The 230,686-nt window shown below is 74.7% G+C and carries 189 protein-coding genes and 4 pseudogenes (2 of these 193 only partly in view); 129 read left to right on the top strand and 64 right to left on the bottom strand.

Going from position 1 to position 230,686, the window contains the following annotated elements; translation table 11 throughout:
* On the bottom strand, window positions 1-391 hold the 5' end (the start) of the coding sequence (locus CXR04_RS03815; RefSeq protein ID WP_101420487.1) for an MFS transporter. 1,067 nt of this gene lie to the left of the window's left edge; only the first 391 of its 1,458 coding nucleotides appear in the window; the start codon lies at window positions 389-391; its stop codon lies beyond the left edge, outside the window.
* A 143-nt stretch (window positions 392-534) separates the two neighbouring features.
* Between CXR04_RS03815 and CXR04_RS03810 the strand changes: the two genes are divergently transcribed.
* From CXR04_RS03810 to CXR04_RS03795, 4 genes are all read left to right on the top strand, one after another.
* Entirely contained in the window at window positions 535-2,775 is a 2,241-nt protein-coding gene (locus tag CXR04_RS03810) for a serine/threonine-protein kinase (RefSeq protein ID WP_159072254.1), read from the top strand.
* Window positions 2,772-4,757, top strand: coding sequence for a serine/threonine-protein kinase (locus CXR04_RS03805; RefSeq protein ID WP_159072253.1), 1,986 nt, complete (start codon window positions 2,772-2,774; stop codon window positions 4,755-4,757). The genes CXR04_RS03810 and CXR04_RS03805 overlap by 4 nt, the downstream gene beginning before the upstream one ends.
* Window positions 4,758-4,870: 113 nt before the next feature.
* Window positions 4,871-6,271, top strand: a complete 1,401-nt coding sequence (locus tag CXR04_RS03800; protein ID WP_442802445.1) for a DUF2201 family putative metallopeptidase — start codon at window positions 4,871-4,873, stop codon at window positions 6,269-6,271.
* Between the two features lie 149 nt (window positions 6,272-6,420).
* The gene (locus CXR04_RS03795) at window positions 6,421-8,247 is read left to right on the top strand and encodes an ATP-binding protein (protein WP_442802444.1); all 1,827 of its coding nucleotides are present in this window, start codon (window positions 6,421-6,423) and stop codon (window positions 8,245-8,247) included.
* On the opposite strand, the gene CXR04_RS03790 is transcribed toward CXR04_RS03795, so the two are convergent.
* Window positions 8,181-10,073, bottom strand: coding sequence for a hypothetical protein (locus CXR04_RS03790; RefSeq protein ID WP_101420482.1), 1,893 nt, complete (start codon window positions 10,071-10,073; stop codon window positions 8,181-8,183). The two genes, CXR04_RS03795 and CXR04_RS03790, sit on opposite strands and share 67 nt — an antisense overlap.
* On the bottom strand, window positions 10,070-11,023 hold the full coding sequence (locus CXR04_RS03785; RefSeq protein ID WP_101420481.1) for a TIGR02996 domain-containing protein: 954 nt from the start codon (window positions 11,021-11,023) through the stop codon (window positions 10,070-10,072). The genes CXR04_RS03790 and CXR04_RS03785 overlap by 4 nt, the downstream gene beginning before the upstream one ends.
* Window positions 11,024-11,307: 284 nt before the next feature.
* Here CXR04_RS03785 and CXR04_RS03780 point away from each other — a divergent pair, with 284 nt between their 5' ends.
* The 4 genes from CXR04_RS03780 (at window position 11,308) to CXR04_RS03765 (ending at window position 23,095) form a co-directional block, all read left to right on the top strand.
* Window positions 11,308-18,885 carry a non-ribosomal peptide synthetase gene (locus CXR04_RS03780; protein WP_101420480.1) on the top strand — a complete coding sequence of 2,526 codons (7,578 nt, stop codon included), beginning with the start codon at window positions 11,308-11,310 and terminating at the stop codon, window positions 18,883-18,885.
* Window positions 18,886-18,963: 78 nt separating this feature from the next.
* The gene (locus tag CXR04_RS03775; RefSeq protein ID WP_101420479.1) at window positions 18,964-21,366 is read left to right on the top strand and encodes an ABC transporter ATP-binding protein/permease; all 2,403 of its coding nucleotides are present in this window, start codon (window positions 18,964-18,966) and stop codon (window positions 21,364-21,366) included.
* Window positions 21,367-21,464: 98 nt separating this feature from the next.
* Window positions 21,465-21,689, top strand: a complete 225-nt coding sequence (locus CXR04_RS03770) for an MbtH family protein (protein WP_101420478.1) — start codon at window positions 21,465-21,467, stop codon at window positions 21,687-21,689.
* Window positions 21,686-23,095, top strand: a complete 1,410-nt coding sequence (locus CXR04_RS03765) for an acyl-CoA dehydrogenase family protein (RefSeq protein ID WP_101420477.1) — start codon at window positions 21,686-21,688, stop codon at window positions 23,093-23,095. Before CXR04_RS03770 ends, CXR04_RS03765 begins: the two co-directional genes overlap by 4 nt.
* A 7-nt stretch (window positions 23,096-23,102) precedes the next feature.
* Here CXR04_RS03765 and CXR04_RS34730 read toward each other — a convergent pair whose 3' ends face one another.
* Window positions 23,103-23,288, bottom strand: coding sequence for a hypothetical protein (locus tag CXR04_RS34730; RefSeq protein ID WP_159072252.1), 186 nt, complete (start codon window positions 23,286-23,288; stop codon window positions 23,103-23,105).
* Window positions 23,289-23,516: 228 nt separating this feature from the next.
* On the opposite strand from CXR04_RS34730, the gene CXR04_RS03760 reads away from it, so the two are divergent.
* The 3 genes from CXR04_RS03760 (at window position 23,517) to CXR04_RS35510 (ending at window position 25,777) form a co-directional block, all read left to right on the top strand.
* A complete protein-coding gene (locus CXR04_RS03760; protein WP_234380043.1) occupies window positions 23,517-23,729 on the top strand; it encodes a DUF5132 domain-containing protein in 213 nt (70 codons plus the stop codon).
* Window positions 23,730-23,861: 132 nt separating this feature from the next.
* Window positions 23,862-24,875, top strand: a complete 1,014-nt coding sequence (locus tag CXR04_RS03755; protein WP_234380042.1) for an FAD-dependent oxidoreductase — start codon at window positions 23,862-23,864, stop codon at window positions 24,873-24,875.
* Between the two features lie 290 nt (window positions 24,876-25,165).
* Entirely contained in the window at window positions 25,166-25,777 is a 612-nt protein-coding gene (locus tag CXR04_RS35510) for a hypothetical protein (protein WP_234380041.1), read from the top strand.
* Here CXR04_RS35510 and CXR04_RS03745 read toward each other — a convergent pair.
* Window positions 25,713-27,218, bottom strand: coding sequence for an MFS transporter (locus CXR04_RS03745; protein WP_101420475.1), 1,506 nt, complete (start codon window positions 27,216-27,218; stop codon window positions 25,713-25,715). The two genes, CXR04_RS35510 and CXR04_RS03745, sit on opposite strands and share 65 nt — an antisense overlap.
* Before the next feature lie 108 nt (window positions 27,219-27,326).
* On the opposite strand from CXR04_RS03745, the gene CXR04_RS03740 reads away from it, so the two are divergent.
* The 3 genes from CXR04_RS03740 to CXR04_RS03730 all read left to right on the top strand — a co-directional run bounded on the left by CXR04_RS03740 (window position 27,327) and on the right by CXR04_RS03730 (window position 29,744).
* On the top strand, window positions 27,327-28,184 hold the full coding sequence (locus CXR04_RS03740) for a helix-turn-helix domain-containing protein (RefSeq protein WP_101420474.1): 858 nt from the start codon (window positions 27,327-27,329) through the stop codon (window positions 28,182-28,184).
* A gap of 12 nt (window positions 28,185-28,196) precedes the next feature.
* Window positions 28,197-28,994 (top strand): class I SAM-dependent methyltransferase, encoded by a 798-nt coding sequence (locus tag CXR04_RS03735; protein ID WP_101420473.1) that lies wholly within the window; start codon window positions 28,197-28,199, stop codon window positions 28,992-28,994.
* Window positions 28,995-29,057: 63 nt separating this feature from the next.
* A complete protein-coding gene (locus CXR04_RS03730; protein WP_101420472.1) occupies window positions 29,058-29,744 on the top strand; it encodes a DUF899 domain-containing protein in 687 nt (228 codons plus the stop codon).
* A 26-nt stretch (window positions 29,745-29,770) separates the two neighbouring features.
* On the opposite strand, the pseudogene CXR04_RS03725 reads toward CXR04_RS03730, so the two are convergent.
* Window positions 29,771-30,016: pseudogene (locus CXR04_RS03725) on the bottom strand (universal stress protein); the annotation flags it as partial.
* Window positions 30,017-30,257: 241 nt separating this feature from the next.
* On the opposite strand from CXR04_RS03725, the gene CXR04_RS03715 reads away from it, so the two are divergent.
* The 4 genes from CXR04_RS03715 (at window position 30,258) to CXR04_RS03700 (ending at window position 34,561) form a co-directional block, all read left to right on the top strand.
* Window positions 30,258-31,046: an SDR family NAD(P)-dependent oxidoreductase gene (locus tag CXR04_RS03715; protein WP_101420471.1), complete on the top strand. Its 789-nt coding sequence runs from the start codon at window positions 30,258-30,260 to the stop codon at window positions 31,044-31,046.
* Between the two features lie 112 nt (window positions 31,047-31,158).
* Window positions 31,159-31,971: an SAM-dependent methyltransferase gene (locus CXR04_RS03710; protein ID WP_101420470.1), complete on the top strand. Its 813-nt coding sequence runs from the start codon at window positions 31,159-31,161 to the stop codon at window positions 31,969-31,971.
* 153 nt (window positions 31,972-32,124) lie between these two features.
* Window positions 32,125-33,036, top strand: a complete 912-nt coding sequence (locus CXR04_RS03705; RefSeq protein WP_101420469.1) for a helix-turn-helix domain-containing protein — start codon at window positions 32,125-32,127, stop codon at window positions 33,034-33,036.
* Between the two features lie 94 nt (window positions 33,037-33,130).
* Window positions 33,131-34,561, top strand: coding sequence for a dihydrolipoyl dehydrogenase family protein (locus tag CXR04_RS03700; RefSeq protein ID WP_101420468.1), 1,431 nt, complete (start codon window positions 33,131-33,133; stop codon window positions 34,559-34,561).
* A 235-nt stretch (window positions 34,562-34,796) separates the two neighbouring features.
* On the opposite strand, the gene CXR04_RS03695 is transcribed toward CXR04_RS03700, so the two are convergent.
* On the bottom strand, window positions 34,797-35,333 hold the full coding sequence (locus CXR04_RS03695) for a tellurite resistance TerB family protein (RefSeq protein WP_442802443.1): 537 nt from the start codon (window positions 35,331-35,333) through the stop codon (window positions 34,797-34,799).
* A gap of 205 nt (window positions 35,334-35,538) precedes the next feature.
* Here CXR04_RS03695 and CXR04_RS03690 point away from each other — a divergent pair, with 205 nt between their 5' ends.
* The 3 genes and pseudogenes from CXR04_RS03690 to CXR04_RS03680 all read left to right on the top strand — a co-directional run bounded on the left by CXR04_RS03690 (window position 35,539) and on the right by CXR04_RS03680 (window position 39,222).
* On the top strand, window positions 35,539-36,438 hold the full coding sequence (locus tag CXR04_RS03690) for a hypothetical protein (RefSeq protein WP_101420466.1): 900 nt from the start codon (window positions 35,539-35,541) through the stop codon (window positions 36,436-36,438).
* Between the two features lie 119 nt (window positions 36,439-36,557).
* Window positions 36,558-37,838 (top strand): glucuronyl esterase domain-containing protein, encoded by a 1,281-nt coding sequence (locus tag CXR04_RS03685; protein WP_101420465.1) that lies wholly within the window; start codon window positions 36,558-36,560, stop codon window positions 37,836-37,838.
* A 98-nt stretch (window positions 37,839-37,936) separates the two neighbouring features.
* Window positions 37,937-39,222 (top strand): annotated as a pseudogene (locus CXR04_RS03680) (FUSC family protein).
* Window positions 39,223-39,270: 48 nt separating this feature from the next.
* Here the strand turns inward: CXR04_RS03680 and CXR04_RS03675 are convergent.
* Complete coding sequence (locus CXR04_RS03675) at window positions 39,271-40,095, bottom strand: LLM class F420-dependent oxidoreductase (RefSeq protein WP_101420464.1); 825 nt, start codon at window positions 40,093-40,095, stop codon at window positions 39,271-39,273.
* A gap of 218 nt (window positions 40,096-40,313) precedes the next feature.
* On the opposite strand from CXR04_RS03675, the gene CXR04_RS03670 reads away from it, so the two are divergent.
* The 4 genes from CXR04_RS03670 to CXR04_RS03655 all read left to right on the top strand — a co-directional run bounded on the left by CXR04_RS03670 (window position 40,314) and on the right by CXR04_RS03655 (window position 44,351).
* A complete protein-coding gene (locus tag CXR04_RS03670; RefSeq protein ID WP_101420463.1) occupies window positions 40,314-40,967 on the top strand; it encodes an endonuclease in 654 nt (217 codons plus the stop codon).
* A 57-nt stretch (window positions 40,968-41,024) separates the two neighbouring features.
* Entirely contained in the window at window positions 41,025-41,597 is a 573-nt protein-coding gene (locus CXR04_RS03665; protein ID WP_101420462.1) for a GNAT family N-acetyltransferase, read from the top strand.
* Between the two features lie 81 nt (window positions 41,598-41,678).
* Window positions 41,679-42,713, top strand: a complete 1,035-nt coding sequence (locus CXR04_RS03660; RefSeq protein WP_234380039.1) for a Ppx/GppA phosphatase family protein — start codon at window positions 41,679-41,681, stop codon at window positions 42,711-42,713.
* Window positions 42,714-42,803: 90 nt separating this feature from the next.
* On the top strand, window positions 42,804-44,351 hold the full coding sequence (locus CXR04_RS03655; protein ID WP_101420460.1) for an MFS transporter: 1,548 nt from the start codon (window positions 42,804-42,806) through the stop codon (window positions 44,349-44,351).
* Between the two features lie 24 nt (window positions 44,352-44,375).
* Here CXR04_RS03655 and CXR04_RS03650 read toward each other — a convergent pair whose 3' ends face one another.
* Window positions 44,376-44,954 (bottom strand): dihydrofolate reductase family protein, encoded by a 579-nt coding sequence (locus CXR04_RS03650; RefSeq protein WP_101420459.1) that lies wholly within the window; start codon window positions 44,952-44,954, stop codon window positions 44,376-44,378.
* 165 nt (window positions 44,955-45,119) lie between these two features.
* Here CXR04_RS03650 and CXR04_RS03645 point away from each other — a divergent pair, with 165 nt between their 5' ends.
* The 10 genes from CXR04_RS03645 to CXR04_RS03600 all read left to right on the top strand — a co-directional run bounded on the left by CXR04_RS03645 (window position 45,120) and on the right by CXR04_RS03600 (window position 54,680).
* On the top strand, window positions 45,120-45,797 hold the full coding sequence (locus CXR04_RS03645; RefSeq protein WP_101420458.1) for a lytic polysaccharide monooxygenase auxiliary activity family 9 protein: 678 nt from the start codon (window positions 45,120-45,122) through the stop codon (window positions 45,795-45,797).
* 130 nt (window positions 45,798-45,927) lie between these two features.
* On the top strand, window positions 45,928-46,662 hold the full coding sequence (locus CXR04_RS03640; protein WP_234380038.1) for a GntR family transcriptional regulator: 735 nt from the start codon (window positions 45,928-45,930) through the stop codon (window positions 46,660-46,662).
* Window positions 46,583-48,505, top strand: coding sequence for a hypothetical protein (locus CXR04_RS35495; protein WP_324843323.1), 1,923 nt, complete (start codon window positions 46,583-46,585; stop codon window positions 48,503-48,505). The genes CXR04_RS03640 and CXR04_RS35495 overlap by 80 nt, the downstream gene beginning before the upstream one ends.
* A 29-nt stretch (window positions 48,506-48,534) precedes the next feature.
* Window positions 48,535-49,350 carry an SAM-dependent methyltransferase gene (locus CXR04_RS03625; RefSeq protein WP_234380037.1) on the top strand — a complete coding sequence of 272 codons (816 nt, stop codon included), beginning with the start codon at window positions 48,535-48,537 and terminating at the stop codon, window positions 49,348-49,350.
* Window positions 49,351-49,730: 380 nt separating this feature from the next.
* Window positions 49,731-50,633 carry an aromatic prenyltransferase gene (locus tag CXR04_RS03620; RefSeq protein WP_101420456.1) on the top strand — a complete coding sequence of 301 codons (903 nt, stop codon included), beginning with the start codon at window positions 49,731-49,733 and terminating at the stop codon, window positions 50,631-50,633.
* A gap of 49 nt (window positions 50,634-50,682) precedes the next feature.
* Entirely contained in the window at window positions 50,683-50,814 is a 132-nt protein-coding gene (locus tag CXR04_RS36360) for a hypothetical protein (protein ID WP_267898173.1), read from the top strand.
* Complete coding sequence (locus CXR04_RS03615) at window positions 50,814-52,040, top strand: FAD-dependent monooxygenase (protein ID WP_101420455.1); 1,227 nt, start codon at window positions 50,814-50,816, stop codon at window positions 52,038-52,040. Before CXR04_RS36360 ends, CXR04_RS03615 begins: the two co-directional genes overlap by 1 nt.
* 299 nt (window positions 52,041-52,339) lie before the next feature.
* Entirely contained in the window at window positions 52,340-52,846 is a 507-nt protein-coding gene (locus CXR04_RS03610) for a PhzA/PhzB family protein (protein ID WP_101420454.1), read from the top strand.
* Between the two features lie 116 nt (window positions 52,847-52,962).
* Window positions 52,963-53,316, top strand: a complete 354-nt coding sequence (locus CXR04_RS03605; RefSeq protein WP_101420453.1) for a DUF1330 domain-containing protein — start codon at window positions 52,963-52,965, stop codon at window positions 53,314-53,316.
* Window positions 53,317-53,534: 218 nt separating this feature from the next.
* Window positions 53,535-54,680, top strand: coding sequence for a methyltransferase (locus tag CXR04_RS03600; protein ID WP_101420452.1), 1,146 nt, complete (start codon window positions 53,535-53,537; stop codon window positions 54,678-54,680).
* Between the two features lie 279 nt (window positions 54,681-54,959).
* On the opposite strand, the gene CXR04_RS03595 is transcribed toward CXR04_RS03600, so the two are convergent.
* Complete coding sequence (locus tag CXR04_RS03595; protein ID WP_101420451.1) at window positions 54,960-55,856, bottom strand: S1 family peptidase; 897 nt, start codon at window positions 55,854-55,856, stop codon at window positions 54,960-54,962.
* Window positions 55,857-56,639: 783 nt separating this feature from the next.
* Between CXR04_RS03595 and CXR04_RS03590 the strand changes: the two genes are divergently transcribed.
* From CXR04_RS03590 to phzG, 6 genes are all read left to right on the top strand, one after another.
* Window positions 56,640-57,101, top strand: a complete 462-nt coding sequence (locus CXR04_RS03590) for a PhzA/PhzB family protein (RefSeq protein WP_101420450.1) — start codon at window positions 56,640-56,642, stop codon at window positions 57,099-57,101.
* A gap of 56 nt (window positions 57,102-57,157) precedes the next feature.
* On the top strand, window positions 57,158-58,327 hold the full coding sequence (locus CXR04_RS03585; RefSeq protein WP_101420449.1) for a 3-deoxy-7-phosphoheptulonate synthase: 1,170 nt from the start codon (window positions 57,158-57,160) through the stop codon (window positions 58,325-58,327).
* 93 nt (window positions 58,328-58,420) lie between these two features.
* Window positions 58,421-59,044, top strand: coding sequence for an isochorismatase family protein (locus CXR04_RS03580; protein ID WP_101420448.1), 624 nt, complete (start codon window positions 58,421-58,423; stop codon window positions 59,042-59,044).
* On the top strand, window positions 59,041-61,071 hold the full coding sequence (locus tag CXR04_RS03575) for an anthranilate synthase family protein (protein WP_101420447.1): 2,031 nt from the start codon (window positions 59,041-59,043) through the stop codon (window positions 61,069-61,071). Before CXR04_RS03580 ends, CXR04_RS03575 begins: the two co-directional genes overlap by 4 nt.
* A gap of 77 nt (window positions 61,072-61,148) precedes the next feature.
* Window positions 61,149-61,988, top strand: a complete 840-nt coding sequence (locus tag CXR04_RS03570; protein WP_101420446.1) for a PhzF family phenazine biosynthesis protein — start codon at window positions 61,149-61,151, stop codon at window positions 61,986-61,988.
* 53 nt (window positions 61,989-62,041) lie between these two features.
* A complete protein-coding gene (gene phzG, locus CXR04_RS03565) occupies window positions 62,042-62,680 on the top strand; it encodes a phenazine biosynthesis FMN-dependent oxidase PhzG (RefSeq protein ID WP_101420445.1) in 639 nt (212 codons plus the stop codon).
* A gap of 124 nt (window positions 62,681-62,804) precedes the next feature.
* Here the strand turns inward: phzG and CXR04_RS03560 are convergent, their stop codons facing one another.
* Both CXR04_RS03560 and CXR04_RS03555 read right to left on the bottom strand, forming a co-directional pair.
* Window positions 62,805-63,812, bottom strand: a complete 1,008-nt coding sequence (locus tag CXR04_RS03560) for a methyltransferase (protein WP_101420444.1) — start codon at window positions 63,810-63,812, stop codon at window positions 62,805-62,807.
* 87 nt (window positions 63,813-63,899) lie between these two features.
* A complete protein-coding gene (locus CXR04_RS03555) occupies window positions 63,900-64,781 on the bottom strand; it encodes a sigma-70 family RNA polymerase sigma factor (RefSeq protein ID WP_234380674.1) in 882 nt (293 codons plus the stop codon).
* Window positions 64,782-64,946: 165 nt separating this feature from the next.
* Between CXR04_RS03555 and CXR04_RS03550 the strand changes: the two genes are divergently transcribed.
* Complete coding sequence (locus CXR04_RS03550) at window positions 64,947-65,468, top strand: pyridoxamine 5'-phosphate oxidase family protein (RefSeq protein WP_101420443.1); 522 nt, start codon at window positions 64,947-64,949, stop codon at window positions 65,466-65,468.
* A gap of 174 nt (window positions 65,469-65,642) precedes the next feature.
* Here CXR04_RS03550 and CXR04_RS03545 read toward each other — a convergent pair whose 3' ends face one another.
* On the bottom strand, window positions 65,643-66,308 hold the full coding sequence (locus CXR04_RS03545; RefSeq protein ID WP_101420442.1) for an HAD family hydrolase: 666 nt from the start codon (window positions 66,306-66,308) through the stop codon (window positions 65,643-65,645).
* 289 nt (window positions 66,309-66,597) lie between these two features.
* Here CXR04_RS03545 and CXR04_RS03540 point away from each other — a divergent pair, with 289 nt between their 5' ends.
* Entirely contained in the window at window positions 66,598-67,095 is a 498-nt protein-coding gene (locus CXR04_RS03540; protein ID WP_101420441.1) for a lamin tail domain-containing protein, read from the top strand.
* 134 nt (window positions 67,096-67,229) lie between these two features.
* On the opposite strand, the gene CXR04_RS03535 is transcribed toward CXR04_RS03540, so the two are convergent.
* Together CXR04_RS03535 and CXR04_RS03530 are read right to left on the bottom strand one after the other, a co-directional pair.
* On the bottom strand, window positions 67,230-67,973 hold the full coding sequence (locus CXR04_RS03535) for an N-acetylmannosamine-6-phosphate 2-epimerase (protein WP_234380036.1): 744 nt from the start codon (window positions 67,971-67,973) through the stop codon (window positions 67,230-67,232).
* Window positions 67,970-68,902 (bottom strand): ROK family protein, encoded by a 933-nt coding sequence (locus CXR04_RS03530; protein ID WP_101420440.1) that lies wholly within the window; start codon window positions 68,900-68,902, stop codon window positions 67,970-67,972. Before CXR04_RS03530 ends, CXR04_RS03535 begins: the two co-directional genes overlap by 4 nt.
* A 195-nt stretch (window positions 68,903-69,097) precedes the next feature.
* Between CXR04_RS03530 and CXR04_RS03525 the strand changes: the two genes are divergently transcribed.
* Window positions 69,098-69,892, top strand: coding sequence for a FadR/GntR family transcriptional regulator (locus CXR04_RS03525; protein WP_101420439.1), 795 nt, complete (start codon window positions 69,098-69,100; stop codon window positions 69,890-69,892).
* Between the two features lie 131 nt (window positions 69,893-70,023).
* Here the strand turns inward: CXR04_RS03525 and CXR04_RS03520 are convergent, their stop codons facing one another.
* From CXR04_RS03520 to CXR04_RS03510, 3 genes are all read right to left on the bottom strand, one after another.
* Window positions 70,024-71,373 carry a hypothetical protein gene (locus CXR04_RS03520; protein ID WP_101420438.1) on the bottom strand — a complete coding sequence of 450 codons (1,350 nt, stop codon included), beginning with the start codon at window positions 71,371-71,373 and terminating at the stop codon, window positions 70,024-70,026.
* Between the two features lie 133 nt (window positions 71,374-71,506).
* Window positions 71,507-71,965 (bottom strand): hypothetical protein, encoded by a 459-nt coding sequence (locus CXR04_RS03515; protein ID WP_234380035.1) that lies wholly within the window; start codon window positions 71,963-71,965, stop codon window positions 71,507-71,509.
* A 67-nt stretch (window positions 71,966-72,032) separates the two neighbouring features.
* Window positions 72,033-73,289: a DUF6745 domain-containing protein gene (locus tag CXR04_RS03510; protein WP_234380034.1), complete on the bottom strand. Its 1,257-nt coding sequence runs from the start codon at window positions 73,287-73,289 to the stop codon at window positions 72,033-72,035.
* 208 nt (window positions 73,290-73,497) lie between these two features.
* On the opposite strand from CXR04_RS03510, the gene CXR04_RS03505 reads away from it, so the two are divergent.
* Window positions 73,498-74,400, top strand: coding sequence for a phosphotransferase enzyme family protein (locus CXR04_RS03505; RefSeq protein ID WP_101420435.1), 903 nt, complete (start codon window positions 73,498-73,500; stop codon window positions 74,398-74,400).
* Between the two features lie 72 nt (window positions 74,401-74,472).
* Window positions 74,473-75,129, top strand: coding sequence for a maleylpyruvate isomerase N-terminal domain-containing protein (locus CXR04_RS03500; protein WP_101420434.1), 657 nt, complete (start codon window positions 74,473-74,475; stop codon window positions 75,127-75,129).
* Between the two features lie 78 nt (window positions 75,130-75,207).
* Here the strand turns inward: CXR04_RS03500 and CXR04_RS03495 are convergent, their stop codons facing one another.
* Window positions 75,208-75,804: a DUF4291 domain-containing protein gene (locus CXR04_RS03495; RefSeq protein ID WP_101420433.1), complete on the bottom strand. Its 597-nt coding sequence runs from the start codon at window positions 75,802-75,804 to the stop codon at window positions 75,208-75,210.
* Complete coding sequence (locus tag CXR04_RS03490; protein ID WP_101420432.1) at window positions 75,801-76,670, bottom strand: alpha/beta fold hydrolase; 870 nt, start codon at window positions 76,668-76,670, stop codon at window positions 75,801-75,803. The genes CXR04_RS03495 and CXR04_RS03490 overlap by 4 nt, the downstream gene beginning before the upstream one ends.
* A gap of 138 nt (window positions 76,671-76,808) precedes the next feature.
* Between CXR04_RS03490 and CXR04_RS03485 the strand changes: the two genes are divergently transcribed.
* The 4 genes from CXR04_RS03485 to CXR04_RS03470 all read left to right on the top strand — a co-directional run bounded on the left by CXR04_RS03485 (window position 76,809) and on the right by CXR04_RS03470 (window position 80,626).
* Window positions 76,809-77,516: a helix-turn-helix domain-containing protein gene (locus CXR04_RS03485; protein ID WP_101420431.1), complete on the top strand. Its 708-nt coding sequence runs from the start codon at window positions 76,809-76,811 to the stop codon at window positions 77,514-77,516.
* On the top strand, window positions 77,513-78,316 hold the full coding sequence (locus tag CXR04_RS03480) for an SRPBCC family protein (RefSeq protein WP_101420430.1): 804 nt from the start codon (window positions 77,513-77,515) through the stop codon (window positions 78,314-78,316). Before CXR04_RS03485 ends, CXR04_RS03480 begins: the two co-directional genes overlap by 4 nt.
* 88 nt (window positions 78,317-78,404) lie before the next feature.
* A complete protein-coding gene (locus CXR04_RS03475) occupies window positions 78,405-79,157 on the top strand; it encodes an SDR family NAD(P)-dependent oxidoreductase (RefSeq protein WP_101420429.1) in 753 nt (250 codons plus the stop codon).
* Between the two features lie 122 nt (window positions 79,158-79,279).
* Window positions 79,280-80,626, top strand: a complete 1,347-nt coding sequence (locus CXR04_RS03470) for an ABC transporter substrate-binding protein (RefSeq protein ID WP_101420428.1) — start codon at window positions 79,280-79,282, stop codon at window positions 80,624-80,626.
* 27 nt (window positions 80,627-80,653) lie between these two features.
* Here CXR04_RS03470 and CXR04_RS03465 read toward each other — a convergent pair whose 3' ends face one another.
* A complete protein-coding gene (locus CXR04_RS03465) occupies window positions 80,654-82,123 on the bottom strand; it encodes an aminotransferase-like domain-containing protein (RefSeq protein WP_101420427.1) in 1,470 nt (489 codons plus the stop codon).
* A 73-nt stretch (window positions 82,124-82,196) separates the two neighbouring features.
* Between CXR04_RS03465 and CXR04_RS03460 the strand changes: the two genes are divergently transcribed.
* Both CXR04_RS03460 and CXR04_RS03455 read left to right on the top strand, forming a co-directional pair.
* Window positions 82,197-83,018, top strand: coding sequence for a DMT family transporter (locus CXR04_RS03460; RefSeq protein ID WP_324843322.1), 822 nt, complete (start codon window positions 82,197-82,199; stop codon window positions 83,016-83,018).
* Between the two features lie 129 nt (window positions 83,019-83,147).
* A complete protein-coding gene (locus tag CXR04_RS03455; protein WP_101426167.1) occupies window positions 83,148-83,726 on the top strand; it encodes a TerD family protein in 579 nt (192 codons plus the stop codon).
* On the opposite strand, the gene CXR04_RS03450 is transcribed toward CXR04_RS03455, so the two are convergent.
* Together CXR04_RS03450 and CXR04_RS03445 are read right to left on the bottom strand one after the other, a co-directional pair.
* The gene (locus tag CXR04_RS03450) at window positions 83,713-85,002 is read right to left on the bottom strand and encodes an MFS transporter (RefSeq protein WP_101420426.1); all 1,290 of its coding nucleotides are present in this window, start codon (window positions 85,000-85,002) and stop codon (window positions 83,713-83,715) included. The genes CXR04_RS03455 and CXR04_RS03450 overlap by 14 nt on opposite strands.
* Window positions 85,003-85,202: 200 nt before the next feature.
* Window positions 85,203-85,991 carry an MBL fold metallo-hydrolase gene (locus CXR04_RS03445; RefSeq protein ID WP_101420425.1) on the bottom strand — a complete coding sequence of 263 codons (789 nt, stop codon included), beginning with the start codon at window positions 85,989-85,991 and terminating at the stop codon, window positions 85,203-85,205.
* Between the two features lie 85 nt (window positions 85,992-86,076).
* Between CXR04_RS03445 and CXR04_RS03440 the strand changes: the two genes are divergently transcribed.
* A complete protein-coding gene (locus CXR04_RS03440; protein WP_101420424.1) occupies window positions 86,077-86,691 on the top strand; it encodes an ABATE domain-containing protein in 615 nt (204 codons plus the stop codon).
* Here the strand turns inward: CXR04_RS03440 and CXR04_RS03435 are convergent.
* Window positions 86,658-86,837, bottom strand: a pseudogene (locus tag CXR04_RS03435) (sigma factor-like helix-turn-helix DNA-binding protein); the annotation flags it as partial. The gene CXR04_RS03440 and the pseudogene CXR04_RS03435 overlap by 34 nt on opposite strands.
* A gap of 31 nt (window positions 86,838-86,868) precedes the next feature.
* Window positions 86,869-87,726 (bottom strand): peptidoglycan-binding domain-containing protein, encoded by an 858-nt coding sequence (locus CXR04_RS03430; RefSeq protein WP_101420423.1) that lies wholly within the window; start codon window positions 87,724-87,726, stop codon window positions 86,869-86,871.
* 594 nt (window positions 87,727-88,320) lie between these two features.
* Between CXR04_RS03430 and CXR04_RS03425 the strand changes: the two genes are divergently transcribed.
* On the top strand, window positions 88,321-89,412 hold the full coding sequence (locus CXR04_RS03425) for a glycoside hydrolase family 5 protein (protein WP_101420422.1): 1,092 nt from the start codon (window positions 88,321-88,323) through the stop codon (window positions 89,410-89,412).
* A gap of 87 nt (window positions 89,413-89,499) precedes the next feature.
* Here the strand turns inward: CXR04_RS03425 and CXR04_RS03420 are convergent, their stop codons facing one another.
* The 5 genes from CXR04_RS03420 to CXR04_RS03405 form a co-directional block, all read right to left on the bottom strand.
* Window positions 89,500-90,186 carry a glycoside hydrolase family 11 protein gene (locus CXR04_RS03420; RefSeq protein WP_101420421.1) on the bottom strand — a complete coding sequence of 229 codons (687 nt, stop codon included), beginning with the start codon at window positions 90,184-90,186 and terminating at the stop codon, window positions 89,500-89,502.
* Between the two features lie 269 nt (window positions 90,187-90,455).
* Window positions 90,456-91,628 carry an ABC transporter substrate-binding protein gene (locus CXR04_RS03415; protein ID WP_234380032.1) on the bottom strand — a complete coding sequence of 391 codons (1,173 nt, stop codon included), beginning with the start codon at window positions 91,626-91,628 and terminating at the stop codon, window positions 90,456-90,458.
* Window positions 91,511-93,229, bottom strand: coding sequence for a serine/threonine-protein kinase (locus tag CXR04_RS35490; protein WP_234380031.1), 1,719 nt, complete (start codon window positions 93,227-93,229; stop codon window positions 91,511-91,513). Before CXR04_RS35490 ends, CXR04_RS03415 begins: the two co-directional genes overlap by 118 nt.
* A 12-nt stretch (window positions 93,230-93,241) precedes the next feature.
* Window positions 93,242-95,437: a bifunctional serine/threonine-protein kinase/ABC transporter substrate-binding protein gene (locus CXR04_RS03410; RefSeq protein ID WP_101420420.1), complete on the bottom strand. Its 2,196-nt coding sequence runs from the start codon at window positions 95,435-95,437 to the stop codon at window positions 93,242-93,244.
* The gene (locus tag CXR04_RS03405) at window positions 95,437-96,297 is read right to left on the bottom strand and encodes a hypothetical protein (protein ID WP_234380030.1); all 861 of its coding nucleotides are present in this window, start codon (window positions 96,295-96,297) and stop codon (window positions 95,437-95,439) included. Before CXR04_RS03405 ends, CXR04_RS03410 begins: the two co-directional genes overlap by 1 nt.
* A 401-nt stretch (window positions 96,298-96,698) precedes the next feature.
* Between CXR04_RS03405 and CXR04_RS03400 the strand changes: the two genes are divergently transcribed.
* Together CXR04_RS03400 and CXR04_RS03395 are read left to right on the top strand one after the other, a co-directional pair.
* The gene (locus CXR04_RS03400; RefSeq protein WP_101420418.1) at window positions 96,699-98,408 is read left to right on the top strand and encodes a TlrC/CarA/OleB/SrmB family ABC-F type ribosomal protection protein; all 1,710 of its coding nucleotides are present in this window, start codon (window positions 96,699-96,701) and stop codon (window positions 98,406-98,408) included.
* A 154-nt stretch (window positions 98,409-98,562) separates the two neighbouring features.
* Window positions 98,563-99,783 (top strand): PP2C family protein-serine/threonine phosphatase, encoded by a 1,221-nt coding sequence (locus CXR04_RS03395; RefSeq protein WP_101420417.1) that lies wholly within the window; start codon window positions 98,563-98,565, stop codon window positions 99,781-99,783.
* Here the strand turns inward: CXR04_RS03395 and CXR04_RS03390 are convergent.
* Together CXR04_RS03390 and CXR04_RS03385 are read right to left on the bottom strand one after the other, a co-directional pair.
* Window positions 99,717-101,111: a cation:proton antiporter gene (locus CXR04_RS03390; RefSeq protein ID WP_101420416.1), complete on the bottom strand. Its 1,395-nt coding sequence runs from the start codon at window positions 101,109-101,111 to the stop codon at window positions 99,717-99,719. The two genes, CXR04_RS03395 and CXR04_RS03390, sit on opposite strands and share 67 nt — an antisense overlap.
* 4 nt (window positions 101,112-101,115) lie before the next feature.
* The gene (locus tag CXR04_RS03385) at window positions 101,116-101,589 is read right to left on the bottom strand and encodes a cation:proton antiporter regulatory subunit (RefSeq protein WP_101420415.1); all 474 of its coding nucleotides are present in this window, start codon (window positions 101,587-101,589) and stop codon (window positions 101,116-101,118) included.
* Window positions 101,590-101,860: 271 nt separating this feature from the next.
* Here CXR04_RS03385 and CXR04_RS03380 point away from each other — a divergent pair, with 271 nt between their 5' ends.
* Complete coding sequence (locus tag CXR04_RS03380; protein WP_101420414.1) at window positions 101,861-102,526, top strand: response regulator; 666 nt, start codon at window positions 101,861-101,863, stop codon at window positions 102,524-102,526.
* A gap of 131 nt (window positions 102,527-102,657) precedes the next feature.
* Here CXR04_RS03380 and CXR04_RS03375 read toward each other — a convergent pair whose 3' ends face one another.
* Window positions 102,658-104,067, bottom strand: coding sequence for an MFS transporter (locus CXR04_RS03375; protein WP_101420413.1), 1,410 nt, complete (start codon window positions 104,065-104,067; stop codon window positions 102,658-102,660).
* A 92-nt stretch (window positions 104,068-104,159) separates the two neighbouring features.
* Here CXR04_RS03375 and CXR04_RS03370 point away from each other — a divergent pair, with 92 nt between their 5' ends.
* Window positions 104,160-104,771, top strand: a complete 612-nt coding sequence (locus tag CXR04_RS03370; protein WP_101420412.1) for a TetR/AcrR family transcriptional regulator — start codon at window positions 104,160-104,162, stop codon at window positions 104,769-104,771.
* Between the two features lie 35 nt (window positions 104,772-104,806).
* On the opposite strand, the gene CXR04_RS03365 is transcribed toward CXR04_RS03370, so the two are convergent.
* Entirely contained in the window at window positions 104,807-106,222 is a 1,416-nt protein-coding gene (locus CXR04_RS03365) for a hypothetical protein (protein WP_101420411.1), read from the bottom strand.
* 157 nt (window positions 106,223-106,379) lie between these two features.
* On the opposite strand from CXR04_RS03365, the gene CXR04_RS03360 reads away from it, so the two are divergent.
* From CXR04_RS03360 to CXR04_RS03335, 6 genes are all read left to right on the top strand, one after another.
* Window positions 106,380-107,378: a sensor histidine kinase gene (locus tag CXR04_RS03360; RefSeq protein ID WP_101420410.1), complete on the top strand. Its 999-nt coding sequence runs from the start codon at window positions 106,380-106,382 to the stop codon at window positions 107,376-107,378.
* 395 nt (window positions 107,379-107,773) lie between these two features.
* Window positions 107,774-110,278, top strand: coding sequence for a GH116 family glycosyl-hydrolase (locus tag CXR04_RS03355; RefSeq protein WP_101420409.1), 2,505 nt, complete (start codon window positions 107,774-107,776; stop codon window positions 110,276-110,278).
* A gap of 303 nt (window positions 110,279-110,581) precedes the next feature.
* The gene (locus CXR04_RS03350) at window positions 110,582-111,868 is read left to right on the top strand and encodes an ABC transporter substrate-binding protein (RefSeq protein WP_234380029.1); all 1,287 of its coding nucleotides are present in this window, start codon (window positions 110,582-110,584) and stop codon (window positions 111,866-111,868) included.
* Window positions 111,865-112,809 carry a carbohydrate ABC transporter permease gene (locus CXR04_RS03345; protein ID WP_101420408.1) on the top strand — a complete coding sequence of 315 codons (945 nt, stop codon included), beginning with the start codon at window positions 111,865-111,867 and terminating at the stop codon, window positions 112,807-112,809. Before CXR04_RS03350 ends, CXR04_RS03345 begins: the two co-directional genes overlap by 4 nt.
* Window positions 112,806-113,651 (top strand): carbohydrate ABC transporter permease, encoded by an 846-nt coding sequence (locus CXR04_RS03340; RefSeq protein ID WP_101420407.1) that lies wholly within the window; start codon window positions 112,806-112,808, stop codon window positions 113,649-113,651. Before CXR04_RS03345 ends, CXR04_RS03340 begins: the two co-directional genes overlap by 4 nt.
* On the top strand, window positions 113,648-114,457 hold the full coding sequence (locus CXR04_RS03335) for a hypothetical protein (RefSeq protein WP_234380028.1): 810 nt from the start codon (window positions 113,648-113,650) through the stop codon (window positions 114,455-114,457). The genes CXR04_RS03340 and CXR04_RS03335 overlap by 4 nt, the downstream gene beginning before the upstream one ends.
* 72 nt (window positions 114,458-114,529) lie before the next feature.
* Here the strand turns inward: CXR04_RS03335 and CXR04_RS03330 are convergent, their stop codons facing one another.
* From CXR04_RS03330 to CXR04_RS03290, 9 genes and pseudogenes are all read right to left on the bottom strand, one after another.
* A complete protein-coding gene (locus CXR04_RS03330) occupies window positions 114,530-116,968 on the bottom strand; it encodes a hypothetical protein (RefSeq protein WP_101420405.1) in 2,439 nt (812 codons plus the stop codon).
* A gap of 106 nt (window positions 116,969-117,074) precedes the next feature.
* Window positions 117,075-117,739: pseudogene (locus tag CXR04_RS36825) on the bottom strand (LamG-like jellyroll fold domain-containing protein); the annotation flags it as partial.
* 86 nt (window positions 117,740-117,825) lie between these two features.
* On the bottom strand, window positions 117,826-118,245 hold the full coding sequence (locus tag CXR04_RS03320; RefSeq protein ID WP_234380027.1) for a hypothetical protein: 420 nt from the start codon (window positions 118,243-118,245) through the stop codon (window positions 117,826-117,828).
* Window positions 118,246-118,289: 44 nt separating this feature from the next.
* Window positions 118,290-119,129 carry a carbohydrate ABC transporter permease gene (locus CXR04_RS03315; RefSeq protein WP_101420404.1) on the bottom strand — a complete coding sequence of 280 codons (840 nt, stop codon included), beginning with the start codon at window positions 119,127-119,129 and terminating at the stop codon, window positions 118,290-118,292.
* Window positions 119,119-120,072: a carbohydrate ABC transporter permease gene (locus CXR04_RS03310; RefSeq protein ID WP_101420403.1), complete on the bottom strand. Its 954-nt coding sequence runs from the start codon at window positions 120,070-120,072 to the stop codon at window positions 119,119-119,121. The genes CXR04_RS03315 and CXR04_RS03310 overlap by 11 nt, the downstream gene beginning before the upstream one ends.
* A 10-nt stretch (window positions 120,073-120,082) precedes the next feature.
* On the bottom strand, window positions 120,083-121,378 hold the full coding sequence (locus CXR04_RS03305; protein WP_101420402.1) for an ABC transporter substrate-binding protein: 1,296 nt from the start codon (window positions 121,376-121,378) through the stop codon (window positions 120,083-120,085).
* Between the two features lie 42 nt (window positions 121,379-121,420).
* Window positions 121,421-123,019: an FAD-dependent oxidoreductase gene (locus CXR04_RS03300; RefSeq protein WP_101420401.1), complete on the bottom strand. Its 1,599-nt coding sequence runs from the start codon at window positions 123,017-123,019 to the stop codon at window positions 121,421-121,423.
* Between the two features lie 60 nt (window positions 123,020-123,079).
* Complete coding sequence (locus tag CXR04_RS03295) at window positions 123,080-124,102, bottom strand: LacI family DNA-binding transcriptional regulator (RefSeq protein ID WP_101420400.1); 1,023 nt, start codon at window positions 124,100-124,102, stop codon at window positions 123,080-123,082.
* A 339-nt stretch (window positions 124,103-124,441) separates the two neighbouring features.
* Complete coding sequence (locus tag CXR04_RS03290) at window positions 124,442-125,545, bottom strand: hypothetical protein (protein WP_101426165.1); 1,104 nt, start codon at window positions 125,543-125,545, stop codon at window positions 124,442-124,444.
* A 359-nt stretch (window positions 125,546-125,904) separates the two neighbouring features.
* Here CXR04_RS03290 and CXR04_RS03285 point away from each other — a divergent pair, with 359 nt between their 5' ends.
* The gene (locus CXR04_RS03285) at window positions 125,905-127,569 is read left to right on the top strand and encodes an FAD-binding oxidoreductase (protein WP_101420399.1); all 1,665 of its coding nucleotides are present in this window, start codon (window positions 125,905-125,907) and stop codon (window positions 127,567-127,569) included.
* A 51-nt stretch (window positions 127,570-127,620) separates the two neighbouring features.
* On the opposite strand, the gene CXR04_RS03280 is transcribed toward CXR04_RS03285, so the two are convergent.
* Entirely contained in the window at window positions 127,621-128,688 is a 1,068-nt protein-coding gene (locus tag CXR04_RS03280; RefSeq protein WP_234380026.1) for a hypothetical protein, read from the bottom strand.
* 292 nt (window positions 128,689-128,980) lie between these two features.
* Here CXR04_RS03280 and CXR04_RS03275 point away from each other — a divergent pair, with 292 nt between their 5' ends.
* Entirely contained in the window at window positions 128,981-130,033 is a 1,053-nt protein-coding gene (locus CXR04_RS03275; RefSeq protein ID WP_101420397.1) for a LacI family DNA-binding transcriptional regulator, read from the top strand.
* A 97-nt stretch (window positions 130,034-130,130) separates the two neighbouring features.
* Here the strand turns inward: CXR04_RS03275 and CXR04_RS03270 are convergent, their stop codons facing one another.
* On the bottom strand, window positions 130,131-131,936 hold the full coding sequence (locus CXR04_RS03270) for a coagulation factor 5/8 type domain-containing protein (RefSeq protein ID WP_101420396.1): 1,806 nt from the start codon (window positions 131,934-131,936) through the stop codon (window positions 130,131-130,133).
* A 244-nt stretch (window positions 131,937-132,180) separates the two neighbouring features.
* On the opposite strand from CXR04_RS03270, the gene CXR04_RS03265 reads away from it, so the two are divergent.
* From CXR04_RS03265 to CXR04_RS03250, 4 genes are read left to right on the top strand one after another with little or no spacing between them, the layout of a single operon-like run.
* Window positions 132,181-132,396 (top strand): hypothetical protein, encoded by a 216-nt coding sequence (locus CXR04_RS03265; protein WP_101420395.1) that lies wholly within the window; start codon window positions 132,181-132,183, stop codon window positions 132,394-132,396.
* Entirely contained in the window at window positions 132,393-132,854 is a 462-nt protein-coding gene (locus tag CXR04_RS03260) for a Clp protease N-terminal domain-containing protein (RefSeq protein WP_101420394.1), read from the top strand. The genes CXR04_RS03265 and CXR04_RS03260 overlap by 4 nt, the downstream gene beginning before the upstream one ends.
* Window positions 132,851-133,747: an ABC transporter ATP-binding protein gene (locus CXR04_RS03255; protein ID WP_101420393.1), complete on the top strand. Its 897-nt coding sequence runs from the start codon at window positions 132,851-132,853 to the stop codon at window positions 133,745-133,747. Before CXR04_RS03260 ends, CXR04_RS03255 begins: the two co-directional genes overlap by 4 nt.
* The gene (locus CXR04_RS03250; protein WP_101420392.1) at window positions 133,744-134,583 is read left to right on the top strand and encodes an ABC transporter permease; all 840 of its coding nucleotides are present in this window, start codon (window positions 133,744-133,746) and stop codon (window positions 134,581-134,583) included. The genes CXR04_RS03255 and CXR04_RS03250 overlap by 4 nt, the downstream gene beginning before the upstream one ends.
* A 37-nt stretch (window positions 134,584-134,620) precedes the next feature.
* Here CXR04_RS03250 and sigJ read toward each other — a convergent pair whose 3' ends face one another.
* Window positions 134,621-135,562 (bottom strand): RNA polymerase sigma factor SigJ, encoded by a 942-nt coding sequence (sigJ, locus tag CXR04_RS03245; protein WP_101420391.1) that lies wholly within the window; start codon window positions 135,560-135,562, stop codon window positions 134,621-134,623.
* Window positions 135,563-135,750: 188 nt separating this feature from the next.
* On the opposite strand from sigJ, the gene CXR04_RS03240 reads away from it, so the two are divergent.
* The gene (locus tag CXR04_RS03240; RefSeq protein ID WP_101420390.1) at window positions 135,751-136,344 is read left to right on the top strand and encodes a flavodoxin family protein; all 594 of its coding nucleotides are present in this window, start codon (window positions 135,751-135,753) and stop codon (window positions 136,342-136,344) included.
* A 78-nt stretch (window positions 136,345-136,422) separates the two neighbouring features.
* On the opposite strand, the gene CXR04_RS03235 is transcribed toward CXR04_RS03240, so the two are convergent.
* Complete coding sequence (locus tag CXR04_RS03235; RefSeq protein ID WP_234380025.1) at window positions 136,423-138,348, bottom strand: ABC transporter ATP-binding protein; 1,926 nt, start codon at window positions 138,346-138,348, stop codon at window positions 136,423-136,425.
* A complete protein-coding gene (locus tag CXR04_RS03230) occupies window positions 138,345-140,159 on the bottom strand; it encodes an ABC transporter ATP-binding protein (protein ID WP_101420389.1) in 1,815 nt (604 codons plus the stop codon). The genes CXR04_RS03235 and CXR04_RS03230 overlap by 4 nt, the downstream gene beginning before the upstream one ends.
* A 259-nt stretch (window positions 140,160-140,418) precedes the next feature.
* Between CXR04_RS03230 and CXR04_RS03225 the strand changes: the two genes are divergently transcribed.
* The 8 genes from CXR04_RS03225 (at window position 140,419) to CXR04_RS03190 (ending at window position 151,159) form a co-directional block, all read left to right on the top strand.
* On the top strand, window positions 140,419-141,639 hold the full coding sequence (locus CXR04_RS03225; RefSeq protein WP_101426164.1) for an FAD-dependent monooxygenase: 1,221 nt from the start codon (window positions 140,419-140,421) through the stop codon (window positions 141,637-141,639).
* Between the two features lie 358 nt (window positions 141,640-141,997).
* Window positions 141,998-144,505: a sensor histidine kinase gene (locus tag CXR04_RS03220; RefSeq protein WP_234380024.1), complete on the top strand. Its 2,508-nt coding sequence runs from the start codon at window positions 141,998-142,000 to the stop codon at window positions 144,503-144,505.
* A complete protein-coding gene (locus tag CXR04_RS03215) occupies window positions 144,505-144,909 on the top strand; it encodes a roadblock/LC7 domain-containing protein (RefSeq protein ID WP_047019156.1) in 405 nt (134 codons plus the stop codon). Before CXR04_RS03220 ends, CXR04_RS03215 begins: the two co-directional genes overlap by 1 nt.
* A 166-nt stretch (window positions 144,910-145,075) precedes the next feature.
* A complete protein-coding gene (locus CXR04_RS03210; RefSeq protein WP_101420387.1) occupies window positions 145,076-146,290 on the top strand; it encodes an ABC transporter substrate-binding protein in 1,215 nt (404 codons plus the stop codon).
* Between the two features lies 1 nt (window position 146,291).
* Window positions 146,292-148,385, top strand: coding sequence for a branched-chain amino acid ABC transporter permease (locus CXR04_RS03205; protein WP_101420386.1), 2,094 nt, complete (start codon window positions 146,292-146,294; stop codon window positions 148,383-148,385).
* A 136-nt stretch (window positions 148,386-148,521) separates the two neighbouring features.
* Window positions 148,522-149,364 (top strand): ABC transporter ATP-binding protein, encoded by an 843-nt coding sequence (locus tag CXR04_RS03200; protein ID WP_101420385.1) that lies wholly within the window; start codon window positions 148,522-148,524, stop codon window positions 149,362-149,364.
* Between the two features lie 8 nt (window positions 149,365-149,372).
* The gene (locus CXR04_RS03195; protein ID WP_101420384.1) at window positions 149,373-150,089 is read left to right on the top strand and encodes an ABC transporter ATP-binding protein; all 717 of its coding nucleotides are present in this window, start codon (window positions 149,373-149,375) and stop codon (window positions 150,087-150,089) included.
* Between the two features lie 176 nt (window positions 150,090-150,265).
* Entirely contained in the window at window positions 150,266-151,159 is an 894-nt protein-coding gene (locus CXR04_RS03190; RefSeq protein WP_101420383.1) for a universal stress protein, read from the top strand.
* A 600-nt stretch (window positions 151,160-151,759) separates the two neighbouring features.
* Here the strand turns inward: CXR04_RS03190 and CXR04_RS03185 are convergent.
* From CXR04_RS03185 to CXR04_RS36355, 3 genes are all read right to left on the bottom strand, one after another.
* Window positions 151,760-154,930, bottom strand: coding sequence for an AfsR/SARP family transcriptional regulator (locus CXR04_RS03185; protein ID WP_234380023.1), 3,171 nt, complete (start codon window positions 154,928-154,930; stop codon window positions 151,760-151,762).
* 356 nt (window positions 154,931-155,286) lie between these two features.
* On the bottom strand, window positions 155,287-155,883 hold the full coding sequence (locus CXR04_RS03180; protein WP_101420381.1) for a TetR/AcrR family transcriptional regulator: 597 nt from the start codon (window positions 155,881-155,883) through the stop codon (window positions 155,287-155,289).
* A 19-nt stretch (window positions 155,884-155,902) separates the two neighbouring features.
* The gene (locus CXR04_RS36355; RefSeq protein ID WP_267898172.1) at window positions 155,903-156,034 is read right to left on the bottom strand and encodes a hypothetical protein; all 132 of its coding nucleotides are present in this window, start codon (window positions 156,032-156,034) and stop codon (window positions 155,903-155,905) included.
* Between the two features lie 168 nt (window positions 156,035-156,202).
* On the opposite strand from CXR04_RS36355, the gene CXR04_RS03175 reads away from it, so the two are divergent.
* On the top strand, window positions 156,203-157,327 hold the full coding sequence (locus CXR04_RS03175; protein WP_101420380.1) for an aminopeptidase P family protein: 1,125 nt from the start codon (window positions 156,203-156,205) through the stop codon (window positions 157,325-157,327).
* Window positions 157,328-157,369: 42 nt separating this feature from the next.
* Here the strand turns inward: CXR04_RS03175 and CXR04_RS03170 are convergent, their stop codons facing one another.
* Together CXR04_RS03170 and CXR04_RS03165 are read right to left on the bottom strand one after the other, a co-directional pair.
* The gene (locus CXR04_RS03170; protein ID WP_101420379.1) at window positions 157,370-158,035 is read right to left on the bottom strand and encodes a TetR/AcrR family transcriptional regulator; all 666 of its coding nucleotides are present in this window, start codon (window positions 158,033-158,035) and stop codon (window positions 157,370-157,372) included.
* 73 nt (window positions 158,036-158,108) lie between these two features.
* Complete coding sequence (locus tag CXR04_RS03165) at window positions 158,109-158,423, bottom strand: nuclear transport factor 2 family protein (RefSeq protein ID WP_101420378.1); 315 nt, start codon at window positions 158,421-158,423, stop codon at window positions 158,109-158,111.
* Between the two features lie 444 nt (window positions 158,424-158,867).
* On the opposite strand from CXR04_RS03165, the gene CXR04_RS03160 reads away from it, so the two are divergent.
* The 7 genes from CXR04_RS03160 (at window position 158,868) to CXR04_RS03130 (ending at window position 166,654) form a co-directional block, all read left to right on the top strand.
* On the top strand, window positions 158,868-160,409 hold the full coding sequence (locus CXR04_RS03160) for a glycoside hydrolase family 3 protein (protein ID WP_101420377.1): 1,542 nt from the start codon (window positions 158,868-158,870) through the stop codon (window positions 160,407-160,409).
* A 39-nt stretch (window positions 160,410-160,448) separates the two neighbouring features.
* Entirely contained in the window at window positions 160,449-161,555 is a 1,107-nt protein-coding gene (locus CXR04_RS03155; protein ID WP_101420376.1) for a phytanoyl-CoA dioxygenase family protein, read from the top strand.
* A complete protein-coding gene (locus CXR04_RS03150; RefSeq protein ID WP_101420375.1) occupies window positions 161,537-162,850 on the top strand; it encodes a DUF6271 family protein in 1,314 nt (437 codons plus the stop codon). The genes CXR04_RS03155 and CXR04_RS03150 overlap by 19 nt, the downstream gene beginning before the upstream one ends.
* Entirely contained in the window at window positions 162,847-164,076 is a 1,230-nt protein-coding gene (locus CXR04_RS03145) for a type III PLP-dependent enzyme (protein WP_442802351.1), read from the top strand. The genes CXR04_RS03150 and CXR04_RS03145 overlap by 4 nt, the downstream gene beginning before the upstream one ends.
* Complete coding sequence (locus tag CXR04_RS03140; protein WP_101420373.1) at window positions 164,039-164,566, top strand: GNAT family N-acetyltransferase; 528 nt, start codon at window positions 164,039-164,041, stop codon at window positions 164,564-164,566. Before CXR04_RS03145 ends, CXR04_RS03140 begins: the two co-directional genes overlap by 38 nt.
* Window positions 164,567-164,568: 2 nt before the next feature.
* Window positions 164,569-165,723 carry an MFS transporter gene (locus CXR04_RS03135; protein ID WP_101426163.1) on the top strand — a complete coding sequence of 385 codons (1,155 nt, stop codon included), beginning with the start codon at window positions 164,569-164,571 and terminating at the stop codon, window positions 165,721-165,723.
* Between the two features lie 61 nt (window positions 165,724-165,784).
* Window positions 165,785-166,654 carry a 4'-phosphopantetheinyl transferase family protein gene (locus CXR04_RS03130; RefSeq protein WP_234380022.1) on the top strand — a complete coding sequence of 290 codons (870 nt, stop codon included), beginning with the start codon at window positions 165,785-165,787 and terminating at the stop codon, window positions 166,652-166,654.
* Window positions 166,655-166,681: 27 nt separating this feature from the next.
* Here CXR04_RS03130 and CXR04_RS03125 read toward each other — a convergent pair whose 3' ends face one another.
* Window positions 166,682-167,215, bottom strand: a complete 534-nt coding sequence (locus CXR04_RS03125) for a DUF4188 domain-containing protein (protein ID WP_234380021.1) — start codon at window positions 167,213-167,215, stop codon at window positions 166,682-166,684.
* A 445-nt stretch (window positions 167,216-167,660) separates the two neighbouring features.
* On the opposite strand from CXR04_RS03125, the gene CXR04_RS03120 reads away from it, so the two are divergent.
* From CXR04_RS03120 to CXR04_RS03005, 24 genes are all read left to right on the top strand, one after another.
* Window positions 167,661-168,302, top strand: coding sequence for an HAD-IA family hydrolase (locus CXR04_RS03120; RefSeq protein ID WP_234380020.1), 642 nt, complete (start codon window positions 167,661-167,663; stop codon window positions 168,300-168,302).
* 89 nt (window positions 168,303-168,391) lie between these two features.
* On the top strand, window positions 168,392-169,852 hold the full coding sequence (locus CXR04_RS03115) for an acyltransferase domain-containing protein (protein WP_101420372.1): 1,461 nt from the start codon (window positions 168,392-168,394) through the stop codon (window positions 169,850-169,852).
* The gene (locus CXR04_RS03110) at window positions 169,845-175,037 is read left to right on the top strand and encodes an SDR family NAD(P)-dependent oxidoreductase (protein WP_101420371.1); all 5,193 of its coding nucleotides are present in this window, start codon (window positions 169,845-169,847) and stop codon (window positions 175,035-175,037) included. The genes CXR04_RS03115 and CXR04_RS03110 overlap by 8 nt, the downstream gene beginning before the upstream one ends.
* On the top strand, window positions 175,034-175,963 hold the full coding sequence (locus CXR04_RS03105) for a 3-oxoacyl-[acyl-carrier-protein] synthase III C-terminal domain-containing protein (RefSeq protein WP_101420370.1): 930 nt from the start codon (window positions 175,034-175,036) through the stop codon (window positions 175,961-175,963). Before CXR04_RS03110 ends, CXR04_RS03105 begins: the two co-directional genes overlap by 4 nt.
* A 54-nt stretch (window positions 175,964-176,017) precedes the next feature.
* Window positions 176,018-177,394, top strand: coding sequence for an ATP-grasp domain-containing protein (locus CXR04_RS03100; RefSeq protein WP_234380019.1), 1,377 nt, complete (start codon window positions 176,018-176,020; stop codon window positions 177,392-177,394).
* Window positions 177,391-178,662, top strand: coding sequence for a type III PLP-dependent enzyme (locus tag CXR04_RS03095; RefSeq protein ID WP_101420368.1), 1,272 nt, complete (start codon window positions 177,391-177,393; stop codon window positions 178,660-178,662). Before CXR04_RS03100 ends, CXR04_RS03095 begins: the two co-directional genes overlap by 4 nt.
* 62 nt (window positions 178,663-178,724) lie before the next feature.
* Window positions 178,725-179,006, top strand: coding sequence for an acyl carrier protein (locus CXR04_RS03090; RefSeq protein WP_101420367.1), 282 nt, complete (start codon window positions 178,725-178,727; stop codon window positions 179,004-179,006).
* A gap of 9 nt (window positions 179,007-179,015) precedes the next feature.
* On the top strand, window positions 179,016-179,777 hold the full coding sequence (locus tag CXR04_RS03085; protein WP_234380018.1) for a hypothetical protein: 762 nt from the start codon (window positions 179,016-179,018) through the stop codon (window positions 179,775-179,777).
* Entirely contained in the window at window positions 179,774-180,718 is a 945-nt protein-coding gene (locus CXR04_RS35480; protein ID WP_234380017.1) for a hypothetical protein, read from the top strand. Before CXR04_RS03085 ends, CXR04_RS35480 begins: the two co-directional genes overlap by 4 nt.
* The gene (locus CXR04_RS03075) at window positions 180,715-181,953 is read left to right on the top strand and encodes an acyl-CoA dehydrogenase family protein (RefSeq protein WP_101420365.1); all 1,239 of its coding nucleotides are present in this window, start codon (window positions 180,715-180,717) and stop codon (window positions 181,951-181,953) included. Before CXR04_RS35480 ends, CXR04_RS03075 begins: the two co-directional genes overlap by 4 nt.
* A complete protein-coding gene (locus CXR04_RS03070) occupies window positions 181,946-183,304 on the top strand; it encodes an MATE family efflux transporter (protein WP_101420364.1) in 1,359 nt (452 codons plus the stop codon). Before CXR04_RS03075 ends, CXR04_RS03070 begins: the two co-directional genes overlap by 8 nt.
* A complete protein-coding gene (locus CXR04_RS03065) occupies window positions 183,305-184,015 on the top strand; it encodes a 4'-phosphopantetheinyl transferase family protein (RefSeq protein ID WP_101420363.1) in 711 nt (236 codons plus the stop codon).
* Window positions 184,000-185,487 (top strand): condensation domain-containing protein, encoded by a 1,488-nt coding sequence (locus CXR04_RS03060; protein ID WP_101420362.1) that lies wholly within the window; start codon window positions 184,000-184,002, stop codon window positions 185,485-185,487. The genes CXR04_RS03065 and CXR04_RS03060 overlap by 16 nt, the downstream gene beginning before the upstream one ends.
* Window positions 185,484-187,316 carry a hypothetical protein gene (locus CXR04_RS03055; RefSeq protein ID WP_101420361.1) on the top strand — a complete coding sequence of 611 codons (1,833 nt, stop codon included), beginning with the start codon at window positions 185,484-185,486 and terminating at the stop codon, window positions 187,314-187,316. The genes CXR04_RS03060 and CXR04_RS03055 overlap by 4 nt, the downstream gene beginning before the upstream one ends.
* 270 nt (window positions 187,317-187,586) lie before the next feature.
* The gene (locus CXR04_RS03050; protein ID WP_101420360.1) at window positions 187,587-188,330 is read left to right on the top strand and encodes an ABC transporter ATP-binding protein; all 744 of its coding nucleotides are present in this window, start codon (window positions 187,587-187,589) and stop codon (window positions 188,328-188,330) included.
* Between the two features lies 1 nt (window position 188,331).
* A complete protein-coding gene (locus CXR04_RS03045) occupies window positions 188,332-189,180 on the top strand; it encodes an ABC transporter permease (protein WP_101420359.1) in 849 nt (282 codons plus the stop codon).
* A 38-nt stretch (window positions 189,181-189,218) separates the two neighbouring features.
* Entirely contained in the window at window positions 189,219-190,325 is a 1,107-nt protein-coding gene (locus CXR04_RS03040; protein ID WP_101420358.1) for an ABC transporter substrate-binding protein, read from the top strand.
* Between the two features lie 52 nt (window positions 190,326-190,377).
* The gene (locus tag CXR04_RS03035) at window positions 190,378-191,529 is read left to right on the top strand and encodes an FAD-dependent oxidoreductase (protein WP_234380016.1); all 1,152 of its coding nucleotides are present in this window, start codon (window positions 190,378-190,380) and stop codon (window positions 191,527-191,529) included.
* 14 nt (window positions 191,530-191,543) lie between these two features.
* On the top strand, window positions 191,544-192,152 hold the full coding sequence (locus CXR04_RS03030; RefSeq protein ID WP_101420356.1) for an amino acid synthesis family protein: 609 nt from the start codon (window positions 191,544-191,546) through the stop codon (window positions 192,150-192,152).
* A 14-nt stretch (window positions 192,153-192,166) separates the two neighbouring features.
* Window positions 192,167-192,907, top strand: coding sequence for a class II aldolase/adducin family protein (locus CXR04_RS03025; RefSeq protein ID WP_101420355.1), 741 nt, complete (start codon window positions 192,167-192,169; stop codon window positions 192,905-192,907).
* 65 nt (window positions 192,908-192,972) lie between these two features.
* Entirely contained in the window at window positions 192,973-193,905 is a 933-nt protein-coding gene (locus CXR04_RS03020) for a 3-hydroxyacyl-CoA dehydrogenase NAD-binding domain-containing protein (protein WP_101420354.1), read from the top strand.
* A 17-nt stretch (window positions 193,906-193,922) separates the two neighbouring features.
* Entirely contained in the window at window positions 193,923-194,858 is a 936-nt protein-coding gene (locus CXR04_RS03015) for an alpha/beta fold hydrolase (RefSeq protein ID WP_101420353.1), read from the top strand.
* The gene (locus tag CXR04_RS03010) at window positions 194,849-195,310 is read left to right on the top strand and encodes a YbhB/YbcL family Raf kinase inhibitor-like protein (protein ID WP_101420352.1); all 462 of its coding nucleotides are present in this window, start codon (window positions 194,849-194,851) and stop codon (window positions 195,308-195,310) included. The genes CXR04_RS03015 and CXR04_RS03010 overlap by 10 nt, the downstream gene beginning before the upstream one ends.
* 72 nt (window positions 195,311-195,382) lie before the next feature.
* Complete coding sequence (locus tag CXR04_RS03005) at window positions 195,383-196,117, top strand: IclR family transcriptional regulator (protein WP_234380015.1); 735 nt, start codon at window positions 195,383-195,385, stop codon at window positions 196,115-196,117.
* A gap of 72 nt (window positions 196,118-196,189) precedes the next feature.
* Here the strand turns inward: CXR04_RS03005 and CXR04_RS03000 are convergent, their stop codons facing one another.
* A complete protein-coding gene (locus CXR04_RS03000) occupies window positions 196,190-196,723 on the bottom strand; it encodes a TerD family protein (protein WP_101420351.1) in 534 nt (177 codons plus the stop codon).
* Between the two features lie 396 nt (window positions 196,724-197,119).
* On the opposite strand from CXR04_RS03000, the gene CXR04_RS02995 reads away from it, so the two are divergent.
* From CXR04_RS02995 to CXR04_RS02985, 3 genes are read left to right on the top strand one after another with little or no spacing between them, the layout of a single operon-like run.
* Window positions 197,120-197,545: a rare lipoprotein A gene (locus CXR04_RS02995; RefSeq protein ID WP_047019184.1), complete on the top strand. Its 426-nt coding sequence runs from the start codon at window positions 197,120-197,122 to the stop codon at window positions 197,543-197,545.
* A 13-nt stretch (window positions 197,546-197,558) separates the two neighbouring features.
* Window positions 197,559-198,176 carry a cell wall protein gene (locus tag CXR04_RS02990; RefSeq protein ID WP_101420350.1) on the top strand — a complete coding sequence of 206 codons (618 nt, stop codon included), beginning with the start codon at window positions 197,559-197,561 and terminating at the stop codon, window positions 198,174-198,176.
* A gap of 31 nt (window positions 198,177-198,207) precedes the next feature.
* Complete coding sequence (locus CXR04_RS02985; protein ID WP_101420349.1) at window positions 198,208-199,146, top strand: MauE/DoxX family redox-associated membrane protein; 939 nt, start codon at window positions 198,208-198,210, stop codon at window positions 199,144-199,146.
* A 49-nt stretch (window positions 199,147-199,195) separates the two neighbouring features.
* Here CXR04_RS02985 and CXR04_RS02980 read toward each other — a convergent pair whose 3' ends face one another.
* Window positions 199,196-200,365: an LLM class flavin-dependent oxidoreductase gene (locus CXR04_RS02980; protein ID WP_234380014.1), complete on the bottom strand. Its 1,170-nt coding sequence runs from the start codon at window positions 200,363-200,365 to the stop codon at window positions 199,196-199,198.
* A 603-nt stretch (window positions 200,366-200,968) separates the two neighbouring features.
* Between CXR04_RS02980 and CXR04_RS02975 the strand changes: the two genes are divergently transcribed.
* A complete protein-coding gene (locus CXR04_RS02975; protein WP_101420347.1) occupies window positions 200,969-201,883 on the top strand; it encodes a LysR family transcriptional regulator in 915 nt (304 codons plus the stop codon).
* A 219-nt stretch (window positions 201,884-202,102) separates the two neighbouring features.
* Complete coding sequence (locus CXR04_RS02970) at window positions 202,103-203,335, top strand: S8 family peptidase (protein ID WP_101420346.1); 1,233 nt, start codon at window positions 202,103-202,105, stop codon at window positions 203,333-203,335.
* 111 nt (window positions 203,336-203,446) lie between these two features.
* Here CXR04_RS02970 and CXR04_RS02965 read toward each other — a convergent pair whose 3' ends face one another.
* Window positions 203,447-206,377 (bottom strand): glycoside hydrolase family 2 TIM barrel-domain containing protein, encoded by a 2,931-nt coding sequence (locus CXR04_RS02965; RefSeq protein ID WP_101420345.1) that lies wholly within the window; start codon window positions 206,375-206,377, stop codon window positions 203,447-203,449.
* A gap of 128 nt (window positions 206,378-206,505) precedes the next feature.
* Window positions 206,506-207,612 carry a chitinase gene (locus CXR04_RS02960; protein ID WP_101420344.1) on the bottom strand — a complete coding sequence of 369 codons (1,107 nt, stop codon included), beginning with the start codon at window positions 207,610-207,612 and terminating at the stop codon, window positions 206,506-206,508.
* Between the two features lie 182 nt (window positions 207,613-207,794).
* Between CXR04_RS02960 and CXR04_RS02955 the strand changes: the two genes are divergently transcribed.
* The 7 genes from CXR04_RS02955 to CXR04_RS02925 all read left to right on the top strand — a co-directional run bounded on the left by CXR04_RS02955 (window position 207,795) and on the right by CXR04_RS02925 (window position 214,430).
* Window positions 207,795-208,946 carry a hypothetical protein gene (locus CXR04_RS02955; protein WP_101420343.1) on the top strand — a complete coding sequence of 384 codons (1,152 nt, stop codon included), beginning with the start codon at window positions 207,795-207,797 and terminating at the stop codon, window positions 208,944-208,946.
* A 170-nt stretch (window positions 208,947-209,116) separates the two neighbouring features.
* A complete protein-coding gene (locus CXR04_RS02950; protein ID WP_101420342.1) occupies window positions 209,117-209,893 on the top strand; it encodes an ABC transporter ATP-binding protein in 777 nt (258 codons plus the stop codon).
* A gap of 51 nt (window positions 209,894-209,944) precedes the next feature.
* Window positions 209,945-211,141 carry a hypothetical protein gene (locus CXR04_RS02945; RefSeq protein ID WP_101420341.1) on the top strand — a complete coding sequence of 399 codons (1,197 nt, stop codon included), beginning with the start codon at window positions 209,945-209,947 and terminating at the stop codon, window positions 211,139-211,141.
* A 130-nt stretch (window positions 211,142-211,271) separates the two neighbouring features.
* Window positions 211,272-212,090 (top strand): SAM-dependent methyltransferase, encoded by an 819-nt coding sequence (locus tag CXR04_RS02940; RefSeq protein WP_101420340.1) that lies wholly within the window; start codon window positions 211,272-211,274, stop codon window positions 212,088-212,090.
* Entirely contained in the window at window positions 212,087-212,890 is an 804-nt protein-coding gene (locus tag CXR04_RS02935; RefSeq protein ID WP_101420339.1) for an ABC transporter permease, read from the top strand. The genes CXR04_RS02940 and CXR04_RS02935 overlap by 4 nt, the downstream gene beginning before the upstream one ends.
* 168 nt (window positions 212,891-213,058) lie before the next feature.
* Window positions 213,059-213,958 carry a DUF5753 domain-containing protein gene (locus CXR04_RS02930; protein WP_101420338.1) on the top strand — a complete coding sequence of 300 codons (900 nt, stop codon included), beginning with the start codon at window positions 213,059-213,061 and terminating at the stop codon, window positions 213,956-213,958.
* Between the two features lie 217 nt (window positions 213,959-214,175).
* Complete coding sequence (locus CXR04_RS02925; protein WP_101420337.1) at window positions 214,176-214,430, top strand: DUF397 domain-containing protein; 255 nt, start codon at window positions 214,176-214,178, stop codon at window positions 214,428-214,430.
* 24 nt (window positions 214,431-214,454) lie between these two features.
* Here the strand turns inward: CXR04_RS02925 and glpK (CXR04_RS02920) are convergent, their stop codons facing one another.
* Window positions 214,455-216,461, bottom strand: coding sequence for a glycerol kinase GlpK (glpK, locus tag CXR04_RS02920; protein WP_101420336.1), 2,007 nt, complete (start codon window positions 216,459-216,461; stop codon window positions 214,455-214,457).
* A gap of 69 nt (window positions 216,462-216,530) precedes the next feature.
* Window positions 216,531-217,298: an IclR family transcriptional regulator gene (locus CXR04_RS02915; RefSeq protein WP_101420335.1), complete on the bottom strand. Its 768-nt coding sequence runs from the start codon at window positions 217,296-217,298 to the stop codon at window positions 216,531-216,533.
* A gap of 185 nt (window positions 217,299-217,483) precedes the next feature.
* On the opposite strand from CXR04_RS02915, the gene glpK (CXR04_RS02910) reads away from it, so the two are divergent.
* Window positions 217,484-219,043: a glycerol kinase GlpK gene (glpK, locus tag CXR04_RS02910; RefSeq protein WP_101420334.1), complete on the top strand. Its 1,560-nt coding sequence runs from the start codon at window positions 217,484-217,486 to the stop codon at window positions 219,041-219,043.
* Between the two features lie 123 nt (window positions 219,044-219,166).
* Complete coding sequence (gene nhaA / locus CXR04_RS02905) at window positions 219,167-221,071, top strand: Na+/H+ antiporter NhaA (protein WP_101420333.1); 1,905 nt, start codon at window positions 219,167-219,169, stop codon at window positions 221,069-221,071.
* A gap of 113 nt (window positions 221,072-221,184) precedes the next feature.
* Here the strand turns inward: nhaA and CXR04_RS02900 are convergent, their stop codons facing one another.
* The 4 genes from CXR04_RS02900 to CXR04_RS02885 all read right to left on the bottom strand — a co-directional run bounded on the left by CXR04_RS02900 (window position 221,185) and on the right by CXR04_RS02885 (window position 226,545).
* A complete protein-coding gene (locus CXR04_RS02900) occupies window positions 221,185-223,173 on the bottom strand; it encodes an amylo-alpha-1,6-glucosidase (RefSeq protein ID WP_101426158.1) in 1,989 nt (662 codons plus the stop codon).
* A complete protein-coding gene (locus CXR04_RS02895; protein WP_101420332.1) occupies window positions 223,170-224,624 on the bottom strand; it encodes an MGH1-like glycoside hydrolase domain-containing protein in 1,455 nt (484 codons plus the stop codon). Before CXR04_RS02895 ends, CXR04_RS02900 begins: the two co-directional genes overlap by 4 nt.
* The gene (locus CXR04_RS02890) at window positions 224,621-225,421 is read right to left on the bottom strand and encodes a sugar phosphate isomerase/epimerase family protein (RefSeq protein WP_101420331.1); all 801 of its coding nucleotides are present in this window, start codon (window positions 225,419-225,421) and stop codon (window positions 224,621-224,623) included. The genes CXR04_RS02895 and CXR04_RS02890 overlap by 4 nt, the downstream gene beginning before the upstream one ends.
* Window positions 225,422-225,498: 77 nt before the next feature.
* The gene (locus tag CXR04_RS02885) at window positions 225,499-226,545 is read right to left on the bottom strand and encodes a zinc-dependent alcohol dehydrogenase (RefSeq protein ID WP_101420330.1); all 1,047 of its coding nucleotides are present in this window, start codon (window positions 226,543-226,545) and stop codon (window positions 225,499-225,501) included.
* A gap of 155 nt (window positions 226,546-226,700) precedes the next feature.
* Here CXR04_RS02885 and CXR04_RS02880 point away from each other — a divergent pair, with 155 nt between their 5' ends.
* The 4 genes in view from CXR04_RS02880 to CXR04_RS02865 are tightly spaced (at most 48 nt apart) and all read left to right on the top strand, a layout consistent with a single transcriptional unit that may run on beyond the window.
* Window positions 226,701-228,104, top strand: a complete 1,404-nt coding sequence (locus CXR04_RS02880; protein WP_101420329.1) for an ABC transporter substrate-binding protein — start codon at window positions 226,701-226,703, stop codon at window positions 228,102-228,104.
* Between the two features lie 48 nt (window positions 228,105-228,152).
* Window positions 228,153-229,169 (top strand): carbohydrate ABC transporter permease, encoded by a 1,017-nt coding sequence (locus CXR04_RS02875; protein WP_101420328.1) that lies wholly within the window; start codon window positions 228,153-228,155, stop codon window positions 229,167-229,169.
* On the top strand, window positions 229,169-230,035 hold the full coding sequence (locus CXR04_RS02870) for a carbohydrate ABC transporter permease (RefSeq protein ID WP_101420327.1): 867 nt from the start codon (window positions 229,169-229,171) through the stop codon (window positions 230,033-230,035). The genes CXR04_RS02875 and CXR04_RS02870 overlap by 1 nt, the downstream gene beginning before the upstream one ends.
* Window positions 230,036-230,050: 15 nt before the next feature.
* Window positions 230,051-230,686: the 5' portion of an ROK family transcriptional regulator gene (locus CXR04_RS02865; protein ID WP_101420326.1), read on the top strand. It continues 564 nt past the right edge of the window; 636 of the gene's 1,200 nt are visible here — the first part of the coding sequence; its start codon is at window positions 230,051-230,053; its stop codon lies off the right edge, out of view.

Genomic DNA, 230,686 nt, shown 5'->3' with positions numbered 1-230,686 from the left:
GGTCGTGGCTGAAGAGGATCATCAGCAGGGTCATCGCGGACGGCGCGATGAGCGCCCCGCCGACGCCCTGCACGGCGCGCCCGGCGATCTCGACCGCCGCGCTCTGCGCCGCCGCGGCCACCACGGAGCCCGCGATGAGCACGCCCCAACCGGTGACGAACACGCGCCGGGCGCCGAAGAGGTCGGAGAGCCGGCCGCCGAGGAGCAGCAGGCCGCCGAAGGCGACGACGTAGGCGTTGAAGACCCACTGCAGATCGCCCGGCGAGAAGCCCAGGTCACGCTGCATCTCGGGGAGCGCGACGCCGATGATCGAGGTGTCCATGATGACCATGAACTGCGCGGTGGCGAGCACGAGCAGTGCCCACCAGCGGCGGGGGTTGACGGATGACATGGCAGTACGCCTCCTTGAGGTGAATACCCCCTAGGGGTATGCGAGGAAGATATAACACTACCCCTGGGGGGTATGCAAGCCCGGGGTGGCGACGGCAACGACGGCCGCGAGATCACCGTGCGCTGGAGCTGCGGGCCATCTCCGTGCCCGGCTCCTCCGCCGCGGTGCCGCGCCCCCACGGCCGGCACTACTCCACGCTCTCCGAGGAGGACCCGGACGCCCCGGTCCACGACGTCACCGAGTTCAATCCCACCGTCACTTGGTCCGCCGGGCAGGTCATCTCCACCACCCGCGACCTGAACCGCTTCTGCGCCGCCCTGCTCGGCGGTGAACTGCTGCCCCGCGAGCAGGTGGACCAGATGCTCACCACCGTGCCCATCGAGTCGGAGGAGTCGGGTGCGAGCGGCGCATCCACCGCCGCGTACGGGCGCGCAACCGCCGGTCGGGATGCCTGCGTCCGAGAGGGGTACGGACCGGGTGCCGCCCGCGCCCGCGCGGGTAGCCTGCTCCCGGCGCGCGGCGAACAGGCCGTGCGCCGGGGCGACTTGGGGGGAGTGCCGGGGATGACGGGGGAACCACCGGTCGGCGTGCCGCAGGCGGCGCCGGCCGAGGTCGGGCCGTACCGGATCGTCAGACGGCTGGGTGCCGGCGGCATGGGCCAGGTGTATCTGGCGCGCTCCGCCGCCGGCCGCCCGGTGGCGGTCAAGACGGTGGACTCCGGGGGCCCGGTCACCGGCGACGCGCGGCGCCGGTTCGCCCGCGAGGTCGCCCTGGCGCGCCGGGTCAGCGGGGCGTACACGGCGGCCGTCGTCGACGCCGACCCGGACGCGGCCGTGCCCTGGATGGCGACGGAGTACGTGCCCGCCCCGTCGCTGGCCGAACTGGTCCGTACCCGCGGCCCGCTGCCAGCCGACGCCGCGCTGTGGGTGGCGGCCGGCACGGCGGAGGCGCTGGCGGCGCTGCACGCCGAGGGGATCGTGCACCGCGACCTGAAGCCGTCGAACGTGCTGCTGCCCGTGGCGGGACCGCGCCTCATCGACTTCGGCATCTCGCGCCCCGCCGACCTCACCCGCACCACGGTCAGCCTGGGCAGCGTCGCCTTCAGCGCCCCGGAGCAGGCGCGCGGCGAGCCCAGCACGCCGGCCGCCGACCTGTACGCGCTGGGCGCCACGGTGTTCTACCTGGTCACCGGCCGCCCGCCGTACGCCGACACCGCCGACTTCTTCCGGCTGCTGCCCCGCGTGGCCAGAGCCGAGCAGGACCTCACCGGGCTGCCGCCCGAGCTGGCCGGCGCGGTGCTGCCGTGCCTGCGGGCGGAGGCCGCCGAGCGGCCGGACGCGGCGGCGGTCGTCGCCGAGTTCGGCTCCCGGCTGGCGGCGCGGCCGGGCGCGGCGGGCGGCGGGGACTGGCTGCCGGGGGAGTGGCTGGCGGCGATCCGGGAGCGGGAAGCGGGCGAGGACGGCGCGACACCGGGTGCGGCAGCGGGCGGTACAGGGCCGGGGGGCCCGGAGTCCGCGGGGCCGGAGTCCGGCGGTCCGGACCGGACCCGGATCGCCGGTGAGGTGGCCCGAACGGCGAAGGCGGCCGGCGGCGCCCCGGCCGCACCGGCGCCCGCGCGGCCCCCGCTCCGGCGCCGCCGGCTGACGTGGCTGGTCGCCGCCGCCGCGGTCGTCGCCGTCGCCGCGTCCTCGATCGTGCTCGTCGCCCTGGCCGACGACGACGGCCGGAAGCTCCCGCCGACGGCCGCGGACAACGGTGCCGACGCCGACGGCGCCGCGGACCGCGACCCGCCCGCCGACGACGCGGCGGCCCCGGACCGGAAGGACGAGGCGGACCGGGAGCCCGAGGACCCGTACGCCGCGCTCGAAACGAAGGAGGACGTGGCGAGCGCCAAGCTCATCGACGCCGCGCGCAAGGGCGACTGCCTGACGGTCCACTACGCCGTCATCGGCTTCGAACCCGAGAACGCCACCCCCGACAAGGTCCCCTGCGACTCGCCCCGCGCCGCCACCCGCGTCACGGGCAAGTCCGAGGGCACGTCCGACGACTGCACCGGGGGCCCGGACAGCGTCGAGTGGTCGCTGCTCGACTTCGAGACAGGGCTCTGCCTGGACCGCAACTTCCAGGTCGGCGACTGCTTCCCGGTCCGGGAGTACGTCGGCGGCAAGCGCGACAAGGGCTACGCCGTCTCCTCCTCGCGCCGCTGGGCCGCCAACCTCGCGTCGCAGAGCGACTGCTCAGGCGGCAGCCCGTCGCGGATCTTCGAGCAACTGGCCCGCGTGACCGCCGTCCACCCGGCGTCCGCCGCGGACGACGGCGTGTGCACCGACGCCTGGAAGGTGCAGAGCGGCACCCGGGCCATCTGCACGGAGGTGATCGCGTGAGCGTGGGCGAAGGGGCGGGTCCCGGCGACCGGTTCGGCCCGTACGAGGTGCTGCGGCTCCTGGGCCGCGGCGGCATGGGCGAGGTGTTCCTGGCCCGCTCGCCCGCCGGGCGGCCGGTCGCGGTGAAGACCCTGCTCTCCGAGACGGCGCCGCTGGGCGCGGCGGAGCGCGCGCGGTTCGCGCGCGAGATCGCGCTCGCCCGCCGGGCCGGCGGCCCCCACACCGCCGCGGTCATCGACGCGGACCCGGAGGCGGCGGTGCCGTGGATGGCGACGGAGTACGTCGCCGCCCCCTCGCTCGGCGAACTGGTCCGCGACTGCGGGCTGCTGACCGACCCCGCGGCGGTCGGCTGGGTCGGGGCGGGCGTGGCCGAGGCGCTGCTCGCGCTGCACGCCGTGGGCGTCGTCCACCGGGACGTCAAGCCGTCGAACGTGCTGCTGCCCCCGGCGGGACCGAAGGTCGTCGACTTCGGCATCGCGCACGCCGCCGACCTCACCCGCACGCAGGTCACGCTGGGCACCATCGCCTTCACCTCGCCCGAGCAGGCCCGCGGCGAGCCCAGCACGGCGGCGTCCGACGTGTACGCGCTGGGCGCCACGCTCTTCCACCTCGCCACCGGGCACCCGCCGTACCCCGAGAGCGAACCGCTGCAACTGCTGGTCAGGGTGGCCGAGGCGCGCGTCGAACTCGCCGGGATGCCCCCGCAGTTGGACGATCTGATACGCCCCTGCCTCCGGCCGGCGCCGGCCGACAGGCCCGCGGTGCGGGAGCTGCTGCGGAACCTGACCGGCCGCGTCGCCGCCGCGCCCGGCGCGGTCGGCGGCGCCGGGCTGCTGCCGGGGGAGTGGCGGGAGCGGATCGCCGCGTACGAGCGCACGGGCGCCGCCGCGGCGGCGGAGGCGGAGACGGCCCCGGCGCTGGCGGACGCCCGCCCGGCACCGGCGCCACCGGTGCGGCCGCCGGGCCCGCCGGAGCCGGTGGAGCGGGGCGAACAGGCCGAGCAGGCTGAAGAGATCGAGCCGGTCGAGCCGGTCGAGCCGGTCGAGCCGGTCGAACGGGCCGAGCAGGCGGGGCCGGTCAGTCCGGCCGGGGACAGCGGGCCGGGCGTCTCTCCCGCCGCATCGAGGGGCACCGGGACCCTCCCCCTGCGCGCCGGCACCCCCGAGCCCGCCCCGGGCCCCGGTGATCCCGGCACCGCGACGACAGCGCCCACCCCGGTCCGTACCGGCGGCAAACGGGCCGCCACCGCGCCGCTGCTGCTCTCCCGCGGACCGGCCAGGCTCGCCGCGTTCACCGTCCTGCTCTGCCTCGGCGTCGTCGTCGCCCTCCTCATCGACCGGCTCCCCAGCGACGCCCCCGAGGCCCGCGGTTCCGCCCCGCCGGCCTCCCCCGCCGCCGATACGCCCGCCGCGCAGGACCCGACGCCGCCCCCCACCCCGACCCCCGCCCCCACCCCACCGAAGAACGAGATCGCCGGGGTGGAGAAGGGCGACTGCCTCAGCATCAGCCAGCCCGCCGACCGCAACATGGCCATGTGGGACCCGTGGTCAGGAGTGGAGGAGCTGGACCCCGTGCCCTGCGGTTCCGACAAGGCGTACATGAAGGTGACCTCGCTCCGCTGGAGCGAGACCTTCGGCGACCCGGTGTGCCCGCGGAGCGAGGCCCGCGACGAGTTCTCCGTCGACTACGACCCCGTGGACGGCAGTTACAGCGACGCCGCCGTCGCGGTCTGCGTCGCGCGGCAGTTCCGGGCGGGGCAGTGCTTCCCCGGCCTCTACGCGGCCGACGACAACTCGGAGAGCGCCGCGAGCCTGCTGTCCGTGACGCGGTGCAGCAAGACCGAGATCCCCGAGATCGACAACCGCATGTACCGGATCACCGGCGTCGAACCGCTGGCGGAACCGCAGACCTGCCCGCCCGGCTCGGACAGCTACTGGGCCTTCGAGAAACGCGGCTTCGCGCTCTGCGCGGGCATGCTCTGAACCCGCCGCAGGCCGCCCGCGCCGCGCCCTGTAGCGTGCCCGCGAGCGGCGAGGGGAGACCACTGGTGCACGGGGACGGGCGGGGCACGCACGGCGCGCCCGACCTGCGGCGGATGCCGGCCGCGGCAGCCGCGGAGGAGCCGGCGGACCCGGAGGTCGTGGCGGAGGCGCGGCGCCGCAAGGAGGCCGCGCTGCTGAACTTCGGGACCGGGCAGAGCGTCGTGGCCTCGTGGCTCTACACGAAGTGCCACCGCCACCTCGCCACCACCGCGATCCCGACCGCCGCCGTCACGGCCACCGGCGACGGCCGCTGCGCGCTGCTCTACAACCCGTACTTCTTCGCGTCGCTGGACTTCGAGGGCGTCGCATTCGTGCTGTTCCACGAGGCGCGGCACCTGATGCACCGGCACCTCTACGTGGACGAGGAGCTGCGCTCCGACCCGGTGTTCACGCTCGCCGCCGAGGTGGCGATCAACCACGTCGCGCTGCGCCGGCTGGGCCGCACCGCGTTACCGGAGGCGGTGCCGGAGGGCGGCGGCCCGCCCGAGCCGGTGGGCGTCGACCCGGACGCGGTGTACCGCGCGTACCGGGACGACCTGCGGGGGCAGGGGCTGGCCCCGCTGCCGTACCACGAGTTCATCCGCACCGACCTGACGGTCTACGGCGAACTGCGCCGCATGAAGGCGCACGACACCCCGCAGTCCGGTTACTGCGTGCACCTCGCCGGCGGCGCGGCCGGCACCGAGGTCCCGCTGGACCCCGAGACCGTCGGGCAGGTCGGCGACGACGTGCTGCGCGAGGTCATGCAGTCCGCGCTGCGCGGCGGCCGGTCGGCCCGCGAGGAACTGCTCGGCCTCGCCGACCGCACCGCCGACGGCGGCGAGCGGTTCAGCCGGCTGTGGGGCCGCCTCGGGCTCGACAAGCTGCGCGGCAGCACGCCCCGTACGCGCCGGGTCGACTGGTGGCAGCGGTGGCTGACCGACGTGCTCGCCTCCAAGCTGACCGAGAGCGAGCGGCTGGTCTACCCGAAGAAGCACGGCGCGATCGTCCTCGCGCTCGGCCACGAGCCGATGCTCACCCGCCGCGGCCCGGAGCGTACGAAGGTCGTGCTCGTCGCCTTCGACACCTCGGGGTCCATGCCCGACGCCGTGGTCGGGTGGCTGACCACCCTGGTCGGGCAGACGGACGGGGTGGAGAGCCACTGGCTCTCCTTCGACGGCGTCGTGATGCCGTTCGTGCCCGGGGAGCGGGTGGCGGGCGGCGGCGGCACGGACTTCCGATGCGTCGTCGACTACGCGGAAGGCCGGCTGGAGGTCGCCGGGAAGCCCTTCCCGCACGAGCCCGACGCGGTGATCGTCGTCACCGACGGCTACGCGCCCCACGTCACCCCCGCCGACCCCGACCGCTGGATCTGGCTGATCACCGACGGCGGCGACGACTGGCCGGAGCGGCACCACCGCCCGATGGCCTGCCACCGGGTCACGTCCGAACGACAGCAGAGGAGAAGCACCTAGTGGCCGCCGCGACACCACCCGCCGCGACACCGTCTGCCGCGACACCGCCGGAACCGCCCGCCGCGGGCCGGCAGTGGCGGGCGAACGCCACCTATCCCGACCCGCCGCAGGAGGGGCCGACCGCCAAGCTGGAGAAGTTCATCGACGCGATGATCGCCACCGGCCAGACCGGGCAGATCTTCGGCGAGCACGGCATCGGCAAGACGTCCACCTTCGTCTCGTACGTGCCGAAGCGCTACCCCGGCACCGGCCTGGTGGTCCTGCCCGCGGCCAACCTCGCCCCGGACGACCTGCTGATCAACGCCCCCGTACGCGACGAGCGCAGCGGCGAACTCGCCCTGCGCCAGCTCGTGATGCGCCAGCTCACCCCCGGCACGCCGTTCGTCCTCCTCGTCGACGACTCCCTCCAGGCGGGCAACACGGTCCAAAGCCAGCTCATGCAGATGGCCTGCAACTGGACCCTCGGCGAGTACGACCTGCGCGAGCTGGGCTGCGTCGGGGTGTTCCTCACCGACAACGAGTCGCTGGCCGAGACCAGCGTGCGCCGCTCCGACCTGGCGATCCTGGACCGGATGGTGACCCTCCGGCTGTCCGCCAACGACACCGCGTGGCGGTACGCGCTGGCCGCCCGGTTCCCCGACTGGGACCTGCGGGAGGTGTTCCGGCAGTGGGCCGCCCTCGACCCGCACCTGCGCGGCCTGCTCTCGCCGCGCACCCTCCAGCACGTACTCGACTGCGCCCGCGCCGGCTTCCCGCTGGCCTGGGGGCTGCCGCTGCACAACGGCCGCCGGCTGGCGCTGGTCGAGACCGGGGCCGAGGGTGCCGGCGGCGCGCCGGGCCGGGACCGTACGGAGGAAGTGCTCGACGCCATCGCGGCGGCGGTCGGCGCGGCCAACCCCGCCACGCTGACCGACCCGGTCCGCCGCATCCTCAGGGCCGCCGCGGCGCACCGCTGGGCGGTACTGCTCCAAGGGCCGCCCGGCTGCGGCAAGACGGAGATCGCCAAGCAGGTCGCCCGGGACGAGACCGGCCGCGAACCGGTGTACTTCTCGCTGCCGGTGACCAACGTCGAGGACCTGTGCGTACCGGTGCCGACCGCGGACGGCGCGCTGGAGGCGATGCTCGCCAGGTCGTTGCTCGACCCGGAGCCGAAGATGCTCATCTGGGACGAGTACAACCGGCCCAAGGACAAGGCGACGTACGCGAAGCTGATGGAGATCACCCAGGAGTGGACCCTCGCGGGCCGCGCACTGCCCGGGCTGCGCGCCCAGGTGGCGCTCCAGAACCCGCCGTACCACCTGGGCCGCAAGATGCTGGTCAGCAGCAACAACGTGGCCCAGGCCAGCCGGTTCACGGTCAGCTACGAGGTGCGTCCTGAGGACATCCCGGCCAACGAGTGGCTGATCTCGACCTACGGCGAGACCGCCGAGACCGTCCTCGAATGGTGGAACAACGACATCGACGACGAGGGCCGCGACTGGGTCACCAAGCGCACCCTGGAGCGGCTGATCAAGCTGCACCGCGCCGACATCCCGCTGGAGCAGGGGCTGATCTACCTCGGCGACGGCGAGTACGCGCCGGTGCCGCTGTCCGGCCTCGAAGCGCGGCTCGCGGAGCGGCCGCAGACCGGGCTGGCGGAGCTGGCCGCCGACCTGGCGGGCTGGCAGGCCCGGCTGGCGGCGGCCGTCGAGACGTCCGCGGAGGGCACCAACGACACCGACCTGGTGCACCAGGTGTTCTCCAACGCGGAGGTGTCGCAGCTCGAACGGCACCTCGACGTGGTGGCGCGGCTGCTGCCGCACCTGCCGCCCAAGCTGCGCGCCACCTACCTCGTGGGCCAGGCGCAGGCGCGCCAGCGCTTCTGGATCTCCGCCCTGGCCCGCATGGGCGAACTCGCCGCCGCCCCCGCCTACTCCTTGTCCTCTTCCTCCCCTTCCTCCTCCTCTTCGCCCTCCTCTTCGTCCTCGTCGTCGTAGTAGTGGTCCTCCCAGTTCTCGTCGATGTCGTCCTCGCCGAACGGGCGGACCATCGGGACCGCGACGGTGGACTGCTCGTGGTCCACCGTCCAGGAGTTGCGGAAGAAGTCGAACTTCAGGTGGAAGAGGCCGTCGTGCTCGGTGAAGAGGATCGGCGGCACCAGGAAGTGCGCCACGTCCACGGTCGCCGCGGTGGTGACGAAGTCCTTCGCCGGAGGCACCGGCGGACCGCCCTGGCAGGACGCGAAGTTGACCGGCTCCGGCGCCTTGCTGCCCAGCACGTGGATACGGTTGCCCTCGACGACGAACCGGTCCGGGTCGAGCACCACGTCCTCGCCGAGCATCATCACCGGCGCGGGCAGCACCTCCGCCTTGGCGGCGTCCTGCGCCTGCACGTAGTGCCCGATGACGTCGGCGTTGCGCGAGGTGTCGAAGTGCGGTCCGAGGAGGCCGCCGTCGCAGATGCCGCACGCGCAGTCGGGCATGTCGTCGGTGGCGGGCTCCTCGGGCTCCGGGAACAGCATGCTCTTGTCGAACGGCCCGAGGGGGGACGTGCCGCCGCTCTCCTCCAGGAACGCCGGTATCCAGTCGGTGCCCTCGGCCTCCACCACCGTCGTCTCGCACGCCGCGCGGAACGCCTTGTCGCCGACCTTGCAGTTGAAGTAGTCCAGCAGCGTGATCGCGGCGCACGCGGCCGGCGACAGCCCGCCGGACAAGGGGAACCAGAAGTCGTGCCCGTTGGCCACGAAGTCCAGCCCGCGGAACCGCTTGTGCAGGAACGGCTCGCCGGCCGCTCCCGCGCCGAGGTCGCCGCTCCAGTGCGCCGCGGCGACCCGGTTGTAGTAGTCGTCGGCGTACCGGGCGAGCTCGGGCGCGAAGACGCTCTCGCCGGTCAGGTAGCACGCCTTGGCGAACAGGGCGCCGATCTCCGGGTCGTGCGCGGCGTCCGGTTCGGTGAAGACCAGCTCCGTGCGGAGGAAGACCTTGCGCCCTTCGCGGTACGGGGCGCCTTCGTGCTCGTACCGCTGGTCGAAGATCACGCAGGTGAAGGGGGCGATGTCGGTGAGCCCGGCGCCGCCGGTCAGGTCCAGGGCGGGGCTGCCCGTGCCGCCGGTGAGGTACAGCAGGACGGTGTAGCGGGAGACGTGCCCGCGCGACCGGTCGTAGTACGGGGTGTCGCGGTGGCGGTGGAAGTTGGCGTCGTCCGGCTCGAAACGGTTGCACCGGAAGACGGGGTTGACGTGTGCGAAGCCGTCGAGCCGGGCCCGGGGCATGGCTCCCGCCACCGCCTTGGTCAGGGCCTCGGCGAGCAGGGCCGAGTGGAAGATGAAGCGGTCGCCGCCGCGGGAGCCGCGGTTGAGCGGCGGCACGTAGAGGTCGAGGCCGTCCAGGCCCTCCAGCCGCGCCCGCGCCGCCGCGGGCAGCCCGATCGAGAAGGAGTACGCCCCCTTGGCGAACTCCGTGCGGTCCGTCAGCTCGAACTCCAGCCCGGCGTCGGCGAAGAGCCGGTCGAGCGGCAGGATGTTCTCGTACGTACGGAACGACATCTCCCGCGGGTCCGCAAAGACGGCGGCCAGATACGGCGCCGCCTCGCTGGGCCGCGCGAACAGGTCGCGCACGCCCGCGTCGATGCGCTCGGCGTCGACGAAGCGGACCGCCTTGAACCGGGCCGTCGGATGCCAGGAGACCGCCAGCCCGTCGAGCACGGCGGTGGGCTCGGCGTCGGTGGCGTCGACCAGCGCGCGATACCGGTCGACCTCCTCCGCGGACGCCTGCCCGGCGGCGGTCGACAGGGCGAAGAACCGGTCGCGGAGCTCGGTGCTCACACGCTCCTCCAATAACTGCGCAGTACGGGCGGGAGTGGGGACGCGGCGGCGAGCCGGCGCGCGCCGGCTTCGCCGACGTCTGCGGCGTAGAGCAGCAGCCGGGTGAGCGAGCCGAGGAGCGGCGCCGCGAGCAGCGCCTGGGTGCCCTCCTCGCCGATCTCGTTGTAACGCAGGTCGAGTTCGGTGAGCTCTGTGAAGGCGTGCAGGGCCCGCACCCCCTTCGCGGTGAGCGCGTTGTGCTGGAGGCGCAGGCGGCGGACGCCGGTGAAGAAGGGATTGGCCGCGAGCGCGGCCAGGCCGCTGTCCCCGACGTGGCAGTACCGCAGGTCGAGCGCCTCGATCCGGCCGGGCGCCGCCGGCGCCGCGAGGGTCCGGTCCCCGGCCGCCTCGCTGCGGAAGTACGAGGACACCGCCAGCGCCTTGGCGCCCAGCGCGCCGACGCGGAGATAGGACAGGTCCACGGAGGTGAACGGGGCCAGGTCGAGCGTCGCGAGCGTGCCCGCCTCCACGTCGGCCGACGGCAGCGGCTCGCCGTCCTCGTCGGTGTCGTCGTCCCAGTAGCCGAACTCCGCCGGGTCGGTGTCCGGCGGCACGATCTTCAGCGCGGTCGCGAACGGCGCCGCACGCAGGGCCTGTTCGATCAGCATGGGCGCGTCGTCGTCCCAGCCGACGGCGATCGCCGTGGCGAACCCGTGCCGCCGCTCCCGGGCGCTGACCCCCTCCGGCAGCTCCGCGTCCCAGCTCTCGCGGTGCTCCGCCACCAGCGCGTCGATCTCCCGCTCGACCGCCTTCCGGCCGCTGCCAGGAGCGACGCGCGCCCGCCGCTCGGCCAGCCGGATCAGCTCCGCGCGGGGGTCGCCGCGCTCCTCCAGCCGGTCGCCGTAGACCAGCCAGGACGCCAGGTCGTCCGGGCGCTCCCGCAGTGTTCTTTCCAGGGCCCCTAAGGTCATTGCCGGAGGCTAACAGCGGGCACTGACACACCGGTTCGCCCCCCGGACGGGGAGGCGGACGCGCGGTGCGGCGGGCCCGGCCGGGCCGGTGGCCGGACGTTCTGCGATCAACCGATATCCGCCTATCGGACCGCAGATCACTCCTTCGAGTGCTATGTGGGGCCGGATGCAGGAATATCCCGCACCCGCTGGCACGATGATCCACATCTTCCTCCCCCGGGGCCGGAGTGCCCCAAGCCACCGTTCTCCAGCAGAGATTGCCGGCACCAGCAGGAGGTACATCGTTGTCCCGTAGCCAGGTCCCCGCAGCGCACGGCGGCGTCGGCGCACCGCGCCGCGACCGGCCGGCCGACGCACCCGGCACCCTGCCGGTGACCGCGGGGCAGCGGGAGGTGTGGCTCGCCGAGCAGCACTCCCCGCGCCAGGGGTCCGCCCTGCGGCTCGGCGAGTACCTGGCGATCGACGGGCCGGTGCGGCCGGACCTGTTCGAGGCGGCGCTCCGCCGGGTCGTCGGCGAGGCCGACGCGTTGCGCGTACGGCTGGTGCCGGGAGCGGACGGTCCCGTACAGGTGCTGGAGCACGAACCGCCGTGGAAGCTCGCCTTCGTGGACCTGAGCGGCACACCCGACCCCGAGGCGGCCGGGCGGGCGTGGGTCCGCAACGACCTGGCCCGGCCCATGGACCTGGCCGCGGGGCCGCTCTTCAGCTTCGCGCTGCTCAAGCTCGCTCCCGACCGGTTCTGGTGGTATCACACGTACCACCACGCCGCGGTCGACGCGTTCGGCTACGCGCTGGTGGCCCGCCGGGTCGCCGAGGTCTACACGGCTCTCGTACGCGGCGGGGAACCGGACCCCTCGCCCTTCGGTCCGCTGGCGGCGCTGGTCCGGGCCGACCGCGCGTACCAGGAATCGGCGGGCCGGGCCGCGGACCGGGAGTACTGGACCCGGCAGTTGGCCGGCTGGACCCGCGCCGACGCGGGCGCCGGGAACGACGCGGCCGCGCGGCTGCCGCAGCCGCGCCCGGCGCCCGGGGCGTCCCCGGCGGAGGGGCGGGCCGCCGCGGATTCCGCGCATCCGGCCGTGCCGTGCACCCCGTTGCTGCCGCTGCTGCGCCCGGAGGCGCTGCGTGCCGCGGCCCGGCGCGCCGGGATCTCCCGCTTCCGGCTGGTGTTCGCCGCCGTCGCGCTGTACGAGCACCGCCGCACCGGCGCCCGGGACGTCGTCGTCGGCCTGACCGTCGCGGGCCGGACCGGACCGGCCTCCCGCACCACCCCGGGGATGCTGGCCAACAGCCTTCCGGTGCGCCTGACCGTACGTCCCGGCATGCCGCTGCGGGACCTCCTCGCCCAGGTCGACGCGCGCATGCGGGAAGCCGTCGAGCACCAGCGCTACCGCGCCGAGGACCTGCACCGCGACCTCGGCCTGTCCCGCGGTCCCGGCACGGCGTACGGGCCGATGGTCAACCTCATCGGCTTCGACTACGACATCTCCTTCGCCGGCCACCGCTGCACCGCCCACAACCTGTCGTTCCCGCTGGCCGCCAACCTCATGATCATGGTGTGGGACCGCCGGGACGGCACCGGCCCGCACATGCGGCTGCACGCCCCGCCGGGTGTGCACGGCACGGCGGAACTGGCCGACACCCAGCGGCGGCTGCTGGACGCCGTGGCACATCTCGCCGACGCCGACCCGGACCTTCCCGTCGGGCGGCTCGACGCGGTGCCCACCGCCGAGCGGCGGCAGTTGCTCGCGCTCGGCGACGCCGCCGCGGCCGCGGCGCCCGCCGCGTCGGTCGCGGCGCTCTTCGAGGCACAGGTGCGCCGGACGCCGGAGGCACCCGCGCTGGAGTCCGACGGCACCGCCCTGTCGTACGCGGAGCTGAACGCCCGAGCCAACCGGCTCGCGCACGCGCTGGCGGCCCGCGCGATCGGGCCGGAGGACATCGTCGCGCTCGTGCTGCCGCGCTCGGTGGACCTCGTCGTCGCCGAACTCGCCGTGCTGAAGGCCGGTGCCGCCTATCTGCCGGTCGACCCCGTATACCCGGCCGCGCGGCGGGAGTTCATGCTCGCCGACGCCCGCCCCGCGCTGGTCCTGGACGACCCCCGCACCCTCGCCGAACTGGCCGCCGGGCAGCCCGACGGCGACCCGGGCGTCGCCGTCGACCCCCGCCGCCCGGCGTACGTGATCTACACCTCCGGCTCCACCGGGCGACCCAAGGGCGTCGTGGTGCCGCACACGGGCATCGCGTCCCTCGTGGCGTTCCACACCGAGCGGCTGCGGATCACCCCCGGCAGCCGCTTGCCGCAGTCGGCGTCGCCCAGCTTCGACGCCTGCACCTGGGAGATGTGCGTCGCCCTCCTCACCGGCGCCACGCTCGTCCTCGCCCCCGGGGACGACCCGCTGGCCGTCCTCACGGAACCCGGCTTCGGCGTCACCCACGCCTTCGCGCCCCCCTCCGCGCTCGCGGCGGTCGCCGCGCAGGACAGCCCCGTGACGACGCTCGCCGTCGGCGGCGAGCCGGTGCCGCCGGGGCTGGTCGCACGCTGGGCTCCGGGCCGGCGGCTCGTGAACGTCTACGGACCGACCGAGACCACCGCGATCGTGACCACCAGCCGCCCCCTCCCGCCCGACGGCACCGCCCCGCCGATCGGCCGGCCGCACTCGGGCACCCGCCTCTACGTCCTCGACGGCGCGCTGCAGCCCGTACCCGTGGGCGCCGCCGGCGAGTTGTACGTCGCGGGCGTGTCCCTGGCCCGCGGCTATCTGCGCCGGCCGGGGCTGACGGCCCTGCGCTTCGTGGCCGACCCGTACGGCCCGCCCGGCACCCGGATGTACCGGACCGGGGACGTGGTGCGCTGGCGCGCCGACGGGCAGGTGGACTACGTCGGCCGCGCCGACCGCCAGGTCAAGATCCGCGGCTTCCGCATCGAGCAGGAGGAGGTCGAGGCGGCGCTGCTCGCCTGCCCCGGCGTCGCCCGGGCCGCGGTCCTCGCCCGCCGCGACCCGCCGGCCGGCGAACTGCGGCTCGTCGCGTACGTCGTGGCCGCCGAGGACGGCCTCAGCGCACCGGTGCTGCGCGCGCGCCTGCGCGCCCGGCTGCCCGCCTTCATGGTGCCGGCGGCGTTCGTCATGCTCGGCGACCTGCCGCTGAACGCCAACGGGAAGATCGACCGTGACGCCCTGCCCGCCCCCGGGCAGGACCCCGGCGAGGCCGCGGGCGCGGCGCCGCGCACCCCGCGCGAGCGGCTGATGTGCGAGCTGTTCGCCGACGTGCTCGGGGTGCCGCGGGTCGGCGCGGACACCGACTTCTTCGCCGCGGGCGGGCACTCGCTGCAGGCGATCCGCCTGGTCGCCAGGATCCGCACCGCCCTCGGCGCCGACCTCGCGCTCAGCGCGCTGTTCGAGGCACCGACCCCCGCCCGGCTGGGCGCCCGGCTCGACGGCGCGGCCCCGGCCAGGCCCGCGCTCACCGCGGACCCGCGGCCCGCAGCCGGGGCGGTGCCGCTCTCGTACGCGCAGCAGCGGCTGTGGTTCCTGCACCGCGCCGAGGGCCCGGCAGCCACGTACAACATCCCCCTCGTGCAGCGGTTCACCGGCGAGCTCGACCCGGACGCGCTGGAGCGGGCGCTGGGCGACGTCGTGGCCCGGCACGAGTGCCTGCGCACCGTCTTCCCCGACACCGGCGGCACCGCCGACTCCGGCGCCGGGCCGCGGCAGCGGATCCTCGGCGCCGCCGCGGCCCGGCCCGCGCTGCCCGTCACCGAGGTGGCCGGCGCGGCGGAGCTGCGGCGGAAGCTGGCGGAGGCCGTACGCTACGCCTTCGACCTGGCCGTCGAACCGCCGCTGCGCGCCGAGCTGTTCGTGCTCGGCCCCGCCGAGTCCGTCCTGTGCCTCGTCGTCCACCACATCGCCGCCGACGGCTGGTCCATGACCCCGCTCACCCGCGATCTGGCGACTGCGTACGCCGCCCGTCTGCGCGGCCGGGAGCCCGACTGGGCGCCGCTGCCGGTCCGTTACACCGACTACACCCGCTGGCAGCGCCGCCTCCTCGGCGCCCCCGAGGACCCGGACGGCCTGCTGCACCGCCAGCTCGCCCACTGGACGGCGGCGCTCGCCGATCTGCCCGACGAGATCGCGCTGCCCCGCGACAGGGCCCGGCCCGCCGTCGCCTCGTACGCGGGCGGCCGGGTCCGGCTGCACATCGACGCCGAACTGCACGCGGCGCTCGCGGACGTGGGCAGCCGCTCGGGCGCCAGCCTGTTCATGGTGCTGCACGCGGGCCTCGCGGCCCTGCTCACGAAGCTCGGCGCGGGCACCGACCTGCCGGTCGGCAGCGTGATCGCCGGCCGCAGCGACGAGGCGCTGGACGACCTGGTGGGCTTCTTCGTCAACACGCTGGTGCTGCGCACCGACACCTCGGGCGACCCCGCCTTCGCGGAGCTGCTGGAGCGGGTACGGGACACCGCGCTGGCCGCGTACGCCCACCAGGACGTGCCCTTCGAGCGGCTCGTCGAAGCGCTGGGCCCGCCCCGGTCCCCGGGCCGGCACCCGCTGTTCCAGGTCGCGCTGTCCGTCGACGCCGACGAGACCGCGGAGTTCACGCTCCCCGGGCTGCGCGCCTCCCGGATCCGGGTGCCCACGCGGACCGCGAAGTTCGACCTGGACATCGGCATCGGCGAACAGCGCTCCGCGACGGGCGAACCCCTCGGCCTGACCGGCACCCTCGACTACGCCACCGACCTCTTCGACCGCGCCACCGTGCAGGAGTTCGCCGACCGCTGGGTGCGCCTGCTGCGGGCGGCCGCGGCCGAACCCGGGCTGCCGATCAGCCGCATCGACGTGCTGTCCGGCGCCGAGCGCCGTCTCCTCGTCGGCAACGCGGACGCGGACGGCGACGGTGAGTCGGCCCCCGCGCGCACGCTGACCGGACTGTTCGCCGCGCAGGTACGCGCCACCCCCGGCGCGGTCGCCGTCGCGGCGGCCGGTACGAAGCTGACGTACGCCCAACTCGACGCCCGCGCCGGCCGGCTCGCGCACGCCCTCGCCGCCCGCGGCGCCGGCCCCGAGGACGTCGTCGCCGTCGCCCTGCCCCGCTCCGCCGACCTCGTCGTGGCCCTGCTCGCGGTCCTCAGGGCCGGCGCCGCCTACTTGCCCCTCGACCCCGGTTACCCGGCCCCGCGGCTGGCCGCCATGGTCGCCGATGCCCGCCCCGTGCTGCTGCTCACGGACACCGCCACCGCCGCCGCCGGGACCCTCGGCGCCGGCGTCCCGCGGCTGCTGCTCGACGACCCGGCGCAGGCGGCAGAACCGGCGGCCCCGCCCGGCACGGAACCCGCGCGGGGACCGCGGCCCGGCCACCCCGCCTACGTCATCTACACCTCCGGCTCGACCGGCGCGCCCAAGGGCGTCGTCGCGCGACACGCGAGCGTCGCCGCCGTCGCGGAGCGGTACCGGGAGCAGGTCTTCGGCCCGGCGGCGAGGCGCGCCGGCGGCCGGCCGCTGCGGGTGGCGCTGACCGCCTCGGTGTCCTTCGACGCCTCCTGGGGGCAGCTCGCGGCCCTCGCCGGCGGCCACGAGCTGCACGTGCCGGACGAGGGCACGTGGACGGACGCGGACCGCTTCGTGGCGTGGCTGGCGGAACGGCGCATCGACAGCGTCGACGTCACGCCCTCGTACATGCAGGTCCTCTGCGACCGCGGCCTGTTCGCGGACGGGCACCACCGCCCCGCCCTCGCCGTCCTCGGCGGTGAGGCGCTGCCACCGGAGCTGTGGCGCGAGCTGCGCGCGGTCCCCGGGCTGACCGCGCACAACATGTACGGGCCCACCGAATGCACCGTCGACTGCGTGCAGGCGCGGCTCGACGGCACCGGCACGCCCGTCCTCGGCCGCCCCGTCCCCGGCGCCCGCGCGTACGTCCTGGACGCCGCGCTGCGGCCGGTGCCGCCCGGCGTGACCGGCGAGCTGTACGTCGCCGGGGCCGGCCTGGCGCGTGGCTACCTGCGCCGCCCCGGCGAGACCGCCCTGCGGTTCGTGGCCGACCCGTACGGCCCGCCTGGCGCGCGGATGTACCGCACCGGCGACCTCGCCCGCCCCCACCGCGACGGCCGGCTCGCATTCGCCGGGCGCGCCGACGACCAGGTCAAGATCCGCGGCCACCGCGTCGAACCCGGCGAGGTCGAAGCCGCCCTCGCCGCCCACCCCGAGGTTGCCCACGCCGCGGTCGTCGCGCGCGCGGACCACCGCGGCGACACCCGGCTCCTCGGCTACGCGGTGCCCGCCGCCGGCGACCCCGACGCGGCGGCGCTGCGCGCCTTCCTCCGCGCCCGGCTGCCCGCCCACGCCGTACCGGCCGCGATCGTGGCGCTGCCCGCGCTGCCGCTGACGCCCAACGGCAAACTCGACCGCCGCTCCCTGCCGGACCCGGGCCCCACCGGCGCCACCCGCACCGGGCGGGCCCCGCGCACCCCGTACGAGAAGGCCCTCTGCGAGCTGTTCGCCGAAACGCTGGAGCTGCCGGAGGTCGGCGTCGACGACGACTTCTTCGCGCTCGGCGGCCACTCGCTGCTCGCCACCCGGCTCGCCGCCCGCATCGGCGAACGGCTCGCCGTCCCCTTCGGCCTCGCCGCCCTCCTGGAGGCCCCCACCCCGGCCGGACTCGCCCGGCAGCTCAGCGCCGGAGGACCGCGGGCCGCGCCCTCCTGGGTGCCGGACCCCGAGGCGAAGCTCAGCCCCGCGCTGCGGTTCACCGCCGCCCCGCCGCCGGCCGGCGGTCCCCGCGAGGTGCTGCTGACGGGCGCCACGGGCTTCGTCGGAGCCTTCCTGCTCGCGGAGTTGCTGCGGGCCACGACGGCCCGGGTGCACTGCCTCGTCCGGGCGGGCACCGCCGCCGAGGCGCGCGAGCGGCTGGCCGCGGCGCTGCGGGCGTACGGCCTCGGCGCGGCGGCGGGCGACCCGCGGACCGTCGCCATCCCCGGCGACCTCGGATCCGTCGACCTCGGCGCCAGGCCGGAGCACTGGGCCCGGCTGCGCGACGGCGTCGACACGATCGTGCACGCGGGCGCGCGCGTCCACCACATCTCGCCGTACACCCTGCTGAAGCCGGCGAACGTCGAGGGCACCCGCACCCTGCTGGGCCTTGCGGCGGAGGGACGGCCGAAGGCGTTCCACCACCTGTCGACCCTCGGGGTGTTCAGGGCGTACGGCGCCGGTGCCGCACCCGTCACCGAAGAGTCTCCGACCGGCGGCGAGCAACACCCGTACGGCAAGGGCTACTCCGCGAGCAAGTGGGTCGCCGACCGGCTGGTGGAGCGGGCGTTCGCCCGCGGCGCGAGCGGCGGCATCCACCGCCTCGGCCGCATCTGGGCGCACTCCGCGACCGGCGCCGTCAACCGCGACGACATGTTCTCCCGGCTCCTGGTGAGCTGTGCGGAACTCGGCTGCCACCCGGTGGATCCCGCGCTCGACGAGGCGCTGCTCCCCGTCGACGTCCTCGCCCGCGCCGTCGTCGCACTGGTGCTGCGGGACGACGGCGGCCCGGGCGCCGTCCACCACCTCCACCACCCGCGGCGCACCGGCACCGGCGCCTTCATGGCGGGGCACGAGCGGTTGTACGGGACGCGCTCCGCGGCGCTCCCGCTCGCCTCCTGGCTGGGGCACCTGCGCGCCGCGGGCGCACGCGGCCGGGAGCTGCCGATCGCTCCGTACCGCGAGTATCTGGAGGACCTGGCCGGGACGGCGGTCCCGAGAGCCCACCCGGTGTTCGACAACGGCAGGACGATCGGGCTGCTGCGGCGGTACGGGGTCGGGATCCCGGAGGTCGGCGAGGCCGCCGTCGACGCCTACTGGACCTTCATGAAGCGCTAGCGCACGCCTGCCGCACGAGACCGACCGTCCGCGCCGCCGCCGCGGCGCGCTGCATGAGAGAACCGGTGGTTGCTTCCGATGACCTCGACCCTGGCCGCAGGCCCCCATGCCAACGGCGTGGCCGTGGCGGCACCGCGCGCCCGCAGCGGGACCGACGGCCGCGCCGCGCCCCGGCCGCGCTCGATCCTGCCCGGGCGGCAGCGCTGGGAAGTCGGCCTCTTCCGCGGCAGACCGGGACTCGCCCGGGTCGCGGAGGCGTCGCTGCGGCAGGCCCCCGGCATCGAGGACGTACGCGTCAACCCGGTCACCGGCCGGGTGCTGCTGCGGCACGACCACACCCTCGCCCCCCGCGACGCCGCCCGGCTGCTGCACCTCGCGGTCGACCGCGTGCTCACGGCCCTGCACACGCCCGCCGCCAACGGCCTGGGCACCGAGCCCGCCGCCCCGCCCGCGTACCTCCCCGAAGCCCGCCCTCCGCGCGGGTCCGAAGGGACCGCGCGCCGGCTGCCCCGGATCCTGGGTCTGGGCTGTGCGGCAGCGGCGGTGCTCGCCGGCGGGCCGCTGCTGCTGCGCCTCCTCAGGCGCCCCCTGCTCACCCTCGGCGCGGCCGCCGTGGCGACGGGCGTCGTCGTCCGGCGCGCCTGGCGCAGAACCGACCGGGCCCGCGAAGGGCCGGCCGGGGCGCGCCCGCAGCGGCACGCCGTGAGACGCATCGTCGGGCGGCACCGGCGCAAGTTCGGCATGGCCGCGCTGCTTTCCGCGCTCTCCACCCTGGCGGAGATGGCGCTCTTCGCGCTCACCCCCTCGATCGTGCTGCTGGTCGCGCGTGGCGGGAGCGCCACCCTCACCCGGTACGGCATCGCCGGCATCTCCGCCCAACTCGGCACCCTCGCCGCCGCCGGCGCGCTCGCCTGCGCCGTCATGGCGGGCACCGGCTACGCCGCCGGCGTCGCCTGGCGCGGGGTGGCCCAGGACGTCGAGGACGACTGGCGGACCCGTACCTACGCCCACGTGCAGAGCGTGGCGCCGGCCGACCTGGAGAACGAGCGCGTGAGCCGCGTCAACGCCGTACTGGCCGAGGACATCGGCCAACTCGGCACGTTCGTCGGTACGAACATGCACGACGTCGTGCAGATGGGCGCGGGGCTGGCGCTCCTCGTCCCGATGTTCCTGCTGCTCGCGCCGCAGCTCGCCTGGATCGCGTTCGCGCCGATCCCGCTCGTGGCCTGGCTCTCGTTCCGCTTCCACGAGCGCGCGGTGGCCGACACCGCCGCCTGCGGCGAGCGCCGGGCGCAGCTCAACAGCCGGGTCACCGAGAACCTGCACGCCCACACGACCATCAAGTCCGCCACGACGGAGGCGCACGAGATCGCCCGTATCGGCGAGCTGAACGGCCGGTGCAGCGAGGCCAACAGGTCCGCGGGGCGCAGCGCCGCGCTGCCGCCGCAGATCCTGCGGCTGGCCGGCGGCTCCGCGCTGGTGGGCACGGTGCTGCTCGGCGGACGGGCGGTGCTGCGGGGCGAGCTGGCGACCGCGGCGTTCGGCCCGCTGATCGAGCTCCCGGGCATCGCCATGCTGAAGCTCTCCCGCGTCGGCAGCGCCTCCGACCACTACCAGCGCACCCTGGCCGCCCTGGAGCGGATCGAGCGGCTGCACGAGCTGCCCGTGGAGCCCGACGGGCCCGCCGGGGACGGCGGCCCGGCCGCCGCTGGCCGGGAACTGCCCCTGCGCAGCCCGCGCGGGCGGATCGAGCTGCGGAAGGTGACCTTCGCCTACCCCGGCCGCGCACCCGTGCTGCGCGACACCTCGCTGATCATCCCGCCCGGCCGGACCACCGCCCTCGTCGGCACCACAGGCGCGGGCAAGACCACGATCGCCAAGCTCCTCATGCGCTTCCGCCACCCCGAGCGGGGGCAGGTGCTGCTCGACGGCGCCGACTTGCGCAGCCTGGCCCTGCCCGACCTGCGCCGGGCGATCGGGTACGTCACGCAGGAGCCGTTCCTCTTCGACGCGACCATCGCGGAGAACATCCGCTACGGCACCTTCCACGCCACCGAGGCCCAACTCGTCGCCGCCGCCCGCACGGCGGGAGCGCACACGTTCATCGACGGACTCCCCGACGGCTACGACACCCGGGTCGGCGAGCGGGGCGCGGCGCTCTCCGGCGGGCAGCGCCAGCGGATCGCGCTGGCCCGCACCGTCCTGCGCGATCCGCCGGTCGTCATCCTCGACGAGGCCACGTCCGCCGTGGACAACGAGACCGAGGCCACCATCCAGCGGGCCCTCGCCGTCTTCGGCGCCGACCGCACGATGCTCGTCATCGCCCACCGGCTCTCGACCGTCCAGTGCGCGGACCGCATCTACGTCATGGGCTCCGGGGGAGTGGTCCCGGAGCGCGGGACGCACGACGAACTGGTCGCGCTCGGCGGCGTCTACAGCTCGCTGTGGAAGCTCCAGTCAGGCGGGTCCGCGCTCGACTAGTCAGGTGGTCATTCCTTCAGGTGGTAACGACACGCGGGGCCTCAAGAAATGCCGCTGAACCGAGACAATGAACGTCCGTTGAGAACCAGGAGCGTGGAATGACGCACGCGACCAATCCGTTCGAGGACGACGAAGCCCGTTTCCTGGTGCTCGTCAACGACGAGGGCGAGCATTCGCTCTGGCCGGCCTTCGCCGACGTACCGCGGGGCTGGCGCGTCGTCCTCGCCGAGGACACCCGGCAGGCGTGCTTGGAGTACGTCGAGAGGACGTGGACCGACATGCGGCCGCGCAGCCTCGCCGAGGCCGGGGACGGTGGCCGATGACACCGCCGCCGACCGGGTCGGCGCCGGCCGCCTCCGCGCCGCCCGGCTCCGCACCGGCCCGCTCCGCCCGCGAACTCCCGCCCGCCGGCGGCCCGTACGCGCCCTCCCCGGAACTCCGCGCCGTCCTCGCCCGCCACCCCACGCTCGCGGACTTCGCCGCCCGCGTCACGGACTTCCTCGACCGGCATCTGCCCGAGCCCGGCACGGAAGAGGCGCCCCGTCCGCCCTGGCTCGACCTGCGCAGGCACGCGGCCCGGGCCGGGCTGACGGGCTTCGACGTGGCCGCGCGGGACAGCGACGGGAATCCGGGCGCCGTCGCGGGCCGGGCGCCCGGCGGCGGCCCCTGCGCGGCCGTGCCCGCGGGTCTCGAGCGGGTCGCGCAGGGGCTCGCGATGTACCTGGCCGGGCGGCGCGACTGCGACGCGCGCGAGGTCTTCAGCTCGGGGCACGGCGCGATGGCCCTGCGCTACGGCCCGCCCTCCGTCGCCCTTGCGGTACGCGACCGGGTGGTCGGGCGCGGCGAGTTGGCGGGCGTCGCCTCCAGCGAGCCGCACTCCGGCTCGGATCTGCGCGGCCTGCGCACCGTGGCGGCGGACCACGGCGACCATCTGGTGCTGTCGGGCACCAAGGGCCTGGTGAGCCGGGTGGAGGAGGCCGTCGGCTTCGTGGTCTTCTGCAAGGTGGTCGCCCCCGAGTTGGCCGCCGCCCTGACCGCGGAGGGCGCCGACGCCGGTCCCCGCGCGATGCTGCGGGAGGTGCCGCTGTCGGCGCTCTGGCTGCCGATGGACGCCCCCGGCGTGCGCACCCAGACGGCCGCCCCGCTGGGCCTGCGCGGCTGGAGCCTGGGCCATCTGCACCTCGACGGCGTACGGGTCGAGCGCGACCTGCTGCTCGGCGCCCCGGGCGACGGCCGCCGGATCTTCGACGCGCACTTCGCGGGCTGGCGGCTGATGATGGCGCTGGTCTGCCTGGGCGCGGCGGGTGCCGCGATCGACGAGGCGATGGCGCGCACCCGCCGGCGCAGCGTCGGCCGTTCGTCGCTGGCGAGCATCCCGTCCGTGGCCTCCCGGCTCGGAACCGCGGCGGCGGAGGTGCAGGCGGCCACCGCCTGGTGCTTCTCGCTGCTCGAGGGTCTCGACCGGGACGCCGAGGGCGTCGACGTGGCGGCCTGCTCCGCGGCGAAGGCCCTGGCCACGGACGCCTCGTACCGCGCCGTCGACCTCGGGCTCCAACTCCACGGCAGCGACGGGTACACGTGCCACACCCCGATGGAGAAGCGCCTCCGCGACATCCGCGGGCTCCGGATCGCCGACGGCCCGAACGACGTCCTCTACAGCGTGCTGGCGCACTCGCTGCTCGAAGGCGCCCGGGCGGGTGTGCGGGTGGTGCGGCAGCGGCGGGTCTGAGCGGAGCTCAGGGGAGCTTTCCGCGCAGCGCGGAGAGATAGAAGGGGATTCTCTTCACGGCCTTGCGTGACACCGGAAAGACCTCGATCTCGCCGCATCTGTGGTTGTTGATGGTGAGCACGTATTCGCCGTCCGCATGCCGTAGTTCCGCAGAATAAAGAAGGTCGTCGTCCCGGCTTTCTCGTTCATTCACACGGGAAACAATAGGTCACGTCGCGATACGGAAGATCGTCTCAATTCCGCGGCACTCGAAAGAGTGAAGATCCGCAGGTCAGGGTGGTGGCAAGTCCGCTTCGTCCGCTAGTCTCTGAATTAGCAGTCCTGGCAACGTGAAAGAAATTCGAAGGGGCGGGTGCCGACGATGCTCCCAGTGCTTCCAGTGTTTTTGGTCGGGGCGGTTTCCGCGCCTCTTATCAAGAAAGTGATCAGGCCGGTCGTCCGCGGCACGATCAAGACGTCCGTGAAACTCGCGGTCGATGTGAAACGTGCGGCGCACGAGATCAACGAGGACATCAGCGACATCGCCGCAGAGGCGAGCGCCGAAGCCTTCGCCGCGGACGTCAGGGGCGATGCGGAGGTGCCGCGCCAGGGCACCAAGAAGCCGCGCGCGGGCAAGGCGGTCGCGACCGACTGAACCGGGCCGCCGGCCCGGCGGCTGCGGGCCCGGATGCGACACTGCCGGGGAGGTGGTCGCATGGTGTCCGGGAGCCCGACTCCGCCGCGGAACGGTGTCGTTGTCGTCGGCGCGGGGGCCGTGGGTGCCTCCGTGGCGTACCACCTGGCGTGCCTCGGGGTGCGCGTGACGCTGCTCGACCGGGAGGCGGCCCCGGCCGCGGGCGTCACCGGCGCCTCCTTCGCCTGGATCGGCGGTACCGCCGGCGACTGGCCCGGCGGCGCCGAGGACCTGCGCGGGTCCGTGCTCGCCGACCACCGTCGGCTGGAAGCCGGGGTGCCGGGCTACGCGGTCCGCTGGACCGGCTCGCTGACGTGGACCGGTGAGCGGACCGCGGGGGACACACCCGCGGTGCCGGGCAGGCACCGGGTCGTACGGGACGACATCGCGGTGCTGGAGCCCCACCTCCGCAACCCGCCCCCGCACGCCGTCCACACCCCCGGCGACGGGGGTCTCGACCCGGAGGCGACGACCCGCGCGCTGATCGCCGCCGCCCGTGTCCGCGGCGCGACGGTGCTCCTCGGCACGGCGGTGACGGCGCTGGAGACCGCGGCCGGCCGGGTCACCGGCGCGCGTACCGCGACGGGATTCCACCCCGCGACGACGGTCGTCCTCGCCGCCGGCACTGGCGTCACCGCCCTGTCCGCGGCGCTGCCCGCCGAGGTGCCCGTACCGGAGTCCCCGGCCTTCCGGGTCCGGGTCGCGGCGCCGCCGGGGCTGGTCAAGACCATCATGGCGACACCGGAGTTCGAGGTGCGCGAGGTGACCGACGGCGAACTCCTCATGACGATCCCGTATGCCGGCGACTCTTCACCGGCAGCGCTGGCCCAGACCGCCGAGAACGCCCTCCGCCACCTCAAGGACGCCTTCCGGGGCGCCGATTCGTGCCGGCTGCTCGACCACCGCCTCGGCCGCCGGCCGATGCCGCCCCACGGCCCGCTCATCGGCTACGCGACGCCGGACCGCTCCGCCTACGTCGCCGTCATGCACGCGGCCCTCACCCTCGCCCCCACCGCGGGCCGCCTCATCGCCGCCGAACTCACCACCGGCGAAGCACCCCCCGAACTCCGGCGCTGCCGCCCGCCGGGCACGGGAGGGCGGGACTGAGCGCGTACGCCGGCGTCCGGGCGTACGCGGACCCGAGTAGCGAAGGTGTCTCCCCGTGGAGGACGCGGCCACAGGCCCGCGGGCACCAGGCTGGCCACCCGTGAGGATCACCGGAGCGCAGTTCGGCGACGCCGCCCTGGCCGCCGTCGTCACGACGGCCGGGCTCGCCGGCACGCACGCCGCCGGCGGACCGGAGCGTGCGGACGTCGCCGTCGACGCCCGCGGGTACGCCCTGTTCGCGACCGCCGCGCTCGCGCTCGCCGTACGCCGCAGATGGCCCACGGTTCGCGGTGGCGGCCGGATGCACCGCCGCCTACGTCCTCCTCGGGTACGCCTACGGCCCCATCCTCGCCGTCTTCATGATCGCCGTGCACACCCTCGCCCGGCACGTCCCCCCGGCGACGGCCGGTCCTTACGCGCTGGCCGCGCTGCTCGCCCTGCTGCCCCATCTGCTCGTGCGGGACCACGGGCCCGGGCTCCCGGGGGCGCTCCCGGTCTCCGCCTGGGCCGTCGTCCCGTTCGCGCCGGGCTACGCGATGCGGCTGCGGCGGCCACGTCTCACCGCCTTCGTCGCGCTCGTGCCCGGCCCGCTGCAAGTCGTCCCCGCGATCCGGGCCCGCCGCCGCGTCCCGGACCGTCTCGATCCTGACCGGGGCGCTGGGCCGCCCGGTGCGGGTGGAGGCGGTCGGCGACGACGACGTACGCGCCGCGCCGTGGAGGCCGCCGGGGGCATGGCCGCCGGCACCCGCGACCTCACCCCGGAGCAGCCGCGGGACGTGCTCACCACCACGCCCACCACCCTCGCCGCCCGGGCGTACGCGCACCTGCGGCCGCCGCTCAGCGAAGCGCCGCGGGCAGCGGCGGCGCGGGGCGGCGACGGCGCGGCAGGTGCCGCAGCGTGAGCACCCCGAGCGCCGCGTGCAGCAGCGCCGCGACCAGCGCGGCCGCGTGCAGCCCCGTGACGAACGCGGACTCCGCCTGACCGGCCGCCGCCGCCGTGACCCCCGGCGCCTGCAACGTCTCGGTGAGCGTCCCGGCCAGGTCCGGCCCCCGCAGCCGGAAGACCAGCGCCGCCAGCGAGCCGAGCAGCGCGATCCCGAGGGCGTTGCCCAGCTCGTTGCTCGTCTCCGCGATCGCCCCGGCGGAACCCGCGCGCTCCGGCGGCACCGCGGCGACGGCGGTGTCCGCGACCACGCTGAACGAGATGCCGTAGCCGACCCCCGCGACGACGGTGGCCGCGACGTACCAGCCGGCGCCGCCCGAGACCCCCGTGGGCAGGAGCAGCAGCAGCCCGCCGGCGATGACGAAGTGGCACGTGAGCAGCGCCGCCCGGGTGCCGGTGCGCGCGACAACCGCCGGGGTCACGACGCAGGTGACCGTGAGCACCAGCGCGCCGGGCAGCGTCACGAGGGCCGCGTCGAAGACGCCGAGCCCGCGCACGGACTGCAGGTAGATGCCGCCCAGATACGCCACCGCCGACCACGCCGCCAGCGGCAGCAGCCCGGTGACCGCCGCGATCGCGAACACCCGGTCGCGGAAGAGCCCGAGGTCGATCAGCGGGTGGGCGAGCCGCAGTTGGCGGCGTACGAACCACCACAGCAGGGCGACGCCCACGCCGGCCGCGACCAGCGGCACGACCGCGGGACCGTGGGCCGCCGCGCGCTTGATCCCGTAGACGGCCAGCAGGATGCCCGCGGCGGACAGCACGACACTCGGCACGTCGACGCAGCCCTGCCCGCCGGCGCGTACCTCGCGCAGCAGCCGCGGGGCCAGCAGCAGGAACAGGGCGACCACCGGGAGGTTGATCAGGAACACCGAGCCCCACCAGAAGTGCGCGAGCAACTGCCCGCCCACCACCGGGCCGATCGCGAAGCCGGCGGCGAAGGCCGCCGCGAAGATCCCGATGGCCTGCGCGCGCCGCCGCGCGTCGGCGAACAGCTCGCTCAGCACCGCGAGCGCGGAGGGCAGCAGCGTGGCGCCGGCCACGCCCATCAGCACCCGGAACGCGATCAGCAGCTCCGCGGACGGCGCGAACGCCGCGCCCGCCGAGGCGGCGCCGAACACCGCCGCCCCGGCCATCAGCAGCCGCAGCCTGCCGTACCGGTCGCCGATGCCGCCGAACGCGACGAGCAGGGAGCCGACCGCGAACCCGTAGCCGTCGAGTATCCACAGCGCCTGGTCCGCCGACGGCGACAGCTCCGCGGAGATCGAGGTCATCGCCAGGAACAGCACCGAGCCGTCCATCGCGACGAGCAGCACCGGGCCGAGCACCACGAGCAGGCCGAGCCACGCCCGCGGGCCCGGGGCGGGAGGAGGAGGAGTCCGCTGTACGTCCATGGCCACGACGGTGCTCCGGCGCGCGGCCGCCAGCCATCCCCGCACCGTGGGTACACCCCGCAGGGATACCCGGGGCCGCCGCACCCGCGCCCGCCCCGACGTAGCCTCGGGACCATGGAGCTGGAGAACCTCGGGGCGTATCTGAAGACCCGCCGCGGCCGCGTCACGCCCGCCGCCGCCGGGCTCGGCACCTACGGCGCCGCCCGCCGGGTGCCGGGCCTGCGCCGCGAGGAGCTGGCGCAGCTCGCCGGGGTGAGCGCCGGGTACTACACGCGGCTGGAGCAGGGGCAGACCGGCACCGCCTCCCGGCAGGTGCTCGACGCGCTGGCCCGGGTGCTGCGGCTGGACCCGGCCGAGACGGCCCACCTGCACAACCTCGCCCGCCGCCCGGTCGCGCCGCGGCTGCTCCGCCCGCCGCCCGAGGAGCCGCACCCGCGGGTGCTGGCGCTGCTGACGTCCCTGGCCGAGACGACGCCGGCCATCGTGCTGGGCCGCCGCGGGGACGTGCTGGCCTGGAACCGCACCGGGCACGCGCTCGTCGCCGAGCACGTCGGCTTCGACGCCCCCGGCGACCCCGCCCGCCGTCCTTCGGTGCCGCGGATGTTCTTCCTCGACCCGCTTGCACGGGACCAGCACGCCAACTGGGCGGAGCTGGCCCGCATCCACGTCGCGTACCTGCGGCTGACCGCGGGCCGCTACCCCACCGACGCCCGCCTCGCCGAGCTGATCGGCGAACTCGCCATGGGCAGCGCGGACTTCGCGGAGCTGTGGGCCGCGGGCGACGTCGCCGACTGCACCGTGGGCACGATGCGGCTGCGGCACCCCACCGTCGGCGCGCTCGACGTCGGCTACCAGGTCTGGCTGCAGCCCGACAGCCCGGACCACCGGCTGGAGGTCTACACCCCGGAAGACCCCGCGTCCGCCGACGCCCTCCGGCTGCTGTCCGCCCGGTCGCACCCGGCGGACGCCTGACACGATGCGGGGATGACCTCACCGAACGAGCACGGTGACGCCGACGGCGGCAACCGGCAGGAGCGGAACCGCCAGGAGCTGCGCGAGCAGGAGCCGAGCGAGCGGAGCCGGCAGGCCGGCTCCTTCGGCGCCGCCGCCGGCGCCTACGAGCGCGGCCGTCCGCCCTACCCGCCGGAGGCGACCGCCTGGCTGGTGCCGGAATCCGCCCGCGCCGTCGTCGACCTGGGCGCCGGCACCGGCAAGCTGACCCGCGCCCTGCGCGCCCCCGGCCGCGAACTCGTCGCCGTCGAGCCCTCCGCGGGCATGCGCGAGCAGTTCGCCCGCGTGCTGCCCGGCATACGGGCCGTCGCCGGCACCGCCGAGTCGATACCCCTGCCCGACGCGAGCGCCGACACCGTCGTCTGCGCCCAGGCGTGGCACTGGGTCGATCCCGAACGGGCCGTCCCCGAGGTCGCCCGGCTGCTGCGCCCCGGCGGCCGGCTCGCGCTGGTGTGGAACAGCCGCGACGAGTCCGTGCCCTGGGTCGCGGAGCTGGGCCGGCTGCTGCGCGAGTACGCCCCGGCGCCCGCGGAGGACCGCCAGACCGACCGCGTCGGCGCGCCGTTCGGGCCCGTCGAGCGCCGGGACTTCCGCTGGCGCCACCCGAGGACCGACGCGGAGATCGTCGACATGGTCGCCTCCCGCAGCTACGTGATCACCCTGGCGCCCGCCGTACGCGAGCGGCTGCTGGACCGGGTGCGGGCGCTCCTCGCGGTGGCGCGACCGGGTGAGATGCCGTACGTGACCGAGTGCCATCGCGCCCAGCGATGAGTTCCGCCGGGCCGGCCGGTCTCACCGTACGGATAAGCAATCCCTGAACGCCGGAGGAGCACCATGACCGCCCACGCAATGCCGCCCGTCGTCGACACCGGCACCTGGCGGCGCGAGCTGGACGCGCTGCGCGTCCGTGAGAAGGCCGCGACCCGGGAGCTGGACGCCATCGCCGCGCAGCGGCGCCGGCTGCCGATGGTCGAGATGCCCGATTACACCCTGGAGGGTGCGGAGGGGCCGGTCCGGCTGGTCGACGTCTTCGACGGCAGGTCGCAGCTCATCGTCTACAACCACATGTGGTTCGAGGACAAGGAGTGGCAGTGCGGCGGCTGTACGAGCTACACCGCGCAGTTCACCCGGTTCGGCTTCCTCGACCCGTACGACGCGCGGTTCGTCATCGTCACGCAGGGCCCGATCGACCAGGCGCTGGCGTACAAGAAGCGCGTCGGCAACCAGATGACCTGGTACTCCACCGCCAACAGCCCGTTCGGCGCCGACGTCGACGCCCCGAAGGGCGGCGGGTTCGCGCTCAACGTCTTCCTGCGCGACGGCGACACGGTCTACCGCACCTGGCACTCCAGCGGCCGCGGCACCGAGCAGTTGAGCCACACCTTCCCGCTCGTCGACGTGCTGCCGTACGGGCGGCAGGAGGACTGGCAGGACTCGCCCGAGGGCTGGCCGCAGTCGCCCGCGTACAGCGGCTGGCTCGACTCGAAGGACATCGCCCGCCTCTACGGCGAGGACGCGTAACCCGGCTCTCCTACGGGCCGGGAGGGGGCGGAGGCGGCCGCGAGCCGCGCCACCCGCTCGCCCGGGCCGCCGCCGGGGCCTTTGTGCCCCGGCCGCCCGGGCGCGGGCCCGCCCCGGCCGAGCAGCCCGGCGAGCGCGCCGTGCGCCGCGCCGGGCACGTCGGCGGGGGCGACGTGCAGCAGGACGACCTCCGCCGCCGCGGGCGCGTGCGCGCCCGCGGCGGCCACGCAGGCGGGCCAGGTGCCCTCGACGATCCACACCACCACGGCCACGGGTCACCCCTCCTCCGGTCACGGTCAGCGAGACCCACAGTGCCAGCACCGCGGCGCCCAGAGCGGCCGGTACGGCGTACACGCCGAGGCGGGTGAACTCCTGCAGTTCCACCTCCGCGTCGTGCGCGTGCACCACGCGCCGCCCTCGGCCACCGCAGCACTCACCGGCCCGTCCTCGCCGCTGCCGGCCCGCCGCCACGCGCGGCGAGGCCGTGTCAGACCGGCCTTCTAACCTGGTCCGATGGAGCGATTCGAGGGATACGGAGTGCTGGTCACGGGCGCCGGACAGGGCATAGGCGAGGCGGTCGCCCGCCGCTTCGCCGCGGAGGGCGCGGGCGTGCTGGTCACCGACCGGGACGGCGAGCGCGCCGAGCGGGCTGCCGCCGCGATTCGCGCCGCCGGCGGTACGGCCGCGGCGCTCGCCTGCGACGTGACGGACGGCGCGGCGGTCCGGGCGGCGGTCGCGTACGCGGCGGAGTCCTTCGGCGGGCTGCACGTCCTCGTCAACAACGCCTACGCCGTCCACCGCGACCCGCCCCGCTTCGAGGACTGGCAGGAGCCCGACTGGTACGAGGACTTCGAGGTCACCCTGCACGGCGCCGCGCGCTGCGCCCGCGCGGCGCTGCCGCTGCTGGCCGCCGCCCCGGGCCGGGCCGCGATCGTCAGCATCGGCTCGGTCAACGCCGAACGCCACTACGGCGAGCACGCGTACAGCGCCGCCAAGGCCGCGCTCGTCTCCCTCACCCGCACCCTGGCCGTGGAGAGCGCGGCGCGCGGCGTGCGCGTGAACCTCGTCGAGCCCGGCACCGTGCGCACCGCCGTCTGGGCCGACCGGCCCGAGGTCCTGGCCCGGGTCGAGGAGCACTACCCGCTGGGCCGCGTCGGCGAACCGGACGACATCGCGGCGGCGGTGGCGTTCCTCGCCTCCCGCGACGCGGCGTGGATCACCGGGGTCAGCCTGCCGGTGGACGGCGGGCTGCTGGCGAGCCACCTCGCGATGTCCCGGAGCATCGCGGGCGACGGGGCGTGACCGGCCGCCCGGCCACCGCGGCGGGCGGGCGGGTCCGCGGGCGGCGGTGACGGCGGGCTCCCCCTCGGTTACGTTGTCCGGGCCGCGCCCCCGACCCCGGACGGTGGAGACCATGACAGAGGAAACGTTCAACGACGGCAGGCAACGGGTGGTCGTCGACACCTCCGTGCCGCACTCGGCGAGGATCTTCAACTACTGGATCGGCGGCAAGGACAACTACGAGCCGGACCGCACCGCCAGCGCCCGGTTCCAGCAGGTCTTCCCGGAGATCGTCGATCTCGCCCGCAGCGGGCGGCAGTTCCTCCGCCGGGTCGTCGGCCACCTCGCGAGGGAGGCGGGCGTACGGCAGTTCCTCGACATCGGCACCGGGCTGCCCACCGCGGACAACACCCACGAGGTGGCCCAGCGCGCGGCCCCCGACTCCCGCATCGTCTACGTCGACAACGACAAACTCGTCCTCGCGCACGCCCGCGGCCTGCTCACCAGCACCCGCGAGGGCGCGACCGCGTACATCGACGCCGACGTCGAGGACCCCGAGGCGATACTCGCGGGCGCGGCGCGCACCCTGGACCTCGACCGGCCGGTCGCCGTCATCCTCATGGGCATCCTGGCGCACGTCGACGGCTACGAGCAGGCCAGGTCGGTGGTGCGGCGGCTGATGGACCCGCTGCCGCCCGGCAGTTACCTGGCGATACGGGACGGCGTCGACGGCAATGAGAAGTACAGCCGCGCCATCGCCGGCTACAACGCCACCGGCGCCGTGCCGTACCACCTGCGCAGCGCCGCGCAGATCGCCGGCTACCTCGACGGGACGGAGTTGGTCGAGCCCGGCGTGGTGTCCTGCCCGCTGTGGCGGCCCGAGCCGGTGGAGGTCGGCAGCCCGGTGGAGATGGCGGTCCTGGGCGGGGTCGGCCGGAAGCCGTAGCCCGCGGCGCGTTGCCGCCGCGGGCATGTCCGCCGCTCGCAAAGATCGGGCCAAGGTGCGCTTTTGCCCCCTGTGGCGCGTTACGCTACCGCGGGTAGCGTGAGTCTCGACGGCGAAGGGCCATCGCGGAGAACCGATGCCTGCGGAGGACCGATGACGGTGCCCATGGCGGCAGTGCACGACCCCGGGATCACGCTCGCCGGTGAGCACGAGCGCGGCGGCCGGCCCGTCTGCAGGTCCGTCCTCGGCTCCCGGCTGCGCCGGCTCCGCCAGGACCGCGGCATCCAGTTGCAGGCCGCCGCCCGCCAGATCGGCGCCTCGGTCGCCAAGCTGTGCCGGCTGGAGCTGGGCCAGGGCGGCTGCAAGGACTACGACATCGCGGCGCTGCTCGACTTCTACGGTGTCACCGACGAGGACGAACTCGACGAGTTCGCGGCGCTGACCCGCGGCGCCAACGCGCCGAGCTGGTGGCAGGAGTACAGCGACCTGATACCCAGTCAGGCGGAGACCCACCTCGGTCTGGAGGAGGCCGCCACCGTCATCCGCAGCTACCAGTCCCAGCGCATCCCGGACCTGCTGCAGACGGCCGCGTACGCCCGCGCGATCACCCAGCTCGGCTTCCCGCGCGACCCGGTGCAGACGGTGGAGCGCCGGCTGCACCTGCTGGAACGCCGCCAGCAGGCCCTGACCCGCGCCGACCCGCCGCGCTGCTGGGTGCTGCTCGACGAGGCGGCGCTGCGGCGCTCCGTCGGCGCCCCGGGGGTGATGGAGGGCCAGTTGCAGCACCTGCTCCGACTGCACCTCGACCACCCCACGGTCACGCTGGACGTGGTGCCGCTGGCGGCCGGCGGCACGGCCGCGGTGGCGCAGCCGCTGACGATGCTGCGGTTCGCCGAGCCCGAACTGCCGGACGTGGTCTGCCTGGACCAGCTCTCCGGCACCGTACGCATCGACAAGCCCAGCGAGGTCGACCGCTACCGGCTGGCGCTGGACAATCTCGCCGCGGCCACCAGCACCAGCACCGACGCCGCCGAGTTCCTGACCCGCCTGCTGCACGGCCACTGACGGCGCCGTACGCGCGGCGCGTACCCGCGGCCCGGCGACACACCCCGCGGGGGTGCTTTACCGGCCCCGCGCACCCACCGGCCACACTGACCCCATGACGGAAACGGAATCCTTTGCGTACGACGTGGTGGTCATCGGCGGTGGTCCCGTGGGCGAGAACGTGGCGGACCGCACCCGCGCGGCCGGCCTGTCCACCGCGGTCGTCGAGAGTGAACTCGTCGGCGGCGAGTGCTCGTACTGGGCCTGCATGCCCAGCAAGGCCCTGCTGCGGCCGGTGATCGCCCGCGCCGACGCCCGCCGCCTCCCCGGGCTGAGCGGCCTGGTGGCCGGCGACCTCGACGCGGCCGCGGTCCTCGCCCGCCGGGACGCGTTCACCTCCCACTGGGAGGACGACGGCCAGGTCGCCTGGCTCGACGGCATCGGCGCCGACCTCTACCGCGGCCGGGGCCGCCTCGCCGGGCCGCGCACCGTGGCGGTGACCGACGCCGACGGCGTGGTCCGTACGCTGACCGCCGGGCACGCCGTCGCCGTCTGCACCGGCAGCCGCGCCCTGCTGCCCAAGCTGCCGGGCGTCGCCGACGTCAAGCCGTGGACCAGCCGGGAGGCCACGAGTTCGGCGGTCGTTCCCGGGCGGCTGATCGTCGTCGGCGGCGGCGTGGTGGGCGTCGAGATGGCCACCGCCTGGCAGGCGCTCGGCTCCCAGGTCACCGTCCTCGTCCGCGGCGGCGGCCTGCTGGACCGCATGGAGCCCTTCGCCGGCGAGCTGGTCACCGAGGCGCTGACCGAGGCCGGCGCCCAGGTGCGTACCGGCACCTCCGTCACCTCCGTGGTCCGCGAGAACGGCACCGTCCTCGCGACCACCGACGCCGGCGACACCATCGAGGCCGACGAGATCCTCTTCGCCACCGGCCGCGCGCCCCGTACCGACGACCTCGGCCTGGAGAACGTCGGCCTGGAGCCCGGCTCCTGGCTGGCGGTGGACGACAGCCTGCGGGTCGAGGGCAGCGAGTGGCTGTACGCGGTCGGGGACGTCAACCACCGCGCGCTGCTGACCCACCAGGGCAAGTACCAGGCGCGCATCGCGGGCGCGGCCATCGCCGCCCGCGCGCAGGGCGTGCCGCTGCTGGAGTCGGACCCGTGGGGCGCGCACGCCGCGACCGCCGACCACGGCGCCGTCCCGCAGGTCGTCTTCACCGACCCCGAGGCCGCGGCCGTCGGGATGTCGCTGGCCGAGGCGGAACGGGCCGGGCACCGGGTGCGCGCGGTGGACGTCGCCCTGGGCTCGGTCGCGGGCGCCTCACTGTACGCGGACGGCTACCGCGGGCGGGCGCGCATGGTCGTCGACCTGGACGCGGAGATCCTGCGCGGCGTCACGTTCGTCGGTCCCGGCGTGGGGGAGCTGATCCACTCGGCAACCATCGCGGTCGCCGGCGAGGTGCCGGTGAGCCGGCTGTGGCACGCCGTCCCGTCGTACCCGACGATCAGCGAGGTGTGGCTGCGGCTGCTGGAGGCGTACCGCGGCTGAGGGGCCCCCGGCCCTCCGGGACACGGTCGGCTTCTCGCGGTACCCGTACGCCTCCGACGCCGCCAACGCGTACGCCGAGGTGCCGTGGGCGGGCGACCTGGAGTTCATCCACCACATGGCCGAGATCGCGCCCCTGCGCGACCTGTGGCGGGCCCGCGTCACCGGGACCTGAGGCGCCGCGTGCCTCGTACGCCCCCGGGGCGTACGAGGCACGCGAACCACCGGGCGTCCGGCCTCAGAGACCGAACTCCGTGGGCGGCAGCCCGAGCACGGAGCACGCCTCGCGGAGCACCTGCTGCTCGGCCGGGTCGATGTAGCCGTCGGCACCGGCGATGACGAACCCGGTCTGGATCACCGCCCGCGCCTCCGCCGCCTTCTTCTTCGCCTTGGCGATCTCCTGCAGCGCCTCCGCCTTGCCCGACTGGAAGTCGACCGTGAGCCGGTCGAGGTGCTTGGTGAACCGCTGCCGCAACTGCTCCGGCGGGAAGTTCTGCAGCACGTCGTTGCTCATGATCATCGACTCCATGCGCTCCCGCTCGGCGGGGTGCACGTGTCCGTCCGCGGCCGCCACGAGCGCGCAGACCGCCATGGTCGCGTCCCGGTACGCGCCGCTCTTCAGCTCCGTCTTCATCGAGCTGAGCTGCGACTTGAACATGCTCACGAGCTGGGCCTTGGAACCACCGCCCGAGCCCGTCGAGCCCTGGCTCCCGGACCGCCCTCCGCCCCGGGACTGCTGAAGGCCCTTGGCCTGATCCTTGATCCGATCAAACATCGACACTGAAATGCCACCTCGGGTTGCGGGCGTGCGCCCGGCTCGTCGGTTCCGGTCGTCGTACCGAAGACCGCGGTGCCGCGGTCAGTCTCTCAACGCCTCCGCAGGACGCGGAGGTTCCGCATATACCCGCCCGGGGGAACCGGGGAACCGCGCGGGGCGGGGCGCCGTCGGAGAGGCGTACGAGGGAACGAGGGGGGACGGCATGACGGGGGATCCGGCAGGTGTACGGCCGCGCAGCGGCGGGTGGTTGATCACGGCGGCGATCGTCGTGGGCACGCTGCTCGCGGGTGGCGTGTGGTGGGCGGTGACGGGCCCGGACGGCGCACGCGTCTCCGGCCCCGACGGCGCCGACGGCACGGTGGTGCCCGGGGCGGAGGCCGTGCACTTCGAGCAGGGGCACGGGCTCGCGGCGGTCCGCGCGCTGCTGCGGACGCCGGCGGACGTGCGGGCGTTCGCCGGCTGGTATCCGCAGGAGAGCGTCGGCGGCACGCTGCGGGAGAAGCTGCTCGCCCGCGACCTGGGCGCCGAGGCGCTGGTCGCCACGGGCTGGAGCAGCGGCTGCACCAGCGCCGGGGGCGCGGTGCTGACGTACGACGAGAACACCGGCTACGCGGCGCGGCTGACCGGTACGAAGACGCACGAGACGTGCGACAGCCCGTGGGACGTGCTCGCGGTCTTCGCCGTCCCGGAGAAGGACGTCGGCGCGGACCCGAGGATCGGCGGCGCCCCGCCGGGCCCGCCGGGACCGGCGGAACTCCTCGCCTACGCGCCGCTCGACGACGGCGCGGCGGGGCGCGCGCCGCGGGCGGCGGAGGTCAGCCAGCCTGACCAGTTCGACGCCTTCGTACGCCCGCTGCCGCCGGCGGCGACCGCGGCGCTGGAGAGCGAGCTGGGGAGCCTGTACGACTCGGAGCTGCCGGGTCCTGCGCGGCGCTTCGCCTTCGCGGGGCGGGGGTGCGGCGACGACCTGGTGCTGGAGATCACGTCGCGGCGGCTGCGGCCGGTGCCGGCGGGCGGTGCGTGCCGGGATCCGCAGCCCTACGTCGCGGTGTTCTCGGTGCCGGCGGACCGGGTGCCGTCGAGCGCGGTGATCGGCGGCTGATCTTCCCGTAGCGAAAGTTTCGGATGCGATCGCGAAAGTGGCTGGAAACCACTGTTGTCGCGCCGCGGACCCCTTCCTACCGTATGGGAGCGCTCCCACTCTGGCTTGGAGGTCCCCCCATGCGCTTCCACCCGCTCCCCAGGACCCGACCACTCGCGTGGGCGGCCGCCGCCGTCGTGGCCGCCGCGGCGATGTTCGCCGGCACCCTCGACGCCCGGCCGGGGGCCGCCGCCGACCGCATCGGGACCGTCGCCCAGGCGGCGCCCGGGGTCGAGGACGACGGCGCCGACTGCCCCGTCCCCAGCCCGCCCACCCAGGCGAACGCCCTGCTGCCCGACCCCTTCACGAAGCTGGACGGCACCCGGGTCACCTCAGGCGCCGACTGGCGCTGCCGCCGGGCCGAGATCAGGGAGCTGGCCGAGCGCACCGTCTACGGCCAGAAGCCGGCCAGGCCCGCGAGCGTCACCGGCAGCGTGTCGCGGACCGGGATCACCGTGAACGTCTCCGACCAGGGCCGCAGCGCGAGCTTCTCCGCCCGCGTCGACCTGCCGAGCGGCACCGGCCCGTTCCCCTCGGTCGTCGTCTACGGCGGCTTCGGCGCGGACACCGCCGCCATCAAGGCCGCCGGCGCCGCCGTCGTCAACTTCGACCCGTACGCCGTGGGCCGGGAGGGCACCCCGCGCAGCAACAAGCAGGGCGCGTTCTACAGCGTCTACGGCTCCTCCAGCAGCACCGGGCTCCTCATGGCCTGGGCCTGGGGCGTGAGCCGGATCATCGACGTCATCGAGCAGTCCGACGGCAGCGTGCTGCGGGCGGGATCGACCGGCGTCACCGGCTGCTCCCGGTTCGGCAAGGGCGCCTTCGTGGCCGGCGCGTTCGACCAGCGCATCGCGCTGACCATGCCCATCGAGTCGGGCACCGCGGGCGCGCCCGCCCTCCGCAGCGTGCCGCGGGAGACCGGCGCGCAGCCGCTGAGCAGCGGGTACTCGGAGCAGCCGTGGCTGGGCGACGCCTTCGGCGCGTACACCGGCAACCCGGCACAACTGCCCGTGGACACCCACGAGATGGTCGGCATGATCGCGCCCCGCGGGCTCTTCCTCATGGAGAACCCGCACGTCGACTGGCTCGGCGCGCGGTCCGGCAGCGTGGCGGCGCTCGGCGGGGCGGAGGTCTACAAGGCGCTCGGCGCGGGCCGGAACATCAGCTACTGGTCCGATGTGCAGGACGGCACCCACTGCGCCTCCCGGGCCGAGTGGCGCGGGCCGCTGCAGCAGAGCATCGCGACGTTCCTGCGCGGTACGGGCAGCGCCCCCGGCGTCTTCCGGATCTCGCCGAAGAAGCCGGGCAACCTCGCCGAGTGGCGCACCTGGCAGACCCCGGTCCTCACCGACGGCGGCTGACCCCCGCCGGCCCCCCCCACGCCACCCCCTCGGCCTACGCGGACCCGAGGGGGTGGCTTCGCGCGCCGGGCCGGGGCGCTCTCTGTGAGACCTTGGCCTTGATCACCGGCGCCGCGGCGGACCGCCGCGGCGCCCGCAGCGCGCGACGCCACCGGGAGGAGCGCTGAAGTCGTACACCGCCGACGCCCTCAACGGGCGCCCGCGCCTGGCCGGACTCGTCGAGCGGCTCCGCGCGCCCGCCGTGGCGCAGACGGTGCGCGCCGCCATGGCCGCCACCATCGCGTACGTGGTCGCCCTCCAGCTCACCGACGGCCGCAAGCCGCTCACGGCGCCGCTGACCGCGCTGCTCGTCGTCCAGGTGACCTTCTACGCCACCCTCACCACCGGCGTCCGGCGGGTCACCGCCGTCGTGGTCGGGGTGCTGATCGCCAGCGGGTTCAGCGCGCTGGTCGGGCTGAGCTGGTGGAGCCTCGGGCTGATCATCCTCAGCTCGCTGATCGCCGGGCGCATCGTGCGGGTGGACGAGTTCGTGCCCGAGGTCGCGATCAGCGCGATGCTCGTCCTCGGCGTAGCCCATGTGGGGGACACGGCGTTCACCCGGATTCTGGAGACCCTCACCGGCGCCGTCGTGGGCCTCACATTCAACCTGGTGCTGGCGCCCCCGGTGTGGGTGGAGAGCGCCGGCGACGCCATCGAGGATCTGGCCCGCCGCATACGCCGCCTGCTGCTGCGCAGCACGGAGCAGCTCACCGAGGTCACCCCGCCGTCGGTCGCCGCCGACCGGCTGCACGCGGCGCGCGAGCTGGACGAGTTCGTCGGCGAGGTCGACACCTCGCTGCGCCGCGCAGAGGACAGCCTGCGGCTCAACCCCCGGGTGAGCGAGGGCCTGATGCACCGGGTGGTCCTGCGCACCGGTCTCGACACGCTGGAGATCTGCGCGGTGGTGCTGCGCGTCCTCACCCGGAGCCTGTCGGACCTCGCGCAGGCCCGGCGGAAGGGGGAGCCGCTGTTCCCGCGCGACGCGGGCGCGGCGCTGCAGGACCTCTTCGGCTACCTCGGCGACGCGCTGGTGAGCTTCGCCCAACTGGTCGCGACCGAGGTCTCCGAGAGCGCCGAGACCGCGGCCGGCCGGCTGGAGGCGGACCTTGCCGCGGCCCGTGCCGTACGGGACCGGGTGGAGTCGCTGCTCCTGGAGACCGTGGGGCGCGACGAGGAGAACTGGTTCCTGTACGGCGCGCTCCTCGCCGACGTCAACCGGATCCTCGACGAACTCGACACCGAGCACCGTTCCGCCCGCCTGCTGGAGGCACTCGACCGCAGCAGCCGCGACTACCGCGAGCACATCCCCCGGCTCTCCCGCCTCGGCGCCTGGCTCACCCGCTGACCCCGCGGCCGTGCCGCCCGGCAGCCGCTCGGGGCCGTGGCGCCCGCGTCAGCGGTACGCCGCGGCCGCCGCCGCCAGCTCGTCCAGCGCCCGCAGCGACTCCGCCTCCGGCAGCGTCGGCAGGTCCAGCAGCACCCGCTCAAGACCCAGCTCCGCGTACGTCTCCAGGGCCGCCTGCTCGTGCGACGCGGAGTACGGCACCACCGGCGCGTCGCCCGCCACCTCCCGCAGCCGCCGCATCCGCCCGCCCAGTTCCCCGGCCGGCACCCGGCTCGGCAGCCACGTCGCGCCGTACGCGGCGACCCGCTCGAAGGCCGGCTCGCCGCCCCCGCCCACGTAGACCGGCGGATACGGCCGCTGTACCGGCTTCGGCCAGCAGAACACCGGGTCGAAGTCGACGAACTCGCCGTGGAACTCCGCCTCGTCCTGCGTCCACAGCGCGATCATCGCGCGCATCCGCTCGTCCAGCAGCCGCCCGCGGGTGCGCGGCTCCGTGCCGTGGTTGCGCATCTCCTCGCGGTTCCAGCCCGCGCCGACGCCGAAGGCCACCCGGCCGCCCGAGACCAGGTCGAGCGTGGCGACCTCCTTCGCGGTGACGATCGGGTCCCGCTCCACGACCAGCGCGATGCCGGTGCCCAGTAGCAGGTCCCTGGTGACCGGGGCCACCGCCGCCAGGGCCACGAACGGATCGAGCGTGCGGTAGTACTTCCGCGGCAGCTCGCCGCCGGCCGGCAGGGGCGAGCGCCGGTCGACCGGGATGTGGGTGTGCTCGGCGACGAACAGCGCGTCGAAGCCGCGCTCCTCCAGTGCCCGCCCGAGCACCGCGGGCGCGATGCCCTCGTCGGTCAGGAACGTCGACACCCCGAACTTCACGGGCGGCCACCTCTCTCGGGTACGCACGTCGCGTACCCGCTCGGCTACGCGCGCCACGCACGGTCGCACACCCCGGAGGCACCCGCAAGATCGGCCGCCCGCCGGCAGCCGCCCGGCCTGCGGCCCCGGCGCCGCGATGGCACAGTTGCCTGCAGAGGGCCGCCGCGTCCCGCGGCTCGCCCGGCCGGCGGTACCGGGGGAGTCCGGAGGACGGAACGGTGACCCAGAACCAGCAACGTACGGTGCACGCCCTCCTGGACGGCTACGGGACCACGTACGCCGAGGACGCGGGTATCCGGCTCCGCAACACCCCGCAGCCCCTCTACCGGCTGCTCGTGCTCTCCAGCCTGCTCAGTGCCCGGATCCGGGCGGGCGTCGCCGTCAGCGCCGCCCGCGCGCTGTTCCACGCCGGGATGGGCAGCCCGCAGCAGATGGCCGACGCCACCTGGCGGCGGCGGGTCATCGTCCTCGGCGAGGGCGGCTACCGGCGCTACGACGAGAGCACCGCGACCCAGCTCGGCGACGGTGCCCGGCTGCTGCTGGACACCTACGGCGGCGACCTGCGCGGCCTGCGCCGCGAGGCGGACGGCGACACCGCCCGGATGGGCAGCCTGCTCCAGCAATTCCCGGGCCTCGGCCCTGCGGGCGCGGCGATCTTCCTGCGCGAGGCCCAGGGCGTCTGGCCGGAGGCCGCGCCGTACATCGACGCCAAGGTCGTGCAGGGCGCCGGCAAGGTGGGCCTGCCGGAGGACCCCTCCCGGCTCGCCCGGCTCGTCGGGGAGCCGCAGCTCCCGCGGTTCACGGCGGCGCTGGTGCACTGCGCGCTGGACAAGGGCGCGGCGCAGCAGGTCAGGGAGCTTACGCACGCGTGAGGGCGGGCGGTACCGGGCCGCCCGGGCGGGCGGCCCCCGCATGGCATCCTCGGTGGCATGAGCATCGATGTCCGCCCCGCCTCGGTCTTCGAGGACGTCCGGGCCGTGCTCGGGCCGAAGTCCCCGGACGCCAGCGTCTGCTGGTGCCTGAGCTACCGGATTCCCTCCCGGCTCAACCAGGAGCTGCGCGGGCCCGCCCGCGGCGAGTACGCCGCCGGGCTGTGCGCCGCCGAGCCGGCGCCCGGGGTGCTCGCCTACGACGGGGACGAGCCGGTGGGGTGGGCGGCGGTGGCGCCGCGGGCGGAGACGACCTTCGCGCGCAACCGCAAGATCCCCCACCTCGACGACCTGCCGGTGTGGGCGCTGTGGTGCGTACGGGTACGCCCCGGCCACCGCAAGAAGGGAATCTCGCACGCCCTCATCGCCGGCGCGGTCGACTTCGCCCGCGCCCACGGCGCCCCGGTGGCCGAGGCGTACCCGCTGGACAACGGGACCGCCCGGGTCGACCTGACGATGGCCTACGCCGGGCTGAGGAAGAACTTCGAGCGCGCCGGCTTCACCCACGCGGCCGACACGACGTCGGTGCTGGCCGGACACCCCCGGATCCTGATGCGGCTCGACCTGCGCTGAGCGCGTACGCGAGCCCGGGGACACCCGGGTCGGAAGAGGAGGGATGTCTAAAATGCCGCCGAATGGGGTACGTGAGGCCGAATGAGAGTCGGCGTGATCGATGCGGGATCCCACACGGTGCGCCTGGTGGTCGCGGACGCGGACGGCCAGGTGCCGCTGCCCGTGCACACGGCCAAGCGGCAACTGCGCCTCGCGGAGCTCGCCGGCCCCGACGGGCGGCTCGGCGACCGGGCGGTCGGGGAGCTGGCCGCCGCCGTGGGCGCCGCGCGTGAGGAGGCCAGGCGCTGGGGGGTGGCGGAGCCGTTCGCCTTCGCCACCGCGGTCGTACGCGACGCCCCCAACGCGCGCGACATCGTCCGCGCCGTCCGCGAGCGCACCGACGTGGTCCTGCAACTGCTGCCCGGCGAGACGGAGGCCGAGCTGACGTTCCTGGCGGCCCGCCGGTGGATGGGCTGGCGCGCCGGGCCCATGGCCGTGCTCGACATCGGCGGCGGCTCGTTCGAGGTCGCCTGCGGCCGCAGCAGGCTGCCCGACTTCGCCATCGCGCTGCCGCTGGGCGCCGCCCGGCTGACCCGCGAGTTCTTCCCCAGACAGGACCCGCCGCCGCCCGCCGCGGTCAAGGCCGTACGCCGCCACGTGCGGCACCGGCTGCGCGACGTGGCCGCGCGCATCCGCTGGGAGGCGCCCCGCACCACCGTCGTCACCTCCCGCACCATGCAGCAGCTCGCCCGCCTCTGCGGCGCCGCACCCGGCCGGCACGGCCCGTTCGTCCCCCGCACGATGGCGCAGGAGGACCTCCGCCGCGCCGTCAAGCAACTGCGGGGGCTGCCCGCCGCGGAACGCGCCCGGCTGCCCGGCATCTCGCCCGCCCGCGCCCGGCAGTCGCTGGCCGGCGCGGTGGTCGCGCACACCGCCATGAAGCTGATGAGCATCGACGTGGTCACCGTCTGCCCCTGGGCGATCCGCGAGGGCATCCTGCTGCGCACCGTCGAGGAGGGCAGCGTGAGCTGGTGGACGGCCCCGGCCGGCGACGGGCCGCGCGTACCGGGACAGCGCAGGCCGCACCCGGGCCTCGGGCTCGACGCGGTCCTGCCACAGATCAACCTGGCGAACTGAACCCGCCCCGGCCCTCTCCAGCGGCCGAACCGGCGGCTGTGGCGGCGCGTTGACCACGTTGGCGGCGGGCGGCGTGGTACCCCGGATCTCATGGACGCAGAGGCCCAGGACAACGACGGCAGCACGGCCCGGGATCCCGCGGCCCGAAAACGCCACCCGCTGCTCTTCCGCGTGGCGCAGGCCAAGCTGCGGCCCCGGTGGCGGCTGAGCGAGATCACCGTCACCGAGGAGCCCGAGATCCGGCGCGCGGTGCGCGCCGCCGCGCTGGGCAACGCCATGGAGTGGTTCGACTACGGCATCTACGCCTACCTCGCGGTCACGCTCGGCGACGTCTTCTACTCCGGTGCCAGCGAGGGCACCCGCACGATACTGTCGCTGGCGACCTTCGCGGTCTCCTTCGCCGTACGCCCGCTGGGCGGCGCCTTCTTCGGCCCGCTCGGCGACCGGGTCGGCCGCAAGCAGGTGCTGGCGCTGACGATGATCCTGATGGCGTCGGCCACCTTCTCCATCGGCCTCATCCCCAGCTACGACACCATCGGCCTGTGGGCGCCCCTGCTGCTCATCATCGCCCGGCTCACGCAGGGCTTCTCCACCGGCGGCGAGTACGGCGGCGCGGCGACCTTCATCGCCGAGTACGCCCCCGACAAACGGCGCGGCTACTACGGCAGCTTCCTGGAGATGGGCACCCTCGCCGGATACATCGGCGCCTCGGGGCTCGTCCTCGTGCTCACCGCGGGCATCGGCGAGGACGGCATGGCCTCCTGGGGCTGGCGGATCCCGTTCCTCATCGGCGGCCCGCTCGGCGCGATCGGCCTCTACCTGCGGCTGCGGCTGGAGGAGACGCCCGCCTTCGTGAAGTCCGAGGCGGGCCGGGCCACCGTGGCGGAGGTGACGGGCGAGGCAGAGCCCGCCCTGGGCCGGAAGGCCGAGGGAGGGAAGGCCGAGGGGAAGCAGGCGCCGGGTGAACTGCGGCGGATCGTGGCGGGGCAGCGGCAGACGATACTGCTGTGCATCGCGCTGGTGGCGGCGTACAACGTGGCGAACTACATGCTGCTCACGTACATGCCGACGTATCTCACGGAGGTCCTGGACTGGCCGCGGGCCGAGCAGCTCGCCGTCGTCATCGCCACGATGGTCGCGATGATCTCCGTGGTCACGCTCGTCGGCCGCGCCAACGACCGGGTCGGCCGCAAACCGCTGCTGATGATCGGCATGGTCGGCTTCCTCGTGGTGACGGCGCCGGCCTACGTCCTGGTACGGCAGGGGTCCGTGCTCGCCGTCTTCGGCGGCATGCTGCTGCTCGGCGGCAGCCTCATCTGCCTCCAGGGCACCATGTCGGCGACGCTGCCGGCGCTCTTCCCCACGGAAGTCCGCTACGGCTCGCTGGCCATCGGCTACAACCTCTCCGTCGCGGTCTTCGGCGGCACCACCCCCGCGGTCATCGAGGGGCTGGTGCACCTCCTGGACACGCCGATGGCGGCGGCGTACTACACGATGACCTTCGCCGTCGTCGGCATCGTCTCCGTGTCGCTGCTGACGGAGACGGCCGGCCTGCCACTGGCGGGCTCACCACCCGCGGTGGCCACGGCGGCGGAGGCGGAGGAGGTCGTACGGACCCAGCGCCGGAACCTGCTCTGACCCCCGCCGGGGCGGCGGCCGCGCTCAGCCGTGCAGGGTGGGCCGGTAGATCAGCTCCTGGATGCAGCTGTCGAGGGTCCGGGTCTCGATCAGGTCGAGGTCGAAGTCGGCCGCGCCCTCGAAGATCGGAGCGAGCCCGGACCGTCCGGTGATCACGGGAAAGAGCGTGACCTGCACCCGGTCGACCAGGCCGGCGGCCATCAGGGCCCGGTTCATCGACAGGCTGCCGTGCGAGCGCAGCGGTACGTCCGACTCCTCCTTCATCCGGGCGACGACGTCGACGGCGTCGCCGCGCGCGACGGTCGCGTCCGGCCAGTCGAGGGGCTCCGTCAGGGTGGTCGACACGACGGTCGCCGGCAGTTGCGTCATCCGGGTGACCCACGGGTCGCGCACGTCGTCGCCCTCGGAGCTGTCGGCGATCATCTGCGCGAACAGCCGGTGGGTCTGGGCGCCGAAGACCATCCGCTGCTCCTCGCTGTACAGGCCGAGGCGGCGGTCGAGCAGTTCGGGGCCCTGCTTGCCCCAGTAGCCGGTCCAGTCGCCGCCGGCGGCGCCGAAGCCGTCGAGGCTGCTGAAGACGTCGAAGGTGTACGTGGCGGTCATGGTGCGCTCCTCGGAAGGACGTCGATCGGGTACGGGGGTAGGACGGGGCGGGGGACCGAAACTCATCGCGGCGCAGGTTTCGTACGGGCACCGCCGGGCAGGGTCCGGAGAATGGGAGCGCTCCCAATCCCATGTCCCCCACCCCCTCCCGGAGGAGGAGTCGCAGTGTCATCGCCATCGAACGATCGCACCGACGCGCGGAGCCTGCCCGTCCGCGCCCTCCTGGCCGTCCTGGCCGCCGCCGCGCTCCTGCTGACGCCCTGGACCGGCGGCACCGCCCAGGCCCACGGCTCGGCCGCCGACCCCGTCTCCCGCAACTACGGCTGCTGGCAGCGCTGGGGAAGCGACTTCCAGAACCCGGACATGCAGCAGCAGGACCCCATGTGCTGGCAGGCGTGGCAGCACGACACCAACGGCATGTGGAACTGGAACGGCCTCTACCGCGAGGGCACCGGCGGCAACTTCCAGGCCCACATCCCCGACAACCAGCTCTGCAGCGCCGGCCGCACCCAGGACGGCCGCTACGACTCCATGGACACCCCGGGGCCGTGGAAGACCGACTCCCTCGGCACGAACTTCACCGTCGACGTCCTCGACCAGGCGTACCACGGCGCCGACTACCTCTACGTCTACGTGACCCGGCAGGGCTACGACGCGAAGACCGACGCGCTCGACTGGGCCGACCTGGAGCGCGTGGCCACCGCGGGCCCGTACGGCCCCGCCAACCACTACACCGCGAACGCCAGCGCACCCGGCCGCAGCGGGCACCACATCGTCTACACCATCTGGAAGGCGTCGCACGCGGACCAGATCTACTTCTTCTGCAGCGACGTGACGTTCTAGCGGCCCCCGGGCTGGCGGAAGTCCGTAACCGCCCGGCGTCGTCCCAGCTCAGGCCCCTACCGCGGGCGCTTCGGGACGGCGCAACACTGCGGCAACACACGTCCGCGCGGCACGCGCCTGTGGTGCCGTCATGCCTTCCGCAGCACGCCTGAGAGAGCAGCCCGCCGCCGGCCGGCCGAGCCCGGCCGGCGGCGGTGCCGGCGGTCACGGCACGGCCGCCGCGCGCCGCCGCCGGCTGCGCGCGGACCGGGCGCGGCAGTTGGCCGACCTGCTGCGCGGCCAGGTGCTCGGCGGCGCGTACGCCGGCGGCGTGCTGCCGCACGAGTCGGTCCTCGGCGCCGACTACGGCGCCACCCGCAACACCGTGCGCCAGGTGCTCGACCTGCTGCGCTCCGAGCGGCTGGTGGTGCGGGTGCCCGGGCTGGGCACGGTGGTCGTCGCGGAGAAGTACGCGCACGGGCTCGACCGGCTGCAGGGCCTGGCCGAGACGCTGCACGAGCACGGCCGCGTCACCAACGGGATCCGCACCGCGGGCCCGGTCGCCGCCCCCGCCTGCGTCGCCGAGCGCCTCGGCGCGCCCGAGGGCGGCGAGGTGCTGTACGTGGAGCGGCTGCGCCGCCTCGGCGGGCTGCCGCTCTCCCTGGACCTGACGTACCTGCCCATGGACATCGGCGTCCGGCTCCTCGGCGCCGACCTGGAGAACACCGATCGCCGCGATGGGCGCGCGGACGCCGCACGAGCTGATGCGCTGCGCCGAGGTCACGTGCATCCGCGACTGCGCCGAGATGGCCCCGCGCGCCGCGCTGGCCCGCACCGAGTCCCGCTGGGGCCTGTACCACCGGCGCACCGACCACCCGGCGCGTGACGACGAGCGCTGGCTGCACCATCTGGACCTGCGCAAGTCGCCGTCCGGGGCGATGGAGTTCACCGCCCGCCCGGTCGAGCCGTACGTGGTGCCGGTGGCCGGGTACGAGCCGCGCGGCGGGCCCGAGCGGCACCTCGGCGAGGTCCGCGGCGAAGCCGTCGCGCGGGCCGGCGGCGGCGCTGCGCCGGGACCCGCGCCGGCGGCGTGCCGGGACCGGCCGCGGCCCACGCGCCCGCGGGCGACCCGCGCATCCTGCGCGTACTGGCGTTCGCCGAGGAGCAGTTCACGCTCGACGAGCTGCGGCCCTCCCTCGCCGACCCGGGCGCCGACGTCCGGCGTGCCGCCGTCCTCGCCCTGCTGGAGCACCGGGCCGCCGGCGCCTCCGCCGCCGCGCTGGCCTCCGTCGCCGCCGACCCGGACGTCCGCGCCTACGCCCGCCGCGCCCTGCCGCCCGGCTGACGCGGGCCGCCCTGCGGAACACGCGGCTCCGGCGCACCAACCCCCATGTTGCAAAAGGAACTCGACCGGGGAGCGCGCCGAACGTACGCGCGGAAGGCATGTCTATGATCAGGCATCAGTCAGTCCGGCACCCCCGTCAGCCCGACCGGCCCCCGGCCGCCCGATCGTCGATGGATCTCATATGTCTCTGCACCACGTGCGTAGAAAGGCGGTCCCCCTCGCCGCCGCCGTAGCGATGCTGTCCGTGCTGGCCGCCTGTGGCGACAGCGACGACGGCGGCGATGACGGCAAGAACACCGAGAACACCGCCTCCCCGGCCGCCGAGGCCGGCGGCGCCACGGACCTGAGCAAGGAGTGCCCGGAGACGATCGTGGTCCAGACGGCGTGGTGGCCGGACATCACCTCCGCCGGCGCCATGTACCAGCTCCTCGGCGACGACATGGACGTCGACGCCAACGCCAAGAAGGTCACCGCGCCGCTCGTCGCCTCCGGCGGCAAGGACACCGGCGTGAAGCTGGAGCTGCGCTCCGGCGGCCCGGCGATCGGCTTCAACCCGACGTCCTCGCAGATGTACACGGACGACAGCATCCACCTGGGCATCCCCCAGGGCTTCGACGAGGCGATCCAGAACTCCGACAAGCAGCCGACGCTCGCGGTGATGTCGCTGCTGGCGAAGAACCCGCAGGTCATCATGTGGGACCCGGAGAAGCACCCGGACGTGAAGTCGATCGAGGACATCGGCAAGACCGACACCACCGTCGTCTACGTCCCCACGCCCTACATGGACTACCTGACCAGCAAGGGCATCCTGAAGAAGGACCAGGTCGACAGCTCGGGCGACGGTTCCCCCGCGCGCTTCGTCGCCGCCGGCGGCGACATCGCCACCTCGGGGTACGCCACCGAGGACCCGTACATCTACGAGGAGGAGCTGCCCGACTGGGGCAAGCCGGTCGAGTCGCAGCTCGCGTACGAGTACTACCCGAACCCCGGTCCCTCGCCGATGATCCGCCCGGCGGACAAGGCCGAGCTGGCGCCGTGCCTGAAGAAGCTCGTGCCCGTCATCCAGCAGGGCGCGGTCGACCTGATGGAGAACCCGGACCCGGTGATCGACAAGGTCATCGAGCTGCGCGACACCTTCAAGGCCGACCAGCCGTTCTCCAAGGGCGTCGGGAAGTACTCGGTGGAGCAGATGCAGGCGCTCGACCTCGTCGCCGAACCCGGCAAGCCGGTCGGCGAGTTCGACACCGCGCGGGTGCAGGAGCTGATCGACGTCGCCGGTCCCGTCTTCGAGTCGCAGAAGAAGCCGATCAAGGACGGGCTGACGCCCGAGGACCTGGTGACCAACGAGTTCATCGACACCTCGATCACGCTCGGCGGCGAGTGAGACCGGTGGCTGCGGGTACGGAGGCGGACATGACGGATGACGGGGACCCGGCCGGTCGCGAGGGGAGAATGCCGCTGCCGGACGCGCGCAAGCCCCATCCCTCGCGCTTCTGGGACTACGCGCTGGGCGGCCGTGACAACGTGCACGCCGACCGCGACCTGCTGGAGGAGGCCGAGCAGATCATGCCCGACCTCAAGGTGCTCACGCGGGAGCAGCGGCTCTTCGTCGACCGCACCGTCGAGTACTGGGTCGGCGAGGCCGGGGTGCGGCAGATCCTCGACATCGGCGGGGGCATGCCCACGGACATCTACGACAACGTCCACGAGGTCGCCCACCGCATCGCGCCGGACACGCGGGTCGTGTACGTCGACAAGAACCCCGTCGCCGTCGCGCACATGGCGGCCCTCCAGGCCGACGGCGAGTACACGGTGGCCCTCGAAGGCGACGCGCGCGACCCGGACACCATCCTGTTCGACGAAGTCGTCAGGTCCACCCTGGACTTCACGATGCCCGTCGGCGTCCTGCTCTCGGGCATCCTGCACTTCCTCACCGACGAGGAGGACCCGGCGGCCATCGTGTCCCGGATCCACGAGGCGGTGGTGCCGGGCAGCTTCCTGTCGGTCAACCACATCTCGTCCGACGTCGACCCGCGCGTGCCGGACGTCATCGAGATCTTCCGCCGGGCCAGCGACCCGCTGATCGACCGGGGCCGCGCGGACCTGGAGCGGATCCTGGCGCCCTGGACCATGGTCGATCCCGGCCTGGTTCCGGTGAGTCAGTGGCGCCCGGCCGGCGAGGTGCAGAACGCGTGCGACGCCTACGGGGCGGTGCTGCGCAAGGTGTGAGGCGGGCCGCGCCGTACGGCGCAGGCGGTGACGGCCGCCGCCGGGGACTCCCCGGCGGCGGCCGTCCGCGTGCGGTGCGGGTCCGGTCCCGCCGCCGTGAATGTGCCGGCTTCCGGCGGCCGTCCGCCGGGAATTGACGAATAGTCCCCGCCCGGGCACCGTCGGTGAATACACGCCTCCTTTTCCGGCGGTTCAGGCTGCTGTCAAGCGGCCGCCAAGCCGCCGTAAAGTCAAAGGCAAGCGGGAGCTGGGAGGATCCGGGCGTGTTCCCAGGCCGATCGCGGGGTGTTCACCCTTGCCCACGCCTGCTTCGGGCAGTACGGCTAGGAATTAGCGGTTCCGATTGACTGAAGCGAGGTCGACCCCCCTTGGAGGGAAGAATGCCCGAGGCCGCCAAACTGGAAACCGTCTATTCGGCCGTCGAGGAGACCTCCCGGCTGGTGGCTGCGCCATGTTCCCGGGAGAAGGTCTGGCCGGCTCTGGACACCTTCGGCAAGTGGCTCGGGGACGACGCCCACATCATCTTCAGCATGGGGACCGGCGAGCGTTACCGGGGCGAGCTGGCCTTCGACTTCACCTTGCCCACCGAGACGGGCGACCCTTATGCCGCCGCGGTGGCCGGCGGCCTGCTCGACAAGACCGACCACGCGGTCACGGGGCTGTTTCCCGAGATTCGCGACCGCTTTCCCGTCGATGCCTATGCCGTTGATTTCGGCGTCGTCGGCGGCTTCCGGAAAGCGGTGACTTTCTTCCCGCTCGCCAAGCCGCAGAGCATGAAGGCGCTCGCGGAACTGCCGTCCATGCCGCCGGCCCTCGCCGAGCACGCCGATTCCTTCGGCGAGGCCGGTCTCGACGGCAAGGTGTCCGCCATCGGCGTCGACTACCGCAGCCGCAGTTGGAACCTCTACATCAGCGGGCTCACCCCCGAGTACACGCGCCCCGACGCCATCGTCCCCGCCCTGCGCGGCATGGGGCTGCCGGAGCCGAGCGAGCACATGCTGGAGTTCATCGGCACCTCGTACGCCATGTACCCGACCTTCGGCTGGGACACCACCCGCATCGAGCGCATGTGCTTCTCCACCCGGACCTCCGACCCGGATCTGCTGCCGTCCCGGATAGCGCCCGAGGTCGGGAAGTTCGCCCGCGACATGCCGACCGTGCACGGCGGCGACCCGACGTACGTCTACGCCGGCACGGTGGCGAGGGGCGAGGAGTTCTTCAAGCTCGCCTCGTATTACCAGATGTCATCTCAGGTTTCCGACCGGGTACGTCCCGCGGACTGACCCCGGCCGGAATGCACGCCGGAAAGCACGTGAGCACAAGGAGCCGAGCATGACCGAGACCCGAGAACGCACCGAACCCGAGGACCCGGCCACGCTGTCCGTCCACCTCCGCAACCACGAACCCGCACCTGCCGGAAACGCCTCCACCCGGTGTTCCGGCGCAACCGGGGGAGGCGCCTGATGGCCGCTCCCGTGCTCATCGCCGGCGGCGGCATCGGCGGGCTCACCACCGCGCTGAGCCTGCACGCCGCCGGCATCGACTCGCTCGTCGTCGAGAGCGCCCGCCGCATCGAACCCCTCGGCGTCGGCATCAACCTCCTCTCCCACGGCGTCCGCGAGCTGACCGAACTGGGGCTCGGCGACGAGCTCGCCGAACTCGGCGTGCCCACCGCCGAGTACGTCTTCTGCGACAAGTCCGGCAACCAGCTCTTCGCCCAGCCCCGCGGCAAGGCGACCGGCTCGAACTGGCCGCAGTACTGCATCCACCGCGGCGAACTGCACCTGATGCTCCTGGACGAGGTCCGCAGGCGGCTCGGCGCCGACGCCGTCCGCACCGGCACCCGGCTGCACGGCTTCACCCAGCACGGCGACGGCGTCGAGGTCGTCGTGACGGACCGCGACAGCGGTGCCACCGAGACCGTCCAGGCCGCCGGGCTGATCGGCGCGGACGGGCTGAACTCCACGGTCCGCGCCCGGCTGCACCCCGACGAGAGGCAACTGGCCTGGTCCGGCCAGCGGATGTGGCGCGGCGTGACCGAGGGCGTGCCGCCGTTCCTCACCGGCCGCTCCTGGGCCGGGGCGAGCGACGGCGACGTGACGCTCGTGGCGTACCCGATCGGCAAGGACCGCACCAACTGGGTCTGCCTGGTACGGGTCGCCGAGCCGGGCCTGCTGCCCGAGGCCGCCGACGGCCCGGTCGACGACCGCCGCGAGGGCCTGCTCAAGGAGGTGCTGTCGCACTACGAGGGCTGGTCGCTGGGCTGGCTCGACGTGCGCGACCTGCTGGAGCGCTCCGGGGACGTCCTGGAGTACCCGATGGTCGACCGCGACCCGCTGCCCGCCTGGGGCAGCGGCCGCGTCACGCTCCTCGGCGACGCCGCCCACCCCATGTACCCGGCGGGCGGCAACGGCGCGGCACAGGCCGTCCTGGACGCGCGGGTGCTGGCGTACGAACTGGCGCGGGCGGACGGGGACGTGCCGGCCGGGCTGGCCGCGTACGAGAGCGCCCGCCTGGAGGAGGCCAACGGCGTCGTCATGGCCGCCAGGGCCATGGAGCGGGCCACGAGCCCCGACACCTGGGACCGCGCCCGGGTCACGCAGATGATGGAGATGTACCGCAAGAAGGCCGAGAGCGAGGTGGCGCAGCTCAACTCCCGCCCCTCCTACACCCCGCCGCGCCGGGAGTAGAGCCGCCGGTCACGACCGGCCCCGGCCGGAACGAGGACTCGGTGCGCGGGCACGCAGCGGTGCCCTGCGGCGTCCCGGCGACGGGACCACCGCGGAGTCGAGACCGAAGGGGCCCGCCGGCATCCGCCGGCGGGCCCCGGCTGCTCTCCGGCGACCTCCCCGCACCCGCCCCGGCCGGGCCGGCTCCGGCTTCCGGCCGGGGGACCCGCGCGTACGGCCGCAGCCGTCCCCCACGGCGGCGTACGCGCTTCTCCCCACGGCACCACCGACCACATCCGACACATGCGCCAGGAGACGCCATGACCCCGTCCGTGTCCCGACCACCCGACACCGCCGCTCCGGTGTTCACCGACCACCACGACCTGCGGGCCCGCAACCTCCTGGCCGTCGAGCAGTACATGCGGACCGGCGCGGAGGCCCGGCTGCGGCGCTACACCCTCTACACCGACGAGGGCACCGCGTCGCTCTTCTACACCGACATGGGGCGGCCCATCGTCGTCAGGGGGCGCGAGAAGCTGAAGCGCCACGGCGAGTTGTCGATGCAGGTGCTGCCGGACTGGCAGTGGCACGACGTGCACATCTACCAGACACAGGACCCGTCGGTCATCTGGGTCGAGTGCCAGGGCGAGGGCACCATCCTCTTCCCCGGCTATCCCCAGGGCCGCTACCGCAACCACTTCATCCACGGCTTCACCCTCAGCGACGGACAGATCCTGGCGAGCCGCGAGTACACCAACCCGATCGAGCACATGCGCGCGCTGAGCATCGAGACCCCCCACATCGAGCGGGACTGGATCCCCTCCTGACGGGCGCGTCCCACGCCGCGTGCCGGGGTCGCCTACCCGGCGGGTAATCGACCCCGGTCCGCCCTGCTGCGAAGATCGGCAGGGTACGGACCGCGCGAGCGAACGGAAGGACCGCCATGACCGCCTACGCCATCGCCAAGCTGCAGGACGCCGCCCCCCACCCGGAGGTCGCCGACTACATCGAGCGGCTGCCGGCCACCTTCGAGCCGTACGGCGGGCGCTTCCTCGTGCACGCCACGCCGCACGAGGTGAAGGAGGGCGACTGGCCCGGGGCCGTGGTCATGATCGGCTTCCCCGGGATCGCCGAGGCGCGGGCCTGGTGGGAGTCGCCGGCCTACCGGGAGCTGGCGCCGCTGCGTTCGCGGCACATCGACGGCGACATCATCCTCGTCGAGGGCGTGCCCGGGGACTACGTCCCGACGGCCGCGGTCCGCGCGATCCGCGAGGCCGCCGCCGGGGGCGGCGCGTAGCGGCAGGGGGCGGTACGCCGCGGAGGCCGGGGCTCCGTGCGGCCCGGGTGTGCGGAATCCGGATTCCGTGTATGCCCTATCCGTGCGGTGACCGGCGCCGCTTAGCCGGCGCCAGTTCGACGCCAGTTCGACATGTACCGATGGCCTAGACGCGGGGTCGAAACTCGTGGAATCCGCAACGTGCGGACAAGATCCCACACATCCACGAGGAGGACACTTTGTCCAGCACCAGAAAGGCGGCCGCCGCGGCGGCGACCGCACTCCCGGACGGCCCCCGGCCCCGCCCCGGCGGCGACGGCGCCGGCTCCTCCGGCACGTACTCCGTGCTCGACTTCCTGACCGACGGCGAGAACGACGCCGCCGGCCGCCAGTTGGTCCAGCTCTTCTCGGGCTACCTCTACACCCCCGTCGCCGTCGCGATCGTCGAGTTAGGCATCCTCGGCCGGTTAGCGGGCAAGGCGCTCACCCCTGAGGACATCGCGAAGGACGCGGGCACCGACCCCGATGCCACGGGCCGGCTGCTGCGGGCGGGGATGGCCGTCGGGCTGCTCTCCGGGGACGAGGACGGCAGGTTCCGGCTGTCCGCGGCCGGCGAGCGGCTCGGCCCGGACGCCGGGCGGCTCGGCGAGATGGCCGTGCTGTGGCTGGAGCCGATCCGCGAGGCCATGGTGGGCCTCGCCGAGCACGTACGCAGCGGGCAGCAGGTCGATCCGGCCGCCCCCGGCGGCTTCTGGGACTACCTGGGCAGCCACCCGGGCGAGGCCGTGAAGTTCGCCCGCGCCATGGGCTACGCCACCTCCCGGCTGCCGGCCGCCCTGGACGCCGCCGGCTACCGCCCGCCGGCCGCCTCGCGGGTCGTGGACGTCGGCGGCAACCGGGGCACGATGCTCGCCTGGCTGCTCAAGGCGCTGCCCGACGCGGCCGGGGTGATCTTCGACCGCGCCGAGGCGATGGCGACGGCCCCGGACTTCCTCGGCGCCGCCGGCGTCCAGCACCGCACCGAGCTGGTGCCCGGCAGCTTCTTCAACGAGGTGCCCGAGGGCGACCTGCACCTGCTCAGCCGGGTGCTGCACAACTGGGACGACAAGAGCGTCCGGCGGATCGTCGCCAACTGCGCGAAGGCCGGCAGCAGGGGCGGTTCGCTCGTCGTCGTCGAGTACGTCCTGCCCGCCGTGCCGGAACCGGCGGCCGGCCACCTGATGGACGTCATGATGATGGTCCTCTACGGGGGCAGGGAGCGGACCCTGGAGCAGCACCGGGCGCTCATCGAGCCCTGCGGTTACGCGCTGCGCGAGGAGTACCCCGTCGGGGCGGTGGACGGCGGCCAGCCGCCGCTGCGGGTGCTGGAGTTCGTACGCACCTGATCCCCGCGGTCTGGTCCCACGAGTGCACGTGAGCGAAGCCCGCCGTGCGGGACGGCATCCCCGTGGCGCGGCTGGAAGTCCCATCGGTGACCGGTGACGGACACCGGGGCACGGTTCGTCGGCGTACCCGCGCCGACCGCGCACGAACCGTGCCCGCCCCTGAAAACGGACCCGGGGAAGCGCCCCGCCCGGCCGCGCGCCGGCGGCGGGAAACGCGAACCCCGGCCGGCGGGTGCCGGCCGGGGCGAGGTGCCGTGTGCCGCGTGCGCTGTGCCGGGTCTAGAAGACGCTGACGCCGTAGGCGTTCAGGGCCTCGACGACCGGCTGGTAGAACGTGGTGCCGCCGGAGGAGCAGTTGCCGCTGCCGCCGGAGGTCAGGCCGAGGGCCGTGCTGCCGGCGAAGAGCGAGCCGCCGCTGTCGCCGGGCTCGGCGCAGACGTTCGTCTGGATCATGCCGTACACGATGTCGCCGCCGCCGTAGTTGACGGTGGCGTTCAGGCCCGTGACGGACCCGCCGTGCACACCGGTGGTGCTGCCGCTGCGCCGGACGGACTGCCCGACCGACGGGTTGGCGGCGTTGGTGATGTCCTGGTACGACCCGTTGTACAGGTACACCCGGCCGTCCGCCGCTGCGGGGTTGGAGTGCCGGATGATGCCGTAGTCGTTCGTCGGGAAGCTGGTGCCGGTCCTGGTACCGATGGACCACGAGCTGCCGATGTTGGTGCAGTGACCGGCGGTCAGGGCGAACTTGGTACCGCTGCTGTTCTGGACGTTGAAGCCGAGCGAGCAGCGGGCGCCGCCGGTGGTGATGGCTTCGCCGCCGGCGATGTACTTGGTGAACTTGCCGTTGGTGCGGTTGATGTCGACCGCTCCGGCCTGCTCGCCGGCCGCCTCGGTGATCCGGGCCACCTCGGCCTTGGAGACGGTGCTGTCGACGGTGACCACGACGGTGTCGCTGGCGCGGTCCACGTACCAGGCGCTGCCCGCGACGCCCGCTTCGCCGACCGCCTGGTCGACGGCCCGGAGTTCGGCCGCGCTGAACGAGGGTGAGGCTTCCTGCGCGTTCGCACCCGCGGGCAGCGCGAGCGCTGCCACGGCGGCGAGGCCGGCGGTCGCGGTGATGAACCGCAGCTTGCCGCGGGAAGCCCCGGTGGGGGTGGTGCGAGGGATCTTCACAGATGTCTCCTCTGGTCTGGGGGAAACCAGGGCCCGAAGTGACGGGCCCGTGAGACACACCGTCAGCGGCCCGGTTTTTGCCGTGCCCCTGACATGCCGTAGGGGAGTCTTGGGCACCCGGCGGCGAAGCGCAAGACCGCCCCGGGACCGGTCCGCCCCGTACGCCCCGCGGGCACGCCCACGCCCCACGCGTACGCCCCGCCGCGCCCGGCCGCGGCGCCGGCGCCCAAATGCCCGCGGGATCCGGCCCGGTGACGGCCGCCCCAGCGGTTTTCGACCCGTACTCTATGAAGGCGCACATTCACGTCACGACGCCGGTCGCGACGTATTGAACATACCGCCGGAATCAGAATGGCAAATCATTGCCACGCATCCGTGCAGAGTCGCTTGCGCGCATGGAAACGGCCCGGCGGGCGGATATGGTGCTGGAGTAGATCCGATCCGTACAAGGGACAAGGGGGGCTCGACCCGGTGGTGCGTGTTTCAGTCCGATCTTCCACCGTGGCCGCACCTCCACTGCGGCACCTCCGGATCCCGAGAACCGGGCCCGCGCAGCGGTTTGCCCGCGGCGCGCCAAGGCCGGCCGGGAATTCCGCCCGGACCCGCTGACGCGCGGGTCCTGTTCGCTGCACTAACCCGGAATTCCAGGGAAACCGCCGGTGCCGCAAGGGCCTCAGAACACCCGCGTCCCCGGCGGCCGCCGACCGTATTCGGGACAACGGAGTCCGCCCGGTCCATACCCTCCCACCCGCCCGCAAGAGTAAAAGGGAAGCGAGAGCACGTATGTCCACAGATAAAGAGGTACGGGACCACAACCGCGCCATCGTCGACAAGTACATGCACTGCCGCGGCCAGGACCGGCTGGAGCGGCACCTGCTGTTCACCGAGGACGGCACCGGCGGCCTGTGGACCACCGAAACCGGCGAGCCCATCGTCATCAGCGGCCGCGACACCCTCGGCGAGCACGCCGTCTGGTCGCTGAAGTGCTTCCCCGACTGGGCCTGGATCAACATCGAGATATTCGACACCCAGGACCCCAACCGCTTCTGGGTGGAGTGCGACGGCGAAGGCAAGATCCTCTTCCCCGGTTACGAACCCGGCCACTACCGCAACCACTTCCTGCACTCCTTCCTCTTCGAGGACGGCAAGATCAAGCAGCAGCGCGAGTTCATGAACCCCTGCCAGCAGTTCCGCGCCCTGGGCATCGAAGTGCCCTCGGTGCGCCGCGAAGGCATCCCGACCTGACCGCTGCCGGCCCACCACCCGCGAACCTCGACACGCACACCCGGCAGGGGGAGACCGTGCCAACCTCAGTCCAGGACTTCCACGCACGACCCGCGCTCCAGCAACCCGTGTGGGAGGACACCGGCCAGGTGCGACGGGTACGCGAGGCCCTCGACGCCGCGCCGCCGCTCGTCACCGACGACGGCGCGGCGCGGCTGCGGCGCGCCCTCGCCGACGTCGCCGAGGGACGCGCCCACCTCATCCAGGCCGGTGACTGCGCGGAGGACCCCGCGGAGTCCACCCCGTACCACGTGCGGCGCAAGAGCGAGCTCCTCCACGCGCTCGCCGGCACCGCGGCCGGCATCACCGGCCGCCCCGCCCTGCGCGTCGGCCGCATGGCCGGGCAGTTCGCCAAACCCCGCTCCAAGCCCGTCGAGCAGATCGGCGACACCACCCTGCCCGTCTACCGCGGGCACATGGTCAACGCCCCCGAGCCCGACGCCCAGGCGCGCCGCGCCGACCCGTGGCGCATCCTCACCTGCTTCCGCGCCGCCCAGGCCGTCGTACGCGAACTCGACGGCATCAACGCCGGCCGCCCCGACGCGGAACAGGTGTGGATCAGCCACGAGGCGCTGCTCCTCGACTACGAGACGCCGATGCTGCGGCGCACTGCCACCGGCGCGAGCTACCTCGCCTCCGCACACCTGCCGTGGGTCGGCGAGCGCACCCGCCGCCCGGACGGCGCCCACGTCGGGCTGCTGGCCGGCGTCGTCAACCCCGTGGCGTGCAAGATCGGTTCGGGCACCACCGCCGAGGACATCACCGAACTCGCCGACCGCCTCGACCCCGACCGCAGCCCCGGGCGCCTCGTGCTCATCGCCCGCATGGGCGCCGGCTTCGTCACCAGCCGGCTGCCCGCCCTCGTCCAGGCCGTGCGCGCCGCCGGGCACCCCGCCGTGTGGATCTGCGACCCCATGCACGGCAACACCATCACAGGACCCGACGGGCTGAAGACCCGCCTCATGGGCGCCATGCTCGCCGAGATCCACGGGTTCTGCGACGTCGTCGGCGCCGCCGGCGGCACCAACGGCGGACTCCACCTGGAGACCACCCCGGACCCGGTCACCGAGTGCGCCACCGACGTGGCCGCCATCGGCTCCGCCGGCCGGCGCACCACCTTCTGCGACCCCCGGCTCAACCCCGGCCAGGCCCACCGGCTCGTCGCCGCCTGGGCCGAGGCCCGCTGACAGCCACACCGGGCACCGGGCCCTTCCCGGCCCCGGCGGCGCGGCCCCTCCCACCAGCCCGCGCACCCACCGCACCCTGAAAGGAGCCCCACCGTGGTCGGCATACCCGCCATCGACCCGTACGAGCTGCCGACGGCAGAGACCCTGCCGGCCAACCTCGCGGCGTGGACCCCCGACCCCGCCCGCGCGGCGCTCGTCGTCCACGACATGCAGCGGTTCTTCCTGCGCCCCTTCCCCGAGCCGCTCCGCGGCCCGCTCGTCCACAACGCCTCGCTGCTCCGCAAGCGCGCCGCCGGACTCGGCGTCCCTGTCGCCTACTCCGCACAGCCCGGCGGCATGACCCCGGAAGAGCGCGGCCTGCTCGTCGACTTCTGGGGCCCCGGCATGCGCACCGCACCGGAAGACCGCGAAGTCGTCCCCGAACTCGCCCCCGCCGACGGCGACTGGCTGCTCACCAAGTGGCGCTACAGCGCCTTCCACAAGTCCGGCCTGCTCGACCGGCTGCGCGCCGAGGGCCGCGACCAGCTCGTGCTGTGCGGCGTCTACGCCCACGTCGGCGTACTCGCCACCGCCATCGACGCGTTCACCCACGACATCCAGGTGTTCCTCGCCGCCGACGCCGTCGCCGACTTCTCCGCCGACCGGCACCGCATGACCCTCGACTACGTGGCCCAGCGCTGCGGCATGGTCGTCCCGAGCGCGGAGATATTCGCATGACCACCGCCCCCGGACCCCGCCAGGACGCTGCCGGCGCCGGCACCGCGCTGCTCGACCGGCTGCTCGCCGGGCCCCTCCCGCCCTCGTACGCCCTCCTGCACCGGCCGGAGAGCGGCACCCCGGGAACCGTCGACGTCCTCCTCGGCGACGTCACCCACCCGGCCACCCTCGCCGGGCTCCCGCTGCCCGCCCGCCCCGCGGAACCGCCCGCCGCCACCGCCCACCGCACCCTCCTCGTCGTGCCCTACCGGCAGCTCACCGAACGCGGCTTCGCCGCCCCCGACGACGGCGCGCCCCTCATCGCCATGAACGTCACCGAGCAGGCCGCCGTGCCGCTCGCCGACACCCTCGCCCGGCTCCCCGACACCCCCGCCCCGCTCACCGGCCACCGCTTCGACCTCTCCGACGAGGAGTACGCCGACGTCGTACGGCGCGTCGTGACCGGCGAGATCGGCACCGGCGAAGGCGCCAACTTCGTCATCAAGCGCACCCTCCTCGCCGACGTCGGCGACGACCCCGCGCGCGCCGCGCTGACCGTCTTCCGGCGGCTCATCTCCCTGGAGCCCAGCGCCTACTGGACGTTCGCCATCCACGCCGACGGCCGCACCTTCGTCGGCGCCACCCCCGAACGGCACCTCTCCGTCCACGAGGGCCGCGCCGTGATGAACCCCATCAGCGGCACCTACCGCTACCCCGCCGGCGGCCCCACCCTCGACGGCCTCACCGCCTTCCTGCGCGACCGCAAGGAGACCGACGAGCTGTACATGGTGCTCGACGAGGAACTGAAGATGATGTCGCGCATCTGCCCCGCCGGCGGCCGGGTCACCGGACCCGCGCTCAAGGAGATGGCGCGGCTCGCCCACACCGAGTACTTCATCGAGGGCCACACCACCCGCGACATCCGCGACGTGCTCCGCGAAACGCTCTTCGCACCGACCGTCACCGGCAGCCCCGTCGAGAGCGCCGCCCGCGTCATCGCCCGCCACGAACCCCACGGCCGCGGCTACTACAGCGGCATCGCCGCACTCGTCAGCGACGAGCCCACCGGCAGCCGCACCCTCGACTCGGCCATCCTCATCCGCACCGCCGACATCGCCGACGACGGCCGGCTCTCGCTCTCCGTCGGCGCCACCCTCGTACGCCACTCGTCCCCGGAGGGCGAAGCGGCGGAGACCCGCGCGAAGGCCGCCGCGCTCCTCGACGCCCTCGGCGCGGACGGCACCGCGGACACCACCGCGGACACCACCCCCGGCGCCACCCGTACCCCCGCGACCGCCGACGCCGCCGCCGTACCCGCCACGCAGCCCGCGGCCGCCGGCGCCGCGCCCCCCGCCCCGCGCTTCGCCGACCACCCCGCCATCCGCGACGTGCTACGCGGCCGCAACACCGGCATCGCCGGCTTCTGGCTCGCCGCCACCGCCGCCCGCCCGCTGACCGTACCCGCGCTGGAAGGCATGAAAGTCCTCGTCGTCGACGCCGAGGACACCTTCACCGCCATGATGGTCCAGCAACTCGAAGCCCTCGGCCCCACCGCCGAAGTACGCCGCTTCGACGAGCCCTACGCCGTCGACGGCTACGACCTCGTCGTCATGGGCCCGGGCCCCGGCGACCCCCGCGCCGCCGCAGACCCGAAGATCGCCGCGCTCGACACCGCCGTCGCAGGACTCCTCCGCGACCGCACCCCGTTCCTCGCCGTCTGCCTCAGCCACCAGATCCTCAGCCTCCGCCTCGGCCTCGACCTCGTCCGCCGCGACCGCCCCAACCAGGGCGTCCAGCGCGCCATCGACCTCTTCGGCCGCCGCGAACACGTCGGCTACTACAACACCTTCGCCGCCGTCAGCCCCGCGGACCGACTCGACATCCCCGGCGTCGGCCGCATCCGCGTCAGCCGCGACCCGGCCACCGGCCAGATCGACGCACTGCGCGGCCCGCACTTCGCGTCCTACCAGTTCCACGCGGAATCCGTCCTCACCGTCGAAGGACCCCGGCTCATCGGCGACGCCCTCCTCGCGGCGATCGCCCGGTGAGACACCCAGCGCCCACCACCTGAACCCCGCCACCCGGGGCCACCCACGAACCCGTATCCGCCCGTCAGGAGCCGTACATGCCCGAACTCGACTACATGCTGGTGGACGCCTTCTCCCGCAAGCCGCTGAGCGGCAACCCCGTCGCCGTGTTCCTCGACGCCAGGGAACTGACACCCGACCTGATGCAGCGCATCGCCCGGGAGATGAACCTCTCCGAGACCACCTTCGTGCTCCCGCCCGGCGAAGGCGGCGACGCCCGCATCCGCATCTTCACCCCCGTCAACGAACTGCCCTTCGCGGGACACCCCCTGCTCGGCACCGCCGTCGCCCTCGGCGAGACCCGCAAACAGGACGAACTCCAACTCGAAACCGCCATGGGCGTCATCCCCGTCCACCTCACCGACGACGACGGCGCCGTCAAGGTCAGCATGCGCCAGCCCCACCCCGTGTGGGAGCCCTACGCGGAAGCCGACGAACTCCTCGCCGCCCTCGGCGCCGACACCTCCGTCGCCCCCGTCGAGGTCTACCGCAACGGCCCCCGGCACGTCTTCGTCGGCCTCGAAAGCGTCCCCGCGCTCTCCGCGCTGCGACCCGACCACCGCGCCCTGTCCGCGTTCCCCGACATGGCCGCCAACTGCTTCGCAGGAAACGGCCGGCAATGGCGCGCCCGGATGTTCTCACCCGCGTACGGCGTCGTCGAGGACGCCGCCACCGGCTCGGCCGCCGGGCCGCTCGCCATCCACCTCGCCCGGCACGGCCTCGCCGACTACGGCGAACAGGTCGAGATACTCCAGGGCGTCGAAATGGGCCGCCCCTCCCTCATGCTCGCCACCGCGGAAGGCGACGGCGACCGGATCCACGCCGTGCACGTCGGCGGCAACGGCGTCACCGTAGGACGCGGCACCCTCTTCCTCTAGACCTTCCTCTGGACCCGGACGCCCGGCGGGCGGCCACCGCAGAAAGGCACCAGATGCACACCAGCAAGTTCGAAAGCCTCACCGTCGAGAACGACGCGGACTTCCCCGAGTACGACGACCCGCCCGCCGACCCCGTGACCCTCGTACAGCGCTGGCTCGACCGCGCCGTCGAACTGCAGGTCCGCGAACCCAAGGCGCTCGCCCTGGCCACCGCCGACAAACGCGGCCGGCCCTCCTCCCGCATCGTCCTCGTCAGCGCCGTCGACGACCGCGGCGTGCTGTTCACCAGCCACGCCACCAGCCGCAAGGGCCGCGAGATCGAAGAGAACAACTGGGCCGCCGGACTCCTCTACTGGCGCGAGACCGGCCAGCAGATCAAACTCTCCGGACCCGTCGAACCCGTCGCCCTCGCCGAATCCGACAGCCTCTGGCAGGCCCGGGCCATCCCGCTGCACGCCATGTCCGCGGCCTCCCGGCAGAGCGAACCGCTCGCCGACCCGGCCGCGCTGCGCGCAGAAGCCGCCCGCCTCGGCGCCGACGGCAAGGCCCTCGACCGCCCCGAGCGCTTCTACGGCTACCGGCTGCAGCCCCACGACATCGAGTTCTGGGCCCACCGCCCCGACCGGCTCCACCTCCGGCTGCGCTACGACCGCGACGGCGACGGCTGGACCGCCGTCCGCCTCCAGCCGTAGCCGCGCGCGGCGCCCGCGGGCGCCGCGCCCGCACCACGGCCAACGGCGCGGGCGGCCGGCGCCCCGGATCCCTCCGGGCCGCCGGCCGCCCGCGCCGCCCTAGGCGCGCCCCGGCCGTCAGGTCTCAGACCTTCGCCGCCTCGATGATCGCGGCGTGCGGCGAGACGTGCAGCACCTGCGCCGGCACCAGCCCCGCCTTGCGCATCAGAGCCTCGTACTCCGCCTGCGTCCTGCCCTTGCCGTTCAGGACCGTCAGCATCACCATGTCCACGTCCTTCGCCGGATGCGGCTCGTTCCCCTCCGGCACCAGCGCGTTGACCATGAGCATCCGGCCGCCGTCCGGCATGGCGTCCCGGCACACCTCCAGGATCCGCACGCACTGATCGTCGGGCCAGCTCGCCAGCACGTGCTTCAGGATGTAGACGTCCCCACCCTCCGGCACCGCCGCGAAGAAGTCGCCGCCCACCGCCTCCCACCGGCCCGACAGCTCCGGCACATCCAGCACATGCGCCGCCACCACCGGCTCACGGTCCATCAGCGTGCCCTCAAGATGCGCGTTACGCCGCAGAATCGCCAGCAACTGCCCGCCGCGGCCACCGCCCACGTCCACCACCTTGCGGGCGGAACCGAAGTCGTACGCCGCGGCGACCTGATCGCTCAACGCCTCCGAGAACGACGCCATACTCGCGTCGAACCGCATGCCCAGCTCACGGTTGCCGAACAGATACTGGTAAAAGGGCATCCCGAACTCGGCCTCGAACGGATTCCCGCCCGTACGGACCGCCTCGGAAAGCCCCGTCGCAGAACGCAGGAAGATCTCGTGGCCGTGCATCTCCACATACGAGCGCATCGACCCCGGCACATCCTCACGCAGCAACTGCGCCAGCGGCGTCAGCGCGAACCGGCCGTCGTCCTCCTGCCGGAACACCCCGTACGCCGCCAGATAACGCAGCAGCCGTGCCAGATACGGGCCGTCGAGCCCCGCCTCCGCCGCCAGGTCGTCCGCGCTCCGCGGACCCCCGGCCAGCAGATCGGCGAGCCGCAACTCCGCGGCCGCATGCAACGCGGCCGTCCGCAGATAGCCCTGGGATAAATCCAGCAACTGCTCGGTGACATCGGTAGATTCGTCCATGCACACACCTTAGGTCGCGCCCCGGACGGCTGATAGGAGCCCGACCGTGGCAGGTTACTGTTATCATTCGCCCCGCATCCGGGGCGCCTACTCGAAAACGATGGCGAGACCGTCGAGATCGGCCCTGATGTCGATCTCCGTGATCCTGCCGTTCTCCGTAGCGAAACAGAACGCCACATGCGGCCGCCCGCGCACCTGCCACACCAGCCCCGCCGCACCGTCGATCAGCGCCGGAGCCGGATTCCACGTCCGTCCCGCGAACACCCGCGTCACCGCGTCCGCACCGCGGATCTCCGGCACATCCGTGATCGGATGCATCCCCCGCAGCCCGGCCTCCAGACTCATCCGCATCGCCGCCGCATCCGTACGCAGCACGATGTCCGGCGCCAGCATCGCCAGCAGCGCCTCGAAATTCCCCTCCCGCGACGCCGCGAGAAACGCCGTCGCCAGATCCGACTTCCCCGAAGGGAAAGAGGCGGCGGCATCGTACACACCGAAAGCCTCCCCCCGCCGCGCCGTCGGCGTCGACCGCTGCACACGCCGCCGCGCCCGGCTGGCGAGCTGCCGGGCAGCGGCGGGGGAGCGGTCGACGATCGTCGCGATCTCCTCGAACGGCACGGCGAACATGTCGTGCAGCACGAACGCCAGCCGTTCGGCCGGCGTCAGCGTGTCCAGGACGACGAGGAGCGCCAGCCCGACCGAGTCGGCGATCACCGCCTCCTCCTCCGGATCCTCCGGCGACAGCTCGTCCTGCGGATCGCCCGCATCCGACGTGTCCACCAGCACCTCGGGGCGGGACCTGCGGGACTGCAGCATGTTCAGCGACACCCGGGCGACGATCGTCGTGACCCAGCCGCGCAGGTTCTCCACCTCGCTGGTGTCCGAGCGGCTGAGCCGGATCCACGCCTCCTGGACGGCGTCGTCGGCCTCCGGGACCGACCCGAGCATCCGGTACGCCACCGCGCGCAACCGGGGCCGATCCGTCTCGAAGCGCTCCGCCAGCCAGTCGTGTTCACTCTTCAAAGCCCGGTCCTCTCACCGTCGCCTCTCATGTATCTGACCCGCGAGAACACGCCGATGTGACGCACCCCCGAACACCCGGCCGAGGGCTACCTGCCCCGCTACCGTGACCGGATGCGCGAAACCCCCGAAGAACTCCGACGCCTCCAGGAACTGCTCGACACCTCCCTGGCCCGCTCCACCGGCCACCTCCGCTCGATCATCAACACCGACCGCACACTCACCGCCGACCAGCTCACCCGCGTCCTCACCGGGATGTGCACCCTCGCCCTGTCCACCGTGACCGCCAAGGGCGAACCCCGCATCAGCGGCGCCGACGGCCACTTCCTCCACGGCACCTGGTACTTCGGCACCGCCCGCACCGCCGCCAAGGCCCGCCACCTCACCGCCCGCCCGGCGGCCAGCGTGGCGCACATGCGCGGCGAGGACCTCGGCGTGTTCACCCACGGCGACGCGATCACCCTCAACCCGGCGGAGGGGGAGCCGGACCCCGAGTGGCCGGAACTCCTCGCGTACTTCAAGGACTTCTACGGCGAGAACGCCTTCCGCTGGGACGAGGAAGTCGTCTTCTACCGGCTCACCCCGCACTGGATGACGGTCTTCGCCCCGGACGCCGCAAAACTGGGCGTCGCCTGAAAGGCGCACGCCTCTCGGAAGAACCGCGCCCACGTGTGCAGACGAGGGATCTGCAGCACCATCAGCGCCACGCGGCTGAGTGCGAAATCAACCGCCCCAGAGGAATCGCGCCGTGGCCGGCAGGTACGACGAGCTTGCCGGCCGGCACGGACGCGACCGTGCCGGCCGCGGCAATCAACCAGTGGCGGTGACAGGGCCGGGGGTGTGCCTGCCGGGCGGCGCCGGCAAGGGGACCAGATCGTGCGGACGCACGGCGACCAGGTGAGCTCCGGCACCGACACCGGTGCGCGCGCCCCATGCGGCGTGCACGCCCTGCGCCCCTGCCGCGTGGGCGCAGCCGAGGTCGACTGCGGCGTCGCCCGCGTATGCGGTTGCCCCGGCCGGAACTCCGAGCCGCCGCCCGGCCAGCAACAGCCCGTCCGGCGCCGGCTTGGGGCGGTCCACCTCGTCGCCGGCGACGACCACCTCGAACCGCATGCCGAGGCCGGCGGCAGCGAGCATGCTCGCGGCCACTCGCCGCGTGGCCGCCGTGAACACGCCGAGCCGCAGGCCCGCGCCGGCGAGGTCGTCGAGCAGGGCCGGGATGCCGGGGAAAGGGCGCAGCCCGGCGATCGCCGGGTCCAGGTGCGCGTGGAAGCGTTCGACCTCGGCGGGGCCGCATGCGCGGCCGAGAAAGTGTGCCAGAACCAGTTCCGTGTGGCCGACATGCCAGCCGGCGACCACCTCATCCGGCGTCACCGGCGGGCCGCCGAGCGAGTGAATCGCGTCGGCGTATGCCCGGGACACCGTGGGGACGCTGTCCAAGAGCGTCCCGTCCATATCGAAGACGACTGCACGCATGGCTCAAGATCCTGACCTCCCTGGTCCGTTGGACGCCAGGGCCGCTTCGCGGACACTGGCCGCCTCCGACCGGTGCCGGGCCGCCTTGAGGTGGGACTACGCCCACCAAGCCGTCCGCGCCGGACATCCGAAAGGAGAACGCACTGCCCCGGCCCGTGGAAACCGGGGCTCACGGCGCATGGTGGCGCAAGGGCCGGACAGGCCGTTCCGGGTGCCCTCTCGGCACGCCCGCCGTGCGGCGCTACGCGCATAACCTCCTGCCGAATCGAGACATGGGGGGTTCGCACACATGCGCAACCACGGAGTCGTCACCGCCATCGCCGCCGCCGGCGGCGCGCTGACGATGCTCGCCGTCACGCCGGCACAGGCCGCCGAGTACAGCTCGCCGCTGAAGGTCCGCGGCGTCCAGTACGACGCACCCGGCCGGGATTCCAACAGGTGTTCCGGCGGGAACACCCACAAGGAATATCTGGCGATCAAGAACTACTCGTCCAGCCGGACGGTGAACCTGAAAGGATGGGTCGTCAAGGACGCCGCCGGGAACCGGTTCACGTTCCGCGCGAACCACTATCTGCAGCCCGGCGACCAGGTGAAGCTGCGCGGCGGTAACGGCCGCGACTCGGACGCGGACAACGTCGTCTACCGCGACAACTGCAACTTCATGTGGAACAACGACAAGGACACGATCTACCTGGTCAAGTCGAGCGGCAGCCGGGCGGACGTGCACAAGTACACCAAGAGCGCCAACGACCGGGACGGTAACGGCTACATCTCGTACCACGGCTGACGGCTGAGGGCGGACGGCCGAGGAGGGGGCGGGCGCTGGGCTTCCCGTGCGTGTGCTGTTGTTTCGCGGACGATGACAGTCATCTGTTATCTGTCAGTTGTCATTCGTCGATCGTCAGGGCGCGCCGGGCCGGGTCACCCGCGGGGGCGGGTGGCGTCGAGTGCGGTGGTGAACTGGCGGGTGAGGGTTGTCGGGTGGGTGATCGCCGTACCGACGACCACCGCGTACGCACCGCGCGCCAGCGCCTCCGCCGCCTCGGCCGGCGTCCCGATCCGCCCCTCCGCGAGCACCGGCACCCGCACCGCCGCCGCCAGCCGCTCCACCAGAGCGAGGTCGGGACCCGCGCCGGGGGCGGGGGAGCGGTCGGTGTAGCCGGAGAGGGTGGTGCCGATCAGGTCGGCGCCCGAGTCGGCCGCCCGCAGCCCCTCCTCGTACGTCGAGACATCGGCCATCACGAGCCTGCCCGCCCGCCGCACCGCCTCGAACGACTCCGCCACGTCCCGGCCGTCCGGCCGCGGGCGGGCCGTGGCGTCGACGGCGACGACGTCCGCGCCAGCCTCCGCGACCGCCCGCGCGTGCGCCGCCGTGGGCGTGATGACGACGCCGCCGTCCCCGTCCTTCCAGAGCCCGATCAGCGGCGCGCCGGTCGCGGCCCGGATCGCCCGCAGGTCCGCGAGCCCCTGCGCGCGGATGCCCGCGGCCCCGCCGTCGAGCACGGCCAGCGCCATGCGGCGCATGGTGTCGGGGTCGCGCAGCGGCTCGCCCGGGTACGCCTGGCAGGAGACCACCAACCGCCCGCGCAGTCGCGCGAGAAGAGCCCCAGCCCCGCCCCGGCAGCCGTCGCCGTCGCGATCGCCGAAGCCGCTCCGCGCGCTCACGCGACCGCCTCCAGCGCGAGCCGTGCGGCGCCGAGCAGCGCCGCGTCGTCTCCCAGCTCTCCCGGCACGACCGGGACGTCCGACAGCAGGGGCAGCGCCGTCGCCGTGATCGCCGCGCGCAGCGGGCGCCACCAGACCGGGCCGCACCGGCTCACGCCGCCGGTGACGAGGACGAGTTCGGGGTCGAGCGCGTTGACGAGCCCGCCCACGGCCTCGCCCAGCGCCGCCGCGCCCTCCGTCAGCACCGCCACCGCCACCGCGTCCCCGGCCGCCGCCCGCTCCGCGACGACCGCGAGACCGCGGCCCGTAGCCGGGTCCTCCCCCGCCGCCTCCCCGGCGCGGCGGCCGTACTCCGCCGCCATCGCCGGACCCGCCGCGACCGCCTCCGCGTGGCCCGTACCGCCGCAGGCGCACGGGCGGCCCGCCGCGTACGGGACGGGCAGGTGGCCCAGGTGTCCCGCCGCGGAGCGGGCGCCCCGGTGGGGCCGGCCGCCGAGGATCAGCGAGCCGCCGATGCCGGTGCCCGCCGCGACGAGCAGCACGTGCGCACGGCCGGCCGCCGCGCCGCGCCAGGTCTCGCCGAGCGCGTGCGCGTGCACGTCGTTGTCGACGGCGACGGGTACGCCGAGGCGGCGGCCGAGTTCGTCGCGGAGCGCGGTGCCGGTCCACCCGGGCAGTGCGGCGGTGGCGGAGAGCACGGTGCCGGCCGCGGCGTCGATCACACCCGCGCTGCCGACGCCGACGGCCGCGTACGGGCCGCCCTCCGCGGCCAGTTCCGCCACGGCCGCCGCCGCGGCGTCGAGGACCGCCGCGGGCCCGGCGGCGGCCGGCGTGGGCGCGGTGCGGCGGTGCAGCAGCCGCCCGTTCTCGTCGACCAGGGCGGCGGCGGTCTTCGTACCGCCGATGTCGAGCGCGGCGACGACGGTCATCGCGGCCCGGCGGCGGGTCGGTTGCGGCGGGGCACGCGTCCTCCCGGTACGTACGGCATGTCAACGAAGGCGGGGGCAGAGGCAGGTGGAGCAGAACGAGAGGAGCAAGAGATCAGATGTCTGATGTCCGATGCCTGATAGCGTGTGACCGTAGCCCGGGGGTCGAAACGGGTCAAGAGGCGGGAGTGTGCGCGCATGACCGAGGCCCGTGCCATGGACGTCCGTACGAGCGCGGCTCGCGCGGCCGGGACACCCACCGGCAGATCCCTGCTCCGGCTGGAGGTCACCGAGGGCATCAAGCGCTACATCCTCGCCAACCGGCTGCGCCCCGGCGACCCGCTGCCCACCGAGGCCGACCTGTGCGCCGCCCTCGGCGCCAGCCGCTCCAGTGTCCGCGAGGCGGTCAAGACGCTCCACGCCCTCGACATCGTCGACGTACGGCACGGGCACGGCACCTACGTCGGCAGGCTGAGCCTGTCGGCGCTCGTCGAGAGCCTCGCGTTCCGCGGGCTGCTCGACCCGGAGGGCGACGTGCAGGTGATGGCCGATCTCGTTGACGTGCGGGAGCTGTTCGAGCGGGGGATGGCGGAGCGGATCGTGGCCCGGCTCGACGGCGACCGGCTCGACGCGCTGGAGGGGCTGGCGGAGAAGACGCGTGCGGACGCGGGCGGCGGGGAGGCGGACTTCGTGGCGGCGGACCGGGCCTTCCACGCCCTGCTGGCCGAGCCGCTGGGAAACGAGCTGATGGGGCAGCTCTCGATGGCCTTCTGGGACGTGTACGCCATCGTCGCCCCGCAGTTGCGGATGGCCACGCGCGAGGACCGGGCGGAGACGGCCGCCGCGCACGCGGCCCTCGTGCACGCCGCGCGCAGCGGCGACCCGGCCGCCTTCACCCGGGCCGTCGCGGCGCACTACGCCCCCGTACGCCGCCGGCTCGCGGCCGTCCGCAACGGCGAGGAGGGGGACGGCGAGGCCGTCGCGCCCCGCTGATCCACGAGACGCCCCACTCCGGCCGGCATGGCGGCGAACTCGGCGGACAGGGCGGTACGTACCTCAACTGCCCCGCGCACGCCGGGGACACGGACGCCGGAACCGCGGGGATTCTCCCAGCGCCCGCCCGCTCAGCGCCGCTTGAACTTGCGCGCCAGCCGCCCCCAGGTGCCCAGCCGCAGCGCCTCGTACTCCGCGAACCGCCCCCGGTCCTCCGGCTCGGCCACGTCCTCGAAGACCGCCCGGGCCTCCTCGCGGAGCACCGGGTCCTCGTGCAGCATCAGCACGAACAGCATCCCGTCGCGGCGCAGCGCGCGCAGCGCGCCGTCGCGTCCCGCCGGGTACGAAGTGAGCCCGTGCAGCGCGCGGAGCAGCGGCAGGTGCTCCGCCACCCGGTCGGGGTGGAGCCGCAGGGCCAGCCGCAGCGCGAGCTCCAGCTCGGCGTCGGGGGCCCGCGGCTCGCGCGCGAGCACGGCGGTGACGGCGCGCGCCGCGGACGGGGCGTCCTCGGCCATGTGCCGCAGCCGGCGCCGGAGTTCGCCGTCGTGTCCTGGCGGGTTGCCGTGCGCGGCGAGGACGATTGCGGCGTGGACCGCCTCGGCGGGCGGCGGCGCGTCCATGACGGCGCCCCCGAAGTCCTGGTCCCACGCGCCGCGCGCGTCCCCCGCGTTCCCCGGTAACGCGTCGAGCGTGCCGAGCGCCTTCAGCTCCCTGACGGCCCCGCGCCGGTCCGTGGGCGACCGGCTCATCGCGAGGTAGACGAGCGCGTCGGCGATCTCCTCGTCCGCCGGCCGGCCGGAGCCGTCAGCGGGCAGCTTTCTCATCACGTGCATCAGGCTGACCCGGGCCTGCGGCCCGGACTCGGTCTCGAACCGGGCCCGTATCTGCGCCGTCGTGGCGCCGTAGTGCTCCAGCGTGCGCAGCACCTCGGGGAAGGCCATGTCGTCGGGCTCGATGCTCGCGGCGGCGTCGAGCAGCGCGGGCACGGCGCCGTCGAGGTGCGTGCCGCGCAGCGCCGTCGCGGCGTAGTGGATGCAGGCCCGGTCGCGCAGCGCGCGGCCGTAGACGGGCGCGGCCCGGTCGTCGCCGATGCGGCGCAGCGCCTCCACGAGGCCCTGCTTGAGGTCGTACGGGTCCTGGTAGTGCTCGTCCCGGGGCTCGCGCTGGGGGAGGCTGTCGCTGGGGACGGTGCGGTACCGCTCCAGTTCGAGCACCTTGCCCACGCCGTGCTCGTCGACGAGGGCGTCACCCTCCTCGTACCAGGCGTCCCACACCGCGGTGACGGCCCCGACCCGCTCCAGGTGCGCGGCGTGGTCGGCGAGGAGGGCGTCGAGCCGGTCGACGAGCACGGGGACGACATCGGGACCCCGCTCCTGCAGCGCCAGGATCGCCCGTTCCCGGAGGCTCACCTCGTCGTAGCCGCCGTCCCCGGTCCGCCACAGGGCCAGCCGCTCGATCAGCTCCCCGACGTCGTCCGCCACTGGTTCACCCCTGTGCTACGGGCCGTTTCCGAAGCCAGGACCGTACCGGAACGACACGGGGAAGGGTCCCGAACGACAGAACCCGTCCGGTTCGGTCACGCCCGGGGCGCACGCCCCGGGCGCCCGGCCGCGGTCAGTCCGCGATGAACCGGTTGCCCAACCGCCCCGTGCTCTCGCTCCGTTCGCGCTGGCGCCTGATGACGTACGTGCCCGGGGCGATGCCCGTGGCGCCGTGTTCCGGGTGGATGAGGTACGCGACCGCCGTGGCGTCGAGGACGCCGAGGGCCAGGCGCTGCGAGTCGTTCACGCGCCGGCTCCAGCGGCAGGTGCCGGGGTCGGCGACGAGCGTGTGCGGGTTGCCGCCGGCGGCGCCGCGCAGCAGCTCTATGCCGCCCGCGGGGACGTCCTTCCAGCGGGTGTGCGGCGGGACGGTGACGTCGTCGAGGAGCGCCAGCGGTACGACGATGAGGTCGCCCTGCGCCTGGAGGCCGGCGACGACGGGGATGGTCACCTCGCGCTCCAGGTGGGCGAGGACGTCGAGGCCGGTCCTGGCGGTGAGGTCGGCGAGGGTCACGGCTGCGGACGTGGTCATGTGCATCACCTCGGGGTGAGAGAAGGGAAGCCGGTGAGAGAAGGGAAGGCGGTGAGAGGGCCGCACGTCAGGTGCGGCGGGCGAGCCGCGCGTACTGCGGGCCGCTGAGCCCGTACGACCAGCCGGCCGCGGCGACGGGGTCGTCGATGCCGGGGGGCACGCTCAGCCCGTACCGGCGGCGCCGCCCGTCGGGCTCGACGGAGCCGTTGACGACGAGCAGGACGCGCCCCGGTGTGCCCCACACGCGCCGCGGCACGTGGTAGAGGTGCAGGTGCGACCCGGCGTTGCCGGGGTCGGGGGCCTTGGCGAGCAGGTGCAGTCCTGCCCGGTCGACGTACGTGTCCCAGCCGATGCGCTCGATGGCGCAGCGGCGCACCTCGACGTTCGGCTCGCGGTGGATCCGCGCCACCGTCGGCTCGGTGACGACCCACCGCGGCACGGCGGTGCCGTGCAGCGCGTACACCTCGGCGCCGTCGCCGTACCGGACGGCGGGGCGGCCGGGGTGGTGCAGCCGCAGTTCGCCGTGGCGGGCGCCGGGCAGCGGCTCGGTGTGTGTCTCGGCGGGCCGCTCCGCGACGACGCACACCCCGTCACCGGGCCACCACCAGCCCGCGGCGCGGGCCAGGGCGGCCCACAGGGCGAGTTGGCGGGTGTCGGCGGCGCGGTAGGCGGCGAGGCCGAGGCGGGCGTGGATGTCGTAGTGCCCGATCCAGTGGGTGTCGTGCTGGCCGTGGAAGGTGAGCCCGAGCGGTTCGGCTTCGGTGGCCGGCAGGAGTGCGGTGCGGATCGCGGGCCGCGGTCCGTCGAGCAGGGTGGCGGCGAGCGGGTCGTGGACGGCGGTCCACAGGATGTCGCGCAGCGGGTACCCGTCGCCGAGTGCGTCCTCGGCCGCCATGGTGTGCGCGACCTGGTGCCATGCAGGGCGCGCGCCGTGCCCCAGCGACCAGGGGCGCGGGACGCGCCGGTTCAGCCGGGTGCGCAGCGCGGACAGCAGTGACGCCAGCCGGGACGCGACGGGCCAGTCCGCCCATCGCGCGGGTGCGTCGGCGGCCCGAAGCCGGGGGCGGGCGAAGGCGGGTTGCTCGTCCCGTAGCGCCGGCGGGGCCGCCGCGGGGGAGGGGATCCAGACGAACCGCGGTGGCGGCGCGCCGGCCAGGCCGTAGAGCCCGGTGACGGCTGCTTCTGCCGCCGGCCGGTCCGCGGGCAGGGTGGAGAAGGCGTGCCCCAGCCAGTCGTCGCGCAGCGCGACGGCGAGGGACAGGCGTTCGCGGGAAGAGGAAAGTGAACCGTCGAAGCGGGGAGAAGCCCCGCGCGCAGAGGTCACCGCGGTCACCAGAGGGAGGCGGTGTGCGCCTTTCCACGAGGAGTCATGGCGGCCAGGGTGCCAGCGGCGGCGCGGGGGCGCAAGGGGATTTACGGGCCGCGGGCTCGGGCCGGCTCCGCGGCCGGGAAATGGTGCGGCGCCGCCGCGCCGCCCTGTGATCGAATGCGGGGAGGGGTCGTGGAAGTGTGAAAAGGGCAGGTGAACGGGCGTGGTCTTCGTGGAGGTGCCGCTGACGGCGGCGGTACGGGAGGCGACGGGCGTCACCGGCCCCGCGGAACGGCTCTACGGCGGCGAGGAGTCCGCCGCCTGGCGGGTCGGCGCGCACGTGGTGCGGATCGGCGCGTACGACAAGGACACCGCGGAGGCCGAGTGGTGCCACCGCGTCGCGGTCGCCGCGCGGGCCGGCGGCTGCCCCGAGGCGGTCGCCCCGCTGCCGGTCCCGGGCCGGGACGACGGCGCCACGGTCGTACGGGTCGAGGGCCGCGCGGTGTCGCTCTGGCCGTACGCCGACGGTGTCTGGGCCGACCGCGACGACCCCCGCTCCGCGACGGCCGCGGCCCGCATGCTTGCCCGCCTGCACCGCGCGCTGGCCGGCGCGCGACTGCCGCCCCGGCCGAAGCCGAGCTTCCTCGAAGCCGGTCTCGCCGGCGACGCGGCGTACGACGACCCGCGGCTGCACGATCCGCAACTGGACACGTGGCTGGCCGGGTTCAGCGCCCGCGCCCGGCTGCGGCACGCCCTGCACGGCGACTACTACCACGGCAACCTGCTCGTCGACCGCGCCGACCCGGCGCGGATCGTCGCCGTGCTCGACTGGGACGAGTCCCTGGTCGCCCCGCCCGAGGTGGAAGTGGGCAGCGCGGCGCTGGAGTTCGCCGACGAGTTCTGCGAGGACCCGGCGGACGCCCGCCGCTTCGCCGACGCCTACCTGGAGGCCGGCGGCACCGCCGAGGCGCTGGACGAGGAGTCGCTGACGCAGTTGATGCGGCACCGCCTGCGACGCGAGGGCGCGTACTTCGCGCTCGCCGTGGCCCGGGGCGTCCAGCACGACGGGGAGGACCTGGACTACCACCACCGCCGGATGGAGGCGTTCGCCGGACTCCGCCCGTAGCGGGCGCCGCCCGTAAGAGGGGCGCGCGTAAATCGAGTTGTCCGGGGTGCGGGGGCGAACTACGTTGCCGAGGTGGATCAATTCGTACCCTCCTGGGCGGCGCTGCGCGCGGCCGTCGCCGGTCTGAGCGACGAGGACTTCGCGCAGCCCTCAGGCTGCACGGGCTGGCTCGTCCGCGACCTCGCCTCCCACCTGGTGATCGACGCGCAGGACGTGCTCATCACCCTGGTCACCCCCGCCGACGGCGAGCCGACGGTCGACGCGGCGCGCTACTGGCACGTCAGCGACGAGCCGCCGACCGGCGCGGACCCCCTCGACGCGCTCACCGTCCGGCTGGCCGCGGCGTACGAGGACCCGGCGCTGCTGAAGTTCCACCTCGACGACGTCGGCTCCGCCGCGGGCCGGGCCGCGCAACTCGCCGATCCGGCGCTGCGGGTGAGCACGCAGGACATGGTCCTCACCGCGGGCGACTACCTCGCGGCGTACGTCCTGGAGTGGACCCTGCACCACCTCGACCTGATCGCGCACCTCCCGCACGTGCCGGGACCGCCCGCCGAGGGCCTGGCCGAGACCCGGGCCCTGCTGGAGCGGATCGCGGGCGCGGCGTTCCCGGAGCCCTTCACGGACACCGACGCGCTCCTGATCGCCACCGGCCGCCGCACCCCCGCCGAAGCGGAGCGCACCGCCCTCGGGCCGCTGGCGGCGAAGCTCCCCCTGATCCTCGGCTGACCGGGGGCCGGGGGCCGCCGGCTGCCGCGCACAGGACCCCGGCAACCACACACCGGGCCGCAGCCCGCCGGCCGCCGGCTACGCCGTGCCGATGCGGGCCCGGACGTCGTCCGGCAGCGGGCAGGGCTCCTCCCGCGGCAGCAGCGCCGCGGCTTCCTCGCGCCGCTGCTCCCGCAGCAGCGCGCGCACTTCCCGCGCCAGCGGCGTGACGTCCTCGATCCCGCGGATCCACTCGTCGACGTACCCCCCGACCGCCGGACCGGAGAGCCCGATCTGGATCGCGCGCCGCTCCAGCGGCCGCAGCGCCATGTCCCGCTCCGGATCCCACTGGATCCGCACCGGGCTGGTCCTCTTCGCCGCCAGCCAGTCGTCACGGGTCGGGTACATGCGGCTGTCGTGGTGGCTCAGGCAGGAGTGGCGCAGCGCCCACTCGAACCCCCGCCGGCTGATCTCGACGGCCAGCACCCGCTCCTGGCCGGGCTTCTCGGCCCAGCCGCAGCGGTACATCATCCACAGGAACGACGGCTTGATCCACGTCATCCGCTCGCGCTTGAACGGCGGCACGAACGTGCCCGCCCGCAGCGCCGGTTCGGCGACGGCGGGCGCGTACGCCTGGTAGACGGTGACCGTGTCCGCGGTCTGCCGCGCGCGGACCTGTCGCGTTTCCGTCGTCACCCCGGGAACTCCTCTGCCCGCGCCGGGGATCCGGTCAGGAACGCCGCCGCGGCCGCCGCGAAGAGCGCCGGGTCGTCCAGCCACGGGTGGTGGCCCGCGGCGGGCTGGACGGCATGGCGGGGGCTCGGGAAGAGGGCCGCGTACGCGGCCATCGCCGGGGGCGGCGAGTTGACGTCCACCTCGCCGGCCAGGACCAGCACGGGGGCCGGGAGGCGGGCCAGGGCGGCGCGGGTGGCGGGCGGGTCGTAGGCGCCGGGGGCGCCGTAGGCGGCCGCGGCTTCCGCGTTGCGGTCCGCGTCGGACGCGGCGTCCAGCGCGCGGGCCGCGTCTTCCCAGCGGCCGTGGAAGAACGGCGCGATGGCGCCGCGCTCGCCGCCGCGGCCGGCGGTCAGGTCCTCCAGCGCCGCGTACGCGTCGGGGAACCACGGCTCCTTCGCCCGCAGTCGGGCCGTCGTCAGCCGGGCCTCCGCGGTGACCTCGATGCCGACCGCCGCGACGCTCGGCGTGATCAGCGCGAGCCGGCCGACGCGTTCGGGGTGGCGGGCCGCGTACAGCACCGCGAGGTTGGCGCCGGCGCAGTGCGCGAGCAGGTCGAGGCGGTCCAGGCCGAGGTGCGCGCGCAGCGCGTCGACGTCGGCGACGAGCCGGTCGCAGCGGTACGACGCGGGGTCGGCCGGGGTGGCGGAGGCGCCGGTGCCGCGGGGGTCGAGGCGGATCAGCCTGCGGTGCGCGGTCAGCCCGCCGAGGTCGCCGAGGTAGGCGGAGGACTGCATGGGGCCGCCCGGCAGGCAGACGACGGGCGCGCCGTCGCCACCGGAGTCGTGGTAGGCGAGCGCGGTCCCGTCGGGTGCGGTGAAGGCGGTCATGGCGACGAGCCTGTCAGCGGCGTTCCCCGCGCGGCAACCGGATTGCGGGCCGCCGGCCGGGTGTCCGCGTACCCGATCGGGCGCGGATGCCCAGCTCAGTGCTTGACAAATTTATTTGTCAAGGGGAGTCTTGGCGGCATGCAGGACATCGATGTGATCGCGGACCCGGCCTCGGCCGCCGCCGCCCTGGACCCGGTACGGGCCCGGCTGCTCGCGGAACTGCGCGCGCCCGCCTCGGCCTCCGCCCTGGCGAGCCGGCTCGGCGTGCCCCGGCAGCGGGTCAACTACCACCTGCGGCTGCTGGAGAAGCACGGCCTCGTGGAAGTCGCAGGCACCCGCGCCTGGGGCGGGCTGACGGAGCGGCAGCTCGTCGCCAGCGCCGCCGGGTACGTGGTCTCCCCGGAGGCGCTCGGGGCCGCCGCCGGAGGGCCGCGGCCGGACGGCGACCGGCTGTCGGCGGCGTACGTCGTCGCGCTGGCGGCCCGGGTCGTCGCGGAGGTCGGCGGCATGGCCCGCAACGCCGTACGCGGCCGCAAGCGGCTGCCGGTCTACGGGCTCGACGCCGCCGTGCGGTTCCGCTCCCCGGCCGACCGGGCCGCGTTCGCCGAGGAACTGACGGCCGCGGTCAACGGGCTGGTCTCCAAGTACCACGACGAGGCCGCGAAGGACGGCCGCTGGCAGCGGCTGACCGTCGCCGTCCACCCCGTGCCGAAGGACGTCGGCCCCGGCGCGCCGGAGGCACCGGAAGCGGCGGACGCCACACAAGCGGCGGACGCGACGGACGTACCGGAGACACCGGAGGCGTCCGGCGCGACGGACGGCCCCGAGGGCGGCGGGCGGCCGTGACCGAGGACGACCCCACCGCCCGCCTCAGCAGCCACGAGATCACGGTCCCCGGCACCCCCGACGAGGTGTGGCGCGCCATCGCCACCGGGCCGGGACACGCCGCCTGGCTCTTCCCCGCCGACATCGACCCCGCCGCGGGCGGCGCGATGACCGTGCGCCGCGAGCCCTACGGCGAGACCGCGCACGCCACCGTCACCGACTGGGACCCGCCGCACCGCTTCGGCTACGAGGAGTCCGCGGGCCCCGACGCGCCGCCGCTGGCCACGGAGTTCCTCGTGGAGGCCGCGGGCGGCGGCAGTTGCGTCGTGCGCGTCGTCAACGGCCTCCGGCACGACGGCGGGGGCTGGGAGGACCTGGTCGAGAGGGCCGGCGAGGGCTGGCGGATGTCGCTGACCGTCCTGCGCGCCTACCTGACGCACTTCGCCGGCCGGCCGGCAGGCAGCGTCGGCGTGCTCGTCGGCCTCGGCCTGCCCGCCGCGCAACGGCCCCGCGCCGCCGCCGTCCTCGACCGCCTCCTCGGCATCACGGCGGCACCCGCCGGGGCCGCGTTCCGCACCCCCGCGGGCGCACCGGAGCTGGCCGGCACGGTCGAGGACAGGAGCCCGGGCTACGTACTGCTGCGCGCCGCCGAGCCGTACCCCGCGCTGTACGCCTTCTCCTGCTTCCCGATGGCCCCCGGCGCCCCGCTCTCGGTGAACCTCCTCGCCCGCCTGTACGGCGCCCCGCCCGGCGCCGCCGCCCGCGAGGAGGGCAGGTGGCGCACCTGGCTCACCGGCGCCCGTCCCGCGTTCGGCAACTGAGGACGACGACCCCGACGACGACCGCGTACCACCTCCGCGTACGACAACTGCGGACCATCACAGCCGCGTTCGACAAGTGAGGATCACCATGCTGCTGAAGGACAAGAACGCACTCGTCTACGGCGCCGGCGGCATCGGCCGCGCCGTCGCGCTGGGCTTCGCCCGCGAAGGCGCCACCGTGCATCTGGCCAGCCGGACCCCCGCGCGCCTGGAGGCCGCTGCCGCGAACGTGCGCGACGCCGGCGGAACCGTGTCGACGGCGGTCCTCGACGCCCTGGACGAGGCCGCCGTCGACGCGCACGCCGACGCCGTGGCCAAGGAGGCGGGCAGCGTCGACATCTCCGTCAACCTCGTCTCGGTGGGCGACGTCCAGGGCACGCCCCTGGCCGAGATGACGCTGCGCGACTTCGAAGCGCCCGTCCACAACGCCGTGCGCACCACCTTCCTGACGTCCAAGGCCGCCGCCCGGCACATGATCCGGCAGAAGTCCGGCGTGCTGCTCACCTTCGGCGGCGTCGGCGACCCGCTGCACGACTACTTCATCGGCGGCTTCCAGGTCGCGCTGAGCGCCGTCGACATGCTGCGCAAGCAGTTCGCCGCCGAACTGGGCCCGCACGGCGTGCGCGTCGTCGGGCTGAAGACCGGCGGGATCCCGGATTCGGTCCCGGAGGGCTTCGAGGGCCGCGACGAACTGATCGCCTCGCTGGTCGAGCCGACGATGCTGGGCCGGACCGCGACGTACGAGGACGTCGGCAACGCCGCCGCGTTCGCGGCCTCCGACCGGGCCGCGTCGATCACGGCGTCCGAACTGAACATCACCTGCGGCGCGATCGTCGACTGAACCGTCCGCGGCAGTCGAAAGATGTGCAGATGGGATGACCCGGGAGCGCTCCCACGCTACGCTCCCAAGCCACGCCGCGCCCCGTCACCGGGAGGGGGCGCGGCGGCTTCCGGGGGAGTCCCATGCGCACACGCCCACGTACCGGCAACCGCACCCGTACACGCACGTCCCGTGCCCTCGCCGCCGCACTGGCCGCCGGCCTCCTCGCCGGCTGCGCGCTGCTCGACGACGGCCCGCCCGCCGCCGCGCCGGACGGCGGGGGAGGCGGCGACGGCGGGCCCGTCACGCTGACGGTCGGCGTCTTCGGCGTCTTCGGCTTCGAGGAGGCCGGGCTCTACGACGAGTACGAGAAGCTGTACCCCGGCGTCACCATCGTGGAGAACGCCGCGCCCAGCAACGAGGAGTACTACCCGGCGCTGCGCGACGCCCTCGACTCCGGCCGCGGGCTCGCCGACATCCAGGCCGTCGAGGTCGGCAACATCGGCGAGGTCGTCGCCACCCGCGCCGACCGGCTCGCCGACCTCGGCACCGCGACCGGCGTCGACGAGGGCGCGTTCCTGCCGTGGAAGTGGGACCAGGCGACCACCGACGAGAACAAGACCGTCGGCCTCGGCACCGACATCGGCCCCATGGCCGTCTGCTACCGCAAGGACCTCTTCCGCGCCGCCGGGCTGCCCACCGGCCGCGAGGAGGTCGCCGCCCTGTGGTTCTCCGACTGGGAGAAGTACCTCGGCGTCGGCGCGGACTACATGGCGGACGCCCCCGCCGGCACCGCCTTCGTCGACTCGGCCGCCGGCGTCTACAACGGCTCGATCAGCAGCTTCCCCGTGCGCTACTTCGGCCGCGAGGGCGAGGCCATCTACAAGGACAGCCCCGCCGTCGAGGTCTCCTGGGACCTGGCGATGCAGGCGGCGCAGGGGGACATGACGGCCCGGCTCAAGCAGTTCACCCCCGCCTGGGACGAGGGCTTCGCCGAGGGCGGCTTCGCGACCGTCATCTGCCCGTCCTGGATGCTGGGTTACATACAGGAGAAGGCGGGCCCCGGGGCCGCCGACACGTGGGACATCGCCGCCGCGCCCAAGCCCGCCAACTGGGGCGGCTCGTTCCTCACCGTCCCCGAGGCCGGCGAGCACCGGGAGGCGGCGGCCCGGCTCGCGGCCTGGCTGACCGCGCCCGAGCAGCAGGCCAGGCTGTTCGAGAAGCGGGCGAGCTTCCCCAGCTCGCAGGCCGCGTACGAGCTGCCGCAGGTCGCGGACGCCACGCACCCGTACTTCAACGACGCGCCGACCGGCGAGATCTTCTCCATCGCCGCCAAGAGCATCCCGACCCTCGAACTCGGCGCGAAGGACCAGCCGATCCAGCAGCAGATCACCGACGCGGGCATCCTGCCGGTCGAGCAGCGGAAGCTGACACCCACGCAGGCGTGGCGGGCGGCGGAGCGGAAGATCGACGAGCTGCTGGACCGCTGACACCGCGGAGGCCCGCCGCTACGCCCCTCAACCCCCGTCCGCGAGCGGCGAGTCGGCGGGGAACGCGCGGCGCAGCCGGAGTACGCCCTCGCGCAACTGCGCCGTGCCCGCGCCTGCCGCGTAGCTCAGCCGCAGGTGCGGCGCCGGCGCCTCGGCGGTGAAGTACGGGGCCCCGGCCGTGACCGCGACACCGTGGCGCAGCGCCGCCGCGGCCACGGCCGCCTCGTCGGTGCCGTCCGGCAGCCGCAGCCACAGGTGGTAGCCGCCGAGGGGCAGCCGGTCCGGCACCAGCCCCGGCAACTCGCCGTGCAGCGCGCCCAACACGGCGGTGCGGCGCTCGCGCAACGCGCCCGCGAGCGCCCGCAGATGGCTCGCCCAGGCGGGGGAGCCGACGAGTTCGAGCGCGGTCTCCTGCAGCGGGCGGGGCACGAAGAGGCTGTCGACGACCTGGACCGCGCGCAGCCGCTCCAGCACGGGCCCGCGCGCCGACAGCGCGCCGACCCGCAGACTGGGCGAGGCGGCCTTGGTCAGCGAACGGACGTGCACCACCACGCCGTCCGGGTCGTCGGCGGCCAGCGCCGGCGGCAGCGGCGCGGCGTCCGCGTGCGCGAGCCGGCGCGCGAAGTCGTCCTCGACGACGAACGCCCCGGCGGCGCGCGCGGTGCCGAGCACGGCCGCGCGCCGCTCCGGCGCCAGCACGGCGCCGGTGGGGTTGTGGAACAGCGGCTGGCAGACGAACACCCGGGCGCGGGTCGCGGCGAACGCCTCGGCCAGCAGGTCGGCCCGTACGCCGTCGGCGTCCATAGGAACCGGCACAGGACGCAGCCCCGCGGCGCGGGCCACGGCGAGCAGCCCCGGGTACGTGGGCGACTCGACCAGCACCGCCGAGCCCGGGGCGGCCAGCGCCCGCAGCGCGGTGGTGAGCCCGCTCTGCCCGCCGGCGGTGACCAGTACGTCGGCGGCGCCGAGCGGCCCGGCAGGGCCGCCGATGTCGCGGGCGAACCAGTCGCGCAGCTCGGCCAGCCCCGCGACCGGCGGCCGGGACCAGGTGCCGGGCCGCCGGCCGGCCCGGGCCAGCGCCCCGGCCAGCGCGCGCTCCGGGCGCAGTGAGGCGTGCGGATAGCCGCCGCTCAGGTCGACGACCTCCGCGGGCGGGGCGGCGAGCGTGGCCAGCACCCCGGCGGCGTCGGCGGCGCGCGGGCCGGTGTCGACGGCGGCGTACGGCGGGTCCGCGGTCAGCGCCACCTCCTGCCACGAGACGTCGCCGAGGGCGCGCGCCGGAGCGCGGGCGGGGGCCTTGAACACGCCGGCGCCCGGCCTGCTGGTCACCAGCCCTCCGGCGGTCAGGGCGGCGATCGCGCGGGAGACCGTCACGGGGCTCACCCGGTGCCGCGCCACGAGCGCCCGGCTGGACGGCAGCTTCTCGCCCTCGGAGTAGCGGCTCAGCTCGTCACGCAGGACCGCGACCAACTGGGCGACACTGCTACTGTCGTTCATGACAGCACAAGATAGCGCTACTCTGCCGGCGGCGATACCGGTCCGCTCCGGCAGGCTCCTGGCCGCCCTCGCCGTGGTGTCCTTCTCCTTCAGCTTCCCCGCCACCGTCTGGGCCCTGGACGGCCTCGGCCCGTGGACGGCGACGGGCGTACGCGGCCTGCTGGCCGGCCTGCTCGCCGCGGGCTGCCTGGCCGCCGCCCGGGCGCCGGTCCCGCCGCGGCGCGACCGGGCCGCGCTGCTCACCGTCGCCGGCGGCTGCGTCCTCGGCTTCCCGCTGCTGACCACGCTGGCCCTGCAGACCTCGACCACCGCCCACTCCGCCGTCGTCATCGGCGTGCTGCCGCTGGCCACCGCCGCCTGCTCGGCGGCGCTGACCGGCCGCCGCCCGTCGCGTACGTTCTGGACCGCCGCCGGCACCGGCGCCCTCGCGGTGCTCGCCTTCACGCTGAGCCAGAGCCGCGGCCTGCCCGGCACCGGCGACCTCTACCTCTTCGGCGCGCTGCTGCTGTGTGCGGCCGGCTACGCCCAGGGCGGCCGGCTGGCCGGGCACATGCCCGGCTGGCAGGTCATCGCCTGGGGCTGCGTCGCCGCCCTGCCCGTCACCGCCCTCGTCGCCGCGCTGGCCCTGCCGCGGGAGCCGGTGCACCTGACGGGGCAGTCGGTGGCGGGACTTGCGTACATCGCGGCGGTCGCGCAGTTCGGCGGGTTCGTGCTCTGGTACCGCGGCATGGCCGTCATCGGGGTGCCGCGGGCGAGCCAGCTCCAGCTCGCCCAGCCGCTGCTCACCCTCGTCTGGTCGGTGCTGCTCATGGGCGAACACCTCGCCCCGCTCGCCCCGGTGACCGCGGTGGTCGTGCTGGCCTGCATCGCCGTCACCCAGCGGGCGCGGACCTGACCCAGACCGTGCCGGTACGCCCCGGGCGGCCGGCGGATTCCGTCCCGTACGGCGTACGACAGAAGGTCTCCGCACGTGTGCCGACCGCCTGTAGGGTGGCGAAGGGACATCAGAGGTGGAGGGGTGATCGTGGGAGTTTCCCTGGCCAAGGGCGGCAACGTCTCGCTCAGCAAGGAGGCACCGGGGCTGACGGCCGTGACCGTGGGGCTCGGCTGGGACGTGCGCACCACGACAGGCGCGGCGCACGACCTCGACGCCTCGGCGCTGATGTGCGGCGCGTCCGGGAAGGTGCTGTCCGACCAGCACTTCGTCTTCTACAACAACCTCACCAGCCCGGACGGCTCCGTCGAGCACACCGGCGACAACCTCACCGGCGAGGGCGACGGCGACGACGAGTCGATCAACGTGGACCTCAGCCTGGTCCCGCCGCAGGTCGAGAAGATCGTCTTCCCGGTGTCCATCCACGACGCCGATCTGCGCGGGCAGAACTTCGGCCAGGTCAGCAACGCCTTCATCCGGGTCGTCAACCGCAGCGACGGCGTCGAGTTGGTCCGCTTCGATCTGAGCGAGGACGCCTCGACCGAGACCGCCATGGTCTTCGGCGAGCTGTACCGGCGGGCCGGGGAGTGGAAGTTCCGCGCCGTCGGCCAGGGTTACGCCTCGGGGCTGCACGGCATCGCCACGGACTACGGCGTCAACGTCGGCTGATCCCGCCGGCCGCGGCGACGGCCGCGGGCACGACGGCGAGCGCGAGTATGCCGCCGCCCACGGTCAGCAGCGGATAGCCGGCGCCGGCCACCACCGCGCCCGAGGCGAGGCCGCCGCCGGCGCCCGCGGCCGAGATCGCGACGTCGACCAGTCCCTGGGTACGGGCCCGGGTGGCGGCCGGTATGGCGCTGGTGACCATCGCCGTACCGCTGACGAGCCCCATGCTCCAGCCCACCCCCAGCAGCGCGAGGGCCACCGCGAACACGGCGGTGGACTCGGCAGTGGTGGCCGCGACCAGCCCCGCGGCCAGCATGGCGACCCCTGCGGCGACGGCGACGACGAGCGGGCCGCGGCGGTCCACGAGCCAGCCGGACAGCGGCGCCGGCAGGTACATCGCGCCGATGTGGACGGCTATGACCAGGCCGGAGGCGGCGGTGCCGTGGCCGTTGTCGTGCATGTGGACCGGCGTCATCGTCATGATCGCGACCATGACGAGCTGGGTGACCACCATGACCAGCGCACCCGGCAGCACCCCCGGGCCGCGCCGCCCGGCCGCGGGCTTCGCGCCGTACTCCGCCCCCGGATCCGCGCCCGGCGCCCCCGCGGGCGGCGCGGCGGCGTTCTCCGCGGCGTCGAGTTCGCGCGCGAGCAGCAGCGGGTCGGGGCGTAGCCACACCGCCAGCACCAGGGCGGCGGCGCCGTACGCGGCGGCCGAGACGAGGAACAGCCCGGACAGCCGCGGGACGCCGAGCGCGACGCCCAGATCGCCCGCGGGCACGGCCAGGTTGGGACCCGCCACCCCGCCCAGCGTGGTGGCGACGAGCACGGTGGACACGGCGCGGCCACGGTACGCGGGGGCCGCCAGATCGGCGCCCGCATAGCGGGCCTGGAGGTTCGTGGCGGTGCCGGCGCCGTAGACGACCATCGCCGCGAACAGCAGCGCCGAACTGCCGGCCATCGCCGCCGCGACGACGCCCGCGCTGCCGACGGCACCGGCCAGATACCCGGCGGCCAGCCCGGGGCGGCGGCCGTACGCGTCGGAGAGCCGCCCGACGACGGCCGCCGCCAGCGCGGCCCCCGCGGTGGCCAGCGCGCCGAGCAGCCCGGCCAGGCTCGTGGAGCCGAGCATGTCCTGCGCCAGCAGCGCGCCGTTGACGACGCCCGCGGCCAGCCCCGCGCCGCTGAGTACCTGGGCGGTGAACAGGACGGTCAGGGCCCGGCGTTGGGCGCGGGCCCGGGTGCGGACGGCGGGCCAGGCGGGCGCGGTCGTGGTCACCTGGGTTCCTTCAGTCGGGAGTGCGACGCATGTGCGATTCGGTGGTACGGCGCCGACGGTACGCGGCGCCCGCCCGCGGTCCGGCGGGCGGGGTACGGGTGCGGGCGGCCGCAGGACCCGTACCCGCGGCCCGGCGACCGCCCCGGCCGGAGGGCCCGGGCCGTCCGGCCGGGGCGCGCCCGGCGGGGCGGTCCGCGGGATCAGCCCCGCAGCCCCCAGTCGAGCCGGTCCCGCAGCCCGGCCGCGTCGAAGGCGGCGGCCAGTTCGGCGCGGCCCTCGGTGAAGTGCGACCAACTGTCGTAGTGGACGGGGACCACCCGGCGGGCGCCGAGGACCCGGGCCGCCTCAGCGGCCTGCGCGCTGTCCAGGACCAGCGGTTCGCCGCCGAAGAGCACCGGCACCCGCGGCGCGCCGGCGAAGAGGATCGCGGTGTCCACCGGGCCGAACCGCTCCGCCGTCTCCGCGACCGCCGCCGTCGAGGCGTTGTCGCCGCTGACGTAGACGACGGGCAGCCCCGCACCTGTCAGGACGAACCCGGTGACCTCCCCGATCGCCGCCTCCACGACCGCGCGCGGCTCGGGACCGTGCACGGCGGGCACGGCGGTGACCGTGACCGTGCCGCCGCCGGGCCGGTCCAGCTCGGCCGTCTCCCAGTCGGCCAGCCCCCGGGCACCCGCGCCCAGCCGCTTTCCGCCGCCGGGCGTGGTCAGCGTCAGCGGGACGTCCGCGAGCAGCGCCCTGCCGGACTCGTCGAGGTTGTCCGGGTGTTCGTCGTGCGAGAGCAGGACCACGTCGATACGGCCCAGCCCCGCCGGCGCCGCCGCCGGGGGCGCGGTCCTGGTCAGCGACCCGCCCGGCACGTCGTAGACGCGGGGCTCGTCGAAGGTGGGATCGGTCAGGAAGCGCAGTCCGCCGTACTCGAAGAGGGCGGTGGGCCCGCCGAGGACGCGTACGGGGAACTGCTCGGCGGTCGTGCCGGTTTCGGCCATGAAGAACCTCACGGATGGCAGGAGAATTATCCGTGAGGACCATAGCCCTGCCTCACGGATGGAGGCAACCCGTACCATGAGACGCATGCCCGAGAGCCCGACCGGCGACTTCACCGCCCCCGGGGCGGCAACCACTCCCGCGCCCGGGGCCGCGGACTATCCCTCGCTCGACTTCGTCAACAGCGCCATGGCGCTGCCCGGGGGGCAGTTCACCGACCTCCTCGGCACCCCCGGGGGCGCCAACCGCTGGCTCACCGGGCACGGCCTCGCCCCGGCGGACGCCGGGATACGGGAGATGTGCGCGGCGCAACTGCGCTCGCTGCGCGAGCATCTGCGGGTGCTGTTCGCCGCCCGCGCCGAGGGGCTGCCCGCCCTGCCGGCGGCGCTGGCCGCCGTCAACGACGCGCTCAGCCGCGCCCCCACGGCCGCGCTGCTGTACTGGGACGAGAAGAACGGCCCCTACCGCGCGGCGCCGTGCCCCACCAACGAGATCCTCGACCGCGCCCTCGCCGTCCTCGCCGCCGACGCCGCCGACCTGCTGACCGCACCCGACGCGGACCGCCTCACCCGCTGCGGCTCCAGCCCCTGCAACCGCTACCTGCTGCGCCACGGCCGCCGCCACTGGTGCTCCACCCGCTGCGGCGACCGGGCCCGCGCCGCCCGCGCCTACGCGCGGCGCACCCGGCCGGACGACGGCTGAGCCCCGCCGCCCAGCGCCGCCTCCAGTCGGGCGACGCCCTTGGCGGTCTGGCTCTTGACGGTGCCCACGGAGATCCCCAGGGTGTGCGCCGTCTCGCGCTCGGAGAGGTCGAAGGCGTGCCGCAGCACGACGCAGGCGCGCTTGCGGCGCCGCGGGTCCGGCTGGAGCGCGCGGGGCTCAGGGCTCGTCCGTGCGCGACTCCAGTTCCTGCCGGGTCTCCGGGCCGTAGACGCCGCGCTCGTCCTCCTCCAGGCCGTTGACCGACTGGAAGGTGCGCACGCTGGTGCGTACGCCCTCGTCGTACGCGCCGTCCGCGGGCTGCAACAGGCCCAGCCCGACCTGGCGCAGCCGCTGCTGCAACTCGGTCACCTCGGCTCCCGAGTCGCCGGGCCCGAGCACCGGCGGGAGGACGGGGACGGCGGGGGCGTCGTCGGTGGGGGAGGAGGACGGCGGCGGGTGGGACGTGCCGTCCGCCGGTGGGGCCGTGGGGGCGATCGAGCCGATCTGCCCGTTCGCGCGGCCCGGCGCGAGGTCGCCGGCGTGGTCCTCGCCGGCGGCCCGGCGGCCGTCGGGGGGCGCGTCCCCGTCGCCGCGGTCACGCCCGGCGCGGTCGTCGGGCTGCGCGCCCGCGCCGTCCACCGGTCCGCCGCCCCCGTCGCCGCCGCCCACCGGGCCGCCGTCCGCCTCGCCGCCGCCGGACGGACCCGTGCTGATCCGGGCCGGTCCCGGGCCCGCGTCGGCCGACTCCGAACCGCCGGTCAGCAGCCCCGCGGTGACGACCAGCCCGGCGATCACCGCGGCCGCCCCGCCGGCCGCGAGCAGCAGCCCGACGGGGCGGCGGCGGTGCTCATCTCCGTCCGCGGCGGGCGGCGCCTCACCGGGCTCCGGCTCCGCCGCCTCGACGCGCGCGACCGTGCCGCGCGGCGCCACCTGCCGCAGGAAGGCCGCGCGCGGCACCGGCAACAGCTCGGTACCCGGCCCCGGTTCGCTCCCGCCGTCCGCGTCCTGCCCGCCGTCTGCGCCGGTCGCGCGCATGACGTACGGTCTGATCAGCCGGGGCTCGGCGCGCTGCCCGGTCGTCGCCGTGCTGCCGGTCGTCGGCGTATCCGATTGCCGTGCCGCGTCCGCCGCACACGCACAACTCGGCCTGCCGTCCTCCTTGAGCGGTGCGAAGCACCGCGGACATCCGTCGGATGGCACTGGCGTTCCCCTCCAGTTCGATGCCGACGATTATGCAAGCAGGCGGCGGTTCGCGCGGCCGATTCGCCCCCCGTCCGTGGCCTGTTTGCCGTACATGTGCTCGGGCAAAACGCCCCACCACCCGCGCAATCCGTCGCATACTGGCGTCGCCCCCCTCTCGGCCGAGCTTTCGGCTGCACCAGGGAGGCCCGCATGGACAACGACCGCACTTTCGGCGTCACGGCCTGGATCATCGCGCTGACCATCACGGTCGTCGCGCCGCTGGCGCTGGTGTTCTATCTCGTGCTGTAGCCGGCGAACTGCCCGCGCTCCGGACGTGGTTAGGAAAGTTTCCTTCCAGTCTTGACGGCATCGGGAAAGGACCTTAGTTTTCCGGCCACGCCCATCTGCGCTCCGGATGGGACGACCCCCCAAAACTGGAGACCCCCCATGCGAAGGACCAAGCCCCTCCTGCTCGGTTCCGCCAGCGTCGCGACCGCCGCGCTGCTGTTCGCCCTCACCCCGCAGCTCAGCGCAGGAGCCGACGAGGACTCCGCCGCGACCGGCCGCGACTCCCGCGGCGCGACCGCGGCCCAGGCAGCCGCCCGCGCCGCGGCCCCGGCGGGCTCGCCCGTCGCCGAGAACGGGCGGCTGGCGGTCTGCGACACCACGCTCTGCAACGAGCAGGGCCAGGCCGTCCAGTTGAACGGTATGAGCTCGCACGGCACCCAGTGGTACGAGCAGTGCCTCACCGGCGGCTCCCTCGACGCGCTGGCGCAGGACTGGGACGCGGACGTGCTGCGCGTGTCCACGTACGTCCAGGAAGACGGCTACGAGACCGACCCCGAGCGCTTCACCGCCCTCGCCCAGCGCGTCGTCGACCAGGCGATAGACCGCGGCATGTACGCGGTCATCGACTGGCACATGCTCAGCCCCGGCGACCCCAACGCCAACACCGCCCTCGCCAAGCGCTTCTTCACCGACATGGCGAGCAGGTACAAGGACCAGCCCAACGTCTTCTACGAGATCGCCAACGAGCCCAACGGCGTCGGCTGGGGCTCGGTCAAGAGGTACGCCGAGGAGATCATCCCCGTCGTCCGGCAGCACGACCCGGACGGCGTCGTCCTCGTCGGCACCCGCGCCTGGTCCTCCTTCGGCGTCTCGGACGGGGCGGACGAGCGCGAGGTGATCGACAACCCGGTCGACGCCGGCAACATCATGTACACCTTCCACTTCTACGCCGCCTCGCACGGGGACGAGTACCTGCAGACGCTCTCCCGCGCCGCCGACGCGCTCCCGGTGTTCGTCACCGAGTTCGGCACCCAGGACTACGCGGGCGAGGGCGCGAACGACTTCGCGATGTCGCAGCGGTACCTGGACCTCATGAAGCAGAAGGGCATCTCCTGGACCAACTGGAACTTCTCCGACGACTGGCGCTCGGGCGCGGTGTTCAAGGAGGGCACCTGCGACGGGAACCAGTGGACGGGCACCGGCGTGCTCAAGGAGGCCGGGGTCTGGATCCGGGCGCGTATCAAGGAGTGAGGGCGGGGGCCCGAAACACCGCGGGACCGGCTCGGTGCGGGCCGGTCCCGCGGCTCCTTCCTTCCGCCTTCGTTCGTTTCCCTTGCGTCAGCCGACGTTGATGTGGGAGCTGCCGCTGCTCTGGTAGCCCTCGGTCGCCATGATCATGTAGTAGCTGAAGTTGCCGAGTTGCATCCCGGCCCGGGACCAGGCGTCGAAGTGGGTGCCGGTGTTGATCGTGCCGCCGACCCGCTTGGACCTGTTGACGCTCCAGAACTGCGGGAAGGTCTTGGTGCCCTCGACGGACGGTGCGTTGTAGCGCATCGTCCGGTAGATGTCGTACGTGACGCCGTCGCTGCTGACCGAGCCCCTGTTCTCGCCGGTGGGCCGGTAGGTGCCGTAGCTGTCGACGATGTAGTACTCGACGAGCGGGTTCGAGGTCCAGCCGTAGAGGCAGAGGTAGCCGTTGCCGGACGGGCTGAAGCTGCCGGAGTAGTTCACGCTGCGGCGGCTGCCGTTGCTCCAGCCCTTGCCGCAGACGAAGTTGCCGGTGTTGCGCCACGAGGTGCTGTAGTTGCCGCCGTTGCCCAGTGTCATCGAGACCGTGCCCTGCGCGTCGGTCCAGAACGAGTAGTAGTACCCGTTGTGGGTGCCGGTCTGGTTGGTCGTGATGGTCTGCGCGTGCGCGACTCCGGCGGGCAGGAGCGTGGCCGCGGACGCGCCGAGGGCCACGGCGCCGGCGCGGCCGACGAACTGCCGGCGGCTCACGCCGTGGGGGGTGCCGTTCGTGTTCATTCTTCCTCCTCGTGGCAGCGGGCGGGAGGGCCCGCCGCCGGGCCAGGGTGGCGCCGAACGGGTCGTGCGCCAGTGTTGGACCGCCGGGAGGGGGTGTCAACAGTTTCGACGGTGATTCCGAAACATTGCAGTGGGGTGTCGCCAAGGCGGGTAAGTGTCGCCGCAGCTCAGGCGGTTGTAGGCGACGGAAGGGTAACGCGAGCCCGCCGAGGGCAGGTTGGGAAGATCCGGATGATGGATCGCATGAGCGAAAGTTTCGAATGATCAGATCAGGTGACCTGATCGTGCCGGCCGAGGAAACGGAACGCTCCGTCCCGGGCCTCGTACAGGAACGCCGTCTTGCTCGGCTCCAGCATGTGCACCAGGTCCGCGGTGAAGCGCAGCGGCTTGGCCACGCCCGCGTAGCCCACCTCCACGATCCGCTCCGCGACCTGGCCCGGCACGATCTCCTCGCCGCCGCCCAGCGCGTCGAGCGCGGCGGCGATCAGGCCCACGGCGTCGTACGCCTCGGCCGCCCAGCGCGGCGGCGGGGCGTCGTAGCGCTCGCGGTACGCGGCCGTGAAGGCGCGGGCCGCCTTCGACGCCGCCTGCTCCGCCGCCGTGTACGGCGCGCCGAACACCCAGCCCTCCGCCGCCGCCCCCGCCTCCCGCAGGAACGCCGGCCGCATGACCGGCTCGAACGACGTCCGCGGCCCGTCGAAGCCGGCCGCGGCGAGCGCGCGGGCGCACGACGCCGCCCGCCCGGGGGAGGCGCCGGCGAAGACGACGGCCCCCGGCCGCCGCGCGAGCGCCGCGGCGACGGCTGCGCCGAACCCGTCCGCCGCCGCCACCGGATGGAAGCTCACCTCGCCCTCCCCGGGCGGCGACTCGCGCAGGGTGTCGATGACCCCCTGCACGGCGCCGCCCGCGGCGGCGTCCTGCACGACCGCGGTACGGACCACGCCGCGCACCCGCGTCAGATAGTCCAGGACCGGATGCGTGTGGTACGCGCCCGACAGCCGGGTACCGACGAGCGTCGGGGCGTCGGTCCTGCCCACCTCGGCCGCGTCGGTGTCGACCGACACGTTCACGGCGGCCAGCGACTCCTCCCCGTACAGCGGGACCGCGGCGCGCAGGGTGCCGACGGTGGTCGGGCCGAGCACCGCGCGCACGGACCGCTCGCCGAGCACCTTGCGGGCCACGTCCGCCGCCCGGCCGGGGTCGCCGCGGTCGTCGTACGGGACGAGGGAGAGCCGGAAGCGGGCGTCGTCGCGGGCGTTGTGCTGCGCCACGGCGAGCCGGGCGCCGCGCTCGTGGGCGACGCCGGTGGCGCCCTGACCGCCCGTCAGGGCGGCGTGCAGGGCGATGGCGTGGGTGGGCAGGCGCGGTGAAGCGCCGCCGTCGCCGCTGCCGTCGCCGTCGCGGAAGAGCGCGGCCGCCCCGCCCGCCGCGGCGGCGAGCACGGCCGCGGCCCCGCCGACGACGAGGAACCGCCGCCGGGAGGGCCCGCGGCGGCCCGCGGCGGTGGTGTCCACAGCTCCGCGCGGGGCGGCGTCGGCGAGCGCGCTCTGCCGCGGCGGCGGGTCGAGCGCCCGGGCGGACCGCTCGGCGACCAGTCGCAGCACGGGCGAGGGCAGCCAGTCACGCGGGTCGGCGGGCAGGCCGGCAACGGGCGCGGGGGCGGGGCGGTCGGGATGAACGGCGCCCGGTCGCGGGGCCGGTCCGCGGCCCGTGCGCGGGGGAGCCGGGGACCGCCGGGGCCGTCCGCGGCACCGGCGCCCGCCGCGGGCGGCCCCGCCGCGGGCGGCCCCGCCGCGGGCGGCCCGGAGTCGTCGGGCCGGTCCGCCGCGGTGCGTACGCCGGGGGCCCGTGCGTCACCCGCGCCGTCCGCGGGGCCGTCCTTGCGCCCCGGCGGATCCCCGGCTTCGCCGGGGCGATCCGCCGCCGACGAGTCGTCCGCGCCTTCGTCCCCGTCTGACTCTCCGTCCCCGGCGCTGTCCCCGTCGTCCACCGCGCGGTGCCCACCGGCGAGTTCGTCCGCCCCCGCCCACCGGCCCGCCACGCCGTGCCCGGCGGCCTCCGTCGCTTCGTACGGCAGCGTCTCCGACGCCGGTCCGGCCTCTCCGGCCTCTCCGGCATCCTGATCCCGCAGGACGCGGGTGGCCGCGTCCGGCGGCGGGGGCGCCGGGACCCGCGGGTCGACGGGCCCCGGCGCCGGCTCCGGGCCCGCGGCGGTCGGCTCCCCCGCGGCCGGATCCGCGGCCAGCGCCGTCCGCAGCTCCGCTGCCGTGGGCCTGTCGTCCGGAGCCTTCGCCAGGCACGCCGTGACCGCCGTCCGCAGCCCCCGCGGCAGCACCTCAAGCCCCGTCAGGTCCGGCGCCTCGTGCACCGTGCGGTACAGGACCGCCGCCGCGTTGCCCGTGCCGTACGGGCGGCGGGCCGTGGCCGCGTACGCCAGCACGCAGCCCAGCGCGAACACGTCGCTCGGCGGCCCCGCCCGGCCGCCCGCCCTGATCTGCTCCGGCGCCAGGTACCCGGGCGTGCCGATCACCGCGTCCGGTGCGGTCAGCGCCGTGGCCCCGGCGTCGTGCGCGATGCCGAAGTCGATCAGCCGCGGCCCGTCGAGCGCGAGCAGCACGTTGCCCGGCTTGACGTCCCGGTGTACGAGCCCCGCCGCGTGCACCTCCGCCAGCACCTCCGCCAGCCGCGCGCCGAGCGCCGAGACGGCGTACGGCGGCAGCGGCCCGTACCCGTCGACCGCCTCCACCAGCGCGGGCCCCGGTACGAACGCCGTGGCCAGCCACGGCGCCCGGGCCTCGGCGTCGGCCGCGGTCACCGGGACCACCCAGCGGCCCGTCAGCCCCGTCGCGAGGCGCACCTCGCGCCGGAACCGGGCGCGAAACGCCGGGTTCGCCGCCTGCTCGGGCCGGATGACCTTCAGCGCCACCAGCGTGCCGTTGCCGGCGCGCGCCAGGTAGACCACGCCCATGCCGCCCGCGCCGAGCCGGGCGAGCAGCCTGTGCCCGCCCAGCTCGTCCGGGTCGTCCGCGCGCAGAGCCCGCATCGTCCGCCCCCGTCAGGAGCCGGGGAGTGCCACCGGGCCGACGTAGCCGAACCGGCCGTCCTCGACGCGGTAGTGGTGGATCTTCCCCTGCTCGATCTCCCCGCTCTCGTCGAACTTGTACGTGGCCGTCAGCCCTTCGAACCGGGCCGTGGTCAGCGACGCGGCCAGGGCCTCGCGGGTGGGCCTGCGCCTGCTCTTGCGCGCGAGCGCCGTCAGCCGGTCGGCGAGCAGCCGCGTGACGTCGTACGCTTCGGCCGCCCACGGGCCGGGCGCGGCGTCGAACCGCTTGCGGTACGCGGCGGCGAAGTCCCGTACCGGATCGGCGTCCGCGCCGGCGTACGGCGTCAGCGTCTGCCAGCCCTCCGCCGCGTCGGCGGCCGCGGCCGTGAACGCGCCGCCGGCCGCGGGCTCGTCGAGGAACCGCGGCCCGTCGAAGCCCCGCTTCGCCAGCTCGCGCGCGACCGCCCCGGCACGCTCCGGCGTGCCGGCGTAGAAGAAGCTGTCGACGCCGTGTCCGACGATGTCCGCCACGACGGGGCCCAGCGCGCCGGCATCCGCGGCGGCGGGTACGACGCGCAGATACAGGCCCAGCTCCGCGCCCGCCGCCGCCTTGTGCGCGATGGTGCTGTGCTCGAAGGCGCGGATCCCGCCCGCCCGGTCGGACAGCAGGCCGATGTTGGCTGCGCCCTGGCCCAGGAGCACGTACACGGTGGTGAAGGCGGGCCGCAGGCTGAGAGCGGTGGCGTGGAAGTATGCCTTCGGCTCCGCGTTGGCCAGCGCCGCCTGTGCGGCGCTGTACGACCCCTCCGAGACCGTCAGCAGCGGCATACCCGCGCCGTCGTAGGCGTCCAGGGACGCCTGGGCGGAGGTGTAGCCGGTGGGGCCGAGGACGGCGAGGACGTCGCGGTCGCCGACGAGCCGCCGGGCGACGGCCAGCGCGCGGGCCGGGTCGCCGCGGTCGTCGGCGACGGTCAGCTCCAGCGTGAACGGCGCGTCCTTGCGGGCGTTGAACTGCTCCACCGCCAGCCGCGCGGCCCGCTCCTGGGCCGTGCCGGCTTCTTTCTGAGGTCCCGTCAGGTCCGCGTGCAGCCCGAGGGTGCGGCGTGGGCCGCTCGACTCCGCGGGCGGCTCGCCGTCGTCGCGCAGCGCCGCCCACAGCGCGGCTCCGCCGCCCGCGGCGAGGAGCGCGGCGCCGCCGCCGGCCAGCGCGAGAACCCGGCGGCGGCCGGGGCGGGCGGGGGCCGCCGGGGCCACGGTGGTGTCCACGTCCGCCGCGTCCCCGCGGGGCGTCCCGGTGACCTCGGTGGGCTCCACGCCGGGCAGCCGCAGCATCTCCGCCGACCGCTCGGCGACCATCCGCACCACCGCGTCCGGCAGCCAGCCGATGTCGCCCTCCGGCGCGTCCGCGTCCAGCCCGGCGTCCAGCCCGGCGGCGGTCGGCCGCCTTTCGGGCTCCTTGGCCAGGCACCGCAGGAGCAGCGCCAGCAGCCCCTCGTCCGCGAGGCCGTCGAGATCCGGCTCGTCGTGCACCGTGCGGTACAGCAGCGCGTCCGCGGCGCCGGAACCGAACGGCGGCCTGCCGGTGGCCGCGTACGCCAGCACGCACCCCAGCGAGAACACGTCGCTCGCCGGGCCGACCCGCTGCGCCCGCGCCTGCTCGGGGGAGAGGAACCCCGGCGTGCCGACGACCATGCTGTCCGACGTCAGCTCCGTCTCCTCGGCCGCCGTGGGCCGGGCGATGCCGAAGTCGATGAGCCGCGGGCCGTCGAGCGCCAGCAGCACGTTGCCGGGCTTGAGGTCGCGGTGGACCAGGCCGGCGTCGTGCACCGCGGCGACCGCGCGCGCGAGCACCTTGCCCAGCACCCGTACGCCGTGGTCGGGCAGCGGGCCGCACGCGGCGACCGCCTCGGCCAGCGCGGGGCCCGGTACGAACGCCGTGGCCAGCCACGGCGCGTCGGCCTCGGTGTCCGCGTCGAGCACGGGCACCACCCACGGGCTGGCGACCCAGCGGGCGGACGCCGCCTCGCGGCGGAACCGGGCCCGGAACTCGGGCTGTTCCGCGTACTCGGGCTGGATGACCTTGACCGCGGCCGGGGCGCCGGCCCGGGTACGGGCGAGGTAGACCACGCCCATGCCGCCGGCGCCGAGCCGGCCCAGCAGCCGGTTCCCGCCGAGGTGCGCGGGGTCCGAGGGGAGCAACTGCTCCATCAGTCGCCCTCCTTCGTCCGCGGGGTGCCGTCTCCCGCGTCTCCGGTGTCACCCGGTTCGTCGCGGGCGATCGACTCCTGGGCCCGCTGCATCATCATCACCAGCGGCTCGACGCTCATGCCGGCCACGTCCCCGGCGGCGGTCTTCTCCCCGGCGCAGACGGACACGCCGACCACCACCGGGCCGAACGTCGACTGGTCCCACGTGTACGGGTAGGGCCCGCCCCGGCTGTCGCTGACGCACTCGCCGCGCTCCGACAGAGAGTCGTCGCTCGTCTCGTTGGCGCCCTCGCCGTACGCCAGCGCCAGCGACGCCAGGCCCGTCAGCCGCTCACCCGCCCGCAGCGTCTGCTCCGGGCAGCCGACGGCCTCCTCCAGCATCCGCGCCTGCTCCCACGCCGCGTCGAGGGTCGTACGGTGCACGGTGACGGTGGCGGAGACCTCCATGGCCCCCTTGCCGCCCGCGGCGGGTATCTCGAAGTAGCGGGTGCGCGTGGCCAGTACGTCGTCCGGCAGCCCCTCCGTGCGCCACGCGCAGTCCTCGGCGAGCACGGTCCAGCGCGCCGGGTCTCTCTCGTACGGCGCCGCCCGCTCCGTCTCGGGACCGAAGTGCTCCGGCTCGGCGAGGACTTCCTGGACCAGCCGCCGGGCCTCGGCCGCGGTGCGCGGGACCTGCTCGGGATCGGCCTCGGGCCGCGGCGCCCGGGTGGGCGCCGTATCGCCGTCCACCGCCGCGCTCTTGCTCGCGGCCGGCTTCCCCTCCGGCTCACTGCCGCTGTCGCACGCCGCGGCGCCCGCGAGCAGCACCACGGCTAACGCCGCCGGAACGCCCCGGCGGCGCACGCGCCTTCCGTACGCCATGACTCCCACCCCTGCCCTCCGCGGCCACCCGGCCCGGCGTGCCGAACGCCGTGCCGCGGCCACCCATACGCGATGCCGCTGCGGTGTCCGGCGGAACCGCCGGACACCGCAGCGGCATCGCGGCGTCGTCGTGAACTCTACAAGGGCGCGGCGCTCCCGTCTGCGCCGGAAATGGCCGTTGCCCCGGCGGGGCGGACTGTCGTACGTTGTGCGTATGGGAACGCTGTGATCACCGCCGGGCGCACGACCGCGTAGAGCCACGCTCCGCACGTCGTCGCGCCCGTCCGTGCGCGAGTCCCGCCTCCCCGCCCTTCCGCGCGGCGCCGAGGCGCGCCCTCGTGCACGGACCCGTCCTCGATCCGTCGCGAACGGCCACGGCCGGGAACAGGGGCAGCCACCTCATGACCACCGCACAACTCTCCCTCCACACCGCCACCAAGCGCTACGGCGAGCGCACCGTCCTCGGCGACGTGACGCTCACCGTCCGCCCCGGCGAGAAGGCCGGCGTCATCGGCGACAACGGCTCCGGCAAGTCCACGCTGCTGCGCCTCCTCGCCGGCCGGACCGAGCCCGACACGGGCGAGGCGACCCTCGCCACCCCCGGTGGCCTCGGCTATCTGCCGCAGAGCCTCGACCTGCCGCCGGAGGCCACAGTCCAGGACGCGGTCGATGCGGCGCTCGCCGAGCTCCGCGCGCTCGAAGCGGAGCTGCGGCGGGCCGAGTCGGGCCTCGCCGGAGCGGCGCAGGGCGCGCCGCTGGACGCGGCGCTGGCCGCGTACGGGCGGCTCGTCGCGGAGTACGAGACCCGCGACGGCTACCGGGCGGACACCCGCGTCGGCGCCGCCCTCGCCGGCCTCGGCCTGCCCGCCCTCGCCCGCGACCGCCGCCTGGGGACCCTCTCCGGCGGCGAGCGCTCGCGGCTCGCGCTGGCCGCGACCCTGGCGGCCCGCCCGGAGGTCCTGCTGCTCGACGAGCCGACCAACGACCTGGACGACCGCGCGGTCGCCTGGCTGGAGGACCACCTGCGTGCCCACCGCGGCACGGTCGTCGCGGTCACCCATGACCGGCTGTTCCTGGAGCGGCTGACGACGACTGTCCTGGAGGTCGACGGCGGCCGGGTCACCCGCTACGGCGACGGCTACGACGGCTATCTCACCGCGAAGGCCGCGGAACGCGCCCGCCTGCTGCGCGAGTACGAGGAGTGGCACGCGGAACTCGCCCGCAACCGCCGCCTCGCCGAGTCCGCCGCGACCCGCCTCGCGGCGATCCCGCGGTCCCAGCCGCTCGCGGTCTTCGGCCACGGCGCGTTCCGCACCCGCAGCAGAACCCACGGTGCGGCGGTCCGCATCCGCAACGCGAAGGAGCGGGTGGCCCGCCTCACCGCGAGCCCGGCCCCGCCCCCGCCGCAGCCGCTGGTGTTCCGCGCCCGGCTGGAGTCCGGCGGCCCCGGCGCGGCGCCGCCCGCCGGTGACGGCGCGGCCGTCGCGGACGGGGGCGGCGCCCCGGCCGGCCCGGAACCGGCGGCGGAGGTACCCGCCGCCGAACTGGCGGACGTCGTCGTCGGGGACCGGCTGCGGCTGCCCTCGCTGCAACTGGGGGCCGCCGGGCGGCTGCTCGTCACCGGGCCCAACGGGGCCGGGAAGACCACCCTCCTGCGGGTGCTGGCCGGTGAGCTGCCGCCGGACTCGGGCACGGTGCGGGTGCCCGGCAGGGTGGGGCACCTGCGGCAGGAGGAGACCGCGTGGCCGCCCGGCGCCACGGTGCTGCGGGCGTTCGCCGCCGGCCGCCCCGGCACCCCGGACGAGCACGCCGCGCAACTCCTGTCGTACGGCCTGTTCCGCCCGGCGGACCTGCGGCTGCGGGCGGGGGAGCTGTCGTACGGGCAGCGCCGCCGCATCGACCTCGCCCGGCTCGTCGCCGAGCCGGTCGACCTGCTGCTCCTGGACGAGCCGACGAACCACCTGTCGCCGGCGCTCGTCGAGGAACTGGAGCAGGCACTCGCGGACTACGCGGGCGCGCTGGTCGTGGTCACCCACGACCGCCGCATGCGCGCCCGCTTCACCGGCACCCGCCTGCACCTGGACGCGGGCGCCCCTCGCCCACCGGAGTGACTGCCCGACGCGCCCGTCCCCGCCGGTCCTTCGCCCGGCCGGCGGCCGGGCGGGCTCCGTTCCGCGGTCTGCCGGCCGCCGCCGCGCCCGCCGCTGGGGGTACCTCCCGGCGGGCCGTTCCCGCGGGTGGGGCTCCGCCGCGCATGCTGGGGAGATGTCCGTCGCCACGTTCGTTTCGTCCCGGTGGTTCGTGGCGGCGCTCTTCGTCGTCATCACGTTCGCCGACCTCGTGACCGCCCGGGGCCAGTCGCTCGGGGCCCTGTTCTCCATCCTCCCCGTGCTCGTCGCGGTGAACGGCGGGCGGCGGGCCGTCGTCGCCGCCGGGGCGGTCGGGGTGGTGCTGGCCGCGCTGCTGAGCTGGTACAACCACGACGCCGGGCAGGCCCGGTTCTTCGCCCGGTTCATCGCCGTCGTCGGCGCCACCGGGCTCGGGCTCGTCCTCCAGGCGGTGCGTGTCGACCGCGAGACGCGGCTCGCGCGGGCGCAGCGGATCGCGGACGTGGTGCAGCGGGCGCTGCTGCCGGTGCCGCCGCACCGCGTGGGGCCCTTCGACGTCGCCGCGACCTACGCGTCCGCCGCGCACGACGCGCAGGTCGGCGGCGACCTGTACGACGTCGTGGACACCGGCTCCGGGCTGCGCGCCGTGATCGGCGACGTACGCGGCAAGGGGCTGCCCGCCGTGCGCATCAGCGGCGGCGCGCTCGGTGTCTTCCGCGCCGTCGGGCACGACGAGCGGAACCTGCCGCTGATCGCCCACCGGATGGAGTACAGCGTGCTGCGCGAGGCGGGTCCCGAGGACTTCGTCACCGTGCTGCTCGTCGAGGTCACCACGGGGGGCCGCTGCACCCTCCTGTCGTACGGGCATCCCCCGCCGCTGGTACGCAACGTCGCCGGCGAGGTGCGCGAGGCCCCCGTCGCCGCACACCCCCCGATCGGCCTCGGCCTGCTGCGGGACCCCGCCCCGGAGGACCGCGGAGGCGGCGAGTACGGAGCAGCCGGCGGCCCCGGAGACTCCGGCGTCGTCTCCGCCACCGACCCCGCCATCGACCCCCTCGCCGGCGCCCCCGGCGGCACCCCCGCGCGGACCACCGAGCTGATCCTCGCCCCCGGCGACGAACTGCTCCTGGTCACCGACGGCGCCCTGGAGGCCCGCAACGCCGCCGGCGAGTTCTACCCGCTGGCCCCGCGCTACGCCGCCTGCCTCGGCCCGGACGACCCGCCCGCCGAGGTGCTCGCCGCGCTCAACGCCGACATGCGCGTCTACTGCGGCGGCGAACTGGACGACGACTCCGCGCTCGTCCTGCTGCGCTACACGCCGCCGCTGCCCGGCGAACGCTCATCCTCCGCCGGCGCCGGCGCCGTCCCGCCCCGCTGAGCCGGCAGCCGCGGCACCTCGGCCGCACCGGCCTCCGCGAGCGCTTCGCCGTCCCCGGCGCGGTCCGCCCCGGCGTCCGCCTCCGCGTCCGCCGCCGCCTTTGCGTCCGCCTCGGCGGCAGCCGCCGCGCGCTCCGCGGCCAGCGCCTCCCGCTCGGCGTGCCGTTCCTCGCGCCACGCCGTCACCCGCAGCGCGACTGGCTCCGTGTACCGCGCCGCCAGCGGTCCGACGATCACCAGCACCAGCACGTACGCCGTCGCCAGCGGCCCCAGCTCCGGCTCGATCCCGGCGGTGACCGCGATCCCCGCGATGACGATGGAGAACTCGCCGCGCGCGACCAGCGTGCCGCCCGCCCGCCAGCGGCCCTTCGCCGAGATCCCGGCGCGTTTCGCCGCCCAGTGCCCCGTGGCGATCTTCGTCAGCGCCGTCACGACCGCCAGCGCCAGCGCCGGCAGGATCACCGGCGGGATCGACTGGGGGTCGGTGTGCAGGCCGAAGAAGACGAAGAACACCGCGGCGAAGAGATCCCGCAGCGGACTGAGCAGGTTGTGCGCGCCCTCCGCGACCTCGCCCGACAGGGCGATGCCCACCAGGAACGCGCCCACCGCCGCCGACACCTGGAGCTGCTGCGCGAGCCCGGCGACCAGCAGCGTCAGCCCGAGGACGACGAGCAGCAGCTTCTCGGGGTCGTCGCTGGAGACGAAGCGGGAGATCAGCCGCCCGTAGCGGACGGCGATGAACAGCACCGCGCCCGCCACCCCGAGGGCGATGGCCAGCGTGGCGCTGCCCTGCGCGATGCCGACGCCGGCGACCAGCGCGGTGACGATCGGCAGGTACACCGCCATCGCCAGGTCCTCCAGGACCAGCACGCTGAGGATCACCGGGGTCTCGCGGTTGCCGAGCCGGCCGAGGTCGCCGAGGACCTTGGCGATGACGCCGGAGGAGGAGATCCAGGTGACGCCGGCCAGCACCACGGCGGCGACGCCGCCCCAGCCCAGGAGCAGCGCCATGACCGCGCCCGGCAGGGCGTTGAACGTGAAGTCGACGACCCCGGCGGGGTACTGGGTCTTGAGGTTCGAGACCAGGTCGCTGGCCGTGTACTCCAGGCCCAGCATGAGCAGCAGCAGGATGACGCCGATCTCGGCGCCGATCGCCACGAAGTCCTCGCTGGCGCCCAGCGGCAGCAGCCCGCCCTCGCCGAAGGCGAGCCCGGCCAGCAGGTACAGCGGGATGGGGGAGAACTGGAAGCGGCCCGCGAACCGCCCGAGCAGGCCGAGCCCGAGGATGATCGCACCGAACTCGATGAGGAAAACCGCGTAGGAGTGCAAGCGCTCACTCCCGCCCGAGCAGCGCCGCGGCCGCCTCGATGCCCTCGCGGGTGCCGATCACGATGAGCGTGTCGCCGCCGGCGAACCGGAAGTCGGGGGTGGGGGAGGGGATGGCCTCCGCGCGCCGCAGGACGGCCACGATCGACGCGCCCGTCTCGGTACGGATCCGCGTCTCGCCCAGCACCCGGCCGTTCCAGTACGACGTGCCCGACAGCTCGACGCGCTCGGCGACCAGCCCCAGGTCGGTGGTGTGCAGCAGGTTGGGGCTGTGGTGCGAGGGCATGAGCGCGTCGATGAGCGCCGCCGTCTCGGCGCCGTTCAGATGCAGCGACTGCATGCAGGCGTCCGGGTCGTCGGAGCGGTAGACGTTGATCGACCGGGTGCCGTCCCGGTGCGCGATCACCGACAGGTGCTTCTTCTGCGCACGAGTGGTGAGGTCGTACTTCACGCCGATGCCCGGCAGTGGCGTGGTGCTCATCCTTGGAGCAGGCACGGCCCGTCCCCTTTCCGACTTCCGCTGATTGTCGCGCGTCCGCGGCCCCGGGATTCGGGCAGCCGATCCCCCCGCGCGGCGCAGCGGATATCGTGCCATCCCGTCGTACGGCGGGAACATGGGTGTCAGCACGGATGGACAGCCGGGCCCCTGCCGGGCCACCATCAGTGCCGGGACAGTCGTCTTCTCCGCCGGTCGCAGCCCCGGGCAGGCCCGGTCCCGCCCGCTGCGTCCACCGTCCCCAGGGAACCCGCGAATGAACCGAGCGGTCAAGGCCCGCGTCCTGCTCGCCGACGACCACGCCCTCGTACGCCGCGGGATCCGGCTCATCCTCGACGCGGAACCCGACCTGACCGTCGCCGCGGAGGCGGGCGACGGCGCCGAGGCCGTCGTGCTCGCCCGGGACCCGACGGTGGACCTGGACCTGGCGATCCTGGACGTCGCGATGCCCCGGCTGACCGGGCTGCAGGCGGCGCGGGAGCTGTGCCGGGTACGGCCGGGGCTGCGGATACTCATCCTGACGATGCACGACAACGAGCAGTACTTCTTCGAGGCGCTGAAGGCCGGTGCCGCGGGCTACGTGCCGAAGTCCGTCGCCGACCGGGACCTCGTCGAGGCGTGCCGGGCCGCGCTGCGCGACGAGCCGTTCATCTACCCGGGCGCCGAGACGGCGCTCATCCGCCGCTACCTCGACCGCGCCCGCCAGGGCGACCCGCTGCCGGCCCGGCCGATCACGGAGCGGGAGGAGGAGATCCTGAAGCTCGTCGCCGAGGGGCACACCTCGAAGGAGATCGGGGACCTGCTGGTCATCAGCGCCAAGACGGTGGAGCGGCACCGGGCCAACCTGCTGCAGAAGCTGGGCCTGCGCGACCGCCTGGAGCTGACCCGGTACGCGATCCGCGCGGGCCTGATCGAACCCTGACGCCGCGCCGGGCGCGAGCCGGCCGGTGAACCGCCCGACCGGGTGCCCCCGGCCGGGAGACCGGCGGGGTACGGCCCGATGGCCGCCCCCGCCGCCCCCCGTTCTCCGGCAGCCGGCTCAGGGCCGCCCGCTCAGGCCGCCTGCTCCGCGGCCTCCGGTGCCGTCCGCCCCGGGGTCAGCGCCCCCGCGACCGCCGCCGACACCGCCGCCGCGACGGCCACCACCGTGAACGCCTCCGTGAACCCCTCCAGCGTGCTGCCGACGAGGCTCGCCGCCGCGACGCTGGAGACCACCGCGGCGCCCAGCGAGGCGCCGAACTCGTGGAAGGTGCTCACGATGCCGGAGGCGATCCCCGCCTCGTGCGGCGCCACCCGTCCCAGCGCCGTCGCCGAGGCGACCACGAACATCGCGCCCGTGCCCAGCGCCGCGACCGTCACCCCGATCGCGACCGTCACCGGCCGCATCGAGATCGCGGGCACCGCCAGCCCGGCCGCCGCGGCGGTCAGCGCGGCGATGGCGGGCGTCCGCGCGCCCGTCCGGCCGATCAGCCGGCCCGTGAGGTCCGCCCCCAGCATCGCCGCGAACGCGACGGGCAGGAAGAGCAGCCCGGTGCGCAGCGCCCCGTAGCCGCGGGCGTGCTGGTAGTAGAACGTGCCCAGGAAGAACACGGCCACCATCAGCGCCGTCGCCATCAGGATGAGGAACGCGCCCGTGGCCACCGGCCGCCGGGCCAGCAGCCGCACGTCCATCAGCGGGCTGCGCGCGCGCCGCTGCCAGCCGGTGAACAGCAGGTAGCCGACGGCGGCGAGCAGGACGAGCCCGGCGGTGCGGGCGGTGAGCCAGCCGCGTTCGCCGGCGTCGATGAGCCCGTAGATCAGCGTCGCCGTCGAGGCCGTCACCAGGGCCGCGCCGAGCAGGTCCACCCGCGACCGCTCCGCGGGCGCGGGGCGGGCCGGCAGCAGCACGGCGAGCACGGCGACGATGACGAGCCCGATGGGCACGTTGACGTAGAAGACCCACGGCCAGCCCGGGCCCGCGGTCAGCAGCCCGCCGAGGAGGACGCCGAGCGCCGCGCCGCCGCCGCCGAGCGCGGACCAGATGCCCAGGGCCTTGTTGCGCTCCTCGCCCTCGAAGAGCGTGACCACGAGCGACAGCGCCGCGGGCGACAGCAGCGCCGCCCCGACGCCCTGCGCAATGCGCCCGGCGACGAGCGTGCCGCCGGACTCGGCGAGCCCGGTGGTCAGGGACGCCGCGGTGAAGACCAGCAGCCCGGCGAGGACCACCCGCTTCGGGCCGATCAGGTCCGCGATCCGCCCGCCGAGCAGCATCAGCCCGCCGAACGTCAGCGTGTACGCGCTGACCGTCCAGGTCAGCGCCGCGCGGCCGAGCCCGAGGTCGGACCCGATGTGCGGGAGCGCGATGGCCACCACGGTGACGTCGAGGATCAGCATGAGCTGGGCGACCCCGAGGAACCCGAGGATGCGCCAGCGGGCGGGGTGGCGCCCTTCCTTGGTCGTGTGCCCGGCCTCGTGCGAAGTCATCAGTGCCCTCCTGGTATCTCGTACGTTGGCGTACGAGTTTTCTCACCGGGGACTGTAACGCAAACATTCCCGTACGAGTTAAGCTGGCCCGCATGACCGCCTCCCCCCGCTCACGGGCTGCCGCGCGCCCGCGCCGCCGGGCCGACGCCGAACGCAGCATCGCCCGCATCGTCGCCGCCGCCCGGGAGGAGCTGCGCTCCGATCCCGCCGCGACCACCGACGACATCGCGAAGGCCGCGGGCGTGGGCCGGATGACGCTCTACGGGCACTTCAAGACCCGCGCCGACCTGGTCGACGCGGCGCTCAGGGACGCGGTGGAGGACGGCGACCGGACGCTGGCGGCGGTGGATCTGGGGGGCGACGCGTACGAGGCGATGCTCCGGCTGCTGGTGTCGAGCTGGGCACTGGTCGCGGAGTCCGCGGCGCTGCTGACCGCCGCCCAGGGCGTGCTGCCCGCGGGCCGGGTGCGCGAACTGCACGCGGGCCCGGCGGCGCGCGTCGACGAACTCGTCCGCCGCGGCCGGGACCAGGGCGTCTTCCGCACCGACATGCCGACCGCCTGGCTCGTCGGCGTGGTGCAGCACATCCTGCACGGCGCCGCGGAGGAGGTCCGCGCCGGCCGGCTGGAGATGGCGCCGGACGAGCTCTCCGACGTGGTCACGAAGTCGGTGCTGGCGGTGCTGGCGACGCCGCCCGGCCCGTAGCCCGCCTGTGCCGGCCGGCGGGACGGGCGGCGGGCTCAGCTTCCGCCCGGGTACGCCCTGTTCGTGATCTCCACCGCGTCCTGGTGCACCAGCCAGCGCGTCAGATACGCCCAGCCCGCGTGCATCGCCACCCACTCCTCCCGGCCCTGGTACGGGTCCGCGTCCTCGGGTGCGTACGTCCGCCCGTCCGCGTGCCGCTCCTGCATCGCCAGCGCGCGGCCCGCGTGCAGCCGCTCCCAGTACGCGCCGCCGGCGCTCGCCCGGCCGTCGAGCCGCAGCTCGCGCGCCACCACGTCCATCGCGACGAAGTCCATCCGGCGCGACGGGCCCCAGCTCGTGCCCTGCGGGAAGTAGATCTCGTCCGAGCCGCGCACGTACATCGTGCCGCCGGGGGCGGCGTACGGCGGGCTGGTGAACCGCCGGTCCGCGAGGGCGGCGTAGACGACGTCGAAGTTGTGCAGGGCCGCGCGCGGGGCGGGTTCGCCGGCGAGCGCGGACGTGAGGACGGCGTGGGTGTTCTGCACGGCGGTGGCCATGTAGTCGGGGTGGACGATGCCGTGGTTGACGACGAGGCCGTCCTCCTCGGCGTTCCAGCCGCCGACCCAGCGGGACACCGGCTTGCCGTGCAGCACCCGGCGGCCGGCGAGGTCGGAGGGGCGGGCGAAGGCGGAGATCATCAGCTCCAGGTTCGCCTGCCGCCAGGCGGGCGCGTTGCGGTGGCCGGGCATCATCGCGGTGGCGACCTGGAGCAGCATCGCGTTCCACGAGTTCTCCTCGGCCTTGCTGTCGCCGGGGGTCTGCTCGACGCCGTCGCGGTCCTTCCAGTACGGCACGTCGTAGCCGCGGAAGCGGTCCGCCTCGTACTCGGTCATCACGCGCACCCACTCCCGCTCGGCGGGCGTCAGGTCGTCCCAGAGCAGCCAGCCGGCGAACCCGGCCATCGCCGCCCACAGCGCGCTCTGCCACGCGTCGCCCCAGCCGCCCGCCTCGGTGGCGCGGTGGTGCCCGGCCACCGAGGTCAGCAGGCGCACGGCGGTCGCGCGGGCCCGCGGCTCCGCGACGCCGGTGCCCTCCGCGTCGTACGCGCCCGTGGCCAGCGCGGCGGCGAGCGCGAACGCCTCGGCGGCGACGGGGCGCACCCGGTGCTCGCCGGTGCCGCCGAGGTCGAGCAGACCCTCGTCGCCCTGGTTCCCGAAGCGGTCGTCGTACCAGGTCGTCAGCGCGTAGCGGTTGGCGTTGACCAGGATCGCGCGCAGTCGCGCGGCGTCCGCGCCCTGCGGCGGCCCCTTGCCGAAGTCCCGCCAGTCGACGGGCACGACCCGGGCGGACGGCGGCGGCGCGGGCGGCGCCGCCGCACCCGCGGGCAGCGCCGGGAGTCCGGCGAGGAGCGTCGCGAGCAGCGCGACGAGGAGCACGAGACGCGGCCGTCCGCCGCTTCCTGCAAGACCCATGGCGCTGCCTCCTCCGGAGCCGTACGACCCGTCCCTTCCGGAAAGTAACCGCTTGCTACATCCTCGTGAACCCCTCCCGCACCCGGTCCGCCCGCGGCGGCCGCCCGCCGATCGCACATAGTGGTACGCACCGTACGTACCGAGGAGGCCCCGCCCCGTGTCCCTGTTCTGGCGGATCTTCGGGCTCAACGCCCTGGTGCTCGGCACGGCCACGGGTGTGCTGATGCTGGCGCCCGTGACCGTCTCCGCGTCGGTCCTGCTCGCCGAGGCCGTGGTCCTCGTAGCGGGCATGGGCGTCATGCTCGTCGCCAACGCCGCCCTGCTCCGCGTCGGCCTCGCCCCGCTCCAACGCCTCACCGGGCTGATGGCCACCGTCGACCTGCTCCGCCCCGGCCAGCGGCTCACCGTGCCGGGCACCGGCGACGTCGCCGACCTCATCAGCACGTTCAACGCCATGCTCGACCGGCTGGAGGCCGAGCGCGCCGCCAGCACCGGGCGCGCGCTGTCCGCGCAGGAGGCCGAGCGGCGGCGCATCGCGCAGGAGCTGCACGACGAGGTGGGGCAGAGCATGACCACCGTGCTGCTGGAGCTGAAGCGCGCCGGCGAACGCGCGCCGGAGGCGCTCCGCGAGGACCTGCGGCGGGCGCAGGAGACCACCAGGGAGAGCCTGGAGGAGGTGCGCAGGCTGGCCCGCCGGCTGCGGCCCGGGGTGCTGGAGGATCTCGGCCTGGTCAGCGCGCTGACCTCGCTGGGTACGGACCTCGCGGGGCACACCGGGATGCGGGTGGAGCGGCGCCTCGATCCCGGCCTGCCGTCGCTGGACCCGGACGTGGAGCTGGTGCTCTACCGCGTCGCGCAGGCGGCGCTGACGAACGTCGTACGGCACGCCGCGGCGGACCGGGTCGGGCTGAGCCTCGTGCGCACCGGCGCCGCGGTGCAACTGCGGGTCGCGGACGACGGCCGCGGGGTGGGCACCGCCGCCGAGGGCGCCGGGATCCGCGGCATGCGCGAACGGGCCCTGCTCGTCGGCGCGGACCTGGACGTCACGCGGGCCCCGGGCGGCGGCACGCAGGTGGTGCTCACCGTCCCCGCCGGGGGCCGCCCCCGCACGGAGACGCCGGACGGCGGCCAGGACCCGTCCGCGGCGCGGCGGTAGCCGTACGGCACACGGGGCTCCCACCCGGCCCCCGCGCTCCGCGCCGGACTCCGGGCGCCCGGGGCGGGACGCCGGGCAGCGGCCGGTCCCGTCCGCCGCGCGGCCGATCGATCCGGACACACCGTGCGCGGCACCCGGCGCACCGCGGCGGTCGCCGGACGAGTCGTCGACGAGGCGCCGGACGGTGCCCCGGGCCGCGGCCGGCCTCGTGCGCCACACGGCGGGGGCCGGTCCGGACCTGCCCCGTGCCGCCCCCGGGTCCCGTCGCGCCGGGCGTGATCACCTCCGTACGGCACCTGCCGGATGAAATCGATTTCGGCTACCGTCCCCTACCAGCGAGCACCCCCCGGGACGGGCCTGCGCGCCCGCACCGGCACCCGAGGAAGCGAGGACCCATGCACGACACCCCCTGGCCGGTGGTACGCCGCTACCGAGGCGACCGGCTCGCCCACATCGCCATGCCGGTCGGCGGCATCGGCACCGGCTCCATCGGCTTCGGCGGACGCGGCCAACTGCTCGACTGGGAGCTGTTCAACCGGCCCGCCAAGGGCTTCACCCCCGACTCGTTCTTCTGCCTGCGCGCCGAGGGCGCCGCCGGGTCCTTCACCCGCGTCCTCGAATCGGCCCTGCTCCCCGGCGAGTACGCGGGCCACGGCGGCAGCCCGTCCGCCCTGCACGGCCTGCCCCGGTTCCGCGAGGGCGAGTTCGCCGCCGCCTACCCCCTCGGCCAGGTGCGGCTGACCGACCCGGAGCTGCCGGTGGCGGCGACCGTACGGGTCTTCAACCCGCTCGTCCCCGGCGACGCCGACGCCAGCGGCATCCCCGCCCTCGTCTACCGGGTGACGGTCCGCAACACCGGCACCGAGGAACTGGCCGTCGACGTCTGCGGCAACCTCCAGCACGTCGCGGGCCGCCGCCACACCGGCGGCCTGCCCGCGGGCAACGTCTTCCGCCTCGTCGAACTCGACGGCGCCACCGTCCTGGCCGGGCACACCACCGAGGTCGCCGCGGGCGACGAGAGCTGGGGCACGCTGGCGCTCGCCGCCCTCGAAGGGCCCGTCACCAGCCACCGGCTGACCTGGGCGCGCCGCTCCTGGGGCGACTCGCTGCTGGACTTCTGGGACGACTTCGCCGCCGACGGCCGGCTGGCCGAGCCCGCCGAGGGCGCCCGCGTACCCACCGGCTCCCTCGTGGTCTCCGACCGCCTCCCGGCAGGTGCCGAGCGGGAGTTCACCTTCGTCGTCGCCTGGCACTTCCCGCACCGCCGCGGCTGGAGCCACCGCTTCCAGGGCCCGCCCGACTACGGCCACAGCACCGACACCGTCGGCAACCACTACGCCACCCGCTACACCGACGCCGCCGACGTGGTCCGCAGGCTCGCGCCCCGGCTGCCGGACCACGAGCGCCGCACCCGCGCCTACGTCGAGGCCGTCACGACCTCCAGCCTGCCGCCCGCCGTGCAGGACGCGGTGCTCTCCAACGCCGCCGTGCTGAAGACGCCGACCTGCTTCCGCATCGCCGACGGCACCTTCCTGGCCTGGGAGGGCGGCAACCCCGACCACGGGAGCTGCCACGGCAGTTGCACGCACGTGTGGAACTACCAGTACGCGCTGGAGCAGCTCTTCCCCGACCTGGCGTGGACGATGCGCGAGGTCGAGTTCGCGTACGCGCTGGACGAGCGCGGCATGATGAGCTTCCGCGCCGGGCTGCCGCTGGACCGCGAGGGCACCGGCTGGCGCATCGCCGCCGCCGACGGGCAGCTGGGCGCCCTCGTCCGGCTCTACCGCACCTGGCGGCTGACCGGGCGCGACGACCTGCTGGCGGCGCTGTGGCCGGGCGCCCGCCGGGCGCTCGAGTTCGCCTGGATCCCGCTCGGCTGGGACGCGGACCGCGACGGGCTGATGGAGGGCTGCCAGCACAGCACCAGCGACGTCGAGTACTACGGGCCGAGCGGCGTCAACCAGTCCTGGTACCTGGCGGCGCTCGCCGCCTGCGAGCGGATGGCGCGGGCCCTCGGCGACCACGCGTTCGCCGCCACCTGCGCGGAGGTGCTGGCCGGCGGCGCGGCCAGGACGGACGCGGAGCTGTTCAACGGCGCGTACTACGAGCAGAAAGTGCTGCCCGCCGGCTCCGCAGACAACATCGCCGAGGGCCTGCGCATCCGCTACGACGGCGACAACCCCGACGTCGGCTCCGACGACCTCGTCGATCCCGACCTGCAGATCGGCCCCGGCTGCATGGGCGACCAGCTCGCCGGCCACACGTACGCCGTGCTCTGCGGCCTCGACGACCGGCTCGACCCCGCACACACCAGGACGGCGCTGCGCAGCGTGCTGCGGCACAACCACCGCGGGGAGTTCCACTCGCACATGAACCATTTGCGCACCTTCGCGCTCGGCGACGAGCACGGGCTGCTGAACTGTACGTATCCACACGGCGGCCGGCCGACGCGACCGTTTCCGTACTGCAACGAGGTATGGACGGGCGTGGAGTACACCGCGGCCCTCGGGCTCGCCGCGCAGGGCGACAGGGAGGCGGCGGAGCACGTGGTGGCGGACGTCCGGGACCGCTACGACGGGCGGGTGCGCAACCCGTTCAACGAGGTGGAGTGCGGCAACCACTACGTGCGCTCCATGGCCTCGTTCGGGCTGGCGCACGCGTGGCCGCGGACGGTGGTGGACGCCGGCGCCGGGACCGTGGAACTCGACCCGCTGCCGGGCCGCTGGCCGGTCGTCGCCGGGGGGCACGTGGGGGTCGTGCACGTCACCGCGGGCCCGGACGGGGCCGCGGCGGAGGCGGTGTGGGAGCCGGTCGCGGAGGAGGGCGGGGGGCCGCTCACGGTGCGGCTGCGCGCGGCGGCCGCGGGCGCGGGGGAGGCCGCCGCGCCGCCGCCCGCGTAGCGGGGACACCCGGTCCGTACGGACGGGGGCACCCGGCTCGTACGGGCCGGGCACCGCCCCCGTACCGGCGGGGAACGCCCGCCCCGTACCGGCGCTTACGGCCGCCCCCGCGGCGGCCGTACGGCGATTGCGCGTGCACGCCTCTTGACCCCCGCGGTGACGCGCTGCTTCCATGGCTGGCCATCAGGCAAGAAATCGATTTCACGCCCTGTTCCGCCCGTACGTACCGAAAAGTCCGTGCTGCCGAAAACCGGTGCCGGACCAGCGAGAGGAGCCGCAATGGGTTGGGTCGGACCGGGAGGAATGTCGCGCCGTCAGGTGCTGCGGTCGCTGGGCGCGGCGGCGCTCGCCGCGCCCGCCGCGGGGAGCCTGGCGGCGTGCGGGGGATCCGCGTCGGGGGACTCGTCCTCGCTCGACCTCGTGTATCTGGGCGACGCCACCCAGCAGGAGGCGTTCAACGCGCTCTTCGCCGAGTTCAACAAGTCCAAGCCGAAGGTGAAGATCAAGGCCCGCGGCATCGCCGCCGAGACCTGGGGCAACTTCGCCAACACGGTCTCCACCCAGATCGCCGGCGGCAAGGTCCCCGACATCGTCCAGGTCGCCACCGAGGGCCAGCGGCTGTTCGCCTCCAAGAGCCTCCTGGAGCCCCTCGACGCGTACATGGACAAGGACAAAAGGATCGTCGAGGACTACTTCTCCGACACCGACCCCAAGCTGCGGGAGTGGACCGAGACCTACGGCTCCACCGACGGCAGGACGTACTACATACCCGGCGGCTACAACACCTCGGTCCTGTACTGCAACACCAAGGTCTTCGCCGACGCCGGCGTCGACCTGCCGGAAGCGGAGTGGACCTGGGACGACTTCCGCGCCGCCGGCGAGCGCATCAAGGCGAAGACCGGCGCGTTCCTACTGCCCGCAGGATTCGCGTTCCCGTTCCTCGACATCATGCCCTGGCTGCTCACCAACGGCGCCAGCACCCACAACGCCGCCTGGGACGAGGCGACGTTCGACAGCCCCGCGGCCGTCGAGGCCGCCGAGTACGTCAAGAGCCTCATCGACGAAGGACTCTCGCCCAAGCCGGGCGGCAACTTCAACGCCGCGGGCCAGCTCCAGAAGGGCAAGCTCGCCACCTTCGGCGCCGGCCGGTGGGCCACCCTCGACATGCGCCGGCTCAAGCTCACCGACTCCGTACGCATTGTGCCCTGGCCGAGCAACACCAAGGCCGGCGCCACCGTCGGCTGGGACGGCTGGCCGATCCTGCGCGCCTCCAAGAACAAGGACGCCGCCTGGGAGTTCCTCAAGTGGATGATGTCGAAGGAGGCGTCCACCTTCTACGCCGCCTCCGGCGGCACCAACATCCCCGCCCGCAACTCCGTCGCCGCCGGCCCCGCGTTCACCGACGACGCCCCGGCCGGCACCGAGAACCTGCCCGCCGCCCTCGGCTACGGCACCCCCATCCCGTCGCCCGAGCGCGGCGCCGAGGCCCAGGCCGCCATCACCCAGGGCTGGCAGGCGGCCATCCTCGGCAACCAGCCCGCCGCCGAGGCCCTGGGCAGCGCGAACGACAAGCTCAGCGGGCTGCTGTGACCCTGACCCAGGCACGGCCCAAGCGGGCCGCCGCCCCGCGCCAGGCGGCGCGCGGCGGCGGCCGGTTCCGGCGCGGCGAGTGGGTCGGGTACGCGTTCCTCAGCCCGGCGCTGCTGCTCTTCCTCGCCTTCGTGGCCGGGCCGTTCGTCGTCGCCATCGTGCTGGCCTTCTTCAGTTGGGACATGCTCACCCCCGCCGAGTTCAACGGCGTCGGCAACTTCACCGAGATGTTCTCCGACCCGCTGCTCTACGAGGCACTGGCCAACACCTTCGTCTTCGCCTTCGCCTCCGTCATCACCCACCTCGGCGGCGGGCTGCTGCTCGCCATGGGCGTCAACCGGATGATGAACAGGGCGCTTTCGTACTTCGTCCGCACCACGCTGTTCTTCCCGTTCGTCATCTCCTGGGCCGCGGTCGCGCTGCTCTGGAAGTACGTGCTCGACCCGACGTTCGGGCTCGTCACGCACTACGCCGGCGAGATCGGCGTCCAGCCGCCCGAGTGGTTCACCGACCCGGCGTGGGCGCTGCCCGCCATCATCGCCATCGACTTCTGGCACACCATCGGCTTCACCTTCGTCATCATGCTCGCCGGGCTGCAGACCGTGCCGCGCGAACTCCACGAGGCGGCGCGCGTGGACGGCGCCCGGCCGCACCAGGTCTTCTGGCGGGTGACCCTGCCGATGATGTCCCCGACGATCTTCTTCGCCGCCGTCGTCACCTTCATCGGGGCGTTCCAGATCTTCGACCCCGTGCAGATCATCACGCCCGACGGCGGGCCGGAGAACTCGACCATCACCATCGTCATGTACCTCTACCAGAAGGGCTTCCAGTCCTTCCAGATCGGCTACGCCGCGGCCGTGTCCATCCTGGTCTTCGTGATCATGATGGCCGTCACGCTGCTGCAGTTCTGGGGCTCGCGGAAGTGGGTGCACCAGCAGTGACCGTACGGACCCGCAGCCGCCGGCGCGGACGCCCGGCCCACCTGCTCCTCGAACTCCTCCTGGTCGCCGTCGGGCTCGTCATGATCGCCCCGCTGGTCTGGCTCGTCGTGCAGAGCCTCACGGCGGAGGAGGCGGCCTTCGAACTGCCGCCCAACTGGATCCCCAAGCCCTTCACCACCGACAACTTCGCCGCCGTGCCGGACGCCATCCCGTTCGGCCGGATGGCGCTCAACAGCCTCCAGGTCGCGGTGATCGCCACCGTCGGCTCGCTGCTGGTCAGCGTGCTCGCCGCGTACGCCTTCTCCCGGCTCACCTTCCGCGGCCGGGACGGGATCTTCCTCGTGCTGCTCAGCGCGCTGATGATCCCGGCGCAGATGACGGTCATCCCCGTCTTCGTGCTGATGCGCAACCTCGGCCTCATCGACTCGCTGCCCGCGCTCTGGCTGCCCGCGCTGATCAACGTCTTCTCGATCTTCTTCTTCCGGCAGTACTTCAACACCATCCCGCGCGAACTGGACGAGGCCGCGCGCATCGACGGCGCCGGGCACCTGTGGATCCTCTTCCGGATCATCGTGCCACTGTCGGGACCCGCGCTCGCGGCGATGGCGATCCTGACGTTCCAGGCCGTCTGGAACAACTACCTCGGCCCGCTGATCTTCCTCAGCACCCCGGAGAACATGACGCTGCCGGTGGGCCTGGTCACCCTCCAGGCCAGCCACGGCGGTTCGCCGGTGGTGGTGTTCGCGGCGATCACGGCGGTGGTGGTGCCGGTGCTGGCGCTGTTCCTGGTCTTCCAGCGCTCGTTCGTGGCGAGCATCGCGCAGGCGGGACTGCGCGGATGAGGCGGCCCGCGACGACGGTCCCGGGGACCGGCCGGATCGGGTACGGGGCCACGGCACCCGCCGCCGCCGTACGGGCCCGAGCCGCGGCGGGCCCGTCTGCCCCGCCTCCGGTTCCGTCACCGGTCGCCGAGGACGACGTGCTGCGGCGGGTGCTGCGCGGGGCCTGGCCGAGCCTGCCGGCGCTGGCCGTCGCGGGTGCGGCGGTCTGCGCCGCGGGCACCGTCGCCGTCCTCCTCGCGCCGGGCGTCACCCCCGTCTCCGTACTCGTCGCCGCCGTGCTCACCGGCCCCTGGCTGGCCGCGCTCACCGCCGCGGCCGACCGGATCGCCGCGGACGGCGAGGCCGGGCTCTGCGACTGGGGGCGCGGGCTGCGCGCGCTGTGGCGGTTCGGTGCGGCACAGACACTGGTGCCCGCGGTGCCGGCGGCGGCGTTCCTGGCGGCGCTGGCGCTGTGGCAGCAGTCGCAGAGCGTGTGGCTGCTTCCGTCGCTGGCCGCCGGGGGCGCGTGTGCCGTGGCCGGGCTGCTGGCCCTGCCGGCCGCGCTGTCCCTCGGTGCCGCCCGGCCGGGGCTGCGGGGCCGGCTGCTGTGGATCTGCGCGGCGCACCTGGTCGCCCGCCGCCCGACGCGGTTCCTCGCCGCCCCGTCGCTGGCGCTGCTGGGGCTGTGGGCCTCGCTGCGCTGGACGGCCTCGCTGCTGCTCCTCGTCCCGCCGCTGGTGGCCCTGGTCGCGGCCGCCGCGACTGCGACGGCCCTGGCCCACCACGCCATGGCCACGGCCGGGGGAGAGGAGCCGGACCGGGGCTGACGGCGTACACCAGGCGCCGGCACGCCACCGTACGCCGTCAGTCCCCTGCTGCCGCCCGGTCCGCGCTGCCGGTCAGTCCTCGTGGCGGGCGATGCGTTCGTCGTTGAGTGCGTTCACGGCGCCGCGGGCGTCGCCGATCGTGGCGTAGTCGACGGCCACCAGGTTCACCGGGCGGCCGCGGGCCCGTTCGCACTCGCGGGCCCGGTCGAGCACGAAGTCGCGGGCGTTGATGCGGCCCGCGTCCAGCCGGCTGCCGCCGCTGTTGGTGATGAAGTGGTTCATGAGGAAGAGCTGCTTGTCCTCGCCGCCGCGGTTCGGCGCGCACGTCATGTCCTCCGGCGTACGGAACGCGAACGGGGTCTCCATGCCGTATCGGTAGAAGTTGCGGTACCAGGGCGCCGGGCCGTCCGCCTTCTCCGCGAACACCACCAGGCGCCGGTCCTCGTCGATCATCTCGCCGAGCGTCGGCCACGGCTTGTCCGGGTCGTCGTCCGGGGTGAAGAGCAGGTCCTCCAGCCCGGCCCTGCGCATCGCGGCGGCGGTGTCGGCGCCGCTGATGCCGTCCTGGACCACCAGCGTGACCACGTCCGACGGGTTCTGCTCCAGCCAGTCGCCGATCTTCTCCAGCTCGGGCACGAGCGGCAGGGCGCCGCCGCGGCAGACGGCGTGGCAGAGCCAGGTGCCCTTGCGGGGCGGGTCGACGGTGTTGAGTACGGAGCGGATCTGCCGCTGCATGGTCGGGGTGAAGTCCGACTCCGCCAGCCGTTCGGTGATCTCCGGCGGGGTCTCCCAGCGGTGGGTGTCGACCAGCAGGGCGCGTACGCCCCCATTGAGCTGGCCGGTGATCGACGGGTCCTGCAAGGGGGCGATGAAGCGGTCCTGTGAGGTGGCCATCGCGTTGTGCGAGGCGAGCTGGGCCACCTCGTCGTAGCGCAGCTCGCACAGTTCCTCGCGCCCGTTGCAGCGGCGGTCGGACTCGCCGCCGAAGGCGTTGGGGACGAAGACGGCGCCGGCCAGCGCCGCGACGACCACGCCGACCGCACCCCAGCGGTAGCGCGGCGGCATGGGCGGGGCGTGTCCGGCTGTGGCGGGAGCGGGCGGTTCGGCGGCGCCGGGTTCCGCGGCGCCGGGGCCGCCCGTTCCCGGCTCTCCGGCACCCGGCTCGCCGGTCTCCGGCGCCTCGGCGCTCTCCGGCCCGCCGGCCCCGGATTCTGCGGCCGCCGGCTCTGCGGTCGTCCCCGCCTCGGCCACCGCCGCCCGCGCCGCGGCGATCGCCGTCGCCCTGCGGTGCCACAGCCAGCCGCCGGCGGCCAGCAGCACCCCCGCCGTCAGCGGCACCGCCGCCGTCGTCAGCGCGACCGTGTAGAGCCGGTCCAGCGCCGTGCGCTGGACGTCGGCCAGCAGCCGGGCGGCGGAGTCCGGCCAGTTCCCCGGCGCGGCGGCGATGCTGCCGCCGACCATCCCGCGCACCACCAGCGCCAGCACGAACGTCAGCGCGCCGCCGCACGCCAGCGCCCCGCCGATGCGCATCAGCCGGCGGCCCGGGGCGCGCGGCCCGTACCGCCACAGCACGCCCAGCGAGGCCAGCCCCAGCAGGACCGCACCGGTCTGCACCCAGCCCAGGCCCAGCTTGGTGAAAGAACGGGCCTCGCGCGCCGGGCCCAGCTCGTCGCCGCCGGAGCCGAACTCGGAGGCCAGGTCCCACGACACCCCGTCCGCCGTGTTCCGCAGCGCGGACGCCGCGCTCTCCTCCCGCCCGGAGAAGAGCGCGGGCCCGACCTCCGCGAGCGCCGTGGCCAGGTCGCCGACGCCGAGTGCGGCGAGCAGCCGCGGGCGCAGCTCCGCCCGCTCGTCCGCGGGCACGGCCCGCAGCACCGTGTCGGTGGCGGTCCTCGCCTGCGCCTCGGTGAGGTCGAGGGTCGGCAGGCCCTCGGGGCGCTCGCCGTCGGCGATCCGGTTCACGGCCTCGCCCAGGTCGGACTGGAAGGCGGCGTAGTCGGGGGCGGGCTTGTCCTGGAGGTTCGCGACGACGTCGGCGAAGTGGACGTTGCCCACGGCGCCGAGGTTGTCGAGCACCGGCCGCAGGTCGACCTCCAGGGTCAGGTCGTCCTTCTCGCCGCGCAGGTACGCCACCGCGTCCCCGATGACGTCCTCGGCCAGGGCGCGCGCGGTGGTCGGCGGCAGGACCGTCTTGAGGTTCGAGGTGACGACGGACTCGGGCACGGGCAGCCGGGCGAGCAGGTCGCGGGTGACGCCCGACGCCTCAGGGTCGACCAGCACCTGGTCGTAGAGCCGGTCGTAGGCGTGCTCCCGGTCGAGCGCGGCCCGGTAGAAGCCCGCGTCGGCGACGGTGGAGCGGGCCGTACCCGCGATGACCAGGACCGACGTGGCGAGCGCCGCGACCACGAAGGCGAGCCACCGCAGGACGACGGCGTCCCGCGGCGGCGCGGCCTCCCCGACCCGCCGCACGATGCGGGCGAGCCGGGCTCTGAGCTTGTCGAACAGGGTCATACGCGGTTCCTGCCTGCTGTTGCCCCCCGAGCCTACGGGCTGCGCGCAGGAAACGCCCCGGACCGTGATCCGCGCCCGCCGCCGGGCGCCGCCGGGCCCCGCCCCGTCAGGGGGCGGCGGGGGTGAGGAAGTCCCGCGGGGACAGCGCCCCGGCCACGATGCGGGTGTCGCCGATCCAGCCGTTGAAGCCCTGCCCGAACCTCTCGTCGAACTGCGTGGTCGCCGATGACGAAGGGCTTGCCGAGGGTGGCGATGCCGGTGGAGCGCCGGGTGGGGTTGCGGGGGATCTTCGAGCCGTCCACGTACACGATCGTGCGGCGGCCGTCGTTGACGACGGCCAGGTGCATCCAGCGGCCCACCGGCAGCGTGTGGCTCCACGAGGTGGGGTCGGCGTCCTGGCGGTGCGGGTAGACGACGAACCGGAGGAACCGCTCGGGGGAGAGGTTCAGGCTGGCACGTCGGCTCGTCCGGCGACCAGCCGGTGGTCTTGCCCGCCTCGCCGTTGCGGCCCTCCCAGCTCAGGATGCCCATCCAGGCGTGGTCGCCCTCGAAGGGCTCCGGCAGCTTCACGAAGGTCTCGATCGTGTAGCCCGAGGTGAACTTCTCGCTGTTGAGCGGCGCACCCGCGGCCGTGGTCAGGATCGCGCCGCGGTCCGGGCGCTTGCCGCCGCCGAACCGCAGGCCGGCGTGCGCGGGCTGGCCCGCGTGGTGGCCTTCCGACCAGGTCAGCGCGGTGGGGCCGCTGTCGTGGAGCCGGCGTACGGTCAGGTCGGGGGTTGCCTCGCCGAGCACGAACACCGGCCGGCGGGCGCCGAACCCGACGACGCGCACCGAGTCGTGCACGTCGACGGGCCAGGTCAGCCGGTACGTGCCCGCGGGGACGAGGACGACGCCGCCGCCGTCGCCGTGCGGGAAGTCGCGGGCGCCGCCGAGGATGTCGCCGAGCTTGTCGGCGATGCCCGGCGGGACGCCTCGTCGACGGCGGCCTGGAGCGCCGCGGTGTCGTCGCCCTCGCCGTCGCCGTGCACGGCGAAGCCGGGCCCGCCGAGGAGGACGGCGCCCGGGTCCGGCGGGCGGGCGGTGTACGACGAGCCGAAGCGGACGGGGTCCCACGACGGCCCGCCGGCCGCCGCGGTGGCGGACGGAGCGGTGGCGGCGGTGGCGGACGCGGCGGTGGCGGCTCCGGTGGCGGCACCGCCGAGGGCGAGCGCCGTGCCGCCGGCGGTGGCGCCGCGCAGCACGCTGCGGCGGCTCATGGCGGATGAGGACGAGGACATTGCGGCTCCTGCGGCAGGAGGGAACGTACGGGAACGGAAGGCGGTCACTTCAGACCGGTGTGCGCGAGGCCCTCCACGAACTGGCGCTGCGCGAAGACGAACACGGCCAGCACCGGCAGCGCGGTCAGCGACGCGGCGGCGAGCTGCACGTCCCACATCGGGCCGCCGTAGGCGTCGGTGAACTGCGTCAGCGCCTGCGGCAGCGTGAACTTCTCCGGCGTGGAGAGGTACACGATCGGCTCCAGATACAGGTTCCAACTGTGCAGGAACGTGAAGATCCCGACCGCCGCCAGCGCCGGCCGCGCCAGCGGCAGCGCGATGCGCCAGTAGATGGCGAAGCGGCCCAGGCCGTCCATCCGCGCCGCCTCCTCCAGCTCGGCCGGCAGCGTGATGAAGAACTGCCGCATGATGAACGTCGCCAGCACGCTCGGCGCGCCGAGGACCGGCACCAGAACCAGCGGCCAGTGGGTGTCCGTCAGCCCCCAGTCGTTGAACATCTGGAACAGCGGCACGATGGTGACCTCGCTGGGGATCAGCAGGCCGGTGAGCACCACCAGGAACAGCGCGTTCTGGCCGCGGAAGCGGATGCGCGCGAAGGCGTAGCCGGCCATCGACGACACCGCGAGGGTGCCTGCGGTCACCACCACCGCGATGTACATGCTGTTCCAGTACTGCTGCGCGAACGGCTGGAGGTCGAAGACCCGCTCGTACGCGCCGAACCCGGGGTCGCCGGGCAGGAGCGACGGCGGGAACGCGAAGATCTCGCTCGCCGGCTTCAGCGACGACGTCACCATCCACCACGTCGGGAAGACGAAGGGGACGAGGAGCACCAGCAGCACCCCGTAGAGCACGAGCCTGGCGCGCCGGGGCAGCTTATGACTCATGGAAGACCCACTTCTTGCGCATCTGCCACTGCACGACGGTCAGCACGAGCACGATGAGGAAGAGCAGCACGGAGAGCGTCGCGCCGTAGCCGAAGTGGTGGAACTCGAACGCCTGCTGGTAGAGGTAGTAGACGAGGACCGTGGTGGAGTTGCCGGGGCCGCCCTGGGTGAGCACGGCGATCTGGGCGAACACCTGGAGCGAGCCGACCACCGTGATGATCGAGGTCAGCAGGATCGTCGGGCTGATCAGCGGCACCGTGATGCGCAGGAACTGCCGCCAGCGCCCGGCGCCGTCCACCGTGGCGGCCTCGTACAGCTCCCGCGGCACGCCCTGCAGCGCGGCCAGGAACAGGACCATGTTCAGGCCCACGTTCTTGAAGACCTGCACGACGACCACCGAGATCACCGACGAGGTCTCGCCGCGCAGCCAGTTGGGCCCCTCGACGCCGATCAGGTCGAGCCCGGCGTTGATGCCGCCGTTCTTCTGCAGCAGGAAGCCCCACACGATCGTCCAGGCGACCAGCGAGACCACCACGGGCGAGAAGAACAGCGTGCGGAAGACGATGCTGCCGCGCAGTTTCTGGTTGAGCAGCACCGCGAGCGCCAGCGCGAGGCTCAGGTTCAGCACCACCAGGCCGACGGAGAAGAACGCGGTGGCGCGCAGCACGCCCGGCAGCTTGGGATCGTCGGCCAGCGCCCGGTAGTTGTCCGCGCCGACCCCGTGGAAGCTGCCGGCCAGCACGTTCCACTCGTGGAAGCTGTACCAGAAGACCAGGACCAGCGGGATCAGGACGAACAGGACGCTGCCCAGCAACTGCGGGGCGATGAACAGGTAGCCGGCCAACTGGTCCCGGCGGCGGGCGGTCCAGAAGGGCCGCCGGGGGCCGTCCCCGCGCGGGCGGGGGTCCGCCGCCTCGGCCCGGGCGCGTTCCAGGGTCGCCATGGCGGCGCCGTCACTTCTCCAGTTGCGGCTGGATCGCCGAGCAGACGTCCTGGAGCGTCTTCGCCACGTCGGCGTCCGGCTTCCACAGCGGGTCGAGCGCGGCGCGTACGGCGTCGAAGAGCTCGGCCTGGTTGGTGTGGGTGGGCTTGACCTTCCCGTTCTCGATGCCGCCGATGACGACCTCTTCGAGCTGCGCGGGCTTGAGCTGCGGGTTGCTCTTGGCGAGGGTGTCCGCGTCCAGTTGGGAGCTGCGGGCCTGCGGGAAGTAGCGGCCGAGGGCGGCGGAGTTCTTCTCGTTCGTCATGAACGCGAGGAAGTCGACGGCCTCCTCGACGTTGGCGCCGTTGCCGAGCACCCCGAGGCCGGCCTGCCCGATCACGTCGTACGAGCCCGCGGGACCCTCCGGCAGCGGCACGAAGTCCCAGCCGAAGCTGTCGTCCAGCAGCGAGGCGCGGCTGATCTGGGTGACGGTCATCGCCGCCTCGCCGGCGAAGAAGTCGGCCGTGGTGCCCGGTGCGGGCATCGCCTCGTCGGCGAAGATCGCGTCGTGCAGGAAGGTCATCGCACCGGTCATCTCCGGCTCGTCGAACGCGCAGGTCGTGCCGTCCTCGCTCCAGGGCTCGGCACCCCAGCCGTCCCAGACGGTGGCCAGGTTGTCCCACAGCTTGTAGTCGAAGTCGCGGATGACCATGCCGGCCTCGCCGGTCTCCTTCCGCACCGCGCCGCCGACCTTCGCGACCTCCTCCCAGGTCCACCTGCCCTGCTCGATCAGCTCGGCCGGGGCGGGCCGGCCGGCGTCCTTCAGCATGTCCGTGTTGACGAAGACGCCGAACGGGGAGGTGGAGAAGGGGTAGGCGTAGAGCTTGCCCTCGTGCTCCCACAGCTTCTTCGCCGCCGGCAGCACGTCCTTGTCGTCCTCGATCTCGGCGAGCGCGCCGGAGGCGACGAAGTCGGGCGCCGAGTTCTCGAAGATCCAGGCCAGGTCCGGGGCCTTGCCGCCGGCTATCTGGGTGGTCAGCGCGGTGGTGTAGCTCTCGACCGGCAGGGTGTCGAACTTGATCTCCTTCACCTCCGGGTGCTGCTTGCGGTAGTCCGCCGCGATCCCGTTCAGGAGCTTCAGATGCTCCTCGTTGCCGGTCCAGATGGTCATGCGCAGCGTGACCGGGCCGCCGTCGGAGCCGGAGCCGCCGTCGGAGCCGCCGCACGCGCTGAGCGCGAGCAGGCCGGCGGCGGCGAGGGCGACGGGCTTGCCGCGGACGAGGGTTCCCCGGCGGGGCCGGGTGCGAAGCCGTGATGGCGAAGACATGCGGGTGCCTCCTCGGATGTCGGTTCTGTCGGTGACCGTCGGTCAGTAACCGCTGATGTCGGGCCAGCGCAGCTCGACGCCGTGGGCGGTCAGGCTGCGCTGGAAGTCCTGGAGCAGGCGGGGGGTGTTGCGTACGGCGCGGGGCGTGAGGCCGTGCGCGACGCAGTGGGCCGCGAGCAGTCCCGCGGCCTCGCCGATGTTCCACTCGACGGGGTGCAGGCGGTAGCAGCCGTTGGTGATGTGGGTGGTGCCGATGTTCTTGCCGGCGGGCAGCAGGTTCTCCGTACGCCGCGGGAGCAGTGCGCCGAGCGGGATCTCGAACGGGCTGGACGGGACGTCGATGTAGGTGTCGCGGCCGGTGGAGGGGTGCAGGTCGATGCGGTACATGCCGATGCCGGCCGAGTCCGGGTAGCTCACCGCGCCCTTGCCGCCGCGCACGTCGAGCGACAGGTCCTGCTCCACGACGGTGTACTCGGCCCGGATCCGCCGCGACTCGCGGATGTACGGGGCCATCGCCAGCCCGTCCGCGCCGCCGCCGGTGACGTCGCCGCGCAGCCGCAGCCCGGGGAAGCCGGTGCCGCCGTCGGGGCGCGGGGCCTCGGTCTGCATCCAGTACAGCAGCGACAGCGACAGCCCGCGGGCCTCCGCCAGCCGGGCCGCGGCGTCCGGCACGTCGACGACCGGGGCCTCGAAGTAGTCGATCATCGGCCAGTTGACGAGTGTGACGTCGCTGGCGTACGCCCCGGGCGCGAACTGGTCGCGGGCGGCAATCCGGCGGAACGTCCACAGGTTCGTGTCCCCGCCGCTGCGCCGCTGGTCGGCGACGACGGCGAGCGGGTCGTCGCCCGGGTTCGGGGTGAACTCGCGCTCGACCAGCTCCAGCGTCCGCGGGTGCGGGGCCCGCCAGGACAGCAGCGGAGCACCCCAGAACTCCGGCTCGTAGTCGCGCCAGAAGCCGTACGAGGCGGGCCGGTCGATGGTGTGGTCGCCGTCGACGTGGTCGACCGCGAAGCAGTACGACACCGCCTGCATGTTGAGCGGCTGCGCCTCGTCGGGACCGCTGGGCTCGCCGGTCTCGGCGCCGGACTCGAAGCCGGTGACGTACTCGGTGCCGGTCAGCGGCAGCAGTTCGCCGGTCTCGGTGGCGTCCAGCACGTACGGCGCGGTGAGCACCAGCGGCTCGCCGCCGCCGGGGCGCTCCACCGTCACCGAGGTGACCCGGTCGCCGTCCGTCTCCGCGGCCACCGGGCGGTAGGGCTGCAGCACGGTCAGCCGGCCCGCGCCGCGGTACGGGGCCAGCAGCTCGTCGATCACCGCGACGGCCACCCGCGGCTCGTGGCAGAGCCGGCTGACGTGCCCGGCGCCCGGGTTGAGGTCCGGCTTGGCGCGGGCGGCGGCCGTGAGCGGGTAGTGGCGGCGGTAGTAGTCGCGGATGCCGTCGCGCAGCGCCCGGTACGAGGCGGTGGCGCCGAACTGCTCGATCCAGGTGTGCTCGTCGGGGGGCACGGCCTGGCTGGTGAGCTGGCCGCCCAGCCACTCGTACTCCTCGGTGAGGATCACCGAGCGGCCGGCGCGCAGCGCGCCGAGCGCGGCGGCGACGCCTCCGGTGCCGCCGCCGACGACGAGGACGTCCGCGTGCATGAGACTCCTTGGGGTGCTGAGTCGGAGGTGGGGCAGGGGTGGGGTGCGCCAGGGGCCCGGTCAGCGGGCGGGGGCGGCGAGCGTGACGCCCTCGACGAGGCGGCAGTCCAGCAGCCGGCGGGTGTGCTCGGCCCGGCCGTGCAGCATGCCGGTGAGCAGGTCGACGGCCTGCCGGCCCATCTCGGTGCGGCGCAGCCGGAAGCCGGTAAAGTCCACCGGCGGGTCCACCGGCGCGGTGGGGTCGCCGAGCGCCAGCATCGACAGGTCCCGCGGTACGTCCAGGCCACGGGCCGCCGCCGCCTCGTACAGCTTGACCGCGTCGTGCAGGAACTCCACGAACACCGCGCTCACCCCCGCGTCGAGCAACTGCTCCAACTGCTCCGCGGCCGGCTCCCCGCGCGCCCCCAGATGCGGCGCGCCGGGTCCTGCCACCTGCCGGAACCCGGTGAGCCGGTCGTCGGACGACTCCGCGCCCGCGCCCGGCCCGGCGAACGCCAGCCGCCGGTGCCCCAGCGCCCGCACCCGCTCCACGAGCCGGGCGGTGGCGGAGACGTAGTCGGCGCCGATGTACGGCACGGGCCCGCCGTCCGCGTCGTCGCGGCGGCCCACGCAGACGAAGGGGTAGCGCTCGGCGACCAGCCGGCTCAGCTCCTCGTGCGGGATCTCGCGGCCGAGGAGCACGCAGCCGTCGGCGACCCGCAGCCGGTTGTTCTGGTGGAAGATGCGGCGCCGTCCGGCGGTCACCGGGGCGGAGGTGAAGAGCAGCAGGTCGCAGCCGCTGCGCTCGGCGCTCTCCTCGATGCCGCGCAGGAAGGGGTGGTAGAAGTCGGCGCTGGTGCTGGGGAAGACGGGTTCGTAGGTGAAGACGCCGAGGATCTGGTTGAGCTGCTTGGTCAGCCGGCGGGCCATGGGGTCGGCGGCGTAGCCGGTCTCGCGGATCACGCGCAGCACCCGCTCGCGGGTCTCGGGGGCGATCCTGGCGGCGTCGGGACGGTCGTTGAGCACGAGCGAGACCGTGGTCTGGCTGACGCCGGCGAGCCGGGCGATGTCGCGCTGGGTGAGCCTGCCGGGGGCTTCTGGCATGGGAGTCGGTGGCCTTCACAGTGGGTAGCTAATGCGTATTGCCTGACTGCTGTGCGAGGAACCTAGAACTGCCCGCGGAAGGCCGTCAAGGGGTGTTGCAGCAGCGGTAATGCGAATTAGCAGATTACCGAGAAGAGCTGACGCCCCGATTGCACCAAGTTCGGGGCGTATGCGGCGGAATACGCACCGCGCCGCCTGGCGGCGGCCAACCGGACGCGGACCGGCCTGTCTTCAGTCTCGACGCGGCCCGCCGGGGCCCGGACCGGGGTACGGCGGCCACAGGTCGCCGCGGCAGCGGCCATGCCCGGCCGCGAGCGGCACCGGCGCCGGCCGCGTCCCTCACGTGCCGGGCACGGGCCCCCGGTGGGTCAGCGCGACGGCCGCCCCGCGCGCCGCGGCCCCCGGCGGCGCGATCTCCTCCGGCTCGCGCCAACTCCCGTCCCGCAGCGTCCACATGGCGTGCACGGCGCCGTCCGCGCCCGCGAACACCGCGTCGAGCCGCTGCGCCGCCGCCCGGTGCCCGAGGCCGATCGCGGTCGCCGGCGCGCACGTGCCCGGCGGGGCGGCGGTCACCGGCCCGCGCCAGCCCGCCTCGCCGGCCGCCGACAGCGCCAGCACCGAGCCGTCGACGCCGGCGACCACCGCGGCCAGCCGCTCCGCGGACTTCCCGTGCGCGAGCGACACCGGCGAGCCCGGCGCGCAGTTGCCCGCGGGCGCGACGACCTCGGGACCGGTCCACGGGCCGCCGCTGTCGGCCCACATGACCTGCACCGAGCCGTCCGCGCCGGTGAACAGCGCGGTCAGCCGGCCGGCGTCGACCTGGGACGCGAGCGTCACCCCCGTCCCCGGCGCGCAGGTGCCGGGCGGGGCCAGCACGGCGGGCCCGTGCCACGGGTGGTCGACGTCCGCCCACAGCGCCTGTACGGACCCGTCCGCGCCCGCGAACACCGCCTCCAGCCGCTCGGCGGGACCGCTCCGGCCCAGCCCGACCGGGGTGCCGGGCGCGCAGGTGCCGGCCGGGGTGAGGGGCGCGGGTCCGCGCCACGGTTCGCCGCCCGCGGCCCACAGCGTCAGCACCGCGCCGTCGGTCCCCGTGCACAGGGCGTCCAACTGGTCCCTCGTCCGCTGGTGCGCGAGCGTGACGGCGGCGCCGGGCGCACAGGTCCCCGTCGGGGCGACCGCAGCCGGAGCGTGCCAGCCCCGGCCCCGTACGGACGACATGACTTGAATCGACCCGTCCGCGCCCGCGTACCCTGCGTCCAGCCGGCCGGTGGACGCGCGGTGGGCAAGACCGACCGGGGCGCCGGGCCGGCAACTCCCCGCGGGCGCGACGACGGTGGGCCCGCGCCAGGGTCCGCCGTCCGCGGCCGACAGCGAACGCACCGTTCCGTCCGGTCCGGTGAAGAGCGCACGCGCCTGGGAAAGAGCGTCCGATTGCGGCATCGTGGCCTCCGGATCAGAGGCCGCCGGCCCCGTTTCGAGCGCGACGACCTGGGGGGACCGGACCACGTGTTCGACGGCAATCATGCCGTACGGCCGCGGATCCGGGAATGCGGAACCGCCGTCGTGTCGGAAGTGCGTCACGTCATCCCCTTCAGATGGCACGGTGCTGTCACCGTGCCGTGCCCCTTGTTGTTAACACCCTGGCCCCCGGCAGTCGATCGTCGTTTGAGGCTATGCCGCGCCGGCGCGGGGCGGCGGCTGTCAAGACCGCCGAGACGCCTGAAGGGGTGATCACGTGGGGGGAATTTCAGCCATGATGGGGCCGGATTCGGCCCCGGGACCGGGGGAAGGAGGGGCGTATGACGCGATCCTGGTGGGGCTGGGGCACGGTCGAGGACGCCGTGCGGGGCGCCGAACTCGCCGCGCTGCTCGACCGGGTGCGGCTGCTGTCGGCCGCCGGGCCCGTCGACCACCCGCCCCCGCCCGTCGCCTCCCTCGGCCTGCCCCCGCCGCGGGTCGAGCCGCCCGCGGCGCTGGCCGGCCTCTGCTCCGCGGACCCCGCGGACCGCGCCGCGCACACGCACGGCAAGGCGTTCCGCGACGTCGTACGCAACCTCCACGGCGACCTGCGCCACCCGCCCGACCTCGTCGCCCGCCCGCGCCACGAGCGCGATGTCGCCGACCTGCTCGACTGGTGCACCCGCGCGGGCGTCGCCGCCATCCCCTACGGCGGCGGCAGTTCCGTGGTCGGCGGCATCGAGCCGCGCCTCACGGACGGACGCCCGGCCGTCACCCTCGACCTGGGGCGGCTGGACGCCGTGCTGGAGGTCGACGCGACGAGCCGCGCCGCCCGCATCCAGGCGGGCGTGTACGGGCCGCATCTGGCGGCGCAACTGCGCCCGCACGGGCTGGCGCTGCGGCACTTCCCGCAGTCCTTCGAGTTCTCCACCCTCGGCGGCTGGCTGGCCACCCGCGCCGGCGGCCACTACGCCACCCTCCACACCCACATCGACGATCTCGTGGAGTCCCTGCGGGTGGTCGCGCCGGCCGGCACCGGCGAGTCCCGCCGGCTGCCGGGCTCTGGCGCGGGCCCGTCGCCCGACCGGCTGTTCCTCGGCAGCGAGGGCGCGCTCGGGGTGATCACCGAGGCGTGGCTGCGGCTCCAGGCGCGGCCGCGGTGGCGGGCGCGGGCGTCGGTGCGCTTCGCGGACTTCACCGCGGCGGTGGCGGCGACCCGGGCGGTGGCGCAGAGCGGCCTGCACCCGGCGAACTGCCGGCTGCTCGACCCGGCCGAGGCACTGGTCAACGCGGGGGTCGGCACCGGCGGCGGCGTGCTCGTGCTGGGCTTCGAGTCCGCGGACCACCCGGTGGCCGACCGGCTCGCGCGGGCGCTGGAGTTGTGCCGCGACCACGGCGGCGCACCGGACGCACCGGGGGAGCCGGGCGTACGGGACGAATCCGGCGGTGCTACGGAACCGGGCGAGCGGCCCGGCGCCGGCGAGCCGGGCGCGCCGGGTCCCGACGGCGGCACCGGCGGCGGCGCGGGCGCGGCCTGGCGGTCGGCGTTCCTGCGGATGCCGTACCAGCGCGACGCCCTCGCCCGGCACGGCATGATCGCCGAGACCTTCGAAACCGCCTGCACCTGGGACGCCTTCGGCGCGCTCCAGCACGCCGTCACCGACGCCGCGCACCGCGCCGTCCGCGCGGTCACCGGCGGCACGGGAGTGGTCACCTGCCGCTTCACGCACGTCTACCCGGACGGCCCGGCACCCTACTTCGGCGTCATCGCGCCCGGCCGCTGGGGCAGCACCGTGGCGCAGTGGGACGACATCAAGGCCGCGGTCTCGGAGGCGATCGCGACGCACGGCGGCACGATCACGCACCACCACGCCGTCGGCCGCGACCACCGCCCGTGGTACGACCGGCAGCGCCCCGGCCCCTTCGCCGCGGCGCTCGCCGCCGCGAAGTCTGCGCTCGACCCGGCCGGCATCCTCAACCCCGGGGTGCTCGTCCCCGAGCGCTGACACCGCGCGGCTCCGCCGCGGGGCCCGCGGCCGGGACACGCGGCGGGAGGGCTACTGCCCCGGCTGCCCCGTCACGGGCTGCTGCGCCGGCTGCGGCGGCGCGGGCGGCGGGCGGTGCTGCGGCTGCTGCGGCACGGCCTGCGCGGGCGCCTGCGGGGCCTCCTGCGCCTGCGCGGACTGCTGTGGCTGCGGGGCCTGTTGCGGCTGCCGGTCCTGGGGCTGCCGGTCCTGCGGCCGGCCCAGGCGCCGCCCGGCCGGGTCCGCGATGGCGACCACCGACTGCTGCGCCTCCGCCAGCCGCGTCCGCGCCTCCTCGATGCGCTTGGCGTAGCGTTCCTGCTCCACCGCCGCCCGGATCTCGATCCGCTCCGCGGCCTGCCAGGCCCGGTCCCGCAGGTCCGCCGCTTCCAGCTCCGCCTCGCGCAGCAGCCCGGTCGCGTACTTCGCGTTGCCGTCGCGCCGCCGCAGATACTCCGACCGCACCGCCTCGGCCTGCCGCTCCGCCGCCCCCAGCGCATCCTCCAGATCCTGCAGCCGCGAACCCGTCTCGCCGGACAGCTTGCCCTCGCGCTCGGCTTGCGCCGCCTGCTGCGCGCCGATGTGCGCGGCGGCCTCCAGCGTCACCTGCTGCGCGCGCTGGCGGGCGTCCTCGCGGGCGCCGTCCGCCTGCCGCTGCGCGTCGGCGACGATCTGCCCCGCGGTCTCGTGCGCCTGCTTGATCCGCTGCCGCGCCCGCTGCTCCGCGTCGGCCCGTATGCGCTCGGCGTGCCCCTCCGACTCCTTGCCGCGCTCGGTCGCGGCGGCGCGGGCGGCCTCCTTCAGCTCCCGGCACTCCTCCGCGGCCCGGGCGAGCACCCGGTCCGCCTCGGCCTTGGCGTCGAGGAAGAGCTTGCGGGCGGTCTCACCCAGCGACTCGTAATTCTGCGGGCCCAGCGCGGCGGCCTGTTCGAGGAGCTGTGCCAGATGCCGCCCGCTCGCCTCCACCTGCGCTTCCAGGTCTCTGGCATGGCGTACGGCGGCCTCCCGCTCGGCGAGCAGGTCGCCGACGACGCGGTCGACCTGCTGCGGCGAGTAGCCGCGGCTTCTGGTGGCCATCATGAAATCGCCGGGTTGCATCATCTCGCCCATCGTGCCCTGTCGTCTCGGCTACGCACTTCACCCCATGATGCTGCATCCGCAACCCGGAACCGGCGCCCGGGCCCGGGTCGCAGGCGGGTAGCGTGGCGTCGTCGGCGCGCTCGCGCAAGTCCCGTGGCAGGGCCGCGTGGTGGCACCCCCCCCGGGAGCGCCGCGGCGCCGGACGGGCGGCGCCGCCCGCGGTGTCGGACGCGTCACATTTCGGAGGCGTACGGTCCCGGGCGTAGGAGAGAGCGCTCTCTCACCGCCGTCCGCCGGACGGTATAAAGGCTGCATGGCAACAGAAGCCCGGCCGCCCGGCCGTCCCGCCACCCTGGAGGACGTGGCCCGGGTGGCGGGGGTGTCCCGGGCGACGGCCTCGCGGGTCATCAACGGCTCGCCCACGGTCGACGCCGCGCTGCGCCGCAGGGTGGAGGAGGCGATCACCGCCACCAGCTACGCGCCGAACCGGGCCGCCCGCTCCCTGGTCACCCGCCGCACCGACTCCGTGGCGCTGGTGGTCTCCGAGCGCGAACAGCGCCACGTCGCCACGCCGTTCATCGGCCGCATGTTCACCGACCCGCACTTCGGCCGCGTCCTCAGCGGGCTGCTCCAGGTGCTGCGCCCGGCCGGGATGCAGACCGTGCTGATGGTCGCCGACGACGACGCGTCGCGCCGGCAGGTGCTCGCGTACCTGCGCCAGGGACACGTCGACGGCGTCGTCCTCATCTCCTCGCACCCCGACGACCCGCTGCCCCGGATGCTCTCCGAGACGGCGCTGCCCACCGTGCTGGCCGGCCGGCCGAACCGCGCGGCGCCGCTGCCGTACGTGGAGGTGGACCAGCGAGCGGGCGCCAGGCTGGCCGCCGAGCGCCTGGTCGCCCAGGGGCGCAGGCTGATCTGCACGGTGGCCGGACCCCAGGACATGCCGGCCGCGCAGGAGCGCCTTGGGGGGTTCCGCGCCGCGCTCGCCGCGCTGGGCGTGGCCGGACTGCCGTGGGCGGAGGGCGACTTCACCCGGGCGGGCGGCGCCGCGGCGATGCGCCGGCTGCTCGCGGAACACCCCGGCGTGGACGGGGTGTTCGTCGCCTCCGACCTGATGGCGCTGGGCGTGGTGCCGGTGCTGCTGCGGGCCGGGCGCCGGGTGCCCGAGGACGTGGGCGTGGTCGGGTTCGACGACAGCGAGGCCGCGGAGGCGTCGGAGCCGGCGCTGACGACCGTGCGGCAGCCGGTGGAGGACATGGCCTGCGAGATGGCCCGGCTGCTGCTGCGGCAGATCAGGGAGCCCGCGGCCGCGCCGCCCTCCGTGGTCTTCCGCCCCACGCTGGTCGTACGCGAGTCGTCCTGAGCCCGGGACCCGCGAGCCCCCGGACCCGCGAGCCCTGCGGCCCCGCCCCCGGCGTCCGCATGACCGGGGGCGGGGCCTGCGCACCCGCCGGTGCGGCTCAGGGGTAGGAGACGACCTTGGACGGGATCGTCGACGTACCCGAGGTCGGCGCGCCGTGATCGTTGATCACGTGGGCGTACTGCCCCTGCCCGCCGAGCGAGACGACCATGATGTTGTGGAACTTGATCCCGGAGCCCGTCGGGGTGGCGAAGCCGTGCTCCTGGACGATGCTCGGGGCGACGTTGTAGTAGCAGTAACTGCCCATGCCCCAGCCCTCGTGCTGGCCGACGTCGTCGGCGACCTTGTACGCGGCGTAGCCGCGCAGGCTGCCGTTCTGGATGGCGGCCTGGTTGGGCGCGTCGTACGCCTTCTCGTTCTGGAAGAAGATCGTCCGGCCGCGCTCGCCGTTCCACTGCACGTCGTACTTGTTGAAGTGCTCGACGAAGAGCCCGGTCGCCAGCACGTCGTCGCCGTTGACGACGACGCCGTAGTCGCACCGGTTGGTCTCCCAGCCGACACCGTCGCCGTGGTCGGCGCGCCACACCCAGGTGTGGTCGACGACCACGTGCCGGCTGTTGATCACCATGCTGGTGGTCGCCTTGCCGGGGCCCGCGCCGCCGATGCGGATGAACACGTCCTGCAGCGTGGTCGGGTTGTTCGCGTGGTCCGCGGCCGAGCCGTCCGGGCCGACCTGGAGCAGCACGTCGGAGTTCTGCGGGCCGGCGTCCAGCAGGAAGCCGGCGAGGCGTACCCCGTCGACGTCGGCGACGGTCATGGCGCGCACGCCGCCGTCCGGGATGATCGTGGGGTAGCCGATGCCGAGCACGACGGTGTTCGCCCGCTCGATCGCGAGGGGCGCGTCGACGTGGTAGATGCCCGGGGTGAGCAGCAGGTGCTTGCCCTCCCGCAGGGCGGCGTTGATGCTCGCGGCGGTGGCGCCCTGCTTGACGATGTGGAAGTCGGACAGCGGCAGTGACTGGCCCTGCGGGCTGCCGCCGCCCCAGGTGGTGCCGCGGGCGTTGCGGCGCAGCGCGGGGAGGAAGACGCGGTACTCGGCGCCGTCGAGGTAGAGGAACGGCTTCTCGCGGGAGATCGGCGTGGTGTCCAGGGTGGTGTACGGCGGGTCGGGGAAGGACTGCGCCGGGGCGCCCTCGACGCCGGAGAAGACCATGTTCCACACGGCGTTGAGCCAGCCGCCGATGCTGCTGTCGCGGGTGTACCACTGCTGCTGCGAGTACGGCTGCACGGTGCCGTCGATGCGGCTGTCGGCGATGTAGCCGCCGCTGGCCCAGCCGTAGCCGTCGGGCGCGAGGTTGAGGTTGCCGCGCACGTGCATGCGGCGGAACGGCGCGGCCTGGGAGACGGCGAAGCGGTTGGTGCCGTTGACGGGGCTGAGCGACAGGTTCTCCGCGGAGCGCCAGAAGTTCTGGGTGGCGTTGCCCTGGAACCAGCCGGCGTCCACGGTCACGTCCCCGTTGATGTGCGTGTCGTCGGGGGAGAGGCCCAGGCCGATGATCGAGGTGTAGAAGCCGAGCTGGGCGTTGAGGCCGTTGTACGTGCCGGGCTTGAAGAGCAGCGCGTAGCGGCCGGTGCCGAACTGCGCCGACTCCTGCTGCCGGAAGATCTGGTCCAGCCGGCCCTGGATGCCGGGCGAGGACGGGTCGAAGAAGATCACGTTGGGCCCGAGGTCCGGGTCGGCGAGCGGCCGGGCCGCGGACCGCTGCGGCGCGGCGGTCGCCTGGGAGACCGCCAGGCCCGTGGCCGGCACCGCGGCCGCCGCCGCGGCGGCCGCGAGCAGGGTGCGGCGGGACGGGCCGGATCTCGCGGGCGGAGCGGGCGAGTCACCGGTGGGGGGTACGCGCATGGGTCACGTCTCCTGAGTCGTCGGCTCTTCGATCAGGCTTCAAGGAATGAACGGTCGAGCGGGAGAGAGCGCTCTCTCACGCCTGGTTCGGTTTACGCCCGCGGGGGCGCGCCGTCAAGGGGATGCGCACACAACGGCCTTGGCAGCGCGGTGAGTTCAAGGAGTGTGCACAGGCGGGCCCGCCTTCCCGGATGTTAAGCAACCGGGGTTGACTGTCCACTATTAGTCAACCTAGGTTGCCTGTATGGCAGACGACGATCCGGCAGACGCGCTGGCGGCGGTCGCGGCCCTGCGCCGCCTCGCCGACCGGCTGGAGGACGCCGCCGTGGAGCGGGCGATGCGTACCGGCTGGAGCTGGCCGCAGGTCGCCGAGGCGCTCGGCGTCACGCGCCAGGCGGTGCACAAGAAGCACGCCAAGCGGCTCATCGCCGCCGGTGTGACGCTGAGGAGGCGGGGATGAGCACGTTCGACAGGTATCTCCAGGCGGTGCTCCTGACCGCCGAGGCCGAGGCCCGCGAGGACGGCTCCGCGGCCATGGAGGCGCGGCACGCGCTGCTCGCGGTCGCCGCCCAGGACGGCACCGAGCCGCAGCGCGTCCTGGCCGCCGCCGGCCTCGGCCGCGCGGAGCTGAAGGCCGCGCTGGACCGGGAGTTCGCGCACAGCCTCGGCGCCGCGGGCGTCGCGCCCGGCGCGTTCGACCTGAGCGCCACGCCGGACCCCGGCCGCCGCCCGCAGTTCGGCGCCTCGCTCAAGCTCGCCCTGGACCGGATGGCCGGCGCCCACCGCAAGAAGGACCTCACGCCGCTGCACGTGCTGGACGCCCTCCTCCAGGCCGAGGTCGGCACCGTGCCCCGGGCGCTGGAACTCGCGGGCGTCGACCGGGCCGCCCTCGCCGCGCGCGTACGGGAGGCGCTGTGAGCGCCGCCGCGGCCGTCGCGGTCGCGGGCCTGCGCATGCGCTACGGTGCCGCGGACGTCCTCCACGGCGTGGACCTGCACATCGGGCACGGCGAGACGGTCGCCCTCCTCGGGCCCAACGGCGCCGGCAAGTCCACCACGATCGAGATCCTCGAAGGCTTCAGGACCCGCTCCGCCGGCGAGGTCACCGTCCTGGGCGCCGACCCCGCGCACGGCGACGAGCGGTGGCGCGCCCGCGTCGGCGTCGTGCTGCAGTCCTGGCGCGACCACGGCAAGTGGCGGGTCCGCGAACTGCTCGCCCACCTCGCCTCGTACTACGCCTGCGTCGGCCGCACCCCCTGGGACCCCGGCGAACTCGCCGACGCCGTCGGCCTCGGCGGCCGGGGCGGGCAGAAGATCCGCACCCTCTCCGGCGGCCAGCGCCGCCGCCTCGACGTCGCCATCGGCATCGTCGGCCGCCCCGACCTGCTCTTCCTCGACGAGCCCACGACCGGCTTCGACCCCGACGCCCGGCGCGGCTTCCACCGTCTCGTCCGGGACCTGCGCGCCGCCGGCACCACCGTGCTGGTCACCACCCACGACCTGCACGAGGCCGAAGTCCTCGCCGACCGCATCGTCATCCTCGACGCCGGCCGCGTCATCGCCGACGGCACCCCCGCCGAGCTGGCCCGCCGCATCGCGGGCGCCGACCGCGTCCGCTGGCGCCACCGGGGCCGGCCCCGCGTCCACGCCACCGACGACTCCACCACCTTCGTCCGCGGCCTCTTCGAGCGCCACGGCGAGGAGATCGCCGAACTGGAGGTTCAGCGCTCGTCGCTGGAGCAGACCTACCTCGCCCTCGTACACGCGGCGGAAGGCGCGCCCACGGGCGCGGCGGAAGGCGGCGAGCGGTGAACGCCTGCGTGCTGCGCGCCGGGCTGCGGCGCGGCGCCATCGAGCTGCGCCAGTCGTTCACCCACGGCGCCGAGCTGTTCAGCCACCTGTTCTGGCCGCTGCTGATGCTGGGCGTCCTGTGGTTCCTGCGCGGGCGGGAGTTCGACTCCACCGGCTTCATGCTCGGCGCCCTCACCCTCCCCGGCATCCTCGGCATGAACGTGTCCTTCGGCATGGTCACCATGAGCCAACTGCTCACCGCCGAGCGGGAGGACGGCACCCTGCTGCGCGCCAAGGCCACCCCGAACGGCATGGGCGGCTACCTCGTCGGCAAGGTCGTCTCCGTCGCCGGCGGCCTCCTCGCCGACCTCGCGCTCTTCCTGGTCCCCGCGCTGTTCCTCGTCGACGGCCTGCACCTCGACGGCGGCGCCTGGCTGCACCTGGTGGGGATCGTCGCGCTCGGCATGGTGGCGACGCTGCCCGCCGGAGCCGTACTGGGCTCGGCGTTCGGCGACGCCCGCGCGCAGGGCCTGATCCAGCTCCCGGTGCTCGCGCTGATCGGGATCTCCGGCATCTTCTACCCGATCACCGCGCTGCCCGAGTGGCTGCAGTGGACCGCGCAGGTCTTCCCGCTCTACTGGCTCGGGCTCGGCATGCGCGCCGCGATGCTGCCCGACGCGGCGGTGGCGGTGGAGATCGGCGACTCCTGGCGGCAAGCGGAGACGGTGGGCGTGCTCGGCGCGTGGGCGGTGCTGGGCCTGGCGGTGGCGCCGGTGGTGCTGCGCCGGATGGCGCGCCGGGAGTCCGGTTCGAGGGTGGCCGCCCGCCGCGAGCGCGCGCTGCAGCGGGTGCTGTGAGCGCCGGTACGGGCCACGCCCCGGCCCGTACCGCCGCTCAGGCCGCCGTCCAGGCGCGGAGCTTCTCCGGGTTGCGCATCGCCCAGATGCGCGTGATCCTCCCGTCCGCCACGTCGAACGCGAGCACCGACACCGGGACCCCGTCCAGCCGCGCCATCAGGCCGGGTTGCCCGTTGACCGTACGCTCCAGCAGCTCGATGCCGGGCTGCTGCTCCCGTACCTCCGCCAGCCCCCGCGCGATCGCCTCGCTCCCGACGATGGGCCGCAGCACCGCCGGCACCAACCCGCCGCTGTCCGGGGTGGACACCGCGGCCGGGTCCAGCAGCCCGACCAGGGCGCCGATGTCCTTCGCCGCCCAGGCCCGCCGGAACTCCCGTACCAGCGCGGCGTGGTGCTCCGCCGCCGCGGGCCGCTGCGCCGTTCGGACCCGGCGGCGGGCCGACGACGCCAGCTTCCGGCACGCCGCGGGCGACCGGCCGACGATCTCGGCCACCTCCGGGAACGGGTAGCGGAACACGTCGTGCAGCACGAACGCCACCCGCTCCGCCGGGGTCGTCGACTCCAGCACCACGAGGAACGCCATGTGCACCGACTCGTCCATCGTCACCTGGTCCGCCGGATCCGCCGCGTCCGCCGCCGACCCGCCCAGCCGACCGCCGAATAGCTCCGCCCGGTCCGGCAGCGGCTCCGGCAGCCACTCGCCCACGTACCGCTCCCGCCGCACCCGCGCGGACCCGAGCAGGTCCAGGCAGACGCGCCCCGCGACCTTCGTCAGCCAGCCGCCCGGCGAGACGACGGCGGCCCGCCGCTCCGCGGGCATCGCGTACCAGCGGGCGTACGTCTCCTGCACCACGTCCTCGGCATCGGCCAGGGAGCCGAGCAGCCGGTAGGCGAGGTTGGTCAGCCGCCGCCGCTCGCTCGCGGTCCCGGCGGGCCCCGGGTCGAGGCGGCCGTGCTGCGGCGCGGACGGTGTGGTCATGGTCCGGGTACTCCTCGGTCGCGTGACAGGTCTCCCTCGTATGACGAAACGGGCCGCCGGACTGTGAGCCGGGCCGCCGTCTCACACTTGGGGCCGCCGGTACGTCTTAGTCACAGGGCTCGCGCCGGGGAAGCGCGTGCCCCGTCGTGAACCATCCCCCAGCCGGACCGCGGAGTGAGAGGCCCACCATGGAATCCGAGAGCCCCGTCAAGGCGGCCGTCATCTACTACAGCGCCACCGGCACGGTGCACACCCTCGCCCTCGCCGCGGTGGAGGGCGCGGAGAAGGCGGGTGCGGAGGTGCGGCTGCGCCGCGTGCCGGAGACGGCGGGGGAGGCGGCGATAGCGGCGAGACCCGAGTGGGCCCGGCACCGCGGCGAGACCGCGGACGTGCCCGAGGCCGCCGTCGACGACCTGGACTGGGCCGACGTGGTGCTGTTCGGCACCCCGACGCGGCTCGGGAACATGGCCGCCCAGGTGAAGGCGTTCGTCGACACCACGGGACCGCTGTCGTCGGCGGGCGGGCTCGCGGACAAGGTGTACTCCGCCTTCACCTCCGTCGACACCGCCCACGGCGGGCAGGGGGCCGGGCTGCTGACGCTGGCCAACGTCTTCTACCACTGGGGCGGCATCATCGTGCCGCCCGGCAGCCCGGAGCCCGTCCAGGACGGCTCCGGCGACGGCCCGCCCGGCGACGTGGCGCTGGAGGCGGCCCGGTACCAGGCGTGGCGCGCCGTCACGACCGCCGCCGCGCTCGACGCCCGCCGGCCGCACCCCGTCTGAGGGCCGCGGCGGTACGGGCCGGGGGCCGGCGCCCGTACCCGTACCCCTGCCGACGGCAGGCGTGATCCGGACGATCCGCTACGGCCCGGAGCGCCCGGCGCCGTCCGCGTTCCGCTCCGTGTCCTGCTCCGCGTTCCGCTCCGCCTCCTGCTCCGCGTTCCGCTCCTCGGCCTGCTCCGCGTCCGCCGCGCGCCCCGCCGACCACGCCCGCCACAGTGCCGCGTACGGCCCGTCCCCGGCCCGCAGTTCGTCGTGCGTGCCGCTCTCCGCGACCCGGCCCCCCTCCATCACCACGACCCGGTCGGCCGCCGCCGCCTGGCTCAGCCGGTGCGCGACGACCAGCGCCGTACGCCCCTCAAGCGCGCGCTCCGCCGCCTCCTCCAGCCGCCGGGCGCCGAGGCTGCCCGCCTCCGCGGTGGCCTCGTCGAGCACCGCGACCGGCGGGTCGGCCAGCACCAGCCGGGCCAGCGCGAGCTGCTGGGCCCGGTCCGCCGTCAGCCGGTGACCGCCCTCGCCCACCACCGTGTCCAGCCCCTCCGGCAGCGCCTCGGCCCAGCCCAGCGCGCCCACCCGGGCCAGCGCCTCGCGCAGCTCCTCGGCGCCGGCGCCCGGCCGGGCCAGCCGCAGGTCGTCGGCGAGCCGGCCGGCGAAGACGTGCACCTCCTGGGTGACCAGCGCGACCGTACGGCCCGACTCGTCCGGCGCCGCGCCGCCCACGTCGATGCGCCCCGCGGCCGGGACATGGATACCGGCGAGCAGCTTGGCCAGCGTGCTCTTGCCCGCCCCGCTCGCGCCCACCAGCGCCACCTTCTCCTTCGGCCGCAGCTCCAGGTCCACGTCGTGCAGCACCGGCCGGCCCGGCTCGTACGCGTGGGACACCCCGCTGACCGACACCCCGACCGCGGGCCGCGGGCCCTCCTGGGGCCCCGGCGGGCCGGCCGCCGTCTGCTCGCGCGCGTCCACGACGCCGACCAGCCGGGCCAGCCCCGCCGTCGCCGCCTGCGCGTCGTCGAGGAGCACCAGCGCCACGTTCACGGGCCCGAACAGCGAGTGGAAGTAGAGCGCGGCGGCCGTCGCCGTGCCGATCGACGCGGAGCCGTCGCGCACCAGCACGTACCCCGCCACCAGCACCGCGGACAGCCCCAGGTACTCCGCCACGTGCAGCCGGTTGTAGAACCCCATCAGCAGCCGCACCCCGCGCAGCCTGAGGTCCACCGCGGCGCGCGAGCGCGCGTCCACGCGCCCGGCGTGCAGCGCCTCCAGCCGGTGCGCGCGTACGGTGGCCGCGCCGCTGACGGTGTCGAGGAGCTGCTGCTGCTGCGCCCCGGTGGCGATGCGCTCGCGCGCGTAGAGGGGCACCGCGCGGCGGACGTACCAGCGGGCCGTGTACGCCTGCACCGGCACCGCGAGCAGTGCGGCGAGCAGGAAGCGCCAGTCGAGGATCGCCAGCGCGCCGAGCGTGAGCACGATGGCCAGTACGGAGGACGCGAGTTGGGGCAGCGCGCCGCGGACCGCCTCGGCGACGCGGGAGACGTCGCGGGTGACGCGTGCGGTCAGGTCGCCGGAGCCGGCCTTCTCCAGCCGGTCGAGCGGCAGCCGCAGCGCGCGCTCGACGAAACGCTCGCGCAACTCGGCGAGGACGGTCTCGCCGAGCCGGGAGACCATCGTCCGGCCGATCGCGGTCAGCACGCCCTGGCCTGCCGCCACGGCGACCAGCAGCACCACGGGCACTGTGAGCGCGCCGGTCCCGCGCCGGTCGGTGACCAGGTCGACGATGTGGCCCAGCAGCGGCTGGGTGAGCAGCCCGACGGCGGTGGCCGCGGCCATCATCGCGAACGCGGTCCACGCCAGGGCCCGGCGCGGGCGCAGCAGTTCGCGCACGGCGGCGCGGGTGCGGGCGGGGGTGGCGGTGGGGAGCAGCTCGCGGGCGTCGTCGCCGCGCCGGTCCCGGGGCCCGTCGGGGCCTTCGTGCGTGTCGTCGTACGGGCCGGGCGCCGCGGTCATGAGAGCACCGCCGCCCGGTAGGCCGACTCGTCGCGTACGAGGTCGGCATGCGGTCCTTCGGCGGCGACCCGGCCGGCGTCGACGAACACGACCCGGTCGGCGACCGCGAGCAGGGCGGGGCTGTTGGTGACCAGCAGGGTGGTCATCCCGGCGCGGTGGTCGCGCAGCCCCTCGGCTATCCGGGCCTCGGTGACCACGTCCACGGCGGTGGTCGGGTCGTGGACGACGAGCACGGGCCGCCCGGCGTGCAGCGCGCGGGCCAGGGCGACGCGCTGCCGCTGCCCGCCGGAGAGCGCGCGCCCGGCCTCGCCGACCTCGGTCTCGCTGCCGCGGGGCAGCGCCCGGCACACCTCGTCGGCAGCCGCGGCGGCCATCGCGGGTCCGGGGTCCCGGCCGGGCGGCTCGGGCCCGGAACGGACGGCGCCGGCAGGTGCCTTGCCGTCCGTGTGTCCGGTACGGCCGGCTCCGGTACGGGCACCGCCCCCGGGCCCGCCGCCGGCGGCCGTATGCCACTGCCCCCCGCCCGCCGCCGTGACGTTCTCGCCCACCGTGCCCGCGAAGAGGTCCGCGTCGTGCGCCGCCACCAGGACCGCCGTCCGCAGCTCCGCCGGGTCGAGCCCCGTCAGCGGGATCCCGTCCAGCTCCACCACCCCCGCCGCCGGGTCCTCGATCCGGCCCAGGCACCGCAGCAGCGCCTCCGCGGCGGCCGGTTCCGTCGTCGCGACCCCGACCAGCTCCCCGGCCGTGACCGACAGGTCCACCTCCGTGAGCGCCCCGAGTTCCACGCCGCGCAGCCGCAGCTCGCCGCGGACGGGCTCCGCCGGCCGCCGGTCGCCGGGCACCACGGCCGGCGCCGCGGCCAGCACCTCGGCGACCCGCGCCGCCGACGCCCGCGCCTGGGCGAACTCGGCGTTGACGTACGCGAACACCTGCAGCGGCGTCAGCAGGAACTGCGCGAGTCCGACGGCCGCGACGAGCTGCCCCAGCGTGATGTCGCCGCTCAGCGCGAGCCGGCCGCCGACCAGCGCCACCAGCGCGATGAAGCCGCCGGTCAGCGCGAGTACCACGCCGTTCTGCCAGCCCTCGGCGCGCGCGGCGCGCAGCGTGGCGGCCAGCGAGTCGCGGCTGGTGGCCCGGTAGCGCTCGACGGCCGCGTCCCGTGCGCCGATGCCCTTGAGCACCCGCAGCCCGGCGATCAGGTCGGCGGCGACGCCCGAGGCGGTGGCCGCCTGCTCCTGCTCGGCGGCGCTGCGGTGCTCCAGCGGCTTGCTCAGCAGATGCCCCAGCCACAGCAGCACGGGCGTGCCGACCAGCACGAGCAGTCCCAGGGGTACGGAGATGAGCAGCAGCGCCACCGCGCTGACCGCCGCGCCGGCCAGCCCCGAGACGCCGACGGTCACCACCATCACGATGTAGCCGACGCGCTTGGCGTCGTCCGTGGCGATGTTCGCCACCGCGCCCGGCAGCCGGCCGCGCTCGGCGCCGCCGCGCGGGTCGAGAACCCGGCCGACCAGCTCCAGCCGCACCCGGTGCGCGGCGAGTTCCGCGGCCCGCTCGGACGCCTTGACGCTGAGGCGGAAGCTCAGCGCGAGCACGACGTACACCGCGACGAGCACGAGGAGCCAGCGCACCAGCGCGCCCGCGTCGTCCCCGGCGACCGCGTCGTCGATGACCATGCCGATGAGCACGGGTACCAGTGCCTCACCGAGCTGGTGCCCGACCGCCAGCACCGAGCCGGTCGCGACACCGCGCCGCTGTCCCGCGATCGCGCCTTTCAGCACGTCCCGCCCCGACGGTTTCTGCGCAGCCACCCGCCACCCCACCTCTTCTTCTCCCCGTCCCGAACCGAGTAGGTAAGGCTAGCCTAAGTATCCGTCGGGCGATCCGGATCCCGGGGGTCCGCGAGCGGAGCCGCCGTCCCGACTCGGCTGCGCGCGGGGGTGGTTGGGGCCCCGCCGATCTCTTGACGCGGTGATCGCGTTGGGGAAGGTTGTTGCTCCGGACGTGCGGAGGAGCCGGCCCGGCGCGGAGCGCCGCGGTGCCGGCCCGAGGAACAGAGGGGAGACCGTGGTGGACGAGGACTCCGTCGCCGTGGTGGGCGGGAGCATCGCGGGGTGCGCCACGGCGCAGGCGGTGGCGCGGGCGGGTGCCGGGCGGGTCACCGTCTTCGAGCGGGCCGGCGGCGAGCTGCGCGACCGCGGCGTGGGCATCGGCCTGCACGACGCGCGGTTCGCGGAGCTGGAGGCCGCGGGGTACGTGGACTCGTCGATGCCCTGGTCGGGACTGAACCGCCGGGTGTGGACGATCCGTGACGGCGACGCCGAGCTGGGCCACGGGTTCGCCGAGCAGCACTTCCCGTTCCGCTCCTACAACTGGGGCTCGCTCTGGCACGAGCTGCGCAACCGGGTGCCCGAGTCGGTCACGTACCACACGGGCGCGGCCGTGACCGCCGTGGAGCAGGACGCCGACGGCGCCACCCTCAAGCTCGCCGACGGCCGCAAGGAGCGCTTCGGCGCGGTGATCGGCGCGGACGGCTACCGCTCGGTGGTCCGCGAGGGGATGTTCCCCGGCCTCGCCCCCGACTACGCCGGCTACCTCGGCTGGCGCGGCACCTCTGCCCCGGTCGCGGGCGACCCCGAGACGGACGGCGCCGAGGCGCGCGTGATCGTCTTCCCCGGCGGCCACTGCATGATGTACCTCATCCCCGCCGCGGGCGGCGGCTACCGGATGAACTGGGTGCTCTACGCCGTCCCGCCGGACGACCCCGAGCTGCTGCTCGACCTGCGCACCCCGACCTCGCTGCCCCCCGGCCGGGTCGCCGCCAAGCTCACCGCGTACCTGCGCGACCTGGTCAGCGAGCACTTCCCGCCGTACTGGGGCCGGTGCGTGCTGCGTACCGCGCCCGAGGACTCCTTCATCCAGCCGATCTACGACCTGGAGGTGCCGCGGCTCGCCGTGGGCCGGCTGCTGCTCGCGGGCGACGCCGCCACCGTCGTACGGCCGCACACCGGCGGCGGCAGCGTCAAGGCGCTGCAGGACGCCACGGCGCTGGAGGCCGCCTGCCGCGCCGGGGGCGACTGGCCGGAGACCGCCGCCGCGTACGACGCGGACCGCACCGCCGTCGGCGCCGCCATGGTCGCCCTCGGCCGCCGGCTGGGCCGCGCCCAGGTCGAACAGACCCCGGACTGGCAGAAGATGGGGCAGCCCGAGTTCGACGCCTGGTGGCAGGAGCAGAACCGGGGGCCCGACCGCAGCAGCGGCTTCGGCGGGCACGCGCTCAAGCGCGGCTGAGGGGCGCGGACTTGACCGCAGGGGTGTTCGAACTGCCCGCCCATCTCTGAAATTTCAGACGGAACCTGATCGAATCGGATTGATCAGAGGTAGAGATTGCATCTCCCTCTTGCATATTTTGATGTTGTACTCGCCCGTAACTTATACTTCCGACTTAGCATCAGACACATCGCTCAGCCCACCCTCAGCAGGAGCGATGTATGCACCGACCCCCACATGTCACACCCTCCCCATCGCAAGGTAATCCCGTGTCAGCTTTACTGTGTCATGACCCCGACGTAGGGGTTGCGTAGTGAAGATCAACCGTCGACTCGTCCTCCTGGTCGCCGTTCCCCTTGCGGTGGCCATCGCCTTTTCCGTGCGAGCACTCGCGCCGGCGACGACCCAGGCGTTCCAGGCCAACAGGCTGGCGCAGATGGTCGTTGCCGCCGAGTCCGCCGCGGAGCTGACCGCCCGGTTGCAGGACGAACGTGCTGCCGCAACCGCGCTGGTCGCCTCCCAGGGCGATGCCACCACGTTCCGCAAGGCAACCGACGCCACGGACGCAGGTATCTCGGAGTACACCGAGAAGCGCAGGAAGCTCGACTCCCTGCCGCACAACGCCGGCCTCGCCGTGCAGCGGATCGACCGCACGCTGGCCGAACTGCCCTCGCTGCGCGCCCAGGCGCGCTCGGGCAGCGGCACGCTGTCCGCGCTCGCATTCGGATACCGGATCACGATCGCCGACCTCGTCGACTACCGCGAAGGCATCGCCCAGGCCGACGGCGTCGACGCCGACATCGCCGACCGGATCCGGGCCTCCGCCTCGTTCGCGCGCGCCGAGGAGCATTCGGCGCAGCAACAGGTCGTGGTGCTCAGGGCGCTGGACGGCGGCGGCTTCACGTCGGCCTCCCGGCGTACCTTCGACGCCACCGAGATCGGCTTCTTCGAGACGATGAGCGCCTTCGTCGCCCTCGGTCCGCAGGAGTGGCGCGCCTGGCTGGAACACGCGCTCTCCGCTCCTGGCACCCTGCCCGCGCAGGGAATGCAGGACCAGGTGAGCCGTACCCCGATCGGAGCGGAACTCGGCATCTCCGCCGCCGACTGGCAGGAGGCCACGGCCGACCGGCTGACCGAGCTGCGCTCGGTGGAGCGCCGCATCATCGAGTCCGTGCACAACGACGTCACCGAGGAACGGTCCACGCTCATCTGGTGGGCGGTCATCGAGATCATCGTGGTGCTGGTGACGCTGGTCGGCGTGCTGCTCTTCGCCCTCCGGGTCGGCCGCGTGATCATCCGCCGGCTGCGCGACCTGCGCAACGCGGCGCATTCGGTGGCCAACGAACGGCTGCCGCAGATCGTCACCGACCTCTCCCAGCCGGGAGCGCTCGGCGGCGCCACGCCGGAACAGGTCGCCGACAGCTCCGGCAGCCCGGTGGAGACCACCGGCGAGGACGAGATCGGCGAGGTCGGCGAGGCGTTCAACTCCGTCCACCACGAGGCGGTACGGCTCGCGGCCCAGCAGGCGCACGCGCACGAGCAGTTCGCGGAAACCCTGGTCGGTGTCGCCCGCCGCGGTGCGCAGCTCACCTCCGTCATGGTGTCCGAGCTGGACGCGGTCCAGCGCGACGAGGCCGACCCGGAGCGGATGAAGATCCTCTTCGCGCTCGACCACCTCGCCATCCGCATGGAGCGCAACACCAACAACCTGCTGGTGATGGGCGGTTACGGACACGCCCGGGTACGCGAAGCGGACGCGCCCTGCGCCACCGTGGTCGTCGCCGCCGCCCAGCAGATCGAGCGGTTCGAGCGCGTCGCCATGGGCATCGTGGAGCAGGGGATCGGCATCGCCGCCCGCGGGGTGCACGACCTCGCGCACATCCTCGCCGAACTCCTCGACAACGCCACCCGGTTCTCGCCTCCCGACAAGCAGGTGGGCGTGGCGGTCTGGCGGCTGTGGGACCGCGCGGTGGTGCAGATCGTCGACGAGGGCGTCGGCATGACCCCCGAGCGCCGCGACGAGCTGAACGCCCGGCTGGCCAACCCGCAGACCGGCGTCGGCGCCGTGCGGTCCATGGGTCTGCACGTCGTCGCCCGGCTCGCCGCCCGGCACGGCATCGTGGTCGAGCTGCGCTCCTCCGCGGGCCCCGGCACCATCGCCGAAGTCACCCTCCCGCCGACGGTCCTCGTGGCCGTCGAGGAGGAGACGATGGTGCAGGGCGAACGGCCTTTGGCGGAGGGGGAGACGAGCGTCTTCGCCGCCACCCCCCGCGGTGTGCCGGGCCCGCGCAAGCCGATGGACGAGCCCGTCGCCGCCACCGCGCCCCGGCGCGGCGCGGCCGCCGCGGGCGGTGCCGTCCCCGGCGGCACCACCCCGCGCGGCACGACCCCTGGCGCCGCCGCTCCGGGCGGCGCCGCTCCGCGCAGCCGGGAGGCGGAGGCCGGAGACGACGGTGGCGCGCGGCGCAACCTGCCGTTCGGCCCGGACTACGACCCGGCCGACCGCGTCGCCGGCGTCAGCCCCTCGGGGCTGCCCGTGCGGATGCGCCAGCCGGCGGACCAGTGGCCGCGGTTCCCCAAGCGCGACGGGGAGAACAAGCCGGGCGGCCGGAGCGAGCGGAAGGCGGCGCCCACGAAGCGCCGGGACTCCCGGCAGATCTCCGACGTGCTGGCCGCGTACACCCAGGGCATCAGCAGGAGCGCCGGCCGCCGTGAGGGAGCCGGGGGGGCCGCCGATCGCGGCCGCCCGGCAGGTACGGGCGGCAGCGGTGACGACGGCAACGGCGACGGCCGTCCCCGTAACGACGACGGAGGCCGTGCCCGCACCGCCAGGAACAGCGGCCGTACCCGGACCGCAAAAGACGACGACTCACAACGGAGCACGTGATGACTACCCCATCCACCGCCGACCTGAGCTGGCTGCTGAGTGACTTCGCCCGCCGTATCCCCGAGGTCACCCAGGTCATCGCAGTCTCCGTGGACGGCCTCGCCCTGGCCTTCACCGGGGTGGACCAGGACGACGCGGACCGGCTGGCAGCCATCGCCTCCGGCATCGTCAACCTGCTCTCCGGCGCTGCCCAGTTGATCGAGGCCGACCCCGTCGAGCACAGCCTGACGGCCATGGAGGGCGGCTACATGTTCTCCATGGCGGTCTCCAGCGGGGCGTCCCTCCTGGTCACCACCAACCGGGACGCCGACATCGGCGAGGTCAGCTACATGATGTCCGAGCTGATCAACCAGGTCGGCGACGCGCTCAGCCCGCAACTGCGCGACTCGCAGCCCGCTTCCTGACGCCGCCGCACGGGCGGGCCCCCTCACCCCGCCCGCGCGCCCGGCCGCAAGCTCCGTCGTTCGTCTGCCTGTCGTCGTTCCCGCCCTTCCGCCCTCACCCCCCCACCCCCGCCCCCCCCTGGATCAACCCCCCAGCCCATCCCTCATTTTTCCCTCGGGAGCCTTCGTGTTCGTCAACGCATCCATACGCCGTCCCGGCCGTAGCAGAACCCGGGCCGTCGCCGCCACAGCAGCAGCAGTCTCGCTGGCACTCGCCGGCTGCAGCGGCGGCGGCGACAGCGGCTCCGGCGACAAGACGGTGAAGGTGGGTCTGCTGGCCGCCCTCTCGGGCACGTACGAGGCCGTGGGCACCGACCTGCGCAACGGCTTCCAGCTCTACCTGGACACGCACGACGGCAAGCTGGGCGGGCGCAAGGTCGAACTGTCGGTGGGCGACGAGGGGGACGGCCCGCCCACCGCGGTGCCGGCGGCCACCAAGCTGGTGAAGAAGGACCGGGTCGACGTGATGACCGGCATCGTCGCCAACGGCTCCTACCAGGCGGTGCTGCCGATGCTGGAGCAGAACAAGATCCCGCTGGTCAGCTCCAACGGCCGCCCCGAGCTCAAGGACGTCTCCCGCGTCTGGCACACCAGCTTCCTGTCGAAGGACTACGGCACCGCCATCGCCCAGTACGTCAAGGACGAGGTCGACGGCCCGGTCTACGCGATCGGACCCGACTACCAGGGCGGCTACGACCAGCTCGGCGGCTTCACCGACACCTTCGCCGAGATCGGCGGCGAGCTGGCCAACTCCGACGGCGAGACCACCTGGACGCCGTTCCCCGACACGACCAACTTCACCCCGTACTTCGCCGACATCGCCCAGTCCGACGCCAAGGCGGTGTACACCTTCTACGCGGGCAAGGCCGCGATCGACTTCGTCAAGCAGTACGCCCAGTCCGACGTCGCCGACCTGCCGCTGTACGCCTCCGGCTCGCTGACCGAGGGCAGCATCCTCCAGGCCCAGGGCGACTCGGCGGACGGCATCCAGTCCGTCTCCAACTACGTGTCCGACCTGGACAACGACGCCAACCGGAAGTTCGTCTCCGACTGGACCGCCAAGCACGACACCCCGCCCACCGGGTACGCCATGGCCTCGTACGACGCCGCCGCCGTGCTCGACATGGCCATCGCCACGGCCGCCGAGAAGGGCGAGGTGAACTCGGACACCATCAACACCGCCCTCGGCAGCCTCGGCCAGATCGAAAGCCCGCGCGGCACCTGGGCGTTCGGCAAGAAGTCGCACGCGCCGGTGCAGAAGTGGTACCTGCGCGAGGTCCGCAAGGACGGCAAGCAACTCTCCAACGTCACGGTCCAGGACCTGGCCACGCTCGGCGACTGACATGGGGGCGCTCGATGCCCAGCTCGTGCCGGCGGTCGACGGCGTCGCCTACGGGCTGCTGCTGTTCGTCGTCGCCGCCGGCCTGAGCCTGGCGTTCGGCACCGCCGGGGTGCTGAACCTGGCGCACGGCACGCTGTACGCCGTCGGCGCCTACACCGGCGCCGAGCTGAGCGACGGGACCTGGGGCGGCCTCGTCCTCGGTCTCGTCGCCGGCACCGCGGCCGCCTGCGCGGCGGGGGCGCTGCTGTCCGCCGCGACGGCGCCGCTCGCCCGCCGCGGGCATCTCGACCAGGCGCTGCTGACCTTCGGCCTCGCGCTGATCGGCGGCAACCTGCTCGTGGAGGGGTTCGGCGCGGACGAGATGCCGGTACGCATCCCGGACGCGCTGGACACCTCCGTCGACCTCCTCGGCCACCGCTACCCCGCCTACCGGCTCGGGTTCATCGTCATGGCCGTCGTCCTCGCCGCGGCCGGCACCTGGGTGCTCACCCGCACCCGCGCGGGCGCCGCCGTACGGGCCGCCGCCGACGACCCCGAGATGCTCGCCACCACCGGGCTCAGCCCCCGGGTCGTGCACACCGGCGTGCTCGCCGCGGCGGGCGCGCTGGCCGGCGCCGCGGGCGTGCTCGGCGCGCCCATCATCGGCCCCGGTCCCGGTACCGGGGACACCGTGCTGATGCTGTCCCTCGTGGTCGTGGTCCTCGGCGGGCTCCGCTCGCTGTGGGCGACCCTGGTCGCCGCCATCGGCGTCGGCGAGGTGCAGACGCTGGGGGTGTCGGTCGCCCCCGACTGGGCGCCGTACCTGCTCTTCGCCGCCATGGCCGCGGTGCTGATCCTGCGCTCCGGCCGCGGGCTCGCCGAGCCGCACGGCCCGGAGCACGACGCGGACCCGCCGCCCGACCCGGCGGAGCGGCTGCGCCGCAGGCTGGCGCGAGTGCCCTGGCCCTGGCGGGGGATGCAGGCGGCGCGGAGGGCCAAGGCGGCTGCCGCTGCCGGCGGTACCGGCGCCGGGCGGGCCGCCACGGTTGCCCGCGCCGCCGCCCCGCTGCTCGCCCTGGTCGTCGTGCTGGCCGTGCTGCCGACGATGCTCGACGCGTACGCCCTCTCCCTCGCCGGCTACGCCCTGGCCCTCGGCCTGCTCGCGGTCAGCGTCACCGTGGTCACCGGCTACGCCGGGCTGCCCACCCTCGGGCAGACCGCGCCGTTCGCCGTCGGCGCGTACACCACCGCCAAACTGGCCGAGAACGACTGGACGGTCGGGCCCGTGCAGGTGGTGATCTCCGCCGCCGTCGCCGCCGCGTTCTGCGTCGTGACCGGCCCCGCGGTGATCCGCGCCCGCGGCACCACCGTGCTCATGATCACCGTCGCGGTCGGCGAGCTGACCGCCATCGCCATCGGCCAGTGGAAGTCCGTGACCGGCGGCACCGACGGCCTCGCCGGGTTCCCCTCCACGCAGGCGTTCTGGGGCGGCGAACCGCTCTTCGAGGAGCTGGCGATCTACCAGTACGCGGCGGTGGTCGTCGTCTGCGTCGTCGCCGTGGCGCTGGTGCTGCTGCGCTCCCCGGCCGGCAAGCTGCTCACCGGCTCCCGGGAGGCGGAGGAGCGGATGCGCGCCTCGGGCCACCCCGTGACGCGGTACCTGCTGCTGGCGTACGTCGGCGCGGGCGCCCTCGCGGGCGCGGGCGGCTCGCTGCTCATCGCCGTGCAGAGCTACGTCTCGCCGGCCGACGTCGGCTTCGAGATCGCCGCGCTCGCGCTGCTCGCGGCCGTCATCGGCGGCATCACCTCGGTGATCGGCGCGCTGGTGGGCGCGGGGCTCATCGTCTACACCCGCGACTGGCTGGCCGGTTCGTGGCCGGGCCACGGGCCGCTGCTGCTCGGCGTGCTGTTCGTCGCGGCGGTCTACCTGCTGCCGCGCGGGCTCGCCGGGCTGGTGTCCGGGGCACCCCGCGCGGCCGCCGCGGACGGCGAGGAGGACGGCGGCGCCGCGGGGCGGTTGCCCGCGCCGCGCAGCCCGGGCGACGCGGAGCCGCCGGATCCGCCGGAGCCCGCGGAGCCGGGCCCGCCGGCCCGGACACGGAAGGGGACGACGTGACCGCGCGCGCCGCGGGCCGCCCCGCCCGCCGTACGGGCCGGACGGCGGCGTCCGCCGCCTGCCGCCCCGCTCCTCGGACGGAAGGCGGCAGTGCGACCGCATCCGGCTCCGCCGCCCGCGTACGGAAGGGCTCCCCGTGACCGCATCCACCGCACCCGCCACCGCGCCCACCGCCCTCGAACTCGCCGGTCTCACCCGCCGCTTCGGCAGCCTCACCGCCGTCGACGACGTCTCCCTCGACCTGCCCGCCGGCGCCCGGCACGCCCTCATCGGGCCCAACGGCGCGGGCAAGACCACCCTGCTCAACCTCATCGCCGGCACCGAGCGCCCCGACCAGGGGTCCATCACCTTCCTCGGCCGCGACGTCACCCGTACCGCACCCGCGCGGCGCAGCCGCCTCGGCGTGGCCCGCAGCTTCCAGCAGCCCACCGCCATCGCGGACCTGACCGTCCTGGACAACGTGGTGCTCGCCTCCTGGCGGCACCACCCCGAGCGCCGCGGCGCCTGGCGGCGGAGCGCGCGCCGGGGGCAGTTGGCCGCGGCGGCGGCGGAGCGGCTCGCGGACGTGGGCCTCGCCGGCGTGGCGGACCGGCCGGCCGGCTCCCTGTCGCACGGCCAGCGCCGGCTGCTCGACCTCGCCGCCGCGCTCGTCGCCCGCCCGCGGGTGCTGCTGCTCGACGAGCCCGCCGCCGGGCTCACCGACCGGGACGTGGTCCGGCTGCTCGGCGTCCTCGGCGCCCTGGACGACGACATCGCCGTGCTGCTGGTGGAGCACAACACCGAGGTGGTCGCGCGGCTGGCCCGTACGGTCACGGTGCTGGTGACCGGGCGGGTGCTGGCCTCCGGCCGGGTACGGGAGGTCTTCGAGCTGCCCGAGGTGCGCAGCGCGTACCTGGACGCCGCCACCACGGCCGACGCCCCGGCGCCCGCCGGCGCTCCGGATGCCGCCGACGCCCACGACACCGGCGCCAAGAGGTGACCCGACCCATGCTCCGCATCTCCGGGCTGTCCGCCGGCTACCACGGCGGCACCGTCCTCCACGACCTCGACCTCGACGTCCCCGAGGGCAGCGTGCACGCCGTCGTCGGCCACAACGGCGCCGGCAAGACCACCCTCGTCCACACCGTCGCCGGCCTGCTGCGCCCGGCCACCGGCACCGTCGAGGTCGCGGGGCGCGACGTCACCGGGCGCCCGGCGCACCGCATCGCCCGGGCCGGCGTCGGCCTCGTACCGCAGGGCCGCCGGGTCTTCGCCCGGCTGACCGTCGCCGAGCACATCCGCCTCGCGCACCGCCCGCCCCGCGACGGCGGGACCGCCCGCCCCTGGACGCCGGAGCGGGTGCTCGACCTGCTGCCGCGGCTCGGCGAGCGCAGCACCCACCGCGGCACCGACCTGTCCGGCGGCGAGCAGCAGATGCTCGCCCTGGCCCGCGCGCTGCTGGGCTCGCCGCGCGTGCTGCTGCTGGACGAGCCGACGGAGGGCCTGGCGCCGGTGCTGGTGGGGCAGATCCTCGACCTCGTCCGCACGCTGGCGGGGGAGGGGCTCGCGGTGCTGCTGGTCTCGCCGAGCCCGGCGTCGGCCGCGCAGTGCGCCGACACGGTGACGGTGCTGACATCGGGCCGGGCCACGGCCCGGCTGGCCGGTCCCGAGGTGCGGAAGGACCCGGCGGAGCTGCACGAGGCGCTGGCGCTGACGGCGCACTGACGCGGGGGGCCTCCGGGCCCGTACGCCCCGGATGCGCACCCGGCGCCGCGCACCGGTCCACCGGCTCACCCGCTCACCCGCCGCCGGCTGGCGGGACCGGCGGCGGTGGGCAAGTCTGGTGACCGTACGTGGATCCAGCGGCGCCGGGCGCGCCGCGCGCACAGACGGAGGCCGATGTGAGTGCACCGGTGCTGGTGGGCGTCGACGGGTCTCCCGAGGGCCTGGAAGCCGTCGCCGTGGCGGCCCGCGAGGCGCGGCTGCGCGGCACCGGGCTGCGCATCGTGCACGCCTTCTTCTGGCCGATGATGCGGGTTCCGCTGGAGCCGTCGTCGATGGGTCCGCCGGAGGGCGGGCTGCGTAACCAGGCGGAGCAGGTGGTGGCCGAAGCGGTACGGCACGCGCGCGAGGCCGAACCGGACGTCGAGGCCGAGGGCGCCGTCGTCACCGGCGACACCCTTCCGGTCATGGCGGAGGAGTCGCGCGGCGCGGCGCTGGCCGTCGTCGGCAGCCGCGGGCTCGGCGCGTTCGTCGGCCTGCTGCTGGGCTCGACGGCCGTGCACCTGGCGGCGCACGGCCACTGCCCGGTGCTCGTCGTACGCGGCGAGGGCGACCCGGCGCGCGAGGGCCCGGTGGTCGCGGGCGTGGACGGCTCGCCGTCCGGCGACGCGGCCATCGAATTCGCCTTCGCCGAGGCGTCGATGCGCGGCACAGGACTCGTCGCCGTACACGTCTGGTCGCCGTGGAAGGCCGAGGTCCCGCCGCCGCAGGATCCGGCGGAGCCGTACGCGAGCGGGGCGGGCGACCTGGCCGCGAACGAGGAGCGCGTGCTCGCCGAGGCGCTGGCGGGCCGTCAGGAGCGGTACCCGGACGTGCACGTCGACCGCCGGGTGCTGCGAAGCGGCCCCCGGGAGGCGCTGATCGAGGCGAGCCGGGAGGCGGCGCTGGTGGTCGTGGGCGCGCGGGGCCGCGGGGGCTTCACGGGGATGCTGCTGGGCTCGGTGAGCCAGGCGCTGCTGCACCACGCGGACTGCCCGGTGGCGGTGGTGCGCGCGGAGCCGGACAAGCGCTGACGGCTCGTACGACGGGGGTGGGCCCCAGCGCTCGTCCCGCGAGGACCGCCTCCCGCCCGCTGCCCGGCCCGGCTACCGGACCCGCCGCAGCAGCGCCACCGCCACCCCGCCGCCCAGCACGACGACCGCGAGCCCGCCGACGAGGGCGCTGGCCATCCCGGAGTTGAACGCCTCCCGCGCCTCCCCGGCGAACTCCGCACCCGCGCCGACCGCCCGGGCGCGGCGGACCTGGCTTCCACCCGGGCCGGCCCCCGGCGGACCCGCCGGGGGCGGACGACGCGGAGCGCCTGACGACGCTGCTGACGGCGGCCTTCGAGGCCCCGGCTTCCAGGAAAACTTGAGCGAACGACCCCGTTCGCGATAGAAAATGGGAGCCCTCGCGCGGAGGATCACGTACCGAAGTCTTTCATTCCAGGAACCTCAGGGAGAAGTGCGTCGTGAGTGCCATATTCCGGCTGACTGCCTGCACCGCCGTATTTGCAGTCGCATTCATTGCAGGTGCCGACCAGTGGATGTACGCGGAGCCCACCGCCGCCGGCATACACGCGACTGCCTGACGCAGCGTCAGCGACCCCCCGGGAGACCGGCTTCTGAGCTATGTCAGGAGCCGGTCATTCCATGCTCCCGGAGCAGCCGCGCCACCCTGGCCGCATCCGGGTGCGCCTCCCGCGCGCGGTAGAGCCCCACCGCCAGTTCCGCACACCGCCGCATCTCGCCCTCGTCGCCCGCCGCCAGTGCCACCCTTGCCAGCCCCTCCAGCGCGTGCGCGCTGCCGAGAGGGATGCCGGCCTCGTCGGCGATCCGGTGGCCCAGTTCGTAGGTCTCGCGCGCGGCCGTGAGCTTGCCCGACAGCCGGTGCACGTCGGCCATCCCGATCAGCGCCCGCTGCCGTTCGTACGCGTTCCCGATCGTCGCGGCCAGCCGAGCGGCCATGCCGAAGTGCAGCACGGCCTCACTGCGCCGGCCGCACTCCGCGTACAGGTTGCCCAGGCTCGTCAGCGCGTGGACCTCGCCCAGGGCGTCGCCGGCGGCCCGGTGGCTCTGCAGCGCCTGGTGGAAGGAGGCCAGCGCTTCCGAGGTGTGGCCGGTCGCGTGGTGCACGATGCCGAGGTTCGTGGAGAGGATGGCCAGGTCACCGCGCTCGCCGCAGCGCCGCATCAGGGCAAGCGACTGCTCGTAGCAGGCGCGGGCCGCGGCGTAGTCGCCCTCGCCGCGCCGAAGCTCTCCGATGTTGTTCAGTGCCATGGCCTCCCCGTAGAGATCGCCAATCTTCCGGCGCAGGGCCAGCGTCGCGTGTGCCGTCTCCACCGCCTCGCGGTGCCGCCCGGCGTACCGGAGCGCGAGTCCCCTGACGTTCAGGCACTGGGCCTCGCCGTGGCGGTTCCCGTCCTTCGCGTACAGGCTCAGCGCCTCGTTCAGCACACGCAGGGTCGCCTCGCTGTCCCCGGCCGTGACATGGGCCCTGGCCACCTGCAACAGCGCGTCGGCGCACCCGGATTCGTCCTCGCCCCGGCGGAACTCCGCCAGCGCCTCGCGGGCGTTGCGCAGGGCCTCCTCCGGGTTCTCCTTGGCGAGCTGCGCCGCGCGGTCCACCAGCGTGCGGGCCAGGGTGGCGGTGTCCCCGCGGGTGCGCAGGACGGCGAGGGCCGCGTCGTAGAGGGCGGCCGCGGGCTCGCGGGCGCCCCAGCGCTCCAGGGACGGTGCGAGTACGTGGGGGAAGAGCGCCGCCGTCGCCGGGGACGCGGTGGCGGCGTGGGCCGCGGTGGCAAGGAGGTTGGCCCGTTCCACCGACAGCCACACCGACGCCACGTCCGCATCCGCGAACCGTGGTGCGTACGGGGAGACCAGGCCGGGCGGCAGCGGCAGAATGCGGTGGCGCGGGTGGGCGAGGCGGGTCGCGCGGTGGGCCGCGGTCAGGTAGTGGGCCGCGAGGCGGTCGAACGCCGCCTGGCGCGCGGCCGGTTGCAGGGCGTGCCGGCCGGCCTGGAGGCCGAAGAGGCGGGTGAGGTCGTGGAGGCGGTAGCGGTCGCGTACGGGCTCGTCCAGCAGGTTGCAGTCCTGCAGTTCGTCGATGCTGCGCCGCGGCCCCGCCGGCGGCATGTCCGGCGCGGCGCCCACGAGCGCCAGTATCGCGGTCGGCGGCAGGTCGGGACCGGGGGCCAGGGCCAGCGCGCAGAGCATCTCCCGGGCCGGGGGGCTGAGTTCCTCGTACGACAGCCGGAAGGCGGCGGCCACCGCCGGGTCCAGCTCGTCGAGGGGGTCGCCGGCCTGGCTGAGCCGGTCGAGGAGGTGCGGGAGGTCCCAGGAGCCGCGGTGCCGGAAGCGGCCGGCGAGCAGTTGGACCGCGAGCGGGTTGCAGCCGCAGGCGGCCACGACGCCGGCCAGCGTCGCGCCGTCGCCGGGCAGCCTGGCCGCGCCGACGACCCGCGTGAACAACTCGGCCGCCTCCGCCGCCGGCAGCACGTCCAGGTGCAGTTCCCCGGCGCCGTCCAGCCGCAGCCGGTTGCGGCTGGTGACGATCGCCCGGCAGTCGGGCGAGGCGGGCAGCAGCGGCTCGACCTGTGCGGCGTCGCGGGCGTTGTCGAGGACCAGGAGCAGCCGCCGGCGCGCCGTCCACTCCCGCCACGCGCTCGCGCGTTCGTCCAGTGTGTCCGGCAGCTTCGGCGCCCCGCACGTCTGCAGCAGAATGGCCAGCGCCTCGGCCGGGTCGCAGGGCGGCTGCCCGCTGAACCCGCGCAGGTCGAGGAAGAGCTGCCCGTCGGGGTACGCGCGGCTGAGCCCGTACGCGACGTGGACGGCCAGGCTGGTCTTGCCGACGCCGGGCATTCCCTGGATCAGGGTGAGCGGTAACGCCCGCTTCTCCCGCCCGCCTTCCGCAGCCCTCGTAGCCGTATCGGTGAGGAGCAGGCTCAGCTCGCTCGTCCGGCCGGTGAAGTCGTGGGTGTCGCGGGGCAGGTTGGTACGGGGCGCGGGCGTCACCGCCGCGTCGACCGGGGTGCCGGCGGCGGGGGTGGGCGCGGCGAGCAGTTCGCGGTCCTGCTCCAGGATGCGCCGGTGCAGGTCGCGCAGCTCCGCGGCAGGCGCCATGCCCTGCTCCTCGTCGAGCCTGCGGTGCGTGGTGCGGTAGAGGTCCAGCGCCTCGGCGTGCCGGCCGCAGCGGTACAGCGCCAGCATCAGGGAGGCGACGAGCCGCTGGGCGAGCGGGTTCTCCGCCACCAACTCCTGTAACTCCCCGATCAGATCCGAGTGCCCGCCCGCCTCCAGTTCCAGCCGGATGCGCTGCTCCCGCACCCGGCGCAAGTCCTCCAGCAGCCGGGCGCGGGTGGCGGACGCCCACGTCCCCGGGAACTCGGCCAGCGGCTCGCCCCGCCACAGCGACTCCGCCGCGCGGAGCAGCCCGACCGCCATCCGCCGCTCGCCCTGCGCGACGGCCGTCGCGGTCTGGGCCCGTAACTCCTCGAACCGCAGCAGGTCGACGCTCCCGGGCCGGACCCGCAGCCGGTACACGCCGGGCGAGGGCCGCTCCAGCTCGATCGCGTCCCGGTACGGCTTCAGCTTGCTGCGCAGCCGCGAGAGCAGGCTGTGCAGCGTGCCCTGCGCGCTCGGCGGCGGGGCGCCGTCCCAGACGCGGTCGGTCAGCGCCTCGGCGGTGACCGACCGCCCGCGCGCGTGCACCAGTACGGCCAGTACGCAGCGCTCCTTGACCGAACCGAGGTCGCGGCGCTGCTCGCCCTGCCAGAGTTCCAGCGGTCCCAGAGCCCGTAGTTCCACCCGTCGCTCCACCATCGACCCGCGGGCTCTTCGCCCCGCGGTCGGATCCCCTCCCGTGATGGCGGCGCCCCGCCCGCACGCCGGGGAGACCACACCATCGCCACGCCGGTACGAATGCACCAGGGGAGCGGGACGGGGCGCACGGATGCGTGCGCCGGGCGCGCAAGGGGGGTCCCCCCAGGTGAGCACAGGATTCCCGCAAGCCCGGGCACGGTCCCCCGGGGGCAGCCCGCTTCTGCGGATGCGAAGTCACGCGGCCGCCCCGGCCGTCCGGTCGGGCCGGTGCCGGCCGGGCGGCGGACTCGACGGCGGGCCGGATGCCTCTGTCGCGGAACCGCCTGTCGCCGCGCCGGGGTTCAGGTGCTGATGCCCGTCAGCAGCAGGTCCACCGTGCCCTCCAGGAAGGCGTCGTCCAGTGGTTCGCGGGTCAGCAGCAGGCGGGTGTGGAGCGGGCCCGTCAGGGCTTCGAAGGCCAGGCGGCGGTCGACGCCCGGGCGGAGTTCGCCGCGGGACTCGGCGCGGTCGAGGACCGTCGCGCCGACCGCGAACCGGGTGGTCCAGAACTGGTCGCGGGCCGCCTCGTACTCCGCGAGGTCCTCCTGCACCGCCATGCGCAGCAGCAGACCGCCCAGCGGGGTGCGGACGAAGGCGGCGGTGTCGTGGAGGAGGGCGAGGAGGTCGGTGCGGAGGGTGCCGGTGTCGGGGGTGGGGAGGCCGGTGGCGGTGCGGTCGAGGACCGCGTCGAGGGCGAGGGCGGACTTGGTGCCCCAGCGGCGGTAGATCGACGTCTCGTGGACGCCGGCGCGCTGGGCGACCTCGGCGATCGACAGCGCGTCGGCGCCGCGCTCCAGGACGACGTCCACCGTCGCCTGCAGCACGGCGGCGCGGACGCGGGCGCTGCGGCCGCCCGTTCTGCGGGCGGCGGTGGCGGGCTGGCGGCTGCTTTCCGGCATCCCGCCAACGTAGCGCAGGTCAGTGCGGCGCCGGCCGGTCGGCGCGGGTGCGGGGGAGGGCGGCGACGAGCGCCGCGGTCGCGGCGGTGAGCGCCATGCCGCCGGCCGCGAACACGGTGAACAGCGTCCAGAAGTCCGGGGTGAGAACCATCGGGGGCCTCCAGCCAGTTAACGCAGTAGGTCTTGCTTTAAGGTACGACCCCGACCGTCCCTAATGCAAGTCGACTTGCGTTACGTGCGTCACGGCGGCGCGGGGAGTACGTTCATGGCAGCCGGGACCACCCCGCCGACCAGCCCCGAAGAGCCCCGAGGAGCACGTATGACCGGCGACTTCGCCCCGTTCACCGCCGACGACTACCGCGCCCGCATGCGGCACGCCGCCCGCGCCGCCGCCGGCGCCGGGCTCGCCGGGCTGCTCGTCGCCCCCGGCCCCGACCTCCTCTGGCTCACCGGCTACGCGCCGCCCGCCGCCACCGAGCGGCTCACCCTGCTCGTGCTCGCGCCCGGGGCCGGTCCGGTGCTGGTGGTGCCGAAGCTGGAGGCCGGCGACGCCGCCAAGGCGGCCGGCGGGCCGGCGTTCACCCTGCGCGACTGGACCGACGGCACCAGCCCGTACGCCGTGACCGCACCGCTGCTCGACCCCCGCGGCCGGTACGCCGTCAGCGACGACGCCTGGGCCCTGCACCTGCTCGGGCTCCAGCGCGAACTGCCCGACTCCGGCTACGTCGCCGTCTCCGACGGGCTGCCGATGCTGCGCGCCGTCAAGGACGACGCGGAACTGGCGCGGCTGGCCGCGGCCGGTGCCGCCGCGGACGCCGCGTACGAGGAGATCAGGAAGGCGCGCTTCGCCGGCCGCAAGGAGTCCGACGTGGCCGGGGAACTGGCCGCGCTGCTGCGCCGGTTCGGGCACTCCCAGGTCGACTTCACCGTCGTCGGCTCGGGCCCCAACGGCGCCGACCCGCACCACGAGGCCGGCGAACGGGTCATCCGCGACGGCGACATGGTCGTCCTCGACTTCGGCGGCCTCGTCCACGGTTACGGCTCCGACACGACCCGTACCGTGCACGTCGGCGAGCCCACCGCCGAGGAGCGGGAGATCCACGACGTCGTGCGCGCGGCGCAGGAGGCCGGCTTCCGGGCGGTCCGTCCCGGCGCCGCCTGCCAGGACGTCGACCGGGCGGCGCGCCGGGTCATCGACGACGCCGGCTACGGCGAGTACTTCATCCACCGCACCGGGCACGGCATCGGCACCACCACCCACGAGCCGCCGTACATGATCGAGGGCGAGGAGCAGCCGCTGGTGCCCGGCATGTGCTTCTCCGTCGAGCCCGGCATCTACCTGCCGGGCCGCTTCGGCGTACGCATCGAGGACATCGTCACCGTCACGGAGACCGGCGGGCGGCGGCTCAACGACACGGCCCGCGAGATGGCGATCGTGTCGTAGGCGCCGGCCCCCGGCCGGTCCCGGCCGGCCTTCGGCCGGTTCTCAGCCGGTACGGCCCCGGCGCCGCCCGCGCGCCCGCGGCAGCCGCCGCAGCCCGTTCTCCAGCAGCGCGAACGCCTGCTCGGCGGCCGCCACCGCGCCCGGGTAGCGGTCGTCCGCGGACTCCCCGTACGCCAGCCGCTCGGCGTTCTCCCGGGCCAGCGCCCACTGCACCGCGACGATCTGGGCGGCTGCCAGCCGCGCGGTCGGCTCCGGGACGGCCGCGGTCTCCCGCAGCGCGTCGGCCAGCGCACGCTCCGCGCCGGTCCTGAACCGCTCCATCCGGGCCGCCAGCGAGGGCGTGTCGAGGATCATCCGGTACAGCGCGCGGACGTCCGGCCGGTCATCGAGCCCGGTGGCCGTGGCCCGCTCCCGCAGCCCGCGCAGGACGTGCTCGCGCAGCGCGGCCACCGGTGCGCTGCGCGGCGGGCGGGCGCGTACCGCGCGGGCGGCGTCGGTCTCGTGGTCGGCGAGGCGGTGTGCGACGAGGTCTTCTTTGCTTGGGAAGTACGCGAAGAGCGTGCGCTTGGACACCTCCGCCGCCTCGGCCACCTGGGCGACGGAGACCGCGGCGAAGCCGTGCCGCAGGAACAGGGTGATCGCCGCCTCGGAGAGCGCCTCCCGGGTCCGCTGCTTCTTACGCTCGCGCAGCCCTGGTTTGCCGTCCACGGCGTCACCGTAGCAAACGGGTAACCCGGGAGGATTTCTCCACCAGGTGCAGGATTGCGCCCGGCGCGGAGGCTCACGCCTGCCCGGTGTCGAAGTGGCTGATGCGGTCGCCGTCGACGGTGAAGGACCAGCGGGTGCGCATGCCGCCCCAGGTGGAGTTCGTGTACGTGGCCACGAGCGACCGGCCGTCGGGGCCGACGGACTCGACGTCCATGTGCCCGGCGGAGGAGAAGACCTCCTTGTCGGTCCACGCGGCCAGGTCCCGCTCGGTGCCGTCGTCGGTCATGGTCGCGTCGTCGGTCAGGAGCGCGAAGAACGCGTCCCTGTCACCGGCGTTGAGCGCCGCGACGAAGGCGGCCACGACGGGGTCGGTGAGCTGGGCGGCCATGGGGCACCTCCGGGTTTGCTGCCGTGACGCGCACGCGCCGCGTGCGCCACCTCGCCGCCATTGTCCCGCCGGCACGCCGCCGCCGCAGTCCGGCCGGCGGCCCCTGTCAAAGGCTGTCAACCTCAACACCCGCGAAGGACCGGGGCTTCCCGCCCGGGAGCGCGCCCACGCAACCGCCGTACGGAGCGTGGTCCGCAGGCCACCCGCAGGTCGGCCCCGGCCGCCGAGCGTTGCGGAGCAGGGCATTCCGCCTCCGCCCGGATCGCGGACTTCCTTGACACTCCCGATTGGTATAGGCCAGTATCCGGCATTGGTCTGTACCAAGTCTTTCGTCGCCACGTCAGCCCCTTCCGACCCTCCTTCCACCCCACTCGCACCCGTCGCGCGCCCGGCCCCGCAGTCCGCCGCGGCCGCCGTCCCGCCCCTGCTCCCGCGGAGGTCTCCATGGCAGCCAACAACCCCGAACTCGCCCGGCTTGCCAACTCGGTTCTCCAGCCGGGGTTCGTGGGCACGACCGCGCCCGACTGGCTGCGCCGCAGAATCGGCGAGGGCCTGGCGTCCGTGGTCCTGTTCGGCCGCAACATCGTCCACCCCGAGCAGGTGGCCGCCCTCACCGCCGAGCTGCGCGCCGAGAACCCCGACCTGATCATCGCCATCGACGAGGAGGCCGGCGACGTCACCAGGATCGAGGCCGGCACCGGCGCCACCCGCCCCGGCAACCTCGCCCTCGGCGCCGTCGACGACGTCGAGCTGACCGAGCAGGTCGCGTACGACATCGGCCGCCAACTGCACGCCATGGGCGTCTCGCTCAACTACGCCCCCTCCGCCGACGTCAACTCCAACCCCAAGAACCCCGTCATCGGCGTCCGCTCCTTCGGCGCCCGCACCGACCTCGTCTGCCGGCACACCGCCGCCTGGATCCGCGGCCTGCAGTCCGCAGGCGTCGCCGCCTGCGCCAAGCACTTCCCCGGCCACGGCGACACCAGCGTCGACTCCCACCACGGCCTGCCGCACGTCGCCGCCGACGCCCGCGAGATCGCCCGCACCGCGCTGCCGCCGTTCACCGCCGCCATGGAGGCGGGCGTACGCACCGTCATGACGGCGCACATGCTCATCCCCGCCTACGACGACACCCTCCCCGCCACCCTCAGCCCCCGCATCATCCGCGACCTGCTGCGTGACGAACTCGGCTTCACCGGCCTCGTCGTCACCGACGGCATCGAGATGGGCGCCGTCTCCGATCTGTACGGCATCGACGGCGCCACCGTCCGCGCGCTCGCCGGCGGCGTCGACGCCGTCTGCGTCGGCGGCGAGAACGCCGAGGAGTCCGTCACCACCGACCTGACCGCCGCCATCGTCGCCGCCGTGCGCGACGGCAGCCTGCCCGCGGAGCGGCTCGCGGAAGCCGCCGCCCGGGTACACGAGTTCGCCGCCTGGTCCGCCGCGCTGACCCGCGGCGTCCCCGCCGGCGACCCCCGCGGCGGCGACGGGGCCCACCACGAGATCGGCCTCGTCGCCGCCCGCCGCGCCGTCCGGGTCCACCACGACCCGGCGGGCCCGGCCCGCTTCCCCCTCGCCGGCGATCCGCACGTCGTCGAGTTCTCGCCCGTCACCAGCCTCGCCATCGACGGCCGTACGCCCTGGGGCGTCGCCGAACCGCTGCGCGCCCTGCGCCCCGGCACCACCTCGGTGCGCCTCGGCGAGTCCGAGCTGACCGGCGCGGCCGGCGGCGCCGCTGACGTGCTCGACGGCCGGGCGCTGCGCCCGGCCGACGGCCGCGAGCTGGTCGTCGTCGTCCGCGACGCCGCCCGCCACCCGTGGATGTGGCAGGCCCTGGCCGACCTGCTGCGGCGCCGGCCCGACGCGCTCGTCGTCGAGATGGGGCTGCCCGCCGAGGACCGGCTCGGCGCCGTGCACCTGTCGACCCACGGTGCCACGCGCGTCTCCGGCATCGCCGCGGCCGAGGTCCTCACCGGCGCGGTGTGACGGCAGCACGCAACGAGTTCCACTTCTGGAGGACGTTCCATGCCCGACCCCGGCCCGTACCTTTACCGTGCCGCTTCCGACACCCCGTACTTCAGCGCCGACGGCGAGTCCTACCTCGCCCGCACCCCGTTACGCGACATCCGTAAGTCCCGCCCGCTGCGCGTGCTGTCCGACGAGGACTACGCCCACTGGCAGACCTACGGCTACGTCGTGGTCAGGGAAGCGATACCCGCGGAAGCCGCCGCCCTGCTGCTCGACTTCGCCTGGGACTTCCAGGGCCTGGACCCCGACCGCCCCGAGACCTGGTACGAGGACCGCGAGTTCCGCTCCGACCTCGACCGCGACCTGCACGTCTACGGCTTCGTCGAGGCGTACCAGCACCAGTTGATCTGGGACAGCCGCCAGACCCGCCGCGTCTACGACGCCTTCGCCGACGTCTGGGACTGCGACGAGCTGTGGGTGACGCTCGACCGGCTGAACCTCAACCCGCCCAACGTCGGCAACCGCAGCCGCACCCTCATCGAGCCCAACGACACCGGCTTCGACATCGAGCTGCACTGGGACGTCGACACCACCCTCGCCGTCCTCCCGCAGCGCGTGCAGGGCATCATCGCGCTCAACGACACCCGCCCCGACCGCGGCGGCTTCCAGTGCGCTCCCGAACTGTTCCGCGACTTCGAGAAGTGGAAGCTCGGCCGGCCCGCGGACCGCGACCCGATCCGGCCGAACACCGACCGCGCCGAGTTCCCCGTCGTACGCCCGGAACTGGCCGCCGGCGACCTGCTGATCTGGAACGGGCTGCTGGCCCACGGCGTCGCCGCGAACGCCTCGGAAAGCGGCGTACGCGCCGTGCAGTACCTCTCGATGATGCCCGCCCTGGAGGAGCACGAGCGGCTGCGCCGCTCGCGCGTCGAGTCCTGGCGCACCCTGAGCACCCCCGACTGGAACGCCACCCTGCTCGGCGACTCCCGCCGGCACGAGTCCGAGCGGTACGGACCCGCCGCGCTGACCGGCCTCGGCCGCAAGCTCCTCGGGCTCGACTCCTGGCGCGGGCCCGCGCCGGACGCCGCACCCGGCGGGACCGCCGGGGGCCGGGCCGCGGCGGAGCCGGAGCGGACGGGGGAGCCGTGGCACGCATCTGCCTGACGCTGCCCACGAACCGCGCCTGCGCGGCCACCATCGCCGCCGTCCACGAGGAAGCCGTCCACGCCGCCGCCCACTTCGGCGCCGAGGTGCACTTCCTGATCCTCGACTCCGCCGCCGCCCGCGACCGCGCGGGCCACGCCGCCGCGGTCGCCGGGCTGCCGCCCGTGCCCGGGGTCGTCGTGCACCACCTCGGCGAGGCCGAGCAGCGTACGTTCCTCGCCGCCGTGCTCCGCCGCGCCCGGGTCGCGGGGGCGGAGAAGCTGCTGCGCCTGCTGCTGCCCGACGCCGTGTCGTACGGCGCCTGCACCGACCGCGCGTTCCTCCTCGCCGCCGCCCTCGGCTGCCGCTCGGTGCACCGCCGGGACTCCGACAGCCGCTACCAGACGGCCGGCGGCCGGCCCGTCTTCCCCGTCCACCACGAACTCGCCACCCTCGGGCTTCCCGCCGCCGACGCGGCCCGCCGGGTCGACGCCGACGCGCTGAACCCGCTGCACGCCCACAAGCCCGTCTCGCTCGTCGGCGCCTCCTTCGTCGGCGAGATGTCCGTCGACATCGCCGAGGTCAACGACCTCGATCCCGCCGTCTACCACGACGTCGTGAGCCTCTGGGCGCCGCCGCACTGGCCGGAGGAGCGCAAGCGGGCGCTGGTCGAGGAGTCCTTCAAGGGCGCGGGCACCGAGGCGTTCGGCGGCGACCACGCCGTCCTCGGCGCCGTCGACCCGATGCGCGTCGACATGTGCAACGTCGCCTTCCGCCGCGGCGTGTACGAGGCCGTACCGCTGCCGCCCGCCACCGACACGATCGGCAGCGACTACTTCCTCCTCCACCTCGTCCACGACGCCACCCTGCCCGGCGTCCTGCACAACCGGCACGTCGTCAACTACCACACCGGTGAGCGGAAGACCGGCGCCGGTTTCACCGCGTACCAGATGCGGTTCGCCAAGTTCCTGCTGTCGATGCGGTACTTCAACGTCGTCTACGGCGAACTGGCCGCCGCCGGCGCCGCGCTCCTCGACGACCGGCACCGCCCGCGCGCCGCCGCCGTCGGCGAACCGGTCGCGCGCAGCGCGCGGCTCGACCGCGACGAGAACGTCATGCGGCTGACGGCCCTGGAGATCGGGTACCGCAAGCTCGGCGGCAGATACGCGGAGTTCGCCGGCCTGCTGGCCGCGCGCGGCCCTGACCTGCTGGACGAGGCCGCCCGCGACATGGCCGACTTCGCGCTGCTGATCGCCGCGTGGGAGCCGCTGGTACGGGCGAGCGCGGCGACGGACGTGCCGGGGACCGTCCGGTGACCGCGGCGGTACGGCCCCCGCGGCCGGCCCCGCCGGCGCCCCCCGCGACGACCGCCGCCGTGACCGCGCGGCTGCGCGCCGCACTCGCCGCCGCCGACGACGACCGGATCATCTACGACCTGCCCGGCATCGAGGAGCGCTACGACGAGCTGCGGCGCCGGCTGCCCGGCGTCGACGTCAGGTTCGCGATGAAGGCGTGCCCCGTCGACGAGGTGCTCGCCCGGCTCGCGGAGAAGGGCGCCGGGTTCGACGCCGCCAGCCCCGGCGAGGTCGCGCAGGCGCTCCGCACCGGCGCGCCCGCGGCCCGTATCCACTACGGCAACACCGTCAAGTCCGACCGCGGCATCCTCGCCGCGCACCGCCTCGGGGTCCGCGACTTCGCCACCGACAGCCCCGAGGACGTGCTGGCCATCGCCGCACTCGCTCCCGGCGCGCGGGTGTTCTGCCGGCTCGCCACCAGCGGCGAGGGCGCGCTGTGGGGGCTCAGCCGGAAGTTCGGCTGCACGCCCGGGGAGGCGGTGCGGGTGCTCGCCGGGGCACGGGCCGCGGGGCTCACCCCGGCCGGTCTTTCCGTGCACGTCGGCTCGCAGCAGATGACGGCCGCGGCGTGGCGCCGCGCCTTCGACACCTTCGCGGACGTGCTGGCGGCCCTGGCCCGGCGCGGCATCCACCTCGACCATGTCAACCTCGGCGGCGGCCTGCCCGCGCTCGGCTACCGTGACCTGCGCGGCCGGCCGCTGGTGCCGGAGCTGGACGAGACGTTCGCGGCGATCCGCGCCGGCATGGCGCGGCTGCGCGCCGCGGCCCGCGGCCCGCTGCGCTTCGTCGTCGAGCCGGGCCGGCACCTGGTCGCCGACCACGGCGCGATCCGGGCGCACGTCGCGCGGCTCTCCTCACGGCGGCACCCGGACGGCGGGCGGGGCTACTGGCTCTTCCTGAGCTGCGGCAAGTTCAACGGCCTGTACGAGGTCGACCAGTTGCAGTACCCGCTGGTGTTCCCCTCCCACGGCGCCGCCGCGGAGCTGGTGCCGGCCGTCGTCGCCGGACCCACCTGCGACAGCGACGACGTCCTGGCGGAGGGCCGCGTACCGGTGCAGGTGCCCAGGGCGGCCGCGTCCGGGGATCCGGTGTGGATCCTCTCCAGCGGCGCGTACGCCGTCAGTTACATGACCCGGGGGTTCAACGGCTATGGCCCGCTACCGCACACCTGCCTGCGCGCCGGCTGACGTGCGCATCCGGCACATCGCCGCCCACGACTGGGGCGCCATCGCCGCGCTGGAGGACCGCGCGTACGCCGGCCGGGCGCTCGCCGAGGGCCGGGCGGCCCTGGAGTCGCGCGGCCGGGCCTCGCCCGGCACCTGCTTCGTCCTGGACGCCGACGGCGCCCCGGAGGGCTACTTACTGGCGCTGCCGTACCCGGAGTTCCGCTGTCCCGACCTGCGCGGCGCGGAGGAGTCCCGGCACGCCACCGAGAACCTGCACCTGCACGACATCGTCGTGGCCGAGCACCTGCGCGGCGCCGGCCTCGCGGGGCGCCTGCTCGCCCGGCTCACCGCCACCGCCCGCGCCCGCCGGTTCCGCCGGATCTCCCTCGTCGCCGTCGCCGGCACCTCGGCGTTCTGGACCCGCCGCGGCTACCGCCCGCACTACGACGTGGCACCCCCGCCCGGCTACGGCCCGTGGGCGGTCTACATGTCCAGGGAAGCGGGCCGATGACGATGCCGCGGATACGCGACGACTTCCGCCGCGCCCAGGTGGCCATCGCGGCGCTCTTCTGCTTCCTGGGCTTCCAGTACGTCACCTGGGTGTCCCGGCTGCCGCGGGTCAAGGACGAGCTGGACCTGACGGCGACCGAGCTGGGGCTGCTGCTCATGGCCTGCGGCGCGGGTGCGGCGGCCTCCTTCCCGCTGGTCGCCCACCTCATGAAGGCGATCGGCGCCAAGCGCCTCGCGTTCGCCTCGGCCGGCGCCCTGCTGCTGTTCCTGCCCGCGTTCGCCGCCGCGCCCGACTACCCGGTGGCGCTGGTCGTGGTTGCGGCCGACGGTGTCGCCGTCGGCTGCCTGAACGTGGCGATGAACGCGCAGGGTGCCGCGCTGGAGAAGATCCACGAGCGCACCGCCATGGCGAAGATGCACGCGACGTTCAGCGCCGGGTCGCTGGCCGCCGCGCTGCTGGCGTCCGCCGTCCAGACCGCGACCGAGGAGATGGCCGCGCACTTCGCGGTGGCCGCGGTGCTGCTCCTCGCGCTGCTCGCCGTCGCCCGCACCGGGCTGCCCGCCGAGGACGGCTTCCGGCAGCCGGAGAAGGAGCGCCGCCGCCGGCGGCTGCCCTCGCGCGTCACGCTGTGGATGGGGTGCGCGATGGCCCTCGGCACCCTCACCGAGGGCGCCATGAACGACTGGTCGACGCTCTACCTGGAGGACGTCGCCGACGCGGCGCCCGAGATCGCGCCGCTCGGCATCGCGGTGGTCTCCGTGATGATGGTCGTCGCCCGCCTCTTCGCCGACGGCTGGCGCACCCGCTGGGGCGACGGCCCCGTGGTCAGGCTCGGCAGCGCGCTGGCGGGCACGGGCCTCGCCCTCGCGGTGCTCGCGGGCGGGGTGGTGCCGGCGCTCCTCGGGTTCGCGTGCGTCGGGCTGGGCGTGGCGGCCGTGACGCCGTGCGTGTACGTCGCGGCCGCCCGGGAGGGGCCCGACGCGCTGTCCCTGGTGGCGTCGATGGGCACCACGGGGCTGCTGGGCGGGCCCGCGGTGATCGGCTTCATCGCGGGTGGTGCCGGGCTGGCGTGGGGCATGGGTGCCGTCGCCGCGTCCGCGCTGCTCGTATCGCTGTGCACGACGCGTATACGCTGGCCCGCGCTGAGCAACGCCTGAGCGCCGCCGGGCGCGAACGGGGCGGCGCGGAGGGGCTGTTCGAAACGGGGGTGAGACGGCGATGGCGGAGCACGCGCGAGGCCGGGCGCCGGAGCGGGACGGGGGAGTTCCCGGGGAAGCGGCCGGGGCGGCTGCGGTGGCGAGCGGCGCCGGCGCGGCCGGAGCCGCGGACGGGTCCGGGGCGGCGGTGCGGGTCGCGGACGCGCCCGGCGGTGTCTTCGCGGGCGTACGGGTCACGCCCGGCGCCGCCGCGCCGCCGGGGCTGCCGGGGGGCGCGCGGGTCTGGGCGTTCGACGCCGGGCCCGGCGCAGAGCCCGACCTGTCGGCGCTCGACGACGCCGAGCGGCGGCGGCACGCGAGCTTCCTGCGCCGGGCCGACCGGATCCGCTACGGCGTCGCCCACGCCGAGCTGCGCCGGCTGCTGGGCGAGCTGACCGGCACCGCGCCCGCGGCGCTCCGCTTCGGCCGGCGGGCCTGCCCCCGGTGCGGCGGTCCGCACGGCCGGCCGGTGCTCGAACGGCCCGCGGGCGGCCCGGAGTTCTCGCTGTCGCACGGCGGTGCGCTGGTGCTCGTCGCCGTCGCGCCCGGCCCGGTGGGCGTCGACGTGGAGCCGGTCAAGGCCGCGCCGCCCGAGCCGAGTGTGGTGGAGCGGCTGCACCCGGCGGAGCGCGCGGTGGTGCGGACGGCGCCTGAGGCGCTGCGCTCCGCCGCGTTCACGCGGCTGTGGACGCGCAAGGAGGCGTACCTCAAAGGACTCGGCGTGGGCCTCGGCCGCGCCCTCGACGCGGACGACGTCTCCACCGCCGTGCCGGGCTGGCACCTGGTCGATCTGGCGCCGGGGAACGGCCACGCGGGGGCGCTGGCCGTGGTGTCCGCGGGCGTCGCGGACACCGTCGGGGAAATCCGCACACGCGGCGCCGAATTACCCTGATCCGGTGCCTCCCGCCGCCTTCCAGGCTCATTCCGGTTCGGCTCTGCGGCCCGGTTCCGCGCTGAAAGCGGCGCCGAGCCCGAATTCCGGCATGTTGATATAGCGGGCCTCATAGGATCCCGGCTGCACGTGGTACAGCTCGTGCCAGATGCCGACGTCCCCGCCGCTGCCGACGGCGCGGTTGAACCACTTCCAGTACGACCTGTGCCGGTGTTCCCGCGATTTCGAGAACTCCTCGATGTGTGCGGCCGAACGCCAGTACTGCACGACCGTGATCGTACGTCCCCTGCGGCTCATTCTGCTGCCCAGCAGTCCGAGTTCCGGATCCTCGCCGAGTTCCACCAGCAGCTTCGGCATCGCGGTGAACGCCGGCCACCACCTGTGCACCTTCCAGAGGTAATTGATCCGCATTCCCACAAGGAAGAGGACGAATCCGTGGCCGGTGTCGACATTCACCCTGCCCTGCTCTATCCGCGCCATGTCGTCCGGGTCCCTTCCGGGGTCGTCGCGCTCGCCGAGCCGGTCGCGGTCATCGTAGAGCGTCCTCGCCGTCGGCAACATCGCCTGTACAGAGGGCAGTTGAGTGCCCAAAAGGGCAACATCCGCCGTTGCCCCCCCGAGTGCTTATATATCCGGCAAATATTTTGCGAGAAAAGAATGGTTCAGACCAACGGATTGCATGTACGATGACGCTCGCTCGAACGTAAAACCGAACGCGCGATGGCCTGCGGTCATCACCCGACTACTGTTCGTCACACTCTGGACACGGCACCACATAACCCTCGCTGCACTGCCTGAAGTTCACCTTGCACGGAACGGACAGGTACTTATGTGGAAGGCGGCCCGCGTGGAGATTCCGGTGGACTCCGCGCAACAGCCGGGACGAAACGGCAACGAACTCGACGAAGGCACGGCGTCCTTGACCGCGCGGGCGGGCAAGGTTACTGGCAAGTTGTTCACAGAAACCCCCAAGGCGGGTGCGAGCAGGACGCATTCCCTCCTGAATGTGGGATTCCGCGATGTCGGCGACCACGGCAGGACGCGTTCGCTCGACGTACACGCCGTGCTGTTCGACATGGACGGCACACTGGTGGAATCCGCGGCCGCAATGGACCGTCACACCCGCAGGTGGGCGAGGCGCCATTCCCTCGACCCGGAGAAGGTCATCCGGGCCTCCCACGGGCGCCGCGACATCGACGTCATCCGCGAACTGGCCCCGCACGCCGACCCGCACGCCGAGCTGGCCTGGTTCGACCACCTGTCCTGCACCGACGCCGCCGGCGTCCGCGCCGCACCAGGCGCCCGGCGGCTGCTCGACGCCCTGCCCCCGCGCCGCTGGGGGCTGGTGACCTCCGCGACCCGGAGCGTCGCCCGCAGCCGGATGGCGGCAGCCGGGCTGCCGCTGCCCGACGTCCTGGTCTGCGCCGAGGACGTCACCGCCGGCAAGCCCAGCCCCGAGGGGTACCTGACCGCCGCCGCCCGCGTCGGCGCACCCCCGTCGTACTGCCTCGTGGTCGAGGACGCCGACGTCGGCCTGCGCGCCGCCCGCGCCGCGGGCATGCCCGCGCTCGCGGTCGCCGGACCGCCGGGCCCCGTCCACGGCCACCGGATCGCGGGCCTCGGCGCCCTCTCCGTCACCGCCCACTGACCCACCACCCAGTCGTACGCGCCGCCCCCGTGCCGACGGGGGCCGCGGTCACGGCTGCCGTTCTCACGCCACGCGAAGGGGAGGCGGAGATGGATCTCAGAACCGCACTGCTGCTGCCGGGCCAGGGCGCCTACCGGCCCGGCGCGTTCGCCGGGCCGGTGAGCGCCCCGGTCGCCGAGCTGCTGGCCGTCGTCGACGGAGTCGCCGCCGAGTTCGGCCACGCCCCGGTCTCGCCGCTGCTCACCGACGCCGGCACCGACGCCGCGGACGGCCGCCGGCTCGCCGGGACCGACCCGTTCGCGCTCCAGCTCGCGATCTACGCGGCGGCGCTCGTGTACGCCCGCGAGGCCGACCTGCGCGCGCCCGCCGACGTCGTACTCGGCCACAGCATGGGTGAGATGGCCGCCGCCGCCCACGCCGGCTGCTTCACCGCCGCAGACGGCGCCCGCATCGCCGCCCACCGCGCCCGCGCCCTGGAGCACTGCGCGGCCGGCACCGGCGGCATGCTCGCACTCACCCTGCCGGCCCGCCGCGCCACCGCGCTGCTCGCCGCCGCGGAGCTGCCGGGCGCCCGGCTCGCGGTCGTCAACGCGCCGCGGCACGTCGTCGTCTCAGGACCCGGGGATGCCCTCGGCCGCCTCGCCGCGCTCGCCGACGTCCTCGGCGTACGGGCCGTCCGGCTCACCGCGCCGTACCCGTTCCACAACCCGCTGCTGGCCACCGCCCAGGCCGAGTTCGCGGCGGCGATCGAGGGCATCCCCGAGCGCCCGGCGCAGCGCCGCCTGTACTCGCCGGCCCTCGGCGGGCTCGTCACGGACGACACCGACGTCAAGGCTTCGCTGATCGCACAGGTGACCCGGCCCGTCGACTTCCTCGCCGCCCTGCGCGAGTTGCAGACCTACGGGCTGGAGTCGGTGGTGGAGTGCGGCCGCGCGGGACTCGGGGAACTGGTCCGGCAGGCGGTGGGCTGCGGGGCGCAGACGGCGGACCGGTGGCTCGCGACGGGTACGCGGGAGGGGCCGGCGGCACCGGCCGCCGGGGCGGCCGCACAGGTCGCCGTGCCGATGGCGCCTCCGGTGCCCGACTCCGGTGCCTGGGCGCCGGTCTCGGCGCCTGCGGCGCGGGAGCGGCCTGCGGCGGCGATACCGGTGGCGGAGCCCGCCCCCGTTCACGTACCCGCAACGGCGCCCGCGGCGCCGGATCCCACGGCGGCCGGGCCCGCGGCGCGCGTCCCCGGCCCCGTACCCGCGCTTTCACCCGCCGGGCCCGCCGCGGGCGGAGACGTGCTCGCCGCACTTCAGCAGGTCTACGCCGACCGGCTCGGGTACCCCGTCGAGGCCATGGACCCCGACGCCGACCTCGAAGGCGACCTCGGCATCGACTCGCTCAAGCGCATGGAGGTGCTGAGCACGCTGATCGACCGCTTCGGCCTGCACCACGTGGCCGACGACACCCGCTTCGCCCTGCAGTCCACCCTCGGCGGCCTCGCCCGCCTCATCGACGAGACCGGCCGCACCACCGCCCCCACCGCCGTACGGGCCGATGGCTGACGGCACCGGGGGCGGCGCCCGGCGCCCGCCGCGCTACCGCGTCGAGGCCGCCGCCACCGACCGCGCCGCCGCGGAAGCCGCCGCAGCCGCGCTGCGGGCGCGCGGCCTGGACGCCGCCGTACGTACCGCGGGCTCGCTGCCGTCGCCGGCGGCGGCCGGCGGCCCCGTCGACCCCGGCGCGATCGTCGCCGTCGGCATGGGCCTGGCCGTGCCGGGCGCCGGCTCGCCCGACGAGCTGTGGGACCTGCTGCGCGACCGCGTACCGCAGTTCAGCGAGCCCGGCGACCGCATGGACATCGACGCGCTGTGGTCCGCGGACCCGGCCGCGCCGGACAAGACGTACACCCGCACCTCCGGCTTCATCCACGACCTGCGCCCCCACCCCCGGCTGCGCGCCGAACTCGCCGCCGGCCGTGCCCCGCAGCGCGAGCCGAGCGGCCGGTGGCTGCGGCACAGCGTCCTCCAGGCGCTCGACGGGGTGCGTCTCGACGCCGGTACGCGCACCTTCGCCGCCGTCGGCATGACCGCGGACGGCGGCCACGCCGCCGAGCACGGCCTCCTGCGGCACGGCGCCCGGCTGCTGGCCGGGCCGGCGGCCGCGGATCCCGACCCGCTGGCCGCGCTCTACCCGGCCGGCTCGCCCGACCTCGCCGACACCGCGCCGTACCGCGTGGTGCGTGACGCGCTCGCCGGCATCGCGGACCCGGTGGAGACCGTCGTCGTCGACACGGCCTGCTCCTCGTCCCTCTACAGCTTCGACTTCGGCATGCGCGCGCTCCGCGAGGGCCGCGCGGACGTCGCGCTCTGCGGCGGCACGTACTCCGTCAACGCCCAGACCATGGTGCTGTTCGCGAAGCTCGACGGGCTGGCGAGGGGCGACCGTGTGCGCTCGCTGGACCGCGGCGCGGACGGCGTGCTGTTCTCGGACGGCGCCGCGGTCGTGGCGCTCAAGACGTACGCGCGCGCCCTCGCCGACGGCGATCCGGTCCTGGGTTTCGTCCGCGGCTTCGGCGGCTCGTCCGACGGGCGCGGCAAGGCGGTGTACGCGCCGAACCCCGCCGGGCAGCGGATCGCCCTCGAACGGGCCTGGGCGGCGGCCGGCGTCGGGCCCGAGGACGTCGACTGGATCGTCGCCCACGCGACCGGCACCGCCGCCGGCGACCAGGCGGAGCTGCGGGCGCTGGCCGCCGCGGCGCCCGGCAGGCGGTGGACGCTGACGTCGAACAAGTCGCTGATCGGCCACACCGGTTGGGCGGCGGGCGCGGTCAACGTCATTCACGCGCTGCTCGCGCTCCGCCACGAGGCGATCCCCGCCCAGCACCTCTACGCGGGACCGATCGCGGGCGATGTCACCGTTCCCGTACGGACCCTGCCCTGGCGGGCGTCGCCGGACGGCCGGGCCCGTACGGCGGGAGTCTCGGCGATGGGCTTCGGCGGCACGAACGCGCACGTCGTCGTCAGCGACCGCCCCGGTCCGGCCGCCCCCGCGGCCGCGGACCCGGCACCGGTCGTGGTGGTGGCGACGACGGTCCTGGAGCCGCCGTCCCCGGGCCCGGTCTTCGGCGCGTCGTTCCCGGCTCCCGCGCCGCTCGAAGTGCGGCTGCCGCCCGCGGTGCTGGAGCGGCTGGACCGCAGCCAGCTCATGGCGCTGCGGTGCGCGCTGGAGCTGCGGCCCGGGTGGGAGGATCCCGGACTCCTCGCCCGTACGGGGGTGTTCGTCGGCCACAGCGGTCAAGTGCGGCAGGCGCTGGCGTGCGCACTGCGGGCGTACCTGGACGACATCGAGACGCGGGCGGAGGGGGACGTGTCCGCGCTGACGGCGGGCGTACGGGCGCTGGCGCCCGCGAGCAACAGCGACTCCCTGCCGGGGCTGATGCCCAACATCATCGCCTCCCGCGTGGCCCAGCTCCTCGACCTGCACGGCCCGAACATGACTCTGGACGCAGGCCCTGACTCCTCCCACGCGGCCCTGGCGGCGGCCTGCCGCCACCTCGCGACGGGCGAGCTGGCCGCAGCGGTGGTGATCGGCACGACGGCTGCGGCGGAGATGGTGACGCCACCGGCGGGCGGGATCACGACGGAGACCGCGGCGGCGGCGGTCCTGATGCGCCGGGAGGAGGCGGAGGCGCGGGGCCTGCGGGTGCTGGGGGAGTTGCGGGTGGGGCCGCCCGCGGGTGCGGGAGCGGACATCCGCGGAGGTGCCGACACGGCCGCGGCGGGGGAGCCGGCGGCGGCCGGCGGGCCCGGTGCCGTGCACGGCGCACGCCTGGATGCGGCGCCGTCGCCGCGGGCGGCAGCCGACCGCCCCCTCGCCGCGTCGAGCGCTGACGCGGCGGACCTGGAGCCGTACTTCCACGCCGCCGAAGGGCTCGTCGCCCTGCACCGCGCCGTGCGCGCGAACGACGCGGCGGCGGAGCTGACCCCGGTCGCGCCCGGCACCCCCGCGCTCACCTACCGGCCGGAGTCGCCCGCGGCCCCGGACCGGCTGGGCGACCTGCGCCCGTACGTCCTGCACCTGAAGCGCCTGGACCGCCCCGAGGCACGCCCCGCGCTGCCCGCGCTCCCGCCGGACTCCCTCGTGCTGACGAACACCCCGGAGGCGCTGGCCGGTCTCGAACTGCCGCCGGGCTGCGTCGTCGCGGCGCCGCGCGCGGCGCACCCGGGGCCGGCACCGGACGTCCACGTACTCGACGCCCCGGAGGACCTGGCCGGCATCGTGACGGGCCGCGACCTCCGCCACGTGCGCGTCCTCTTCGACACGGCGCCTCGCCCGGGTGCCGCGGCGGACGCGGCGCGGGGGCGCGCGTCCGTGCCGGGAGCGGCGGCTGGCGACGCCGTCCCGCCCGCCGGCGTGGCGCACACGCCCGCGGTCCCGCCGGGCGGCGAAGCCGCCCCGGCGCACGCGGCGTCCGCGCCTCACGGGGCCCACCCGCCGTCCGGCGCTCCCCGGCCCGCCGCCCTGCCGAGCGACTCCCTCCCCGCCGCCGCCCTCGAACTGCAGGACCTCGCCTTCGCCGCCGCGCACCTCCTCGCCGAACCCCTCGACGACCGCGGGTCCTTCGCCGTCCTCGTCCTCGACCCCGGCGATCCCGCGCCCGACCCCGCGACCGGGCTCTTCGCCGGGCTCGTGCGGGCCCTCGGCGCCGATCTGCCCGGCGCGCTCGTCTACGCCGTCGTGGCGGATACCCCGGACCTGCCCGCCGGGCTCGACCTGCTGAGCCGGGAGTCCGCCGTCGAGCGGCATCTCGGCGTCGCCCACCACCGCCGCGGCGTACGGGCAGAAGCCGTGCTCGCGCCCGCCGCCGACCGGCCCGCCGCGGCCCCGCTGCCGCGCGCGCCCGTCGTCGTCGCCACCGGCGGCGGCCGGGGCATCACCGCCGAACTCGTGGGCCAGCTCGCCGGGCTGTCCCGGCCCGCCGCGATCTGGCTGCTCGGCTCCGGCCCCGCCCCCGGTCCCGAGGACGCCGGGGAACCCCCCGCCGACCGGGCCGCCGCCCTGCGGCGGTTGATGGCCGAGCACCCCGGTGCGAAGCTCGCCGAGCTGAACCGCCGCCACAACCGCGCGCTGCAAGCCGCCGAGCGCGGCCGCACCCTCCGCCGGCTCGCCGCCCGCTACGGCGCCGACCGCGTGCACTACCGGCAGTGCGACGTGCTCGACCCCGCCGCCCTGCGGGCCGTGGCCGCCGAGATCGCCGCGGCCGGGGGCGCCGACGTCGTCGTGCACGGCGCGGGCGTCGAGCGGGCCACGGCGCTGCGGCGCAAGACGCCCGCGGAGTTCCGGGCCGTACGGGACGTGAAGGTGCGCGGCTGGCTGAACCTCCGCGCCGCGTTCGCCGCCCACGCCCCCGCGCTGTGGCTGGCGATCAGCTCGGTCACCACCGTCGTGGCCCGGCCCGGCGAGGCCGACTACATCTCCGCCAACGAGTTCCTCACCCACGCCGCCGCCCACGCCCGCGCCACCGCCGGCGCCGACGCGCACGCCCTGGTCTCCGGCCTGTGGACCGAGAGCGGGATGGTGACGCACACCCAGGTCCAGGACGCGTACCTGGCCCGCGAGGACAACTTCACCCACCTCGACGACGCCCTCGGCCGCCGCTACTTCCGCACCGAACTCCTGCACCGCAGCGGCGGCTCCCGCACCTCCGTGTGGCTCGGGGAGACCGAGTGGCGCATGCTCGCCGCCGTCGCGCCGGAGCTGCGCGCCGCCGGCGCGCGGCCGCCGGCCCCTGCCGGGGCCTTCGTCCGCGGGCCCGGCGCGCCCGCCGAAGGCGGCGGCACGGCCTGGGAGGTACGCCTCGGGCTGGACGGCCACGGGTACGTGCGCGACCACCGGGTGGACGAACGGCCCACCCTGCCGGGGACGTTCATCATGGAGATCGCCGCCGAGGCCGCCGCCGCGGTCGGTGCCGGACGGCCGGTGGCGATCGTGGACGCGGTGTTCGCGCGGTTCGTGCGCGCCGCGGAGGAGCAGTGGCCGCGGCGGCTGGTGGTCACCGCGCGGGCGGAGACGCCAGGACGGGTCCGGGTGGTCGTCGCCGGCCCGCCCAGGGGGCCCATCCCGGCGCAGGAGTACAGCCGGATGACGGTCCACCTCGACGCCTCGTACGGTCCCCGGCCCGATCCCGAGCCCGCCGCGGCCGGTCTCGTGCCCGCCCGCGACGCCTACGCACTCGCCGGCTCCCCGGTCCTGCTCCGCGGCATGTTCGACTCGCTCCGCGAGCTTCGTACGGGCCCCGCAGGCGGCTCCGCGCGGCTGCAGCTGCCGCCTCCCGGACACCTCGGCCCGCTACGGGACTTCCTCCTCCCCGCGCTGGCCATGGACAGCCTCCTCCGGGCCACCGCCGCCACCGCTGCCGCCGGCTCCACCTCCACCGAAGCCGCCGCCGCGCCGGTCCCCGTGCCCGTCCGCATCGACCGGTTCGACCTCTTCGCCCCCGGCAACGACGCCGCGCTCGCCGAGGCCCCCGCCCCGGTCGGCCTGCGCCACCGCACCGCCGCCGACGGCACCGTGGCCCGCTGCGAGGCGGTCGGCGACGGGGGCCGGGTGCTGTTCGCGTTCACCGGGCTCGCGACCCGCGACAAACGGGCCGCGGCAACGCTCGCCACCCGGCCCGCGGAGCCGGGGCGGAACCCCGGCCCGCCGCCCCCGTCCCGTACCGCCGCCGCCGGAAGGAGCGCCCGATGACCGCCCTGTACGACGTGGCCGCCCACGTCGCGCCCGTGTCGGTGCCCATCGCCGACCTCGCCCCCCGCCTCGGCGTCGGCGACCGCGATCTCGCCCTGTTCCACCGCTACTTCGGCCTCCGCGACGTCCGCATGTCGCCCGGCGCGGGGCTGCGTGAGATGACCGTGGCCGCCGCCCGCGAGCTGACCGCGCTCGCGGGCAACGAGCACCGCGTGTCGTACGTCGTCAGCGCCAGAACCATCCCCATCGGCTCCCGCGCCTCGCAGAACCCCGTGCACGACGCCGCCGGCGAACTCGGCCTCGGGCACGCCGCCGTCTTCACCGTCACCCAGCAGGCGTGCTCCTCGGGACTCGCCGCCGTGGACCTCGCCGGCCGGCTCCTCGCCGAGGACGGCGACCCCGGCGCGCTGGCGCTCGTCGTCGCGGGCGAGAAGGCCGACTGGCCCACCGCCCAGCTCATCCCGGGCACCACCGTGATGGGCGAGTCCTCGGCCGCCTGCCTGGTGTCGGCGGGCGGCGGCGGCGACGTGCTGCGCAGCTACGTCACCCGTACCTTCGGCGAGTACCACGACGTGAAACTCCCGCCGCCGCGCGGCGAGGAGTTCGAGCGGCGCTACGCGGAGCGGCTGACGACCGTGATCCGCGAGGCGGTGGCCGCGGCCGGGATCCCGCTGGAGGACCTGGCGTGGATCCTGCCGCACAACGTCAACCGCATCTCCTGGGCGAAGGCGGCGCACCTGCTGGACTTCCCGCGCTCGCGCATCTGCCTGGACAACGTCGCCGCGCTCGGGCACTGCTTCGGCGCCGACTCCTTCATCAACTACGTGACCCTGCGCGACGCCGGCCGGCTCCGCCAGGGCGACTGCTACCTGATGGCCGCGGTGGGGCTCGGCGCCACCTTCGCGGCCGCGGTGTTCCGCCACTGACGGCGGCCCGCCCGCCACGGACACCGCCACGAACGCCACGAGATGGGGGACGACATGACGGCCGACGACTTCATGAGCGGCGTCCGGCGCGCCTGCACCGGCGACCCGGCCGCACCGCTCGTACTGCTCGGCAACATCGAGGTCGAGCGCGACTGGGCGCGCGGCGAGCCCGGCGTGCCGGCCGTCGGGGACAACGCGCCCTCCGCGGTCGTCGCACGCATGGACGAGTTCGCGCTGCTGCTCGGCGGCGCGGGCGACCACGTCATCCTGAAGTCCGCGCCCGACCCCGGCTATCTGGACTACCTGCGCGGCCTGGGCCTCGACCTGCCGCACGTGCAGGTCACCGACCGCTGCGGGCCCGCGGTGCCCGTCACCGAGGAGGCGCTGGACTCGCCCGGCCTGCTCGCGCGGCTGCGCTCGCTCGGCGACGTCCGGCTCCTCCCGCACGGGATGTCGGCCGCCGAGGAGGAGTTGTGCCTGCGGGCCGGGCTCGCCGCCGCGCTGCCGGCCGCGGCGCTCGCCAAGCGGGTCAACAGCAAGATCTACAGCCGCCGGGTCACCGCCGAGCTGGGCGTGCCGCTCGCCGAGGGCTGGGAGTGCGAGTCGGTCGCGGAGTTCGAGGCCGTGGCGGAGAAGGCCGCGGCCCGGATCGCGGACGGCGCGGTCGTCGGCGTCAAGGACGCGTACGGCGTCTCCGGCAAGGGCATCGTCGTCGCCGGCCGGGCGCGGCGGCTGGAGCAGGTGGTGCGGATGGTGCGGCGGCGCGCGGAACGCACCGGGGACGACCGGCTCGCCGTCGTCGTGGAGGTGTGGGCCGACAAGGCCGCCGACCTCAACTACCACCTCACGGTGGGCCGGGACGGCTCCGTGCGCTTCGACTTCGTCAAGGAGGCGCTGACGGCGGGCGGCGTCCACCAGGGCCACCGCTTCCCCGCCCGGCTCACCCCGGAGCAGCACGCCGCCGTGCGGGAGACCGCGGCGCTCCTCGGCCGGCGGCTCGCCGCCGACGGCTACCACGGCCCCGTGGGCGTCGACGCCCTCGTACGGACCGACGGCTCGCTCCTGCCCGTGCTGGAGATCAACGCCCGCAACAACATGTCCACCTACCAGACCCGGCTGCAGGAGCAGTGCGTTCCCGCGGACGCGGTCGTCCTCGCCCGGCAGTACGACGTGCGGCTGCCCGCGCCCGTCCCGTTCGACCGGCTCGCCGCCGCCCTCGGCCCGCTCCTCTTCGACCGCGCTACCGGCCGCGGCGCGCTCCCCGACAACCACGCGACCGTCAACGCGGCCTTCGCCGGCCCGGAAGCGTCCCCGGCCGCCCCCGCGGACGGCCGCTTCTACTTCCTGCTCGCCGCCCCCGGCCAGGCGGCGGCCGACGCCCTGGACGCCGAAGTGGCCGCGCGCCTGACCGAGTTCGGAGACGTACGATGACCGACGCCACACCCGCCGCCCACTGCCAGGGCCTCGCGCTCACCGACCTGGCCGCCGAGTTCGGCACGCCGCTCTACCTCTACGACGCCGACCGGCTGCGCGCCCAGTACACCGGCCTGCGGGAGCGGCTGCACCCGGCGCTGCGCCTCTTCTACTCCCTCAAGGCCAACCCCAACCTCGCCGTCACCCGCACCATGCGCGAGCTGGGCGCCGGCCTCGAACTGTCGTCGCTGGCGGAGCTGGCCACCGCGCAGCGCGCCGGCGCCACCGGCGCGGAGATGCTCTTCCTCGGTCCCGGCAAGAGCCGCGACGAGATCGCCGCCTGCCTCAAGGCCGGCGCCCTGCTGATCGCCGAGTCGCTGCCGGAACTGGCCGTCATCGACGAGGAGGCCCGCCACCGCGGCACCACCGCCGAGGTGCTGCTGCGCGTCAACCCGGCGTTCGAGCTGAAGGGCGGCGGGCTGACGATGGGCGGCAAGCCGCGGCAGTTCGGCATCGACGAGGAAGTGCTCGACGCGCTCGCCCCCGCCGACCTGCGGCGGTACGGGAACGTCCGGGTGACCGGCGTGCACGCGTACATGGGCACCCGTATCCTCGCCGCCACCGCGATCGTGGAGAACACCCGGCGCATCCTGGAGCTGGCCGAACGGCTCGCCGGGCGGCTCGGGTTCGGCCTCGGCACGGTCGACGTCGGCGGCGGCCTCGGCGTCGCTTACCACGCGGCCGAGAGCGACCTCGACGCCGGCGAGCTGACCGCGGGCCTCAACCCCGTCGTCGCCGCCTTCCACGCCGCGCACCCGGACACCCGGCTGGTGATGGAGCTGGGCCGCTACCTCGCCGCGCCCGCCGGGACGTACCTCACCCGCGTCCGCTACACCAAGGAGTCGCGCGGCGAGCGCTTCGCCGTCTGCGACGGCGGCACCAACCACCACATGGCCGCCGTCGGCATCGGCTCGCCCTTCCGCCGCAACTTCCCCATGCACCGCGTCGGCGGCGGCGGACCCCTCGTCCCGTGGAACGTCACCGGGCCGCTGTGCACCCCCAACGACACCCTCGGCAAGGCCGTCGACCTGCCCGCGGACCTCGCCCCCGGCGACCTCGTCGCCGTCACCCGCTCCGGCGCGTACGGGCCGAGCGCCTCGCCGGTGCTGTTCCTCAGCCACGGCCACCCCGCCGAGGTGCTGGCCGCCGGCGGGCGCGCGCGTCTCGTACGGCGCCGCGACACCGTCGACGACCTGCTGGAGCGCCAGTCGGACCCCGCGCCGTAGCCCTCGCCCCCGGCCACCGTACGAAGCACGCACGCAGCAACGTTTCCCTCAGGAGGCAGAGCATGACCACGCACGTCGACGAGGCCCGGGCCGACCTTGCGGCCAAAGTCATCAGGTCGCTGGAGGTCGTGCTGCGCAAGGACCTCGCCGAGGCCACCGCGCAGACGAAGCTCTTCGAGGAACTGGGCCTGGACTCCACCAGCGTCCTCGAACTCCTCATGACGCTGGAGGACGACCACGGCATCGAGATCGACCCCGAGACCCTGGAGCCCGAGCACCTGGAGACGGTCGGCGCCGTGTGCGCCTTCATCGAGGCGTCCGCGGGCCCGGGCGCGGCGGGCTAGGCGGTGGCGATGCCCGTCGCACTGGAGCGGCTGACCGCCGTCGGCCCGCCGCCGGCAGGACACGGCGGCACCACGGCCGCGGACCTGCGGGAGTACGCCGACGACCTGGAGACGGTCTACGGCCCGCTGCCCGACCGCACCTGGCTGGAGCGGGGCGAGCGGGTCTCGTACCCGGACCTCGTGACGGCCGCCGCCGCCGTGCTCGGCGGCCGGGACAGCGGCGTGGAGCTGCTGCTCACCGTCACGCCCGTGCCGGACTGCCAGGCGCGGGTGCTGCCCGGCTGCCTGCTGGCCGAGCTGCTGGGCGGCCGGCCGCAGGTCGTCGGTGTCAACGACCAGGGCGCGGCCGGGGCGTTCACCGCGCTGCGCCTCGCGCGCGGCCGGATCGCGGGCGGCGAGGCGCGGCGGGCCGCGATCGTCGTCATGGAGCAGTCGACGCTGCCGCCGGAGCACGGGTACGCGCTGCCGCCGGGCAGCGGCGCGGCCGTCGTCGTGCTCGGCACCGGCACCGGGCCGCGCCTCGCCGAGCTGACCGTACGCCGCGTGCCCGCCGCGGCCCGGCGTCCGGACCGGCGCTCGGGCGGCTGGCTGCGGCCCTGGTACGAGGCCGCGCTGCGGTACGCCGCCGACCCGGGCGGCGGGCTCGCCGTCGCCGACCGGGACGAGGCCCTGGGCTACGACTGCCGGGCGCTGTTCACGCCGGTGCCCGCCGCCGGCGGCCGGCTCACCACCCCGTTCCCGCAGCAGAGCGCACTGGAGGCGCGGACGTGACCGTACGACCGACCCGGCAGCAGGGACCGGTGCCCCTCACCGCGCTCGGGCTGCGCTGCCGCGCCCGCGCCAAGGCCGAGGGCCCGGCCCCGGCCCTCGCCGAACTCCGCGCGGGACTCGGCCCCGACGCCCGCGCCTGGGGCCCGGGCGGGCACGCCGTGCTGCCGCTGGCCGCCGCCGAGGCGCCGGGCGGCGCACCGGTCGCCACCCTGGAGTTCGCCTCCGGCGACCTCGGCGTGTGGCGCGACGCGCGCCACCGCGACGGCACCACGGGACCCTGGGCCGCGGGGGTGCTGTGGATCCGGCTCGGCCTCACCGAGCACCTGCTGCGCACCGCGGCCGACTACCTGGCGGGCCGCCGGGTGGGCGGCGAGGTGCTGGCCGGCATCGCGTCCGTACGCACCACCCTCGGCGAGGCCGCCGCGGACCTCCTGGAGGCCCGCCTCCTGCTGGAACACGGCCCGGACGACGGCGGACCCGCGACAGCGGAGGCCGCACCGCCCGGAGAATCCGCGACCGGACCGGACCACCGACCGGCATCCGGGCCCGGCGCTGCGGAAGGCGCCCCCGGGACGGCGGAGGCCGAGCGCACCACCGCCTCCGGCGCGTCCGCGACCGGGCCGGGCCGCAAGGCCGTGGCCGGGCCGCGCCACCACACCGTGTCCGGGCGGGCCGCGGGCGCCGACGCCCCGGAGCCGCCAGGCCCCTGGGCCCCGGCCGACGGACCCGGCGCGCTCGCCGCGTCCAGCGCCGAAGGCGCCTCCCGCGCCGCCGAGGCGCTCGTACGGGCGCAGCGTGCCGTGCTGCGGCTGCTCGGTGCCGCCGGGTATCTCGACGCCGGGCCGGGGCGGCTCGCCCGCGCCGTCGACCTGCTGGCCGACGTCCATCCCGTCGCTCCCGAGCCGGCGCCCTGCCACCACGCCACCGAGGTGAGCCCATGACCACGACCCCGGCCCGCACCCTGCCGCCGGCCCGGCACCGGCCGCCGCCCCCCGGCCCCGCGCGGCTCCGCGCCGCCGTCGAGGAGTACGCGCAGGCGTTCCGCGCCACCGCACTCGCCATGGACGAGCCCGGCGCCGACCCTCGGACCCTCAACCCCGTCGTTCACGACGCCTACTTCCCCGTCCTCCTCGGCCTCCCGCCCGCGTACAACCCCGACCCGCTGATCGTCGACGGCCGCCCCTGCCACCTCCACTCCTGCGTCGAGCGCGTCGTCGTCTACGAACGCCTCGCCTGGGGCGACGCCGCGCTGATGGTCGCCGCCCCCGGGCCCTCCCTCTCCGGCGTGCTCACCGAGGAACTGGGCGACGACGAGCAGAAGGAGCGCTACTACACCACCCTCGCCGCCCGCCCCACCTGGACGTTCTTCGCGCTCACCGAGCCGCACGCCGGCTCCGACGCCACGGCGCTGACCACCGCGCTCACCGAGACCGGGACAGGGACAGGAGCCGGGGCCGGGGCCGATGCCGGCGCCCCGGCCCCGTACCGGCTCAGCGGTGTCAAGAAGTACATCGGCAACGCCGTCCGCGCCGACCTCGGCGTCGTCTTCGCCCGCATCAAGCCGGGCCCCGTCGGCGTCGTCGCCGTGCTCGTCGAGCCCGCCAGGACCGGCTTCACCGCCACCGCGCTGCCCACCACAGGCATGCGCGCCATCGGGCTCGGCGAGATCCGCCTCGACGGCGTGCCCGTGGCCCGCTCCGACATCCTCGGCATGCACCTGTCCGCCACCCGCCGCGGCATCGTCGGCGCGATGCGCACCTTCAACCGCGCCCGCCCCGTCGTCGCCGCCATGGCCCTCGGCATCGCCCAGGCCGCCTGGGACTACGCCGCCGACCACCGCCGCGCGCTGCGCGCCGGCGAGTCGTACGCCATGGACGCGCTGCGCCGCCGGCTGGCCGGCACCCGGCGGCTGGTGCTGGCCGCCGCGGAGCAGGCCGACCACGACCCCGGCGACGGCACCGTCGCCTCCGCCGCCAAGTACCGGGCCGCCGAACTCGCCCTGGAGACCGCCGAGTACGCCCTCGGGCTCCTCGGCCCCGGCGCCCGGCTCGAACACCCGCTGCTCGACAAGCTGCACCGCGACGCCCGGGCCTTCGAGTTCATGGAGGGCACCGGCACCATGCAGCGGCTCAACCTCGCCCTGGGCCACCGGAAAGGCAGGATCCTCGATGACTGACGTCAAGGAGCACGGCGACCCGGCCCCGGGCGCCGCCCCGGCCCCGCCCGGCGACCTGCGCGCCAGGCTGCGCGGCCTGGCCGTCCCCATCTGCCTCGGCGTCGTCACCGGCCTCGGCGCCCAGTTCGCCATCTCGGCGCTGCTCGGCAACATGGGCGGCGACGCGCTCTACATCCGCGCCCTCTTCATCCCCGTCTCCTTCTTCTTCCTGGCGCTGGAGGAGGGCATCGAGATCAGCAGCCAGGTCGTCTCCGCCCGCCGCCGCGGCGCCGGCGCGGGCGAGGACTCGCAGCCGCCACTGGTACGCATCGGCGCCATCGCGCTCGGCTGCTTCGCCGTCGCCGCGGCGGTCATCGCGCTGGCCGCGCCGCAGATGGCCGGGACGCTCGACGTCGACGCCGCCGCGCACGATGACTTCGTGCTCTTCGCCCGGCTGGTCGCCGCGTCGTTCCTGCTGGCCGTCCTCACCTCGGTGGTCGCGGGCACGCTCCGCGGCTGGGGCAGCGCGCGGTCGGCGTCGGTCATCACCATTGCCGTCGCCGGGATGCAGGTCCTCGGGGTGTGGCTGCTCGGCTTCTACGCGGACATGGGCGTCTTCGCCGTCCCCGCGTCGATCGCCGGCGCCTCCGTGGTGGGCCTCACGTCGGGGCTGGTGCTGCTGGCGCGTGCCGGACTGCTGCGCTTCGGCGGTCCCGCCGAGCCGCTGAGGCAGACCGTGGGGATCCTGGTCGCCGTCGGCGTGCCGGTGGCGGTCTCGTACCTCTTCATCGCCGGCATGAACTACACCTCGCTGTGGGTGCTCTCGGACTTCGGCTCCGACGCCGTGGCCGGCTACGGCGGCGCGCACGCCGTTCAGGTGCTGTCCCTGTCGCCCGCGATCGCGCTCGGCTCGGCCGTCGCCATCACCATGAACCAGTCCCTCGGCGCGGGCGAGAGCCACCTGCTGCGGCCCGTCCTGCGTGAGGGCGTGCGGTACGTGCTGATGGTGTACGCGGTCCTGGCCGTCGCCGGCTTCGCGCTCGCCGGGCCGCTCGGCAGGCTGATGAGCGACGACGCCGGCACGGCCGCGTTCACCGACGACTACCTGACGGTCGTCGCGCCGAGCTGGCTGGCGTTCGGGCTGCTCAACATGGTGACGATGAGCCTGCAGCAGGTGCGCAACGGGCACATCACCATCGCCTCCGACATCGTCTACCTCGGCGCCGTCAACGTCGGCGGCGGGCTGCTCGCGCGCGCCGTGGACCACGCGGAGGCGTACTTCGCCGCCCTGGCCGTCGGCAACGTCGTCATCGGCGCGCTGCTGCTCGCCACCGCCTGGCAGCGCTTCGGCCGCGCCGCGGAGGCGGCCTAGGTGAGCGGGGCCGGGGGAGGCGGGGCCGTACGGGTCTGGGACGTCGACCTGTCCGGCGACGCGGGTGCGGCGGGCCCCGCCGCGGAACTGCTCACCGACGGCGAACGGGCCCGCGCCGCGCGGCTCGCCGACCCCGTACGCCGCACGGCGCTGCTCCGCTCGCACGCCGCCGCCCGGCGGCTCCTCGCCGGCCATCTGCGGCTGCCGCCCGGGGAGATCGGCTGGACCGCGGGCCCGTACGGCAAGCCGGCGCTGACCGGCGCGGGCCGCGGCTGCGAGTGGAACCTGTCCCGCTCGGGGCTGCGCGCCCTGGTCGCCGTCGGCGGCGCCGCGCCCGTCGGCGTCGACCTCCAGGCGGAGCACCCGCACGGCGACCCGCTGGCGCTGGCCCGGCGGTTCCTCGCCCCCGCCGAGGCGGCCCAGCTCGCCGCGCTGCCCGCGGGCGGCGCCCGGGTGCGGCGGCTGTGCCTGCTGCTGGCCCGCAAGGAGGCGTGGGCGAAGGCCGCCGGCGGGCGGCTGCTGGACTTCCTGCGCTACGACGTCGGCGCCGCCGCGCCCGGCGCGCCCCGGCCGGTGGGCGGGGCCGGGTACGCCGTCGCCGACCTTCCGATCGGACCGGGGTACGCCGCCGCGGTCGCCACCACCGGCCGCACGACCGGCCGCATCGACTACCGCAGTTGTGACTGGAGGGACCTGTGCGTACCGAACTGAGCGAGGTGGCGGGCCACACCGCCCGCGTCGTCACCGTCGGCATCGCCGGAGCGCCAGCGGGCCGCGGGCCCGTGACCTGGGGCCAGTGGGCCATCCGGCGGGCGATGCTCGACACCGAGCCCGACGACCACGGCACCAACGTCAAGGTGCTCGTACCCGTGGAACCCGCCGTCCCCGCCGGCCGCGCGGCCGAGGCCGTACGGGGGCTGCTCACCGTGTACGACGCGCTGCGCACCCGCGTCCACGTGGACGGCGACGGAGCGATGCACCAGGAGCTCGACGGCGGCGGCACGTTCGGCGTGCACCTCTTCGACGCCGATGACACCGAAGCGGCCACCGCGCTCGCGGACGCCGTGGAACGCCGGTGGCGCGCCGTGCGGTTCGCGTACGACCGCGAGTGGCCGGTGCGCGCCGCGCTGGTCTGCGTCGACGGAAAGGCAGTGCGCGCCGTACTCGTCCTCGCGCACGTCGCCACCGACGCGATGGGCCTGACCCTGCTGCACCGCGCGCTGACCGAGCTGCTGCGCGGCGCCGACCCCGCGGCGCTGCGCGCCGCGAGCCGCGGCCACCAGCCGCTGGCGGAGGCGGGGTTCCAGGCGTCGGAGAAGGGCCGCAAGCGCGACGCGACGGCCCGGCGGCACTGGGTGGAGTCCCTGCGCGACGCCCCCGAGCGGCTGTTCGCCCGCCGGCCGGGGGCGGACCCGCGGTTCCGGCAGGCGGTGCTCGCCTCGCCGAGCCTGCCGGGGGCGCTGCGGACGCTCGACGAGCACTGGCGGATCAGCTCCTCGGCGATCCTGCTCGCCGCCGCCTCGGCGGTGGTGGCCCGGCAGTCGCGGCACGACCGCGCCGTGTTCCAGGTGATGGTGAGCAACCGGTTCCAGCCCGCGCTGCGGGACGCGGTGAGCACGGTGACGCTGGAGGGGCTGTTCACGCTCGACGCGGGGCTCGAACCCGGCGCGGGGCCCGCGGCGTTCCAGGCGCTGGCCCGGCGCGCGGCGCAGGCGGCGATGAAGACGTACTACCACGCGTACTACGACAAGTCGGCGCTCCTGGCCGACCTGCGCGGGCTGGACGAGCGGCGCGGCCGGCCGACGGACCGCACCTGCTGGTACAACGACCTGCGCGACATGATCACCGAGGCGCGGTCGGTGGACCGGCGCGAACACGCGGGCGTGCGGCCCGAGAAGTCGGTCATCGAGTGGCAGACGCTCGGCCGGCAGTCGGAGACGTCGGTGGCCTGGCACGTCTACAGCAGCCGGCACTTCATGCCGGTGTCGCTGACCGTGGACACCGGCCTGATCGACGAGCCGGCCGCGGAGGCGATGCTGACGGGGTTCGAGGCGCTGATCGTCGACGCGGCGGCCGCTACGGAGACGGCGGAGACGGGGCGCGCGGCGGAGGCGGCGGAACCGCGCGCCGGATCGGCCGCCGGCGCGGGTGCCCCGGGCCGGGGCCGGGCGGCGCGCGCATGACGCGACCGCCCGTCCGGCTCGGCACCGTCGTCATGTGCCACCCCTCGCGCCTCGCCGGAGCCGAGCGGGTCGCCGCCGAGTGCGCGCCGCTGCCCGCCCGTATCGTCAAGGACCCCGAGCCCGGCGGCTTCCCGAGCCCGCTGCGCACCGCGAAGGCCGCCTGGGCGGCGGTCGCGCCCGGCGCGACCCACCACCTGGTGGTGCAGGACGACGCCCACCTCGCCCCCGGCTTCGCCGGACACGTCACCGCGCTCCTCGAACGGCACCCGGACCGGGCCGTGTCGCTGAGCGTGCTGTGGGTGTCGCCGTACAACTCCTACCGGGTGCGGCAGGCGGCCGTGGGCGGCTACGCCTCGGTGCGGCTGGCGCCGTGGGAGTGGGTCCCGTCGCTGGCCCTGGCGCTGCCCGCGGACACCGCCCGCGAACTCGCCGCGTACCTCGCGGAGTTCCCCGACGACACCCGCGACGACGACGAGCACATCGCGGTGTTCTGCGCCGAGCGCGGCATCCCCGTCGTGGCGCCGGTGCCGCACCTGCTCGACCACGGCGTCGGGCCCTCGGTCGCGGGCAACGACCACCACGGCATCCGGCTCGCCGTCGCCTGCGCGGCCGGGCCCGTCGCCACCGCCCACTGGGACGGCCCGGAGCTGACCGACCCCGCGCGCCACGGCGGCCTCGGCTACGCCGTCGAACTCGTCGCGTCCCGCTGCCACGTACGGATCCGGCGCAGCGGCGAACAGGAGGCGGCCGAGCAGCCGTTCACCTGGCCGTGGCGCCCCTGGTCGGCGCTGCTGGGCGTGGCGCACGAGACGATCGCCGCCGCCGCCCGCGCGGCCGGACCCGCGCCGCGGGCGCTGCCCGCGGAGACCGCCGGGGAGGTGTGGGCCGCGGGCTACCTCCTCGGCGCGCTCACCCCGGACGGCGGCGACGAGCGGGCGGAGCACCGTCGCGTCCGCGAGGACGCCCGCGCGGCGGCGCTGCGGAGCTGGATCACCGCCGGACTGCGCCCCGGCGACCTGGCGGCCCTCGGCGAGGAGGGGTGCGCGGCGGCGGCGGAGTGGGCCGCGCGCGCGGTCGCCGCGGGCCGGGCGGCGAGGGAGGCGAGGCCGGCGGGGGAGGAGACGGCGGCGTACGGAGCGGGCGCACCGGTGCCGTACGAAGAGGGGCCCGCGGCAAGGGAGGACACGGCCGCGGCAGACGGGGCCGCGCCGGTCCCGTACGAGGGCACGCCCGCGGCGTACGAGAGCGGACCCGTCGCGCCCGCCCGTACGGACCCCGCCGCCGACCCCCCGCAACACCCCGCCGTGGCGCGGATGGCACGCCGCGAGGCGCGCCTGCTGCTCGCCCCCGCACCCGAGGAACTGCCCGGCGTGCGGCTCGGGGTCGTGCCCTGCCCGGACCACCCCGGCGCCGATCCGGCCCTGCCCACCCGGGACTTGCCGGTGCGCTGGCTCGGCGAGCACCTCAGCGAGGTGGCCGGCGACTCCACCCTCGTCGTCCACGCCTGCGAACGCCTCGAACCCCGCCCGCTCGCCGGTCTCGCCGCGCTCCTCGACGGCGGCTGGAAGGGCACCGTCGAGACCCGCGCCGCCACCGTGGCGCGGCTGCGCGCCGCCGGGCTGCGCGGCGAGGCGCTGACCGCGGCGGTGGACGATGCCGAGCGCCGGTTCGCGGCCGGCGACGGGGCCGTCGTCACCCTCCCCGCGGCGTGCCGCCCGGCGGGCGGCACGCCGCGCCGGCTCTGGCCGCACGACGACCCGGAACTGTCCGCGGCCGACGGCGCGTACGCGCGGCTGCGGCTGCAGTACGTGCGCGAAACCCGGCTCTAGAACCGCGAGCGAGAGAGCCGTCCGCGCCGAAGGGGCGGCCGGTGCACCGAGTGACCACCGGTGCACCGGCCGCCCCTTTGTGTGTCCGCGCTGGGTCGTCCGAGGGAAACCCATGTTTCCTCTCTTGACGGCCTCGGGGTGACGTGCCTAACGTGCTTGATAACACATTCTTAGACAGTGATAACCCGATCGGCCAACTCCGGTGTCGCTCTGATGCGCGGAGAGGAGCTTTCCATGGAATCCATGGGGATTTCAGCGCAGGGTATCGCGATGAGTTTTGCTCGGCGCGAGCAGGAACAGACGGTTCTGGAGAACCTGGACCTCGACATCACCCCCGGCAGCTTTGTCACGCTGCTCGGCCCTTCCGGCTGCGGCAAGAGCACGCTGCTGAAAATCCTGGGCGGCATCCTCGAACCCACGGAGGGCACCGTGCGGATCGGCGGGCAGCCGGCCGCGGACGCGGTCAAGGACCGCGTCATCGGCCTCGTACCGCAGCGGTCCGCGCTGCTGCCGTGGAAGTCCGCGCTGCAGAACGCGAGCATGCTGCGGCAGATCGCCGCCGGCGAGCGCGCCGCCGCGGCCGCCCCCGCGGCGCGCCGGGCGCTGGAGCTGGTCGGCCTCGCCGCGGCGGAGGACAAGCTGCCGCACGAGCTGTCCGGCGGCATGGCGCAGCGCGTGTCCATCGCCCGCGCGCTGGCCATGGACCCGGCCATCCTGCTGATGGACGAGCCGTTCGGCGCCCTGGACGCCATCACCAGGGACGAGATGAACCTGAAGCTCGCCGAGATCTGGGCGACGACCGGCAAGACCGTCGTCTTCGTCACCCACTCCATCTCCGAGGCGGTCTTCCTGTCCGACACCGTGCACGTGATGGGCCTGGACCGGGGGCGCTTCCTGGAGACGCTCGACGTCGCCCTGCCCCGGCCCCGCACCCGCGAGGTGCTCGACGATCCCGTGTTCACCGAGTACACGGGCCGGCTGCGCGGCCACCTGGAACCGAAAGCGACGGTCTGACATGGTGCTCGCACAGGACGAAGTGAAGAAGCAGGCGGGGCGCCGCCCCGGCGGCGGGCCCGGGCGCGGTGGCGCGGTGCGCTCCTGGATCCGGCGGGCGTGGCCCAGCCTCGCGGTGTTCGTCGCCGCCTTCCTGCTCTGGGAGCTGGCCGTCGAGGTCTTCGGCATCTCCAGCTTCGAGCTGGCCAAGCCGAGCGAGTTCCTCGGCGAGATGTGGCGCTCGCGCGACATGCTGTGGGACGCCGCCTGGGTCACCACCCAGGAGATCCTGTACGGCTTCCTGCTCAGCTTCGCCATCGGCGTGCTGCTCGCCGTGCTCATCGTCCGCTTCGGCTGGCTGGAGCGCGCCCTCTACCCGCTGATCGTGCTCTTCCAGGTCGTCCCCAAGGTCGCCCTGGCGCCGATCTTCATCCTCTGGTTCGGCTACGGTCTCGCGCCGAAGCTGCTGCTCATCGTGGTGATCACGTTCTTCCCGATCACCCTGAACACGATCGTCGGGCTCAAGGCCATCGACCAGGACCTGCTGCTGCTCATGCGGTCCGTGGGCTCGTCGCGGAACCAGATCCTCACCCGGATCCGGATCCCCACCTCGCTGCCGTACCTCTTCGCCGGCATGCGCATCGCGATCACCCTCGCGGTCATCGGCGCGGTGGTGGCGGAGTTCTCCGGTGCCCAGAACGGCCTCGGCTATCTCATCCAGTTCGCCTCGACGCAACTGGACACCCCGCTCATGTTTGCGGCCCTGACCCTCGTGTCCCTGCTCGGCCTGATCCTGTATTACGGGATGTCGCTGCTTGAGTTCCTGCTCCGCAAGCGATTCCCGCATATCACGGCCGACACCACCCGTTGAATCCGGCTTTGCATTCTCTCCTGCACTAGGAGCCCATCATGTTCCCCTCCGGAAAGAAAATCAGGAAGAGTAGGAAAACTGTCGCCGGTATCGCGGGCGCGACGACCGCGGCACTCCTTCTCGCCGCCTGCGGCGGCGACTCGGGAGGTGACTCCGCCGACGGCGGACTCGACAAGGTCACCGTCCAGCTCGACTACCAACTCCGCGGCAACCACGGCATGTTCTACGTCGCCGACAAGCTCGGCTACTTCAAGGACGAGGGCATCGACGTCGACAGCATCAAGACCGGCACCGGCTCGCCCGACGCGCTGCGCATCGTCGGCACCGGAGGCGCCGACTTCGGCTTCGCCGACCTGCCGTCGCTCGTCACCGCGCGCTCCCAGGAGGTGCCCGTCACCACCCTGGCGGCGGTCAACCAGACCTCGCCGCTGGCGATGTGCACGGTGAAGGACAAGAACAAGCTGACGTCGATCGACGACCTGAAGGGCATGACGGTCGGCATCCACGCCGCCGGCTCCACCTTCCTCTTCTACCAGGCGCTGCTCGCGGGCAACGGTCTCGACCGCGGGGACCTCAAGGAGGTCAGCGTCACCCCGCCGTACGAGAACTACCTGATCCAGGGCAAGGTCGACACCGTCCCCTGCTACATCGACGCCGAGGTGCCGCAACTGGAGGACGCCGCCGGCGGCAAGGGCTCCCTCGACGTCCTGCTCGGCTCCGAGCACGGCTACGAGGCATACGGCTCCGGGCTGTTCACCAGCGACGACATGGTCAAGAACGACCCCGACCTGGTGCAGCGCTTCACCAACGCCTACATCAAGGCGTTCGGCTACGTGATGAAGCACCCGGACAAGACGGCCCAGATCCTCGCCGAGTCCTCCCCGGAGAACCGCGACAAGGCCGACCTGTTCGAGCGGCAGATCCAGGCGGACATCGACCACACCTTCACCAGCGCCGTCACCGAGAAGCACGGCCTGGGCGCCATGGACAAGCAGGCGTGGCAGGCGACCATCGACGCCCTCGCCGACCAGGACGTGCTCAAGGGCGGCACGCCCGGCGTCGCGGACGTCCACCAGGAGAAGTTCGTCGAGAAGGCCGCGAAGGCCGGCGCCGGATCCGGTGCCGGGAACGACGCCGGCAACTGAAGGCGCGGCCGGCCGCCCCCGGGCGGCCGGCACGACGAGTGGGAGCGGAGCTATGGAAACCACGGTTGACAGGCGGAAGCGCCATGCGGAGGTGTCCGGCGCCGGGTTCGCGGGGCTGACCGCCGCCGCGGCGCTCGCCCGGCGCGGGTGGTCGGTGCGGGTGCACGAGAAGGGGGCGGAGCTGCGCGAGCAGGGGGCGGGCATCGTCCTGTGGCACAACAGCCTCAAGGTGCTGAAGGCCATCGGCGCGTACGAGGCGGTGACGGCCGACTCGATGACACCCCCGTACTACGAGACCCGCTTCCAGCACGCCAGTGTGTCCCACGAGGACTTCGGCGGCCTGCCCTGGCGCACCATGACCCGGCCCTACCTGCACAAGTGCCTGCTGGACGCCGCGCTCGCGGCCGGCGTGGAGATCCGCACCGGCTCCGAGGTGGCCGCCGCGGACCCGCGCGGCCGGCTCACCCTCGCCTCCGGCGAGACGCTCTACGCCGACCTCGTCGTCGGCGCTGACGGGGTGAAGTCGAAGGTCCGCGACTCCATAGGCTTCGAGCAGGAGCGCTGGAAGTCCCGCGACGGGATCACCCGGTTCCTCGTACCGCGCCACAAGGCCGAACTCGGCCCGGGCGAGTGGGACAACGTCATCGACTTCTGGAACCTCGAACCCCGCTACCTGCGGGTGCTCTACGTGCCCTGCAACGACCGCGAGCTGTACCTCGCCCTCGGCGCGCCCCGCGCCGACGAACAGGGCAGCCGCACCCCCATCGACCTGGACCTGTGGACGTCCGCGTACCCCGAACTGACCCCCGTCCTCCGGGCCGCGGCCACCGCCGCCGACCCCCGCTACTACGGCTACGAGACCACCGCAGTCGCCGAGTGGCGCCGCGGCGCCGTCGCCCTCGTCGGCGACGCCGCCCACGCCATGCCCCCCGCCCTCGCGCAGGGTGCCGGCTGCGCGATGGCCAACGCCTACACCCTGGCGGTCGCCGCCACCGAGGCCGCCGACGGCGAACTCGACGCGGCGCTGGCCGGGTGGGAGGAGCTGGAGCGGCCGTTCACCGACCGCTGCCAGCGCCGCTCCGCCGACTTCGCCGCCACCCGCGCGATGTCCGAGGGCAACCAGTTCACGCTGGAGAACCTCGAAACCGCCCTGTACGACCCGACCAACCCCAACCGCCACGCCCTGTCCGTCGCGCGGAGCTAGAGGAGATGACCCCGATGACCCCGGATGAGCAGGTGACCAAGGACTACCAGGTACGGCGCTGGGTCGGCCTGGTCGAGGAGACCCTGCACGAGAACGGCCCCGTCGCCGCCGTGCCGCTGCGCAAGGCGGTCTGCGGCGTCGTCGTCAGGAACCCGTTCGCCGGCCGGTACGCCGACGACCTGTCCGCGCTCACCGCGCCGAGTGCCGCGCTGGGGACGGCGCTCGGCCGGCGGGCCGCGGCCCTCCTCGGCGCGCCGGTGGAGAGCTACGGCAAGGGCGGTCTCGCCGGTCTCGCCGGCGAGCAGGAGCACGTCGTCGCCTGCGTCACCACCGTCTTCGGCAACGCGCTGCGCGAGGCGATCGGCGGCGGCGAGGCGTGGATCTCCTCGGCGACCAAGACCGCCGCCGCGGGCGCCTCCCTGGACATCCCGCTGGCGTACAAGGACGAGGTGTACGTCCGCTCCCACTACGACGCCGTCACCGTCTCCGTACCCGATGTGCCGCGCCCCGACGAACTGTTCGTCTGCGTGGCCGTCGCCGGCGGCGGCCGGGTCCACGAGCGCGTCGGCGGCCTGACCGCCGCCGAGGCGCGTGCGCAGGCCGCGGCCGGCCAGGCCCGCTGAGAAGGAGCAACCCGATGCAGACCAGCGATGCGCTGTACTCCCAGGACGACTCCGTCGCCAACGTGCTCGACAACCTCGCCAGGGCCCACCGGATCCTGGAGATGGAGGGCCACGGCGACATGTCCATGGGCCACCTGTCCTACCGCGACCCGCACGGCCGCGGGCTGTGGCTCAAGCGCGGCAACCTCGGCATGGAGGAGGTCCGGGCCGGCGACTACATCCTCATCGACTTCGACGGCACCGTCCTCGAAGGCCAGGGGCTGCGCCACCTCGAATGGCCGCTGCACGCCGAGATCATGCTCGCCCGGCCCGACGTCAACGTCGTCGGCCACTCGCACCCGTTCCACGCCACCGTCTTCGGCGCCGGCCGGGCGCGGATCGAGCCGGTGAACAACCACGGCGTGTGGTTCGCCGCGCACGGCGTCCCGCGCTTCGACGCCACCAGCCACATCATCACCACCCAGGAGCTGGGCCGGGACCTCGCCCGCGTGCTCGGCGATGCCGACGCCGTACTCCAGGCCAACCACGGCGCCTCCTTCACCGGCCGCAACGTCCGCGACGCGACGCTCGCCGGGATCTTCCTGGAGAAGGCCGCCGCCTTCCAGCTCGCCCTGGCCGGCTCCGGCCTGCCGTACGACCCGCCGGACGCGGACGAGAGCGTCGAGAAGAACCGCCGCATCTATCCCGAACGCGCCCGCGAGAACTACTGGATGTACTTCAACCGCAAGCTCGACCGGCTCGAAGCCGCCCGCTGATCAGTCCGCCGAGCCCGCCCGCGCGGCCGCAGCAGCCGCCGCGGCACAGCAGGAAAGGAACCATCGTGAGCATTCCCACCACCAGCGCCGTCCTCGGCTCGGGGAGCATGGGGCCCGGCATCGCCGCGCTGCTCGCCCGTTACGGATCCGACGTACGGCTCTACGACGTGAGCGAGGAGGCCCTGGCGCGGGCGGAGGGGATCTGCGCCGGCGTCGTCGCGCACCTCGACCGCCTCGACGTGCCGGTCACCCCCGGCGGCTCCGTCACCTTCGAACGCGACCAGGCCAAGGCGCTGGCGGGCGCCGACCTCGTCATCGAGGCGGTGCCGGAGCAACTGGAGCTGAAGAAGACCGTGCTCGCCCAGGTCGAGGCCGCGGTGCGGGACGACGCGATCATCGCGACCAACACCTCCGGCATCCCGATCTCCGACATGGCGGTGGACATGGCCCACCCCGAGCGCCTGATCGGCATGCACTGGTCCAACCCGCCGCACCTCATCCCGATGATCGAGATCGTCAGGGGGGCCCGCACCGGCGCCGCCGTCGAGGACCGCCTCGTCGGCATCGTCGAGGCGTTCGGCTACGAGGCCGTGGTCGAGAAGGAGGTGCCAGGATTCGTCGAGAACCGGGTGCTGTACGCAGTGCTGCGCGAGTGCATGGCCCTCGTCGAGGAGGGCGTGGTCTCCCAGCGCGACCTGGACACCGTGGTGAAGTGGGGCGTCGGCTACAAGCTCGCCGTCATCGGCCCGATGCGGCTGGTCGACATGGCGGGCCTGGACATCTACCAGGCCGTCGGCTCCTACCTGAACCGCGACCTGTCCACCGAGACCGGCGTCTCCTCCCTGGTCACCGAGCTGACCGCGGAGGGCAAGCTCGGCATGAAGACCGGCGGCGGCCTGTACGAGTACGGCGAGGGCGAAGTCGCCGCCAAGCGCGCCGACATCGTCGACGGACTGGTGAGCGTCCGCAAGGCGCTCTCCGCGATCAAGCCGGTCTGAGCGGACGGGAGCCGACTGTGAACCGCGCACCCCGGCCGGCCGGCCCGGCGCCGCACGCCACCCCCGCCGCGCACCCTGACGCGCTGCAGGGGCTGGCGTTCGTGGCCGCCGGGGAGGTCGAGCTGTGCGTACGCGACGCGGGCGCCGGGCCGGCGGTCGTGCTGCTGCACGGCACGACCGCCAGCCTCGGCGTCTGGGACCCGGTGGTCGAGCAACTCGGCCGGGCGGTACGGACCGTGGCCGTCGACCAGCGCGGCCACGGCCGCAGCGGCAAGCCCGCCGCCGGCTACGGCGCCGCCGCGTACACCGCCGACGTGCTCGCGCTGGTCCGGGAGCTGGGGACCGGCCCCGTGGTCGTCGCCGGGCACTCCCTCGGCGCCCGCAACGCCGTCGTGCTCGCCGCCGCGCACCCCGACGTGGTCGCCGGCGTCGTCGCCGTCGACTACACCCCGTACGTCGAACCCGCCGTGCTCGACGCCCTGGAGACCCGGGTACGCGGCGGCGACCGCACCTTCGCCTCCGGCGCGGACGTCGAGACGTACCTGCACGAGCGCTACCCCCTGCTGCCCGCCGACGCGGTACGCCGCCGGCGCCGCTACGGCTACGCCCCGGCCGGCCAGGACCGGACGCTGCGCCCGCTCGCCGACCCCGCGGCCATGGTCCGCACCGTCGACGGGCTGCGCCGCGACTTCGCCGCCGAGACCCGGGCCGTCGGCGTCCCCGTCACCCTGCTGCGCGGCGAGCACAGCGCGATCGTCTCCCCGCGCGCCTTCGCCGCCACCCGGGCGCTGCGCCCGGACTTCCGCGCCGTCGAACTCCCCGGGCTCGACCACTACGTGCCCGAGGAGGACCCGCGGACCGTCGCGGACGAGATCGTCCGCATGCTCGACCGGACGACGGGCCGACCCCGCCCGCGTCCCGCCACCGAAAGGACTTCGGACCCATGCCCCTGAACATCAAGGACCTCGCCGTCGCCGTCCGCGGCGTCGGCCCCGGCGAGCGGATCCCGGACCGGCACGCCGCCGACCACGGCAACGCCGCACCCGAGGTCGAGATCACCGGAGTGCCCGCCGGCACGGCGGAACTCGCGCTGATCCTCCACGACCCCGACGCGCCCCTGCCGCACGGCTTCACCCACTGGGTGGTCTACGGCATCGACCCGGCCGCCCCCGCGGTGGCCGCCCCGGGTCCCGCGGGCACAGTGCGGCAAGGCCCCAACTCCCTTGGCGACAAGGCGTATACGGGACCCCAGCCGCCGCCCGGGCACGGCACCCATCACTACTATTTCTGGGTGTACGCCCTCGACACCCCGGTCGCGGGCGAGCCGACGCGCGAGGAGTTCCTCAGCGCGTACGGCGATCGCGTCATCGAGCAGAACCGGCTCGTCGGCACGTACTCGGCCTGACGCACCCGGGGCCACACCACGAGCACAGAAGGGCGAGCGATCGTGTCTGAAGGGCGGGAGCGGACCCCCGGCGTGGACAGCGCCAGGAGGGTGCTGAAGATCCTTCTCCTCTTCACGGAGAAGGGGCCGGAGCTGAGCGTGGAGGAGATCGCGCACTCCATCGGCATCTCGGTGCCCTCCGCGTACCGGTTCGTCTCGCTGCTGCGCGAGATGGACATGGTGGAGGACAACGGCGGCGGCACGTACGTGCTCTCGCCGCGGATCTTCCTGCTGGCCCGCAGCGCGGAGCAGGCGTTCCCCGTCTCCAGGGTGCTCCGCCCGCTCGTCGAGCGGCTGTCGAAGGACACCGGCGAGGCGGCCCTGGTGATCCGGCGCGTGGGCGACTTCGCGACCTGCGTGGAGATGAGCCAGCCCGAGCACACGATCCGGCTGTCGTTCGAGCCGGGGCAGATCATGAGCCTGCACCGCGGCGCCGGGCCCAAGGTGCTGCTCGCCGCGATGGGCGAGGCGTGGGCCCAGCGCTACTTCGACCGGCTGCGCCCCGAGCCGTCCGCCGCCGAGCGGGACGCGGTGCTGGCCGAGGTGCAGGCCGTGGCCGCGCAGGGGTGGTCCAAGAGCGAGGCGGAGGTCGACGAGGGCGTGTGGGCGGTGGCCGCGCCGATCGGGGTCGGCGGGAAGGTCGTCGCCGCGGTCACGGTCGCGGGCCCGCACTTCCGCATCGACGACGAGCGCGCCGGGCACATCACGGAGCGGGTCGTGGCCGCCGCGGCGGAGCTGTCCGACTCGCTCGGCACCTGGCGGCGCTAGCCCCGGCCCCGGGGGGTGCCACCGTCGGCCTCGCGTGGCGCGGTGGCATCCCCCGGGGCGGGCATCGGCCCGTCAGCTCCCGGCCACGGTCCCCATGAGGGCCGAGAACGACGCGGGGTCGGTGTCGAAGCCCTGCACCACCGGGCGGAACCGCCAGGTGCCGGCGGCCTCGCGGACGAACTCCGCGACGGTGGCCGCGGTCGCGTCCGCCACCCCGGCGAAGTCGTCGGCGGCCAGGTCGGTGTAGCCCTCGCGGACCTGCACGCCGGTGTTCGCCACCTCGCCGAACGTCCGCCGGCCGGCGCCCTGCTGGATCGCGACCCCGACGACCACGCGCCCGTATGCGGGGGCGATCCGCGCGAACTCCAGGGTCATCACCTCGTCGGCGCCGAAGCCCTGGCCGGTCTGGCTCTGCCGCTGCAGGGTGATCGTGCCGTCGGGGGAGCGGCTGTCGAAGTGGACCAGGTAGGCCGGCTCGCCCCGCGGGTCGTCGGCGCGGTACGTCGCCGCGATCAGGTCCAGGTCGTGGGGCGGCGCGCCGAGGGGGCTGGGGTCCCACTTCAGCGCGATCTCCACCTTGCCGACACCCCTGTTGAGACCGGTCACCGGGCTCCCCTCTCCCGTACTCCTGTGTGCTCCTGGCACAACTGCCCGGCGCGGTCGGCCGGTTGCCCCTATCGTGTCACGTCCCACCGCGCGGGGGAGCGGCGCGCGGGGAGCGCGGGGCGGCACGCGGGGGCGGGAGCGGACCGCACCGCGGGGGAGCGCCCGGGGCCGTACGGGCGGTGCGCCCGGGGCCCTGCGGAGCGGCTTGCGCGGCGGTTACACCAGAGGACCGGTCCACTGGCGCCGCGGCGCCCGATTGACGGTGCGTGTGCGGCGCGTCACGCTCGGGCCGTCCGCCACCCATGTCCGACCGGCGGGCTCTCGGTACCCGTACGCCACCCCCACATGGCACTTCGGACTGTCATGTACGGGCCAATCTGAAGGGAGCTCGAACACATGGCTTGCAGTACGAACTACCTCTGGCGCGGCGAGGCCACCTGGTTCTGCTGCGGCGCCGCCTGGGGCCCCTGCGGCTCCGCCGGCGGCGGCGCCTGCGGCAACTGCCGCTCCGCCTCGAACCACGGCGCCTGGCCGAACGCCTCCGCGGCGTGCTGGGACATCACCCGGCCCGACCTGTGCGGCGAGGGCGGCATCCCGCGGCGCGGCTGCGGCTCCGTCATGCGCGTCGTCCAGGAGTGCTCCAAGGCGGCGGTCTGCATCACCATCACCGACTGCGGCCCGCGGACCAAGAGCTTCTGCGGCGAGGCGTCCTGCTGCAACGGCGTCTGCCGCACCAACCGCATCCTGGACCTGACGCCGGCGGCGTACTCACAGATCGCCAGCCTCAGCTCCGGCAAGACCGGTGTCTGGATCTACGAGTGAAGGAGGCGCGGCCATGAACGACGCAACGGGCTCGACGTTCGACCGGCGGCGCTTCCTGTCCGCCAGCGCACTCGGCGGCGCCACCGTCGTCGGCGCCACGGCGCTCGGCGCGGTGGACCCCGACGCCGCGTTCGCGGCGCCCACCCCGCCGCTCGATCCGGCGGTCGCCGCCACCTCGTTCGCCGAGGGGCTGATCACCGGCATCGACGGCGGCACCCTGCTGCACGTCAAGGGCTCCTACGGCGAACGGCACCGCATCCAGCTCACCAACGCCACGAGCATCTGGAAGCTCCACCCCACCACCGCCGACGACGTCGAGAGCGGCGACGGCCTCTACGCCCGCGGCCTGGAGATGCCCGACGGCACCATCGCCGCCGACGCGGTCTGGGTGAACATCGTCAACCTCGACGTCACCGTCCGCGGCATCGGCAAGGACCGGCTCGCGCTCGGCTACCACGGCGGCGAGCTGATCGGCCGCATCGTCCCGGGCCGCTCCACCGCCTCGTACGCGGGTGCCGCGCTCACCGACGACCTGTCGGGCGTGCGGATGGGCCAGCACGCGCTGGTGCTCGGCGCCTGGCGGCCCAAGGACGGGGCGGTCGACATCGCCAGGATCACGGTCGGGCACTGACCGCCGCGGCCACTTCGAGGACGGAGGCAGCATGATCGCACTGCTGGTCGGCGGCGTGCTCGGCTGGAGCGGGAGCACCAAGCTGTTCGGACGCAACACCCCCGTGCAGGCGTCGGGCACCGTGCTGGAGCGCAAGCTCGGCGGGCTGCCGCGCGCCACGGCCGCGCTGCGCGCGGTCGGGGCCGCGGAACTGCTCGTCGCGCTCGCCCTGGTGGCGCTGCCGGTGCCGCTGGTCACCGGGGCGCTCGCGGCGCTCGCGGGCACGGGCTTCGCGGCGTACCTCGGCTACGCCAGGGCCACCGCGCCCGACTCGTCCTGCGGCTGCACCGCGCGGGACAAGGCGCCCATCGGCGTACGGGCCTTCGCCAGAGCCGGGTTCGTCCTGGCCGGCGGGGCGGTCGTGCTGGCCGAAGGACTGGCCGCCGCCGGTCTGCCGGCGCCGGCCGGCGGACCCTGGTGGGAGGCGCTACGGGACCGGCCGGGCGCCGCGCTCGGCCTGCTGGCCGCGGGCACCGCGCTGGCCTGGCTGCTCTTCGGCGACCCCGACCGGGCCGTCCGGCTGCCGCTGCGCCGGCTGCGGCTGCGGCTCTTCGGGCACCCGCTGCACGGCGGGGCGGGACCCGGCGGCGACCCCGAGGCGGTGCCCGTCGAGGGCTCCGTCGAGCTGCTGGAACGCTCGCTGGCGTGGCAGACCGTGATCCACGTCGTCCGCTCCGGGCTGCGCGAGCACTGGGACGACGAGGGCTGGCGCTTCCTGCGCTACACCGGCCTGTACGACACCGGTCCCGACGGCGCCGGGGGCACCGGCCGGCCGGTGTCCGTGGTCTTCGCGATGGACGCGAAGGCCGGCCTCGACAGCCCGCGGCCGCCGGTGATCCGCGTCGGCGCCGTGGACGAGGAGACCGGCGAGCGCGTGGACGTCACCGCCGGCCGGGAGCGCCCCGGCGCGCTGCTCGGCGAAGGCGTCTGAGAGCGGTGCCCGGAGCCCGAACGGGGCCGGGCTCCGGGCACCGCCCCGGCTACTTCTCCGCCGCCGCGCCGGCCGGCATGCCGTAGGCGTCGGCGATCAGCTCGTACGAGCGCAGCCGCGCCGCGGGCCCGTGCACGTTCGTGGTGAGCATCAGCTCGTCGGCGCCCGTGCGCTTGCGCAGGTCGTCGAGACCGGTGGTCACCTCGTCCGGGGTGCCGTACACCACGTTGCCGATCCAGGAGTCGGCGAACTCCCGCTCCAGCGGGCTGAACCCGTAGGACTCCGCCTCCTCCGGCGAGGGCACCAGGCCGGGCCTGCCGGTGCGCAGCCGCAGCATGTTCAGCGCGCCCGCCATGACCTGCCGCCGCGCCTCCCGGTCGTCCTCCGCGGCCATGACCGAGACGCCGATCAGGGCGTACGGGGCGGAGAGTGCGGCCGACGGCTGGAACGCCTCGCGGTACAGCTCCAGCGCGGGTCCCGTGTGCTGCCCGGCGAAGTGGTGCGCGAACGCGAAGGGCAGCCCCAGCTCGGCGGCGAGCCGGGCGCTGAACATCGACGAGCCCAGCAGCCACACCGGCGGCCGGTGCACCGACTGCACGCCGCCGGCCGCCTTGCCCTGCACCGGGCCCGGCACCGCGTGGATCCTGCGGTACGGATGCCCGTCGGGGAAGTCGTCGTCGAGGAACCGGATCAGCTCCGCCAACTGCTGCGGGAACTCCTCCGCGCCCTCGCGCAGCCGGTCCGTGCGGCGCAGCGCCGCCGCCGTCGCGCCGTCCGTGCCGGGCGCGCGGCCCAGGCCCAGGTCGACGCGGCCCGGGGCCAGCGCCTCCAGCGTGCCGAACTGCTCGGCGACGACCAGCGGCGCGTGGTTGGGCAGCATCACGCCGCCGGAGCCGAGCCGGATGGTCGTCGTGTGCGCGGCCAGGTGCGCCAGGATCACGGCGGGCGAGGAGGACGCGACGCCTGGCATCGAGTGGTGCTCGGCGACCCAGTAGCGGTGGAAGCCGCGCGCCTCGGCGATCCTGGCCAGCGCGGCCCCGGTGCGCAGCGCGTCGGTCGCGGTGTACCCGGCGCCCACCGTGGCCAGGTCCAGCACCGACAGCGGCACGGGGGCGGAGCCGCCCACCCGGCCCCGTATCTCGTCCTGCGCGTCGGGTGCCGTCACGTCCGCTGCCGCCACGTGGTCCTCCTGGTCTCCGGTGTGTGTGATCCTCCCCATGCCGACAACAGGAGGAGGGCTCCGTATTCCCGTATTCCCGTGATCCGGGAATACGGGCGGCGGATCCGGGTCCTGGGAACCGGCGGGAACGGCGCTGCCGCCCGCGGTGACGGCGCGGGCGGCAGCGGGGGCGGCGGGCGGGTGGCGGGGTGGGTGACGCGCCCGCCGCGGCCGGAGCGGAAGGCCCGGGCGGAGGGGTGCCGGGCCTTCCGCGGTCCGCGGGGGACCGGGGTCAGCAGGCCCTGACGTCCTGCCAGACGCCCCACTCACCGGTGGTGCCGGGTTCCTGGCCCTGCGTCCACCACTTTTGAAGGCGTCGGACTAGACCAATGCGTCAAGAGGTCTGTACCACTGCAGTTTTCCGCCCCGCGCCGGGCCCGTACGGGACGGGGAGCCCGCCGCGGGCCGGCGGCCGCGGTCCCGAGGTGTCACGGAGTCGAAATACCGCGTTCACAAATCTTCGTGACAAGCCGTTTCCGCCTCCCGCGGGGGTATTTCCGGAACCCCTTACGCCGATTTCCGGTCACCGCCTCCGCCGCGGTCCGAGGTGCCGCCCACCGCCCGCGCTAGGGTGTTCGACCTGCGGCGGAGCAGGGAGTCGGGGTGCGCATACAGCAACTGGAATACGTGGCCGCGGTGACCCGGTTCGGTTCTCTGCGGCGTGCCGCCGATGCGCTGCATCTGTCGCAGCCGGCGCTCAGCGAGACCGTACGGAATCTGGAGCGCGAACTCGGCGTCGACCTGCTGGACCGGCGCCGCTCCGGGGCCCGGATCAGTGACGCCGGGCGGGAGTTGCTGCCGCACATCGCCGCCGTGCTCGACGCCGTGGACCTGCTGCGGCGGGCCGCCGACGAGCAGCACCGGGTCAGCCGGTCGATCCGGCTCGGCACCGGCGGCGCGGTCGCCGCGCCGCTGCTGGCGCCGGCCGTGCGGGAGTTCCGGGCCGGCCATCCGCAGACCGGGGTGGAGATCGTCGCGGGCGCCGAGGACGCCGTACGCCGCGGGCTCGTCGAGGGCGGGCTCGACCTGGGGCTCGTCGTCCGGCTCGCGGGCGAGGAGCCGTACCCCGACCTGCACGACACCGAACTGCTGCGCGGCCGCCCGGTGGTGTGCCTGAGCCCCGGCAGCCCGCTGGCGGAGCTGGACGAGATCGGTGCCGTGGAACTGCTCGCCGAGCCGCTGGTCGGGGCGCGCTCCGGCTGCCTCGTGCACCGGCTGCTGCACCGCCTCGGGGCCGTCCGCCCGCCGCTGCCCGCGTACGCGGCCGACACCCCCGACGCGGCGAAGCACCTCGTCGCCGAAGGGCTGGGGGTGACCGTGCTGCCGGACTTCGGGGTCGTCGGCGATCCGCTGGAGCGGCACGGCGCGGTCACCTGGCGGCCCCTCGCCGGTGCCGCCGTCCCCGCGGTGCACCTGATGCTCTGGCGCAGCCGTACCCGGGCCATCCCGCCCGCCGCCCGCGCGCTGCACGACGCCCTCGCCACCGCTGCCGCGGCGGCCGGGCCAGTAACCGCCTGACGCCCGGCCCGGGGCTGACCGACCTGAGGCCCCGTCAGCCCCGCGGGTCGTCCCGCGCCTCGCCCCCACCAGGATCTTCCCCGCCGCATTTGGCGTGAACCTGCCACTTGTGGCGGCGTCCGGCATGCGAGACGCTGCCGGGGCACCGCCCGTATCCGGGCGGGTCACCCGCACCGCACTACGCCTCATTGCCCGTAATCCGGTCAACGAAAGGTTCTGGTGCACGAGATGAGACTCACCCCCACACCCCTGCGCCGCGCGGCCACCGTGCTCACCGCGCTCGGCCTCGCCGCCGGCCTCCAACTGGCCGCCGGCACCGGCGCGAACAGCGCACCCGCCGACGGCGACCTCCGGCTCGCCCCGGCCGCCACGGCCGTCGACGGCCAGTGGATCGTCGTGCTGAAGAACGGCGAGGTCGCCAAGTCCGACACCCGCTCCGTGGCCGGCGACCTGGCGGGCACCGCGGACGTCAGGCCCGAGCACGTCTACCGCACCGCGCTGCGCGGCTTCTCCGCCGAGATGAGCAAGGCGGAGGCGGCCGAGGTGGCCCGCGACCCGCGGGTGGCGTACGTCGAGCAGGACGCCGTCGTACGGACCGCGGAGACCCAGACCAACGCCACCTGGGGCCTGGACCGCATCGACCAGCGCGACCTGCCGCTGAGCACCACGTACACGTACAACACCACCGCGGCGAACGTCACCGCGTACATCATCGACACCGGCATCCGCACCACGCACAGCGAGTTCGGCGGCCGCGCCTCGGTCGGCACCGACACCGTCGGCGGCGGCCAGAACGGCCAGGACTGCAACGGCCACGGCACCCACGTCGCGGGCACCGTCGGCGGCAAGACGTACGGCGTCGCCAAGCAGGCGAAGCTCGTCGCCGTACGCGTCCTGAACTGCAGCGGCTCCGGCACCACCGCCGGCGTCGTCGCCGGCATCGACTGGGTGACCGCCAACGCCACCAGCCCGTCCGTGGCCAACATGAGCCTCGGCGGCGGCGCCAGCACCACGCTCGACGACGCCGTCAAGCGCTCCGTCGCCTCCGGCGTCACGTACGCGATCGCCGCCGGCAACGGCGACATCTTCGGCACCCCGCAGAACGCCTGCAACTACTCGCCGGCGCGGGTGCCCGAGGCCATCACGGTCGGCGCCACGGACAACACCGACCGGCGTGCCTCGTGGTCCAACTTCGGCACCTGCCTGGACCTGTTCGCGCCCGGCGTGAGCATCACCTCCGGCTGGTACACCTCGGACACGGCCACGAACACCATCTCCGGCACCTCGATGGCCACCCCGCACACCGCGGGCGTCGCCGCGCTGTACCTCCAGGGCAACCCCTCCGCCAGCCCCGCCCAGGTCAGCCAGGCCATCGTGAACGGCTCCACGCCGAACAAGGTGCAGGACCCGCGCACCGGTTCGCCGAACCGGCTGCTCTACTCGCTGTTCTGACAGCCCTGCCGGCTCCGGCGGCGATTCCGCCGACGCCGGCGGGAGGACGGGCGCCACGGCCCGCCCCGCCCGGGAGGATCCGGGCGGGGCGGGCCCCGCGCATCAGCGCCCCTACGCGGCGGAGAAGACGAACGTGAACGCCGCGGGGCGCGCCGCCAGTTCGTACTGCGGCAGCACGCCGGGACCGCAGGACGCCGAGCCGATGCCGTGGCGGTCGTGGTCGAGCGTCACGTGCACCCGGTCGCCCGGCACCAGGTCGGGGCGGTGCGTCGCGGCGTCCAGCTCCGCCGTGGTCCAGCGCCTGGCCGTCAGCGCGAACTCCGGCTCGCCCTCGACCCGCAGCCCCGCACCGGCCCCGGCGCCCGTCAGCTCCGCCCAGCGCACCCGGGCCCGCGCGCCGTTCTCCTGCGGGCGGACGTACGGCGTCTGCAACTCGTCGACGCTCGCCGACCACCGCCCCAGGAGCGCCGCCGTGCCCGTGTCCGGGTACGCCTCGCCGGGGCCGCCGCCGTACCAGCGCACCGCGCCGTACGCGGCGGGCAGCGTGAGGCGGATCCCGAGCCGCGGCAGCGGCACCCGCCAGTCGCCCTCCGGCGTCACCGACACGGTCAGCGCCACCCGGTCCCCGTCCGCGGTCCAGCGGAACTCGGCGGCGAGACCCAGGTCGGTGGCCGCGGGCGCCACCCGGGTACGGACCGTCAGCCCGCCGTCCGCGGCCTCCACCGCGTCCGTCCGGTGCCGCATCCGGTGCAGCCCCGCCTTGCGCCAGCGGCGCGCCAGCTCCGTCTCGGGCAGCCAGCCGGCGCCGTGGTCGTTGTCCGTCGGCGCCCGCCACACCTCCAGCCGCAGCCCCTCCACCGGCACCCCGGCCAGGGTCCTCGGCTCGCCCGTCCGCGCGTCGAACGCCGCGGGGCCGAGCCGGATCAGCGCGTCGTCGCGTACGGGCGCCGCCCCCGCGGGCCGCGCGAGCGGCGGGCGCGGCGCGGCGGACCACTGCCCGTGCGCCACGACGTGCCCCGCCGGCGCCCACGCGGTGTCCGCGGCGAGCCGCGCGGTGACGGTCCACTGCGCCTCGCCCGCGGGCGGGTTGCCGGGCGCGGGCAGCTCGACCTTCGCGCTCTCGCCCGGCGCCAGCGGCGGCACCGGCGCCGGGCCGCCCTCCGTCTCCGCGCCGTCCACGGCGTACGACCAGGAGAACGCGAGGTGGTCCAGGCCGGCGAAGTCGTGCAGGTTGGTGACGACGGCCTGTCCCGGCGAGTCCCCGGGCTCGATGCGCACCGGCTGGACGACGTGGCCGAACTCGGTGAGACCCGGCGACGGCGTGCGGTCGGGGAAGACCAGGCCGTCACAGACGAAGGCGCCGTCGTGCAGCTCCTCGCCGAAGTCGCCGCCGTAGGCGAAGCCCAGCTCCGGGTGGGCGATGCCGTGGTCGATCCACTCCCAGACGAAGCCGCCCTGGCAGCGCTCGTACGTCTCGAACAGCCGCTGGTAGTCCGCCAGTCCGCCGGGGCCGTTGCCCATGGCGTGCGCGTACTCGCAGAGCACGAACGGCTGCGCCCGGCGGCGGGCGTCCAGCGCCGGTTCTTCGAGGGAGTCCTCGGTGCGCTCGCCGATGCGGCGGACCTCGTCGTGGTCGGCGTACATCCGCGAGTAGACGTCGGTGTCGCGGCTGGTCGGGTCGCCCTCGTAGTGCAGGAGCCGGCCGGGGTCGCGGCCGCGGATCCAGTCGGCCATGGCCGTCAGTCCCGCGCCGGAGCCGCACTCGTTGCCCAGCGACCACATGATGACCGACGGGTGGTTCTTGTCCCGCTCGACCATGCGCGCGGCGCGGTCCAGCAGCGCCGGGGTCCAGCGCTCGTCGGCGACGGGGTTGCCGCGCCAGCCGAGGGCGCCGAAGCCGTGGGTCTCCAGGTCGCACTCGTCGACCACCCACAGCCCCAGCTCGTCGCAGAGGTCGAGGAACGCGGGGTGCGGCGGGTAGTGGCTGGTGCGCACGGCGTTGACGTTGTGCCGCTTCATCAGCAGCACGTCCGCGCGCATCGTCTCCTCGTCGACGGCGCGGCCGTGCTCGGGGTGGAACTCGTGCCGGTTGACGCCGCGCAGCAGGATGCGGCGGCCGTTGACCCGGAGCACGCCGTCCTCGACGGCCACGGTGCGGAAGCCCACCCGCAGCGGGATCCGCTCGCCCGCGGTGGCCAGCTCGGCCGCGTACAGCCGCGGCAGCTCCGCGGTCCACGGCTCGGCCGGCAGCGTGACGGACTCGCCGGTGGCGATGTCGACGCCCAGCTCCGGCAGGGTGACCCGGCCGCCGGGCGCGCAGTCCACCCGCAGGGTGCCGGTGCCGGCCACGTGGTCGTACGAGGCGTGCACGAAGAAGTCGCGGACGGCGCCCGCGGGCCGGTGCAGCAGCGTGACGTCGCGGAAGATGCCGGGCAGCCACCACTGGTCCTGGTCCTCCAGGTACGAGCCGGAGGACCACTGGTGGACGCGGACGGCCAGCACGTTGCCCGCGGGGCGCAGCAGCGTGCCGACGGCGAACTCGTGCGGCAGCCGGGAGCCCTTGAACTCGCCCAGCTCCGTGCCGTTGAGCCAGACCCGCGCGTGCGAGTCCACGCCGTCGAAGCGCAGCAGGGTTTCTCCGTCCGCAGGGCCGTCCGCGGGCAGCGGGGCGGCGGGCCAGCCGCCGGGCAGGTCGAAGGTGCGCAGGTGGTCGCCGGTCGGGTTCCCGTCCGGCACCCGCGGCGGGTCGACGGGGAACGGGTAGGGGGTGTTGGTGTACGCGGGGGCGCCGTGCCGGCCGCCGCCCTGGAGCACCCAGTGGCCGGGGACGGCGATCTCGTCCCAGCCGGAGGTGTCGTGGCCGGGGTCCGCGAAGGACGTGTCGTGGGTGGTGGCCGTGGGGGAGAGCCGGAAGCGCCAGGCCCCGTTCAGCGGCAGCCGGGCGGCGTCGGAGCGGGCGTACCACGCGCGCGGCGGCAGGGTGCCGGTGCCGGGTGCGGGGTCTTCGTGGGCGGGGAGAGCCGGATCGTGCATGAGATCCATCTGATCCCGCCGAGGGGCGCGGCACAACAGACGCCGCGCGCAGAGCCATTGGACTTTTCGGACACCGGTTGGACTTCTGTGCCGCCCCGGCCGCTCGCCGTGGGGTACGAGCGGCCGGGGCGCGCCGGTCAGCGGCCCTGCAGCGACTTGACGTTGTCGCCGAAGGACCAGCCGCGCGAGCCGTCCCAGTTGATCGACCAGGTCATCAGGCCCTTGAGGGCGCCGCCGAAGTGGCTCCACGCCTGGGAGACGAGGCCGGGCGCCATGTGGCCGCCGCCCGCGCCGGGCTGGGCGGGCAGACCGGGGGCCTGCTTGTCGTACGGGACGCGGATGGTGGTGCCCTGCACGACGAGGCCGCGGTTCAGGCACTCGGTCTGGGCGACGAAGCCCTGGACGGTGCCCGCCTGGTACGAGTCGCCGGAGCAGCCGTACATGCTGCCGTTGTAGTACTGCATGTTGAGCCACCACAGCCGGCCGTTGTCGGCGTACTTCTTGATGACCGGCAGGTACGCGCCCCAGATCGAGCCGTAGACCACGCTGCCGCCGGTGACGTACGCCGTCTCGGGGGCCATCGTCAGGCCGAAGCCGGGGGGCATCTGGGCGAGCACGCCGTCGATGATGCGGATGAGGTTGGCCTGCGAGGGGGAGAGCTGGTTGATGTTGCCGCTGCCGACGAGGCCGGTCTCGATGTCGATGTCGATGCCGTCGAAGTTGTACTGCTTGAGGATCGGCACAAGGGTGGCGATCACCCGGTCGGCGACGGCGCTGGAGCTGAGGTCGACGCCGGCCGCGGCGCCGCCGAGCGACATGAGGATGGTGGCGCCGCTCGCCTTGGCCGCGCACATCTCGGCCGGGGTGGCGACCTTCACCGTGCTGTCCATGCCGTCCTCCCACTTGACCGTGCCGTCCGAGAGGATGACGGGGAAGGCGGCGTTGATGACGTTGTAGCCGTGGGTGCGGAGGTCGGGGTTGGTGAGGGGCGTCCAGCCGAACGGCGGATGGACGCCGTTGGCGGCGCCGTCCCAGTTCTCCCAGTAGCCCTGGAGGACCTTGCCCGCGGGCTTGGGTTTGGCGGGACAGGTCTCGGCCGCCGCGGGTGCTGCCGCCGTCGTTCCCGATGCCGCCGTCCCGGCCGGTTCCGGCGGGGTCGCCGCCGCGGCGGGGAGCTGGGCGGCGAGCACCAGCGTGAGGCCGATGCCGAAGAGACGCAGCGTCCGGCTGATCGCAGACTGCATGACACGCTCGCCTTCTGGGCTGTGGGGTTGCCAGGAGAGGTACGTGTTGCGCTGCGGCACAAGGTAAGTTGGTCCAGACCTTTCGTCAAGAGGTCTGGACCAAAGGTCGCGGGGCGGGCCGCGGGGAAGCTGTTCGTGCCGCGTTCACCCGCGAGTTCGCGGCGTTGCCTAGCGTGCCGCCCATGCCCACCACGTACGACGCGGGAGCCCCCGCAGCCCCGGACGTCCCCGAAGTCCCCGCCGCCGCGGCCGGATTGGCCGCTTCCGCCGGGCCCCTGACCGTGCCGTCCCGCCGCCGCGTGCTGCGCGGGCTCACCGCGACGGCCGGCGCCGCCGGGTTCGCCGCGCTCGGCGCCGGCCCCGCACTGGCCGGCGGCGACCGGGGGCGCCCCGGGCGCCCGTTGCGGGTGCTCGTCGCGACGAACGAGCCGTGGGGTACGTACCACGTCAAGCCGCTGCTCGCGGAGGCCGCGCGGCGCGGCGTACGGATCACCCAACTCGTCCCCGACACCGCGGGAGTCCAGCCCGGCGACCCCGTACCCGTCGCCACGCCGCAGGCCGCGCCGCGCGCCGATCTGCTGGTCGTCACCGGCGCCGGTGACTGGCCGCTGGAGTGCGTCGCGCGCTTCCCGCGGCTGCCGGTGGCGGCCGGCTCGCTGGCCTACCTCGGGCCCCAGCAGGCCCCGGGCGCACGGCTGCTGCGGCCCCGGCTGCGCGCCGTCACCTCGTCCTCGCCGGCCGAGGCGCGCGCGTTCGGCGGCTATCTCGGCGTCCGGCGCCGGATCCGGGCGGTCGGCTCACCGCAGACCGACACGCTGCCGGAGCACCGTCCCGAGCCCGGCCTCGTGCTCGTCCTGACCAGCGTCACGCACCCCGACGGCACCGGCGGCGCCGCGCCCGGCACCGAACTGCTGCTCGCCGCGGCCGGGAAGCTGCAGGCCGCGGGCAAGCGGATCCTGGTGGGGCTGCACCCGCGCGAGGACCCCAAGCTGTGGGACGCGTACGAGATCAGCGACGTGCCGTCGCTCCAGGCCGCCGCGCGGGCGGAGGCGGCGGTCGGCATCCCGGGCACCGTCTTCCCGCTGGTCGCGGCGGCCGGGGTGCCGCTGGTCGGCGTCACCGGCGCCGGGCTGACGGTGCCGGACTACCTGCTGGCGGTGTGCTCCTCGACCATCGACGACCCGGCGGAGGCGGTGCCGGCCGTCACCTCCGCGCGGCTGCCCGCACCGGACGTCCTCGCCGACGCCGTCGGCCCGATCGGCGGCTCGGCCGCCCGGCTGCTGGACGTCTGGCAGCGCACGGCCCACCCGGGCCACCCGCACGACGAGCGCTGACCCGGATCGCGGGGTGCCCTCTTCCCCGTCCGTCGCCCGGAGGGCACCCCGCGTACCGGCGCGCGTTCCCATCCCGTAGCCTCTGTGGCCCCGAGCCCGCGGCGCCCGCCGCGGCGCAGGAACCTGCCCGGCGGTCCTGACCACCCGCCGGGGCGCCGGGAGGTGGGCCCATGACCGTCGCTGACGCCGACGAGGCCGCACCCGTGTCCGGTACGGGACCCGTCCTCTCCCTCGGCGCCGTCGAGAAGCAGTTCCCCGACGGCACCCGCGCGCTCGACCCCGTCGACCTCGACGTCGGCGCCGGCGAGTTCGTGTCCGTCGTCGGCCCCTCCGGCTGCGGCAAGACCACCCTGCTGCGCATCGCCGCGGGCCTCGTCCAGCCCACCGCCGGCGCCGTGGCCGCACGCGCCGACCGCCTCGGCTACGTCTTCCAGGACCCGACCCTGCTGCCCTGGCGCTCGGTGCGCACGAACGTCGAGCTCTTCGGCGAACTGCGCGGCGTCCCGCGCGCCGAGCGGCGCAAGCGCGCCGACGCCGCGCTGGAGCTGGTCGGCCTCACCGACTTCGCCGGCCACCGGCCCCGCGCGCTGTCGGGCGGCATGCGCATGCGCGTCTCCCTGGCCCGCTCCCTCACGCTGCGCCCCGAGCTGTTCCTGCTGGACGAGCCGTTCGGCACCCTGGACGAGATCACCCGCGAGCGGCTGGACGACGACCTGCTGCGGCTCTTCGCCGCCGAGCGGTTCGCGGCCGTCTTCGTCACGCACTCCGTGCTGGAGGCGGTCTACCTGTCCACCAGGGTCCTGGTGATGTCCCCCCGGCCCGGGCGCGTCTGCGGCGAGTTCACCGTCCCGTTCGGCTATCCGCGGACCGAGAGCCTGCGCTACGACCCCGAGCTGAACCGCATCGCGGCCGAGGTGTCCGCCTGCATGCGCGCCTCCGCCCGCTGAGCACCGCACGAAGAACCGACCGGCCCCCGACCCCCTCCGGAGGAACCCCCGATGCCCCTGAAGAGTCACCTGCGCTCCTTAGCCCTGCCGCTCGTCGCCGGCGTGCTGCTCACCACCGCCGCCTGCGGGGACGACGGGGACGGCGAGGCCGGCGGCAAGGAGTCGGCGCCCGCGGCGAAGAGCGGCGCGGGCTCCCTGGCCGGCGTGTGCCCCGAGACCGTGACCGTGCAGACGTCGTGGCTCCCCAACGCCACCGCCTTCGGCCCGCTGTACGCGCTCCTCGGTGACGAACCCGAGGTGGACGCCGACCAGAAGCGGGCCACCGCACCGCTGGTCGCCGACGGCAAGGACACCGGCATCTCGCTCGAACTGCGCGCCGGCGGCCCGGCGATCGGCTTCGCCGCCACCTCCGCGCAGATGTACACGGACGAGGACATCGACCTCGGGGTGGTCGGCGGCTTCGACGAGATCGTCCAGCTCTCCGCCACCCAGCCCACCACCGCGGTGCTGGCGCTGCTGGAGAAGGACCCGACGATGATCTACTGGGACCCGGAGACCTACCCGGAGTTCGAGACCATCGAGGACGTCGGCAAGTCGGGCACCACCGTGCTGTACTCCGGCGGTGACACGTACATGGAGTATCTGACCGGCACCGGGATCCTCAAGAAGGACCAGGTGGACGGCTCCTTCGACGGCTCGCCCGCGCGGTTCGTGGCCTCCGGCGGCAAGCTCGCCTCCTCGGGGTACGCGGCCGAGGACCCGTACATGTTCGAGAACGAGATCGACGACTGGATGAAGCCGATCAAGGGCCAGCTCGTCTACGAGGCCGGCTACCCGATCTACGGGCCCTCCCTCGTCGTCCGCCCCGAGGCGAAGGCCGAACTGGCGCCCTGCCTTGAGAAGCTGATCCCGGTCATCCAGCAGTCGCAGGTCGACTACCTCCGCGACCCGGACGCGGCCATCGCCACCATCGTGGACATCGCCGAGCAGTACAAGGGCGGCGACGTGCTCACCGAGGGCATCGCGAAGTACGGCATCGGCGAGATGAAGAAGCTCGGCATCGCCTCGGACGACGCCGAGGGCGAGGACACCACCGTCGGGAACTTCGAGACCGGGCGGGTCCAGGAGATCATCGACATCGGCGAGCCGATCTTCGCCGAGCAGAAGAAGCCCGTGAAGGACGGCCTGAAGCCCGCGGACGTCGTGACCAACGAGTTCCTCGACCCCGCCGTCGGACACGGCGGATGACCAGCCGCCCGACCGCCGGGCCCGCGCACCGCGGGCCCCGGCGGCGCGGTGGAGTACGCTGCCCTCCCGGCCCGCACCGCGGTGCGGGCCGGCACAGCCACGGCCGTACGCGGCCGATGCGGAGAGGAACATGAGCGACAACGGCATAGCCGACGGCCCCCACGGCACGTCGCCCCTGCCCGACCCCACGGCCCCCCACGCCTCCCGCACGTACGATTACCACCTCGGCGGCAGCGACAACCTCGGCCCGGACCGCGCGCTGGTGGACGAGGTCGAGTCCACCTTCATGCCGGACGTGAAGATGCGCGTACGCGCCCAGCGGCTCTTCCTGGAACGGGCCGTGCGCTACCTGGTCGGGGAGGCCGGCATCCGCCAGATCCTCGACATCGGCTGCGGCCTGCCGCAACGGCGCATGCCCAACGTCCACGAGATCGCGCACGGCATCGCCCCCGACACCCGGATCGTCTACGTCGACTACAACCCGGTCGCCGTGGCGCACATGCAGGCCCTGCACAGCGACGGGATCCTGACCGTCGCCTTCGCCGGCGACGTCCGGAAACCCGAGCTGATCCTCACCCACCCGGACACCCGCGCCGTGCTGGACCTCGACCGGCCCGTGGCCGTGCTCATGGTCGGGCTGCTGCACTTCCTGCTCGACGAGGAGGACCCGGCGGACCTGGTGGCGCGGGTCCGCCGCGGGGTCGTCCCGGGCAGTTACCTCGCCGCGTCCCAGATATCGGCCGAACTCGACTCCCGGGTCAGCCTGCTCACCAAGGCGTGGGCGCGCGGGGCGACGCCGATGGTGGAGCGCGGCCGCGCCGAGCTGGAGCGGATCACCGACGGGTGGGAGACGGTCGACCCCGGCGTCGTGGTCGCGCACCGCTGGCGCCCCCGGCACCCGGACCGTACCGAGGGAAACGCCTACACGCTGGTGGCCGTCAAGCCATGAACCTGCGCCCGCTGCTCCGGAGGCTGCCCGCCGTGCTGGTGGCCGGTGCCGCCGTGGGCGTGTGGTACCTGATCAGCATGGTGGTGCTGGCCGAGGACCGGCGCTTCCTCTTTCCGCCGCCGCACGACGTGGTGCGGGTGGGGTTCCTCGACGGCGACAACCGCGCCGAACTCCTCGACGCCCTGCTGCTGTCCGCGCAGGTCGCCTCGCTGGGGCTGCTCATCTCGGCGGTCGGGGCGATCGCGATGGCGATCCTGATGAGCCAGGCCCGGTGGCTGGAACGTTCCCTCTTCCCGTACTTCGTCGTGCTCCAGGTGACGCCGATCCTCGCCCTGGTCCCGCTCTTCGGCTTCTGGTGGGGCTACGGGTTCTCCACCCGGGTGCTCGTCTGCGTCATCATCGCCTTCTTCCCCATCCTCACCAGCACGCTCTTCGGCATCCGCTCCGCCGACTCCTCGTACCACGACCTGTTCCGGCTCCAGCACGCCGGCCGGCTGACGCGGCTGTGGAAGCTCCAACTGCCCGCCGCGCTGCCGCACATCTTCACCGGGCTGCGGATCGCCGCCGGGATGTCCGTGGTCGGCGCCATCGTCGGCGATTTCTTCTTCCGCCAGGGGCAGCCGGGCATCGGGGTGCTGATCGACCTCTACCAGTCGCGGCTGCAGTCCGAGCAGTTGCTCGCGGCGGTGCTGGTCTCCTCGCTCTTCGGCGTGCTGGTCTTCTGGTTCTTCGGCCGGCTCGCCCGGATCGTCGTCGGGGGCTGGCACGAGTCCGCGGACGAACCGGGCGCCAGGAGCTGATCTCCTCCGCTGCCCCGCCCGGTCCGGAAGCAACGAGTCCACCTCCGATCCGGTAGGCGAAAACCGGACGAAGGTTCGGGAAAGAGGCCCCGGGCGGGTATGATTCCGCGCTGGCGACGGGATGGTGAACCGACCGGCGGGGGAGGGGAGATGGCGGGGTCAGTACCGGTGGCCGGCGGGCGCCGGCTGCCCGGGGGCGGCGTGGACCCCGGCCGGGGCGGGCCCACGATCCGGCGGATCGTCCTCGGCTCCCGGCTGCGCAGGCTGCGCGTCAGGCGCGGCGTCGGACTCGACGCGGCGGCGCAGGCCATCCGGGCCTCGGTGCCCAAGATGAGCCGGCTCGAACGCGGCCAGGGCGGCTGCAAGGAGCGCGACATCGCGGACCTGCTGACGCTCTACGCGGTCACCGACATCCGGGAGCGCGAAACGTACCTCGCGCTGGCCCGCGGCGCCAACACCCCCGGCTGGTGGCAGCAGTACGGCGATCTGACGCCGCGCTGGCTGGAAACGTACCTCGGGCTCGAAGAGGGCGCGACGCTCATCCGCGGCTACCAGTCGCACCGCGTGCCCGACCTGCTCCAGACCCCCGCCTACGCCGCCGCGCTGGCGCGGCTGACGTACCCCGACGACAGCGCCAACGCCGTGGCCCGCCGCGTCGACCTGCTGGAGCGCCGGCAGCAGCTCCTCGCCAGGCAGGACCCGCCGCGCTGCTGGCAGCTCATCGACGAGGGCGCGCTGCGCCGCAGCGTGGGCGGCCCCGCGGTGATGCGCGAGCAGCTACGCCATCTGATCCGGCTGTCCAGCGCGGAGTTCCCGGAGATCGCGGTGCACGTCGTGCCGCTGCAGACCTCCGCCGCGACGGTGCTGGCCGGCTCGGTGACGCTGCTGCGCTTCGCCGAGGCGGACCTGCCGGACATCGCGTACCTGGAGCAGCTCACCGGCGCGCTCTACCTCGACGACGCCGACGACGTCGAGCGGCACCGGCTGGCCGTCGACCGGCTGGCGGCGCCGGCCACGGAGCTGACGGACACCGACACGTTCCTGCGGCAGCTCCTGCACACCACCTGACGGGGCCCGCCGCCCGCACCCCCTCCGCAGCCCCCGGAACCCCGCCGTCCGCCGGGGCTTTCCACCTGCTCCCGTACGGCAGTTCGGCCGGATTCGATCACCGTGTGCCACCGCGCTCCGAGCGCTCGGTGACAGCCGAATGAAATTTCATCTGTAAGTGCATCCGCAAGCACAGACGCAAGTACAGTACGCGGAAGATCAGTTGGAAGGAGCAGCCATGCAGGTCGAGAACGGTGTGTCCGCGGGCCGGCTGGGGAACGTCGAGTGGCGCAAGAGCCACCACAGCAACCCCAACGGCGAGTGCGTGGAGCTGGCCGGGCTGTCCGGCGGGGAGGTCGCGGTCCGCAACTCGCGGGACCCGCAGGGCCCCGCGCTGGTCTACGGGACCGCGGGGCTGGCCGCGTTCCTGCGGGCCGCCAAGGAAGGGGACTTCGACGACCTCGTCACCGGCCGCGGCACCGCCGGCGCCTGACCGCAGCGCCACGGGGGCGCGCGGCTACGGCACGGACTCGCCCGCCAGCGCCGCGACCCGGGCCGCGCTGTCGCAGCCGGAGGCGCGCAGCCGTCCGCGCGCCACGGCGTACGCGCGGCCCAGGGCGGCGCGCTCCTGCGCGGAGGCGCCGCGGCGCAGCGCGTTGAGGTGGACGCGCTCGCCGGCGGCGATGTGCCCGGCGGCGACGGTTCCCAGACGGTCCAGCGCGGTGTCGAACTCCGGCCCGGCGGGCTCGTCCATACGCAGCAGCGCCAGCAGGGCGCGTGCGAGCGCCGCCGGACCGTGGCCGGCGTCGTCGGGGCAGAGCGCGTACGCCGTCGCGCCGGTCCCGGCGTGCGCCGCCGCCCGGCCGGCCTCGACGTGCGCCACCAGCAGCCCCGCAAGCTCGTGCAGCACGGCGCGCCGGTCCGCCTCCTCGCTGCGCAGCGCGCTCAGCAGGTGCTCCACCCTGCGGTGGTCGGCCAGCACCAGGTCGACCACGTCGGCCCCCGACGGCGGCGGGCTCTCCGCGGGACGGGTCCAGCCGAACGTCAGGCCCACCGCGTGGCGCCAGTTGGCGTACTCCGCGGATCTGCGGCTCTCCGGCATCCGCGGCAGCCACTGCGCCGCCCGGTGCCAGTTGCGCCGCAGCCCCTCCAGGTCCGGCCAGTAGCCGACCGCGAGACCCGCCGCGTACGCCGCGCCCAGCGAGACCGTCTCCGCCATCATCGGCCGGACGACGGGCACGTCGAGGACGTCGGCGACGAACTGCATCAGCAAATTGTCCGCCGTCATGCCGCCGTCGACGCGCAGGCCGGAGAGCGCCAGACCCGAGTCGGCGTTCATCGCGTCCACCACCTCCCGCGTCTGCCAGCCCGTCGCCTCCAGCACCGCCCGCGCCAGATGCCCCTTGGTGATGTACGAGGTGAGCCCGGCGATCACGCCCCGCGCCTCGCTGTGCCAGTGCGGCGCGAACAGCCCCGAGAACGCCGGCACGATGTAGCAGCCGCCGTTGTCGTCGACGGTCTGCGCCAGCGTCTCGATCTCCGGCGCGCTGCCGATCAGCCGCAGCCCGTCGCGGAACCACTGCACCAGCGACCCCGTCACCGCGATCGAGCCCTCCAGCGCGTACACCGCCGGCTCGTCCCCGATCTTGAAGCCGACGGTCGTCAGCAGCCCGTGCCGGGAGGCCGCCGGGGTCTCGCCGGTGTTGAGCAGCAGGAAACTGCCCGTGCCGTACGTGCACTTGGCCTCGCCGGGCGCGAAGCAGGTCTGGCCGAAGAGCGCCGCCTGCTGGTCGCCGAGCGCCGCGGCGATACGGATGCCGGGGACGACGGTGGTGGTCGTGCCGTACGTCTGCGTGGAGGAGCGGATCTCCGGCAGCATCGCCTTCGGCACCCCGAAGAAGTCCAGCAGCTCGTCGTCCCACGACAGGGAGCGCAGGTTCATCAGCATCGTGCGGCTGGCGTTGGTGACGTCGGTGATGTGCAGCCCGCCCGCGGGCCCGCCGGTCAGGTTCCAGATCAGCCAGCTCTCCATCGTGCCGAACAGCACGTCGCCGCGCTCCGCCCGCTCCCGCAGCCCCGGGGTGGAGTCCAGCAGCCAGCGGATCCGCGGCGCGGAGAAGTACGTGGCCAGCGGCAGCCCGCAGAGCGCGCGCACCCGGTCGGCGCGCGGGTCCCGGGCCAGCCGCGCCGCCAGCTCGTCGGTACGGGTGTCCTGCCAGACGACGGCGCGGGCGGCCGGGCGTCCGGTGTGCCGGTCCCACAGCACCGTCGTCTCCCGCTGGTTGGCGATGCCCAGCGCGACGACCTGGCCGGCGTCTGCGCCCGCCTCCGCCAGCGTCCGCGGCACGATCCGGCGCAGGTTCCGCCAGATCTCCACGGCGTCGTGCTCCACCCAGCCGGGCCGCGGGAAGTACTGCTTGTGCTCGCGCTGCACCACGGAGACCAGCCGGCCCTGGGCGTCGAAGAGGATGCACCGGGTGGACGTCGTGCCCTGGTCCACCGACATCACGTACCGCTGCACCACGCCGCCCCCGCTCCGTACCGGCCGCCCCGCCCGGACGGCCCGTCTCGTCTCCTCGGTCCCGCGCGGCCGTCACCGCCGGGACGCGCCCAGGTCCCGCGACACCGACCTGGCCGTGCCGAGCACCAGCCCCACCAGGTCCTCGCGCAGCGTGCCGGAGCGCTCGCAGAGCCGCTCGGCCGGTCCCGAGATGCCGAGCGCGCCGACGACGAGACCGCCCGGGCCGCGCAGCGGCGCCGCGATCCCCGCCTCCTCCAGGCGCCGTTCGCCGTGCTCGCCGGCCCAGCCCGCCTCGCGCACCCGCCGCAGCTCCGCCAGGAGCACCGCGGGCGCGGTCAGCGTCCTGGGCGTGTACGCGGCCGGGGGCTCGCCGCCCAGCACCGCCGGGGTGTTCACGTCGTACGCGAGCAGCACCTTGCCCAGCGCGGTCGCGTGCGCCGGCAGCGTCGTGGCCACGTCGAGGGTCTGCTGCGGGTCGCCGGGCCGGAAGACGTGATGGACGACGAGGACCCGGCCGTCGGCGGGGACGCCGATGCGCACCGCCTCGCGGCTTCTGGCGGCCAGCCCGTCGGCCCAGTTCAGGGCGCGGGAGCGGAGCTCGTTGGCGTCGACGTGGCCCGAGCGGAGATCACGGAGCGTGTCGCCGATCCGGTACTTGCCGGTGTCGCGGTCCTGCTCGACGAATCCCACCTGCTGCAGCGTCCGCAGCAGCCCGTGCACCGTGCCCTTCGCCAGGCCCAGCGACCCGGACAGCTCGCTGACCCCGAGGCGGCCGGAACCGCGCGCCAGCAAGTGCAGTATCGCCGCCGCGCGTTCAACCGACTGAACCGGACCTGGCACGCGCCGACCATAAGCCTCCGCGCCCCGCCGGTGAAAGCGGGGTGCAGCAGATTCGTTCGACAATGTCGGCAGGGCGTCGTTGACGGCGGGTTTCCGCACTGGTCATGTACTCACCACGGGCCGGGGTGCCGGCGCAGCGGCACGGTCCCGGCGACCGATGCGACGTTTCGGAGCAGGAGCAGACCGTGACCGACGATTACAGCGCCCCCTCCCCGCAGCGCCCCGGCCCGTTCATTGCGGCTATCGATCAGGGGACGACTTCGAGCCGGTGCATCGTGTTCGACACCGATGGCCGGATCGTGTCGGTGGACCAGAAGGAACACGAGCAGATCTTCCCCAGGCCCGGCTGGGTCGAGCACAACGCCACCGAGATCTGGCGCAACGTCCAGCAGGTCGTCGACGGCGCCGTCGCCAAAGCCGGCATCACCCGCGCCGACGTCAAAGCCATCGGCATCACCAACCAACGCGAAACCACCCTGCTCTGGGACAAGAACACCGGCGAACCCGTCGCCAACGCCATCGTCTGGCAAGACACCCGCACCGCCGAACTCTGCCGGCAACTGGGCGGCACCGAAGGCCAGGACCGCTTCCGCGCCACCACCGGCCTGCCCCTCGCCTCCTACTTCGCCGGCCCCAAAATCCGCTGGCTCCTCGACAACACCCCGGGCCTGCCCGCCCGCGCAGAAGCAGGCGACATCCTCTTCGGCACCATGGACTCCTGGGTCATCTGGAACCTCACCGGAGGCCCCGGCCGCGGCGTCCACGTCACCGACGTCACCAACGCCTCCCGCACCATGCTCATGAACCTCGAAACCCTCGACTGGGACCCCGCCATCTGCCAGGCCATGGGCGTCCCCCAAGCAGTCCTCCCCGAAATCCGCTCCTCCGCCGAGGTCTACGGCCACGCCACCTCCGGCACCCTGACCGCAGTACCCGTCGCCTCCGCACTGGGCGACCAGCAAGCGGCACTGTTCGGGCAGACCTGCTTCGCCCAGGGCGAAGCCAAATCCACCTACGGCACCGGCACCTTCCTGCTGATGAACACCGCCGGCGAACCCGTCCACTCAGAAAACGGCCTGCTGACCACCGTCGGCTACCGCATCGGCCAGGCACCCGCCGTCTACGCCCTGGAAGGATCCATCGCGATCACCGGGGCACTGGTGCAGTGGATGCGCGACCAGATGGGCATCATCTCCACCGCCGCCGAAATCGAAACCCTCGCCCTGAGCGTCGAGGACAACGGCGGCGCCTACTTCGTACCCGCCTTCTCCGGCCTGTTCGCCCCCTACTGGCGCGACGACGCCCGCGGCGTCATCGCGGGACTCACACGCTACGTGACGAAGGCGCACCTGGCACGGGCGGTACTGGAAGCCACCGCCTGGCAGACCCGCGAGATCGTCGACGCCATGACCAAGGACTCCGGTGTCGAACTCACCTCCCTGAAGGTCGACGGCGGCATGACCGCCAACAACCTCCTCATGCAAACCCTCGCCGACGTCCTCGACGCCCCCGTCGTCCGCCCCCTCGTCGCCGAAACCACCTGCCTCGGCGCCGCCTACGCCGCCGGGCTCGCCGTCGGCTACTGGCCCGACACCGACGCCCTGCGCGCCAACTGGCGCCGCGCCGCCGAATGGACCCCCCGCATGGACACCCAAACCCGCGACCGCGAATACAACAACTGGCACAAAGCAGTCCAGCGCACCATGGGCTGGACCGAAGACACCCGGTCCCCGGACCTGCGGTGACCTCGGCGCCGTGCCGGAGCGCCGCGCACCGGGGGCAGGGCGTGCGCGGCGCGTAACATCGGTCCACGGCGGCGCCCCACGTCCTCGCGTCGACCACGGTTCGCGAGACGAGAGAGACCGAGCATGCCGCAGCCGGACGCCGCCCCGCCCGCCGACCGGACGACGGACGCCGGTCCGACCACCTCGGCCCGCTGGACGTTCATCCGCACCGAGAGCGGCAGCGCCACCTTCCTCGTCGCCGCCGCGGTCATCGCCCTCGTCTGGGCGAACGCCGCACCCGGCAGCTACGCGGACTTCTGGCACACCCACCTGTCCGTCGAGCTGGGCGACCGCGGTCTCGGCATGGACCTGCGCGAGTGGGTCAACACCGGGTTGATGACGCTGTTCTTCCTGGTCGTCGGGTTGGAGGCGCGGCGCGAGTTCGACATGGGGGAGCTGCGGGAACGGCACCGGATGACGCTGCCGTTCGTCGCCGGCGTCGCCGGGATGCTCGTACCGGTGCTCATCTACCTGAGCATCAACGCCGGCAACTCCTCCGCCTCCGGCTGGGGTGTCGCGATGTCCACCGACACCGCCTTCGCCCTCGGCGTGCTGGCCCTCCTCGGCAAGCGGTTCCCGCGGCGGCTGTACACCTTCGTCCTCACCATCACCGTCGTCGACGACTTCGTCGCCCTGGCCGTCATCGCCTTCGTCTACAGCAGCTCCGTGACCTGGCCCGCGCTGCTCGCCGGCGTGGTGTTCTTCGCGGCGATCCTGGTCCTGCGCTCCGCCCGCAGCAGGCGTGGCGCCGTCTACGCGCTGCTCGGCGTCGCGATGTGGGTTGCCTTCGTGGAGTCCGGCATCGACCCGGTCGTCGTCGGGCTGCTCATCGGGCTCGCCACGTACGCCTATCCCGCGCCGCGCAGCGAGCTGGAGCGGGCCAGCGGGCTGTTCCGCTCGTTCCGGGAGCAGCCCACCTCGGAGCTGGAGCGGGAGGCGCGGCAGGGCATCGCCTCGGCGATCTCCCCGAACGAGCGGCTGCAGCGGATCTACCACCCGTGGAGCAGCTATCTGATCGTGCCGCTGTTCGCCCTGGCCAACACCGGTATCCAGCTCGACGGCGGGCTGCTGTCACGCGCGTTCACCTCGCCCGTGACGCTGGGCATCCTGGCGGCGTACGTGCTCGGCAAGCCGATCGGCATCGTCGGCGCCACCGCGCTGACGGCGTGGCTGAGCCGCGGCCGGACGCGCCCGCCGGTCGGCTGGGCGGCGGTCGCCGGCGGGGGCACGATCGCCGGCGTCGGGTTCACGGTCGCGCTGCTGATCGCCACGAAGGCGTTCCACGGCGAGCAGCTCGCCCAGGCGAAGATCGGGATCCTCACCGCCGTCGTCTGCTCGGGTGTCGTGACCGCGCTCGTCGCCCTCGCCACCGCCCGGCTGCCGAAGCCGCGGCGCATCCGCGCGCTCCTGGGCACCACGCCCGTCGTCGTGGACCTCGCCGTGCCCGTCGACCACGAGCGCGACCACATCCGCGGCCCGCTGGAGTCGCCCGTCACGGTCGTCGAGTACGGCGACTTCGAGTGCCCGTACTGCGGCAGGGCCGAGCCCGTCGTACGCGAACTCCTCGCCGACTTCGGCGACATCCGCTACGTCTGGCGCCACCTGCCGCTCACCGACGTGCACCCGCGCGCCCAGCTCGCCGCCGAGGCCGCGGAGGCGGCGGCCGAGCAGGACGCGTTCTGGCCCATGCACGACCGGCTGCTCGCCGCACAGGACCGGCTGACGCCGCGGGACCTGCTGGAGCACGCGGCGGACCTGGGGCTGGACGTCGAGCGGTTCCGCCGGTCGCTGCAGGCCGGCAGCGGCGCGGGCCGGGTCACGGCGGACACGGAGTCCGCGGACCTCAGCGGGGTCGCGGGCACGCCGACGTTCTTCGTCAACGGGCGCCGCCACCACGGCGCGTACGACATCGCCAGTCTCTCGGCCGCGGTACGGGCGGCGCGGGCGCGGGCGATGCTGGCGGAGGAGGACGCGGAGGAAGAGCAGTGACCGCCGGGCGCTGAGCGCCGCGGCGGCCGGCCGGTGCACGGCGCCGCGCCCCGCCGGCGCGCGGGGTCAGGCGCGGGCGGGGCGCGGAAGTGGGGGACCGGGGGCGGCGGGCGTCAGGTTCCGCCGCCCCCGGAGACTGCGGTGAGCAGCGCCAGCGGCGTGGCGGCCGCCCACGCCTGCGGGGAGCAGGCGTGTGGATACGGTACGGGTGCCGGGTGGTCGCTGAGTGCGTAACCGGCCAGCACCTCCGGCAGCCGCCAGCCGTGCGCCTCCGCGGTGGCCAGGAGCCCCCGGGTCAGCGTGCGGACCTCGGCGCCGAGCCCGTAGCGGGCCAGACCGAGGACGATGACGGCGTTGTCATGCGGCCAGCAGCTCCCGCGATGGTACGACAGCGGGTGGTACGGCCGTTGACCGGCCGCCAGCGTGCGCACGGCCCAGCCGGAGAAGAAGTCGCCGGCGAGCAGCCGCCGCCCGGTGCGCTCCCCGCGTTCCCGGTCCAGGATCCCGGACCACAGCAGGTGGCCGGCGTCCGAGGCGAGCGCGTCCACCTGACGGCCCCGGCCGTCGAGCGCCAGCGCGGGGAAATCCTGCGCGGGCAGCCAGAAGTCACGGTGGAAGCGGTCGCGCAGCCCGGCGGCGAGGGCGTCGAGGCGGTCGGCGTACGGGGCGTCGCCCCAGACGCCGCGGGCGAGCAGTGCGGTGCGGACGAGGGCGTCGTACGCGTAGCCCTGCGCCTCCGCGACGGCGATGGGCCCCTCGGCCTGGGTGCCGTCCGCGAAGCAGATCGCGCCCGCGGAGTCCTTCCAGTTCTGGTTGACAAGACCGCCGGGATCGGGCGTGTAGACCAGCCACCCCCGCTCGGCCAGCCCGCCGTCGCCCAGCATCCACTCCACGGCGGCCCGCGCCTGCGGCTCCAGCCGCACGGCGAGCGCGGAGTCCGCGGTGGCCTCGGCGTACGCCTGGAGCAGGACGAGGAAGAGGGGGGTGACGTCGACGGAGCCGTAGTAACGCCCGTACGGCACCTGCCGGAAGGCGGCCAGCTCGCCGTGGCGCACCTCGTGCGCGATGCGTCCCGGCTGCTCGGCGGAGAAGGCGTCGTGCCGGGTGCCCTGGGTGGCGGCGAGCGCGAGGAGGGTGTCGCGGGCGAGGGCGGGACGGTAGGGCAGCGCGAAGAGGGAGGTCAGCACGGAGTCGCGGCCGAAGACCGTGAGGAACCACGGAATCCCCGCGCCCGGCACGGAGAGTTCCTCGCCACGGGGCCCGGCGGCGGGCACGCGCAGCAGCGCGAGGTCGGCGAGCCCGTGCGCGCAGGCCCGCCGGAGCGCGGCGCGCTCGGCGGGGGAGAGGGAGGCGGTGTCCGCTGCCGCCGGCGGGTGGGTGAACGCCTCGATCCCGGCGCGGAGTTCGGCGGCCGCCTGCGCCGGGGTCGCCGTGTCCGCGACGGGGAGCGCGCCGTGCGGGCGGGCCTCGACGCGCAGCGCCAGCTCCGCGGCGCCGTGCGGCGGGAGGGTCAGCGTCCACCCGAGCAGCCGGGCGGTGCCGGCGTCGGTGCCGGGACAGTCCGCCTGCGTCACCCCGTCCGGCGGCGGGTCGCACCTCACCGTCGTACGGGACAGCCATCCCTCGCCGCGGCGGTACGTGAACTCCACGCCGTCCGGCCGCTCCCCGGCCTCCCACGCCGCCTCCGGCGGGCGGGCGTACGCGCGGCCGTCCGACCGCAGCTCGAACTGGTCCGCGAAGTCCGCGTCCGCCAGCAGCTCCAGCCGGGCCGTCACCCGGTCCGGGCTGTTGCTGACCAGGCGGAGGCGCTCCAGCAGGAGGCCGGAGGCGACGGCCTGTTCGCGGAAGACGGTGTACGGGGCCGGGGCGTCGCGGCCGGCCGGCGGCGTGAGGACGCACGTGGCCGGGACCGAGCCGTCGCGGGCCGGGGTGAGGACCGCGGGTTCCGCGCCGTCGACCGTCAGCCGCCAGCGGCTCAGGTGCCGGGCGTCGTGGCGGAACAGCCCGTCGGGGGACGTACCGCGGCGGCCCGTGACGCCGCCGCCCGGGGTGAGCGCCGCGAACGTACCGTCGCGCGCGAGCAGGACCCGTCCGCCGCTCATCGCCCGCCCGCCCCCGGCCACTCCCCGCCGGACGACGCCAGGTCCAGCGCCAGTGCCGCCGTCCAACTGAAGCCCCGCGCGCCCCTGGCCGCGCCCGTCAGCGGGTCGACGTACTCCGCGAACCCCGACGCCGCCGCCCCGGTGAGCACCGCGTGCCGCAGCGCGTCCGCCGTCGCGGCGGAGCCGTGCCCGCGCAGGCCGCGCTCCAGCAGCCAGGCGGTGTTGAACCACGCGGGCCCGCGCCAGTACCGGGTGCGGTCGAACGCCCTGCCCTCCAGGTCGTACGACGCGACCAGCGGCAGTTCCCCGAGGCGGAAGTGCGCGCCTGCCAGGGTGTCCCGCAGCGTCCGTGCCACCGCGGGCGGCAGTCCCGGGGCGAGCAGCGGGGTCAGCCCGGCGACGCTGTACTCCTCGACGGCCCGGTCCGCCCGCAGGTCGCGGCTGCGGAAGATGCCCGCGTCCGCGTCCCACAGCCGGGCCACCAGCGCCTCCGTCAGCCGCGCGGCCCGCTCCCGGTGCCCGCCCGGGTCGGCGCCCAGCTCCGCCGCGATCTCCGCCATCGCCTCCTCCGAGGCGATCAGCAGCGCGTTCACACACGGGTCCTCGGCGGCGAAGCCGTGCCGCACCCCCGCGTCCGCGTAGCCCGCGTCGCGGTAGTCGGCGGCGAGCCGCACGTACCGCCCGTAGTCCAGGTCGGTCGGCCGGTCCGCCGGATCGCCGTGGTCGAGGTCCGCGCGGCGGAACGACGCCGCCGGGGCCGGTTCGATCCGGGCCAGCAGGCCGTCCCAGCACGGGCTGTTGTCCATCCCGGACTCCCAGGGGTGGACGATCGCGGCCAGCCCGGCGCCGCCCAGGTCGCGGTCCTCGGTGAGGTAGCGGTGCCAGGCGAGCAGCCGCGGGTAGACGCGGGCCAGGAAGCCGCGGCGTGCGGAGGCCGCCGGGTCCGCCCGGTGCACCAGCAGCGCGGCGAGCGCGTGCACCGGGGGCTGCACGATGCCGGAGGTCTGGGTGTGCGCCGGGGCGCCGGCCCGGGCCCCCGCGCCCGGACCGGCGGTCCCGCCTCCGGCGCCGGCGGGGGAGCCCGCCGAGCGCCAGAAGTCCGGGCCGGGGAAGTACGCGGCGTGCGGCACGGCCGGGTTGAAGACGATGTGCGGGATGCGGCCGTCGCCCCACTGGGCGCCGAGCAGCATCTCCAGCTCCCGCTGCGCCCGCCGCGGCGACAGGTGCCGCAGCCCGATCGCGACGAAGGCCGAGTCCCAGCTCCACTGGTGCGGGTACAGCGTGCGCGAAGGCACGGTGGACGTCCCCGTCCAGTTGCCCAGCAGCACCGCCGCCGCGGCCCGCCACGGGTCGTCCGCGCGTACGGGCCAGGACCCCCCGGCGCCCGTCCCGCCGCCGGGCGCCGCCGTCAGCGCCGTCGCGCCCCGCCCCTCCGCGGGCGCGGCCGTCATGCGCCGGCCCTGCGCAGGAACCCGGGCACGGCGGCGACGGCCGCCGCCGGGTCGCCGGTCAGCCGGCACTCGGCGGCGAGCCAGCCGGTGTATCCGGCGGCGCCGAGCGCGCCGAGCCAGGCGGGCCAGTCGAGATGGCCGGCGCCCGGCTGGAAGCGGTTGGAGTCGGAGACCTGCGCGTGCCCGATCCAGGGCGCGTTGTCGAGGATCGCGGCGGCGGGGTCGGCCTCCTCGATGTTCATGTGGTAGCTGTCGATGCCGATCCGCACGCTGTCCAGGCCGGCGGCGCGGATGAGTTCCGTGGCCTGCGCCAGCCGGTTGACCATGTGGTCCTCGTAGCGGTTCAGCGGCTCCAGGAAGAGCGCGACGCCCTCGCGGCGCGCGTGCTCGCCCAGTTCGGCCAGCCCGTCGAGCAGCACGGCGCGGTCGCCCGCCTCGTCGCGCGGCGGGGTGAAGGGCGGCAGCCGGCGGGAGAACATCCCGTACGACGCGGGCGTCTGCGCGCCGACGCCGCCGATGTCGGCGATCACCGAGAGCTGCGACTTCATCTGCGCCACCGCGTCCCGGCGCCGTTCGGCGTCGAAGGCGCCGAAGAAGTGCAGCATGTCGACGCAGACGGTGGGCATGACGACGCCGTCGGCGAGTGCCCGCTTCAGCTCGGGCAGCCGGGCGGCGAAGCGCAGGTCGCCCTGGGCGCGCAGCTCGATGCCGTCGTAGCCGGCGGCCTGCGCGAACTCCCACTTCTGCTGGAGGGTGTCGCCGGGCAGCAGTTGTTCCTGGGCCGCGAGGGAGAACATGGCGGGGCGGTCGGCCTTTCTGCCTGGGGGTGTGCGCGGGTGCGCGGAGCGGGGTGCGGGGTCGGGCACGGCGGTCCTCAGAACTCCAGGACGACCTGGAGCGCGGCTTCCGGCCGCTCGTCGAGCAGGGCGTACGCGTCCGCCGCCGCCGCCGCCGGCACCACGTGGCTGACCAGCGGCAGCACCTCGACGCGGCCGTCGGCGACGAGCCGCAGGAACGTCTGCTGCAGCCGCTGCTGGTCCCACCGCCCGGCCAGTTCCGGTGGGACGCCGCCGATCTGGGAGCAGACGAGCCGGACCCGGTTGTGGTGGAACTCGTCGCCGAGCCGCAGCCCGGCCGCGTCGCCCTGGTAGAAGCCGGCGGCCACCACCCGGCCGTCGACGACGACGGAGCGGACCGCCTCGTGCAGCGCCGCGTACGCGCCGCTGAGCTCGATGGCGACGTCGGCGCCCCGCCCCTCGGTCGCCGCCCTGATCCCCTCGGCGACGGCGTCGGTGCGGGCGTTGAGAGTACGGGCCGCGCCGTGCTCGGCGGCCCGCTCCAGCCGGGAGCCGAGGGCGTCCACGGCGGTCACAGTGCCGCCGTTGAGCGCGGCGAGCCGGGTGGCGAGCAGCCCGATGACGCCCTGCCCGAAGACGGCGACGTCCTCGCCGACGTGGATGCCGGCGGCGAGGACCGCGTTGTATGCAATCGCTCCGACCCTGGCGAAGGACCCGGCGAGCGGGTCGAGCCCGGCGGGCAGCGTGTGCCCGGCCATCCGCTCGGCGGGCACCACGCCCTCGCTGCGGTGGCCCCAGATGCCCCAGACCAGGTCGCCTGCCGCGGGCAGGCCGGGGGTGCCGGCCAGCTCCGGGGAGACCTCGGTGACCTCGCCGACCTCGGAGTAGCCCCAGCCGGCGACCGGATACGAAAGCCCCGCCGCATCCTCGCGGAACAGCCGGGCCGCCGGGTCCCAGGAGCGGGTCAGATACGGGTTCGTGCCCCGGTAGGCGGTGAGTTCGGTACCGGCGGAGATGCCCGAGTACCGGGTGCGGACCCGCAGGTGGCCTGGCGGCAGCGGGGCGCTCTCGTGCTCGGCGACCTCGACCTGGCGGGGGGCGGTGAACTGGACGACGCGTTCCACGGTGGGTGCTCCGGTTGGGCTGATCGGGGGCACGGCTGTTAACGACTTGCGTCGAAGATATCTCAGACTTATGTCTTGTCAACATGAAAAAGTAGTGGTGTGATGCAGTCCGCCAACGCTTAAGTCGATCCAGGGAACAGTCAAAGGATCAGAACATGCGCACGTGGACCCGGCGGTCGCGGATCTCGGCCCTGCTCGCGAGCACCCTCGCCATGGGTGTGCTCGCCGGCTGCGCCACCGGTGCCTCCGGTCCGGGCAAGCCCGACCGGAAGATCACCGTGTGGTCGGAGGAGAGCCTGACCGACCGCATCGCCAGCACCCAGAAGGTCATCGACCGGTTCGAGGACGAGACCGGCGTCGAGGTCGAGCTGGTCGGCGTGGACGAGAACCAGCTCCCGCAGCTCATCATGTCGGCCGCCGCCGCAGGCGACCTGCCCGACGTGATCGGCGCCGTACCGCTCGGCCAGGTCTGGCAGATGTACAGCAACGAGCTGCTGGACACCCGTATCCCCGCCGAGGTCGTCGACCGGCTCGGCGAGGACACCTTCGACGCCAACGGGCTGCGCCTGACCGCCGACGGCGGCACCCGGCTCGGGGTGCCCTCCGACGCCTGGGTGCAGATCGTCGCGTACCGCCAGGACCTGTTCCGCGAGGCGGGACTCGACGTCCCCGACGACTACGCGAGCCTGCTGAAGGCCGCCGAGACGCTGGACGTCGAGGGCCGCGACGGGATATCCGTCGCCACCGACCCCGCCGACGTCTTCACCCAGCAGAGCTTCGAGGACCTCGCCCTGGCCAACGGCTGCGACCTCGTCGGCGGCGACGGCGGCATCGGCCTGGACTCCGAGAGGTGCCGCACCGCCTTCGAGACGTACGACTCCCTCGCCCGCCAGTACGGCCCGCCCGGGCTGCAGACCGTCGACACCACCCGGGCCACCTACTTCGCCGGCCAGTCCAGCATGATCATCTGGTCCTCGTTCCTCCTGGACGAGCTGGCCGGGCTGCGCAACGACGCCATGCCGAGCTGCGCCGAGTGCCAGGACGACCCCGGGTTCCTGGCCGCGAACAGCGGCATCGTCACCTCGCTCCAGGGCCCCGGCGGCAAGGACCCCGCCCAGTTCGGCGAGATCACCTCCTGGCTCGCCACCAAGACCGCCGAGACCGAAGCCTCCACCCAGTTCATCGAGTACATGATGAGCGCCGGCTACGAGGACTGGTTCGGCATGGCGCCCGAGGGCAAGATCCCGGTCCGCACCGGCACCCCCGGGCAGCCCGAGCGCTACCTCGACGCCTGGCGCGCCAGCGACATGGGCGTCGACACCAGGAAGTCCATGGAGGAGGTCTTCTCCTCCGAACTGCTCGACCAGCTCGTCGCCGGCGTCGGCGACATGAAGCGGTGGGGCATCGACCAGGGCGAGGGCGCGCTCGTCGGCGCCACCAACGGCGAACTGCCCGTCGCCAAGGCCGTCGGCGCGATGACCTCGGGACAGACGAGTCCCGGGGAGGCCGCGCGCGAGGCGTACGAAGAAGTCGACGCGCTGAAGACCTCCCTTGACTGACCGGCCGGCCCCTCTCCCCCCGAGGAACCCTCACCGAGGAAACCGCACATGACCACGATCGACAGCCGCCCCGCGGCGAACTCCGCGGACCCCCGCCCGCCCGTCGGCGGCCGGCCGCGCGCCCGCCGTCCCATGACCGCGAGCCGCCGCGAGAACCGCGCCGGCCTGGCCTTCGTCAGCCCCACGTTCCTGGTGATGCTGGTCGTCGTGATCGTCCCGATCCTCTGGACGGTCCTGCTGGCCTTCCAGGACGCCAAGCTCGTCGACATCCAGGGCATGGGGCTGTTCGGCAACTGGTCGCTGGAGAACTTCTCCGACGTCTTCGCCTCGGCCGGCTTCTGGTCCAGCCTCGGCACCACCCTCGTCTACACCGTCGGCGCCACCGCCGGATCCGTGCTGCTCGGCCTCGTCGCCGCCCTCGCGCTGCGCCGCCCGTTCCGCGGCCGCGGCCTGCTGCGCGGCTCGATGCTGCTGCCGTACGTCGCGCCCGTCGTCGCCGTCGCGTTCGTCTGGGAGGTGGCGCTGAGCCCCCAGTACGGCGTGGTCAACGAGTGGGGCAGGGACGCCTTCGGCTGGGACGACCCGATCGCGTTCCTGTCCACCCGGCAGTACGAAGTCGGCCTGCTGGGCTGGCACTTCGACATACCCCTGGCCCTGCTCACCGTCATCGCCTTCGAGATATGGCGGTACTTCCCCTTCGCGTTCCTCTTCCTCCTCGCCCGGCTGCAGGCCGTGCCGGACACCCTGGAGGAGGCCGCCACCGTGGACGGCGCCACGGTCTCGCAGCGCTTCCGGCACGTCCTGCTGCCGCAGCTCATGCCCGTGATCGCGCTGCTGTGCGTGCTGCGCTTCATCATGACGTTCAACAAGTTCGACGACGTCTACCTGCTCACCGGCGGCGGCGCCGGCACCGACGTCGCCGCCGTGCGCGTCTACGACTTCCTCACCTCGCGCTTCGACGTGGGCGCCGCCGCGGCCCAGGCGCTCGTCCTGGCGGCCGTGCTGACGGTGCTGCTGGGCATCTACTTCAAGTTCTTCGCCAAGCGGGTCCAGGAGGAGGCGTGATGACGCGCGCGCAGTTCGAGGACGGCCTCTTCGGCACGCTCCGCTGGGTGGTGATTGCGTTCCTGGCGCTGATCACGCTGGTCCCCTTCTACTACATGGTCGTGCTGTCGCTGAAGCCCATCGACTCCCTGCTGGTCGACCCCGGGTCGATGTGGGTGTCGGCGAAGGAGCTGACGACCGCGACGTACCGGGACGTGCTCAAGCCCACCGAGGACGGCGGCCAGGGCTTCCTGAAGCTGATGCTCAACTCGGCGCTGGTGTCGCTCGGCACCGTGGTCCTCACGCTCGCCGCCGCCGTGCCCGGTTCGTACGCCGTCAGCAGGCTGAGGTTCTTCGGCAGCCGCCAGGTCAGCGCGATGTTCCTGGCCGTCTACCTGTTCCCGGCCACGCTGCTCGCCGTCCCGCTGTTCGTGATGTTCGCGCGGATGGGCCTGTCCGGCAGCCTCGTGGGCCTGGCGATCGTGTACGTGGCCCAGACCGTGCCAGTCTCCATCTACATGCTGAAGAACTACCTCGTCACCATCCCGGCCTCCATCGAGGAGGCGGCGGCGCTCGACGGCTGCAGCAGGGTGCAGACGCTGCGCAAGGTGGTGCTGCCGCTGGCCGCGCCCTCGCTGATGGCCACCGGGCTCTACGTCTTCATGATCGCCTGGAACGAGTTCCTGTTCGCCCTGCTGTTCCTCGCCGCCGAGCCGGAGAGCTGGACCGTCTCGCTCGGCCTGGCGCAGCTCTCCAACGGCATCGAGGTCTCCAAGACCGTGCTCATGGCCGGTTCCGTGGTCCTCACCATCCCCGTGGTACTGCTGTTCTTCGCCGCGGAACGGCTCCTCACCGAGGGCCTGACCAGCGGTGCCGACAAGGGCTGAGCGGAGGGACGACAGATGCGCAACCAGGCCAGCGCGGGGCAGTTGCTCCAGCTCATCCGCACCGGCGAAGCCACCACCCGGGCCGCGCTCCAGGAGGCCACCGGCCTCTCCCGCTCCACCGTCGCGGGCCGTCTCGACGCGCTCCAGGCCGCCGGCTGGCTGCGCGGTGCCGCCGGCGTCTCGACCGGCGGCCGGCCCTCCGTGCAACTGGAGTTCGACACCGGGCACGCGGTCGTGCTCGCCGCCGACCTGCAGACCCGGCACGGCCGCGCCGCCGTCCTCGACCTCGCCGGCCGCCCGCTCGCCGAGCGCACCGGCGAACTGCGCGTCGGCGACGGGCCCGAGCCGGTCCTGGACGAGCTGGGGCGCTGGTTCGGCCCGCTGCTCGCCGAGGCCGGGCGGGGCACGGACGAGGTGTGCGGCATCGGCATCTCGGTGCCGGGCCCGGTGGACTTCGACACCGGGCTCGTCGTACAGCCCCCGATCATGCCCGGCTGGGACGGCTACCCGATCCAGGACCACATGCGCCGGTCCTTCGCCAAGCACGCGGAGGGGCCGGAGGACGTGCCGGTGCTCGTGGACAACGACGCCAACCTCCTGGCGTACGCGGAGCAGCGCGCCGGGTACGCCGACTGCTCGGCCTTCGTGCTC

Source organism: Streptomyces sp. CMB-StM0423, assembly GCF_002847285.1.
In the GTDB taxonomy this organism is placed as follows: domain Bacteria; phylum Actinomycetota; class Actinomycetes; order Streptomycetales; family Streptomycetaceae; genus Streptomyces.
Note: the sequence above shows the minus strand (reverse complement) of the source record. Positions and strands in the feature narration are given on the sequence as shown.

Excerpts from the sequence above, each read along its gene's own strand:
- CXR04_RS02955 (WP_101420343.1), top strand. The coding sequence starts at position 207,795 with ATGCCCACCACGTACGACGCGGGAGCCCCCGCAGCCCCGGACGTCCCC.
- CXR04_RS02895 (WP_101420332.1), bottom strand. The coding sequence starts at position 224,624 with ATGACGGCCGCGCCCGCGGAGGGGCGGGGCGCGACGGCGCTGACGGCG.
- CXR04_RS03025 (WP_101420355.1), top strand. The coding sequence starts at position 192,167 with ATGCAGACCAGCGATGCGCTGTACTCCCAGGACGACTCCGTCGCCAAC.
- CXR04_RS03475 (WP_101420429.1), top strand. The coding sequence starts at position 78,405 with ATGCTGCTGAAGGACAAGAACGCACTCGTCTACGGCGCCGGCGGCATC.
- CXR04_RS03270 (WP_101420396.1), bottom strand. The coding sequence starts at position 131,936 with ATGCGCGTACCCCCCACCGGTGACTCGCCCGCTCCGCCCGCGAGATCC.
- CXR04_RS03305 (WP_101420402.1), bottom strand. The coding sequence starts at position 121,378 with ATGTCTTCGCCATCACGGCTTCGCACCCGGCCCCGCCGGGGAACCCTC.
- CXR04_RS03240 (WP_101420390.1), top strand. The coding sequence starts at position 135,751 with ATGGAATCCGAGAGCCCCGTCAAGGCGGCCGTCATCTACTACAGCGCC.
- CXR04_RS35490 (WP_234380031.1), bottom strand. The coding sequence starts at position 93,229 with ATGCGGGCTCTGCGCGCGGACGACCCGGACGAGCTGGGCGGGCACAGG.
- sigJ (WP_101420391.1), bottom strand. The coding sequence starts at position 135,562 with ATGACCACACCGTCCGCGCCGCAGCACGGCCGCCTCGACCCGGGGCCC.
- CXR04_RS03030 (WP_101420356.1), top strand. The coding sequence starts at position 191,544 with ATGACCCCGGATGAGCAGGTGACCAAGGACTACCAGGTACGGCGCTGG.
- CXR04_RS03075 (WP_101420365.1), top strand. The coding sequence starts at position 180,715 with ATGACCACGACCCCGGCCCGCACCCTGCCGCCGGCCCGGCACCGGCCG.
- CXR04_RS03010 (WP_101420352.1), top strand. The coding sequence starts at position 194,849 with ATGCCCCTGAACATCAAGGACCTCGCCGTCGCCGTCCGCGGCGTCGGC.
- CXR04_RS03490 (WP_101420432.1), bottom strand. The coding sequence starts at position 76,670 with ATGACCGCCTTCACCGCACCCGACGGGACCGCGCTCGCCTACCACGAC.
- CXR04_RS03160 (WP_101420377.1), top strand. The coding sequence starts at position 158,868 with ATGGCAGCCAACAACCCCGAACTCGCCCGGCTTGCCAACTCGGTTCTC.
- CXR04_RS03690 (WP_101420466.1), top strand. The coding sequence starts at position 35,539 with ATGACGGGGGATCCGGCAGGTGTACGGCCGCGCAGCGGCGGGTGGTTG.
- CXR04_RS02935 (WP_101420339.1), top strand. The coding sequence starts at position 212,087 with ATGAACCTGCGCCCGCTGCTCCGGAGGCTGCCCGCCGTGCTGGTGGCC.
- CXR04_RS02990 (WP_101420350.1), top strand. The coding sequence starts at position 197,559 with ATGAACGACGCAACGGGCTCGACGTTCGACCGGCGGCGCTTCCTGTCC.
- CXR04_RS03380 (WP_101420414.1), top strand. The coding sequence starts at position 101,861 with ATGAACCGAGCGGTCAAGGCCCGCGTCCTGCTCGCCGACGACCACGCC.
- CXR04_RS03685 (WP_101420465.1), top strand. The coding sequence starts at position 36,558 with ATGCGCTTCCACCCGCTCCCCAGGACCCGACCACTCGCGTGGGCGGCC.
- CXR04_RS03035 (WP_234380016.1), top strand. The coding sequence starts at position 190,378 with ATGGAAACCACGGTTGACAGGCGGAAGCGCCATGCGGAGGTGTCCGGC.
- CXR04_RS03300 (WP_101420401.1), bottom strand. The coding sequence starts at position 123,019 with ATGCACGCGGACGTCCTCGTCGTCGGCGGCGGCACCGGAGGCGTCGCC.
- CXR04_RS03130 (WP_234380022.1), top strand. The coding sequence starts at position 165,785 with ATGGCGGAGCACGCGCGAGGCCGGGCGCCGGAGCGGGACGGGGGAGTT.
- CXR04_RS03655 (WP_101420460.1), top strand. The coding sequence starts at position 42,804 with ATGGACGCAGAGGCCCAGGACAACGACGGCAGCACGGCCCGGGATCCC.
- CXR04_RS03735 (WP_101420473.1), top strand. The coding sequence starts at position 28,197 with ATGACCTCACCGAACGAGCACGGTGACGCCGACGGCGGCAACCGGCAG.
- CXR04_RS03400 (WP_101420418.1), top strand. The coding sequence starts at position 96,699 with ATGACCACCGCACAACTCTCCCTCCACACCGCCACCAAGCGCTACGGC.
- CXR04_RS02890 (WP_101420331.1), bottom strand. The coding sequence starts at position 225,421 with ATGTTCTCCCTCGCGGCCCAGGAACAACTGCTGCCCGGCGACACCCTC.
- CXR04_RS03525 (WP_101420439.1), top strand. The coding sequence starts at position 69,098 with ATGACCGAGGCCCGTGCCATGGACGTCCGTACGAGCGCGGCTCGCGCG.
- CXR04_RS03650 (WP_101420459.1), bottom strand. The coding sequence starts at position 44,954 with ATGACCGCCACGTACACCTTCGACGTCTTCAGCAGCCTCGACGGCTTC.
- CXR04_RS03310 (WP_101420403.1), bottom strand. The coding sequence starts at position 120,072 with ATGGCGACCCTGGAACGCGCCCGGGCCGAGGCGGCGGACCCCCGCCCG.
- CXR04_RS03140 (WP_101420373.1), top strand. The coding sequence starts at position 164,039 with ATGGCCCGCTACCGCACACCTGCCTGCGCGCCGGCTGACGTGCGCATC.
- CXR04_RS03295 (WP_101420400.1), bottom strand. The coding sequence starts at position 124,102 with ATGCCAGAAGCCCCCGGCAGGCTCACCCAGCGCGACATCGCCCGGCTC.
- CXR04_RS02940 (WP_101420340.1), top strand. The coding sequence starts at position 211,272 with ATGAGCGACAACGGCATAGCCGACGGCCCCCACGGCACGTCGCCCCTG.
- CXR04_RS35495 (WP_324843323.1), top strand. The coding sequence starts at position 46,583 with ATGGCCCCGCGCGCCGCGCTGGCCCGCACCGAGTCCCGCTGGGGCCTG.
- CXR04_RS03710 (WP_101420470.1), top strand. The coding sequence starts at position 31,159 with ATGACAGAGGAAACGTTCAACGACGGCAGGCAACGGGTGGTCGTCGAC.
- CXR04_RS03330 (WP_101420405.1), bottom strand. The coding sequence starts at position 116,968 with ATGACCCTGTTCGACAAGCTCAGAGCCCGGCTCGCCCGCATCGTGCGG.
- CXR04_RS03085 (WP_234380018.1), top strand. The coding sequence starts at position 179,016 with ATGCCCGTCGCACTGGAGCGGCTGACCGCCGTCGGCCCGCCGCCGGCA.
- CXR04_RS03385 (WP_101420415.1), bottom strand. The coding sequence starts at position 101,589 with ATGAGCACCACGCCACTGCCGGGCATCGGCGTGAAGTACGACCTCACC.
- CXR04_RS03465 (WP_101420427.1), bottom strand. The coding sequence starts at position 82,123 with ATGAACGACAGTAGCAGTGTCGCCCAGTTGGTCGCGGTCCTGCGTGAC.
- CXR04_RS03605 (WP_101420453.1), top strand. The coding sequence starts at position 52,963 with ATGACCGCCTACGCCATCGCCAAGCTGCAGGACGCCGCCCCCCACCCG.
- CXR04_RS02900 (WP_101426158.1), bottom strand. The coding sequence starts at position 223,173 with ATGAGCGGCGGACGGGTCCTGCTCGCGCGCGACGGTACGTTCGCGGCG.
- CXR04_RS03355 (WP_101420409.1), top strand. The coding sequence starts at position 107,774 with ATGCACGACACCCCCTGGCCGGTGGTACGCCGCTACCGAGGCGACCGG.
- CXR04_RS03530 (WP_101420440.1), bottom strand. The coding sequence starts at position 68,902 with ATGACCGTCGTCGCCGCGCTCGACATCGGCGGTACGAAGACCGCCGCC.
- CXR04_RS02965 (WP_101420345.1), bottom strand. The coding sequence starts at position 206,377 with ATGGATCTCATGCACGATCCGGCTCTCCCCGCCCACGAAGACCCCGCA.
- CXR04_RS03590 (WP_101420450.1), top strand. The coding sequence starts at position 56,640 with ATGTCCACAGATAAAGAGGTACGGGACCACAACCGCGCCATCGTCGAC.
- CXR04_RS03715 (WP_101420471.1), top strand. The coding sequence starts at position 30,258 with ATGGAGCGATTCGAGGGATACGGAGTGCTGGTCACGGGCGCCGGACAG.
- CXR04_RS03545 (WP_101420442.1), bottom strand. The coding sequence starts at position 66,308 with ATGCGTGCAGTCGTCTTCGATATGGACGGGACGCTCTTGGACAGCGTC.
- CXR04_RS02950 (WP_101420342.1), top strand. The coding sequence starts at position 209,117 with ATGACCGTCGCTGACGCCGACGAGGCCGCACCCGTGTCCGGTACGGGA.
- CXR04_RS02960 (WP_101420344.1), bottom strand. The coding sequence starts at position 207,612 with ATGCAGTCTGCGATCAGCCGGACGCTGCGTCTCTTCGGCATCGGCCTC.
- CXR04_RS03175 (WP_101420380.1), top strand. The coding sequence starts at position 156,203 with ATGACCGGCGACTTCGCCCCGTTCACCGCCGACGACTACCGCGCCCGC.
- CXR04_RS03055 (WP_101420361.1), top strand. The coding sequence starts at position 185,484 with ATGACGCGACCGCCCGTCCGGCTCGGCACCGTCGTCATGTGCCACCCC.
- CXR04_RS03785 (WP_101420481.1), bottom strand. The coding sequence starts at position 11,023 with ATGACCTTAGGGGCCCTGGAAAGAACACTGCGGGAGCGCCCGGACGAC.
- CXR04_RS02945 (WP_101420341.1), top strand. The coding sequence starts at position 209,945 with ATGCCCCTGAAGAGTCACCTGCGCTCCTTAGCCCTGCCGCTCGTCGCC.
- CXR04_RS03705 (WP_101420469.1), top strand. The coding sequence starts at position 32,125 with ATGACGGTGCCCATGGCGGCAGTGCACGACCCCGGGATCACGCTCGCC.
- CXR04_RS03070 (WP_101420364.1), top strand. The coding sequence starts at position 181,946 with ATGACTGACGTCAAGGAGCACGGCGACCCGGCCCCGGGCGCCGCCCCG.
- CXR04_RS03195 (WP_101420384.1), top strand. The coding sequence starts at position 149,373 with ATGCTCCGCATCTCCGGGCTGTCCGCCGGCTACCACGGCGGCACCGTC.
- CXR04_RS03285 (WP_101420399.1), top strand. The coding sequence starts at position 125,905 with ATGACGCGATCCTGGTGGGGCTGGGGCACGGTCGAGGACGCCGTGCGG.
- CXR04_RS03315 (WP_101420404.1), bottom strand. The coding sequence starts at position 119,129 with ATGAGTCATAAGCTGCCCCGGCGCGCCAGGCTCGTGCTCTACGGGGTG.
- CXR04_RS03765 (WP_101420477.1), top strand. The coding sequence starts at position 21,686 with ATGACACCGCCGCCGACCGGGTCGGCGCCGGCCGCCTCCGCGCCGCCC.
- CXR04_RS03485 (WP_101420431.1), top strand. The coding sequence starts at position 76,809 with ATGCAGGACATCGATGTGATCGCGGACCCGGCCTCGGCCGCCGCCGCC.
- CXR04_RS36355 (WP_267898172.1), bottom strand. The coding sequence starts at position 156,034 with ATGGTTCTCACCCCGGACTTCTGGACGCTGTTCACCGTGTTCGCGGCC.
- CXR04_RS03430 (WP_101420423.1), bottom strand. The coding sequence starts at position 87,726 with ATGCGCGCGACCGGCGCAGACGGCGGGCAGGACGCGGACGGCGGGAGC.
- CXR04_RS03405 (WP_234380030.1), bottom strand. The coding sequence starts at position 96,297 with ATGGCGTACGGAAGGCGCGTGCGCCGCCGGGGCGTTCCGGCGGCGTTA.
- CXR04_RS03470 (WP_101420428.1), top strand. The coding sequence starts at position 79,280 with ATGCGCACACGCCCACGTACCGGCAACCGCACCCGTACACGCACGTCC.
- CXR04_RS03375 (WP_101420413.1), bottom strand. The coding sequence starts at position 104,067 with ATGACTTCGCACGAGGCCGGGCACACGACCAAGGAAGGGCGCCACCCC.
- CXR04_RS03365 (WP_101420411.1), bottom strand. The coding sequence starts at position 106,222 with ATGGGTCTTGCAGGAAGCGGCGGACGGCCGCGTCTCGTGCTCCTCGTC.
- CXR04_RS03275 (WP_101420397.1), top strand. The coding sequence starts at position 128,981 with ATGGCAACAGAAGCCCGGCCGCCCGGCCGTCCCGCCACCCTGGAGGAC.
- CXR04_RS03095 (WP_101420368.1), top strand. The coding sequence starts at position 177,391 with ATGACCGACGCCACACCCGCCGCCCACTGCCAGGGCCTCGCGCTCACC.
- CXR04_RS03165 (WP_101420378.1), bottom strand. The coding sequence starts at position 158,423 with ATGGCCGCCCAGCTCACCGACCCCGTCGTGGCCGCCTTCGTCGCGGCG.
- CXR04_RS03260 (WP_101420394.1), top strand. The coding sequence starts at position 132,393 with ATGAGCACGTTCGACAGGTATCTCCAGGCGGTGCTCCTGACCGCCGAG.
- CXR04_RS03370 (WP_101420412.1), top strand. The coding sequence starts at position 104,160 with ATGACCGCCTCCCCCCGCTCACGGGCTGCCGCGCGCCCGCGCCGCCGG.
- CXR04_RS03625 (WP_234380037.1), top strand. The coding sequence starts at position 48,535 with ATGACGGATGACGGGGACCCGGCCGGTCGCGAGGGGAGAATGCCGCTG.
- CXR04_RS03560 (WP_101420444.1), bottom strand. The coding sequence starts at position 63,812 with ATGGACGAATCTACCGATGTCACCGAGCAGTTGCTGGATTTATCCCAG.
- CXR04_RS03695 (WP_442802443.1), bottom strand. The coding sequence starts at position 35,333 with ATGTTTGATCGGATCAAGGATCAGGCCAAGGGCCTTCAGCAGTCCCGG.
- CXR04_RS03265 (WP_101420395.1), top strand. The coding sequence starts at position 132,181 with ATGGCAGACGACGATCCGGCAGACGCGCTGGCGGCGGTCGCGGCCCTG.
- CXR04_RS03420 (WP_101420421.1), bottom strand. The coding sequence starts at position 90,186 with ATGAACACGAACGGCACCCCCCACGGCGTGAGCCGCCGGCAGTTCGTC.
- CXR04_RS02880 (WP_101420329.1), top strand. The coding sequence starts at position 226,701 with ATGCGCACGTGGACCCGGCGGTCGCGGATCTCGGCCCTGCTCGCGAGC.
- CXR04_RS03335 (WP_234380028.1), top strand. The coding sequence starts at position 113,648 with ATGAGGCGGCCCGCGACGACGGTCCCGGGGACCGGCCGGATCGGGTAC.
- CXR04_RS02870 (WP_101420327.1), top strand. The coding sequence starts at position 229,169 with ATGACGCGCGCGCAGTTCGAGGACGGCCTCTTCGGCACGCTCCGCTGG.
- CXR04_RS03610 (WP_101420454.1), top strand. The coding sequence starts at position 52,340 with ATGACCCCGTCCGTGTCCCGACCACCCGACACCGCCGCTCCGGTGTTC.
- CXR04_RS03115 (WP_101420372.1), top strand. The coding sequence starts at position 168,392 with ATGGATCTCAGAACCGCACTGCTGCTGCCGGGCCAGGGCGCCTACCGG.
- CXR04_RS02985 (WP_101420349.1), top strand. The coding sequence starts at position 198,208 with ATGATCGCACTGCTGGTCGGCGGCGTGCTCGGCTGGAGCGGGAGCACC.
- CXR04_RS03775 (WP_101420479.1), top strand. The coding sequence starts at position 18,964 with ATGACCTCGACCCTGGCCGCAGGCCCCCATGCCAACGGCGTGGCCGTG.
- CXR04_RS03290 (WP_101426165.1), bottom strand. The coding sequence starts at position 125,545 with ATGCCGCAATCGGACGCTCTTTCCCAGGCGCGTGCGCTCTTCACCGGA.
- CXR04_RS03205 (WP_101420386.1), top strand. The coding sequence starts at position 146,292 with ATGGGGGCGCTCGATGCCCAGCTCGTGCCGGCGGTCGACGGCGTCGCC.
- CXR04_RS03135 (WP_101426163.1), top strand. The coding sequence starts at position 164,569 with ATGCCGCGGATACGCGACGACTTCCGCCGCGCCCAGGTGGCCATCGCG.
- CXR04_RS03800 (WP_442802445.1), top strand. The coding sequence starts at position 4,871 with ATGCCGGCCGCGGCAGCCGCGGAGGAGCCGGCGGACCCGGAGGTCGTG.
- CXR04_RS03125 (WP_234380021.1), bottom strand. The coding sequence starts at position 167,215 with ATGTTGCCGACGGCGAGGACGCTCTACGATGACCGCGACCGGCTCGGC.
- CXR04_RS03425 (WP_101420422.1), top strand. The coding sequence starts at position 88,321 with ATGCGAAGGACCAAGCCCCTCCTGCTCGGTTCCGCCAGCGTCGCGACC.
- CXR04_RS03320 (WP_234380027.1), bottom strand. The coding sequence starts at position 118,245 with ATGTCCTCGTCCTCATCCGCCATGAGCCGCCGCAGCGTGCTGCGCGGC.
- CXR04_RS36360 (WP_267898173.1), top strand. The coding sequence starts at position 50,683 with ATGACCGAGACCCGAGAACGCACCGAACCCGAGGACCCGGCCACGCTG.
- CXR04_RS03515 (WP_234380035.1), bottom strand. The coding sequence starts at position 71,965 with ATGACCACGTCCGCAGCCGTGACCCTCGCCGACCTCACCGCCAGGACC.
- CXR04_RS03155 (WP_101420376.1), top strand. The coding sequence starts at position 160,449 with ATGCCCGACCCCGGCCCGTACCTTTACCGTGCCGCTTCCGACACCCCG.
- CXR04_RS03040 (WP_101420358.1), top strand. The coding sequence starts at position 189,219 with ATGTTCCCCTCCGGAAAGAAAATCAGGAAGAGTAGGAAAACTGTCGCC.
- CXR04_RS02995 (WP_047019184.1), top strand. The coding sequence starts at position 197,120 with ATGGCTTGCAGTACGAACTACCTCTGGCGCGGCGAGGCCACCTGGTTC.
- CXR04_RS03215 (WP_047019156.1), top strand. The coding sequence starts at position 144,505 with ATGACTACCCCATCCACCGCCGACCTGAGCTGGCTGCTGAGTGACTTC.
- CXR04_RS03615 (WP_101420455.1), top strand. The coding sequence starts at position 50,814 with ATGGCCGCTCCCGTGCTCATCGCCGGCGGCGGCATCGGCGGGCTCACC.
- CXR04_RS03105 (WP_101420370.1), top strand. The coding sequence starts at position 175,034 with ATGACCGCCCTGTACGACGTGGCCGCCCACGTCGCGCCCGTGTCGGTG.
- CXR04_RS03045 (WP_101420359.1), top strand. The coding sequence starts at position 188,332 with ATGGTGCTCGCACAGGACGAAGTGAAGAAGCAGGCGGGGCGCCGCCCC.
- CXR04_RS03235 (WP_234380025.1), bottom strand. The coding sequence starts at position 138,348 with ATGACCGCGGCGCCCGGCCCGTACGACGACACGCACGAAGGCCCCGAC.
- CXR04_RS03410 (WP_101420420.1), bottom strand. The coding sequence starts at position 95,437 with ATGGAGCAGTTGCTCCCCTCGGACCCCGCGCACCTCGGCGGGAACCGG.
- CXR04_RS03110 (WP_101420371.1), top strand. The coding sequence starts at position 169,845 with ATGGCTGACGGCACCGGGGGCGGCGCCCGGCGCCCGCCGCGCTACCGC.
- CXR04_RS03540 (WP_101420441.1), top strand. The coding sequence starts at position 66,598 with ATGCGCAACCACGGAGTCGTCACCGCCATCGCCGCCGCCGGCGGCGCG.
- CXR04_RS03395 (WP_101420417.1), top strand. The coding sequence starts at position 98,563 with ATGTCCGTCGCCACGTTCGTTTCGTCCCGGTGGTTCGTGGCGGCGCTC.
- CXR04_RS03180 (WP_101420381.1), bottom strand. The coding sequence starts at position 155,883 with ATGCCGGAAAGCAGCCGCCAGCCCGCCACCGCCGCCCGCAGAACGGGC.
- CXR04_RS02925 (WP_101420337.1), top strand. The coding sequence starts at position 214,176 with ATGCAGGTCGAGAACGGTGTGTCCGCGGGCCGGCTGGGGAACGTCGAG.
- CXR04_RS03620 (WP_101420456.1), top strand. The coding sequence starts at position 49,731 with ATGCCCGAGGCCGCCAAACTGGAAACCGTCTATTCGGCCGTCGAGGAG.
- CXR04_RS03640 (WP_234380038.1), top strand. The coding sequence starts at position 45,928 with ATGCCTTCCGCAGCACGCCTGAGAGAGCAGCCCGCCGCCGGCCGGCCG.
- CXR04_RS03730 (WP_101420472.1), top strand. The coding sequence starts at position 29,058 with ATGACCGCCCACGCAATGCCGCCCGTCGTCGACACCGGCACCTGGCGG.
- CXR04_RS03280 (WP_234380026.1), bottom strand. The coding sequence starts at position 128,688 with ATGATGCAACCCGGCGATTTCATGATGGCCACCAGAAGCCGCGGCTAC.
- phzG (WP_101420445.1), top strand. The coding sequence starts at position 62,042 with ATGCACACCAGCAAGTTCGAAAGCCTCACCGTCGAGAACGACGCGGAC.
- CXR04_RS03090 (WP_101420367.1), top strand. The coding sequence starts at position 178,725 with ATGACCACGCACGTCGACGAGGCCCGGGCCGACCTTGCGGCCAAAGTC.
- CXR04_RS03440 (WP_101420424.1), top strand. The coding sequence starts at position 86,077 with ATGCCCGAGAGCCCGACCGGCGACTTCACCGCCCCCGGGGCGGCAACC.
- CXR04_RS03660 (WP_234380039.1), top strand. The coding sequence starts at position 41,679 with ATGAGAGTCGGCGTGATCGATGCGGGATCCCACACGGTGCGCCTGGTG.
- CXR04_RS03350 (WP_234380029.1), top strand. The coding sequence starts at position 110,582 with ATGTCGCGCCGTCAGGTGCTGCGGTCGCTGGGCGCGGCGGCGCTCGCC.
- CXR04_RS03445 (WP_101420425.1), bottom strand. The coding sequence starts at position 85,991 with ATGGCCGAAACCGGCACGACCGCCGAGCAGTTCCCCGTACGCGTCCTC.
- CXR04_RS03770 (WP_101420478.1), top strand. The coding sequence starts at position 21,465 with ATGACGCACGCGACCAATCCGTTCGAGGACGACGAAGCCCGTTTCCTG.
- CXR04_RS03575 (WP_101420447.1), top strand. The coding sequence starts at position 59,041 with ATGACCACCGCCCCCGGACCCCGCCAGGACGCTGCCGGCGCCGGCACC.
- CXR04_RS03700 (WP_101420468.1), top strand. The coding sequence starts at position 33,131 with ATGACGGAAACGGAATCCTTTGCGTACGACGTGGTGGTCATCGGCGGT.
- CXR04_RS03795 (WP_442802444.1), top strand. The coding sequence starts at position 6,421 with ATGATCGCCACCGGCCAGACCGGGCAGATCTTCGGCGAGCACGGCATC.
- CXR04_RS03100 (WP_234380019.1), top strand. The coding sequence starts at position 176,018 with ATGACGGCCGACGACTTCATGAGCGGCGTCCGGCGCGCCTGCACCGGC.
- CXR04_RS02875 (WP_101420328.1), top strand. The coding sequence starts at position 228,153 with ATGACCACGATCGACAGCCGCCCCGCGGCGAACTCCGCGGACCCCCGC.
- nhaA (WP_101420333.1), top strand. The coding sequence starts at position 219,167 with ATGCCGCAGCCGGACGCCGCCCCGCCCGCCGACCGGACGACGGACGCC.
- CXR04_RS02980 (WP_234380014.1), bottom strand. The coding sequence starts at position 200,365 with ATGGGGAGGATCACACACACCGGAGACCAGGAGGACCACGTGGCGGCA.
- CXR04_RS03550 (WP_101420443.1), top strand. The coding sequence starts at position 64,947 with ATGCGCGAAACCCCCGAAGAACTCCGACGCCTCCAGGAACTGCTCGAC.
- CXR04_RS03050 (WP_101420360.1), top strand. The coding sequence starts at position 187,587 with ATGAGTTTTGCTCGGCGCGAGCAGGAACAGACGGTTCTGGAGAACCTG.
- CXR04_RS03740 (WP_101420474.1), top strand. The coding sequence starts at position 27,327 with ATGGAGCTGGAGAACCTCGGGGCGTATCTGAAGACCCGCCGCGGCCGC.
- CXR04_RS03665 (WP_101420462.1), top strand. The coding sequence starts at position 41,025 with ATGAGCATCGATGTCCGCCCCGCCTCGGTCTTCGAGGACGTCCGGGCC.
- CXR04_RS03570 (WP_101420446.1), top strand. The coding sequence starts at position 61,149 with ATGCCCGAACTCGACTACATGCTGGTGGACGCCTTCTCCCGCAAGCCG.